Source organism: Pseudomonas sp. RIT-PI-o (genome assembly GCF_001297215.1).
Taxonomy (GTDB): domain Bacteria; phylum Pseudomonadota; class Gammaproteobacteria; order Pseudomonadales; family Pseudomonadaceae; genus Aquipseudomonas; species Aquipseudomonas moraviensis_A.
On sequence record NZ_LHPA01000020.1, the window covers coordinates 230081 to 460766 of the forward strand.

The window sequence follows — 230686 nt, forward strand, 5'->3', positions numbered from 1 at the left end:
CGGCGATCTACAGTGTGGATAACCGTATCCTCGCCGAGTCCGGTCAGCGGCCCAAGCACAGCCTGTTGGGCGAAGCCGAGGGCATGTACGAGAGCAAGATCACTTTTCAGGACGTGACCGCCGGGCAACTGCGCATCAGCCTGGACATGGATCAGTTCCAGCAGCCGATGACCATCAGCCTGCAGAGCATGGGCATTTTGAGCGCGATTCTGCTGGCACTGTCGCTGGCCCTGAGCCTGCGCATGGGTCGTTATCTGTCGACGCCGCTGTTGCAATTGCGCGTGTGGCTGCGCCGGATCGACGCGCACACCCCGGGCATCGATCGTCAGGATGAAATCGGCGATCTGGCGCGCCAGCTGCACGCCAGCTACGCCCCGGAACCCGAGCCTGAGCCTGAACCCGAGCCGGAATTCGCCGAGGATGAAGACGAGCCGGAATTCGAGGTGCGTAACCTGCGTGATCCGAGCTTCGACGAAAGCCGCCCGCTGGCCGCGAAAAAACCGGCGCCGCGTCACTTGGTCAGCACCGTCGAAGACAATGATGACGATGACGCTTTCGCCGACCTGCGCGACGAATCGATCACCGGCGCCGCACAACCGCTGACGCGCAAACCGACCCCTGACGTGCCACAGCACACTGCGGTACTGGCCGTGCAACTGGGTTCGCAGGAACAACTGCGCCGCTTGCCTCGCGCACGTCTGGAAGAATTGCAGGAACGCTATCGCGACTGCCTTGAGCAGGCGGCTTCGCTGTATCAGGGCGAAATCGAAACCCTCAACGATGGCAGCACGCTCCTGCTGTTCCACACCGAAGATTGCGGCGACGACTACCTGACCAATGCCATCTGCTGCGGCGAACTGCTGCGGGCGCTGGGTCATCAGTTGCAGATCGAGGTCGCGGACAGCGGCATTACTCTGCAACTGCAGCTTGGCCTGACCTTGGGCGATGAGTTGTTCGGTCTGAGCCAGATTGATCTGCTGCTGACCGATTCGGCCCAGGATGCACTGGCCTTGTCGCAGCACAGCCGCAACCTGCTGCTGGTCGAGCGCAAGATCAGCGATGACGCGCTGATCCGCCAACGTGCGCGGATCCGGCCGATCGCCAGCCCTGAAGGCGCTTGCTGTGTCGAGCGGTTGATGGAGCCTTATCCGTCGATGCTCGAGCGGCAACTGGCGCGGATGCATGAGCGCCGGGCGTAAGGTTTAGGCCAGATACGCAACAGCCCGCAGATGAGTGATTGTCTGCGGGCTTTTTTGTGTGCGGCGTTATTGGAATCGTGTGCATCACTGAAAGCCCCTCACCCTAGCCCTCTCCCGGAGGGAGAGGGGACTGATTGGGGGAGATTCCAGAATTACACCGACTTGAACGCCCTGCCTTGAATCCATAATCGCCAAGATCTTTCAGGTCGATATAAGACGCAGACACCTCGGTCGGTCCCCTCTCCCTCCGGGAGAGGGCTAGGGTGAGGGGCTTTTGATCTTCCACCCCACCTCCAGACACAACAAAGCCCGCACAAGGCGGGCTCTGTTCTGACTCGTTCCAGCCTCAGAAGCGAAACACTTCCATATCGGTACGAATCGGCGAGGCCATCGGAATCTTCGGTTGCTTCTCGGCATCCGCCGCCGGCGCTGCGGGTTTCGGCGCGGCTTTACGCGGGGCCTCGGCCACTGGCGGCTGGTTGGCGAGTGGCTTGAGCGCTACCGACAGTTGCTCGGCCAGCCGCTGCAACAGGATCCCCTGCGCCTGCACCTGCGAAGCGGTGCTGCCAGCGTGCAATTCCTGCAGATGAATGATGCGGTTATCGCGCACCTTGCCGCGACGATCGATCAAACGCCATTGCGCATCGAGAATCGCCGGTTGTTTCGCACCCGAGTCCAGACGGGTGATGGTCAGCAGCACCTGCACATCCGGGGTGAATCCGGCGGTAGCAGGCGCCAGGACCACACGCTGGCTGTCCAGGTGACCGGCGACCTGACGCATCAGCAACTGATCGATATCCGACGAAAGGCTGCCAGCCCAACGACCGTCGGTCGCCGCTTGCAGGCTGCCGTCCGGTTGACGTTGCAGCAGGGTTTCGCGCTGAAGGTAATCGGCCACAACCACTGGCCCCAGCAAAACCGCCATGCCCGCGCTTTGCGCAGGCTGAACCGGACTTCCGCTGTCCAGTTGATACAGCGACACCGGCTGGTGAACGCTGCAACCCGCCAGGCCAAGAACGCCGGCGAGCAACAAAATAAGGGGGCGTAGAGCAGTCATCATCCCGTCCAGGTGGCCGCCACAAGGCTGACCACAGTGAAAATACTCAATAAATATGAAGAACGCTCGACCACGCCGGCGCTTGAAAGGCCATATCATCCGTGAATATGCGTTCCGACTCCAGCGCCAAAGCGTCGATCTACGCGTTTAATCGCAGATCGAACGCTCTAGGAAGGCGTTCCAGCCTAATTGAGGTTTTCGACGAGCAGCGCATCCACCCGCTGGAAGCCACGCGGAAGTTTGTTTCCGCGACGTCCACGCTCACCTTTGTAGTGCTCGAGGTCGTCGGCCTTCAGCGACAGGGTCCGTTTGCCAGCCTGCAACACCAGGGTGGCGCCTTCCGGCAGGACGGCGATGTCCGTGACATATTCTTCGCGGCTGGCCACGCGCTCACCGGAAATACCGATGATCTTGTTGCCTTTGCCCTTACCCAATTGTGGCAGATCGCTGATCTTGAAGATCAGCAGGCGACCTTCGGTCGTGACCGAGGCCAGCCAGTTCTGCTCACGATCGGCGACCGGGCGTGGTGCGATGACCTTGGCGTTGTTGGGCAGACTCAACAGGGCCTTGCCAGCCTTGTTCTTGGCTTGCAGGTCTTCACCTTTGACCACGAAACCGTAACCGGCATCGGACGCGATCACGTACAGCGCATCGTCTTCGGGCATCAGCACGCATTCAAACGAAGCACCCGGTGGCGGCGTCAGCCGGCCGGTCAACGGCTCGCCCTGGCCACGGGCCGACGGCAAGGTGTGAGCGGCGACCGAATAGCTGCGGCCGGTGGAGTCGATGAACACGGCAAACTGGTTGGAGCGCCCCGCCGCCGAGGTCTTGAAGCCGTCGCCCGCCTTGTAGGACAGACCGGTGGCGTCGATGTCATGGCCCTTGGCCGAACGTACCCAGCCTTTTTCCGACAACACGACGGTGACTTTCTCGTTCGGCAGCAGATCGTGTTCGCTCAGCGCCTTGGCTTCGGCGCGCTCGACGATCGGCGAGCGGCGGTCGTCGCCATAGCTTTCGGCGTCTTTGAGCAGCTCGGTGCGCACCAGTTTCTTCAGCTTGGCTTCGCTGCCCAGCAGGGCTTGCAGCTTGGCTTGTTCCTTGAGCAGTTCGTCCTGCTCGTCGCGCAGCTTCATCTCTTCCAGTCGCGCCAACTGACGTAGACGGGTGTCGAGGATGTAGTCGGCCTGAATCTCGCTGAGGGCGAAACGCTCGATCAGTTTGGCTTTCGGGTGCTCCTCGGTACGGATGATGTGGATCACTTCATCCAGATTGAGGTAGGCGATCAGCAAACCGTCCAACAGGTGCAGGCGACGCTCGACCTTGTCGAGGCGGAATTGCAGACGGCGACGCACGGTCAGCACGCGGAATTCCAGCCATTCGACCAGCAAGGCGCGGAGGTTTTTCAGCTGCGGCTTGCCGTCCAGACCGATGATGTTGACGTTGACCCGGTAGGTCGACTCCAGCTCGGTGCTGGCGAACAGATGCTGCATCAGCGCTTCGTGATCGACGCGGCTGTTGACCGGGATAATCACGATGCGGCACGGGTTTTCGTGGTCGGATTCGTCGCGCAGATCGGCGATCTGCGGTGCTTTCGACGGTTTGGCCTGCATCAGCGCGGCGATCTGCTCCAGCACCTTGGCCCCGGAGACCTGATGCGGCAGCGCGGTGACGATGATGTCGCCGTCCTCGACGTGGTACACGGCGCGCATGCGCACCGAGCCCTTGCCGGTTTCGTACATCTTCAGCAGGTCGGCGCGCGGCGTGATGATTTCCGCTTCGGTCGGATAATCCGGACCCTGAATGTGTTCGCAAAGCTGTTCGACCGTGGCTTTCGGCTCATCCAGCAAGCGCACGCAGGCGGTGGCGACTTCGCGCAGGTTGTGCGGCGGCACATCGGTGGCCATGCCTACGGCGATACCGGTGGTGCCGTTGAGCAGAATGTTCGGCAGGCGTGCCGGCAACACCAGCGGTTCCTGCAGGGTGCCGTCGAAGTTCGGGCCCCAGTCAGCGGTGCCCTGGCCCAGTTCGCTGAGCAGCACCTCGGAATAGCGCGACAGCCGCGCTTCGGTGTAACGCATGGCGGCGAAGGACTTCGGATCGTCCGGCGCACCCCAGTTGCCCTGGCCGTCGACCAGCGTGTAGCGATAGCTGAACGGCTGTGCCATCAGCACCATTGCTTCGTAGCATGCCGAGTCGCCGTGGGGGTGGAACTTGCCGAGCACGTCACCGACGGTACGCGCCGATTTCTTGTGCTTGGAATCGGCATCCAGCCCCAGCTCGCTCATGGCGTAGACGATACGCCGCTGTACCGGTTTCAGGCCGTCGCCGATATGCGGCAAGGCGCGGTCCATGATCACGTACATGGAGTAGTTGAGGTAGGCATTTTCGGTGAAGTCAGCCAGCGAGCGGCGTTCTACACCGTCCAGGCTGAGATCAAGGGAGTCGCTCATGCGGGCCTCATCGGTTCGTTGTCTGGCGCAGCAGCATGGTGCCACCGCGCTGGGTAAATTCAAGTTTGTTCAGGGCGCTCATGCCGAGCAGCACCTGATCGCCATGCAGCCCCGGCGCCACCAGTGCGCGGACATCCCGCAGCACAATGTCGCCCAATTGCAGGCGGGCAATCTTCGTTCGATAACCCTGGCTCAGGCCATTGGCCGTGCTCAGGGTCACGCCGAAACCTTCTTGCAGTTTCAAACGCTTGGCCAGATCCGCGGGAATCGCGACATCGGTGGCGCCGGTGTCGAGCATGAACTCGACCGGCTCGCCGTTGATCTGGCCGCTGGCGACAAAATGCCCTTGGGCATTGCTCGCCAGTTTCACCTCGATAAAACCTTCGCCCTGCTCCGACGTGACCACGATGTTCGGATTCTGCTGGCGCTGTTCCCACTGCCCGAAAAATTTCGTCGCGAGAAACAGCCCCGCGCACCAGGCGAGAACCATCAACACCCGACCGGCACGCTTGCCCGGCGGTTGCCGGCTCATGGCCTGGCGCTCCAGCCACCGGCCGGTGCGGCGAAGCGCCAGACCACCGGGCGGGCTTCGCCGTCGGCTCGCGGGCCGAAATTATTATCGACGCCGATCCACGCGCCCTCGGCGTCAACGATCAGCGCTTCTTCCAGCCCGTAGTTCTGCGAGTAGCGACGTTTTTCCTGCAACAGTTCATCGGCATACGACCAGCATTTCTCGACCTTGGTCGTCTGTGCATCGCGACGACAGATCTCATAAGCGTTGCGTTCAAGAGTAAACAGCTTGCCGTTGAACAATGAAATGTCGGAAAAGTCGCGATGAACCGCTTTCGCCTTGGGAAACTGTGGCGGCTGCATCTCCTTGCCGCCCTCACTGAGCAGCACGCAGCGACCATCGCAATCCCACACCGTCTGCTGGCGCTTGATCAGCAGCAGGCCGCGCTTTTGCCGTTCGGCGGCCAGCCACATCTGATCACCGGCCGGGTTGATCGCCAGGCCCTCGAAGATCGAATTGAACTTCAGCAGCAGGCCGCTCGCCCGCGCCTCGCGAACCAGCAGCGGCGAGATCTTCAGCCAGTTTGCCGGGCCGCTGACCGGCACCTGCAATACTGCTGCGTGAGCCTCGCTGACGATGTAGCGATTGCCAGCGCTGTCGCAACTGATGCCTTCGAAATCCAGATCGCCACCGCGAATGAACGACGCCGCCCAGGTACGCGAGCTCAAGCCCCAAGGCAAGCCGCTTTCGGGCACCGGCGGCACGTCGATGTGTACGGTTTGCGCTTGCCAGACCGGATCGCGGGTATCGAGCCGGTAGATCTGCTCGTCATCGCGATCGGACACCGTCCACAGTTCATTGCCGCACATGGCCAGACCCGACAGGTTGCCGCCGCGCATGCCCTCGACCGGGTGCTCGGAGAGCACGCGCAGTTCCTGCAACGGCTCGGCCGACACGCTCAGCGCACTCAGCAGCAACGCACCCGCCAAGGCCCAGCCAAACTGCATCAGGCCAGCACCTCGGCGAGGTTGCCTTTGGATTCCAGCCAGGATTTGCGGTCACCGGCGCGCTTCTTCGCCAGCAGCATGTCCATCATTTCCGAGGTTTCGGCGAAGTCTTCGCCCAGCGTCAACTGCACCAGACGCCGAGTATTCGGGTCCATGGTGGTTTCACGCAGTTGCGGCGGGTTCATTTCACCCAGACCCTTGAATCGGGTGACCTGCGGCTTGCCGCGCTTCTTCTCGGCCACCAGGCGATCGAGAATACCGTCGCGCTCGGCTTCGTCGAGGGCGTAGTAGATCTCTTTGCCGAGGTCGATGCGGTACAGCGGCGGCATCGCCACATAGACGTGACCGGCATCCACCAACGGGCGGAAGTGCTGGACGAACAGAGCGCAAAGCAGCGTGGCGATGTGCAGACCGTCCGAGTCGGCGTCAGCGAGGATGCAGATCTTGCCGTAGCGCAACTGGCTCATGTCCGCCGCGCCCGGATCGACGCCGATGGCCACGGCGATGTTGTGCACTTCCTGGCTGGCGAGTACTTCGCTGCCGTCGACTTCCCAAGTGTTGAGGATCTTGCCGCGCAACGGCAGGATCGCCTGGACCTCCTTGTCCCGCGCCTGCTTGGCCGAACCACCGGCGGAATCACCCTCGACCAGAAACAGCTCGGAACGCATCGGGTCCTGCCCGGCGCAGTCAGCCAGTTTGCCGGGCAGCGCCGGGCCTTGGGTGACGCGTTTGCGCTCGACCTTCTTGCTCGCCTTGAGGCGACGGCCAGCGTTGTTAATCGCCAGTTCGGCCAGGGCCAGACCGGTTTCCGGGTTGGCGTTGAGCCACAGGCTGAAAGCGTCTTTCACCACACCGGAGACGAACGCCGCCGCTTCACGGGATGACAGACGCTCTTTGGTCTGGCCGGAGAATTGCGGTTCCTGCATTTTCATCGACAGGACGAACGCGATGCGCTCCCAGACGTCTTCCGGCGCCAGCTTCACGCCGCGCGGCAGCAGGCTGCGGAACTCGCAGAACTCGCGCATCGCATCGAGCAGGCCCTGTCGCAAACCGTTGACGTGGGTACCGCCCTGCGCGGTCGGGATCAGGTTGACGTAGCTTTCCTGCACCGCGTCGCCGCCTTCCGGCAGCCACAGCAGCGCCCAGTCGACCGCTTCTTTATTACCGGCGAAGGCACCGCAGAATGGCTCGTTCGGCAGGCGCTCGAATTCGCTGACCGCATCCACCAGGTAGGAGCGCAGGCCGTCTTCGTAATGCCACTCGACTTTCTCGCCGGTACCCTTGTCTTCGAAGCTGACCAGCAGCCCAGGGCACAGCACAGCCTTGGCCTTGAGCACGTGCTTGAGGCGGCTGATGGAAAATTTCGGCGAATCGAAGTATTTCGGGTCCGGCGCGAAGTACACGCTGGTGCCGGTATTGCGCTTGCCAACGGTGCCGACGATTTCCAGCTCGGAGGCCTTGAAGCCGTCCTTGAAGGTCATCTGGTATTCGTTGCCGTCACGTTTGACCCGCACGCGCACTTCGGTGGACAGGGCGTTGACCACGGAAATACCCACCCCGTGCAAACCGCCGGAGAACTGGTAGTTCTTGTTGGAAAACTTGCCGCCCGCGTGCAGCTTGGTGAGGATCAGTTCGACACCGGATACACCCTCTTCCGGGTGAATGTCGACCGGCATGCCACGGCCGTCGTCGCTGACTTCCAGCGAATGGTCGGCGTGCAGGATGACCTGCACCGATTTGGCGTGGCCGGCCAGGGCCTCGTCGACGCTGTTGTCGATGACTTCCTGGGCGAGGTGGTTCGGCCGACTGGTGTCGGTGTACATGCCGGGGCGTTTGCGCACCGGGTCGAGGCCCGAGAGGACTTCGATGGCGTCGGCGTTATAAGAACTAGCGCTGGGAGTGGCCATAAGGTCTCGTCGTCAGTCATTCATGAAAGAGGGGCAAGACTTCACAGCGTGGTGAAATCGATTGCCTGATACATATCGGCAGCCATGCCGGCAAAACTCAGCAACGCCGGCAATTGCCCGGCAAAGCCCTGAAAACTGTGGTCGCCGCCAGCCTGGATACGCAAGGCACAGGCGCGGTAATACTGTTGGGCGAGGCGATAATCCAGCGTTTCGTCGCCGGTTTGCAACCAGACCTGATAACGCTGCGGATCCTGCGGCGCCGGCACTTCCAGTTCGGCCAGCGCCGTGACGTGGTCGTGGGTCAGTTCCCAGGTTTCATCGGTATAGAGGTTTTTCTGCGTGCCCAGATAACCATCGAACATCCGGTGCGGGCTGACCGCCGGGTTGACCAGCAAGGCTTTCAGGCCATGGCGCTCGGCCAGGTGAGTCGCATAGTAGCCGCCGAGCGAACTTCCCACCAGCAACGGCCGGCCCAGCTCGGCGATTGCCTGCTCGAGCTGACCGATGGCTTCGCGCGGATGGTGATGCAGCGCCGGCACGCGCAATTGCCCGCTCAATCCCAGCCGCTCCATGACCGCGACCAGCTGACAGGCCTTCTTCGAGGCCGGCGCGCTGTTGAAACCGTGGATATAGAGGATCGAACCGGACATTTGAGCTCCCTGGCTGTCGGTTTGGGTTTGCGGAGTTTACAGGGAGAGAAGATGGGATTGGGGGGTGGTTTCGAGAAATTGGTCATTCAGCGGGAGCGGCCCTCACCCTAGCCCTCTCCCAAAGGGAGAGGGGACTGATTGGGGGATATTAAAGAGATACACCGACTTGAAAGTGATTTGGCGAATCCATAATCGCCACCGCCGTTGCAGGTCGGCGGATCGCGAAAGACACCTCGATCGGCCCCCTCTCCCTCCGGGAGAGGGCTGGGGTGAGGGGCTCTTGATCGAAAATCAGTAACCTTCGGAACCGTAATCAACGGTAAAAGCAAAACCGGTAACGCGCTCAACCCCGGTTTCCAACCGCCCATCCGGCAACAACCGCAACCACCGATACCCCGGCGCCTGCTCGCCGACCTTGAAATCCGCACTCCCCGGCTCGAACTGGATGCACGTCGAAGGCGAGGCCATCAAGCGCACGCCATTGCGGTCACGATCGATTTCCTGATGCACATGCCCCCACAACACCGCGCGAACCTGAGGAAAGCGATCCAGCACTTCAAAGAACGCTTCCGGGTTGCGCAGGCCGATCGGCTCCATCCACGCGCAGCCGATCGACACCGGATGATGATGCAAGCACACCAGATGATGGCGCTCCGGCGCTTCGCTCAGCGAGCGCGCCAGCAACTGCAATTGATCGTCCTGCAGATAGCCCGGTACCGAGCCCGGCACGGCTGAGTCGAGCATCGTCACCCGCCAATTGCCGATATCGACCACCGGCTCCAGCAACGTGCTCTGCACCGCTGCCTCGGCCATGACCATCGGCTCGTCGTGATTGCCGGGAATCCAGCGCGCTGGCGCATCGATCTGCGCGCTCAGTTGGCGAAAGGCCTGATACGACTCCAGCGTGCCGTCCTGGGAAATATCGCCGGTGGCCAGCACCAAATCGATCCGCGGCTGTTGCCCCAACACTAGGTCGATGACCTTTTGCAGGCTTTCGCGGGTCTTCATGCCCAGCAGCTTGCCGTCCGCTTCGGCGAACAAGTGGCTGTCGGACAACTGCACGAGCAGTGCCGGGTCGGCGCTGGTCAATGTCGATACGCTGGACAAAGCGTTCTCCCGGGCTAAGGCACGCAATGAATGGGTGCGGCAATTATGCTGGGGGATGACACAAAGGGGAAACCGCCGAAGCGGACGCAGTTCACAACTAGCGAACGACTTCGTACTCGTGCCCCAACGCCAGGCAATGACTCAGCCATTCGCCCAGGAACACATTGAGCTGGGCCTTCTCATCAGGCTGGTGCATGGCGGCGTTCGGGTAAGGATAGATGCCGCGAAAGCGTCGTGCATGTTCGGCGCTGACCACTTCGGCCATGCGCGCGTCGTGATAGACCTGTACCTCCAGTTGCGGCACCGGCAACCACGGCAGACTGTGCTCCTGGCGCACCTGCAAGGTCGTGGTGTACGGACAGGTCTGCAGCACTTCGAGGGCGAGAACGCCGAGCATCTGCTCGCCCTGGGTCACAGCGATACGCCGCGCCTCGGGTTCGTTGCGCATGTCCGGCAGCAGTCGCATCAGGCGCGCGTAGTTGGCCTCGCAGGCGGCTTGCAGCCCCACGAGGTCAACCCGATAACGATCGCGCAGCTTGTTTACGACCATAGCCCCCTCACTTCGGCGCGGTTCAGCGCCAGCCACTGCAAGGCGATGATGCTCGCCGCGTTGGCAATACGTCCGTCACGAACGGCCTGCAAGGCATCTTCGAATGCCCAGACCGTAACGCGAATGTCTTCGGCCTCTTCTTCCAGCCCGTGCAGACCGCCGACGCCGTCGGTGCTGCAACGCCCCAGATACAAATGCACGAATTCGTTGCTGCCACCCGGCGACGGGAAGTACTTGGTCATCGGCCACAACGCCTTGATGTCCAGCCCAGCTTCCTCCTGCGCCTCGCGGTGAGCAACTTCTTCCGGTTGCTCATCCTTGTCGATCAGACCGGCAACCAGTTCGACCAGCCACGGGTTGTCGGCCTTGCCCATGGCGCCGACGCGAAACTGCTCGATCAGCACCACCTCATCGCGCTGCGGATCGTAAGGCAACACGCACACGGCATCGTGGCGCACGAAGATTTCACGGTTGATCTCGCGGCTCATGCCACCGGCGAACAATTCATGGCGCAGGTGCACACGGTCGAGCTTGTAAAAGCCCTCGTAGCATTTTTCGCGCCGCACGATATCGACGGCGGTCGGAATGGCGTTGGCAAAGTCAGTCATAATCATCCTCATTACTGCACATCCTTTACGAGGTTTCTGAGTACAACCGGCAACCTCGACTTCGCGCCATCCTAACGCGCCCGCACCGTTTGATGCAGCCCCTTTACCGTCAGCGGGATGGACGGTGACGGTGAAACCCACTCTAATTAGCTTAGTGGCGAACTGACTGCCTCGTTGAGAGTCGAAGCGGTAACTTTTCGCCTTCCCCTGCTTTCGAAAGGACGCCCATGTCGCTTTTCAAAATCGCCTCTGTGGCCGCTATTGCCCTGACTCTGGGCGCGTGTGCCAGCCTGTTCCAGCCCAACTACCGCACGCCGCTGGAAACCACCCGCGACGCCTCGGAACAACTCAAACCCGGCTGTTCCAACCCCAATTGCCCGTTGGTGAACATCGACACCCTGCGCTTCCCGGATGAGCCGGCACTGGACGGCATCATCGAAAAGCGTCTGCTGCAAATGACCCGCACCGAGAAGAACGCACCCGTAGCGCCAACCCTGGCCGCCTACCGCGAGCAGTTCCTGGCCAGCGCCGGCCCGCGCAACAGCAGCTACCTGCAAGCAAAAGTACGCGAGCAGCATGACGGACTGGTGATCATCGAGCTGTCGAGCTACCTCGACACCGGCGGCGCCCATGGCACTCCGGGTCGCGGTTTCATCAACTATTCGCGCCAGCAGCACAAGGTGCTGAACCTGTCGGACATGTTGCTGCCGGGTCAGGAAGAGGCGTTCTGGAAAGCCGCACAAGTGGCGCACAACAGCTGGCTGATCAGCACCAAACTCGATCAGGAGGCTGAATTCGTCGCGAACTGGCCGTTCGTCAAAACCCCGCACGTGGCGCTGACCTACGGCGGCGTGATCCTCAAGTACGACGTGACCACCATTGCACCTTACGCGCTGGGCCACGTCGAACTGAAGATTCCTTATCCGCGCCTGAACGGCATTCTCAAGCCTGAGCTGTTTCCCGGCCGTAACTGAAAGCCCGGCCCAGGATGAGTTGCAGCAGCCCTGCCAGCACCAGCGCCGGCAGGGTGGCGCCGACCTCCGGGTACAGATTCGCCAGCAAGTGGTAAGTGCTGACCCCTCCCAGCCACGCCAGCAACGCCGGCCAGCGCAATGCCGCTGAGGCGACCTGCGCGCTGCGCTTGCGCAGGATGAAGTGATCGACCAGCACCACGCCGAACAGCGGCGCGAACACCGAGCCGATCAGCAGCAGGAAATTCTGGTACTGCGCCAATGGCGCCAGCAGGGCAATCAGCGTGCAGATCACGCCGATGGCCAGGGCCAGATGCTCGACTTTCAGACGCCAAAGAATCCCGCTGGAAACCGCCGCCGAATGAATATCGGCGAAAGCGTTTTCCGACTCATCCAACAGAATCAGCAGCAGCGGAATGCCCAGACCGGCGCCCGCCAGAGCCAACAGCAACGCGTTGACTTCCCCACTCGGGGCAAACGCCAGGGTATAAGCGACGCCAAGGCTCATCAGCCAGAAATTGCCGATGAAGAAACCCACCGCCGTGCCACCAAACACGTTCTTCGCGCGCTTGCCGAAACGCGAGTAATCGGCAATCAGCGGCAGCCACGACAGCGGCATGGCGATGGCAATGTCGAAGCCCACGGCGAATGGCATCGAACCGTCACCGGCACGCGCCCACAGTGCCGGGAGGTCGGCTTTGGCGAACAGGTTCCAAGTCAGCCACAGGCACGCCGCGAGCAGCAGCCAGATGCCCCACTTGCGCAGAATCTGCCGCACGAACGTCAACGGCCCGCTCACGGCGAGCAAGGTCGCCAGCGCCCCGAAAAACAGCGTCCACAGCATCGGATTGGCCCACAGCGAGCCTTCGCTGAACGCTCGGGTGCCGAGCAGGCTGGCGGCATCGCGCATGACGATGATTTCAAACGAGCCCCAGCCGATCAGTTGCAGCAGATTGAGCAACGCCGGCAGGCTCGCGCCTTTGCGGCCGAGGCTGAGCTTCAGCGCCGCCATCGACGACAGGCCGGTGTCGCTGCCGATCACGCCGACCGCAGCCAGCAGCAGTACGCCCACCAGCGTGCCAAGGGAAATCGCCAGCAACGAGCCGGACAGGCCCAGGCCCGGCGCGAGCAATGCGCCGGTCTGCAAAACCATCAGACCGATGCCGAGGGAGAACCACAGGGAAAACAGATCGCGCCCGCCGAAGACACGCTTTGCAGCGGGGACGGCGAGATCGGGGGAATAGGTGCCGGGTTGAATGTTCACAGGAATATCTCAGGGAGCTTATTGTTTTGGGTCGCTGATCACCCTTGTGGCGAGGGAGCTTGCTCCCGCTCGGCTGCGAAGCAGCCGCCCATCCGGTCACCACAATTCTGACTGCCAGAACGCGGTGACTGATTTTGGGCCTGCTTCGCAGGCCAGCGGGAGCACCCCCCCTCGCCACAGGTGAGCGCCGCTCGGTCAGACTTTCTTGTACAGCTGACTGCCTTCCTTCTTGAACCGCTCGGCCTGCTCCGCGAGGCCTTTGGCGACGTCCACGTCGACCGCATCGATGCGCTGGTTGGCCGCATATTCGCGGACTTCCTGGGTGATCTTCATCGAGCAGAATTTCGGCCCGCACATCGAGCAGAAATGCGCGACCTTGGCCGAGTCCTTCGGCAGGGTCTCGTCGTGATAGGAACGCGCGGTATCCGGATCCAGGCCGAGGTTGAACTGGTCCTCCCAACGGAATTCGAAACGCGCCTTGCTCAGCGCATTGTCGCGAATCTGCGCGCCGGGATGCCCCTTGGCCAAGTCCGCTGCGTGCGCGGCGATCTTGTAAGTGATGATCCCGGTTTTCACGTCATCCTTGTTCGGCAGGCCCAGGTGCTCCTTCGGCGTCACGTAGCAAAGCATCGCGCAACCGAACCAGCCGATCATTGCCGCACCGATGCCGGACGTGATGTGGTCGTAACCCGGGGCGATGTCGGTCGTCAGCGGGCCTAGGGTGTAGAACGGCGCCTCGTCGCAGCATTCGAGCTGCTTGTCCATGTTCTCTTTGATCAACTGCATCGGCACATGGCCCGGGCCTTCGATCATGGTTTGCACATCGTGCTTCCAGGCGATCTTGGTCAGCTCGCCGAGGGTTTCCAGTTCACCGAATTGCGCGGCGTCGTTGGCGTCGGCAATCGAGCCCGGACGCAGGCCGTCGCCGAGCGAGAAGCTGACGTCGTAGGCCTTCATGATTTCGCAGATTTCTTCGAAATGGGTGTAGGCGAAGTTTTCCTTGTGATGCGCCAGGCACCACTTGGCCATGATCGAACCGCCACGGGAGACGATGCCGGTCACGCGTTTGGCGGTCAATGGCACGTAACGCAGCAGCACGCCGGCATGGATGGTGAAGTAGTCGACGCCCTGTTCGGCCTGTTCGATCAGCGTGTCGCGGAACAACTCCCAGGTCAGGTCTTCAGCAACGCCGCCGACTTTTTCCAGTGCCTGATAAATCGGTACGGTGCCGATCGGCACGGGGGAGTTGCGGATGATCCACTCACGGGTTTCGTGAATGTGCTTGCCGGTGGACAAGTCCATGATGTTGTCCGCGCCCCAGCGAATGCCCCAGGTCAGTTTCGCCACTTCTTCTTCGATCGAAGAACCCAGGGCGCTGTTGCCAATGTTGCCGTTGATCTTCACCAGGAAGTTACGCCCGATGATCATCGGTTCCAGTTCAGTGTGGTTGATGTTGGCCGGGATGATTGCGCGGCCACGGGCGATCTCGTCGCGGACGAATTCCGGGGTAATGATCTTCGGCACGCTGGCGCCGAAGCTGTGGCCGGGGTGTTGCTGATCGAGCAGGCCGGCGGCGCGAGCCACTTCCAGCTTCATGTTTTCGCGGATGGCCACGAACTCCATCTCGGGCGTGATGATGCCCTGCCGTGCGTAATGCATCTGCGTGACGTTGTGCCCGGCCTTGGCGCGGCGCGGGTTGTTGACATGGGCGAAGCGCAGTTTGGTCAGTTCCGGATCGGCCAGGCGTTCGCGGCCGAAGTTGGAGCTCAGACCGGCGAGGCGCTCGGTGTCGCCGCGATCATCGATCCACGCCGAACGCACATCGGCCAGACCTTTGCGCACATCGATGACTACGTTCGGATCGGTGTACGGGCCGGAGGTGTCGTAGACGGTGACCGGCGCATTGATCTCGCCGCCGAAGTCGGTCGGGGTTACATCGAGGCTGATTTCGCGCATTGGCACGCGGATGTCCGGGCGCGAGCCCTGAACGTAGATTTTTTGCGAACGGGTGAACGGCTTGACCGATTGCTCGTCGACCTTGGCCGAGTCACTGAGGTTGATCGCGTTATTTTCTTTTGTTGTCATCACGGGCTCTCCAGACAGCATCCAGCAGTGGATTGTCGGAGCAGAACCTGAAAGGCACGGACGCACCAGGACCGGTGCTGTGCATTCGCCATGAGCGTTCGATTGTCGAACAATATCCCGGACGAAGCACAAGAGGACTCGCCGGGTGACGAGAAATCTTGTTCCCTACGCAGGCGCTAACCTGATCAGGTTCAACGGGATCCGAAATTATTCGATCTCAGCCTCATAGCAAGGCACCCCGACAAGAACCCGGCCAGTCTAGACACAACCGCCGGGGAACGCCAACACCGCAGCGAACGCCTTGATGAATGGCGTAAATACACAGGCTTGCCCGATTGTTGCCGGAGCAATGCGCAACTACACTCGCTTGGCCCGGCTCAGCCTTGACGCTGCGCGGGCTGCGCCTTACCTTTGGCGCCCGGATTACTTCCATAATATTCATGCTAGGGATCGCCTCATGCTGCGCAAACTTTCACTGGCTGTTGCCGTGTCCTGTGCGTCCAACACAATGGCCTGGGCAGCGGAAGCACCCTTGTCGACCAGAACCGATCTGGTCAGCGTCTATCAGGAAGCGGTCGACAATAACGCCGATCTGGCGGCGGCCCGCGCCCAGTACGGTGCGCAGAAAGAAGTAGTGCCCCAGGCCCGCGCCGGTCTGCTGCCGAACCTGTCCGGTGGCGCCGAAGTCGCCGACGTGCGCACCTCGATCGACCAGCCCTCGGCCATCGCCAACCGCAGCGCGCATTCCTATCAGGCGACGCTGGCGCAGCCGCTGTTCCGCGCTGATCGCTGGTTCCAGTATCAAGCGGCCAAGGACGTCAACGAACAGGCCGCTCTGCAGCTCTCGGCCACCGAGCAGAACCTGATCCTGCAATCGGCCGAAAGCTACTTCAACGTGCTGCGCAGCCAGGACAATCTGGCCTCGACCAAGGCTGAAGAAGCGGCGTTCAAACGTCAGCTCGACCAGTCCAACGAGCGCTTCGATGTCGGCCTCTCGGACAAGACTGATGTGCTGCAATCGCAAGCCAGTTACGACACCGCACGGGCCAACCGCATCGTCGCCCAGCGTCAGGTCGATGATGCCTTCGAGGCGTTGATCACCTTGACCAACCGTCAGTACAACTCGATTCAGGGCATCGTTCATACCCTGCCGATTCTGCCGCCAGCGCCCAACGATGCGAAATCCTGGGTCGACACGGCGGCGCGGCAGAATCTTAATCTGCTCGCCAGCAACTACGCGGTCAGCTCCGCCGAGCAGACGCTCAAGCAGCGTAAGGCCGGCCACTTGCCGACCCTCGACGCGGTGGCGAGATACGAGAAAGGCGACAACGACGCACTGGGTTTCGGCAACCCGAATTCCTTCGGCGTGCCCTACGGCGGCAACGTCGAGCAGAGCACCCTGGGCCTGCAACTGAACATCCCGATCTACAGCGGCGGGCTGACCAGTTCGCAAGTGCGTCAGTCCTATGCGCAACTCGATCAGAGCGAACAGCAGCGCGAATCGCTGCGCCGGCAGGTGGTGGAAAACACCCGCAATCTGCACCGCGCGGTGAACACCGACGTCGAGCAGGTGCAGGCGCGCCGCCAGTCGATCATCTCCAACCAGAGCGCCGTGGAAGCCACGGAAATCGGTTATCAGGTCGGCACGCGCAACATCGTCGACGTCCTTGATGCGCAGCGCCAGCTCTACACCTCGGTGCGCAACTACAACAACACCCGCTACGACTACATCCTCGACAACCTGCGCCTGAAGCAAGCGGCGGGAACGTTGAATCCGGGTGACCTGGAAGATCTGCGGCGCTATCTGAAAGCCGACTACAACCCGGACAAGGACTTCCTGCCGCCGGATCTGGCCAAGGCTGCTGAAGCACAGCTCAAAGCCCGGCCTTAAGCGTTAAAAACAAAAGATCGCAGCCTTCGGCAGCACCTACAGTTGGAATGCATTTCCCTGTAGGAGCTGCCGAAGGCGGCGATCTTTTTGCTTACTTGATCAATCTGCCCAAGCTATCCAGCAGCCGCTGCAACGCGCCCTGATTGCGGCGCATCACCGCCAGCCCGGCCTCGGCCATGCGCTGCGCATCGCGGGGCAATTCGAACAAACGCTGCACTTCAATCGCCAAGCCTTCGGCGTCATCGACTTCGACCAACGCCCCGGCTTCGCGCATCTGCGCGGCGATATCGAGGAAGTTGAACAGGTGCGGGCCGCTGAGCACCGGTTTTGCCAGCGCGGCAGGTTCGAGCAGGTTGTGCCCGCCGTTCGGGACCAGACTGCCGCCGACAAAGGCGCTGTCGGCCAAGGCATAGAGAAACAGCAATTCGCCCATGGTGTCGCCGAGCAGCACGCTCGTCTGCGCATCGACCTTGGTCCCGGTCGAACGACGCACCGTGGCAAAGCCTTCGCGCTGACACAGTTCGAACGCCGAGTTGAAGCGCTCCGGATGGCGTGGCACCAGAATCAACAAAGCATCCGGATGACTGCTCAGCAAGCGACGATGGGCATCAAGCAGCACCTCGTCTTCGCCTTCGTGGGTGCTGGCGGCGATCCACACCGGGCGGTCCTGTGCCTGCCACTGGCTGCGCAACTCGGCTGCGCGTTGCAGCAGTTGCGGGTCGATGGTCAGGTCGAACTTGATCGAGCCGGTGACTTCGACTGTTTGCGGACGCGCGCCGAGATCACGGAAGCGCTGGGCCTCGGCTTCGGTCTGTATGGCGAACAAACTCATTTCCGCCAGCATCGGCGCCGTGAGTTTGCTGAAGCGGCCATAACCACGCGCCGAACGCTCGGACAAGCGTCCGTTAGCGAGCGCCACCGGTATCCCGCGCTTCGCGCACTGATGAATGTGATTGGGCCACAGCTCGGTTTCCATGATCACTGCAAGCTTGGGCTGCACCCGATCAAGAAATCTTGCCGCTGCGCACGGCAAGTCATACGGCAGATAGCAGTGCTGGATGCGCGGCTCATTGGCGAACAGCGCCTGAATCCGCTCCGAGCCGGTCGGGGTCATGCAGGTCACGGTGATCGGCAGCGCCGGATGGCGTTCCAGCAGCGCGCGGATCATCGGCGCGGCGGCAATGCTTTCGCCCACCGACACCGCGTGGACCCAGATGCCACCGGGCTGCAGCGTCGGCATGCCAAGCGTGAAGCGCTCGCCAATGCGTTTGGCATACGCCGGCGCCTTGCGCGCGCGCAGCCACAGCCGAATCGCCACCAATGGCAGCCCCAGGTAAAACAGCACGGTGTAGAGAGTTCTATTCATGGCGGCGGAGTTTATCGGCTTTTGTCACCGATCGCCCGCAAGTGCACCGCAAAACGTTCCGCCAGCCAACGCGCCGCCGGGCCGAGCGGTTCGTCGCGGCGCCAGACCAGCTCCACCACCAGCGCCGGCGGCGTCCATTCGCTGTCGAGTTCAATCATCTGGCCTTGATACGCCGAATACTGCACAACGTGGCGCGGCAGCCAGGCCCAGCCGAGATCGCGAACCAGCCATTCGGACATCACGTAGAAGCTGTCGGCGCGCCACACCTGTGGGCTGGCCGGCTCGTTGCCGGGATAGACGCTGGTCTGCGTCGACATCAGCAGTTGTCGGTGCTGCGCCAGTTGCTGACAGGTCACGTAAGACTGCTGCGCCAGCGGGTGATTGATGCCGCACACCGTGACCATCTCGACACGACCCAGCACGCGGCGCTCAAGGGCTTCGGGGATTTCATCGTGATAGAACAGCAGGCCGAGGTCGGCGCGACGCTCGACCAGTTTGCGCGCAACTTCGCCTTGGGCGGCGCTGGTCAACTGCACTTCCAGGCTGGGAAACTGCTCGGCCAGCTCGCCGAAACTTTCTACCAGCGCCTGATACGGCATCGCCTCGTCCTGGGCCACACGCAGCTGCGCCTCCTGGCCGCGCAGCATGGCCATGGCGCGGCCATTGAGGCGCTCGCACTGGCGTAACACTTCCCGCGCTTCTTCCAGCAATGCCTCGCCGGCCTCGGTGAGAATCGGCTGGCGGCCACTGCTGCGCTCGAACAGGCTCACGCCTAGATCGTCTTCGAGCATCGCAACGGCGCTGCTGATTGCTGATTGCGCCTTGCGCTGCCGCCGCGCCACGGCAGAAAACGAACGCTGCTCGGCGACGTCGACAAATACCCGCAACTGCTCGAGATTCCATTGCATGCCTGTTTCAACCCATCTTCAGAACAGATAGGTAATGACTTTACCCCATCTGGGCAATCCCTAGAATGTCGCCTCAGCAAGCAACGATTTATCTGAGGGATTGAAATCATGAACGCCTACGTCTATCTGGCCATCGCCATCTGCGCCGAAGTGATCGCCACCGTTTCGATGAAAGCGGTCAAAGGCTTCAGCACGCCACTGCCGCTGATTCTGATCATCGTCGGCTACGGGATCGCATTCTGGATGCTGACGCTGGTGGTGCGCACTGTACCGGTGGGCGTTGCCTACGCCGTCTGGGCGGGAATGGGCATCGTCATGGTCAGCGTCGCGGCGCTGTTCATCTACGGGCAGAAGCTCGACGTACCGGCGATGCTGGGGATGGCGTTGATCGTGCTGGGCGTCGTCGTGATCCAGCTGTTTTCCAAGACCGCCGGGCATTAACGACAAACACATCTCCCCTGTAGGAGTGACCCTGCTCGCGATAGCGGTCTGTCATTCAACATTTATGTCGTCTGCTACACCGCCATCGCGAGCAGGCTCACTCCTACAGGTTTCGCGCTCAGCCAGTTGATCATCGACAAATCCGTCCTTTTCCCGAGTCTGTATACTGCGCCCTCGTCTTGAACACTGAGGTCGCTGCATGCCATCCGTTATTTCCACCGACGTTCTGATTGTCGGCGCTGGTGTCGCCGGCCTCTGGCTGAATGCGCGCCTGCGCCGCCAGGGTTTTTCGACCGTGCTGGTGGAAAGCGCCAGCCTCGGTGGCGGGCAGAGCGTGAAGTCCCAGGGCATCATCCACGGCGGTGCCAAGTACGCGCTGCACGGTGCACTGACCGGCGCCTCGGAAGCGATCGCCGACATGCCGCGCCGCTGGCGTGAAGCGCTGGCCGGGACTGGCGAGCTGGATCTGTCCGGCGTGCGCCTGCTGTCCGAAGCGCATTACCTGTGGTCGCCAGGCACGCTGGCGGGCAACCTCACCAGTTTCTTCGCCAGCAAAGCCGTGCGTGGCCGGGTCGATCAGGTCAAGGGCGACGACCTGCCGCCGGCCCTGCAAGACAAGCGTTTCAAGGGCAAGGTCTACCGTCTCGCCGAATTGGTGGTCGATGTACCGAGCCTGATCCAGCGCTTGGCTGATCTCGCCGGTGACGGTCTGCTCGCCGGTCAGGTCATCGAGCCGCTGCTGGAGGCGGGCGTACTGGTCGGCCTGAAAGTCGATGGCCGCGAAATCCGCGCCCAGCGCATTGTCCTCAGCGCTGGCGCCGGCACGGCCCAATTGCTTGAAGCCCTGGGCCTGAGCCGGCCGGCCATGCAACGCCGGCCGCTGCACATGATCCTCGCCAAGGGCCCCGGCCTGAAACCGCTGTACGCCCACTGCCTGGGCGGCGGCAGCAAACCGCGCATCACCGTGACCACGCACCCGGCGGCTGACGGCCAATGGGTCTGGTACATGGGCGGCGATATCGCCGAAAGCGAAGGCGTGGCCCGCGAGCCGGCCGAGCAGATCGCCACCGCGCAAAAGGAAATCGCCCAATTGCTGCCGTGGATCGACCTCAGCACCACGCAATGGGCAACTCTGCGCGTCGACCGCGCCGAGCCGCTGCAGACCGGTCTGACCCGCCCGGACAACGCGTTCCTCGCCGAGGAAGGTCGTCTGCTCGTCGGTTGGCCGACCAAACTGGCACTGGCGCCGGACTTCGCCGACCGGGTCATCGCTTCGCTGCAACACGACGGCATCCAGCCGCAAGCGACCGAGCCGTTGCCGCCGTTGCCGAAACCGCCGCTCGGCGTGCCCGCCTGGGAGCAACTGCTGCCATGACCATCGCCACTTTGCACGAACTCCATCGCCCGCTGGGCAGCACCGGCCTGACGGTTTCGCCGCTGGGCCTGGGCACGGTCAAACTCGGCCGCGACCAGGGCGTGAAATACCCCAACGGTTTCCAGATTCCCGGCGACGACGAGGCGCGCATGCTGCTGCGCCAGGCGCGCGACCTGGGCATCAACCTGATCGACACTGCGCCGGCCTATGGTCGCAGCGAAGAACGCCTCGGCCCGCTGCTGCGTGGTCAGCGTCAGGACTGGGTGATCGTCAGCAAGGTCGGCGAAGAGTTTGCCGATGGCATGTCACGTCATGACTTCAGCGCTGCGCACACGCGGATGTCGGTCGAGCGCAGCCTGCAACGTCTGGAAACGGATTTTATCGATCTGGTCCTGGTGCACTCCGACGGCAACGACATGGCCATCCTTGAGCACGAAGAGGTGTACGCCACCCTCGCGGCGCTGAAGGCCGAGGGCAAGATTCGCGGCTTCGGGTTTTCCGGCAAAACCGTCGAAGGTGGCTTGAAGGCGCTGGAGCAAGGCGACTGCGCGATGGTCACCTACAATCTGAACGAACAAAACGAAAAGGCGGTCATTGACTATGCTGCTGCCCACGGCAAAGCCATTCTGGTCAAAAAAGCCCTGGCCAGCGGTCATGTCTGTCTGAGTCCGGGAGTCGATCCGGTGCGCGCCAGCTTCGAGTTGCTGTTCGCTCAGCCGGGCGTCGCCAGTGCTATTGTCGGCACGATCAATCCGCTGCACCTCGCCCACAACGCCGCGACCGTTGCCCAGGTCCTGCGTGGTCACTGACGCCGCCCCGCGGCCTTAAGCAGGAGCCGATATGCCGCGCACGCTCATCCGCAAGAACCCGAGCAACTTCAAGACGCTGCCGCTGTTCGTCGAAGCCACGCCCGAGGGCCTGAGCTATCAGAGCGTCGGCATGCCGCTGAATTTCGCCCAGACCCTGCAACGGCGCAAACCGGTCAGCGTTGCCGACAGCGAGCGCTTTGCCCTGGAGCTGGCCAATCTCGGCGTATCCGTGCGCCTGACCCTGCATTGGCAGAACCGCGATTACTGGGTGCTGGTGCGCCAACGTCGCCAGGATCGCGGTGACGTGGTGCTGAAGCTGATTTCCGGCTACGTGCCGGCCCACGAATTGAACATTCCGCTGCACACGGCGATTCAGGAAATTGCCGAAGAATGCCTGCTGGAAACCCCGGAAGGCTGGCTCGGCGGGCGTTTCAACGACACCTGGCTGCCAGCGCCCTACTCCGCTGCGCTGCATTATCGCGAGGCATTGCCGTTTCGCCTGACGCCGCTGTCCGGTTCGGCGCGTCCGGTGCGCTGCGCCAACCTGCAATTGCTGGAGCGACCACGGGCCTACGTGCATCTACCGACGGCGTCGCTGCAGTTGATCTACGACTTGCGCCTGGAAGTGCCCAAGGAAGCGAAGTCGCTGAGTCTGTTTCATGTCGATGAACGCCTCGAGGGCGATCAATTGGTCGCGCGGCTCGACCGCAAGCGGCCAGACCTGTATCTGATGCCCCTCAAGGACGGCGCGCCAACTGCGGAGCTGTTCACCCTCAAACGCGACAAGCTGATACCGGCCAGCACCCGCGGCATTCATCTGGCCGAGAGCTTCGCGACGCAACAGGGCTGGGTCGTGCACGACGAGCGCATTCGCTGGAAGGACTGGCTGGTGCAACAGGGCCTGCAACCGGCCAAGGCACCCCGCACCGGCCTCAAGCAGTTGAGCATCAAGGCACTGCGTCTGGTCGGGCTGGGCAGGAAACGCGCAAGCCGCTAGCGGCGGCGATCCCACCAGGTGCGCAACGTCGCGAAGAAGTGAAAATAACGGTTTTCGCGCTTGCCCATGCCACGCTTGGGTGAGAACGACTCTTCGGCAAATGCCCCGGTGATGCGCACCCGGGAGGCCTGAATCGGCAGTGTGCAGACCTTGGCGCCTGCCTCCAGTAGCGCGTATTTGAGCAAGCGCTCGGAGTGCAGCTTGCGACCGGTCGCCTTGCAGAAATCGAAGATGCGTTCGATGCGCTTGCCGTAGGCGACATAGGTATCGCGCCCGCATACGGCGAAACGGTCATTCAGACCGCCCCACCATTGCCAGTCGGGGATATAGACGTTGTGCCGCCGCGCCTCGACGTGGTTGAACACGTAGCCTGGCAGCGCGGTGTGGAAGAAATTGTCCGGCCGCACGAACACGACAAAGTCCGGATCGAAGGACTCGATCTCGGTGGTGACGGTGTGCAACGAGTTGAGCTGATAAATCAGGTTGCGCAGCGATGCATAGTCATCGGCCCAGGTATCGCCCAGTGCCTTGACCTGCTCGAAATTCCAACGCTCCAGCACACCGTCGGTCGAGGTAAGCGCGCCGCGCATGGACTCGAAGGGCCGATAGTTGTCGGCCGCCAGCTCGCCCTTCTCGCCGGAGCGCGAATTCTGCACTTCATCGATTTTATACAAGTGATAAAAGCACTGGACGTCGCTGCCCGCAGGCAACTGTGCCAATACGTTCTGTTCGATGGAGGGGAAGCAAATCTGGGAATTCCTCGGAATCCCGAAAAATGCCACGGCAATTTTCAACACTCGATTGCACCTATGAAGAAATGGTTCGGCCCGGCAGGCACGTGACGGCGGCGCCGCTTATTTGCGCTTGAACAGTTTTTGCCACCAGCGCCGGGGTTGCAGCGGCACGACAATCACATCGGACTTCTGCAACCAGTCCCGCTCGTAGTCCCAGGCATGGCCGCCCCACAGCTTCCCCGCCTCGTTGGAGAAGCCCAGGGTCATCAACTGATAGGTGTAACCGACATGCCCGCGCAGCCAGTCGAACAGCACCAGCGTGTTGAAGCCCGTGGACGGCCCGACGTAGCGTTTACCCCCCGGGCGGTCGATCGGGTAATTCCACAGCGGTGGCAACGGGATGCGATCCCAATACATCGCCACGCGCGGCAGTGGACACATCGGCGCCGCGCACCCCACCAGCATGGTGAAGCAACGCTGAGCCGCGCGGTCGAACAGTCGCTGTACGTCCGCATTGCCGGGCAAGCCGAAGAAATAGGCATCGGGCGCGTTGTAGCCGTGCACGAAGAGATTGACGCTCTGCTCGTTGAGCAGCGACGCCTTGATGCAGTGGTTGAAACTGACGACGACATCATCGGCGCCGATGTTCAGCGCCTCGAAGTCGGCTGCGGTAATGGCGGGATTATTGGCGATCAGCACTACTCGGGCGGCGCGACTCAGGCATTCACGCAGTGCATCGGGCAAGGCCTGCAAAACCGACTGGTCGCCACCGGGCAGCGCATCCAGCGCCATGTATTCGTCCGTCATTCAGGCTGGCACCTTCATGCCGTAGCGCAATTTGACCCAGAACCGGGTGAACGCCGACGGCGGCTGCCATGGGCGCATCTCACGCTGGATGGCTTCGGCGAGTGCCTGGCCGACCCGCGCAAACGAATAGCGACTTTCGGCGAACGCCTGGCCGTTGCTGGCAATGCGTTGTGCCAGTTCGGGGTCGTCCTGCAGCATTTTGATTTTTGCCACCGCCTCGTCTTCGCTGCGGTAGAACACCGTGTTGTGCATGTCTTCGAAACCGAGCAAGCGGTCTTCTTCGCCCTGACTCCAGGCCAGCAGCACACAGCCGCACGCCATGGCCTCGAAGTTCTTGATCATGAATTCGTTCATGCCGATATCGGCGCTGACGAAGATCTTGATGCGATTGAGCGTTTCGAGGTATTCGGCGCCTGATTGGGTGCGGGTCACGAGCATGCCGGTGCGCCGCGAGAGGGATTCAAGCATGGCCTTGCGCTCGGCGTACTCGGTGCTTTTCAGGCTGCCGAGGAAGCCGATCGGGATATCTCGTTCGACCCCGGTGTTGTGCAGCATCTGCTCGTCGTAGCCCTTGGAGACGAACAGCGTATCGATGCCTTCGGCGAGCATCTTGCGCGCGACAACAGCGCCGGACACCAAGGCCCGGCAGCTCGGCAAGCGGCTGTACAAACGCGAGTAGACGCCACGGTACTTACTGGCGGGCATGTAGTTCTGATAGGCGTCGTGTTCAAGAAAGACCAGCCCGGGAATGCACTTGAGCACCCGCAGTTGCGGAGCCAGTCGCTTGACCCGGGAGAAAATCACCACGCGGTCAAAGGTCTGGTAGTCGACTGAAGCCAGAAACGCACCCAGGTTCATCTGCTGCTGTTTGCTCAGACGATAGATGAAACATTCATCACAGTTCTGCTGCACGATGTCGTAGAGCCGGTCGAGAATGACCCGCTGTTCGTCCATCACCAGGAGCATGACTTTCATAAATTAATCGACCACGTAATGTAGGCAGGCAAGCGCAGCGGATTCAAACCTGCCAACATCAACGGAAACGGTGAGATCCCCAAGGCAAAATCCGTTCACACGCAGTACACAACGGTAAAGATTCATCTGATCAGCGACTGCGGATTTTTTCGACAATCGCCGTCGTCGAACTGTTTTCCACCAGTCCCAACACTTTCACGGTGCCACCATACGCGGTGACGATATCCGCGCCGACCACCTGGTCGATGCCGTAATCGCCACCCTTGACCAGCACATCGGGTCTGACCTCGCGCAGCAGATTTTCCGGGGTGCCTTCGGGGAAGCTGATGACCCAGTCGACCGCCCCAAGGCCCGCCAGAACGGCCATGCGTCGGTCGACGCTGTTGATCGGGCGGCCCGGCCCTTTCAGGCGACTGACTGAAGCATCATCGTTGACCGCAACGATCAGACGGTCGCCCTGGGCCCGTGCCTGTTCCAGATAGGTCACATGCCCGGCGTGGAGAATGTCGAAGCAGCCATTGGTGAAAACGATTCTTTCGTTATGGGCACGGGCGTCGGCGACGGCCAGCACCAATTGCTCAAGACCGAGCACACCGCGTTCCGAACCCTCTTCACGCTGAATGGCACGGCGCAGTTCCGGGGCGCTGATGGCGGCCGTACCAAGCTTGCCGACCACGATACCCGCCGCCAGGTTGGCCAGCGCCACGGCATGGGGCAGGTCTTCGCCAGCAGCGATCGCGGCGGCGAGGGTCGAGATGACCGTGTCGCCCGCACCGGTCACGTCGAACACTTCCCGCGCACGCGCCGGCAAGTGCAATGCCGCCTGGTCCGGGCGCAACAAGGTCATGCCATGCTCGCCACGGGTGACCAGCAGCGCACCGAGTTCAAGCTCGTGCATCAGCGTCGCGCCCTTGCTGACGAGCTCGTGCTCGTCGACACAACCGCCAACGATGGCTTCGAATTCGCTGAGGTTCGGCGTGATCAGGCTCGCGCCACGATAGATGGAAAAGTCCTTGCCCTTCGGATCGGCCAGCACCGGGATGTTTTTCGCCCGCGCGGCCTGGATCAGCGCCTGATGGTTTTTCAGCGCGCCTTTGCCGTAGTCGGAGAGGACCAGCACCTTGATGCCTTCAAGCAGGTCATCGACCTGCGAACCGAGGGCCAGGGCGTCGGTGGCGAAGGGCTCTTCGAAGTCGATACGCAGCAATTGCTGGTGCCGGCTCATGACCCGCAGCTTGACGATGGTCGGCTGGTGCGCGATGCGCTGGAACAGGGCGCGGACGCCGGCGCCCTTGAGACTGTTGCTCAGGCTGTCGGCGGCCTCGTCATCGCCAGTCACACCGACCAGCGACGCCGGTGCACCCAGCGCGGCAATGTTCAAGGCAACGTTCGCGGCACCGCCCGGACGGTCTTCGATCTGCTCGACCTTGACCACAGGCACCGGCGCCTCAGGGGAAATCCGTGAGGTTCCGCCATGCCAGTAACGGTCGAGCATGACATCGCCGACTACCAAGACAGGGGCTTGATCGAAACGCGGCATGGACAACTTCATGGAGCAACCCACATACAAAATGAACAGGGGCGCGATATTACCACAGGGTAAAGCGCCGTCCGCCTCAATCTGAAAGGTCACGCACCCAGAACAGTTCGTGACGCCGCACGGCCTTGCGGAAAAACTCGTTACTGCCTGTGACCGGCCAGCGGCGTCCGGCAAGCATCTGTTGAATGACGCGACGCAATTGCCGCTTGAATCCGAGCGCGCCCTGCAGGTCATGCTCCATGGCCAGCGCCATGGCCTTGTCCAGTTGCATATCCGCCGACAGCACCGGGCTCCACAAGCGATCAACCGGCAACGGCTCGATCGCCGGCGGCAGGGCGATACCGCCACCGGCCGGGCCCATTGGCCAACGATCATTGTCATGCAGATGGTTGGCGTACATCAGCAGGGTCGACGGCTTCCACGCACTGGCTGCGATGGCTTCCAGCAGGGCACGGGTGGAGGCGACGTGGTCGCTGTGCGGGTCCAGTTCGGGATGCGGAGTGACGACGACCTCGGGGCGAAAGTGCTCCAGCAATAGCTGTATATCGCCGACCAGATTGTTCCAGGTCGGCGCACCATCGACATCGCCCGGCAGTGTGAGCGGATTGTGCTGGCGGACAGTGCGCACATCGTTTTCGCCGGATTCGCGCGAGCCGAATGAAGTGTCCGGCTCTTCGGCCATGGCTGGCAATTGCAGGCAGTAATAGCCCAGCTGTACGCATCGACTGGCCGGCACCCCGCCCCACATCGGAATGCTCAGGCTGTCCCAACTGCGTAGCCTGCCCTTCAGCCGAGCTGCCTGAGCCTTGTCCAGACCCAGGCGCTGGAAGTCTTCGGCCTCGATTTCGCCCTGGGTCAGCGTGACGATGCTTGCTTCTTCGCAGCGACTGTAGAGGCCGAACGCAGCCAGTTCGGCATCATCGGCGTGAGGCGCGATGACCATGACCCGTTGCTGCGCGTAATCGGGATTGCTCATGACCCATAACGTACCGGCAGCGCTCAGGGTGCAATGGCGGCCGCGCAACGTCAGGGTGTTTTCACCCAGCGCTACGCCCTGCCCGGACAGATTGAGAAAGCGCCGGCCGTTGACGCCCCGCTCGAAGTCCTGGCGATCGTCGCCCAGCTCGACATAAGGATCCAGCCAGCGCCCGAGCCAGGTCGCCTTGACCTCGAGTTCAAGCACCAGCGTTTCTCCCGGCGCCAGCGACTCGCTCAGACGCAGGACACCGGCATCCAGCTTCACGGCCTGCTGCGCAGCATCCTTGGGAAAGTGATATTGATAGTCGTCAGCGGCGCGATAGAACAGATGGTCGGCAAACCACGCCTCATGCGCCACCCAGGCCAACACCAGCAATAACGGCACCAGCCACCAGCCCAGCAGGAAGCCGGCCGCCAACAGCACGATCAAGAACGCAATCAGGAACAGGCGCTTGCTGCGGCGATGGGCCTTGAGGAGCTGTTGCTTGCGAGCAGTCATGGATTCAGACCTTGTAGACGGGCACCGTGTGACACCAGCGATCCTTGTATTCACGGTCGGCACGGCCGAATGAATAGCGCAGCGTCTTGCCCAGTGCCTGAGCATCCGCCCAGGCCTGCTGGGTGTTGACGAAACTCAATACGCTGCCGGGGCTGAACTCGCGACTTTGCGGATCGACGCCGCCATTGACGTACTCCAGCGACACCCACTGCGGCGCTTCGACCCGGTAGAGAATCTGGATCGCCACCGGTGCCGATTCAAGCATCACCACTGACCCGGTCATGAACTCGCGCAGCAGGGTGAACACTTCGACCAGCCCGGCCTTGCCGGGCACTTCAAAGCCCCAGCGACGTTGAAACAGATCGCCATAGGCGGCCGCCTGCTCCTGTGGCGTCAAGTCGGACATCGGCACCAGCGACCCGCCTGCCTCTTCCAGCAGGCGCTGCTCGCGTCGCTGGTTGTAGCGAAACTTCTTCGAGTAATCCTCGGGCAACCGCGCCAGTGCCAGCCCTTCCGGTTGCGCGCGCAGGGTGCTGATCTGCTCGGCGTTGAGTTGCGAAACATACGCCATGCGCTGGCGCACCGGGACGACGACGTCTGCGGCAATCGGCAGAATCAGTTCGGCATTGCCCATGTCGAGCAGCCCGCGCTTGCCCTCGCGCTTGAGGACTTCCTTGGACAGCGCGGCGTGCCGGCCCCAGCAAGCAACAGCCGCGACGACGTCACCATCGACGATCCAGCCGAGGTAGTGCAGCTTGATGCCGACAAACGTCGACAGCCGCTCCACCACCTCGGGATGAGTCGCAAAACTGCCGCCGAAGCGCTGCCAGGCTTGGGTGTAAGCGGCCTGATCGATCTCGCTCCAGCCGCGCTCACGCCAGGCGCGAAACGCCGTCAGCATAGGTCGGTCACATGGGTCGGTTGCAGCTCGTCGCCTTCTTCGAATTCCTTGGCGTGCAAGCGGGCGTAATAGCCATTCTGTGCCAGGAGCTGGGTATGAGTGCCGCGCTCGACGATCTTGCCTTCGTCCATGACCAGAATCAGATCGGCCTTCTCGATGGTGCTCAAGCGGTGAGCGATCACCAGCGTCGTGCGGTTCTGCACCACATGATCCAGCGCCGCCTGGATATGCCGTTCGGACTCGGTATCGAGGGCCGACGTGGCCTCATCGAGAATCAGCAGCGGCGCATCCTTGAGCAATGCCCGTGCAATGGCGATGCGCTGACGCTGGCCGCCGGACAGCAGCACGCCATTCTCGCCGACCAGCGTCTCGTAGCCCTGCGGCATCTTGATGATGAACTCATCGGCGTAGGCTTCAGTGGCCGCGCGCTTGACCTCGTCGAACGGTGCTCCCGCCAGATCGCCGTAAGCGATGTTATTGGTCACCGTGTCGTTGAACAGCGTGACCTGCTGGGTCACGAGGGCAATCTGCCGACGCAGGCTGCGCAGGGTCAGGTCCTGCACCTGCACGTCATCCAGCAGAATCTGCCCGTGCTCTTTCTCGTGCTGGTAGAAGCGTGGAATCAGGCCGGCCAGGGTGGACTTGCCGCTGCCGGAGCGACCGACCAGCGCCACCATTTGCCCGGGCTCGACGACGAAACTGATGTCATCGAGGACTTTTTTCTCGCTGTTCGGATAACTGAAGCTGAGGTTGCGCACTTCGAGGCGACCTTGCAGACGGTCGCGCTCGACCGTGCCGTGATCGACTTCCGCCGGTTCGTCCAGCTGTTCGAAAATACTCTCGGCGCCAGCCACGCCCTTCTGGATCGTCGAGCTGACTTCGGAGAGCTGGCGAATCGGTTTCGGCAGCAGGCCGGCCATGGTGATGTAGGCCACCAGATCACCAGGCGACGCATCACCCCGAAGGTACAGCACCAGAAACATCACCACGGCCATGGCGCTGTACGTCACCAGTTGCAGCATCGGCGTATACACCGCGCCGGTCTTGGTCATTGTCAGTTGTTTATCGGTATTGCTCTGGCTGGCGTCGCGAAAGCGGGTCTTCTCATAGGTTTCGCCGCCAAAACTGCGGACCACGCGGTACCCGTGAATGGTCTCGGACGCCACGTGCGTGACATTGCCCATCGACACCTGAATCTTCTTGCTCTGCTTGCGGAATTTCTTGCTGGTGCTGTTCACCATCAGGCCGATGACCGGCAGGATCGCGACCATGACCAAGGTGAGTTTCCAGTTCATCCACAACAGGGTGCAGAACAGGAAGATCACCGTCATGCCTTCGCGGATCACCACCTTGATCGCATCCGTGGCGGCGCCGGTGACCATGGTCACGTTGAACGTGATGCGGGAAATCAGATGACCGGAATTGTTCTTGTCGAAATAGCTGTTGGGCAGATCCAGCAGCTTGTTGAACAGCACAACCCGCAGGTCATGCACCAGGCCCAGGGAGACCCGCGCCAGAAAGTAGTTGCCCAGATACGAACCGACGCCTTGCCACACGGCAATCAGCACGATCAACAACGGCACGCTTTCGAGCAGCTGCAACTTGCCCAGATAGGGGTTGCCCGGGAACAGACTGGCCTCTGGATTGGCCAGGCCATCGACGAAATACTTGAGGATGTAGGCAAGCATCGGTTGGGTCGAGGCGAAGATCAGGAAGCCGACGATACTCAGGATGAACAGGCCGGCGTAGGGACGCACGTAAGCCAAAAGGCGGAAATAGATCGCCAGCGTTGACTGGGCTTTCGGTTCAGGACTGCTCATGGGAATCCGCGTAAATCAGTGAGGCGGCGATGATATCACAGGCCCTTTTGCGCCGATAAACATCACCGGGCGCCAGCCTTTGGCCAAGTCGGTTAAGATAGCCGGCTCACGATGGGGAGTCTGGCATGCAATCGATTGATCACAGCACTTACGAGGCACTGCGCAAAGGTGCTCAGGTACTCGAAGCCGACGGTTCCGGCGACAAGGTGCTCAGGTTGGCCGACGGTCGCATGCTCAAACTGTTTCGCCGCAAGCGCTTGCTGAGTTCGGCGCTGTTCTTTCCCTATGCCCAACGCTTTGCCAACAACACCAGAGCGTTGCAGCAGCGCGGCATCCTCTGCCCGGATGTGATCGCCGTTTACCGTATTCCGAGCATTCAACGCGACGGCGTCTATTACGCGCCGCTGGCGGGCGAGACCGTGCGGCAATTGCAGGGCACTCCCGAAGAAACCGACACGTTGCGCGCCCGACTCGGGGCGTTCATTGCGCAACTGCATGAGAGAGGCGTGTACTTTCGATCCTTGCACTTCGGCAACGTGGTGCAGACACCGGACAATCATCTCGGGCTGATCGACATTGCCGACCTGCGTTGCCAGCGACGCGCCCTGAGCGATAGCAAGCGACTGCGCAACTTCGCTCATCTGCTGCGCTACAAGCAAGACCGGCAATGGCTGCTCGGCCAGGACGCCGGCAAAACTTTCCTCGAAGGCTACCGCCAGGCGTTGCCAGGCAATAGTCAGGATGCGCTGATCGAGCGCTTGCGCCTGCTGCTGAGCTGACCTTTAACGGCCGATCACCAGAATTGTCGCGCCCTTGCGATTGGCGAAGCGCTCGATGATGCGCATTTTGTGCGCCATCAGCCACTCGCCAAGCCACGGCTCATCACCTTTTCCTTCAATGAGGAAATAGCGGTACTGACCGGCATGCTCCGGCGACATCGCCTGCTCGCGGGTCAGCGTCGGCAGAACATAACCCCGTCCTGCGTAGTAGCTGATGCGACCGTCTTCGAACCAGGCTGCAGCGTCAGGCTCGACATGCTCGGACAACCAGCGTCCCGCCGCCACGTAATGGGTTTTGCCGGCGCCGGTGGAGATCACGTTTGACAGCATCACCAGCAGCGCTACGACCACCAGCGCCTTGGTCCAGCGTGGAAACTGCCGGGCAAACGCTGCCAATGCCATAGCCAGCGCAGGTACAAATAACAGGTTCAGGAAGCTCAGGTAACGCGTGTTCATGAACTGCAGCTTGATGAAAAACAGAATCAGCACCACCAGATACAACAGCGCAACCCAGGCGAACAGGCGATAGTCGCGCCAGTAATCGCTCAGCACCGACCAGTTGCGGCGCAGTACGAAAGGCGCAGCGAAAGGTCCCGTCAGTTTGACGAAACTGATCGCCATTGCGGCCAGCATGCCAAAAAACACAATGCGCCCAGCTTCGTCCTGCGAATACTTGGTGATCAACGAATTGGCAAATTGTTCTGAAAGTGTCTGAAACGAGGCGTACACGCCTTGCGGCGCAATCATGTCCAGATAGAGCACGAAGCGCGCAGACATCAACACGCCCGAGGCCGCGGCGACCGCAAGCCCCAACACAGGCAGTAACCCCAACTGCAACAATCGTATGCGCTGGCCAGAGCGCCACAAACCCGGCAACTGCCACAGCGCCAGCGCCGGCAATAACAGCAGAGCTTCCAGTCGAAACAAGGCTGCGGCCACGATCGCCAGATGAATCAGCCCGGCTCTGAGCCAGCCGCCCAGGGCTTGCCAGCGCAACGCCTGCCACAATGTCAGGGTGCAGAAAAACCAGAAGCCGCATTCGCGGATGATGTCATTTCGAAACGCATTGACTGCCGGCATCGCCAGCACGACCAGGCATGCCCAGCCGGCGATCTCGGGAGAGCGGCGGCGCACGCAATCCACCATCAGGGCACTGGTGCCGGCGAAAAACAGGCCGCACCACAGATAGGCACTCAATTCCAGGGGCAGATGCGTGACGCGATGGGTCAGCGCCAGAAGGAAGGAAAACCAGGGCCAGTCGAAATGCTGCCAGGCGGCATCAGTGCCATGCAAGACCACCTGCTGCGCGATATCGATGTACAAGGCGGCATCGCGCCCGACCGTGGCGGTACCTGATACGGCGACCAGCGAGAGCAGAATGCTTGCCCAGAACGCCACGCTGACCGGTCGTTCACTGATTACCTGAGCGGCCTTGGCCACCCATTTCCTATCCGTACCTTTCACCCAGCCCCCTCAACATCACGCGCCACAGGTACGCAGAAATCAATAATCCGGTTTATCGAAACAGCAGGCGCAGCGCTTTGCGCAAGTACGACCAACGCCCCAGGATGTGCCAGTCGGCCCGTAGCGCTTGCATATAGAAGGTCTTCGCCAGCGCGTACTCACGATGCGAGTAGCAATCCCGGAACAATGACAGGCAACGCTGCGCCAGATAGGCCTGACGCAAATCATGAAACTCTTGGGGCATTCGCCGACTGGAAAAAACCTCGCTGACAACTTGTTCGGTACCCGCCGCAAGACTCTGGTGCAGGTCATGACGCATGCTGTCTGCGTGCTTGTAAATGAGCGCCAGTGGTTGCTGCAGGACGCTGCAAGGGAACCGCGCCAACACCTGCGCGAAGACCGGCAAGTCCTCGACGTTGCGCAACTGTTCCGGATAGTTGCCCGGTGCGAACACCTCGCGATGCATCGCACAGGCGCCGTTGGAGATCGACACGGTTTTATCCAGCAGATAGCCCTTGACCCGCTGCCGCACCGTGGCAGGCAATGGCTTTACAGGCTGCAGGCTGCGTTTGCCCCCGGAGAAAACCGACCAGTGCGCGCCGATGATCATTCTGGTCTCGGGGTTGCTCGCGATATGTCGCGCCAGAGCGGCCAGCGCCCCCGCCGCCATTTCGTCATCAGCGTCGAGAAACACGAGAAAACGCCCGCTGGTTTCCTCGATCCCGCGGTTGCGCACGCAGGAAAGTCCGCCATTGCTTTGTCGTATTGCCCGAAATCGTCCGGCATGCTCGACCAGCAGTCTGTCCAACACTTCAGGCGTCGTGTCTGTAGACCCATCATCGATGACCAGCAGATCCGCTGCGGCCTCGTGCAACTGCGCCAATACCGACTCCACTGCCCGTGGCAGCGATCTGGCGTAGTTGTACGCGGGGATCACGACGCTGATCAGTGTTTCAGTCAAGACCGTTTCCTTGCACGCCTTCTTTGACGACAAGAATATCTTCCATGATCAGATATTGCAGGTCAGAGCCGAAAAACATGTTCAGGGCGTCAGTCGGCGAGCAGATCATCGGTTCGCCCCGACGGTTGAGCGACGTGTTCAGCGATACGCCGTTACCGGTCAGGTCTTCCAGCGCCTTCATCATGTCGTAGTAGCGCGGGTTGTACTCACGCTTGAGCACCTGAGCGCGTGAAGTACCGTCTTCGTGAACGACTTCCGGGACGCGCGTCTTCCACTCCTCGGCCACTTCGAACGTGAAGGTCATGAACGGCGCGGGGTGATCGATCTTGATCATCTGTGGCGCGACGGTGTCGAGCATCGACGGGCAGAAAGGCCTCCAGCGCTCACGGAACTTGATCTGGTGGTTGATGCGGTCAGCCACACCGGGAATGCTCGGGCAACCGATGATCGAACGACCGCCAAGTGCACGCGGGCCGAATTCCATGCGGCCCTGGAACCAGGCCACCGGATTGCCCTCGACCATGATCTTGGCAATCTCTTGCGGCATGTTGTCGAGTTTGCGCCAGGTCGGCTTGTTCTCATGACGGGCGCAGGCGGCAATCACATCTTCGTTGCTGTAAGACGGGCCAAGGTAGACGTGCTCCATCTTCTCCACCGGTACGCCACGAGCATGGGACACGTAAGCGGCGGCGCCTACGGCCGTACCAGCGTCACCGGATGCCGGCTGGACGAACAGCTCTTTGATGTCATCGCGGGCAATGATTTTCTGGTTCAGTTTGACGTTCAACGCACAGCCGCCGGCGAAGGCCAGCTTGCCGGTTTCCTTGAGCACATCGCCCAGGTAGTGGTCGATCATCTGCAGCGCCAGCTTCTCGAACAGCGCTTGCATGCTGGCGGCGTAGTGAATGTACGGCTCGTCGGCGATGTCGCCTTCTCGCTTCGGCCCCAGCCACTCGATCAGCTTCGGAGAAAAGTAGAAGCCTTTGCCCTTCTCTTTATAGCGGCGCAGGCCGATGACGTTGGCGTAGTCGGTGTTGATCACCAGCTCGCCATTCTCGAACGAGGCCAGACGCGAGAAATCATATTTGCTGGCATCGCCGTACGGCGCCATGCCCATGACTTTGAATTCGCCATCGAGCATCTCGAAGCCGAGAAATTCGGTGATCGCACCGTACAGACCACCGAGGGAGTCCGGATCGAAGAATTCCTTGATCTTGTGGATCTTGCCGTTTTCGCCGTAGCCGAAGAAGGTCGTGGCGTATTCGCCCTTGCCGTCGATGCCGAGGATCGCGGTTTTCTCTTTGAAACCCGAGCAGTGGTAGGCGCTGGAGGCGTGAGCCAAGTGATGCTCGACCGGCTCGATCTTGATTTTCTTCGGATCGAAGCCCAGTTGCTCCAGGCACCAGACGATCTTGTTGCGATAGCGCTTGTAGCGACGGTTGCCCATCAGGATCGCATCGAGCGCGCGATCCGGTGCGTACCAGTAGCGCTTGGCGTAGTGCCAGCGGGCTTTGCCGAACAGGCTGATCGGGGCGAAGGGAATCGCCACTACGTCAACGTCGGAAGGTTTGATGCCAGCTTGCTCGAGGCAGAACTTTGCCGATTCGTAGGGCATGCGGTTCTTTGCATGTTTATCGCGTACGAAGCGCTCTTCTTCTGCCGCCGCGACCAGCTTGCCGTCGATGTACAAGGCTGCGGAAGGATCATGGCTAAGGGCGCCGGACAGGCCAAGAATCGTCAATGCCACAGGGGTCTAGCCTCTTTAGTCTGCATGCAGGCGCGATGCGCCTTGAAAATTGATGTGTCCTCGCACAGGGCGAGTGACAGCTAAAGGGCGGGATTATAGCGTAAACGTCACTGAAATTACCCTGTACGAATTGACTCGTGGCGATCGGAGGAAAGAAACCGGGCGCGAGTATTCAAGTACAGCCCGCCCCCGAGCAACCATCCGGTGAAATTAACATCGGAGCCCAGCAGAGCACAGTTGATGGCTTCCACAGAAGTTGTAGGACAAATCGCGGTTTTCTGTCCGCCAACGCAAACGGGCATCTTTCAACGCATTCGCGCCCTTTCGCCAAAGCCTTCAACCAGCGCCGGGGGCTGCCTTCGGCAACCGCTGATCAATCGCCTTGTACAATGCACTGCTTTCAGGCCAGTTGCGCATGAATCGCGCGCGATCACGGGCATAGGCCGGTGCAAAACTGCCGTCGGATCCATGCTGACACATCGAATCCAGATCGATCAGCGCCCAGCGATCCTGCTGCCAGAACAGATTGTGCCCCTTGAAATCGCCATGACTGATGCGCTCGGCGATCAACCGGGCAAACAGTTGATCCAGCGCCTGCAACTCGGCTTCCGGTGCCTGGCCACTCTCCACGTAGGGCGCGAAGCGCTCGATGATGTCCGGCCCAGGCAGATACTCGGTGACCAGATAGGCACTGCGACGCAGCCACAAAAAGCGCTTCTCCAGTACCGCCAGCGGTTTCGGCGTGGCGATGCCAAGAAAGGCCAGACGATTGCCTTCGCGCCACGAGTGCCAGGCCCGGCTCGGGCGCCAGAAGCGTTTGAGCCAATGGGCAAAACCCTTGATGTTGTAGCGCTTGATCACCAGCGTGCGGCCGTCCGCCTCGACTCGGCCGACGCTGGCCGCGCCGCCGGTCTTGTACAGATGCCCCCGATCAAGCAAGGCGTCTGCCTGATCGAGCACTGGCAACATGGCAGCCTCTTCTTCGCGGCGAATCGCGCGCAAAGCGAATGCGCCGCGGTGAACCGAAAACAAGGTGCAATCGCGGCCGACCTTGATCAGATAATCCCTGAGTCGCCAGCTACGAACCTTGTCGATCTGCTTCTGCAATGCCTCCAGTGGCAAGGCATGTTCGCTGTTGCTCAACAGGTAATACACCAGCAATTCTTCAGTGAACGGTTCGAGTGACTTGGGCAACTGGGCGAAAAATACCCCGAGGTTTTCCAGCACCTTTTGCCGCGACAACGGCTGCCCCGGCGTTTCGGCACGCACGCCGGCACCATCGATCAGATACAGCTGAGCGCCGTGGCGCAACAGATTGTCCAGGTGCAGATCTTCCTGCCAGAGCCCTTTGCCGTGCAGCCGGCCGATCGCATCCAGCGCTTCGGCCAACACCGCCGTTTGCTCATCAGCCAGCACGGGCAGCGACTCGACTTTCGTCCAGGCATCGCCGAGGCTTTCAGCCTCTTCAAGAAAGTCGAACAGCAGCCAGCCGCCCTCGCCGTCTTTCAGGCCATCAGCCAACAGCAGCGGCGTGGTCATGCTCTGGGCGGCCAGCAACCGCACGCCTTCGAGCTCACGCTGGAAATGCCGGGCGGCTTTGCTGCCCACCAGTAATTTCGCCAGTACCGGCCGGCCACGCCAGACCCCGGCACCGACATAGCGCTGCCCAGGCAACACCCGCAGCAGACTCAGCAATTGCAGATCCGCCGCACCGGCCGCATCCGCCAACGTCACAGTCAGCGGTAAAGAAGGTGTGCGCCCGGCCAGGGCCAGCTCGGACAAGCGCATCAGCGGGTCTCCTTGTGGCTGCGCCGCGCCGTCAGCCGCACCAGCCAACGGTCGAGCAGTGAACTGTCATCCGGCTGATCCAGATAAGCCGCGAGCAATTGCCGCAAGTCTGCCTCGCTCCACTGCGGCGCGCGGCGTTGCAACGGTTCCAGATCCTTGACCCGATCGCGCATGCCGAACAGCAGCGGCCGGGTTTTCTCCAGATCGATCAGCTGCGCCTCATAGCCGTCGCCGGTGGCACGCAGAAAAATATGCTTGGGATAAAAACAGCCATGCACCTGCCGCACGCCGTGCAGACGCCGCGCCAGCAATCCGCAAGCCTTGAGGATGGCCGAATGTTGCGCGGCGCTGAGTTGGGCCCAGCGTTCGAGCAACGAATCCAGATCGCTCCAGCCATCCAGTGCGCGGGTGAGCAAAATGGCGCGCACTTCTCCGTCGACCTTGCGCTCACCGAAAAACGCCGCCTGCAGCGCCGGAATGCCGAGCTTGCGATAGCGGCTGATATTGCGGAATTCGCGGGCGAAACTCGGCTCGCCAAAGGGCGCATGCAAGGTACGCGTCAGATAGTTGCTCTGACGCTTGAGGTAGTAACCCTGGCCTTCCAGATCCAGGCGAAACACGCTGCTCCAGCCGCCACCGGCAGTGTTGGGCTCATCCACAGCCTCAAGCTGTTTGGCCCACAGCGCATCGAAAGTGCCGAGACCGTGACGCTCCAGCAGCGCACGGTCTTGTTCGGCGAGAAAATCAGTCATTCCCGTCCCTCAAAAAATCTCACCACGTGCCGAATCCGTTTCTTGTCGGCGACATCGAGCCGATCGCACTGGCGGTATTGCTTATAGAAGCGCAGGCGCTGGGTATTGGACAGGTGATATTTGGCCAGCTTGTCGAGACAGGCCAGGTCCTTGGTGATTCGGTACTTGAGCCAGAAGCCGCGCCAGAATTCGCCATTGGGGCAGTCGATCAGAAAAATCCGCGCCTGATCATCGATCAACAGGTTGCGCCATTTCAAGTCGTTATGGGTAAAGCGGTGATCATGCATTGTCCGGGTATAGCCGGCCAGTTGACGACTGACGCCGTCGACCCAGGCGCGATCTTCAAGCTTGGGCTCCTTGCGCTCGGCCAGTGCCGAGAGGTCTTCGGTGTTGGGCAACTCACGGGTGATCATCGCGCCACGATCGTAGGCCGCGCCCCGCCGCTCCAGCCCCCAGGCCACCACCTCGGCGGTGGGAATGCCCCACTTGGCGAAGCGCTTGAGGTTCTGCCACTCCATCTTCACCCGCGGCTTGCCGAGGTAGCGGCGCAGGCCCTTACCGGCGCCGACGTAGCGCTTGACGTAGTAATTGACACCGTCGCGCTGCACGCGGATCACCTCCGACAGCGGATCGCGGGTCAGGCGTTCACCCTGCAACGCAAACACCGCTTCGAGGCTACCGAAATCTTCGGCAAGCTCGCTGTACTGCGGCTCAAGCGTCCAGCCCGCCATCAGAGCGCGTCCCCGTAACGCTGCTTACGCTCGTAGAGCTTGTCGGCCTTGCCTTGCAGCCAGTTCAGCAGCGGCGCTTCCTGCGCCAGAATCTGCCGCAGCGGCTGCTGGAAATAGCCCTTGAGAAAACGCAGTTTGTCGCGGCGGGTCAGGCCGATATCCAGCGCCGAAAAGTACAGCGCCGCCAGGTCCTTGTTGCGCCAGCGCTGAGTGATTTTCGCGCGGGTCTGGGCACGGTGCAGGTCGATCACCGAGAGCTTGAAATCTTCCGGCGTGACCGGCTTGTCGGTGTGCAGCAGGAAGTGGCAGATGTAGCAGTCACGGTGGTTGACCCCGGCGCGGTGCATCATGCCGGTCATCCGCGCGACTTCGGCAATCAGCGCGCGCTTGAGCTTCGGCTCCGGCGGCTGTTTGACCCAGTCGATGCTGTAATCTTCCAGACTGATGGTCGGCGCCAGTTCTTCGGTGACGATAAACGAATGCTGATCCGCCGGATTGCTGCCCTTCTCGCCATAAGCGACGGCGGTCATGGTCGGCACGCCGACCTCCTGCAACCGCTGAATGGCTTTCCACTCTTGCCCGGCGCCAAGCACCGGCAGTTTGGCGGTCAGCAGATTCTTGAAGATTTCACCCCAACCAATGCCACGGTGGATCTTGACGAAAAAGCCATGGCCGTCGACTTCCGTGCGCAATGTTCGGCGCGCTTCCAGCTCGCGGTATACCTCGCCCTGCAAGCCTTCGACTGCGGCGAACGGGTCGCGTCCGGCCCAAAGGCTTTTGAACGGTTCAGCCAGCATCAACTTCATTAAGCGTGCTCCGCCAGAATCACATCGGCCGCGTGCTGCGGCATGCTGTAGAGGTCGGCCGTCTCGGCGAAGGCCAGACCTTTGCGGCTCCAGGCCGCACGTGCAGCGTCGTTGCTCAACATCTCGGTCAGGTACTGCGTCAGTTGCGCCTGCTCGAACGGCTCGTCCAGCACTCGCCCGGCATCAGCCTCGGCAATGTAATGGGCGTAACCGCAGACCGCGCTGACCAGCACCGGCAACCCGGCCACCAGCGCCTCAAGCAGCACGGTGCCGGTGTTTTCGTTGTAGGCCGGGTGAATCAACAGATCGGCGCCAAGCAGAAAACGCGGGATATCGCTGCGCCCTTTGAGAAAGGTCACATTGTCGCCCAGGCCCAGCGTCGCACTCTGCATCTGGAACAATTTGGGGTCATCCTGGCCGATTACAAACAGCCGCGTGCGTTTGCGCAATTCGCCAGGCAATCCGGCCAGCGCTTTCAGGCTGCGATCGACACCTTTGGTCTTGAAGCCGGAGCCGATCTGCACCAGCAGCAGTTCGTCGTCCTTGAGATTGAACTCGGCGCGGAAGCCGGCGCGGATTTCATCAGCATTCGCTGGACGCCGACGATCCTGGGCGATGCCCGGCGGCAGCAGATGGAAGCGTTCGAGTGGGGTGTCGTAATACTTGATGAACAGTGGCTGCTGCACTTCGGAAATCATCAGTACTTCGGTCTTCGCGTCTTTGGCAAACACCGCGCGCTCGTACTCGGCGAAGTGGCGATAGCGGCCCCAGCGACGGTACAGCGAGTTACGCAGGTTCTGCGCCTTGTCTTCGAAGCAGCCGTCGGCGGCGTAGTAGACGTCCAGGCCCGGCATCTTGTTGAAGCCGATCAAACGATCGACCGGGCGCCTGGCCAGATCCGCTGCCATCCACGCGCTGAGTTTTTCGTTGCGGCGGTGATTGAAGAACGCCTTGACCGGCGCCACCAGCACTTCAAAGCCCGGCGGTACGTCGCCTTCCCAGATCAGCGTGTAGACGCGAATCTGATGACCACGCTTCTGGCATTCGAGGGCTATGCGCATGAAATCGCGCTGCAAGCCACCGAACGGGAAATATTTGTACAGGACGAATGCCAATTGCATCAGCGCAGCTCCTCAGCCATCAACAACGTGCTCAGTCGACTGGCGACACGCTCGGGATTTACACGCGTGAAGCACAAGGGCTGCTCGCGTTTCAGGTCAAACTGACGGGCATCCTGCTCGGTCGGTTGATAAGTACATTTCTTCTGCAGGCAAGGCGCGCACGGGAAGTCGCTGGCCAGATGAATCTGCAATTTGCCGTAAGCGCCGGTCAGGCCCGGGTTGGTCGGGCCGAACAACGAAATGGTCGGCACGTCCAGCGCAGCGGCCAGATGGCCGAGCCCGGTGTCCACCGCCACGCAAGCCTGCGCGCCGGCGAGGACTTTGCCGACGCCGGCCAGATTCAGCTTCGGCAGCACTTCGGCGTGCTTGAACCCGGCAGCGATGCGCTCGGCGCGGGCCTTTTCCTGCGGGTTGCCCCACGGCAGTCTGACGCCGACGCCAAGATAGCCAACCCGCTCGGTCAGTTCGCGCCAGTAGAGTTCCGGCCAGTGCTTGGTGTCCCAGGTGGTGCCGTGCAGGAACACCACGTAGGCATTCCTGCGTGGCAACTCGACCAGTCGTTCGACGTTGAGGCCGTAATCGCCGAGGCCTTTGGGCAAGTCGTACCCGAGGGCAATGGCGAACAACTGCCGCACGCGCTCGACGGCGTGCTGACCACGGGCCACCGCCAGTTTGCGGTCATAAAAACGCGAAGCCATCGGCTCACGGGCCGAACCTTTATCGAGACCGGCCACCGGCGCTTTGACGTAGCGGGTCAGCCAGGCGCTTTTCAGCAGGCCTTGGGCATCGATCACCAGATCGTATTTGTTCGCGCGCACGCTTTGCTTGAAGCGTTTCCACTCACCGCTGGTAATGGTCTTCCAGATATTTTTGCGCCAGCGGCGGATCGCCACCGGAATCACTTTGCCAACGGCCGGGTGCCAGGGCGGGATCTCGGCGAAGCCTTCTTCCACCACCCAGTCGAATTTGATTCCGGGAATGGCCCGGGCGGCGTCAGTCAGCGCCGGCAACGCATGAATCACGTCGCCCAGCGATGAAGTCTTGATCAGCAATACCCGCAAGTTAATGAACCTCGACCACGGAGCCCTGCAGTTTCTGCAAGGCATCATTGACCGCATCCGGCATCAGCTGGCGCAGGCAGTTGTAATGGCCGAAACGGCAGGTGCGATCAAAGCAAGGGCTGCATTCGATGCCCAGGCGCACGATCTCGACCTGCTCGGCCAATGGCGGGGTGAAGCCCGGCGAGGTCGAGCCGTAGACCGCGACCAGCGGACGATTCAATGCCGCAGCGACGTGCATCAGACCGGAGTCGTTGGACACCACCGAATCGGCGCAGGACAGCAGATCGATGGCCTCGGCCAGCGAGGTACCGCCGCTGAGGTTGACTGACTCTTCGCGCAAACCCGGGATCAGCCGGGCGCGAATGTCTTCGCCCACTGCATGATCGTTTTTCGAGCCGAACAGCCATACCTGCCAGCCTTCGCGGATGCGCGCTTCGGCGACCTTGGCATAGTGCTCGGACGGCCAGCGCTTGGATTCGCCGAACTCGGCGCCGGGGCACAGGGCCAGGACCGGGCGATCGAGGGTCAGACCGAATTTCGCCAGGGCCGCTTCGCGGGTGACCGGGTCGATTTGCAGGCTCGGCCGCGGGTACGGCTTCGGCAGCTCGGCGTTCGGCTCGTAAGCCAAAGCCATGAACCGCTCGATCATCAGCGGATAGCGTTGGTTGTCGAGGGTGCGCACGTCGTTGAGCAGGCCATAGCGGAATTCGCCGCGCCAGCCGGTGCGCTTCGGGATGCCGGCAAAAAACGGCACCAGCGCCGATTTCAGCGAATTGGGCAGCAGGATCGCCTGATCGTACTGGCCGCGCAGGGATTTGCCGATACGCCGGCGCGTCGCCAGTTCCAGCGCACCGTGGCCGAGCGGGAAGCTCAAGGCCTTGCGCACTTCGGGCATGCGCTCAAGGATCGGCCGGCTCCATTCGGGCGCCAGCACGTCGATTGCGCATTGCGGGTGGCGCTGTTTGAGGCACTGAAACAGTGTCTGCGCCATCACCATGTCACCGACCCAACTGGGCCCAACGATCAGAATATTCATGTGGTTTCCAAAAACGAACCGGGGAGGCATTTACGCCTCCCCGCCTCGATAATCATTGTGGAAGCGGCGCTGCTGGCGATGGGTCACTTGCTTCAACATGACTGTCGACTGTCATTGCGCTATCGCGAGCAGGCTCACTCCTACAGGGTTTTGCATCCGGCCATACATTTGTGGCTCAGCTTAGCCCCAACTCTTTCCAAATCCGCAAAACCTGCCGGCGTTCGTCGGCAAACTGGTCGCCCGGTATCACCCCGGCGTCTTTCTGCAAGGCCTGCCGATGGGCGGCGGAGCGGTAGGCCTTGTAGGCCTCGCGCAACAGGCTGGCATTTTCGGCGGGCATCAGCCCTTCGTGTTCCAGCTCTTCCAGAATGCGGATGTTATCGGTCCAGCGCAGCAGCGGCGGATGGCTCTGCGACCACGCCAGGGCCGCGTATTGCACCATAAATTCAATATCGACGATACCACCGGCGTCCTGCTTGAGGTCGAACGGCACGCCTGCATCGAAAGCGTTCGCCGCGGTACCGGCCGCGGTAATCCGCGTGCCGAGGTTGTCGCGCATCTTCGCGCGCATCTCGCTGACTTCCTGTTGCAGCCTGGCCAGATCTCGCGGCTTGCCCAATACCTGCGCGCGGACCTTCTCGAAAGCCTGGCCGACATCCTGACTGCCCACCAGCACCCGCGCGCGCACCAAAGCCTGATGCTCCCACGTCCAGGCTTCGTTTTCCTGATAGCGGGCAAACGCGCCGAGGGAACTCACCAATAGTCCGGAAGCACCGGACGGACGCAGGCGCATGTCCACTTCATACAGCTGGCCGGAGTTGGTCTGCGCCGTGAGCAAGTGAATGATCCGCTGCCCCAGGCGCGTGAAGAACTGCGCGCCATCGATGGATTTCGGCCCATCGGTTTCCGCCTGCGGATCGCCGTCGTGGATGAACACCAGATCCAGATCCGAACCATGCCCTAATTCAATGCCGCCGACTTTGCCATAACCGACAATGATGAAGCCGGGATCGCACAAGGTGCCATCGGTGCGCAGCGGCGTGCCGTACTTGGCCACGGTCTGGCGCCAGGCGAGGGCCAGCACTTGTTCGAGAATCGCCTCGGCCAGCCACGTCAGGTAATCGCTGACTTTCATCAACGGCAGACTGCCGGCGATTTCCGAGGCAGCCACGCGCAAGCGATGCGCCAGTTTGAAATGGCGCAGGGCTTCCATTTGTTGTTCGAGGTCGTCCTCGGGAATTCGCGTCAGGCGCTCGCGCAACTCGGCCGCCAGTTCCGGCGCCAGCGGCGGTTTGAACAGCCGGCCCTCGTTGAGCAATTCGTCGAGCAGCAGCGGGAAGCGAGTGATCTGCTCGGCAATCCACGGGCTCGCCGCACACAGGGTCAGCAAACGCCGCAGCGCACCGGGGTTTTCCGTGAGCAACACCAGATACGCCGAACGCCGCGCCACCGCTTCCACCAGCGGCAGCACGCGCTCAAGTACCAAGTCGGGATTGTCGTGCTCTACCGCTTGCGCGAGTAGTCGCGGAATAAAGGCATCGAGACGCTCGCGCCCCAGTCGCTGCATCGCACGCAATTGCGGACTGCTGCGCAAACCGGCCAGCGCCTTCAGGGCTCTGCCGGCATCGACAAAACCGCCCTCCTGCAACTGTCGGCACGCGGCCTCTTCGTCTTGTTCTTCTTCCCACAATGGCAGCCATTCACCACCGACCACCACTTCGCTTTCGCTACCCTCCTCCTCGTCGGGATCGGCGATCACCTGGGCGAAATGCCAGGCCACGCGGCCGCGCCAGAACATCAATTGTTCATGGAAGGCCTGCCAATCGGCGAAACCCAGCATGAAGGCGATACGCGCCTGATCCTGCGCATTGTCCGGCAGCATTTGCGTCTGCCGATCGGCAATCGCTTGAATCGCGTGCTCGGTGTAACGCAGAAACTCGTAACCTTCGCGCAACTCACTGACCACCGCCGGCGGCAGATAGCCCTGCCCCTCCAGCGTGCTCAGCACCTTTAATAAAGGACGCTGTTGCAGGCTCAGGTCGCGGCCACCGTGGATCAGCTGGAAGGCCTGAGCAATGAACTCGACTTCACGAATGCCGCCGGAGCCGAGCTTGATGTTGTCGGCCATGCCCTTGCGCCGCACTTCCTGCTGGATCAACTGCTTCATGGTGCGCAGCGCTTCGATCGCCGAGAAGTCCAGATAGCGCCGATAAACGAATGGCCGAAGCATGTCGAGCAACTGCGCACCGGCGACCTGATCGCCAGCCACCACCCGCGCCTTGATCATCGCGTAGCGTTCCCAGTCGCGGCCCTGATCCTGGTAATACTGCTCCAGCGCATTGAAGCTCAGCACCAACGCACCGGACGATCCGTAGGGGCGCAGACGCATGTCAACGCGGAAAACGAAGCCGTCGACCGTCATCGGATCGAGGGCCTTGATCAGACGCTGACCGAGACGAATGAAAAATTCCTGATTATCCAGCGAGCGTTTGACGCCAACGGTTTCGCCGCCTTCGGGGTAGGCGAAGATCAGGTCGATGTCCGAGGACAGATTCAGCTCGACCGCGCCGAGTTTGCCCATGCCGAGGATGACCATCTGCTGCGGCAGCCCGCTGCGCCGGCCGGTCGGTGTGCCGAATTGCTCGCAATGGCGGCTGTACAGCCACTGATAAGCCTGATCGATGGTGGCGTCGGCCATGTCCGAGAGGTCGCGGCAGGTCTGCACCAGATCGGCCTGGCGGGTCAGGTCGCGCCAGATGATCCGCACCTGATGGCGCGCGCGCTGGCGGCGCAGGGCACGGCCGAGCTCATCTTCGTTCTGCGCGCTGTTCGCGGCGGCAGCGATCTGCGCGCGCAACTCGCCGGGCGCAAAGGGTCGGTCGAGTTCGCCGGACGCCACCAGCGACAGCAACATCAAAGGGTCACGAACGCTCTGTTCAATGACAAACTCGCTGGCGGCGGTGACGCGGGCAAATTGCGCCCAGCGCTCCGGCGACCAGTTCGACAGGCCGTGATCGTCTTCAAGGGCTGCGACGGACGTACGGAACGACTGCTCGGATCGGCTGACCAACGGCAGGAGAATGGCGGGCAGTTCGGCAAGCGCGGGCAGGGTCATGGTCTATCCTTGATCGGCGTATAAGGGGCCGCTTGTAGTGAATGATGAAACCCCGCTACGTGAAGGACTGTCGAACAAAAGTTAGAAATAGCTGAAATTTCTTCTTCTTTGGCATCCAGCATCAAACTTTCCCCTTATTCGGATGGAAATCGACCCGCCTTAACGATTATTCTCACAACGCAGTCGGAGGCCACAAGCCTTTCATCTGTAGTTTTACTACTCGTCTATACATTCGAAAGGCTGAAATGCCGGAAGATTTGTAGTAAAACTACACGCCGCCGGAACAACCTGTCGGCAATCCAAGAATTTTAAATCGTCTGCCCACAAGGCCAGTCGCAAACTCAGGCAACCGATTCTGGAAGCCTTTCCGCCCTGGAGCAAGCCATGCAAGACCTCGATCCCGTCGAAACCCAGGAATGGCTGGACGCCCTGGAATCGGTTCTCGACAAAGAAGGCGAAGACCGTGCTCACTATCTGATGACCCGTATGGGCGAACTCGCGACCCGCAGCGGCTCGCAGCTCCCTTACGCGATCACCACGCCTTACCGCAACACGATCCCCGTTACCCACGAAGCACGCATGCCTGGCGACCTGTTCATGGAACGCCGCATTCGCTCGCTGGTACGCTGGAACGCGATGGCCATGGTAATGCGCACGAACCTGAAAGATTCGGACCTGGGTGGTCACATCTCCAGCTTCGCTTCCAGCGCGACCCTGTATGACATCGGCTTCAACTATTTCTTCCAGGCCCCGACCGACGAACACGGCGGCGACCTGATCTACTTCCAGGGCCACACCTCGCCAGGCGTTTACGCCCGTGCATTCATGGAAGGCCGCATCACCGAAGACCAGATGAACAACTTCCGCCAGGAAGTCGACGGTCAGGGCCTGTCGTCCTACCCGCACCCTTGGCTGATGCCTGACTTCTGGCAGTTCCCGACCGTATCGATGGGTCTGGGCCCGATCCAGGCGATCTACCAGGCGCGCTTCATGAAGTACCTGGAACACCGCGGTTTCATCCAGCCGGGCAAACAGAAAGTCTGGTGCTTCCTGGGCGACGGCGAGTGCGACGAGCCGGAATCCCTGGGCGCGATCTCCCTGGCCGGCCGCGAGAAGCTGGACAACCTGATCTTCGTCATCAACTGCAACCTGCAGCGCCTCGACGGCCCGGTTCGCGGCAACGGCAAGATCATCCAGGAACTCGAAGGCGTGTTCCGCGGTGCACAGTGGAACGTGACCAAAGTCATCTGGGGCCGTTTCTGGGACCCACTGCTGGCCAAGGACGTCGACGGCATCCTGCAACGTCGCATGGACGAAGTCATCGACGGCGAGTACCAGAACTACAAAGCCAAAGACGGCGCGTTCGTTCGCGAGCACTTCTTCAACACGCCTGAACTCAAGGCAATGGTTGCCGATCTGTCCGACGACGAGATCTGGAAACTCAACCGTGGCGGCCACGACCCGTACAAGGTCTACGCGGCGTACCACGAAGCGGTCAACCACAAGGAACAACCCACCGTCATCCTGGCCAAGACCATCAAGGGTTATGGCACCGGTGCCGGCGAAGCGAAGAACACTGCGCACAACACCAAGAAGGTCGACGTCGAGAGCCTGAAGCTGTTCCGCGACCGCTTCGACATTCCGGTCAAGGACGAAGAACTGGAGCACCTGCCGTTCTTCAAGCCAGAGCCGAACAGCGCCGAAGGCCGCTACCTGGCCGAGCGTCGTGCCGCACTGGGCGGTTTCGTGCCACAGCGCCGCGCGCAGAGCTTCAGCGTACCGACTCCGGATCTGGATACCCTCAAAGCCATCCTCGATGGCTCCGGCGACCGTGAAATTTCCACCACCATGGCCTTCGTGCGGATCCTCGCGCAACTGGTCAAGGACAAGGAAATCGGCCCGCGCATCGTTCCGATCATCCCGGACGAAGCCCGTACCTTCGGTATGGAAGGCATGTTCCGTCAGTTGGGCATCTACTCGTCCGTCGGCCAGCTCTACGAGCCAGTCGATAAAGACCAGGTGATGTTCTACAAGGAAGACCAGAAAGGTCAGATCCTTGAAGAAGGCATCAACGAAGCAGGCGCCATGAGTTCGTTCATCGCTGCCGGTACTTCGTACTCCAGCCATAACCAGCCGATGCTGCCGTTCTACATCTTCTACTCGATGTTCGGCTTCCAGCGTATCGGCGACCTGGCCTGGGCCGCTGGCGACAGCCGTACCCGTGGCTTCCTGATCGGCGGCACCGCCGGCCGTACCACCCTGAACGGTGAAGGTCTGCAGCACGAAGACGGTCACAGCCACCTGCTGGCCGCGACCATCCCGAACTGCCGCACCTACGATCCGACCTACGGCTACGAGCTGGCGGTGATCATTCAGGACGGCATGAAGAAGATGACCGAAGAGCAACAGGACATCTTCTACTACATTACCGTGATGAACGAGTCGTACCAGCAGCCAGCCATGCCGGCCGGTGCCGAAGAAGGCATCAAGAAAGGCATGTACCTGCTCGAGGAAGACACTCGCGATGCGGCGCACCACGTTCAGCTGATGGGCTCCGGCACCATCCTGCGCGAAGTGCGTGAAGCGGCGAAGATCCTGCGTGAAGAGTTCAACATCGGCGCTGACGTGTGGAGCGTTACCAGCTTCAACGAACTGCGTCGCGACGGCTTGGCCGTAGAACGCAGCAACCGTCTCAAGCCTGGCCAGAAGCCTAAGCTGAGCTACGTCGAAGAGTGCCTGAGCGGCCGCAAGGGTCCGGTCATCGCCTCTACGGACTACATGAAGCTGTTCGCCGAGCAGATTCGTCAGTGGGTACCGTCCAAGGAATTCAAAGTCCTGGGCACCGACGGTTTCGGCCGCAGCGACAGCCGCAAGAAACTGCGTCATTTCTTCGAAGTCGACCGTCATTTCGTGGTGTTGGCAGCCCTGGAAGCACTGGCTGACCGTGGTGATATCGAACCTAAAGTCGTGGCTGAAGCCATCGTCAAGTTCGGCATCGACCCGGAAAAACGCAACCCACTGGACTGCTGAGGAGACATTTTGTGAGCGAACTCATTCGCGTACCTGACATCGGCAGCGGTGAAGGTGAAGTAATTGAACTGTTTGTGAAGGTCGGCGACCGCATCGAAGCCGACCAGAGCATCCTGACCCTGGAATCGGACAAGGCCAGCATGGAAGTGCCGGCCCCGAAAGCCGGCGTCATCAAGAGCCTGAAAGTGAAGCTGGGCGACCGCCTGAAAGAAGGCGACGAACTGCTCGAGCTGGAAGTCGAGGGCGCCGCAGAAGCGGCCCCTGCACCTGCCGCCGCTCCTGCGAAAGCCGAAGAGAAACCGGCCGCAGCCCCTGCTGCTGCCGCGCCTGCCGCTGCCCCTGCTGCCGCTTCGGTACAGCAAGTGCACGTGCCGGACATCGGTTCTTCGGGCAAGGCGCAGATCATCGAAATCCAGGTCAAGGTCGGCGACAGCGTCGAAGCTGATCAATCGCTGATCACCCTGGAATCCGACAAGGCCAGCATGGAAATCCCGTCGCCGGCCGCTGGCGTGGTCAAGGCCATCAGCGTCAAGCTCAACGACGAAGTCGGCACCGGCGACCTGATTCTGGATCTGGAAGTGGCAGGTGCTGCGGCCCCTGCTGCTGCCGCCCCGGCTCAGGCTGCTGCGCCTGCTGCCGCCGCTGCGCCAGCCCCGGCTGCTGCTCCGGCAGCAGCGGCCGCTGACAGTGTTCAGGACATCCACGTCCCGGACATCGGTTCGGCCGGCAAGGCAAAGATCATCGAAGTGCTGGTCAAGGCCGGCGACAGCGTCGAAGCCGACCAGTCGCTGATCACCCTGGAATCCGACAAGGCCAGCATGGAAATTCCATCGCCAGCGGCTGGCGTGGTCGAAAGCGTTTCGATCAAGCTGGATGACGAAGTCGGTACCGGCGACCTGATTCTCAAGCTTAAAGTCAAAGGCGCAGCACCTGCTGCTGCACCGGCTCCGGCTGCTGCACCGAGTGCTCCGGCACCTGCCGCTGCTGCTCCGGCCGCCGCTGCACCTGCTGCACCTGCTGCCGCTCCAGCCGCTGCGCCGGCCAAGCCTGGCGCGAAAGTTCACGCCGGCCCTGCCGTGCGTCAACTGGCCCGCGAGTTTGGCGTCGAGCTGAGCGCTGTTGGCGCCAGCGGTCCGCACGGTCGCATCCTCAAGGAAGACGTGCAGGTTTACGTCAAGGCGATGATGCAGAAGGCCAAGGAAGCACCGGCCGCTGCTGGCGGCGCTACTGGTGGTGCGGGCATCCCGCCGATCCCGGTGGTCGATTTCAGCCGTTTCGGCGAAATCGAAGAAGTGCCGATGACCCGCCTGATGCAGGTCGGTGCCGCCAACCTGCACCGCAGCTGGCTGAACGTGCCGCACGTGACGCAATTCGACTCGGCGGACATCACCGAGCTGGAAGCCTTCCGTGTTGCGCAGAAAGCCGTGGCCGAGAAGGCTGGCGTCAAGCTGACCATCCTGCCGCTGCTGCTCAAGACCTGCGCGCACCTGCTCAAGGAGCTGCCGGACTTCAACAGTTCGCTGGCACCAAGTGGCAAGGCGATCATCCGCAAGAAGTACGTGAACATCGGCTTCGCCGTCGACACTCCGGATGGCCTGCTCGTGCCGGTGATCAAGAACGTCGACCAGAAGAGCCTGCTGCAACTCGCTGCCGAAGCAGCTTCGCTGGCTGAAAAGGCCCGCACCAAGAAGCTGTCCTCGGACGAGATGCAAGGCGCCTGCTTCACCATTTCCAGCCTCGGCCACATTGGCGGCACCGGCTTCACGCCGATCGTCAACGCGCCGGAAGTGGCGATCCTCGGTGTTTCCAAGGCAACCATCCAGCCAGTCTGGGACGGCAAAGCCTTCCAGCCGAAGCTGATGCTGCCACTGTCGCTGTCCTACGATCACCGTGTGATCAACGGCGCAGCCGCCGCACGCTTCACCCAGCGTCTGGGCAGCCTGTTGGGCGACATCCGCACCATCCTGCTGTAACCCGAGCGGCCCTCCGGCAACGGAGGGCCGCTTGCTGCACCCTTTCGAGCGCCACACGCTCGTACCTCAACCCCGCCACTCTGGCGGGGCTTTTTTTGCCCGAAATAAACCGGCCCCCACCCCTTTCCTACAACCTGCGCTGACATCGGCCACAGGCCTGGTCCACTTCACGCCAATATTTTCCGTCGCCGGCCAACTAACCTCTGCTCAGGAAAGTTGCATCAACGCGCTCCGCTTATTTAATTCTTATCACTACAGCTTTCGAACGGAATCGATTATGTTCAAACCGACTATCGGCCCCATCGTGGGTCATGCCACAACTAATGAAGTTCGCATTTTCATGCGCGGCGAACAACAGGACAAGAAACGCGTATTTGCCGGAGTCCGCGCTCGCAAAGCGGGCGCGGAAAAATGGTCAAACAGTGTATTTGCACTTTTGAATCCAGCCAATGACATGTCGGGAGTACTGGTACTGCAGGATCTCGAAGCCGATTGCGAATATGAATACCAGGCCGGCTGGTTGAGTCCGATGAACCCGGTACACACGATCGACACGGTAGTGGAGTTCCCACTGCAATGGCCGCGACAGCTTTACCGCTTTCGCACCCGCACCCCGCAATCCAGCCAGCCACGAGCTTTTGTGGTCGGATCGTGCCGCTATCTGCGGATCACCGCCGGCATCGCGACGTTACCGCAACTGGGCGACCGCATTTTCGGCTCGATCAATCAGCTCATTGAAAGCAGCCGGCCTCCCGTCAGTGCGGTGATCATGACCGGGGATCAAGTGTATGTAGACGATCTGAATATCATTGCACCGGATCGCGAAGCCAAAGACATCCTGAAGAAATATCGGACCGCATTTTCGCAACCCAATATTCAACGACTGATGGCCAATACATCGACTTACATGATGCTCGACGATCATGAAATTGAAGATAACTGGCCCGCCAATGCGAAAGCAGCGGACAAGGACTTATATCGCAATGCCATGGCCGCTTATGAACTATATCAAGCCAGCCACAGCCCGGTTTATGCATGTAACGGCAAGGGTCAGATAGACCGGGACAGCTTGAAACATTACTGGTACCAATTCGGCGACAGCGATATTGCCTGGTTCGTCACTGACAGTCGCACCCGGCGCAACTTGTCGAAGGATGACCGACGCATTCTCGATACTGAGCAGGAAGAGGCGCTGCTTGACTGGCTGATCCACAACACGGCACGGGTGAAGTTTGTTGTGACCAGCGTGATGTTCTATCCCGACCGCAAGTTGAACGGTGACGATGCCTGGAAAGCATTCCCCGAACAGCGTCTGCGCTTGCTGGAAACCATTCGCACCCATCGGCTCAAGAACGTGGTGTTTGTCTCAGGCGATGTCCATGGCTCGCTGACCAGTCGCCTGACTCACAGCGAAGACGCCGATTTCGAAGTCCACACCATCGTGTCCTCGCCGCTTCACAACAGCAAATTGTTGCCCTATGCCAAGGCGTCGACGTTCATCCTCGATCAACCGCTGGTGCGCACGGCGGCCGGCGACTACCGGCACGACCTGACCAGTACAGTGGTGAGCCAGGACAACTTTGCGCATGTGGTCGTCGACGCTGATCGGATCCTGGTCAAGTATCACGATCGTGACGGCAAACTACTGCAATCGATCAGTATGAAATTGCGTTGAACCCGCGAAAGATCGCAGCCTTCGGCAGTTCCTGCATGGACCTGCACTCCCGGTGAGGTTGCGATCTTTTGCTCATTTCAGTTGTGCACTGGAGAAATGTTAACTGCAGCCGACATATTCTTATAGCACTTGGCCTTCATCTCTCTTGTCAGTCGGTGCCGCAATGATGCAACCTTGCCGCAGCCAACAGACAAGAGGGCGAGAGCCCGGCGCATTCAGCATATTTCCAAGCGAGTTTCCTTCATGAAGAGCCAACCCGATGCCGCCAGCCGTAAGGCGGCCGAGGTAGTGACGCAGTTGCCTGTGCCCTCGCGGCTCGGCATGCTGCGTTTCGAGCGCCTGAATGAAGCGAGTTGGGCGATGCTGTTTCTCGATCCCAACTGCGAACGCCAATTCGGCCAGCCGGCCGTCGAGCTTTGCGCACTGGTCGGTTCGCCCTACGCCAGTCTGATGGAGCCGGAAGCGCGCTATCAGCTGCACGATGCGATCCAGCAACAGTTGAGCAATAACCCGCATTACGCCGTGCGCTACACCCTGCACACCGTCGCCGGTGCGTTGAACATCCTTGAGTTGGGCGAAGCCTATAAACAGCACAACCGGCACTTGCTGCGCGGCTATCTGCTGGCCGTCGACGACGTGTTCGACGAAACCCAGGCACTGCCTTCGGTCGATCTGGAAACCCAGAACTCGCGCCTGCAGATCGCGCTGGAGCTTAACCAGCGCGCCCAGCAGGAACAACTGCAGCATCTGGAACGCGTGCGTGCCCAGCAGGATCTGATTCTGCTGCTCGCGCGCCAGCGTTACAGCACGCACAACTCACTGCAGGAAGCCGCCGAGCTGATCACCCGCTGCGCCTGCGACATCTACGAGATCGACTGCGCCAGCCTGTGGAACCTCGAAGGCCAGCGGTTGCTGCCGATTTCCGCCTACCATCGTGCGACCCAGGAATATCTCCTGCCGGAGCCCATCGATATCAGCGGTTTCCCCAATTACATGGAAGCGCTGCACAGCAGCCGCGCCATCGATGCGCACAATGCGATGCATGACCCGCGTACCCGCGAAATGGCCGAGGCCATGCGTCCGCGTGACGTCAATGCGATGCTCGACGCCAGCATTCGCGTCGACGGCCAGGTGGTCGGCGTGTTGTGCCTGGAACAGACCGGCGCCACCCGCGCCTGGCAGTCCGACGAAATCGCCTTTGCCGGCGAGCTGGCCGACCAGTTCGCGCAAGTGATCAACAACCACAACCGCCGCACCGCCACCAGCGCCCTGCACCTGTTCCAGCGCGCGGTCGAGCAAAGTGCCAACGCCTTTTTGCTGGTCAACTGCGACGGCGTCGTCGAGTACGTCAACCCGAGCTTCACGGCGATCACCCAGTACACCACCGATGAAGTCCACGGCCAGCGCCTGTCGGAGTTGCCGGCACTGGAAAACCTCAGCGAGCTGCTGTTCGACGCGCCCTCGGCGCTGGCCCAGAGCAATAGCTGGCAGGGCGAATTCAAAAGCCGGCGCAAGAACCTCGAACCGTACTGGGGCCAGTTGTCGATTTCCAAGGTGTATGGCGACAACCGGGAGCTGACGCATTACATCGGCATCTACGAGGACATCACCCAGACCAAACTGGCGCAGCAGCGTATCGAGCGCCTGGCGTATACCGACAACCTGACCAACCTGGGCAACCGTCCGGCATTCATCCGCAATCTTGACGAGCGTTTCGCCCGCGACAGCGATGCACCGATCAGCCTGTTGCTGGTCGACATCGACAACTTCAAGCGGATCAACGACAGCCTCGGTCACCAGACCGGCGACAAGCTGTTGATCAGTCTTGCCCGGCGCCTGCGCAACAGCCTCAGCCCGAGTGGCAGCCTGGCGCGTTTTGCCAGTAACGAATTCGCCGTATTGCTCGACGACACCGACCTTGAAGCCGGTCAGCAGATTGCCAGTCAGTTGCTGATGACGCTCGACAAGCCGATGTTCGTCGACAATCAGTTGATCAGCGTCACCGGCTCCGTCGGCCTCGCCTGCGCGCCGCTGCACGGGCGCGATCCGCAAACCCTGATGCGCAACGCCGGTCTGGCGCTGCACAAGGCCAAGGCCAACGGTAAACACCAGTTGCAGGTGTTCACTGAAGCGCTGAACGCCGAAGCCAGTTACAAACTGTTCGTCGAGAACAACCTGCGCCGCGCCCTGACCCAGAACGAGCTGGACGTGTTCTACCAGCCGAAACTGTGCCTGCGCAGCGGTCGCCTGCTGGGCATGGAAGCACTGCTGCGCTGGAACCACCCGGAGCGCGGCATGATCCGTCCGGACCAGTTCATCAGCGTCGCCGAAGAGACCGGCCTGATCATTCCGATTGGCAAATGGATCGCCCGTCAGGCCTGTCGCATGAGCAAATCCCTGACCGCCGCCGGCCTGGGCAATCTGCAAGTGGCAATCAACCTGTCGCCGAAACAGTTCTCCGATCCGGATCTGGTCGCCTCGATCGCCAACATCCTCAAGGAGGAAGCGCTGCCGGCCAATCTGCTCGAGCTGGAGCTGACCGAAGGCCTGCTGCTGGAAGCCACCGAAGACACGCATCTGCAACTCGACCAGCTCAAGCGTCTCGGCCTGACCCTGGCGATGGACGATTTCGGCACCGGGTATTCATCGCTGAGTTATCTGAAGAAATTCCCGATCGACATCATCAAGATCGATCGCAGCTTCATCCATGAAATACCTGACAACCAGGACGACATGGAAATCACCTCGGCGGTGATTGCCATGGCCCATAACCTGAAACTCAAGGTGGTCGCCGAAGGCATCGAAACCGCCGAGCAACTGGCGTTCCTGCGCCGGCATCGTTGCGACGTCGGTCAGGGTTATCTGTTCGACCGACCGATTCCCGGTGACGAGTTGATCAAAGCCCTCAAGCGCTACCCGCGTGGGCCGCTGTGCCTCTAAAGCCTGCCTCTATGAAGATCCCTTGTGGGAGCGAGCCTGCTCGCGAAGGCGATAAAACCATCGACATCTTCGTCGCCTGACACCCCGCGTTCGCGAGCAGGCTCGCTCCCACAGTTTTGATAGTGCGAATTCCGGCATCATTCGGCACACTGGAGGTCTGACCTTTTACCTCCAACCTGACTGAGAGGAACGATCATGGTTCTGCGCTCGGAAATTCTGGTGAACAAAAACGTGCTTCCAACCAAAGAACAAGCCCTGCCCGGCCGCGAAACCCCGATGACCCTGCCGGAAAAACATTTCGTTTTCGAAGAAACTCCGCTGCTCGGTCCATTCTTTCAGGACGTCGACTTCGCGATTTTCGGTCTCGGTTGCTTCTGGGGCGCGGAACGACGCTTCTGGCAGCGCGAAGGCGTGGTCAGCACCGTGGTCGGTTACGCCGGTGGCTTCACGCCGAACCCGACTTATGAAGAAGTCTGCTCCGGCCTGACCGGCCATGCCGAAGTGGTTCTGGTGGTGTATGACAAGGCCAAGGTCAGCTATGAAGAGCTGCTGGCAATGTTCTGGGAGCTGCACAACCCGACCCAGGGCATGCGCCAAGGCAACGACATCGGCACCCAGTACCGCTCGGTGATCTACGCCACCACCCCGGAGCAACTGGATGCTGCGTTGAAAAGCAAAGCCGTGTATCAGGCTGAACTGGTGAAGGCCGGTCTGGGTGAAATCAGCACCGAGATCGATCAGGCACCGACCGTGTACTTTGCCGAGGCCTATCACCAGCAGTATCTGGCGAAGAATCCGGAAGGTTACTGCGGCATTGGCGGCACCGGCGTGTGCATGCCAGCGAGCCTGGCAGCCAACTAACCCCTGAAAGCAAAAGATCGCAGCCTTCGGCAGCTCCTACAGGGAAACGCATTTCAACTGCAGGAGCTGCCGAAGGCTGCGATCTTTTGATCTTGCTGTTGATCAGCTCTCGGCAATCAGCCAATCCATCTGCCAGCCGCCCTGGGTCTGCCCCAGCTTCTTCGACAGCCACGGCAGCAACTCACGCAACTCTTGCTCCAGCCCCCACGGCGGATTGGCGATCGCCAGCCCGGAACCGTTCAGGCTGTTCGGCGTGTCCAGCGGATGCACGAGCAACTCGACACGCAGCAGCTTCGGCGCACCCGTGCCGGCCAGATCCTGATAGAAGCGCCGCAGTGCACGCTGATCCTTCACCGGATACCAGATCGCAGCTACGGTCTGGCGCATACGGCCGATGGCTTCTTTCATCGACGCCGCACAGCGCTGCATCTCGTCGAGCTGCTCGAACGGCGGATCGATCAGCATCACCGCGCGCTTCTCCTGCACCGGCAACATCGCCCGCGCCACATGCCAGCCCTCGCCCAGATGCACTTTCACCCGACGATCACCGGCCATGTTGTCCTTGAGCAACACACCGTCTTCGGGGTGCTTCTCGTTGAGCATCACCCGATCCTGCGGCCGGGTCAGACGCCGCGCCAGCTCGGGCGAACCCGGGTAGTAGCGCAACTGGCCATCCGGGTTCATCTCGTGCAGCACCTTCATGTAGTCGGCGGTCAGCGCCGGCAGGTCCGGCTGATCCCACAACCGCGCGATGCCTTCCAGGTACTCGCCGGTGCGATTGGCCTGATCGCCCTGCAAGTCATACAGACCAATGCCGGCGTGCGTGTCGAGATAGGCAAACGGCTGCTCCTTGCGCGACATCAGGGCGATGAGGCGGGTCAAGGTCAGGTGTTTGAACACATCGGCGTGATTGCCGGCATGGAAGGCGTGACGATAATTCATGGCTGCTCCTGCGAGGGCCGCAAAGTTTACCTTTTACCGGGCGGCAAGTCAGGGGTTCGCAGCCGAGCGGGCCTCAACATCAAAAGATCGCAGCCTTCGGCAGCTCCTACACGGGACAGGCGCTCACTCTGCCGACGGCTGCGGTCTTTTTGATCTTCAGGCGGGTAAGCTGCGCAGGCGCTTGCCGATGACGTCCAGCACATCACAGCCATCGCGCAGTGGAATCGCGCAGAGCAAGGCAAAGTCGCTGAGGATCACGGAGTCGCATTCGATCGAGCCGCGCATGCACATGTTTTCCAGGACCTGGACCACCGCGCGGATGCGGTAGTTGGCGGCGTCCATGAGGATGTCGAGGGGCACGTGGGTGTCGACGAACAGGCTGGGCATGTCGCTGCAATTGCCGGTGAGGGCCATGAAGCGGTTATCGGGGTGAGGGGTGATTTTTTCGTAAGGAGGATCAGTATGCATATTGGCCATTTTTGTCGTTCCATGATTGATTAACGTGAGCCGCCATCACACCTTCCTACGGGTTAGGGTGGCAGCTGTGCGCAGGAGTAGGAACCGAGCAATCATGGACCTCGGCCACGCCGAAGCGTGCCCCACGCACAGCCGCCGCGAACGATCTTACGGACTTGAACCAAGCGCCGCAAAAAGCCAACGAACTGTAACGTCATGAATGCGGGGATCCTTCACCCTGTCACCACTCTCGCAGTGACAACGAAAAGACTATCCCTGCAACCCACCGCGCACCAGTTCATGAAAACCGCCGCAATTCGAAGGAAACGTCCGAAGCGTTTGCCCCGAAATTTCACTCCGCCTCTGCCAGCAAAAACTCCAGAAGCGCCGATCGTGACGAATCTTCCGACATCGATAATCTGAAAAACTGCCCGACCTTGCAGCGCAGCACCGCCTCGGGAAACGCCTCGAACACGGCCGGTTGCTCCTCGCCTAGCCATTGCAGAACATTCGCGACGCGAACGCTTTCATCGGTCTGCGTCAACACCCGGTCCGGCACCCTCCACCACGGAAAGACTCGCCCCGACACCAGCGCCCGGCCGCCGATTTCAACGGCTTTGCCATTGATCAAGCCTCGCGAAATCACCGTCAGCAACTGCGTCGGATTGACCTCATCGACCTGCAATAGAGGCAGCAGATACCGCCCATCCCAGAAGCGAAAAAACACTGGTTTACCGTCCGGCATCAGCACTTGAGTCAAGCTGCGGAAATGCTCGACCAGCGCTTCCAGATCCGCCGAAGACACCGCCAGCCACCCCCAGTCCCGCGAGTCGGTTTGTGCCACCCAACGTAAAAACTCACTGTCCGCAGCGACAATTCCCACGTAAGGCATCACCGCGTCCCACTCGGCATAAATCGTCTCGGCCCAGATCGGATCAGCCGTGCCCCGCCAGGCCGCAAAAACATCGGCATCACTGGCGCGGCTGAAAATTGCGAACAGTTGCTCCGACGCGTGCAGCGGCTGACGCGCCAGCCACTGTTCGGGCGTCAATTCTTCAGACTGCACAAACACCGTCCTTACAACGTTCACACTCTTCGCAGAACGGCGCATCGCCCTTGAAACTCATGATTTGTGCGGCGGTGAGGATGGCTGCCGGCGCGGCGAGTTTTTCCACCAGTCCCGGCACCACTGGCGCAGCGCTGGTCGCCAGCATCGGCGCGCCGCCCACGACAATCGGTACGCTGCTGAAAATCCCGCCGGGGCCGATATTGATCCACTGCCCGCCCGCCTGAATCGTCGCACTCGCGCCGCCATCGATGATCACTTGCTGGCCAGCGCTTATATGGATCTGCGCAGAAGCGCTGGTCGCCTGGCTGTTCACCCGAACCTGCTGGTCGCCGAGTACGGACAAATGGTCATCCTGCCTGACCTCGGTCTGCCGCTGACCATGGGTGATGCGTTGCTCATCGGCCTTGAGTTCATGGCGGGCAGTGCCGGCGACGACCACACTGCGCTGATTATCGACCTGCAGTTGCTGGTCGTTGAGTACGTGCTGGGTCCAGTTGCGCTGGGCACGCAGGTAGATTTCCTCGGCGCCCTTCTTGTCCTCGATGCGCAGTTCGTTATCCCCGCCACCGCCGGGGCTGCTCTGGCTGCGGAAAATGCTGCGGGTCTTGTCCGCCGGCAGGTCCAGCGGCACCGGAGTCGCCGCATTTGGCAGGCAACCCATGACCAGCGGCTTGTCGGCATCGCCATCGATGAAGCCGACCAGCACTTCCATTCCGACTCGCGGAATCAACACGCTGCCGTAGTGATCGTGGGCCCAACCGGCCGCGACACGTAGCCAGCAACTGGAGTGCTCGTTCAGCTCGCCATCGCGATCCCAGGCCAGCTGGACTTTGACCCGCCCGTATTCATCGCAATGGATTTCCAGGTCTTTCGGGCCAGTGACAACGGCGGGTTGGTAACCGGACATGCGCGGGTTCTCCGGCCCGAGCGCCGGACGATAGAACACGTCCCACGGTGTGGCCACGAAGGTATTGCGGTAACCCTGGAACGATTCGCCATCGCTGGTCACCGATTCCTCGAGCACCTGCGGCTGGCGGCCCCGGTGTTCAACGGCAGTGAGCAACCACAGGTCATTCCAGTCGTTGCGCGGATGTTCGGTGAGCTGCAGGAAATGTCCGCAGACCAATGCAGATTCGTCGCTGCGGCCTTCGGCCTGACGGTAATCAGCGACGTGCCGTTCCAGCGCTCGCCGCGCCAGGTGCTTGCCGGTTTCGCGATCATTGAATTGCCCGGGGAAGTGGTAGTCCTCCAGCACCGGACGTTGTTCGCCATCGCTGCGGCCTTGCAGAGACAGGCGTGGTCTTTCGAAATTGTAGTCACGCCGGGTGACGACACTGGTGCGGGTTTCCACGCGCACGTTGAAACGTTGAATCGCCGGCGCGCCAGCCGACATGCCGCTGCCCGGCAGATACAGCGTCGGCTCGGGCAGTTTCGGGAACACGGTCTGGTCGTCGCCAAAGACCAGCAAATGGCCTTCGGGGCTGTGTTGGAAGTGGTAATGAATGCCGACCTCGGCACATAGACGCTGGATAAAGGCCAGATCGCTTTCAGCGTATTGCACGCAGTATTCGCGCTCCGGGTATTCGCTGCCGAGGCGAAATTCAAAGGCATCGCGCAGGATCGAATGGTCCTTGAGAATCCGAGTGACGATTTGCGGCACGCTCTGGTGCTGGAAAATCCGTTGGTTGATGCGATGCCCAAGATACGTCAGACGCGGGACGAGGCTGAGGTGATAGCGTGTCAGACGCTTCGCGGAATCGCCCTGCCCGACCTGATAAATCTGACCATGAATGCCGGAACCCTGAGCATCGAAACTCAGAAACGCCTGACCATGCAGCAGGCTTTCCAGCTCCAGGTCCGGCCGCTCGCTGACCAGTTCCAGCTCGAAGCGAAAAGGCTGACTGATGGCCTCCCTGCCGGTGAATTCAAGGACCTTGAGGTCATGCTGGGTGCCTTCGAGGGTCAACGTGAAACGCGGTTGATTGGCAGGGGCGAACATCCGATGTCTCTCTGCAGAATGAAGGGCGGGCGATTCTGCATGAGGGGCAAGGGGGGATGAGCAGGTGACGGGAAATTCAGAATTGCCCTACGTGGTTTGCTGAAAGCCCTTCGGAACGTCACGCCTTTAACTACAGACATATCCCTTAAACTCACCCTCGTCCCACTGTAGGAGTGAGCCTGCTCGCGATAGCGGTGTCTCTGCGACATCGATGGTGAATGTCAGACCGCTATCGCGAGCAGGCTCACTCCTACAGAAGATCGCAGTGAACCGGAGAAATCACAGGCACAAAAAAACGGCCCGCCTCCTGTAGGAAACGGGCCGTTTTCGTGTGAGCCGGAGCTCAGCGCATTACTTGTTCAGGTGGAAATCCTTCTCCGCCGCTTCGAAGCGCTGCACCATTCCGGCTGTCGGCGCGCCGAGCTTGCTGACGATGTAGATGGCCAGGCTGGCGAAGATGAAGCCAGGGATGATTTCGTACAAACCCATCACTTCCCAGTGTTTCCAGGCTACAACGGTGATCGCGCCGACCAGGATACCGGCCAGTGCGCCGTCTCGGGTCATGCCTTTCCAGACCACCGAGATCAGCACAACAGGGCCGAACGCAGCGCCGAAACCAGCCCAGGCGTAGGACACCAGGCCCAGTACGCGGTTATCCGGGTCAGCGGCCAGTGCGATAGCGATAAGTGCTACCAGCAGCACCATGGCGCGACCGACCCAGACCAGCTCGACCTGGGACGCGGTTTTACGCAGGAAGGTCTTGTAAAAGTCTTCGGTCAGGGCGCTTGAGCACACCAGCAACTGGCAGCTCAGGGTGCTCATCACAGCGGCGAGAATCGCCGACAGCAACACACCGGCGACCCATGGGTTAAAGAGGATTTTCGCCAGTTCGATGAACACACGCTCGTGGTTCTCGGTCACCGGGCCAGCCAACTCCGGGTGCGCCGAGAAGTAGGCGATACCGAAAAAGCCCACGGCCACGGTGCCGCCCAGGCACAGGATCATCCAGGTCATGGAGATGCGACGGGCATTGGCGATCGATTTCACCGAATCCGCCGCCATGAAACGCGCGAGGATGTGCGGCTGACCGAAGTAACCCAGGCCCCAGCCCAACAGCGAAATCACACCGATGAAGGTGGTGCCCTTGAGCATGTCGAAGTTGCTTGGATCGTTGGCTTCGATGGCCAGGAACGTGGTGTCGACGCCGCCGGTCGCCAGCAGCACGATGATCGGCGTGAGGATCAGCGCGAAGATCATCAGCGTGGCTTGTACCGTGTCAGTCCAGCTGACTGCGAGGAAACCGCCGACGAAGGTGTAGGCAATCGTCGCCGCCGCACCGGCCCACAGCGCTGTCTCGTAGGACATGCCGAAGGTGCTTTCGAACAGACGCGCACCGGCGACGATGCCGGAAGCGCAGTAGATGGTGAAGAACACCAGGATCACCACCGCCGAGATAATCCGCAGCAGGCCGCTTTTATCTTCGAAACGGCTGGAGAAGTAGTCCGGCAGAGTCAGGGCATCGCCGTTGTGCTCGGTCTGCACCCGCAGACGGCCGGCGACGAACAGCCAGTTCAGATAAGCACCGACGATCAGGCCGATGGCGATCCAGCTTTCGGACAGACCGGACATGTAGATGGCGCCCGGCAGGCCCATCAGCAACCAGCCGCTCATGTCCGAGGCACCGGCGGACAGCGCAGTTACCACGCTACCGAGGCTGCGACCGCCGAGAATATAGTCGGAAAGGTTGTTGGTGGAGCGATAGGCCATGAAGCCGATCAGCACCATTGCTGCGATGTAGATCACGAATGTGATCAAGGTTGGATTGCTAACGCTCATTAAGTTACGCCCTGGCTTTGTTTTTATGTAGCGGCGGTGGTGAACCGCTCGCAAACGACGACGTTTGGCAGACGATCCGGGATCCCGCGCATTTAAGACTGATGTTTCCCCAGGAAAGCCATCAGCCGGTACACCGGGTTATTCCCGGTTGCACCTTGGCGGCGAATGCTATGCAACAAAGCAAATAAGGTGCAACCAGTTTCGCCAGAATCAGTTGCACCTAGTCGGAATATTCGAAGACCAGCATGTTTTTGCTCCCTTTTGTAGCAGTCAGCGCTCGTTGCTAGAAGCAAAAGCACCAAGCAGGAGCGGCACTTTCGTACCAGAAATTATTTCCTGACGAACTGCGAATTATTCCGACAAAAAAAGGGTTGCACCCGGTTGCACCTCGTTCGGCGCACGGCTAATCTTGCGGCCAGCTGATGCCACGCAACTGTGGCAACCATGAGGATAAAAATATGGCTACCACCACCCTTGGGGTCAAACTTGATGACCCGACCCGCGAGCGCCTCAAGGCTGCCGCAACCTCGATTGATCGCACGCCGCACTGGCTGATCAAACAGGCAATTTTCAATTACCTGGAAAAACTCGAGGGTGGTGCAACCCTGACTGAGTTGAACGGTTTGACCGCCAAAGATGCCGATGACGCGGGCGAAGTGCAGACCGATCACGCTCACCAATGTTTCCTCGAATTCGCCGAAAGCATCCTGCCGCAATCGGTTTTGCGTGCCTCGATCACCGCGGCCTACCGCCGTCCTGAGCCAGAAGTGGTGCCGATGCTGATCGAGCAGGCGCGCCTGCCGGCTCCAATGGCCGAAGCCACCAACAAACTCGCCGCGACCATCGCAGAAAAACTGCGGAACCAGAAGAGTGCCGGCGGTCGTGCCGGTATTGTTCAGGGCCTGCTGCAGGAATTCTCCCTGTCGTCCCAGGAAGGCGTGGCGCTGATGTGTCTTGCCGAAGCGCTGCTGCGCATCCCCGACAAGGGCACTCGGGATGCGCTGATCCGCGACAAGATCAGCACCGGCAACTGGCATCCGCACCTGGGCAACAGCCCTTCGCTGTTCGTCAACGCGGCGACCTGGGGCCTGCTGCTGACCGGCAAACTGGTTTCCACCCACAATGAAGCCGGCCTGACTTCTTCGCTGAGCCGCATCATTGGCAAGAGCGGCGAGCCGATGATCCGCAAGGGCGTCGACATGGCCATGCGCCTGATGGGCGAGCAGTTCGTCACCGGCGAAACCATCGCCGAAGCACTGGCCAATGCGAGCAAGTTCGAAGCCAAGGGCTTCCGTTATTCCTACGACATGCTCGGTGAAGCGGCACTCACCGAAGTCGACGCGCAGAAATACCTGGCGTCGTACGAACAGGCGATCCATTCGATCGGCAAAGCGTCCCACGGTCGTGGGATTTATGAAGGTCCGGGCATTTCCATCAAGCTCTCGGCGCTGCACCCGCGCTACAGCCGTGCGCAATACGAGCGCGTCATGGACGAGCTGTACCCGCGTCTGCTGTCGCTGACCCTGCTGGCCAAGCAATACGACATCGGCCTGAACATCGACGCCGAAGAAGCCGACCGCCTCGAGCTGTCGCTGGATCTGCTCGAGCGTCTGTGCTTCGAGCCGCAATTGACTGGCTGGAACGGCATCGGTTTCGTTATCCAGGCTTATCAGAAGCGTTGCCCGTACGTGATCGACTACGTGATCGATCTGGCCCGTCGCAGCCGTCATCGCCTGATGATCCGTCTGGTAAAAGGCGCGTACTGGGACAGCGAAATCAAGCGCGCCCAGGTCGAAGGCCTGGAAGGCTATCCGGTCTATACCCGCAAGGTGTACACCGACGTTTCCTACATCGCTTGCGCACGCAAACTGCTGTCGGTGCCGGAAGTCATTTATCCGCAGTTCGCCACGCACAACGCCCACACCTTGTCGGCGATCTATCACATTGCCGGTCAGAATTATTACCCGGGCCAGTACGAATTCCAGTGCCTGCACGGCATGGGCGAACCGCTCTACGAACAGGTTGTAGGCAAAGTATCCGAGGGCAAGCTGAACCGTCCGTGCCGCGTGTACGCTCCGGTCGGCACCCACGAAACCCTGCTGGCGTACCTCGTGCGTCGTCTGCTGGAAAACGGCGCCAACACCTCGTTCGTCAACCGCATCGCCGACCAGTCGATTTCGATTCAGGAACTGGTGGCCGATCCGGTGGCGCAGATCGAGCAGATGGCGACCGTGGAAGGTGGTTTCGGTCTGCCGCACCCACGCATTCCGCTACCGCGTGACCTGTACGGTGCCGAGCGTGCCAACTCCAGCGGCATCGACATGGCCAACGAACATCGTCTGGCTTCGCTGTCCTGCGCTCTGCTCGCCACCGCGCATAACGACTGGAAAGCCGCGCCGATGCTCGGTTGCGCGTCCAGCAACGAAACGCCGGTTGCCGTGCTGAATCCGGCCGATCACCGCGATGTGGTTGGTCACGTGCAGGAAGCCACCGTCGAAGACGTCGACAACGCCATTCAGTGCGCGCTGAACGCCGCGCCGATCTGGCAGGCCACGCCGCCGGCCGAACGTGCAGCGATTCTGGAACGCGCCGCTGACTTGATGGAAGGTGAAATCCAGCCGCTGATGGGCCTGCTGGCTCGCGAAGCCGGCAAGACCTTCGCCAACGCCATCGCCGAAGTCCGCGAAGCCGTCGACTTCCTGCGCTATTACGCAGTGCAGGCGCGCAACGATTTCAGCAATGACGCCCACCGCCCACTGGGTCCGGTGGTGTGCATCAGCCCGTGGAACTTCCCGCTGGCGATCTTCAGCGGCCAGGTCGCTGCGGCATTGGCTGCCGGCAACCCGGTACTGGCCAAACCTGCGGAGCAAACCCCGCTGGTCGCCGCGCAAGCCGTGCGCTTGCTGCTCGAAGCCGGGATTCCGGAAGGCGTGCTGCAACTGCTGCCGGGGCGTGGTGAAACGGTCGGCGCTGGTCTGGTAGGTGATGAGCGCGTCAAAGGCGTGATGTTCACCGGCTCGACCGAAGTCGCGCGCCTGCTGCAACGCAACATCGCTGGGCGCCTAGACAGCCAGGGCCGGCCGATTCCACTGATCGCCGAAACCGGTGGCCAGAATGCGATGATCGTCGACTCCTCGGCACTCACCGAACAAGTCGTGATCGACGTGGTGTCGTCGGCTTTCGACAGTGCCGGCCAGCGTTGCTCGGCCCTGCGGGTACTGTGCTTGCAGGAAGATTCCGCCGATCGCGTCATCGAAATGCTCAAGGGTGCCATGGCTGAAAGCCGCCTCGGTAACCCGGAGCGCCTGTCCGTGGACATCGGCCCGGTGATCGACGCCGAAGCCAAGGCTGGCATCGACAAGCACATCCAGGGCATGCGCGATAAAGGCCGCAATGTTTACCAAGTAGCGATTGCCGACAGCGAAGAGGTCAAGCGCGGCACCTTCGTCATGCCGACCCTGATCGAACTGGAAAGCTTCGACGAGCTGCAACGCGAGATCTTCGGACCGGTGCTGCACGTGGTGCGCTACAAGCGCAAAGAGCTGGATCAACTGATCGGCCAGATCAACACCTCCGGTTATGGCCTGACGCTGGGCGTGCACACGCGCATCGACGAAACCATCGCCAAGGTGATCGACAACGTCAACGCCGGTAACGTCTACGTCAACCGCAACATCGTCGGTGCCGTGGTCGGCGTGCAGCCATTCGGCGGCGAAGGCCTGTCGGGTACTGGCCCGAAAGCCGGCGGCCCGCTGTATCTGTACCGCCTGCTGTCGACGCGTCCTGCTGACGCCATCGAACAATCCTTCGCCCGCGGTGACGCCATCGTTGCCCCGGACGTGCGCTTGCGCGATGCCATGAGCCAATCGTTGAACGCTCTGAAAGCCTGGGCCGACAACAACAAGTTCGCCGACCTGAGCACCCTGTGCGTGCAATACGCGGCGCAATCGCAGAGCGGCATCACCCGCGTGCTGGCCGGTCCGACCGGCGAGAAAAACAGCTACGCGATCCTGCCGCGCGAACACGTACTGTGCCTCGCGGAAGTTGAAGGTGATCTGTTGACGCAACTGGCCGCGGTGCTGGCGGTGGGCGGTTCGGCGGTATGGCCGGAATCCGAGCAGACCAAGGCCTTGTTCGCCCGTCTGCCGAAGGAAGTCCAGGCGCGGATCAAGCGCGTTGCCGACTGGAACAAGGACGAGGTGGTGTTCGATGCCGTGCTGCATCACGGCCATTCCGACCAGTTGCGCGGCGTCTGCCAGCAGATTGCCCAGCGCGGCGGCGCGATCGTTGGGGTTCAGGGCCTGTCCCAGGGCGAGACCAACATTGCCCTGGAGCGTCTGGTGATCGAGCGGGCATTGAGCGTCAACACCGCTGCGGCGGGGGGCAATGCCAGCTTGATGACCATCGGTTAAACCGCTGTAAACCCAGGCGACCGCAATGGTCGCCTGGTACGCAATACCCTGTGGGAGCGAGCCTGCTCGCGAAGACGGCGTTTCAGTCGACATCGATGTTGCCTGAGCCACTGCTTTCGCGAGCAGGCTCGCTCCCACAGAAGATCAAAAGATCGCAGCCTTCGGCAGCTCCTACATGGAACCGCATTCCAAATGTAGGAGCTGCCGAAGGCTGCGATCTTTTGCTTCTGCATCACGCTCATCAATCATCCTGTTCAGCCTTCATCAGCACACCTAGACTCGGCCCAACCCCAATCTCAAGGTAAGCCGCCATGTCCGAGACGCTGCTCAGTTCCCGCAATCTGGCTTTCGAGCTGTACGAAGTCCTTGATGCCGAGGGCCTGACTCGACGTGAGCGCTTTGCCGAGCACAATCGCGAGACTTTCGACGCCGCCATCGGCACCGCGCGCAGCATCGCCGAAAAGTATTTCGCCCCGCACAACCGCAAGGGCGATGAAAACGAGCCGCGCTATGAAGATGGCCAGGCCATTCTGATCCCCGAAGTGAAACCGGCGGTGGATGCCTTCCTTGAGGCGGGATTTCTCAATGCCGCACGCAGTTTCGAAGCCGGCGGCATGCAACTGCCCACCCTGCTGTCGCAAGCCTGCTTCGCGCACTTCCAGTCGGCAAACGCCGCATCGACTTCGTACCCGTTCCTGACCATGGGCGCAGCGAACCTGATCGAAAGCTTCGGCAGCGAAGAACAGAAGCAGCGCTTCCTGCAACCCATGATCGACGGCCGCTTCTTCGGCACCATGGCCCTGACAGAACCCCATGCCGGTTCGTCACTGTCGGATATTCGTACCCGCGCCGAGCCCGCATCCGACGGCACCTATCGTCTCAAGGGCAACAAGATCTTCATTTCCGGCGGTGATCATCCGCTCTCGGAAAACATCGTGCACATGGTCTTGGCCAAACTGCCCGACGCGCCGCCGGGAGTGAAAGGTATTTCGCTGTTCATCGTGCCGAAGTTTCTGGTCAACGACGACGGCAGCCTCGGCCAGCGCAACGACGTGCTGCTCGCCGGGCTGTTCCACAAGATGGGCTGGCGTGGCACCACATCTACCGCGCTGAATTTCGGTGATAACGGTGAGTGCGTCGGCTATCTGGTAGGCAAGCCGCACCACGGCTTGAGCTACATGTTCCAAATGATGAACGAAGCGCGGATCGGCGTCGGCATGGGCGCGGTCATGCTCGGTTATGCCGGTTACCTGTATTCACTGGAGTACGCGCGCGAGCGGCCGCAGGGTCGGGTGCCGGACAGCAAGGATCCGACCACGGCGCCGGTGGCGATCATTCAGCACGCGGATGTCAGACGCATGCTGCTGACGCAGAAATCCTACGTCGAAGGTGCCTTCGATCTTGGCCTGTATGCAGCGCGGCTGTTCGATGACACCACGACGCTGGAGACCGAAGCCGAACGCAAGCAGGCGCATGAACTGTTGGACCTGCTGACGCCGATCGTCAAATCCTGGCCCTCGGAGTTCTGCCTGAAGGCCAACGAACTGGCGATCCAGATTCTTGGCGGTCACGGCTACACCCGTGAATACCCGGTGGAGCAGTACTACCGCGACAACCGCCTGAACCCGATCCACGAAGGTACCCACGGTATCCAGTCGCTGGATTTGCTCGGACGCAAGCTGGCGCAGAACGGTGGCGCCGGGTTGAAGCAATTGATTCGCTTGATCGCCAACACCGCGCAACGCGCGACCGCGTACGACTCGCTGAGCGCACTGCGCGAACCGCTGGAAAAACTCGTTGCCCGCCTGCAAACCGTAACCATCGGCCTGCTCACCGATCTGGCCCAGGGCAAGGTCAACAGCAGCCTGGCGAACTCGGCGCTGTACCTGAAAGTGTTCGGCCACGCGGTGATCGGCTGGCGCTGGCTGGAACAGGCAATTCGCGCTGAGGAAGGCCTGGCAAAAGGGTGTGCGGCGAATGTCGACTTCTATAAGGGCAAGTTGCAGGCGGCGCGGTACTTCCTGACGTGGGAAGTGCCGGGCTGCCAGCATGAGCTGGACTTGCTGGAGGCGCGGGATGATACGTGTCTGACGATGCGCGAGGAGTGGTTCTGATCCGAATGCTGTTCAGTGCTTCAAACCCTTCGCGAGCAGGCTTGCTCCCACAGGGTTCGGTGGCGTTCACACACCCAGTGAATCACCACGATAACTGTGAGAGCGGGCTTGCCCGCGAAAGGGCCGGGGCTGACGACACATCAGCCCAGCGTGAATCCACTCATCTGCACGCCAGCAACCCGATCAACCCTGATTGATCGTCTTGGCAATGGTCTCGACCGTGGCGCTGACTTGCTCTTGATAACGGTCGAGTTCTTCTTTGTGCTGCTTCTTCATTTCAATCTGCTGCGAGCACAGATTCATCGCGGCCAGCACCAGCAAACGGTCGCCGATCAGCGTCGGGTATTTGCGCTTGGTGTCTTCCAGCGCGGCCTTGAGCATCATCGCCGCATCCAGCAGGGTCTGTTCTTCCCCGGCCGGTGCCTTGATCGAATAGTCCTCGCCGAGAATGGAGATGACTTTTACCCCTGCTGTGCCGTGGTTCATGCGCTGACGGGACCTGCGTTGACACGATCGACCAGTGCCTGGATGCGCGCGGCGGTGGCGCCGTGTTTTTCTTCCTGCTCCATCAGGTTCAGTTGCAGGTTTTCGTTTTCATCCTTGGCCTGGGCCAGTTCCGTGGACAGGGTCTGGTTGGTCTGCAGCAAGGTCTGGTTCTGTTGCACCAGGTCGCTGACGAGCTGTTCCAATTGGCTGAGGGATGCTTCCAACATTTTGATCTTCCAAGCGTTTTTCAAAGGGCGCGTACGATAAAGAAAAGTCACCACGGATGCCAGGGTTAAACCGGCGCAAGGCCTTGATTTGCCTGGGTGGCGAAGCTTCTCGCGAGTTTAAAAGACTGTGATTGGTCGATCTGGTTCCTGCACTTCGTCGCACAGAGCCGTCTGCGACAAATACGCACACCACCTCAAGACTTTAGTCGTATGACCGATAAGTCACCCATACAGCAGTCTCAGCCCGCATGGATGCGGCCCTTTTCGGTATCCGCCCATGTCCCTCCGCAATATGAATATCGCCCCACGGGCGTTCACCGGCTTCGCCCTGATTGGCGGCCTGATGTTGATTCTCGGCGTGTTTGCCCTGAACCAGATGAGCAAGATCCGCGCGGCCGGCGAAGACATCGCCACCGCCAGCGTGCCATCGATCAAGGCCCTCGACGAATTCACCCAGCTGACCCTGCGCCTTCGCGTGCTGTCCTACCGCTTGCTGATCAACCGCGAACCCGATGTGCAGCAGAAAACCATCGAACTGTTCGACCTGCGTAACCGCCAGATCAGCGATGCGCAGCGTGCATACGAGCCGCTGATCGAAGGTCCGCAGGAACGCGCGGCGTACGATCAGTACGTGCAGTTGCTGGCGCAGTACCGTCAGCTTGAAGAGCGCATGAAAACCCTGTCGCGCAACAATCAGGTCGACGAGTTGCGGCAGATGCTCAACAGCGATTTGCTGAGCAATTCGGAAGCGGTGAATACCGCGCTGGCGCGTTTGCTGGAAATCAACACCCAGCAGATCGCCGAAACCGATCAGGGCGCCAAGGATCAGTACTCGATGTCGTTCGATCTGGTCGTCACTCTGCTGGTGATCGCCAGCGGCTTGACCTTGCTGTTCGCCTGGCTGCTGACCGTGAGCATTACCAAACCGATTTCCAAGGCACTCGAAGCGGCGGAAACCATCGCCGAAGGCAACCTGACCCAGCCGATCCATGTCGATGGCGAAGATGAAGCCGGGCGCCTGCTGGCGGCGATGGCCAAGATGCAATCGAAGCTGCGCGACACCCTGCAGCGGATTTCCGGTTCGGCCACGCAGCTGGCCTCCGCCGCTGAAGAATTGAACAGCGTCACCGACGAAAGTGCTCGCGGCCTGACCCAGCAGAACAACGAAATCGAGCAGGCGGCCACTGCCGTCAACGAGATGACCAGTGCCGTCGAAGAAGTCGCGCGCAACGCGGTCAGCACTTCGGAAGCCTCGAAAAACGCCACCACTTCGGCGGGCGACGGTCGTGATCTGGTGCAGGAAACCGTCAGCGCCATCGAACGCATGAGCGCCGATGTGCAGAGCACGGCTTCGCTGATCGGCGACCTGGCCAATGAATCCCGCGACATCGGCAAGGTGCTCGACGTGATCCGTGGCCTGGCCGACCAGACCAACCTGCTGGCATTGAACGCAGCGATCGAAGCGGCCCGCGCCGGTGAGGCCGGTCGTGGTTTCGCCGTTGTGGCGGACGAAGTGCGCGCGCTGGCCCATCGCACCCAGCAGTCGACCAGCGAAATCGAACGCATGATCGGCAGCATCCAGAGCGGCACCGAACACGCCGTGGATTCGATGCGCAACAGCACCGAGCGCGCCGAATCGACCTTGAACATCGCCCGAGGCGCGGGTATGTCGCTGGACACGATCAACAGCGCCATCGTCGAAATCAACGAGCGCAACCTGGTCATCGCCAGCGCCGCCGAAGAGCAGGCGCAGGTGGCGCGGGAAGTCGACCGCAATCTGGTCAACATCCGTGATCTGTCGGTGCAATCGGCGACCGGCGCGAGTCAGACCGGTGCGGCGAGCAACGAGCTGTCGCGGTTGGCGCTGGATCTGAACAACATGGTTGGGCGGTTCAGCCTGTAAATTTTGAGATCAAGGTCAAAAGCCCCTCACCCCAGCCCTCTCCCAGAGGGAGAGGGGGAAAGGGAGCAGATCTCTGTGCTGTTCAAACCTGAGTTCGACTCAGGAACTTCAGGTCGATGTATCTCGCAGGATCAACGCGGTCGGTCTCCTCTCCCTCTGGGAGAGGGCTAGGGTGAGGGCCGCAATCGTCCGCCTGCCGCAAATCCTGATGCCACCCTGAAAAGCTTTTTGACAGCATCACATTTCAACAGGTTAGAATCGCTGGCACGCAGACTGCATGGTCAGTTTGTGCCCCCGTCTTTACGCTTCTGGAGTACTGCCTTTGAATGCGACGACCATCAACAGCCTGTTCTTGATCGGCGCGTTGCTGGTAGGCGCAAGCATTCTTGTCAGCTCGCTTTCTTCACGTCTCGGCATTCCGATTCTGGTCATCATCCTCGCGGTCGGCATGAGTGCCGGGGTCGATGGTGGCGGGATCATTTTCGATAACTACCCGACGGCCTATCTGGTCGGCAACCTCGCTCTGGCGGTGATCCTGCTCGACGGCGGTTTGCGCACGCGGGTGTCGAGTTTCCGCGTGGCGTTATGGCCGGCGCTGTCGCTGGCCACGGTCGGTGTATTGATCACTACCGGGCTGACCGGCATGGCCGCGGCGTGGCTGTTCGACCTCAATCTGATTCAGGGCCTGCTGATCGGCGCCATCGTCGGTTCGACCGACGCCGCTGCGGTGTTCTCGTTGCTCGGCGGCAAAGGGCTGAACGAGCGGGTCACCGCCAGCCTGGAAATCGAATCCGGCAGCAACGACCCGATGGCGGTGTTTCTAACCGTTACCCTGATCGATATGCTCGCCAGTGGCCAGACCGGCCTGCACTGGAGCCTGCTGACCCACCTGATCCGCGAATTCGGCATTGGTGGCGTGATCGGTCTGGGCGGCGGCTGGGTAATGTTGCAACTGGTCAACCGCATCAACCTCGCGGCCGGCCTGTACCCGATTCTGATCATCGCCGGCGGCCTGGTGGTGTTCGCGCTGACCAACGCCCTGCATGGCAGCGGCTTTCTCGCCGTGTACCTGTGCGGTCTGGTGATCGGCAACCGTCCGGTGCGCAGCCGCCACGGCATTCTGCACATGCTCGACGGCATGGCCTGGCTGGCGCAGATCGGCATGTTCCTGGTGCTGGGGCTGCTGGTCACGCCCCATGATCTGCTGCCGATCGCCCTGCCCGCCCTCGGTCTGGCGCTGTGGATGATCCTGTTCGCGCGGCCGCTGTCGGTGATGGTCGGTCTGCTGCCGTTCAAGGCCTTCCACGGTCGCGAAAAAGCCTTTATTTCCTGGGTCGGTCTGCGCGGCGCGGTGCCGATCATTCTCGCGGTGTTCCCGTTGATGGCCGGGCTGCCGCAAGCGCAGCTCTACTTCAATCTCGCGTTCTTCATCGTGCTGGTGTCGCTGCTGGTGCAGGGCACGAGCCTGCCGTGGGTGGCCAAGCTGCTCAAGGTGACGGTGCCGCCAGAACCCGCGCCGATCTCCCGGGCGGCGCTGGAAGTGCACGTGACCAGCGAGTGGGAACTGTTCGTTTACAAGCTCGGCGCCGAGAAATGGTGCATCGGTTCGCCCCTGCGTGAACTGAAAATGCCCGAAGGCACACGCATCGCGGCACTGTTTCGTGGCCAGCAACTGCTCCATCCGTCGGGTAGTACGGTGCTGGAAGTCGATGATTTGCTGTGTGTTATTGGCCATGAACACAACTTGTCGGCCCTCGGCAAACTGTTCAGCCAGGCGCCGCAACGCGGCCTCGACCTGCGTTTCTTCGGCGACTTCGTGCTCGAAGGAGACGCCCAGCTTAAAGCGGTTGCAGCGCTGTATGGCTTGCCGGCCGAAGGCATCGATCCGGACATGACGCTGGGGGCATTCATCGCCCAGAAAGTCGGGGGCGCACCCATCGTCGGTGACCAGGTGGAGTGGAACAATACCCACTGGACGGTCGCGGTCATGGACGGGAACAAGATCGGCAAAGTGGGCGTCAGATTCCCCGAAGGAAGTCGCCCGGGCCCCGGACTCTTCCTCTAAACTGCCTCCACTCTCACTTGCTTGACCGGTCTCTATGCCTACCCTGCGCTCCTTTTTCGCCGCGGCCCTGCTGGGCCTCAGTCTTGTCGTCGGCCCGCTGCATGCTGCCGAACCACCGTCCAGCGACGCCGTGCAGGCCAGCCTCGACAAACTGGCCGACAGCAAACTGCCGGACGCCGACAAGAAGACTTTGCAGACCGTCCTGCAGAACACCCTCAATCAGCTCAATAACGAGCGTGATTACGAGCAGAAGCTGATCGATCTCAAGCGTCAGCTGGCCAATGCGCCGAAGCTGACGATTGAAAACACCCGCGAACTGAGCCGCCTCAAAGCCACTGCACCGGTGCCGGTAGCGCAACGTTTTCCGAAAGAGTCGATCCAGCAACTGGAGCAGATCCTCACCGATCGCTCGACGCAGCAAAGCGATCTGCAAAAAGCCCTGGCCGAAGCCAACAGCCTGATCATCACCGCGCAGACTCGTCCCGAACGTGCTCAGGCAGAGATTTCCGCCAGCCAGACGCGCATCCAGCAGATCAACACCATCCTCAAATCCGGCAAGGACACCGGCAAAACGGTCACCGCCGAACAGCGCGACCAGTTGAATGCCGAACTGGCCGCACTCAATGCGTTGATTCCGCTGCGCCGTCAGGAACTGGCCGGCAACACTCAATTGCAGGATCTGGGCAACGCCCAGCATGACTTGCTCTCGGAAAAATCCGACCGTCTCGACCGCGAAATCCAGGAACTGCAGACCCTGATCAACCAGAAGCGTCTGGCGCAGTCGCAGGAAACCGTCACCCAGCAATCGATCGAAGCGCAGAAGGCCGGGGGCAGCAGCCTGCTGGCGAGCGAGAGTGCAACCAACCTCAAGCTTTCCGACTATTTGCTCAAGAGCACCGACCGTCTCAACGAAGTCACGCAGCAGAACCTGCAGACCAAACAGCAACTCGACACCCTGACCCAGAGCGATTCAGCGCTGGACGAGCAGATCAACGTGTTGAAGGGCAGCCTGCTCCTGTCCAAGATTCTCTACAAACAAAAACAGGCACTTCCCCATTTGAAGGTCGACCGCGACCTCGCCGACCAGATTGCCGATATTCGCCTCTATCAATTCGACGTCAGCCAGCAACGCGAACTGCTCAGCAACCCGGCGACCTATGTCGACAATCTGCTGGCCACGCAGCCGCCGGAGCAGGTCACTCCGCAGTTGCGCAAGAGCCTGCTCGATCTGGCCAACACTCGCGCCGATCTGCTCGAGCGGCTGAACCGCGAATTGAGCGCGATGCTCAATGAGTCGATCACCCTGCAGCTCAATCAGAAACAATTGCTCAGCACTGCGCAGAGCCTGCGCGCGACCCTCGACGAACAGATGTTCTGGATCCCCAGCAACAAGCCACTGGACGTGGAATGGATGCGCGGTGTGCCGGAGCGGCTGGAGCGGCAGGTCAATACCCTGCCCTGGGCGTCGAGCCTGAGCGAACTGACCGACGGCCTGACCCAGCGCCCCTTGTTGTTCCTGCCGCTGGCGTTGCTGATCGGCGCCCTGTTGTGGCGACGCAAGGCGCTGTACGGAAGACTCAACAAGGTTCACCAGGACATCGGCCACTTCAAGCGCGACAGCCAATGGCACACGCCGCAGGCAATCCTGATCAATATTTTGCTGGCGATGCCGGTGGCGCTGGGTCTGGCGCTGTGCGGTCTGGCCTTGCAGATCGACGCGCGCGGGCAGAACGCCAATATGGGCGCGGCGCTGTTGCAGATGGGGCAGGCCTGGCTGGTGTTCTACACCGCTTACCGGATCCTTGCGCCCGGCGGCGTGGCGGAATTGCACTTCCGCTGGGAGAAACCGCAGGTCGAGTTTCTTCAGGGCTGGGTACGTCGACTCGGCTTGGTAGTGATGGCGCTGGTCGCGGTGGTGGCGGTTGCCGAACTGCAACCGGCGGCCCTGGCCGATGACGTGCTTGGCATGCCGGTGGTGCTGACCTGCTACGCCTTGATGGCGTGGCTGCTCAGTCGCCTGTTGATCAGCAGCCCGACGCACCAGAATGCTTCGCTGTTCCGCAAAGCCGTCGGAGTGATGTTCACTCTGCTGCCGATCGCCCTGTTCGTTGCGGTGTGCTTCGGCTACTACTACACCGCGCTGAAACTCAGCGACCGCCTGATCAACACCCTGTACCTGCTGATGTTCTGGCTGGTCATCGAAGCCACCTTCGTGCGTGGCCTGAGCGTTGCCGCGCGGCGTCTGGCCTATCAGCGCGCGCTGGCGAAACGGCAGGCGGCGAAAGAGGCCGGCGACGGGGAAGCGGTGATCGAAGAGCCGACGCTGGACATCGAGAAGGTCAACGAACAGTCCCTGCGCCTGATTCGTCTGGCCCTGCTCGGCGGTTTCATCGCGGCGCTGTACTGGGTCTGGTCGGACCTGATTTCGGTGTTCTCGTATCTGGACAACATCACCCTCTACGAATACACCAGCGGCACCGGCGCCAACATGAGCATGGTGCCGATCAGCATCGGCGACATGCTCGGCGCGCTGATCATCATCGGCATTACCTTCGCCCTCGCGCGCAACCTGCCCGGCCTGCTCGAAGTGTTCGTCCTGTCCAAGCTCAACCTGGCCCAGGGCAGCGCTTATGCGACAACCACGCTGCTGTCCTACGTGATTGCCGGCGTTGGTTTTGTCACCACCCTGTCGACCCTCGGCGTCAGCTGGGACAAGCTGCAATGGCTGGTGGCGGCGCTGTCGGTGGGTCTGGGTTTCGGTATGCAGGAGATCTTCGCCAACTTCATCTCCGGCATCATGATCCTCTTCGAACGCCCGGTGCGGATCGGCGACACCATCACCATCGGCAACCTGTCGGGCACGGTGAGCAAGATCCGCATCCGCGCCACAACCATCACCGACTTCGACCGCAAGGACATCATTGTCCCGAACAAAACGTTCATTACCGGGCAATTGATCAACTGGTCGCTGACCGACACCATCACCCGCGTCACGCTGAAGCTCGGCGTCGACTACGGCTCGGATCTGGATCTGGTCAAGGAGTTGCTGCTCAAGGCGGCCCGGGAGAATCCGCGCGTGCTGAAGGAGCCGGAGCCGCACGTGTACTTCCTCAACTTCGGCGAAAGCACCCTCGACCACGAACTGCGCATGCATGTGCGCGATCTGGGTGACCGTAACCCGGTGCTCGACGAGGTCAACCGCTTCATCAACCGCGAGTTCAAGAAGCAGCACATCAACATCTCGTTCCGGCAGATGGAGGTTTACCTGAAGAATCTGCACGGCCAGGAATACAAGATGGTGCCGGTGGAACCGGAGAACAAAACCATCGTGCCGATCGTCGACGGGCAGAAACCGTTGTCGGAACCGCCGCCGGGCAAACTCGACTAACCGTCATGATCCCAGCAGAATGCTCGGACATTCTGCTGGAGCCGGCCCGTGAAAGCCCTCGACGAACTGACTTTCGACAACCGCTTCGCCCGTCTCGGCGACGCGTTCTCTGCGCACGTACTGCCGGAGCCGATCGACAACCCGCGTCTGGTGGTCGCCAGCCCGGCCGCCCTGGCTCTGCTGGATCTCGATGCGGCCAGCGCCGAAACCGAAGAATTCGCGCAACTGTTCGGCGGCCACAAACTCTGGGCCGACGCCGAACCCCGAGCGATGGTGTATTCCGGGCATCAGTTCGGCGGCTATACCCCGCAATTGGGTGACGGCCGCGGTTTGCTACTGGGCGAGGTCTACAACAACGCCGGCGAGCATTGGGACTTGCACCTCAAGGGCGCCGGACAAACACCGTTTTCGCGCATGGGCGATGGCCGCGCGGTGCTGCGTTCCTCGATTCGCGAATTTCTCGCTTCCGAAGCGCTATACGCGTTGAACATTCCGTCTTCCCGGGCCGCCTGCGTGATCGGCTCCGACACGCCCGTCTGGCGTGAAAAGCAGGAACGCGCGGCGATGGTGCTGCGCCTGGCGCCGAGCCATATCCGCTTCGGCCACTTCGAATATTTCTACTACACCAAACGCCCCGAGCAGCAGAAACAGCTCGCTGAGCATGTGCTGGCGATGCACTTCCCCGAATGCCTTGAGCAACCGGAACCGTATCTGGCGATGTTCCGCGAGATCGTCGAGCGCAACGCCGAACTGATCGCCAAGTGGCAGGCTTATGGCTTCTGCCACGGCGTGATGAACACCGACAACATGTCGATCCTCGGCATCACCTTCGACTTCGGCCCGTTCGCTTTCCTCGATGACTTCGACGCGCATTTCATCTGCAACCACTCCGATGATCAGGGCCGCTACTCGTTCAGCAATCAGGTGCCGGTCGGCCAGTGGAACCTCAGCGCCCTCGCCCAGGCACTGACGCCGTTCATCAGCGTCGAGGCCCTGCGTGAAACCCTCGGCCTGTACCTGCCGCTGTTCCAGGCGCACTATCTCGACCTGATGCGCCGCCGCTTCGGCTTCACCACCGCCGAGGACGATGACCAGCAACTGCTGGAAAACCTGCTGCAACTGATGCAGAACAGCGGCGTCGACTACACACTGTTCTTCCGCCGCCTCGGTGAAGATTCAGCCGAACCGGCCATTGCCCGCCTGCGCGATGACTTCGTCGATATCAAGGGTTTCGATGCCTGGGGCGAACGCTACGTCGCCCGGGTGGCCCGCGAAGGCGATGCCGATCAGGCACAACGCCGCGCGCGGATGCACGCGGTCAATCCGCTGTACATCCTGCGCAATTACCTGGCGCAAAAAGCCATTGATGCTGCCGAGCAAGGCGACTACACCGAAGTACGCCGCCTGCATGCGGTGTTGAGCAAGCCGTTCGAGGAACAGCCGGGAATGGAAGGTTACGCCGAGCGGCCACCGGAGTGGGGCAAGCATTTGGAGATCAGTTGTTCGTCGTGAGCAAGGTCAGGTGAACACGTCGATAGGCACATTGAAACGTTCGGCCAACCAGCGAATCTGGCGCAAGTTGAGCTTGCGCTTACCGCTCAAAATCTCCAAGACAACCGATTGAGTACCAACACCCGGTAAATCGCTCTGGGTCAGGCCGTGCTCGCGCATCATGTAACCGAGAACCTCTTCGCCACTTGCCTTAGCCATGGGGTGATGGGTGCGATCCCATTCCTCGATCCAGTCACCGATGATGTCCACCAAGCTCATCAACGGGTGCGACTCATCATCGCCGGTAATTTCCAGCAGTTCGTCAATTGCCGCTACCAGAGCGTCGTAGTCGTCTTCGTCTTCCGGTCTACGCAAAAGCTCGGAGAGGGAAAAGCGTTTCACAGTCTTGGTGGTCATTGCACGGAAGTCCAAGAGATATATCGTTGAGGGCTGCACAAGATTACCGACTCGATAAATTCCAGATAGTCAGCCTCCCCACCGATATGCGTAGGCGCTTTCCTCAAATAAAGAAGGTCGTGACCTACAGAACAATTACTTGATAATCGCGACTTCGACTCCAGATCAGTCTTCAAAGACTTCCTGCCCGAGAGCCCATTATGTCCACCCCACTTCTCATCCCCTGCCCCACCTGCAACGGCCTCAACCGCATCCCCGCCGAGCGCCTGGCTGACCAGCCCAAATGCGGGCGCTGCAAGTCTGCAGTGCTGTTGAGCAAACCGTTCGATCTCAAGCAAGGCGATTACGCCAGTCAGATCAAGGGTGATCTGCCGTTGCTGGTAGATGTGTGGGCCGACTGGTGCGGGCCGTGCAAGTCGTTTGCGCCGGTGTTTGAACAGGCCGCGGCGCAACTGGCGGGCAAGTGTCGGCTGGCCAAGCTCGACAGCGAGGCGAACCAGCAGTTGTCGGCACAGCTGGGGATTCGCTCGATTCCGAGTCTGATTCTGTTTAAAAACGGCAGGGAAGTGGCGCGCCAGAGTGGGGCGCTTCCGTTGCCGCAGTTGATGGCTTGGCTGCGTAGCCAAGGCATCTGACACAACCAGATCACCCTGTGGGAGCGAGCCTGCTCGCGAAGGCGGCCGATCATTCAGCGCTGATATTGAATGTGCCGGCCTATTCGCGAGCAGGCTCGCTCCCACATTGGGAATTTGCGTGTCATTCGGGGAATCAGTGGCCTTCCAGCAGATTGTGCAGTTCAACGAACTGCTGGGTCAGTTTGTGCCGTGGATCGAGGTGGATCAGCGGCATGCTGGCCTGGTGCGACTCGCGCATGCGCACCGAACTGCTCAAATACACCGGTAGCACCGGCAAGCCCTCAGCGATCAGCTCATCGAGCATCTGCTGTGGCAGGCTGGCCCGCGCCTGGAACTGATTGACCACAATGCCTTCGACTTCCAGGCCTTCGTTGTGGTCGTCCTTCAATTCCTCGATTTCGGCGATCAGCCCGTACAGCGCCTGACGGGAGAAACTGTCGCAGTCGAAAGGAATCAACACCCGATCCGCCGCAATCAGCGCCGATACCGCATAGAAATTCAACGCAGGCGGGGTGTCGAGATAGATCCGGTCGTAATCCTCGGCCAGCTCATCGAGCAACTTGCGCAGCTTGTTGATCTTGTGTTTCGCCTCGAGCTTGGGCTGCAGATCGGCCAGCTCGGCAGTGGCGGTAATGATGTGCAGGTTGTCAAACGGCGTTTCATAGATGTCCGCCTGATTCTTTTTCGAGAACGGCCCGGAGGACAGCGTCTGTTTGAAGAAATCGGCGATGCCCATGGGGATGTCGTCGCCAGTGAGCCCGGTCAGATACTGAGTGGAATTGGCCTGGGCATCGAGGTCGACCAACAACGTGCGATAACCCTCGCTGGCGCTGACCGCCGCCAGATTGCAGGCGATGCTGGATTTGCCTACGCCACCTTTCTGATTGAACACCACGCGCCGCATGACCAAACCTCCGTGTATCAAAGAATGACCGAGTGTAGTTGCCGGTGACCGCGCTTCGCTACCTTCACGGACATGGACTACGCCGTCAGGTGTAAATATCGACGCTCAGCCATGGAAAAAACCGCCAGCCATCGCAGAGACTCCTGACAGACAGGCCGCGGGGAATATGGATAATGGCCAAGTGATAGCCACCTGACGAACCGCTCGGTACATTTTGTTGGGCAAAATGTAACCAACATTTGCTACACACCCGTCGCACCGGGATAATGCGCGCCACCCGGCGCCCTGCGCCAAGCCAAGCCTGCTGCGGCGCTGGCGACTCAACGCGTCAACGAAAGCCCGCAGGGGCGGGATGAATGTCCGTGATCAACTTCAACATCGCCCAATGGCGCGCGTGGGCCCCGGGGCTCGACAGCGTGGACGCCTGGCAGGCCTGGAGCCGACAACCGGTCGTGCTCCAGAGCAGTGATGCCGCGCCCGATGTGTCGTTTCTGCCGGCCATGCAGCGCCGCCGCCTCAGCCGTCTGGCGCGGATGGCCTTCAGCGTTGGCTGGCCGCTGGCCGACGGAAGGAGCAATCTGCCGCTGGTGTTCGTCTCGCGGCACGGTGAAACCCCTCGCACGTTTGAAATCCTCCGCGATCTGGCCACCGAACAGCCTCTGTCGCCGACCCAGTTCAGCCTTTCGGTGCATAACGCGATCATCGGTTTGTGGTCGATCATGCGCGGCGAAACCAGCGAAATGACCGCCCTCGCTGCCGCTGGCGACGGTCTGGAACACGGCATGCTCGAAGCGGCGGCACTGCTTGCTGAAGGCGCCACGGCGGTGCTGTTGGTGATCACCGAAGAGCAGCCACCCGAGGCGTACTCACAGTGGGTCGATGATGTGCCGTTCCCTTACGCGCTCGGTTTGTTGCTGACGCCGGGTACCGACTGGCGGCTGACCCTGAACAGCAGCAGCGAAACCCGGTCAAAGGCGCACTGGCCGCACGCGCTCAACCTGCTGCGAACCCTGCTCGGCCAGCAACCTGATTGCCAACATGCGTGGAAAAATCGTGTATGGACCTGGCATCGCAACCCGTGACCGCCAAACACCGCGACGCCTATTACTGGCGCCTGCTGGCCACTGCTGCGAGCTTCGCCTTGTTCGGGCTCGGCGGGCTGTGCCTGCGCCTGCTGGTATTTCCGCTGCTCGGTTGCCTGCCCGGTGACGCACTTGAACATCGCCTGCGCGCCCGGCGTACGGTCAGCCGACTGTTCTGGTTTTTCGTGCGGTTCATGGCGCGCACCGGCGTGCTCACCTACGACATCGAGGGCGCCGAACGACTTGGCCGGCCGGGGCAGATGATCATTGCCAACCACCCGTCGCTGATCGATGTGGTGTTTCTCATCGGTCTGGTGCGCCACGCCAATTGCGTGGTGAAGAAGACCCTCTGGGATAACCCGTTCACCCGTGGCCCGCTGCGCCGCACCGAGTACATCAGCAATGACGGCAGCATGGATATGCTCGATGCCGCTGCGCAATCGTTGCAGGACGGCCAGACCCTGATCATATTCCCCGAAGGCACGCGCACCCGGCCCGGGCAGGCGCCGGCCTTTCATCGGGGGGCGGCGGCGATTGCCTTGCGCGGTGCGAAAATCGTTACCCCAGTGATCATCAAGGTCAGCCCGACCACCCTGACCAAAGCCGAGCCGTGGTATCGCATCCCCCATCGCCGCGTGCACTTCAGTTTTCGCGTGGGGGCCGATATAGACCCACAGACCTTCGCCGCGCAAGGCCCCGCACCGCAGGCCTCGCGCAAGCTCAACGATTATTTGCATGACTATTTCATTAAGGAGCTCGCCGCAGATGAGCGAACTGAACACCGCTAGCCTGGTGCGTGACATCAAACTGCTGATCATCGACGCCCTCGGCCTCGAAGACATCAGCCCCGAGGACATCGGCGACGAGCAGACATTGTTCGGCGAAGGCCTCGGCCTGGATTCCGTGGACGCACTGGAACTGGGCCTGGCGATCCAGAAAAAATACGGCATCAAGATTGACGCCGATGCCAAAGACACCCGCAACCATTTCACCAACGTGGCCAGCCTTGCGGCATTCGTCACGGCAAAACAGGCAGCTTGAGACCGGACCATGCAAACTCGTGACGATATTTTCAACACCCTGCGCGATGCCCTGGTCGAGCTGTTCGAACTGGATCCGGCCCGTGTAAGCATGGACGCCAATCTGTATCAGGATCTGGAAATCGACAGCATCGACGCCGTCGACCTGATCGATCACATCAAACGCCAGACCGGCAAGAAGATCGCCGCCGAAGAATTCAAATCAGTGCGCACCGTCGGTGACGTGGTCGAGGCGGTGTTCCGTCTGGTTCAACCGGCCGCATGAGCCGACTGATCGGCCTCGGCCTGCTGCTGGCCGGTCTGCTGTACCCCTTCGCGGTGTATTTCGGCATGGAGCATTTCGCCCCGTGGCAATTTGCGCTGCTGCTGGGCAGCCTGTGGCTGGCGCGCGCCCTGACCGGCGAACGCAAGCCCGGCAGCCTGTGGATGGCCTGCGTAGCGATCGCGTTCTGCCTGTTGCTGGCGGTATTCGACAGCCCGCAATTGCTGCGCTGGTACCCGGTGCTGATCAGCGCGTTCATGCTGGTGCTGTTCGGCGTGAGCCTGAAATACGGCCCGCCGATGGTCGAGCGTCTGGCGCGCTTGCGCGAGCCGGAGCTGCCGGAGGTTGCCGTTCGCTACACACGCAAGGTCACGCTGGCCTGGAGCGTGTTTTTCTTCTGCAACGGTTTGTGCGCCGCCCTCCTCACCCTGTGGGCGCCGCTGGATTGGTGGATGTTGTACACCGGCCTGATCTCCTATGGATTGATCGGCCTGATGTTTGCCATTGAATGGCTGATACGACAACGGGTAAGAGGCCGTACATGAATTGGATAAAACTTGAGCAGCTGTTGCTCAAGGCACTGCCGGCACGGGCGATCTGCCAGGCGCCGGCTCTCGATCACGCGCAGTTGCACGCGCAGGCCCTGAGCGTTGCCGCTGGCCTGCAAGGCCAAGGCGTGAAACGCCTGGCCGTGCACCTGGAAGATGCCGCCGACCTCGCCATCGCCCTGCTTGGCGCGTGGCGCGCCGGCGTCAGCGTGTTGCTGCCGGCAGACCTGCAAGCACAGACGCGTCAGCGCTGGTCCCCTGAAGTCGATCTGTGGCTGACCGATCAGCCGGGCGACGCGCAGCTCGATGACTTCACTCAACCGGGATTGCCGGGCGCAGAACTGGATCTCGATCAATGCCGACTGAGCCTGTGCACCTCCGGCTCCAGCGGCGAGCCCAAGCGCATCGACAAGACCCTGCGTCAATTGGCCAATGAAGTCGAGGCGCTGGAGCAGCTGTGGGGCGCAGACCTCGGTGAGGCTTGCATCATCGGCAGTGTCGCCACGCAACACATCTACGGTCTGCTGTTTCGCGTGTTGTGGCCGTTGTGCGCCGGACGTCCGTTCGTGCGCCGGCAACTGGCGTTTTCCGAAGACTTGCAGCGCGCCAGCCGCGAGCACCCGACCTTTGCCTGGGTCGCCAGCCCGGCGCTGCTCAAGCGCATGGGCGACAACCTCGACTGGCCGGCCTTGAGGGCCGTGCGCCGGGTATTTTCTTCCGGTGGCGCGTTGCCGCTGGAGGCCGCGCAAAGTCTGCAACAGCGCTTGGAGCAATGGCCGACGGAAATCCTCGGCAGTTCGGAAACCGGCGGCATCGCCTGGCGCCAGGGCGAGTCGTTATGGCAGCCGTTCGCCGGCGTCGAACTGAGCCAGGACAGCGACGGCGCCCTGCTGATCGCCTCGCCTTATCTGCCTGCCGGCCACATCGAACACAGCGCCGACGCCGCGCGCATTGCCGCTGACGGTCGCTTCGAACTGCTGGGGCGGCTGGACCGCATCGTCAAACTGGAAGAAAAACGCATCTCGCTGCCGATGCTCGAACAGGCTCTGATCGATCACGACTGGGTCGCTGAAGCGCGCCTCGGTGTCGTGCAGGAAAACCGCGCCTCGCTCGGTGCGCTGCTGGTACTCAGCGAATCTGGCCTGTTCGCCCTGCGCGAGCACGGCCGCCGTGGCCTGACCGAAATACTGCGCAAACATCTGAGCCAGCATTGCGAAGCCCTCGCCCTGCCCCGACGCTGGCGCCTGCTGCGGCAAATGCCATTCAACAGCCAGGGCAAACTGGCGCAAGCCGACGTCGAAGCGTTGCTTTTGGCCGCACGACCAAAAACGCCCGAAGTGCTGGAACAAAGCGAAACCGAAGGTGAGTGGAGCCTGCAACTCAGCGTGCCGCCGGATCTGGCCTACTTCAGCGGGCACTTCCCCAAGGCGCCGGTTTTGCCTGGTGTGGTGCAGGTGGAATGGGCATTGAACCTGGGTCGCCAATTGCTCAACCTGACCGCCCCGTTTGCCGGCATGGAAGTGCTGAAGTTCCAGCAACTGGTGCGCCCCGGCGATGAAATCCAGTTACACCTGCGTTTCGATCCAGAGCGCAGCAAACTGTATTTCGCTTATCGCAATGACACGGCGACCTGTTCCAGCGGCCGAATCCTGCTAGGAGTTGGCAATGCATAACCTGTGGCGAGGGGATGTATTCCATGCATAACCCTTGCGCCGTAATCCCGGTCTACAACCACGAAACCGCAATCGGCACCGTGGTCGATGCTCTGCTCGCCCAAGGTCTGCCATGCATTCTGGTGGACGACGCCAGCAAGCCCTCCTGCGCAAAAGTCCTCGACGCTCTGGCCGAACGCGACAACGTGCACCTGGTGCGCCTGACCGCCAACCAGGGCAAGGGCGGCGCGGTAATGACCGGTCTGCGCGAAGCCTCGCGCCTGGGCTACAGCCATGCCTTGCAGGTCGATGCCGACGGCCAGCACGATTTGCACGATGTCGCGCGCTTCGTCGCCGAATCCCGCGCTCATCCGGAGGCGATGATCTGCGGCTATCCGCTGTTTGACGAGAGCGTGCCGAAAGGACGTTTGTACGCGCGCTATCTGACCCACGTGATGGTGTGGATCAACAGCCTGTCGTTGCAGATTCGCGATTCGATGTGCGGCTTCCGCGTTTACCCGCTGACGCCGACCCTGGCAGTGATCGACTCGGCCAAGGTGGGCAAACGCATGGATTTCGATTCGGACATTCTCGTGCGCCTGGCCTGGCGCAATCAGCCGATGCGCTGGCTGCAGACCAGCGTGCATTACCCGCTGGACGGCGTGTCGCACTTTCGCCTGTTCCACGACAACGCGCTGATCTCCAGCATGCACACGCGGCTGTTCTTCGGCATGTTGCTGCGTTGGCCGCTGATCCTCTGGCGGCGGTGGAAACCATGAGCGAAGAAGTCGACAACAAGCATTGGGCCGACCGCGAAGAACGCGGCAGTTTCCTGCTGATGAAATTCACCGCATTCGCCGCCAGAGTGCTTGGCCGGCGCCTGCTGAGTCCGTTGCTGTACGCCATCGTGCTGTATTTTTTCCTCTTCGGCCGCATCGCCCGGCGCAGTGCCTGGCAGTACCAGCAGCGTCTGGCCGAGTGGAGTCAGCGTGACGACCTGCGCCCGAGCCACCGGCGGGTATTCGGCCAGTTCATGACATTCGCCGATTCGCTGCTCGACAAGCTCGATGTGTGGAACGGCAAACTGAGCATCGAACAGATCGAAATCATCGACCCGGCGCTGCTGCGCAAGCAGTTGCGCGGCAGTCGCGGACAACTGCTGGTCGGCGCGCATCTGGGCAATCTCGAAGTGTGCCGGGCGTTGGCGGAGATCGGCGAAAAGGTCACCATGAACGTGCTGGTGCACACCAAGCACGCCGAGCAGTTCAACCGCCTGCTTGGTGAGGCCGGGGCGACCAATCTGCGCCTGATTCAGGTCAGCGAACTCGACCCGGTGATCATGCTGCAACTGCACGAACGGCTGGAGCGCGGCGAGTGGCTGGCGATCGCCGGTGACCGCGTGCCGCTGCACGGCGGGCGCAGTGTCACTGTGGATTTTCTCGGCCATCCGGCGCCGTTCCCGCAAGGCCCGTGGTTGCTGGCCGGTCTGCTCAAGTGCCCGGTCAATCTGCTGATGTGCCTCAAGCAACCTGAAGGCCACTATCGCCTGACTCTCGAACCGTTCGCCGACGCGGTGGTGTGGACACGCCGCGAGCGCGAGCAGGTCATTCATCAGTGGGCCACCCGCTACGCGCAGCGCCTGAGTCACTATTGCCTCGAAGCCCCACAGCAATGGTTCAACTTTTACCCTTTCTGGAAGACCGATGACGACGCCAACCCATGAGCCGGTAACCTTCGGCGAACGCCCTCTGCGCATCGAAGACGTGCTGGCCCTGGCCAACCGTCAGGCGCCCGTGCAGTTGCAGGCTGACGCCGACTATCGCGAGCGCATCGCCAAGGGCGCGCGTTTTCTCGATTCGCTGCTGGACAAGGAAGGGGTGATCTACGGCGTCACCACCGGTTACGGCGATTCCTGCGTGGTCGCGGTGCCGCTGCATCACGTCGAGGCGCTGCCGCGTCATCTCTATACTTTTCACGGTTGCGGCCTCGGCAAGCTGCTCGACGCGCAAGCCACCCGCGCGGTGCTGGCAGCGCGTTTGCAGTCGTTGTGTCACGGCGTTTCCGGGGTTCGGGTCGAACTGCTCGAGCGTCTGCACGCGTTTCTCGAATACGACATCCTGCCGCTGATTCCCGAGGAAGGCTCGGTCGGCGCCAGCGGCGATCTGACCCCGCTGTCCTACGTCGCCGCGACCCTGTCCGGCGAGCGCGAAGTGATGTTCCGCGGCGAGCGTCGTCAGGCTGCCGATGTGCATCGCGAACTCGGCTGGACGCCATTGGTACTGCGCCCGAAAGAAGCGCTGGCGCTGATGAACGGCACGGCGGTGATGACTGGCCTCGCCTGCCTCGCCTTCGCCCGCGCCGAGTATCTGCTGCAACCGGCCACACGCATCCCCGCCCTCCACGTCGTCGCGCTGCAGGGCAATCCGGAGCACTTCGACGAGCGCCTGTTCGCCGCCAAGCCGCATCCGGGGCAGATGCAGGTGGCCGCATGGCTGCGCAAGGATCTGGCGATCGACGCGCCAACTGCGCCGCTGCATCGTCTGCAGGATCGTTACTCGCTGCGTTGCGCGCCGCATGTGCTCGGCGTGCTGGCCGACAGCCTGAACTGGCTGCGCGGTTTCATCGAAATCGAACTGAACAGTGCCAACGACAACCCGATTATCGATGCCGAAGCCGAGCGCGTTCTGCATGGCGGGCACTTCTACGGCGGGCACATCGCCTTCGCCATGGACAGTTTGAAAAACCTTGTGGCCAACGTCGCCGATCTGCTCGATCGGCAACTGGCGTTGCTGGTCGACGAGCGCTACAACCACGGCTTGCCGAGCAACCTGTCCGGCGCGCCCGCCGATCGGGCGATGATCAATCACGGCTTCAAGGCGGTGCAGATCGGCACCAGTGCCTGGACCGCCGAAGCGCTGAAAAACACCATGCCGGCCAGCGTGTTCTCGCGCTCCACCGAATGCCACAACCAGGACAAGGTGAGCATGGGCACCATCGCCGCCCGTGATGCGATTCGTGTGCTGGAGCTGACCGAGCAGGTTGCCGCCGCCACGCTGCTCGCAGCCAACCAGGGCGTGTGGCTGCGCGCTCAAGCCTTCGATGCGCGTCCGCTGCCGCCGGCGCTGGCGGCGATGCACGCAGAACTCGGCAAAGACTTCCCGCCGGTCATCGAAGACCGCGCGCTGGAAGGCGAATTGCGCCTGTGCCTGCAACGCATCGCCGCGCAACACTGGAGGCTGCATGCGTAGTGCCGGAGTGCTTCACGCCGATACCGAGATTCTGGTGCCGTTCTTCGACGTCGACACCATGCACGTGGTCTGGCACGGCCATTACGTCAAATACCTGGAAGTGGCGCGCTGCGCGCTGCTGGACAAGATCGGCCACAACTACACGCAGATGGTCGAGTCTGGTTACGCCTGGCCGATCATCGACCTGCAGCTGCGCTACGTGCGCAGCGCGGTGTTCGGTCAACGGCTGAATGTGCGCGCCAGTCTGGTCGAGTGGGAAAACCGCCTGAAGATCAATTACCTGATCACCGACCTGCAGACCGGCGAGCGCCTGACCCGCGCCAGCTCGGTGCAGGTCGCCGTCGAAGTCAGCAGCCGCGAGATGCAGCTGGCTTCACCGAAAGTCTTCACCGATGCCGTGGAAAGGATGCTGCGATGAATATGTTTTTCAAAAGCCTTGGTGCGTTGACGCTGCTGGCCGTGTCGTCATGGGCCCATGCCTTCGACCTGCAACAGCTCAGTGAACAACTGGCGAAACCGGACGTTATCCACGGCCAGTTCATTCAGGAAAAACACCTGCGCGCCCTGCCGCAGCCGCTGATCAGCAAGGGCAGCTTCGTCCTCGCGAAAACGCATGGCTTGCTGTGGCTATTGAAAACCCCGCTGCAACAGGACTACCGCATCACCGCCAAAGGCATCGCCCGCCGCGACAACAACGGCTGGCAACTGCTGCCGAACAAGAGCGCCGGCGCCGAGCAGAACCGGCTGTTCCTCGCCGTGCTGCAAGGTGACAGCAGCGGTTTGCAACGGGATTTCGAGCTGGCCCTGAGCGGCACGGCGCAACAATGGAGGCTGACCCTGACCCCGCGTTCGATGCTGCTCAAGCAGGTGTTCCAGCAAATCAATATCGACGGCGGTGCTCTGGTGCAAACCATCGAACTGCTGGAAACCCAGGGCGACAGCACCCTGCTGCGCATGCAGGACAGCACCGCCGAGCAACCCTTGAGCGAAGCGGAGCAACATGACTTTGCCGAGTGAACGCAGGCTGCCCTGGCTGTTTCTGAGCCTGCTGCTGGCCGTCGTCGCGCTGGCCGCGTGGCAGTGGCGCGACGGTGCGCCGTTGTCGGCCAACCTAATGGAGCTGGTGCCCGGGACCAATCCCGACGCGCTGGAATTGCGCGCCGAGCAGCGTATGCAGGAGCCGCTCAACCGCGAAATGCTGGTACTGGTCGGCCACGCCGATCGCCAGCAAGCACTGACCATGGCCCGGCAATTGGGCGAGCAATGGCAGGCCAGCGGTCTGTTCGAAACCGTGCAGTGGAATCTGCAAGCCGACTTGCCAGCGCTACGCACGCAATTGCTGCAAGGGCGCCTGGCGATGCTCTCGGCGGATGATCGGCAGCTGCTCAGCGAACACCCCGACGTGTTCATCCAGCAGCGGGTGCAGGCGCTGTTCGATCCGTTCAACGGCTTTACCCTGGTGCCGAGTCAGGACGACTGGCTGGGCCTGACCGGGCGCATCCAGAACAGCCAGCCGAAACACGGCGCGGTGCAACTGGACATCGGCAGCGGCGCACTGATCGCCGAAGCCGACGGCAAGAGCTGGGTGATGCTGCGGGCGCGCACCACCGGCAACGCCTTCGACATGAACCTGCCGCTGCAAGTCGCGGATCTGCTCCAGCACAGCCGTGAACAGGCAGCCAAAAGCGACGTGCAGTTGCTTGCCGCCAGTGGCCTGCTCTATGCGGCTAACGGCCAACAACAGGCCACCCGCGAAATGACCTGGGTCGGCGGCGGCGCGACGGTCGGGATTCTGCTGTTGCTGCTGTTGGCGTTTCGTCGCTGGCGCGTGCTGCTGGCCTTCGTTCCCGTGCTGGTGGGCATGCTGTTCGGCGCGGTGGCCTGCGTGGCGCTGTTCGGCCACATGCATGTGATGACTCTGGTGCTCGGTTCGAGCCTGATCGGCGTCGCCGTGGATTACCCGCTGCACTATCTGTCCAAGAGCTGGAGCCTCAAGCCCTGGCGCAGCTGGCCGGCCCTGCGCCTGACTTTGCCGGGGCTGACCCTGAGCCTGATCACCAGCGTCATCGGCTATCTGGCGCTGGCGTGGACCCCGTTCCCGGCATTGACGCAGATCGCCGTTTTCTCCGCCGCCGGTTTGCTCGGCGCCTATCTGTCGGCGGTCTGTCTGCTGCCGGCACTGCTGAAAAATGTCGAACTGCGCCCGGCGCAATGGCCGCTGCGCCTGGCCGAACGCTTGATTCATCTGCGCGAAGCGCTGCTCGGTTGCATTCGCACGCCCGTGCTGCTGGCCCTGCTGATCGCCTTCTGCGTCGGCGGTCTGATGCAGTTGCAAAGCAAGAACGACATCCGCCAATGGGTCGGGGCGCCGCAGCATCTGACCGACGAAGCGCAGACCATCGCGCGCATCACCGGTTTCCAACCGACCAGCCAGTTCTTCCTCATTCGCGCCGCCAATCAGGAGCAATTGCTTGAGCGCCAGGCGGCGCTGAGCGAGCGTTTGCAGCAACTGGTCAACCTCGACAAGCTGCAGGGCTTTCTCGCCCTCGATCAACTGGTCAGCGCGCCGAGCCAGCAACAGCAAGTGCGCGAATCACTGAGCAAGCTGCCATTGTTCTGGCAACCGCTGCTCGACCTCGGCGTGCCGGCGGCGGCTTTGCAAAACGAATTGCAGCAGTTGCAGACCCTGCCCGCCGAAGACATCGACGCCGCGCTGGCCGGCCCGCTCGGTGAGCCGTATCGCACGCTATGGCTTGGCCCGACTGAAGACGGTGTTGCGGCAATGACCAGCCTGCAGGGCTTGAACAATCCGTCGTTGCTGCGCGTGCAGGCGCTGGACTTGCCAGGAGTGGTGCTGGTCGATCGCCTCGGTGATCTGAACAAAGTGTTCGCCGCCACGCAGATCAGCGCCGCCGAACTGAAACTGGCCTCCTGCGTGTTGATCGTGCTGGTGCTGATTCTGCCGTTCGGCCTGACCGGCGCGCTGCGTATCGTTGCCCTGCCGCTGCTGGCAGCGCTGTGCAGTCTGGCCAGCCTCGGCTGGCTCGGTCAGCCGCTGACTCTGTTCAGCCTGTTCGGCCTGCTGCTGGTGACGGCGATCAGCGTCGATTACGCGATCCTCATGCGTGAACAGGTGGGCGGCGCGGCGGTGAGCCTGCTCGGCACCCTGCTCGCGGCGCTGACGACATGGCTGTCGTTCGGCCTGCTGGCAGTGTCCAGCACGCCGGCGGTGAGCAATTTCGGCCTGTCGGTAAGCCTCGGTCTGGCGTTCAGCTTCATGCTCGCGCCGTGGGCCGGGCGCCATGAAACGGTTTCGGAGACAGCAGCATGATGGTTGCCGGCTTCTGGTTGCTGGCCCTGGCGTTGTTTGCGCTGGCGACCCGGATCGGCCGCCATTTCGGCCTGATTCCGATCGTCAGTCAGTTGCTACTGGCGAGCTTCGGTTTGCCGCTGCTGATGTACTTCTGGATCGAACCGGGCTGGCAGCTCAGCGGTGCACAACTGATCGCGCCGGACTGGCTGAAAAACCTCTACAGCCTGAGTTTCGCCTTGCTGCTCGGGCACATTCTCAGCGATGTGATCGACCTGAAACTCGATCGTCAGAGCGTGAAAATTGCCCTGCCGAGTTTCATCGTGCCATTCACCTGCGGTCTGGCAGCCGCGCACTGGCTGTTGCCCGCGCAGCCATGGCTCAACTCACTGGCGATCGGATTGGTCTTCGCCATTACTGCGATCCCGGTGTTGTACCTTTATTTGCGCCATATCGATTACCCACCGGCCGCCACCCGGCGACTGGTGCAGACCGCAATCCTCATCGACCTGACCTGCTGGACGCTGTTCGGCCTCGCCCAGGGCAGCCTGCAGCTGAGCAGCCTGTTGCTGCCCTTGGCGATGGCTGGCGTGCCGCTGTTCCTGTATCTGCTACGCGTGCGTCGCCCGCTGACCTACAGCCTCGGATTCTTCGCGCTGCTGGTCATGGCCGAGCATTACAAACTCAACGCACTGATTTTCGGCATCGGCTATCTGCTGTGCATGGCGGTGCTGAAAGTGCCGCTGGTGCTGCCATTGCCGGCGCGCTGGATGAGCCGTTTGCAGGTGTGGATCGCGATCCCGCTGATCCTTACGTTCGGCATCGTCCAGATCGACGTGCACAGCGCTCTTGCCAGTCTCGACGGCGGACAATGGGCGGCGCTGCTGCTGTTGCCGATTGCCAGTAAACTGCTCGGCAACTGGCTCGGCCTCGGCTGGGCAGGCGCGTCGTTCGCGGGCGCCAGTCGCTGGCGCGAAAGCGTGCTGCTGAACATTCGCGGCCTGAGCGAAATCGTCTTTCTCAACCTGCTGTTGCAACAACACCTCATCACCCCGGCGCTGTATTTCGCGCTGATGCTGATGGGCCTGATCGCCACGCTGCTGCCGGCCCTGATCGGCCTGCATCGCGCGCCCCTGAATCTGAACAGTCCTTTGCCCCGGAGCTCACGTGCCAATCGTTGAAATGGAATCCCGTCAGGTCGTGATCATCGGTGCCGGCCCGTCCGGCGCTATCGCCGCGGCCCTGCTCAAGCGCAAGGGCCACGATGTGCTGGTGCTCGAGCGTCAGCACTTCCCGCGCTTCTCCATCGGCGAAAGCCTGCTCAGCCATTGCCTGGATTTCGTCGAAGAAGCCGGCATGCTCGACGCCGTCAACGCCGCCGGGTTCCAGCGCAAGACCGGCGCGGCGTTTGCCTGGGGCGAGCGCTACAGCGCTTTCGATTTTGGCGACACTTTCACCGCCGGCAAGCCGACCACGTTCCAGGTGCAGCGCGCCGATTTCGACAAGTTGCTGGCCGACCAAGCAGCATTGCAAGGTGCGGAAATCCGTTATGGCGATGCGATCGTCAGCGTCGATTTCGATCAGGCGAAACCACTCCTTGATGTGCGCCGCGAAGATGGCAGCGAGTACCGCGTCGAAGCCGATTTCGTCCTGGACGCCAGCGGTTACGGCCGCGTGCTGTCGCGTCTGCTGGACCTCGAAGCGCCGTCGAATTTCCCGGTGCGTCAGGCCGTGTTCACCCATGTTGAAGATCACATCGACAGCCCGGCGTTCGACCGGGAAAAAATCCTCGTCACCACTCACCCGCAGCACCGCGACGTGTGGTTCTGGACCATCCCGTTCAGCAACGGTCGCTGCTCCGTGGGCGTGGTCGCGGCCGAGGAACATTTCCAGGGCCGCGACAGCGACCTCGATGCCTGCCTGCGCAGTTTCATCGCCGAAACACCAAGCCTCGCCAGGGTTCTCAACAACGCGGTCTGGGACACCCCGGCGCGTACCCTCGGCGGTTACGCGGCCAACGTGAAAACCCTGCACGGCCCGGGCTTCGCCCTGCTGGGCAATGCCGCGGAATTCCTCGATCCGGTGTTCTCCTCCGGCGTGACCATTGCCATGCGCTCGGCAAGCATGGCTGCCGGCGTGCTAAACCGTCAGTTGCAGGGTGAAACGGTCGACTGGCAACGGGAATTTGCCGAGCCGTTGAAACGCGGCGTCGACACCTTTCGCTGCTACGTCGAAGGCTGGTACGCCGGTACCTTTCAGGACGTGATTTTCTACGAGGACAGCCAGGCGGACATTCGCCGGATGATCTGCTCGATTCTCGCCGGCTACGCCTGGGACGAGCGCAACCCGTTCGTCAGCGAAGCGCGGCGCCGGCTGAAGATGATTTCCGAACTCTGCGCGCAGGACGCCTCATGAATTACCTGAGCGACAGTTACGTCGAGGAAACCCGCTTCGGCTTCTGGTTCCTGCGCAGCCACACCTGGCAGCACCATGTGCTGCGCGTGGCGATCAATGATCTGCGTGAGTTGTTCTGTGAGCCGCTGCCGGAACAGCCGGTGCTGCTGGACGCCGGTTGCGGGCAAGGCAAGTCGTTCGCTCACTTGCGCCAGACCTTTGCCCCGCAGCGCCTGATCGGCGTCGACGCCGACCCGCACAGCCTGCACCTGAGCGGCGAAGAGGCTGCGCGCCTGGGCATGCCGGTCGAGTTGATCGGCAGCGATTGCGCCACGCTCCAGGTCGCCGATGCCAGCGTCGATCTGCTGTTCTGTCACCAGACCTTCCATCATCTGGTCGAGCAGGAAAAAGCCCTGGCCGAGTTCTATCGCGTGCTGAAACCGGGCGGCTATCTGCTGTTCGCCGAGTCCACCGAGGCTTATATCGATACCTGGGTCATCCGCTGGCTGTTCCGTCATCCGATGCACGTACAAAAGAGCGCCGCCGGGTATCTGCAGATGATTCGCGAGCAGGGTTTCGAGTTTGCCGAGCGCAATGTTTCCTACCCGTACCTGTGGTGGAGCCGGTCGAAGGACTTTGGCTTGCTGGAGCGGTTAGGGTTGCGTAAGCCCAAGCCGTTTGGCGAACGCGAAGAGACGCTGGTGAATGTCGTAGCGCGCAAGCCGCTTGCGGGTGCTATCTGATGCAACGCATAACCTGTAGGAGTGAGCCTGCTCGCGATAGCGGTAGGTCAGCCAATGACTATTTTGAATGCATGACCGCTATCGCAAGCAGGCTCACTTCTACAAGGGTGGTGGCATGGTTGATGATGGTGTTCTGTGCCCTGTTGTTGAGCGCCTGTGCCAGCCAGGCACCGCTGCCAGCAGCCAATCCGACGCTGCCCCTGCCGCTGCAACTGCACATCGAACGCGAGCAGGCCGGGCAGCGTCAGGACTGGCTGCTGGTGATCCAGCGCGAAGGCGCCGGCACGCGCTGGTCGATGATGGATCCGCTGGGTATCCCCCAGGCTCGTCAGCGACTGATCGACGGGCATTGGCAGGCCGACGGCCTGCTGCCGCCCAATCCCGAGGCGCGGGAGTTGTTCGCCGCGCTGCTGTTCGCCCTGACCCCGTCCGCCGAACTGCTGCGCAACTATCCCGACGCCCGGCAACAGACCGATCAGCGTTCTCTGCCGGCGCGCTGGAACGTTCGCTATTCACAACCGTTGAGCTTCGAATTGAATCTGCCCCAAGGCCCGCACTATCGCGTTTCCCAGTTAGGTGAATCGACGCCATGACCGCTTACCTGAATGCCCTCGGCGTAATCTGCGCCCTGGGCCGCGACAAGTCTGAAGTCGCGCGCAATCTGTTCGCCGGCGACTGTTCGGGGATGCGCCGCGAGGCCGGCCGGGTTGTCGAGCGTGAGCTGCCAGTGGCCGCCGTGCACGGTGAATTGGCCGCGATTCCAGCCGAAATGATCGAGCACAGCAGTCGCAACAACCAACTGCTGCTGGAAGCCGCGCTGCAGATTCGTGACGACATCGATCGCGCGATCCAGACCTATGGCCGTGAACGCATCGGCGTCGTGCTCGGCACCAGCACGTCAGGCATCGACGAGGCGAGCCGGGGTCTGGCGCATTACATCCGCGAGCAGCAGTTTCCTCGCGAGTATGACTATCGCCAGCAGGAACTCGGCGCTCCGGCGAATTTTCTCGCCGAGTGGCTGCAACTGAGCGGTCCGGCCTACGTGATTTCCACCGCCTGCACTTCCAGCGCCCGCGCTTTGATGAGTGCTCAGCGTCTGCTCGATCTGGGCCTGTGCGATGCGGTGCTGTGCGGCGGCGTCGACAGTCTGTGCAAGCTCACCCTGAACGGTTTTTCTTCGCTGGAAGCCGTTTCAGATGAACGCTGCAATCCTTTTTCGGCCAACCGCAACGGCATCAATATCGGCGAAGCAGCGGTGCTGTTCGTGATGAGCAAACAGCGCGGCGAAGGTCCGGGGATTGCCCTGCTCGGCGCAGGCGCCAGCTCGGATGCGCACCATATTTCCGCGCCAGAGCCGAGCGGTCGCGGCGCCCTGCAAGCGATGCAAAAAGCCCTCGGCCGCGCCAATCTGCAAGCCGCGCAGATCAACTACCTGAACCTGCACGGCACCGCCACTCAACACAACGACGCCATGGAAAGTCTGGCGGTCGCGGCGCTGTTTCCCAACGGCGTCGCCTGCTCGTCGACCAAGCCGCTGACCGGCCACACCCTCGGCGCAGCTGGCGCACTGGAAGCGGCGTTCTGCTGGCTGAGCCTGAGCGCCGACAACCCTGAACAGGCGCTGCCGCCGCACATCTGGGACGGCCAGGCCGATCCCGCGCTGCCGCCCCTGCAGTGGGTGACTGCGAGCGAGCGCCTGACGTCCATTGCACCGCGCTACCTGATGAGCAACTCGTTTGCCTTCGGCGGCAACAACGTCAGCCTGATAATCGGAGACGCCCCATGAGCCACTGGCCGCTCGCCGAACTGCTGCCGCACGCCGGCGACATGATTCTGATCGACGCCATCGAGCGCTTCGATGACGAGCAGATCTTCCCCCGCCTGACGGTCAAGCCCGACGGCCTGTTCAACCTGCCCGACGGTAGCCTGCCGGCGTGGGTCGGCGTCGAGCTGATGGCGCAGAGCGTCGCCGCTTTCGCCGGTTGCCACGCGCGGCAAAAAGGCAATCCGGTGGAGCTGGGCTTTCTCCTCGGCACGCGCAAGTTCGAGTGCAACGTCGAAGCCTTTGCGCCGGGCAGCGAATTGACCGTACACGGCATTCGCTCATTGGAAGACGACAATGGCATGGGCGTGTTCGAATGCCATATCCATGGCGACGGCATTCATGCCAGCGCACGGCTGAACGTGTTCCGTCCGCCCGAAGCCAACCAATACCTGCAACAGACAAAGGAGTCGCACGATGACTGAATCCGTACTGGTCACCGGCTCCAGCCGTGGCATCGGCCGCGCCATTGCCTTGCGTCTGGCGCAAGCCGGGCATGACATCGTCCTGCATTGCCGCAACGGCATGACCGAAGCCCAAGCGGTGCAGGCCGAAATCGAAACACTGGGTCGCCGTGCGCGCATTCTGCAATTCGATGTAGCCGACCGTGACACCTGCAAAAGCATTCTCGAAGCCGATGTCGACAACCACGGTGCCTATTACGGGGTAGTGCTCAACGCCGGGCTGACCCGCGACGGCGCGTTTCCGGCGCTGAGCGATGACGATTGGGACGTGGTCCTGCGCACCAATCTCGACGGCTTCTACAACGTTTTGCACCCGGTGATGATGCCGATGATCCGTCGCCGCGCCGCCGGGCGCATCGTCTGCATCACGTCGGTGTCGGGTCTGATCGGCAACCGTGGCCAGGTCAACTACAGCGCTTCGAAGGCCGGGGTGATCGGCGCGGCAAAGGCGTTGGCGATCGAGCTGGGCAAGCGCAAAATCACCGTTAACTGCGTCGCCCCGGGCCTGATCGACACGGCCATGCTCGACGAAAACGTACCGGTGGAAGAGCTGATGAAAATGATCCCCGCGCAGCGCATGGGCACCCCTGAAGAAGTGGCGGCTGCGGTGAATTTCCTGATGTCGGCAGAAGCTTCGTACATCACCCGTCAGGTTCTGGCAGTCAACGGAGGCCTGTGCTGATGAAGCGCGTCGTCGTCACCGGCATGGCCGGCATCACCTCGCTGGGCAGCGACTGGCAGACCATTGCCGGCAACTTCGCAGCCAACCGCAGCGGCATTCGCCGCATGGACGAGTGGGATCGCTTCACTGAACTGAACACGCGTCTGGCCGGCCCCATCGATAACTTTGTCGTGCCATCGCACTGGACCCGCAAACAATTGCGCAGCATGGGCCGGGTTTCCCGCCTGGCGGTCGCGGCGGCGGAAAAAGCCCTGGCCGACGCAGGCCTGCTCGGCGACGAATCGATCAAGGACGGGCGCATGGGCGTTGCCTGCGGCTCGTCCACCGGCAGCACTGACGAGATCAAGGCTTTCGGCAACATGCTGCTCAACTCGGTGGCCGAGGGGCTCAACGCCAACTCCTATGTGCGAATGATGCCGCACACCACCGCGGCCAATATCAGCATCTTCTTCGGCCTCACCGGACGCCTGATTCCGACCTCAAGCGCCTGCACCAGCGGCAGCCAGGGCATCGGTTACGCCTACGAGGCGATCAAGTTCGGCCGCTTGCCACTGATGCTCGCTGGCGGCGCTGAAGAGCTGTGCCCGACCGAAGCCATGGTCTTCGACGCGCTCTACGCCACCAGTCTGAAAAACGATGCACCACAGACCAGCCCACGCCCGTATGACAAGGGCCGTGACGGTCTGGTGATCGGTGAGGGTGGCGGCATGCTGGTGCTTGAGGAGCTTGAACACGCCCTCGCCCGTGGCGCGCATATCCACGCGGAAATTGTCGGTTTCGGCAGCAACGCCGATGGTCAGCACACTACCCGCCCGGAACAGGTCACGATGCGCCGCGCCATGGAACTGGCCCTGGAAGATGCCGGCCTCAGCCCGGATGCCATCGGTTATGTGAACGGCCACGGCACCGCGACCGAGCAGGGCGACATCGCCGAAACACTGGCCACCAGCAGCCTGTTCGGTGAGCACATGCCGATCAGCTCGCAGAAGAGTTTTCTCGGCCACACCCTCGGTGCCTGCGGTGCGCTGGAATCGTGGTTCAGCATCGAAATGCTCAACCGCGACCAGTACGTGCACACCTTCAACCTCGACGAGGTCGATCCGCACTGCGGCAAGCTCGATTACCTGCGCGGCGAATTCCGCCAGATGCATCACGACTACGTGATGAACAACAATTTCGCTTTCGGCGGCGTCAACACTTCGTTGATTTTCCGCCGCTGGGCATAACCGAATCAATCCAGGTCAAGGAGACCTTCATGCACTTCCACAAACTCGCCGCCGTCACTCTGTTGCTCTGCGCCTTGCCAGCGGTCAGCCAGGCCCGCGACACAGCGGTCTACCTGCCGTTCGACAAAGCCGTCGCCGAAGCAACCCGCTCCGGCAAGATCGATGGCAGCGTAAAATTCTATCTGGCCGGCAACACCCCGGCCGGCAAAGTCACCGTCGTCAGCCCCGACGCCGTGACCAACAAGAAAACCAACGCCTTCAACAAATCTGACGAAGTCGCCTGCGAGTGGGTCGCCCAATCGGCAATCATCAGCCTGCATCAGGCCGCAAAAAATGCCGGCGCCAACGCCGTGACCAACATCGTCAGCTTCTACAAACGCAACGAGCGCAAGGACGCGCAAACCTACGAGTGCCACGCCGGCGCGATCATGGCGGGCGTTGCGTTGAAGGGTGATCTGGCGAAGGTTCAGTAAACGCCAGAAACGACAAAGGGCGCCGTTTGGCGCCCTCTCACAGACAGGTCGGCTTGTCATCGCCGATTACCTGCCTGGCTCTGCGATGGCTGGTTACCCAGGATCCTCAGAGTCTCACAAGCCCCTTTCGGGAGCGCAGGCCGCTTCCGGCCTCTTCGCGAGCAGGCTCGCTCCCACAGGGAATAGGGCGTCATACGCAACTTCGGTTTTGACCCGAGATCAACTGTGGGAGCGAGCCTGCTCGCGAAAGCGCCAGCCGCCTTCACACCGTCAGTGGCTCAACCTTGTACGTAAGCAGTTCGACAAACGCCTTGGCCATCGGCGATTTCTGGTCCTTGCGCTGCACCAGCCATACCGCTGAAATTGCCTCGGGATCGAGCAGCGGGCGGTAGACCACGCCGTCGATGCGCATCCGCTGATAGGACGCCGGCAACACCGAAACTCCGAGCCCCGCCGCAACCAGACCGATGATGGTCATCGCCTCCCCCGCCTCCTGTGCAAAATGCGGACTGAAGCCGGCATCGCGGGCCAGACTGAGCAGTTGTGCATAGAGCCCGCTGCCATAGCTGCGCGGAAAGAACACGAAGGGCTCCAGCGCCAGCGCCGAGAGAAACAGGCCTTCGTCGCTGCCTTGGGCCAGTGGATGCTTGGAACTGAGCACCGCTACCAACGGCTCACGCATCAACTCAACCACACTCAATGAATCCGGCAAGCCCAGCGGACGCATGATGCCCACCTCGATCGATTGATCGACCAATGCATCGGCGACCATGGTGCTGCTCATCTCGCGCAGGTTCAGATGCACCGCCGGAAAGCGCTGACGGAAGGAAAAGATCGCCTGCGGAATGGTCGAGTTGAACGGCGCCGAAGAGGTGAAGCCAATCTTCAGCTCGCCAAGTTCGCCAAGCTGCGCGCGGCGGGCGACGTCCGCCGCCTTGTCGACCTGCGCCAGCACCAGCCGCGCCTCTTGCAGAAACAACCTGCCCGCCTCGCTCAACTCGACCCGACGATTGGTGCGCTCAAACAATCGCGCGCCGAGCTGTTGCTCCAGCGCCTGAATCTGCTGGCTCAGCGGTGGCTGGGAAATGCCCAGCACCTGCGCGGCGCGGCCGAAATGCAGCTCTTCGGCGACGGCAATGAAGTAACGCAGATGACGCAGTTCCATGGGGGCTCCAATAGGTCGTCAAAGCTATCAAACAGGTCGAACAATATATTGGATAGAAACATTAGCCAGCTATATGATTTTTTCATTGCCTGCCTGGCCGTGCCCTCCGAGGTCTGAAGTGAAAACTGCTGTCGCGCCCCTTGCCCACGAAGTCCCGCCCTCTGCCGGCGACGATACCCTCGCCGAGCTGCAGGAGATCTACATCGAAAAAGGCACGCCGGCGTTCATGCGCACGGTGCTGGCGCTGTTCTGTGGCGGCTTTGCGACGTTCGCCCTGCTCTATTGCGTGCAACCGATGATGCCGCTGCTTTCGCACGAATACGGAATTAATGCAGCGCAGAGCAGCCTGATCCTCTCGGTGGCAACCGGCATGCTGGCCTTCGGCTTGCTGATCACCGGGCCGATTTCCGACCGCATCGGCCGTAAACCGGTGATGGTCGCGGCGCTGTTCGCTGCCGCGTTGTGCACCATCGCCAGTTCGATGATGCCGAGCTGGCACGGCGTGCTGATCATGCGCGCGTTGATCGGTCTGTCGTTGAGCGGTCTCGCCGCAGTGGCGATGACTTATCTGAGCGAGGAAATTCATCCACAGCACATCGGCCTGGCGATGGGTTTGTACATCGGCGGCAACGCGATCGGCGGGATGAGCGGGCGCTTGATCACTGGAGTTCTCATCGACTTCGTCAGTTGGCACACAGCGATGCTGGTGATAGGCGGCCTGGCGCTGATCGCGGCGGCGGTGTTCTGGAAGATCCTCCCGGAGTCGCGCAACTTCCGCGCCCGCTCGTTGCACCCGCGCAGCCTGCTCGATGGCTTCACCATGCACTTTCGCGACGCCGGGCTGCCGCTGCTGTTTCTTGAGGCGTTTGTGCTGATGGGCGCGTTCGTCACATTGTTCAACTATATCGGCTATCGCTTGCTGGCCGCGCCGTACAACCTGGATCAGGTATTTGTCGGTTTGCTCTCGGTGGTCTATCTGTCTGGGATCTACAGCTCAGCGAAGATCGGTTCGCTCGCGGACAAGCTGGGACGGCGCAAAGTGTTGTGGGCGACCATTGCGCTGATGTTTGCAGGGCTGGTGCTGACGATGTTCACGCCTCTGTTGCTGGTGATCATCGGCATGTTGGTGTTCACCTTCGGCTTCTTCGCCGCGCACTCGGTGGCGAGCAGCTGGATCGGCCGGCGCGCATTGACGGCCAAGGGACAGGCCTCGTCGCTGTATCTGTTCAGTTATTACGCCGGTTCGAGTATTGCCGGGACGGCGGGCGGGGTGTTCTGGCATCTGGGCGGGTGGAACGGGATCGGCTTGTTTATCGGTGCGTTGTTGCTGATCGCACTGCTGGTGGCACTGAAGCTGGCGAAGCTGCCGCCGTTGCAGGGTGTTAAGGCCTGATACAAAACCCATGTAGGAGTGAGCCTGCTCGCGATAGCGGTGAGTCAGTCGCTGAATATGCTGCCTGACACACCGCTATCGCGAGCAGGCTCACTCCTACAGTTGATCTGTGTCCGACATTGGATCGTGCAAACAAAAACGCCCGGCATTAGCCGGGCGTTTTTTATTGTGCGCTGATCACTCGTGATACTGCGCCGACAATTCATGCACCGCACGCAGGAACGCACCCGCATGCTCTGGATCAACTTCCGGGGTGATGCCATGGCCAAGGTTGAACACGTGACCACTGCCCTTGCCGTAGCTGGCCAGGATGCGTCCGACTTCAGTGCGGATCGCTTCCGGTTTGGCGTAGAGCACGGTCGGGTCCATGTTGCCTTGCAGCGCGACCTTGTCGCCGACACGGGCGCGGGCGTTGCCGATGTCGCAGGTCCAGTCCAGGCCGAGGGCGTCAGCGCCGGCGTCGGCGATGCTTTCCAGCCACAGGCCGCCGTTCTTGGTGAAGAGGATCACCGGCACTTTGCGGCCGTCGTGCTCGCGGATCAGGCCGCTGACGATTTTCTTCATGTAGGCCAGCGAGAATTCCTGATACGCCGCTGCCGACAGGTTGCCGCCCCAGGTATCGAAGATCTGTACCGCTTGCGCGCCGGCCATGATCTGGCCGTTGAGGTACGAGGTCACCGACTGCGCCAGTTTGTCCAGCAGCAGGTGCATGGCCTGCGGGTTGTCGTAGAGCATCGCTTTGGTCTTGCGGAAGTCTTTCGACGAGCCGCCTTCGACCATGTAGGTCGCGAGAGTCCAAGGGCTGCCCGAGAAGCCGATCAGCGGTACCCGACCGTTGAGCTCACGGCGGATGGTGCTGACCGCGTCCATGACGTAGCCGAGATCTTTGTGCGGATCGGGGATTGGCAGGGCTTCGATGTCAGCGAGGGTGCTGACGACTTTCTTGAAGCGCGGGCCTTCACCCGTCTCGAAGTACAGGCCCTGGCCCATGGCATCTGGGATGGTGAGGATGTCGGAAAACAGGATCGCCGCGTCCAGTTGCGGGTAGCGGTCGAGCGGTTGCAGCGTGACTTCGCAGGCGAATTCCGGGTTCATGCACAGGCTCATGAAGTCGCCGGCGTGAGCGCGGCTGGCGCGGTACTCCGGCAGGTAGCGACCGGCCTGGCGCATCATCCACACAGGGGTGACGTCAACGGGTTGCTTGAGCAGGGCGCGGAGGAAACGGTCGTTCTTCAGGGCAGTCATGTCGGCATCCGGAAAAAAAGTGCGGGCATTTTCTCAGAGCGCGAGGCAAAAGGCACGGATGTGGGTCAGCCTTTTGTCTATCGGGTCAATTTATTGCGTTGGAATGCTGATTTTTTGCAGCAACACAAAACAACTGTAGGAGTGAGCCTGCTCGCGATAGCGGAGTATCAGTCAATGCATCAGGTGACTGATCTACCGCCATCGCGAGCAGGCTCACTCCTACAAGGGATTGCGTTGTTTTTAGACACCCAGGTAATCGAGGATCCCTTCAGCGGCATTACGCCCTTCGAAGATCGCCGTCACCACCAGGTCGGAGCCGCGCACCATGTCGCCACCGGCGAAGATTTTCGGGTTGCTGGTCTGGTGCTTGTACTGACCTTGCTCGGGCGCAACAACGCGGCCCTGGCTGTCGGTCTGGATTTCGAACTGTTCGAACCACGGTGCCGGGCTCGGGCGGAAGCCGAAGGCGATGACCACGGCGTCGGCCGGGATGATCTCTTCGGAACCCGGGATCGGCTCGGGGCTGCGACGGCCACGAGCGTCCGGCTCGCCGAGACGGGTCTCGACCACTTTCACGCCTTCGACCTTGTCTTCGCCAACGATAGCGATAGGCTGGCGGTTGTAGAGGAACTTCACGCCTTCTTCCTTGGCGTTCTTCACCTCTTTGCGCGAGCCGGGCATGTTCGCTTCGTCACGACGATAGGCACAGGTCACCGACTTGGCGCCCTGACGGATCGAGGTGCGGTTGCAGTCCATCGCCGTGTCGCCGCCGCCGAGCACTACAACCTTCTTGCCTTTCATGTCGACGAAATCTTCCGGCGACTTTTCAAAGCCCAGGTTGCGGTTGACGTTGGCGATGAGGAAATCCAGCGCGTCATAAACGCCCGGCAGATCCTCCCCGGCAAAACCGCCCTTCATGTAGGTGTAGGTGCCCATGCCCATGAACACCGCATCGTACTCAGCGAGCAGTTGTTCCATGGTCACGTCTTTGCCGACTTCGGTGTTGAGACGGAACTCGATGCCCATGCCGGTGAAGACTTCGCGACGATTGCTCAGCACGGTCTTTTCCAGCTTGAACTCGGGGATGCCGAAGGTCAGCAAGCCACCGATTTCCGGGTTCTTGTCGAACACCACCGGGGTCACGCCGCCACGCACCAGCACGTCGGCACAACCCAGACCCGCCGGGCCCGCGCCGATGATCGCGACACGTTTGCCGGTCGGTTTGACCTTGGACATGTCCGGGCGCCAGCCCATGGCGAACGCGGTGTCGGTGATGTACTTCTCGACCGAACCGATGGTCACCGCGCCGAACCCGTCGTTGAGGGTGCAGGCACCCTCGCACAGACGATCCTGCGGACACACCCGGCCGCAGACTTCCGGCAGGGTGTTGGTCTGGTGCGACAGCTCGGCAGCCTGGAGGATGTTGCCCTCGGCCACCAGTTTCAGCCAGTTGGGAATGAAGTTGTGCACCGGGCACTTCCATTCGCAATACGGGTTGCCGCAACCCAGGCAGCGGTGGGCCTGATCGGCCGACTGCTGGGGTTTGAACGGTTCGTAGATTTCGACGAACTCTTTCTTGCGTTGACGCAACAGTTTCTTCTTCGGATCCTTGCGCCCGACATCGATGAACTGGAAGTCGTTATTCAGACGTTCAGCCATTGTTAAAACCTCATCAAACTCTTCAGGCGCATATCACTGCGGGTTGGCACGAGTGCTGGAAAGCAGGGTTTTCAAGCTGGCAGCCTTGGGCTTGACCAACCAGAAACGCCGCAAGTAATCGTCGAGGTTCTCGGCGAGTTCACGACCCCACTCGCTGTCGGTCTCGGCGACGTACTCGTTCAGCACGTTCTGCAGGTGGCTGCGATAGGCTTCCATCGCCTCGCCGCTGATCCGCTGGATCTCCACCAGTTCGTGGTTGACCCGGTCAACGAAGGTGTTGTCCTGATCGAGCACGTAGGCGAAACCACCGGTCATGCCAGAGCCGAAGTTGTAACCGGTCTTGCCCAGCACGCAGACGAAACCACCGGTCATGTACTCGCAGCAGTGATCGCCAGTGCCTTCCACAACCGTGTGGGCACCGGAGTTACGCACGGCGAAACGCTCGCCTGCGGTGCCGGCGGCGAACAGCTTGCCGCCCGTGGCGCCGTACAGGCAGGTGTTGCCGATAATGGCGCTGTCCTGAGTCTTGTAGACGCTGCCCTTCGGCGGCACGATGACCAGCTTGCCGCCGGTCATGCCTTTGCCGACGTAGTCGTTGGCGTCGCCTTCCAGGTACATGTTCAGACCGCCGGCGTTCCACACACCGAAGCTCTGCCCGGCCGTGCCTTTGAAACGGAAGGTGATCGGCGCCTTGGCCATGCCCTGGTTGCCGTGCTTGCGCGCGATTTCGCCGGAGATCCGTGCACCGATCGAGCGGTCGCAGTTGCAGATATCCAGCTCGAACCCGGCACCGCTCATATCGCTGATCGCCGACGAGGCCAGCTCGACCATCTTCTCCGCCAGCAGGCCTTTGTCGAACGGCGGGTTGCGCTCAACGCCGCAGAACTGCGGTTTGTCCGCCGGGATGTGATCGCTGCCCAGCAGCGGCGTCAGGTCCAGGTGATGTTGCTTGGCGGTCTGGCCTTCGAGGATTTCCAGCAGATCGGTGCGACCGATCAGCTCTTCGAGGGAGCGCACGCCAAGCTTGGCCAGCCACTCACGGGTTTCTTCGGCGACGTAGGTGAAGAAATTCACCACCATGTCGACGGTGCCGATGTAGTGATCCTTGCGCAGCTTTTCGTTCTGAGTGGCAACGCCGGTGGCGCAGTTGTTCAGGTGGCAGATGCGCAGGTATTTGCAGCCCAGCGCGATCATCGGCGCGGTGCCGAAGCCGAAGCTTTCGGCACCGAGGATCGCTGCCTTGATTACGTCGAGGCCGGTCTTCAGGCCGCCGTCGGTCTGCACCCGGACCTTGCCGCGCAGGTCGTTGCCGCGCAGGGTCTGGTGGGTTTCAGCCAGGCCCAGTTCCCACGGTGCTCCGGCGTACTTGATCGAGGTCAGCGGCGAAGCACCGGTACCGCCGTCGTAGCCGGAGATGGTGATCAAGTCCGCATAGGCCTTGGCCACACCGGCGGCGATGGTGCCGACGCCCGCTTCAGCCACCAGTTTCACCGAAACCAGTGCCTGCGGGTTGACCTGCTTGAGGTCAAAGATCAGCTGCGACAGGTCTTCGATTGAATAGATGTCGTGGTGCGGCGGCGGCGAAATCAGGGTCACGCCCGGCACTGCGTAGCGCAGCTTGGCGATCAGTCCGTTGACCTTGCCGCCCGGCAGTTGCCCGCCCTCGCCCGGTTTGGCACCTTGGGCGACCTTGATCTGCAGCACTTCGGCGTTGACCAGGTATTCCGGGGTTACACCGAAACGGCCAGTGGCAACCTGTTTGATTTTCGAGCTCTTGATGGTGCCGTAACGCGCCGGGTCTTCACCACCTTCGCCGGAGTTGGAACGCGCGCCGAGGCGGTTCATGGCTTCGGCCAGTGCTTCGTGAGCTTCCGGCGACAGTGCGCCCAGCGAGATACCGGCGGAGTCGAAGCGCTTGAGCACCGATTCCAGCGGCTCGACTTCACTGATGTCCAGCGGCGTATCGAGGGTCTTGACCTTGAACAAGTCACGAATCATCGACACCGGACGGTTGTCCACCAGCGAGGTGTATTCCTTGAACTTGGCGTAGTCGCCCTGCTGCACGGCCGCTTGCAGGGTGTTGACCACGTCCGGGTTGTACGCGTGATATTCGCCACCGTGGACGAACTTCAGCAGACCGCCCTGCTGGATCGGCTTGCGCGGGCTCCAGGCTTCGACGGCGAGGGCTTTCTGCTCGGCTTCGATGTCGACGAAACGCGCGCCCTTGATGCGGCTCGGCACGCCACGGAAGCTCAATTCGCAGACTTCTTCGGAAAGGCCAATAGCCTCGAACAGCTGCGCCCCACGGTACGAAGCGATGGTCGAAATACCCATCTTCGAGAGGATCTTCAGCAGGCCTTTGGTGATGCCCTTGCGGTAGTTCTTGAACACCTCGTAGAGGTCGCCCAGTACTTCACCGGTACGGATCAGGTCACCCAGCACTTCGTAGGCCAGGAACGGATAGACAGCCGAAGCGCCGAAACCGATCAGCACGGCGAAGTGATGCGGGTCACGGGCGGTGGCGGTTTCCACGAGAATGTTGGAATCGCAACGCAAGCCTTTTTCGGTCAGACGGTGGTGCACTGCACCCGTCGCCAGCGAGGCGTGGATCGGCAGCTTGCCCGGCGCGATATGACGGTCGCTGAGGACGATCTGGGTACGCCCGGCGCGCACGGCTTCTTCAGCCTGATCGGCAACATTGCGGATCGCCGCTTCGAGGCCAACGCTTTCGTCGTAGTTGAGGTCGATGATCGCCCGTTCGAAACCGGGACGGTCGAGGTTCATCAGCGAGCGCCACTTGGCCGGAGAGATCACCGGCGAGCTGAGGATCACGCGCGAGGCGTGTTCCGGCGACTCCTGGAAAATGTTGCGCTCGGCACCGAGGCAGATTTCCAGCGACATCACGATCGCTTCGCGCAGCGGGTCGATCGGCGGGTTGGTCACCTGCGCGAACTGCTGACGGAAATAGTCGTACGGCGTGCGCACACGCTGGGACAGCACGGCCATCGGCGTGTCGTCGCCCATCGAGCCCACGGCTTCGTAACCTTGCTCGCCGAGCGGACGCAGCACCTGATCACGCTCTTCGAACGTGACCTGATACATCTTCATGTATTGCTTGAGCTGATCGACGTCGTAGAAAGCCGAACCGTGGTCGTTGTCTTCCATGGTCGCCTGAATGCGCAGGGCATTCTTGCGCAGCCATTGCTTGTACGGATGACGGGATTTCAGACGGTTGTCGATCGCATCGGTGTCGAGGATCTGCCCGGTTTCGGTGTCCACGGCGAAGATCTGACCCGGCCCGACGCGGCCCTTGGCGAGCACGTCTTCAGGCTGGTAGTTCCACACGCCGATTTCCGACGCCAATGTGATGAAACCGTTCTTGGTGGTGACCCAGCGCGCCGGACGCAGACCGTTACGGTCGAGCAGGCACACCGCGTAGCGACCATCGGTCATGACCACGCCGGCCGGGCCGTCCCACGGCTCCATGTGCATCGAGTTGTACTCGTAGAACGCACGCAGATCCGGGTCCATGGTTTCGACGTTCTGCCACGCTGGCGGAATGATCATCCGCACGCCACGGAACAGGTCGATGCCACCGGTGACCATCAGTTCGAGCATGTTGTCCATGCTCGACGAGTCGGAACCGACACGGTTGACCAGCGGGCCGAGCTCTTCCAGATCCATCAGATCATTGGTGAACTTGGTCCGACGGGCCTGCGCCCAATTACGGTTACCGGTGATGGTGTTGATTTCGCCGTTGTGGGCGAGGAAGCGGAACGGCTGCGCCAGCGGCCATTTCGGCAGGGTGTTGGTGGAGAAGCGCTGGTGGAACACGCAGATCGCGGTTTGCAGACGCTCGTCACTCAGGTCCGGATAGAACGCCGCCAGGTCGGCCGGCATCATCAGGCCTTTATAGATGATGGTCTTGTGCGAAAAGCTGCAGATGTAGTGGTCGGTGTCAGCGGCGTTGGCCACCGACGAACGGCGACGGGCGCTGAACAGCTTCACGGCCATGTCCTGATCGCTCAGGCCTTCGCCGCCAATGTAGACCTGCTCGATCTGCGGCAGGCGCTCAAGGGCCAGGCGGCCAAGGACGCTGGTGTCGATCGGCACTTTGCGCCAGCCGATCAGTTGCAGGCCTTCTGCGAGGATCTCGCGGTTCATGTTCTCGCGAGCAGCTTCGGCCTTGGCCGGATCCTGATTGAGGAACACCATGCCCACTGCATATTGCTTGGGCATTTCGACGCCGAAGCTCTCCTGGGCAATGGCTCGCAGGAAGGCGTCGGGTTTCTGAATCAGCAGACCGCAACCGTCACCGGTCTTGCCGTCGGCATTAATCCCACCGCGGTGGGTCATGCAGGTCAGGGCCTCGATGGCCGTTTGCAAAAGGGTGTGACTGGGCTCGCCCTGCATATGAGCTATCAGGCCGAAACCGCAGTTATCCTTGAATTCATCTGGTTGGTACAGACCTGCTTTCATAGACACTTTCTCACCAGGCTGCCTCTATTCGAGGCAAATTTCTTTTCAATTCAACCACTTGCGTTCCGCGCCGAACGTACGCCGGCTTAGCGGGGGCAAAAGGGTGGTCATTGTACACAGCGACACAGAGGCTCACAAATTTGACGACGAACTGTCGCAAATTCATGTCGCATTTGTGAAAGGTTTAAAGCGATATGCTGTGCTAGTCAAAACTTTTTTAAATTCTGACCGCAACGACTCAAAAACTACTGTGACGCAGACACCACAAGGCACGCGACCTTTTCAGGAAGCGCGCACTCGTGGAGATTTTGAGGTGCCGGGAGAGGCGGCCTGGGTAAGGCCGCCGAATCTTCAGCGAGTTGTTGCCAGTTCCTGTTGGACGCTGGCGACAGTGCGAGGCCAAGGTTTACCAGCCTGAACCTTCGCTGGCAAGGCCTTGATGGCAGAAACGGCCGCATCACGATTGGCAAAGTTGCCGTAGGTGATCACGTAAAGCGGCTTGCCATTGAGGACTTTCTTGAAATAACGGTACTCGCCGCCCTGCTCCTTGACGAAGTTCTGCGCGGCGGTTTCCGAGCTGGTGCCGAGGATCTGCACCACGTAATTGCTGGTCGGCTGACCGGCATACCAACTGCCGCCGGCAGCCTTGGCCACGGTGACCGGCTTGTCGGCAGGCTTGGCCGGAGCCGGGGCCGGTTTCGCAGCTGGCGCTGGAGTGGCCGGAGCAGGCTTGGCCGCGGCGATCTGCGTCGGTGCCGGGGTTGGCGCCGGCTTGGCCGCCGGAGTCGGGACCGGCGTCGGCGCAGGACCGGCCGGAACGCCCGCAGGCGGTGCAGAGGTGGTTACGGTCGGCGGAGTATCGCTGGAGCCTTCCAGTGGCACGCCGTCATCGCCTTCGGTGATGCCACCGGCGGCTTCAGCGAGCGGGCCACGCATGACCGGCTGCGAGTTGCCGACCAGCGGCAGCGGCATCGGCTGGGTGTTGCCAGCGAACTCGACGGACGGGTTGGCGCCATTCGCGGCGCCCTGACCCAATGGCAGTTGCGCCTGTTCATTGGCCGGAGCACCGGTGGTCGGTGCCTTGCTGCGACCCGGCATCAGCCAGGCGGCGGCAACCGCGACCACAACGACGGCGGAAATCGCCAATACGTGTTTCTTCGGCATGTTGAACCCCATACTTGGACGCTTGACCGCAGAGCGGCTGGCAATCATGACTTCGATCAGTGCATCGCGAGCGACCTGGTTGATGTTGCCCGGCCAGCCCTCGGAGCTTTCGTGAATATCAGAGATCTGATCTGCGGTGAAAAGTTCGACACCCCGGCCCGCGCCTTCCAGCCGCTGGTCGAGATATTCGCGAGTCTCTTCTTCGGTGTACGGCTGCAATTCGATGACGTGGAAACGCTCTTCTTCGAGCTGCAAAGCTTCGAGCTGAGCGATCAGCGACGACTCGCCAAACAGGAATACATGCGGGCGACCTTCCGGTGTGCCGGCACCCAGCGCCATCAACGCTTCCAGCGCCGACTCGTCGAGCTGCTCAGCGTCGTCCACCAGCAGATAGACTTCCTGTCCGGTCAGACCCAGTTGCACCACCTGCTCGAGAATCGCGCCGACCTCGGCCTGGGCGACATCCAGCGCCTGCGCCACCTGGCGCAGCACGCCGGCCGCGTCGCCGGCGCCACGGGCGGAAACCACCACGCTTTGCACCGATTGTTTGTTGGTGCTGGCCACCAGCGCCTGCCGCAACAGGGTCTTGCCGCTGCCCTGCGGCCCGGTGACCACCAGCAGCAACTGGCTGTAACGCGCGAGGTGATGCAGTTGACCCAGCACCGGTTTGCGCTGGGCCGGAAAGAATTTGAAGCCCGGCACCCGTGGCGCGAACGGGTCGTGACTTAACTGGAAATGGCCGAGAAACGCCTCGTCGGCATGCAAACTAGTCATCGGAATCGTTTTAACCTTTAAGCTGAGCCAGGGCGCGGTAATCCGCTCCCAGCGTGGCCTGTAGAACCTCTTTCGGATAATCGTCGGTCACTACCGCTTCGCCCATCCGGCGCAGCAGCACCAGGCGCAGACGACCGTCGATCACTTTTTTATCAATTGCCATGTGTTGGAGAAAATCGGCTTCGGTCATTTCTGTCGGTGGAATGACCGGCAGACCTGCGCGCTGGAACAGACGAATGCCGCGGTCACGCTCCTGCTCGCTGATCCAGCCCAGGCGCGCGGACATTTCCAGCGCCATCACGGTACCTGCCGCCACCGCCTCGCCATGCAGCCAGACACCATAGCCCATGTGGGTTTCGATGGCGTGGCCGAAGGTGTGGCCGAGATTGAGGGTGGCGCGTACGCCGGTTTCCTTTTCATCGGCGCCGACCACCGCAGCCTTGGCCGCGCAGGAGCGCTCGATCGCATAGGTCAGCGCGGTCTGATCGAGCGCGCGCAGGGCGTCGACGTTGTCTTCCAGCCAGGTCAGGAATGGTTCGTCGCAGATCAGGCCGTACTTGATGACTTCCGCCAGCCCCGCCGACAGCTCGCGCTGCGGCAGGGTTTTCAGCGATGCGGTATCGATCAGCACCACGTTCGGCTGGTAGAACGCGCCGACCATGTTCTTGCCCAGCGGATGGTTGATGCCGGTCTTGCCGCCAACCGACGAATCGACCTGCGACAACAGTGTGGTAGGAATCTGGATGAAATCGACACCGCGCTGATAACAGGCGGCAGCGAAACCGGCCATGTCGCCGATCACCCCGCCGCCCAAGGCGATCACGGTGGTGCGGCGATCATGACGGGCGCTCAGCAGGCCATCGAAAATCAGTTGCAGGGTTTCCCAGTTCTTGAAGGCTTCGCCGTCGGGCAACACCACCGAGATTACCGAAAACTGCGCAAGGCTGCGGGTCAGACGTTCGAGATAGAGCGGCGCGACGGTTTCGTTGGAGATGATTGCCACCTGCCGCCCGTGAATATGCGGCGCCAGCAGTTCCGGCTGATCCAACAGACCTTCGCCAATATGAATCGGGTAGCTGCGCTCGCCTAGATCGACCTTGAGTGTCTGCATGTGTCCCCACAGTGAAGATGGAAGCAGGCATCCTGCCCTGAAATTATTGGTGTTCTGCGGCCTGTAGCGATATGACGCCGCTCGCCCGGCATCCGCCACACCCTCGGCGGGCGCTGACAGGACGCCGAGGATAGCGCATTTCGGGCAACGCTTTAACGGGGTGGCAGCTGCGCGAGGCGGTCAAGAATGTCGAGCACCACCATGCGCGGTGGCCGCTCGTCGGTTTCCACCACCAGATCGGCGATCTCCCGATAAAGCGGGTCACGGATCTCGAGCAAATCACGCAGGGTTTTCGCCGGATCAGCGGTGCGCAGCAGCGGCCGATTGCGATCGCGGGAGGTGCGGCCGACCTGCTGCTCGACGGAGGCGTGCAGATACACCACGCGCCCGCCTGCATGCAGGGCCTTGCGATTGGCATCACGCATCACCGCGCCGCCGCCGGTCGCCAGCACCACGCCATCGAACGCGCAGAGCTCGGCGATCATCGCCTGCTCGCGGTCACGAAAGCCAGGCTCGCCTTCCTTGTCGAAGATCCATGGGATATTGGCACCCGTGCGCAGCTCAATTTCCTTGTCGGAATCCTTGAACGGCAGGCGCAGCTCTTTGGCCAGTAATCGGCCGATGGTGCTTTTGCCAGCACCCATCGGTCCTACAAGTATCAAATTTCGCACAGAATCAACGACTCACAGCAATCGCCTGGTTATTCATGATACGCGGAGTGAGAAATACCAGCAGCTCGGATTTTTTCTCCGAAACCACATCACGCCGGAAAAGGCGGCCAAGATACGGCACATCGCCAAGAAATGGCACCTTATCTACAACCTTGCTCTGAGTATTTGAAAAAACACCGCCGATTACGATGGTCTCGCCGTCATTCACCAGCACTTTGGCGTTGACCTCGTTTTTCTTGATCGGCGGTACATCCTGCACTTTGTTCAGGTAGTCGGGCTCATCCTTGGTGACCTTGACCTCCATGATGATGCGGTTGTCAGGCGTGATCTGCGGAGTGACTTCCAGCGACAGCGAAGCCTCCTTGAACGACACCGAGGTCGCGCCACTGGAGCTGGCCTCCTGATACGGTATCTCGGTGCCTTTGAGGATCTTCGCGGTTTCCTTGTCCGAGGTGACCACCTTCGGCTGCGAGACGATCTCGCCGTTGCCGGTCTTTTCCATCGCCGTAAGTTCCAGGTCCAGCAACACGTTGTCGGTGATGAACGCGATACCGATCCCGGAGGTATTGTTGACCGTGCCCATGTCGACGAAGGGCGAGTTGGTGCTGGTGCTGCCCGGCGTACCGATGGTGCTCGATGAGCCGTTGACCCCGGAGGCGTTCCAGTTGCCCTTGTTCTGCACCGAGCCGCCCCAGCGTACGCCGAGGCTCTTGTCGTAATCGACGTTGGCCTCGACGATGCGCGCCTCGATCATCACCTGACGTACCGGAATATCCAGCTGCGCGACGATCCGCCGTAATTCGTCGAGGCGATCCTGGGTCTGGTAGGCAATGATGTTGTTGGTCCGCTCATCGACAGTGATCGAACCGCGCTCGTCGACCTTGGCCTCGGCACTGGTCACCGACTGGAACAGTTTGGCAATGTCCGCAGCCTTGGCGTAATTGACTTGCAGCAGCTCGCGACGCAATGGCGCCAGCTCGGCGATCTGCTTCTGCGACTCCAGTTCCTGGCGCTCGCGGGCGGCAATTTCATCGGCCGGCGCCACCAGTAGCACGTTGCCGATCTTGCGTTTATCCAGACCTTTGGTTTTCAACACCAGATCCAGTGCCTGATCCCACGGCACGTTCTGCAGGCGCAACGTGATGCCGCCCTGCACCGTGTCGCTTGCCACGAGGTTGAGATTGGTGAAGTCCGCGATCAGTTGCAGCACCGAGCGTACATCGATGTCCTGAAAATTCAGCGACAGCTTGTCGCCGACATAGGCCTGACGGTCGGCGTTGCGCTTTTGCAGATCGTCGACACTCATCGGGCGAACGCTCACCGTGAGCTTGTTATCAGTCTGGAAGGTCGAATAGTCGAAGGTGCCGCTGGGCTCCACACTGATCACGGTGCGATCGCCGGTGAGCGCTGCGTTGACGAACTGCACCGGGGTGGCGAAGTCCTTGACGTCGAGGCGCACGCGCAGCTTTTCCGGCAATTGGGTGCGGGCGAAGCTGAGGATGATCTTGCCGTCGTGTTCCTGGATATCCGGGGCGATGGTCGGATCAGAGAGATCGATGACCACGTTGCCTTCGCCCTCGGTACCGCGCTGGAAATCGACGCCGCGAATTGCCCGGCTGCGCGGCACAGAAGATTTCGCGGGCGCCGCAGCGGCCGGGGCGGCACGTGGTGCAACGGTGGCCGGGCGCGGCGCGGTCGCGGAGGCGCCCTGACCAACCACCACGAACAGATTATTGCCTTCGACCCGCGTGCTGTATGGCGCCAATTGCGTCAGGCTGACAATCAGCCGCGTGCGATCCTTGGCTTCGGCCACCGTGGCCGTGCGCGCATTGCCGCTGCCCAGATCAAGATTTCTGTTGGCCAGCTGGCTGGCCACCCCCGGCAGATCCAGTGCAATACGCGCGGGCGACTCGGTCGTGTAGCCCTTGGGCTGGGGTGGCGGGCCGTCGAACGACAGCTTCAGTTCGACGCGGTCACCCGGCAGCGCGGCAACATCCAGCGCTTTCAGATTGGCCGCCATTACCATCGGTGACACCAGCGCTATCCATAGCGAAAAACCGAGGGTGGAGAAAATCCTGTTCATTGTTCGACTTCCACTATGAGTGCTCTTTCAAAGGAATGGTGCGGGGCCGCTCCAGCCAGGCGCCAGCGCCGTCGGGCACGATCTCGACGACATCGACCTGAGTGGCGCTGATGGCGACGATGCGGCCATCGTTGCGGCCCAGATAGTCGCCGACCTTCAGGCGATGCACCCCGCCCGCGCCGCGCAGCAGCGCAAACGATCCGGAGGCGTTGGCGATCGTGCCGACCATTTCGAACTGCTCGATATTGAACCCTTCAAGGTATTGCTTGACCCGGTTGGGGTCGGGTTTGACGTTGCGCGAGCCGTGCTTTTGCCCGGCCAGATCAACCCGTGCCTGCCGCGAAAACGGGCTGCGCAGATTGGCGGCGCTGTAAGTGAATGTGGGGTAAGACCGGAATGTCGGCGTTGGTTCAATCTTGCCCGCCGGGCGCAGGCGGACTTCGTTGAGGTAAGCGTCGAGGTCGCTGAAGTCATCGCCGCCACCGCAGCCGCCCAACGCCAGCGCCATGAGCAGAACGAGATAACGAATCGGGGTCATTTTTCCAGCCCCTTGTCGTTGTAGCGATACGTCTTGGCGAGGATGCTCATGCGCAGCTTCGGCCCGCCTTCGGGGTTGGCCGGCGCCAGTTCAAAATCGTGCAGGGTAACGATGCGTGGCAGTCCGGCGACGCCGCTGACGAACGTTGCCAGGTCGTGATAGGCGCCGGTCACGGTGATCTGGATCGGCAGCTCGATATAGAACGGCTGGGTCACTTCCGGCAGCAGTTTGATCTCTTCGAATTCCAGACCGCTGCCCAGACCGGTGCGAGTGATGTCTTCAAGCAAGCCCGGCACTTCGGTGTCGCTGGGCAGTTGCCGCAGCAGCACGCCGAAGGTGTTTTCCATTTCCTTCATCTGCTGGGTGTACAGCTCAAGATTTGCCGATAGCCGCGCCTTGCTGGCGAATTGCTCCTTGAGCGTGACTTCCTCCTCGCGCTTGAGGTCGAGCTGATTTTCCATATCGCTGATGAAAAAGTAATAGCCGAGCGCGAGGATCAACGCCATCACCAACGCACCGCACAAGGTTTTCACCGCCGGCGGCCAGGAACCCATGTTGCTGGTGTCGAGGTCGTTGAAATCGATGTTGCGCAGGCTTTCCAGCCATTCGGAGGCTTTCATTGCTCGTCCTCCAGAACCTTGGGCTGGGTCTGTCGAACGGTCAGCTGGAAGACGTTGGCCTGCTCGACCTGATCGGCACTGGTCGCCTTGACCTCATTCAGGCTCGGCGCGTCGAACCAGTCGGACGCGTCGAGATTGCGCATGAGCTCGGAAACCCGGTTGTTCGACTCCGCCGCGCCACTGATGGACAGGGTCTTGCCGGCCATTTTCACATCGGTGAAATACACACCGTCCGGCAACGTACGCGCCAGTTGATCGAATACCCGCCCACTGATCTGCCGGTTGCCCTGCAGGTCCTGGATGATGCGCATGCGCTCGACCAGTTGCTGGCGGCGCGCCTTGAGTTCGCTGATCTGCTTGATGCGTTCGTCGACCACGGCAATCTGTTTGCCGATGTAATCGTTGCGCGCCATCTGCCGCTCGATGGCCGCGCTGATGATCTGATCGGCAATCAGCACCGCACCGATCGAGCCGGCCAGCACGCCGATCAACACCAGCAGGAAGCGTTTGCGCCGTTCTTCGCGACGCTCCTCGCGCCAGGGGAGAAGATTGATCCGCGCCATCAGTCGAAACTCCTGAGCGCGAGCCCGCAGGCGATCATCAATGCGGGCGCATCACTGGCCAGCGCACCGGCGTTGACCTTGCTGCCCAGGGCCATGTCGGCAAACGGGTTGGCAACCTGGGTCGGCGTGTTCAAGCGCTGTTCGATCAGGCGATCCAGCCCGGGCACAGAGGCCGTGCCGCCGGCCAGCAGGATATGGTCGACGGCGTTGTACTGGCCAGAGGCGAAGAAGAACTGCAGCGAACGCGAAACCTGCTGCACCAGTGCCTCGCGAAATGGCTGCAGGACTTCGGTCACGTAATCGTCAGGCAGGCCGCCCTGCTTTTTCGCCAGGCCCGCCTGCTCGACAGTGAGGCCATAGCGGCGCTGGATCTCTTCGGTGAGCTGACGCCCGCCAAAGAGTTGCTCGCGGGTATAGATGATCTTGCCGTTATGCAGGACGCTTAGGGTGGTCATCGTCGCGCCGATGTCGACCACCGCCACGGTCAGGCGCTCCTGGGAAGCAGCCAGATGCGTCGCCAGCAGCCCGAACGAGCGCTCCAGCGCGTAGGCCTCGACATCCACCACCCGTGCAGTCAGGCCGGCGAGCGCCAGCGCCGCCTCGCGCACCTCGACGTTTTCCTTGCGACAGGCGGCGAGCAGCACGTTGACCCGTTCCGGGTTGCGCGGCGAGACGCCCTGGACTTCGAAGTCGATGGCGACCTCGTCCAGCGGATAGGGAATGTATTGATCGGCCTCGATCTTGAGCTGGTTTTCCAGTTCATCGTCGGACAGCCCGGCGTCCATTTCGATGACCTTGGTGACCACCGCCGAACCGGCCACCGCCCCCGCCACGCTCTTGCACCCGGTGCGTGCCTTGACCAGCAACCGGCTGAGCGCCTGGCCGACACCCTCCAGTTCGGCGATGTTCTTTTCGACCACGGCGTTGGCCGGCAACGGCTCTACCGCGTAGGCCTCGACCCGGTAGCGCTCGCCCTGACGACTCAGTTCCAGCAGCTTCACCGACGTGGAGCTGATGTCGATCCCCAGTAACGCATTGGTCTTTTTATTGAAGAGTCCCAGCACTACCAATTCCCTATGACTTTCCGTGAGTTACGGACTCTGTAATACGCATTGCGTTCCTTCACCCCCGTCTTGACAGAAGCGCCAATGACGCCCCCGACGGAAAAGTGCTTATAATGCCCAGCGATTTTTTCCGCTTTTTACTGCCCGCGCGGATGGCTTTGTGTGTAACCGCAGCCCCGTGCCAAATTCATTCTTTGCCCTGGATGTCCAAAAGCCTTGATTCGTCTGCTGAAATTTTTCGGTTGGTCCATCGTCGCCGTTTTCTGCGGACTGCTCTTAGGTCTCAGCGGCGCCTTTCTTTACCTTAGTCCGGGTTTGCCGTCTGTGGAGGCGCTGAGAAGCATTCAGTTGCAGATTCCTCTGCGGGTCTACAGCAGCGACAACAAGTTGATCGCAGAATTTGGCGAAATGCGCCGCACACCGATCCGTTTCGCCGACATTCCGCCCAATTTCATTAATGCGTTACTAAGTGCTGAAGACGATAATTTTGCCAACCACTACGGTGTCGACCCGAGCAGCCTGATGCGCGCGGCGACCCAATTGGTCAAAAGCGGACACATTCAGTCCGGCGGCAGCACCATCACCATGCAGGTGGCGAAGAACTTCTTCCTCACCAGCGAGCGCAGCTTCTCGCGTAAAACCACGGAAATTCTCCTGGCTCTGCAGATCGAGCGGCAGCTGACCAAGGACGAGATCCTTGAGCTGTACGTCAACAAGATCTATCTGGGCAACCGCGCCTACGGCATCGAAGCCGCGGCGCAGGTCTATTACGGAAAATCGATCCGTGACGTCAGCCTGGCGCAGATGGCGATGATCGCCGGCCTGCCGAAGGCACCGTCGCGCTTCAACCCGCTCGCCAACCCGGCGCGCAGTAAAGAACGCCGCGACTGGATCCTCGGGCGCATGTACAAGCTGGGCAAGATCAGCGAGGCCGACTACACCGCGGCGATCAACGAGCCGCTGAACGCCAGCTACCACGTTCCGACCCCGGAAGTGAACGCACCGTACATTGCTGAAATGGCCCGTGCCGAAATGGTCGGCCGTTATGGCAGCGACGCTTACACCGAAGGTTTTCGCGTCACCACCACGGTGCCGAGCAACCTGCAGGAAATGGCTAATACTGCGCTGCACGAAGGCCTGATGACCTACGACCAGCGCCACGGCTACCGTGGCCCCGAGTCGCGCTTGCCGGGCAAGACCCGCGAAGCCTGGGCCAGCGAACTGACCAAACAGCGCACCATCAGCAGCCTCGAACCGGCCATCGTCACTCAGGTCGACAAGAACGGCCTGCAGGTCCTGACCCGCACCGGTGAAGAGCACGTTGCCTGGGACACGATGAAATGGGCGCGGCCGTTCCTCAATACCAACAGCATGGGTGCCAACCCGCGTCAGCCGGCGGATGTCGCCCAGGTCGGTGATCTGATCCGCGTGCAGCGGCAGACAGACAACTCGCTGAAATTCAGTCAGATACCGCAGGCCCAGGGCGCGCTGGTGTCGCTGGATCCGCAGAACGGTGCGATCCGTTCGCTGGTGGGCGGATTTGCCTTCGAGCAGAGCAACTACAACCGTGCCCTGCAGGCCAAGCGTCAGCCGGGTTCGAGCTTCAAGCCGTTCGTTTACAGCGCCGCGCTGGATAACGGCTACACCGCCGCGAGCCTGGTCAACGATGCGCCGATCGTGTTCGTCGACGAATACCTGGACAAGGTCTGGCGCCCGAAGAACGATACCAACACCTTCCTGGGCCCGATCCGCCTGCGTGAAGCGCTGTACAAGTCGCGCAACCTGGTGTCGATCCGCTTGCTGCAGGCCATGGGCGTGGGCAAGACCATCGACTACATCACCCGCTTCGGCTTCAACAAGCAGGACCTGCCGCCGAACCTGTCGCTGGCACTCGGCACCGCGACGCTGACGCCGATGGAAATCGCCACTGGCTGGAGCACCTTTGCCAACGGCGGCTACAAGATCACCCCGTACATCATCGACAAGATCGAAAGCCGTAACGGTGACACGTTATTCGTCGCCAACCCGCCGACTGTGCCACAGGGCGGTTCGGCGACCGATGGCATCGCCGCGCCAGCCACCGAATCGTTCACGGTCAATGCCGCACCGGTTGCCGGTGAAGCCCCGGGCAACCCGGCGGTGCCGCAAGCGCCAGCCGTGGCCGAGCGGATTGTCGATGGGCGTACCACTTACATCCTCAACAGCATGCTTCAGGATGTGATCAAACTCGGTACCGGCCGTCGCGCACTGGCGATGGGCCGCAGCGACATCGCCGGCAAGACCGGTACCACCAACGAATCGAAAGATGCCTGGTTCTCCGGCTATAACGCCGATTACGTGACCACGGTGTGGACTGGCTTCGACCAGCCGGAAAGCCTCGGCCGTCGCGAGTTTGGCGGTACTGTGGCGCTGCCGATCTGGATGAATTACATGTCCGCCGCGCTGAAAGACAAGCCGCCGCATGTACAGCCTGAGCCGGAAGGCCTGCTCAGCCTGCGGGTGGATCCGGTCAGTGGCCGCGCCGCGACGCCAAGCACGCCGGGGGCCTACTTCGAACTGTTCAAGGCTGAAGACACGCCGCCGTCGGTGAACGAGCTGGGCAACGGCGCCGTGCCGGGCAGCCCGCTGCCGGCGGACGAGCAGGCGCCGATCGATCTGTTCTGATCCAGCACCATTGAAAAGCCCCGCATTCGAGAGAAGAGCGGGGCTTTTTATTGCCCGATGTTTGGAGTTCGCGGCGTTACGAACATCCAGCCCCTCACCCCAGCCCTCTCCCGGAGGTAGAGGGAGCCGACCGAGGTGTCTGGCTTAATGCATCGACCTGCGCAACCGAGTCGATTATGGATTCAAAGCAAGACTTTCACGTCGGCGTCATTCATCAATATCCCCCATTCGGTCCCCTCTCCCTTTGGGAGAGGGCTAGGGTGAGGGCTGCTCCAGATATGGAATACAAAGCCCTTAGCCACAAAAAAGCCCCGACTCATAACGAGCCGGGGCTTTTGTTTGAAGCGCTACAACGACTTAGCCGTTGAACACGTCATCCACGCTTTTCAGCGGGTAGTTCTTCGGATACGGCAGGGTAGCAACGCCAGTCTCGATCGCGGCCTTGGCCACGGCGTCGGAGATCAGGGTGATCAGGCGCTTATCCATTGGCTTCGGAATGATGTACTCACGGCCGAATTCCAGTTTGATGCCGCCGTAGGCGTCGCAGACTTCCTGCGGTACTGGCAGTTTGGCCAGTTCGCGCAGGGCATTGGCCGCGGCAACTTTCATTTCTTCGTTGATGCGCTTGGCGCGAACGTCCAGGGCACCACGGAAGATGAACGGGAAGCCCAGTACGTTGTTGACCTGGTTCGGGTAGTCCGAACGGCCGGTGGCCATGATCACGTCGCTACGGGTAGCGTGCGCCAGTTCCGGGGAGATTTCCGGATCCGGGTTCGAGCAGGCGAACACGATCGGGTTGGCCGCCATCGACAGCAAGCCTTCAGCGCTCAGCAGGTTCGGGCCGGACAGACCGACGAACACGTCAGCGCCTGCCAGTGCGTCAGCCAGGGTGCGTTTCTCGGTGGCGTGGGCGAACACGGCTTTGTACTGGTTCAGGTCATCACGGCCGGAGTGGATCACGCCGGTACGGTCAACCATGAAGATGTTTTCGATGCGAGCGCCCATGCTCACCAGCAGTTTCATGCAGGAGATGGCGGCAGCGCCGGCGCCGAGGCAGACGATCTTCGCGTCCTGCAGGGTTTTGCCAGCGATTTCCAGGGCGTTGATCATGCCGGCAGCGGTCACGATCGCGGTGCCGTGCTGGTCATCGTGGAACACCGGAATATCGCACTGCTCGATCAGAGCACGTTCGATCTCAAAGCACTCAGGCGCCTTGATGTCTTCCAGGTTGATGCCACCGAAGGTAATCGAGATACGCTTGACGGTGTCGATGAAGGCTTGCGGGCTTTCAGAATCGACTTCGATGTCGAACACGTCGATGCCGGCGAAGCGCTTGAACAGCACGCCTTTGCCTTCCATGACTGGCTTGGAGGCCAATGGGCCGAGGTTGCCCAGGCCAAGAATCGCGGTGCCATCGGAAATGACTGCCACCAGATTGCCCTTGCCGGTGTATTTGTAAGCCAGTTCAGGATCGCGAGCGATCTCGCGCACTGGTTCAGCTACGCCGGGGCTGTAGGCCAGCGACAGGTCGCGGGCGGTAGCAGTGGCCTTGGTGAGCTCGACACTCAGCTTCCCCGGACGAGGATTGGCGTGATATTCGAGAGCGGCAGTTTTCAGATCAGACATTTTGGCATTCCGCTTTTTTACTGTTGGACAGACTGGTCAGCGAGGATACGCGCCTCGCAAAGTCCCCACAAGACTGGGCAGTCACTGCTGTCAAGCGCCCTGCCCTACGACTTTGGGCCAAGAGCCACGGCGCACAAGGGCTGGACTGTTCACAATCAACACGGAAAATGTCTACAATTTTTTCTTCAGCGCGGCACGTGCAGCATCGAAGGATCGGTCAGTGGCAACAACCAGCGCGGCTGACCTTTTTGCGATCCACCGCGCCGGGATCGGTCTATCACCCACCCGCGCGCCTCGATTTGCTTACCCTTCAGCGCCTGCAAGCGGGCACTGTCGAATTGTTCAAGCAGATTGGGTGCAACCCGCAATACAAGCGCGTCCTGCAACTCGATCCAGATTCCGCCGCGATTGCGCTGCACCTTGCTCACCCGACCGCTGACTATGGCGAAACCGGATCGCTGAATCTGTGGCGCTTTGAGCACCGGCGATTGCCGCCAGACGCCGAGTCCGGCTTGTCGTGCGCTGCGTTCGGCGGTCTGCTGGCAGGCGAGCAGATCGACGTTCGGCGCCACGGCAACCTGAAAGCCCAAGCCATCGGCAAGCATTTGCGCTTCGAGATTGGCACCGCTGACGCTGTAGACATGCGCAAGCGTACGCCCGTAATGGTCTTTGGCCTGCTTGCCGGGCCGCAGACCGACACGGCCGCCGCTGTCATCGACCAGCGCTTGCAGGCGTTTGCGCGCCGCCACGGCGAAGGGTTCGTCGCTGCGGCCCTGCTTGCCCAGCTCCGGCGTGTTGAGGCCGATCATGCGCACGCTGCGGCCGTCGCTCAGGCGCAGGGTGTCGCCATCGACCACTCGCTGCACGCTGACGCTGGTCAGCCCCGCGGGGGTCGGACAAAAGGCCTGGGCGGCGGACAGCCAAATCGCAGACACAAAAAAGGCGCCCGCAAGGGACGCCTTTTTCATCAGTCTGGAGAAGTCGGGACGACCTTCCAAAATGATCAGCCTCAGGCTTTTTTGCCGACGCCGAAAGTAGCGAAACGGTCTGCGAACTTCTGCACACGGCCGCCGGTGTCCAGAGTCTTCTGCTTACCGGTGTAGAACGGGTGGCATTCGTTGCAAACGTCGATCGCCAGGGCTTTGCCGTAGGTCGAACGAGTTTCGAACTTGTTACCGCAGCTGCAGGTAACAGCAATTTCCGGGTAGTTCGGATGGATATCGGCTTTCATGGTGTCTTCCTCAGGCTAGCGTGCCGCCACCCAACACTATTGTTGAATACCGCACGTAATTAGGCCGCGGATTCTACCAGACCTTTTCAAACACGCAAGCTGTCACCGAGACCGACCGTCTGCTAGGCTCCCGGCCCAATATGCGATTCCCTTGTAGGAGTGAGCCTGCTCGCGATAGCGGTGTATCAGACGACTCAATGTTGAATGAAAGGCCTATCGCGAGCAGGCTCACTCCTACAAGGTTATGTGCCAAGTCCTACCGCCTGCTGATCGAGATCCCCCCGCGTGCCCGACGCCATTCTGCGCCTTGCCCTGCCTTCGCCCCTGCGCCGCCTGTTCGATTACCGGGCGCCGGCCGGGGTGCGGCGCGAGCAATTGCAGCCGGGCATGCGCCTGCGGGTACCGTTCGGTCGGCGCGAGATGATCGGGATTCTGGTCGAAGTCACCGACACCAGCGAGGTGCCGGCAGAAAAACTCAAACCGGCACTGGCCCTCCTTGACTCGACATCGCCGCTGCCGCCCGCACTGTTCAAGCTGTGCCTGTGGACAGCGCAGTATTACCAGCACAGCCTTGGCGACACCTTGAACTGGGCCTTGCCAGTGCTGCTGCGTCAGGGCGAGCTGGCCGAGGCCCGGCAGGAACGCTTCTGGTCGGTGGCCCCCGGCGCCAGCGTCGATGACCCACGGGTCGCCCGTGCGCCACGCCAGCGCGAGGCGCTGACCACGCTGGCCCAGCATCCCCACGGCGTGGCTCATCAGTTGCTGAGCAAACTGATGCTGAGCAAGGACAGCCTCGACCTGCTGCTGGCCAAGGGTCTGGTGCAAGTCGAGATCCGCCGCCACGCCCCCGGCGCGCGCCACGAGCACTGGCTGGCGCAACCGGAGCTGCCGCTCAACAGCGAACAACGCGCGGCGTACGAAGCGATTCGCGCCGGCTTCGACAGCTACCACGCCTTTCTCCTGGCCGGGGTTACCGGCAGCGGCAAGACCGAAGTCTATCTGCAACTGATCCGCGAAACCCTCGAAGCCGGCAAGCAGGCTTTGGTGCTGATTCCGGAGATCAACCTCGGCCCGCAGACCCTGGCGCGCTTCGAACAGCGCTTTAACGCGCGCATTGCCCTGTTGCACTCGGCGGTGAATGACCGCGAACGCCTCGACGCGTGGCTCGCCGCCCGCGATGGCGAGGCCGACATTATTATCGGCACCCGCTCGGCGCTGTTCACGCCAATGAAAAATCCCGGGCTGATCATCATCGATGAAGAGCATGACGGCTCGTATAAACAGCAGGAAGGTCTGCGCTACCACGCCCGCGACCTGGCGCTGGTACGCGCGCGGCAGGAAAACATCCCGATCGTGCTCGGTTCCGCCACGCCGTCGCTGGAGAGCCTGCACAACGCCTACACCGGTCGCTATGGTCTGTTACGTCTGAACGAACGCGCCGGCGGCGCCAAGCAACCGCGCTTCCTGCGTCTGGACGTGAAAAGCCGTCCGCTCGACAGTGGTATTTCCGGGCCGATGCAACAAGCCATCGGCCAGACCCTTGCCAACGGCCAGCAGGTGCTGGTGTTCCTCAACCGGCGCGGATTCGCGCCGACGTTGCTCTGTCACGATTGCGGGTGGATGTCGGAGTGCTCGCGCTGCGATGCGCGCATGACCGTCCATCAGCGTTATGGCGAATTGCGGTGCCACCATTGCGGCAACGTCGAGCGCACGCCGCGCCAGTGTCCAAAGTGCAGCAAGGTCGATCTGCGTCCGGTCGGCGCTGGCACCGAACGTGCCGAAGAGCGTCTGGCGATTCTGTTCCCTGATTACCCGGTTTTGCGCGTCGATCGCGACAGCACCTCGCGCAAGGACGCGATGAATCAGCTGTTCGCGACGATCCAGAAAGGCCAGCCGTGCATTCTGGTCGGCACGCAGATGTTGGCCAAAGGGCACCATTTCCCCCGGGTGACGCTGGTGTCGATTCTGGATGCCGACGGCGGCCTGTTCTCCGGCGACTTCCGCGCCAGCGAGCGCATGGCGCAACTGATCGTCCAGGTTGCCGGGCGTGCCGGGCGGGCTGAGGAACCGGGCAGGGTGATCATCCAGACGCACCTCGCCGACCATCCTTTATTGGTGCAACTGACCGAGCAGGGTTACTTCGCCTTCGCCGAGCAGGCCCTGAGCGAACGCCGCGCCGCCGGGTTGCCGCCCTTTGCCCATCTGGCGTTGTTGCGCGCCGAGGCGCACAAGCCGGGGCAGGCGGAAGGCTTTCTCGATGAAGCGTGCAGCGAGGCCGAGCGCTTGCTGGCCGAATTGAACCTGAGCGGCATCGAACTGCTCGGGCCGGTGCCGGCGCCGATGGAGCGCCGCGCCGGGCGTTATCGCGCGCAGCTGTTGTTGCAGGCGACCGCGCGGGCGCCACTGCACCGATTGCTGGCCAGCTGGATGCTGGTGCTGGAGCAGATGCCGAGCGGGCGGGCGGTGCGCTGGTCGCTGGATGTCGATCCGGTGGATCTGTATTGAAGAACCGAAAGAGCAAAAGATCGCAGCCTTCGGCAGCTCCTACAGATAAATGCCGATTCCACTGTAGGAGCCGCCGAAGGCTGCGATCTTTTGACTTTGATGTCACCACATATCCACATCCTGCCTGCTAAGGTTGGCAAGCCCGTCTTCGCAACGGATAATGCCCAGTTTTTCCACCCGCGCATCGATGCGCCCGCCGCGCTTGCGGTCGAAAGAGAAGACCATGAAAGACACCATTCGCCAGCTGATCCAGCAAGCCCTCACCCAACTCGTCAACGAAGGTGTGTTGCCTGAAGGCCTGACGCCGGCGATCCAGGTGGAGAACGCCCGCGACAAGACCCACGGCGACTTCGCCAGCAACATCGCCATGATGCTGGCCAAGCCAGCCGGCATGAAGCCGCGCGACCTGGCGGAGAAAATCATCGCCGCACTGCCCGCCGACGAGAACGTCACCAAGGCCGAAATCGCCGGCCCGGGCTTCATCAATTTTTTCCAGAACACCCAGGCCCTGGCCGCGCGCCTCGACGCCGCGCTGGCCGATGCCCATGTCGGCGTGCGCAAGGCCGGCCCGGCGCAGCGCACCGTGGTCGATCTGTCGGCACCGAACCTGGCCAAAGAGATGCACGTCGGCCATTTGCGCTCGACCATCATCGGTGACGGCGTGGCCCGCGTGCTGGAATTCCTCGGTGACGAAGTGATCCGCCAGAACCACGTCGGCGACTGGGGCACCCAGTTCGGCATGCTGATGGCGTATCTGCAGGAAAACCCGATCACCAGCGACGAGCTGTCGGACCTGGAAAACTTCTACCGCGCCGCCAAGCAGCGTTTCGACGAGTCCGAAGAGTTCGCCGACCGCGCCCGAGGCCTGGTGGTCAAGCTGCAGGCCGGCGATGCCGAATGCCTGGCACTGTGGACCAGGTTCAAGGACATTTCGCTGTCGCACTGCCAGAAGATCTACGAACTGCTCAACGTCAAACTGACCATGGCCGACGTGATGGGCGAAAGCGCCTACAACGACGACCTGATCAATGTGGTCAACGACCTCAAGGCTGCCGGCATGCTGGTCGAGAGCAACGGCGCCCAGTGCGTGTTCCTCGACGAGTTCAAGAACGCCGATGGCGACCCGCTGCCGGTGATCATCGTCAAGGCCGACGGCGGTTACCTGTACGCCACCACTGACCTGGCGGCCGTGCGCTACCGCAGCGGCAAGCTCAAGGCTGATCGCGCTTTGTATTTCGTCGATCAGCGTCAGGCACTGCATTTCCAGCAAGTCTTCGCCGTGGCGCGCAAGGCCGGTTTCGTCACCCATCCGATGGAAATGGAGCACATGGGTTTCGGCACCATGAACGGCGCCGATGGCCGTCCGTTCAAGACCCGTGACGGCGGCACCGTGAAGCTGATCGACCTGCTGACCGAAGCCCAGGAACGCGCTTACAACCTGGTGAAAGAGAAGAACCCGACCCTGGCCGAAAACGAGTTGCGCAACATCGCCAAGGTGGTCGGCATCGGCGCGGTGAAATACGCCGACCTGTCCAAGCATCGCACCAGCGACTACAGCTTCAATTTCGACCTCATGCTGAATTTCGAAGGCAACACCGCACCGTACCTGCTTTACGCCTACACCCGCGTGGCCGGCGTGTTCCGCAAACTGGGCAAGGACTTCAGCGAAGTGGATGGCCAGATCGTCCTCGAGGCGGAACACGAACTTGAGCTGGCGGCGAAACTGGCGCAATTCGGCGAAGTGCTGAACAACGTCGCTGAGAAAGGCACACCGCACATTCTCTGCACCTACCTGTACGACGTCGCCGGCCTGTTCTCCAGCTTCTACGAGAACTGCCCGATCCTCGCCGCCGACACCCCGGCGCAGATGCAGAGCCGTCTGCGTCTTGCCGCACTGACCGGTCGCACCCTCAAGCAAGGCCTGGAGCTGTTGGGTCTGGAAACTCTGGAGCGTATGTAAGTTGGCCGCCAAGAAAAAACCTGCACCCAAACGCGGCGCCAGCCGCTATCAGGCTCCGGCAAAACAACCGATTCCGGGCTGGCTGTGGATGGCCATCGGCCTGACCGTCGGCGCCTTCATCGTATTCCTGATGAAACTGGAACCGGGCAAGGGCAGCGACACGGTCAAGCGCGAGAAAGTCGAACAGCAGCAGAAAGCGTCGAAGATCGCCGAGGCCAACAAGACCCCGCCGAGCCCGACGCAACCGGTGAAGCCGAAGTACGACTTCTACACCTTGCTGCCGGAATCGGAAGTGATCGTGCCGCCGGACGCGGTGCCGGAGAAAACCCTGCCGACGCCGCAAGTGCCGGCGATCCCGACCACGCCGGTGACCCCGGCCGAGGCGGCGAAGATCGACACGGCGCGCGCGCAGGCAGCTCTGGCGGGTATTACTCCGCCGCCTGCGCCGCCAGTGAGCAAGGCCGCGCCGGTCACCAAGTTCTTCCTCCAGGCCGGCTCGTTCCGCAAAGAGACCGATGCCGACAAGGTGCGCGCGCAGATCATTCTGCTCGGCCAGGCCGTGGCGGTGGAGTCCGGCACGGTCAAGGATGAAACCTGGTATCGCGTTTTGGTCGGCCCGTTCAGCAACCGCGAGCAACTGACCACGGCCCAGAAACAACTGGCCGGCGCCGGCTTCAGCAACCTGTTGTTACAACAACGCCAGAGCCGCTGATCCCACGCCGGGCGTACAGGGTCCGGCTCACTTTGTGGCGAGGGAGCTTGCTCCCGCTGGGGTGCGAAGCGCCCCCAAGCCCTGCAAATGCGGTGCATCAGACAGACCGCATCAGCTGGGTTAGCGACTGCTGCGCAGCCGAGCGGGAGCAAGCTCCCTCGCCACAGAGTCTGGCACCCTCGCTCGACACCGCTCGTCCCCTCTCCCGCCCTGCGGTTGAAATCCCCTCCAGCACCCCCATATGAATGGGCATAAGGCATTTTCGCCCCGCTGCGTGGAGACTCTTCCCTTGACCACCATCGTTTCAGTCCGCCGCCACGGCAAAGTCGTCATGGGCGGCGACGGCCAGGTTTCTCTCGGCAACACCGTGATGAAAGGCAACGCCAAAAAGGTACGTCGCCTGTATCACGGCCAGGTCATCGCCGGTTTCGCCGGTGCCACCGCTGACGCCTTCACCCTGTTCGAACGTTTCGAAGGCCAGCTCGAGAAACATCAGGGCCACCTGATCCGCGCCGCCGTCGAGCTTGCCAAAGAGTGGCGCACCGACCGCTCCCTGAGCCGCCTCGAAGCGATGCTCGCGGTCGCCAACAAGGACGCCTCGCTGATCATCACCGGCAACGGTGACGTGGTCGAACCGGAAGATGGCCTGATCGCCATGGGTTCCGGCGGCGCCTATGCGCAGGCCGCAGCCAGCGCTCTGCTGAAAAAGACCGATCTGTCGGCGCGCGAGATCGTCGAAACCGCCCTCGGCATCGCCGGCGACATCTGCGTATTCACCAACCACACCCAGACCATTGAGGAGCAGGATCTCGCTGAATAAGCCTGTTGCGGCCCGTGTGCCACGGCTTGTTTCTGCTTGAGGACCGTCAATTATTATGTCCATGACTCCCCGCGAAATCGTCCACGAACTCAACCGCCATATCATCGGCCAGGACGATGCCAAGCGCGCCGTCGCGATTGCCCTGCGCAACCGCTGGCGCCGCATGCAGCTGCCTGAAGAGCTGCGCGTTGAGGTGACCCCGAAGAACATCCTGATGATCGGCCCGACTGGTGTCGGTAAAACCGAGATCGCCCGTCGCCTGGCAAAACTGGCCAATGCGCCGTTCATCAAGGTCGAAGCGACCAAATTCACCGAAGTCGGTTATGTCGGCCGTGACGTCGAGTCGATCATCCGTGATCTGGCTGACGCTGCGATCAAGATGCTCCGCGAGCAGGAAATGACCCGCGTGCGCCACCGCGCTGAAGACGCTGCCGAGGACCGCATCCTCGACGCGTTGCTGCCGCCGGCACGCATGGGCTTCAGCAACGAAGAAGCGCCGAGCTCCGATTCCAATACGCGTCAGCTGTTCCGCAAGCGCCTGCGCGAAGGCCAGCTGGACGACAAGGAAATCGAGATCGAAGTGGCCGAAGTTTCCGGCATCGAAATCGCCACGCCGCCGGGCATGGAAGAGATGACCAACCAGCTGCAATCGCTGTTTGCCAACATGGGCAAGGGCAAGAAGAAGTCGCGCAAGCTCAAGGTCAAGGAAGCGCTGAAACTGGTGCGCGATGAAGAAGCCGGGCGTCTGGTCAACGAAGAAGAGCTGAAGGCCAAGGCGCTGGAAGCGGTCGAGCAGCACGGCATCGTGTTCATCGACGAAATCGACAAGGTCGCCAAGCGCGGCAATGTCGGCGGCGCCGATGTCTCCCGCGAAGGCGTACAGCGCGACCTGCTGCCGCTGATCGAAGGCTGCACCGTCAACACCAAACTGGGTATGGTCAAGACCGACCACATCCTGTTCATCGCCTCCGGCGCGTTCCACCTGAGCAAGCCGAGCGATCTGGTGCCGGAGCTACAAGGCCGTCTGCCGATTCGCGTCGAACTCAAGGCGCTGAGCCCGGAAGACTTCGAACGCATCCTCAGCGAACCGCATGCTTCGCTCACCGAACAATACTGCGCGCTGCTGAAAACCGAAGGCCTGAACATCCAGTTCCAGCCCGAGGGCATCAAGCGTCTGGCGGAGATCGCCTGGCAGGTCAACGAGAAGACCGAGAACATCGGTGCCCGTCGCCTGCACACGCTGCTTGAGCGCCTGCTTGAAGAGGTGTCGTTCAGCGCCGGCGACCTGGCCAGCGCCCACGATGACAAGGCGATCCTGATCGACGCCGACTACGTCAACAGCCACCTCGGCGAATTGGCGCAGAACGAAGATCTGTCCCGTTATATCCTGTAAGCCATACTTACAGCGATAGCGGACCCTGTGGGAGCGAGCCTGCCCGCGAAGAGGTCGTGTCAGGCGGTATCAATGCCGTCTGACCCACCGCTTTCGCGAGCAGGCTCGCTCCCACATTTGAATCAGGGTCGCCCACACATCGGACGCCAGCCCATGAATCGAATCCCCACCGACATCAAACTGCACAAAGCCTCGAAAACCCTGACGCTCACTTATGCGTCCGGCGAGGAATTCACCCTGCCCGCCGAGTTTCTGCGTGTGCACTCCCCCTCCGCCGAGGTCCAGGGCCACGGCAAACCGATCCTGCAATTCGGCAAGCTCAATGTTGGTTTGAGCAAGCTGGAGCCGGCCGGCAACTATGCACTGAAACTGACCTTCGACGACGGTCACGACAGTGGCCTGTTCACCTGGGAATACCTCTACGAACTCGGCAAACGCCAGACCGAACTCTGGGACGATTATCTCGCCGAGTTGCGCGCTGCCGGAAAATCCCGCGATCCGAACGAGTCGTTCGTCAAGCTGATGCTCTAGCCCGTGGCTCTTGCTCTTTAGAGGGCATTTTCTAACTTCATCTGTTTGAATGCTCCGCTCACGCAGCCCAGGATGGGCCGCTTGCGAAAAAAATTAAACTCGGGTAACCAATGGAGCTGGCAAGTTCCCTGCAGTGCTCTACGACTGTAAAGCAGCCATGCAGAATCAACGGTCACCCGAGCAGTAGTACCCGGCATTGGCTGTGGAAGCGACAGCGCAAGACCGGGTACTCGTCTCAGGACAATGGAGCGTCGTAGATGAGTGACAAGAATAACGATGACCTGAAGTACCAAGCCTCGGAAAACACCCTGGGGCTTAACCCCGTCGTCGGGCTGCGCGGAAAGGATCTGCTGGCCTCTGCTCGAATGGTGCTGAAACAGGCCATCAGACAACCGATTCACAGCGTCAGGCACGTGACCCATTTCGGCCTCGAACTGAAGAACGTGCTGCTGGGCAAATCCGCCCTGCAACCGGCCGGCGATGACCGCCGTTTTGCCGACCCGGCGTGGAGCCAGAACCCGCTGTACAAACGCTATCTGCAAACCTACCTGGCCTGGCGCAAGGAACTGCATGCCTGGATCGACGACAGCAGCCTGTCACCCAAAGACATCGCTCGCGGGCACTTCGTCATCAACCTGATGACCGAAGCCATGGCCCCGACCAATACGGCGGCCAACCCGGCAGCGGTCAAACGCTTCTTCGAAACCGGCGGCAAGAGCCTGCTCGATGGCCTCTCGCATCTGGCCAAGGATCTGGTGCACAACGGCGGCATGCCGAGCCAGGTCAACATGGGTGCGTTCGAGGTCGGCAAGAGCCTCGGCGTCACCGAAGGCGCCGTGGTGTTTCGCAACGACGTGCTGGAGCTGATCCAGTACCGGCCGATCACCGAGCAGATCCACGAGCGTCCGCTGCTGGTGGTGCCACCGCAGATCAACAAGTTCTATGTTTTCGATTTGAGCCCGGACAAGAGCCTGGCGCGTTTCTGCCTGCGCAATAACGTGCCGACCTTCATCATCAGTTGGCGCAATCCGACCAAGGCCCAGCGTGAATGGGGGCTGTCGACCTACATCGAAGCGCTGAAGGAAGCGGTGGACGTGGTCACCGCAATCACCGGCAGCAAAGATGTGAACATGCTCGGCGCCTGCTCCGGCGGCATCACCTGCACCGCCCTGCTCGGCCACTACGCCGCGCTCGGCCAGAACAAGGTCAACGCTCTCACCCTGCTGGTCAGCGTGCTCGACACCACCCTGGACAGCGATGTCGCCCTGTTCGTCGATGAGCAGACCCTGGAGACCGCCAAGCGCCACTCCTACCAGGCCGGTGTGCTCGAAGGCAAAGACATGGCCAAGGTCTTCGCCTGGATGCGTCCCAACGACCTGATCTGGAATTACTGGGTCAACAATTACCTGCTCGGCAATGAGCCGCCAGTGTTCGACATCCTGTTCTGGAACAACGACACCACGCGCTTGCCCGCCGCATTCCACGGCGACCTGATCGAGATGTTCAAAAACAATCCACTGATCCGCCCCAATGCACTGGAAGTGTGCGGCACGCCGATCGACCTCAAGCAGGTGACCGCCGACATTTTCTCGCTGGCCGGGACCAACGACCACATCACCCCGTGGAAGTCCTGCTACAAGTCGGCGCAGCTGTTCGGCGGAAAAGTTGAATTCGTGCTGTCGAGCAGCGGCCATATCCAGAGCATCCTCAACCCGCCGGGCAATCCGAAGTCGCGCTATATGACCGGCGAAGAAATGGCCGCGACTGCCGATGACTGGCAGGAAAACTCGACCAAGCACACCGATTCCTGGTGGCTGTACTGGCAGGCATGGCTGGCCGAGCGCTCAGGCAACCTGAAAAAGGCCCCGACGAAACTGGGCAACAAGGCGTATCCGGCGGGCGAGGCTTCGCCGGGCACTTATGTTCACGAACGGTAACTGACACCCCCCGGACGCTGTAGGAGCTGTCGAGTGAAACAAGGCTGCGATCTCTTGATGTCGTCGTCAAAGATCAAAAGATCGCAGCCTCGTTTCACTCGTCAGCTCCTACTGGATACGGGTGGACTTGAAATCTACAGGGCCTCACGCATGCCGCAACCGTTCATATTCCGCACCGTCGATCTGGATGGCCAGACCCTCCGCACGGCGGTGCGTCCCGGCAAGCCTCATTTGACGCCTCTGCTGATTTTCAACGGCATCGGCGCCAACCTGGAGCTGGTGTTTCCGTTCGTCGCGGCGCTGGACCCGGATCTGGAAGTGATTGCCTTCGACGTGCCCGGGGTCGGCGGTTCGTCGACGCCAACCCGGCCGTATCGCTTTCCCGGTCTGGCCAGACTGACGGCGCGGATGCTCGATTATCTCGACTACGGTCAGGTCAATGTGATCGGCGTGTCGTGGGGCGGCGCCCTGGCGCAGCAGTTTGCCTACGACTACCCCGAGCGCTGCAAGAAACTGGTGCTGGCGGCCACCGCTGCCGGTGCGGTGATGGTGCCGGGCAAACCGAAAGTGCTGTGGATGATGGCCAGCCCGCGCCGCTACATTCAGCCGTCCCATGTGATTCGCATCGCGCCGATGATCTACGGCGGCTCGTTCCGCCGCGACCCGACGCTGGCGGCCAGCCATGCGGCGAAAGTGCGTTCGGCGGGCAAGCTCGGTTACTACTGGCAGCTGTTCGCCGGCCTCGGCTGGACCAGCATTCACTGGCTGCACAAGATCCATCAGCCGACGCTGGTGCTGGCCGGCGATGACGATCCGCTGATCCCGCTGATCAACATGCGCATGCTTGCCTGGCGCATTCCCAACGCGCAGTTGCACATCATCGATGATGGCCATCTGTTCCTGATCACCCGCGCCGAAGCAGTGGCGCCGATCATCATGAAGTTTCTCGAGGAGGAGCGTCTGCGCGCGGTCATGCACCCGCATCCGACACCGCTGGGCGGCTGATGGCGGCGGCAGGCTTTATGCAGCACTTTTCAAATCAAGCGCGCGGCAGGACGCCGCGCAGGCAGCAACCGGCAACAGCGTCTATGGTGTTCTGGTTCGGTGAGTGTGTTTTTGCCCTGAAGACGAAGGAGTGTTGAGTCATGCGCGAAAAACCAGCGACGGGCGTGGTGCCCAGCCCCGCCGTGTTTATCAACGCCCAAAGCGCGATCGCCGGCCTGCGTGGCAGAGATCTGCTGTCGACACTGCGCAGCGTCGCCGCCCACGGCTTGCGCAATCCGTTGCACAGCGCCAGGCACGCGTTGACATTGGGCGGACAACTGGGACGCGTTCTGCTCGGCGAAACCCTGCATCCGACCAATCCGCAAGACAGCCGCTTCGCCGATCCGGCGTGGAGCCTCAACCCGTTCTATCGGCGCAGCCTGCAGGCGTATCTGGCCTGGCAGAAACAGGTCAAGAGCTGGATCGACGAAGGCGACATGAGTCCCGAAGATCGTGCCCGTGCGCACTTCGCTTTCACCCTGCTTAATGACGCCGTGGCGCCCTCCAACACTCTGCTCAACCCGCTGGCGGTCAAGGAGTTGTTCAATTCCGGCGGGCAGAGTCTGGTGCGTGGCCTGAGCCATCTGTTCGATGATCTGTTGCACAACGACGGCCTGCCACGGCAAGTGACCAGGCAGGCGTTCGAGGTCGGCAAAACCGTAGCGACCACCACCGGGTCGGTGGTATTCCGCAACGAAATGTTCGAGTTGATCCAGTACAAATCGATGAGCGAAAAGCAGTACGCCAAGCCGTTGCTGGTGGTGCCGCCGCAAATCAACAAGTACTACATTTTCGATCTGAGCCCGCAGAACAGCTTCGTCCAGTACGCCCTGAAAAACAGCCTGCAGACTTTCATGATCAGCTGGCGCAACCCCGATGTGCGCCATCGCGAGTGGGGCCTGTCGAGTTACGTCGAGGCGGCCGAAGAAGCGATGAACATCTGCCGGGCGATTACCGGCGCGCGCGAAGTGAACCTGATGGGCGCCTGCGCCGGCGGCCTGACCATCGCCGCCCTGCAAGGCCATCTGCAGGCCAAACGGCAACTGCGTAGGGTCGCCAGCGCGACGTATCTGGTCAGCCTGCTCGACAGCCAGATCGACACCCCGGCCACGCTGTTCGCCGATGAACAAACACTGGAAGCAGCCAAGCGTCGCTCCTATCAGAGGGGCGTGCTCGACGGTCGCGACATGGCCAGGGTCTTCGCCTGGATGCGCCCCAACGATTTGATCTGGAGTTACTTCGTCAACAACTACCTGCTGGGCAAAGAGCCGCCAGCCTTCGACATCCTCTACTGGAACAACGACAACACCCGCCTGCCTGCGGCGCTGCACGGTGATCTGCTGGACTTCTTCAAGCACAACCCGCTGAGCCACGCGGGCGGTCTCGAGGTGTGCGGCACGCCGATCGATCTGCAGAAGGTCAACGTCGACAGCTTCAGCGTCGCCGGCATGAACGACCACATCACGCCATGGGACGCGGTGTACCGCTCGACCCTGCTGCTCGGTGGCGAGCGGCGCTTCGTGCTGTCCAACAGCGGCCACGTGCAAAGCATCCTCAACCCGCCGAGCAATCCGAAAGCTGCCTACGTCGAAAACACCAGACTGAGCAGCGACCCGCGCGCCTGGTACTACGACGCCAGACATGTCGAGGGCAGTTGGTGGCCGCAGTGGCTGGAGTGGGTCGCGCAGCGCTCCGGCGCCCTGCATGAGACCCGTACCACCCTCGGCAGCCCGAATTATCCACCGATGGAAGCGGCACCCGGCACCTACGTGCATGTGCGTTGACGCTCAACCGAATTTTTCTAAGAAGACTGGATGAAAACCCGCGACCGGATTCTCGAATGTGCGCTGCAACTGTTCAACGAAAAGGGCGAGCCGAACGTGTCCACCATGGAAGTGGCCAACGAAATGGGGATCAGCCCCGGCAACCTCTACTACCACTTCCACGGCAAGGAACCACTGATTCTCGGTCTGTTCGAGCGCTTCCAGCATGAACTCGCGCCACTGCTCGACCCACCGCCGGAGGTGGAACTGGCACCGGAGGATTACTGGCTGTTTCTGCATTTGATCGTCGAGCGGCTGGCGCAATACCGGTTCCTGTTCCAGGACCTGTCGAACCTCGCCGGACGCCTGCCGAAACTGGCCAAGGGCATTCGCAACCTGCTTAACGCGTTGAAGAGGACGCTGGCGTCGCTGCTGGCGCGGTTGAAGGCTGCCGGGCAACTGGTCAGCGATACCCAGGCGCTGGGGCAACTGGTGGAGCAGGTGACCATGACGTTGCTGTTCTCACTGGATTACCAGCGGATCCTCGATCGTGAGGGTGAGGTTCGGTTGGTGGTTTATCAGATCATGATGCTGGTGGCGCCGCATCTGCTGCCGCCGGTGAAGGTGGCGACAGAGCGGATGGCGCTGCAATACCTTGAGGATCACGACTGACCTGAAAAGCCCCTCACCCTATCCCTCTCCCAGAGGGAGAGGGGACTGATTGGGGGATGTTCGAGAGCTACGCCCACCTGAGCGAGCTTCGTTGAATCCATAATCAACTACCCGAAGATTACGGCTGACTCCAAAAGCCCCTCACCCTAGCCCTCTCGCTGAGGGAGAGGGGATTGATTGGGGGATGTTCGAGAGCTACGCCGACCTGAGCGAGCTTTTTCGAATCCATAATCGACTCGATTTTTTCAGGTCGATGTATGACGCAGGACACCTCGGTCGGCTCCCTCTCCTAGGGGAGAGGGCTGGGGTGAGGGGCCGCTTGGAATGCACAAACAAAAACGCCCGACCTTCACAGGCCGGGCGTTTTTGATTTGCCCTGAAATCAGGACTGACTGGATGGCGTCGACGGAGTCGATGCTGCAGTCGGGGTAGCTGCTGCCGTGGGTGCCGCAGCGGAATTTGCCGCGTTGGCCGGAGCTGTTGGAGCCGTCGATGGCGCGGCGGCCGGTTTCGGTGCAGCGGCTTTCGGCGCGGCCGGTTTTTTCACTGCAGGCTTTTTCGCCGCAGCCGGTTTGGCCGCAGGCTTCGCAGCAGGTTTGGCGGCAGCGGTCTTCGCTGCTGGCTTGGCCGCTGGTTTCGCTGCAGTTTTAGCCGCAGGTTTTGCTGCCGCCTTGGTTGCCGGTTTGGCAGGGGCTTTGGCGGCAACCGGTTTGGCGGCCGCTTTGGCCGCAGGCTTGGCGGCTGCCGTTTTCGCGGCCGGCTTGGCCGCAGCTTTCGCAGCAGGTTTTGCCGCCGGTTTGGTCAGTGGCTTGGCTGCGGTTTTCGTTGCAGGTTGGGCCGCCGCGGTTTTCGTTGCAGGTTTGGCCGCCGCAGTTTTGCTAGCCGGTTTCGCCGCCGCGGTTTTCGCCGCTACGGGCTGAGCCTTCAGACCGGTGAGTTTCTCGATCTGCCTGGTCAGCGTATCGACCTTGGCGTTGAGCGCCTTGACCTCATTGCGGCTCGGCACACCCAGGCGCGAAATCGCGCTGTTCAGGCGCTTGTCGAACGCGCCTTCCAGCTCGTCCCATTTGCCCAGTGCGCGGTCTTTCACGCCGCTGATGCGCGACTTCGCCGAGGAGGTCGAGTCCTCGACTTTCTTGCCGACTGCTGTCTTGGTGAGCTTCTCGGCTTTCTCGCCGTCTTTGACCAATGCATCGAAGAGTTTGCTGCCGTCAGTGTCGATCTTCGAGTACACGCCTAAACCAGCCAGCCAGATCTTGCGGGAGTAGGACTCGACCTTCCCGACCCACGAGCTGCTTTCTTTATCGGTGTTCTTTTTGCCAGCCATCCCGTTCTCCTTAAGATTTTCGCGCGACGCGTTCGAGCAATGCCGTCAGCTCATCGAGCTTAGCAGAGAGTGCCTCAACGTCATGTTTAGACGGAATGCCGATCCGATTCAAGGCGCTGGCCACACGGTTGTCGAAGGCCTTCTCGACCTTGTCCAGCTGAACTTCAACACGACCCTTGAACGAGCTGACCTGAGTGGCCGCATCATCGATCTCGGCGTTGGCCGCGAGGAGTTTTTCGCTAACGGCTTTTTTGCCTTTCTTTTCAACAGTTTGACCAGCGGCGACGAGTTCCTGGAAGTACTCGCTGCCCTCCTGGCCGACCTTGGTATAGGCGCCCAGGCCTGCCAGCCAGATCTTGCGGGCATAGGATTTGACGTCGCTCAGAGTGGAAGTCGGAGCGTCGATTTTTTTCTTCAAAATGACTTTGGCCATGGTGCACCTCACGCGCAGAAGGTTTGAGGAACTGCCGGACGAGTGTCGGGCTCAGGCACAAAGTAGGTAGAAAAATTAGAAAGGGCACCCTAACCAGTGGGAGCACCAGAACAAATGTAGGAGTGAGCCTGCTCGGGATAGCGGTCTGTCAGTCACAGATAATTTGACTGACAGACCGCTATCGCGAGCGGGCTCACTCCTACAGGGGATCGTGTTTCAAGCCAAGGCTTTGTCGAGGGCTTTTTCGATCTCGGCTTTGATCATGCCGCTCATGGCCGACATCATCAGGCCCAGCTCGACGTCGACCCTGATCGAATCGTCCGCCACATGCACTGCGCCTTTCACGCCCGAGCGTTTGAGGTTCAGGGTGTCGCCTGACCACTGCGGCTCCAGGCCGTATTGTTCATTGAGTTTCCTGGCCAGTTTGTCGGCCTTCTCGCGGGCGGCTTCCTTGCCCAGGGTGTGGGCGCGCTCAACACTGATTTTGGCCATGGAATGACTCCTGATGATTGAATGGCTGACGTGGAATCTTGACCGCATCTGCGGCAAATCGTCCCGAAGGTTGCCCATCTTACCTTTAGCCATTCCAAGACAAAGCATGGCTTGGGGATTAGAATGTCGCGCATTCTCTTTTGGTGACAGCGATATGACTGATCAGCGCAAAGGCAGCGATGCCGAACCCACCACTCACTTCGGCTTCAAAAACGTTCCGGAAAGCCAGAAAGCGGAAAAAGTCGCTGAGGTTTTCCATTCCGTAGCCGCGAAATACGACCTGATGAACGACCTTCTGTCGGGCGGCATGCACCGCCTGTGGAAGCGTTTCGCGATCGAGCTTTCCGGCGTGCGCAGCGGCAACCGCGTGCTCGACATCGCCGGCGGCACCGGCGACCTGACCCGCAAGTTCTCGCACCTCGTCGGCCCGACTGGCCAAGTGGTGCTGGCCGACATCAACGAATCGATGCTCAAGGTCGGCCGTGATCGCCTGCTCGATCTCGGCGTTGCCGGCAATGTCGAATTCGTTCAGGCCGACGCAGAAAAGCTGCCGTTTCCGGACAACCATTTCGACTGCGTGACCATCGCCTTCGGCCTGCGCAACGTGACGCACAAAGAGGACGCGCTGCGTTCGATGCTGCGCGTGCTCAAGCCCGGCGGACGCCTGCTGGTGCTGGAGTTCTCCAAGCCGACCAATGCGCTGATGTCCAAAGCCTACGACGCCTACTCGTTCGCCTTCATGCCGCTGATGGGCAAGCTGATCACCAATGACTCGGAAAGCTACCGCTACCTGGCCGAATCGATCCGCATGCACCCGAATCAGGAAACCCTGAAGTCGATGATGGTCGAGGCCGGTTTCGACCGCGTGACCTATCACAACATGACCGCAGGTATCGTCGCCCTGCACCGCGGCATCAAACCCTGATGTTGCTGACCGGGCTGCTCGCCAGCGTCGAACTCGGCCTCAACCGGGTGCTGCGTCTCGACAGCACGGCGCTGCCGCGCCTGGCGCATCTGACCGGCAAGGTGATTGCCGTCGATTGCCGCAGCCCGGCCCTGCAACTGTTCATTCTGCCCAGCGACGAAGGCCTGATGCTGGCTTCACAGTGGGCGGCGGACGTCGATTGCACATTGCGCGCACCGGCCTCGAGCCTGGTGAAACTGGCTCTGAGCAAAGACAAGACAGCCGTGCTGCACGCTCCGGAGGTCGAGCTCGATGGCGACAGCGGCGCGTTGCTGGCGCTGGCCGGCGTGCTGCAAGACCTCGAGCTGGACTGGGAGTACGAACTCTCGCGCTGGCTCGGTCCGGTCGCCACGCAGTTGCTCGGTGGTCATCTGCGCAGCCGCGCGCGCTGGTATCAACAAGGATTTGCCAGCCTCAACCAGAATCTTGCCGAATACCTCGCCGAAGAATCGCGCACCCTTGTCGGGCAGCGCGAAGCCGAAGCGCGGTTCAGCGAACTGGACCGGATCAAACTTGATCTGGAACGACTCGAGGCGCGTTTCGAGCGCCTTTCCCGATCCCTCGACCCAAGCGATAACGCATGAAGCTGCTTGCCGTCCGCCGTCTGTTGCGCATCCAGCGCGTCGTGATCCGCTACCGCCTCGATGACCTGCTGTTCGATCTGCCGCTGCCGTGGTTTCTCCTGGCCGTGCGCTTTCTGCTGCCGTGGCGCTGGCTGCCGCGCAAGCCGCTGGAGCTCAACCGTGGCGCGCGCTTGCGCCTGGCGTTGCAGGATCTGGGGCCGATCTTCATCAAGTTCGGGCAGATCCTTTCGACCCGTCGCGACCTGTTGCCGGAAGACATCGCCGATGAGCTGATGCTCCTGCAGGACCGCGTGCCGCCGTTCGATTCGCAGGTGTCGATCAAGCTGATCGAAGAACAGCTGGGCAAGAAAATCAGCGAAGTGTTCAGCCGTTTCGACGTTGAACCGCTGGCCTCGGCCTCGGTGGCGCAGGTGCATGCGGCGCAGCTCAAAAGCGGCGAAGAAGTGGTGGTCAAGGTCATTCGCCCTGGCCTGAAACCGGTGATTGCCCAAGATCTGGCGTGGCTGTTCATCCTCGCCCGCGCTGCCGAGAAATTCTCCGCTGACGCGCGCCTGCTGCACCCGGTCGATGTGGTGCAGGATTACGAAAAAACCATTTACGACGAACTCGACCTGTTGCGCGAAGCGGCCAACGCCAGCCAGTTGCGCCGCAACTTCGAGGGCTCGCAGCTGCTGTACGTGCCGCAAGTCTATTGGGACTGGTGCCGGCCGAAAGTGCTGGTGATGGAGCGCATCTACGGGATTCAGGTCACTGACCTGGCGACCCTCGCCGATCAGCGCACCGACATGAAAATGCTTGCCGAGCGCGGTGTGGAGATCTTCTTCACGCAGGTGTTCCGCGACAGTTTCTTCCACGCCGACATGCACCCGGGCAACATCTTCGTCAGCACCGTCAACCCGTGGAGCCCGCAGTACATTGCGATCGACTGCGGTATCGTCGGCAGCCTGACCCCGGAAGACCAGGATTATCTGGCGCGCAATCTGTTCGCCTTCTTCAAGCGTGACTACCGCCGTGTCGCGCAGTTGCACATCGACTCGGGCTGGGTGCCGGCGGAAACCAAACTCAATGAATTCGAAGCGGCGATCCGTACCGTCTGCGAACCGATCTTCGAAAAACCGTTAAAAGATATTTCATTTGGCCAGGTGCTGATGCGCCTGTTCCAGACCGCGCGCCGCTTCAACATGGAGGTGCAGCCCCAACTGGTGCTGTTGCAGAAGACTCTGCTGAACATCGAAGGCCTCGGTCGCCAGCTGTATCCGGATCTGGATCTGTGGAACACCGCGCAGCCGTTTCTCGAGCGCTGGATGCGCGAGCGCGTCAGCCCGAAAGCCTTGCTGGGCAACGTGCAGAGCCAGCTGGAGCAGATTCCGCACCTGTCGAACATGGCCCGCGACCTGCTCGAGCGCATGTCGCAACCCCATGCCAAAGACCCGCCGCCGCCGTGGCACAAACGCAAGGACGACTGGTTCCTGCGCCTGCTCGGCTGCGCGCATCTGGCCGGCGGCGCGACCCTCGCCGCTGGTGGCCCGCTGACCGATTGGGCGCACTGGCCCGCCGGGATCATGGTGGCGGTCGGCTTGTATCTGGTCGTTCGCCGATAGCACGAATCGGCTGCAAGTTATAAGCTGCGAGCTGCAAGCTTGACGACACAGGTACACCGCAACCTGCTTTTACTTGCAGCTTGAAGCTTGAAACTCGAAGCTGCTTTTCAGGAACTGAAGATGAAAAACTGGCTGGACGAGATCAAGTGGGACGCTGACGGCCTGGTGCCGGCGATCGCTCAGGATCACAAGACCGGGCGCGTATTGATGATGGCCTGGATGAACCGCGAAGCGCTGGAACTGACCGCAGCGGAGAATCGTGCAATCTACTGGTCACGTTCCCGTGGCAAGCTGTGGCGAAAGGGCGAAGAGTCCGGCCATGTGCAGACTCTGCATGAAATGCGTCTGGACTGTGACGCCGACGTGATCATCCTGATGGTTGAACAGATCGGCGACATCGCTTGCCACACCGGCCGTCAAAGCTGCTTTTACCGGGTCTTCGAAAACGGCGACTGGAAAACGGTCGACCCGGTTCTGAAAGACCCGCATGCCATCTACTCCGCAGGACACACACATGAGTGACACCCTGACCCGTCTGGCTGAAGTGCTCGAAGAGCGCAAAGGTGCAGCCGCCGACAGTTCGTATGTCGCCAGCCTGTATCACAAGGGGCTGAACAAGATTCTGGAGAAAGTCGGCGAAGAGTCGGTCGAAACCATTATTGCCGCCAAGGATGCCGCGATCAGCGGCGACTGCAGTGATGTGATCTACGAGACCGCCGACCTGTGGTTCCACAGCATGGTCATGCTCGCCCAACTGGGGCAGCATCCGCAGGCCGTGCTGGATGAACTGGACCGTCGCTTCGGCCTGTCCGGACACGTCGAGAAAGCCTCGCGTCCGTCCGCCTGAACAATTTTTAGAGAGGAATCGCCACATGGGCATTTTTGACTGGAAACACTGGGTCGTCATTCTGATTGTCGTGGTGCTGGTGTTCGGTACCAAGAAACTGAAAAACCTCGGCACTGACGTTGGTGAATCAATCAAGGGCTTCCGCAAAGCCATGAATGACGACGAAAAACCGACCGAGCCGAACGTGACCCCGCCGGCGCAGCCCGTGCCACCGGTGCAGCCGCAAACCACCGCTCAGGCCAGCCCGCCGCACACCATCGACGTGCAGGCGCAAAAAGTCGAAGAGCCGATCCGCAAAGACGTGTGAGCACTGACTAATGTTTGGTATCAGCTTCTCTGAACTGCTGCTCGTCGGCCTCGTCGCCCTGCTGGTGCTCGGCCCCGAGCGTCTGCCGGGCGCTGCGCGCACCGCCGGTCTGTGGGTCGGCCGCCTGAAGCGCAGCTTCAACGCGATCAAGCAGGAAGTTGAACGTGAAATCGGCGCCGACGAGATCCGTCGGCAACTGCACAACGAACATATTCTGTCGCTGGAGCAAGAGGCGCGGAAGATTTTCAATCCGAGCCAGCAGGAGCCGACGCCGGTAGAGCATGTGGGCGAGCAGACAATTCACAGCGCTTCCGCTCCGACTGCACCTGCACCTGCACCTGCACCGGTTGTAACACCGCCAGCACCGGCGCCGGTTGCCGCGGACACATCGGTTGAACACGTAGCTCCCACCGCCGCGCCGACTCCACCTGCGCCTCACGACACCACTTTGCCGCCGCGAGCCCCATGAGCGATCTTCCGGAAAACGACCAGCACATGCCGCTGGTTTCGCACCTCACCGAGTTGCGCACCCGCCTGCTGCGTTGCGTGGCGGCGATCTTCATTATCTTTGCCGGGCTGTTCGCCTTTACCCAGCAGATCTACACCTTCGTCTCGACGCCGCTGCGCCAGTACCTGCCGGTCGGCGCGACGATGATCGCCACCGACGTGTCGTCGCCATTCCTGACGCCGCTGAAGCTGACGATGATGGTTTCGCTGTTTCTTGCGATTCCGGTGATCCTGCACCAGATCTGGGGCTTTATTGCGCCAGGCCTGTACAAGCATGAAAAACGAGTTGCGGTACCGCTGCTGATCTCCAGCATCCTGCTGTTCTACATCGGCATGGCGTTCGCCTATTACTTCGTCTTTCCGCTGATCTTCAAGTTCTTCGCCGCCGCCACCCCGGCCGGCGTGGAAATGATGACCGACATCGCCAGCTACCTCGATTTCGTCATGACGCTGTTCTTCGCCTTCGGCGTGGCGTTCGAGATTCCGGTGGCCGTGGTGCTGCTGGTGTGGATCGGCGTGGTCGACGTCAAATACCTGAAGAAGATCCGTCCGTACGTGATCATCGGCTGCTTCGTGGTCGGGATGATCCTGACGCCGCCGGACATCTTCTCGCAGACCCTGCTGGCCGTGCCGATGTGGATGCTGTTCGAGATCGGCATCCTCTTCGGCGCGCTGGTCAGCAAGCGCGAACGCCCGGACGAAACCCCGGCCGACGATCACAACGACCAGCCGCCAGCGACCCAGGCATGAACCTGCTGCTGCTCGAAGAGGCCGATTTCATTGCGGCGGACCGCGTGGTCCTGCGCGATCGCCGCCTGACCCATATGCAGGAAGTCCATCGCTCGGAAGTGGGCGACAGCCTGCGTGTCGGGCGCATCAACGGGCTGATGGGTTCGGCCGAGTTGCTGCGCCTGGAGGCGGGCGAAGCGGAACTGCGTGTCAGCCTCGATCAGCCTCCGCCGGCCAAGCTGCCGCTGACCCCGGTACTGGCCCTGCCCCGGCCGAAAATGCTTCGCCGGGTGTTCCAGACCGTTGCGACCATGGGCGTGGCCAAGGTGATTCTGGTCAACAGTTACCGCGTGGAGAAAAGCTTCTGGCAGACACCGTTTCTGGAGCCGGAAGCGATTCGTGAGCAATTGATTCTTGGCCTCGAACAGGCCCGCGATACGGCGTTGCCCGAGATCGTCATCGAGAAGCGCTTCAAGCCTTTCGTTGAAGATCGACTGCCGGCAATCACCGACGGCACCCTCGGTCTGGTCGGCCATCCCGGCAACTACCCGCCCTGCCCCCGCGCCCTCAGCGAACCGGTGACATTGGCCATCGGCCCCGAGGGTGGCTGGATTCCCTACGAAATCGATCTGCTGGCCAAGTCCGGCCTGCAACCGGTGCAACTGGGCGAGCGCATCCTGCGCGTCGAAACCGCCGTCACCGCACTGCTCGCGCGCCTGTTCTGAGCCAAGCAACTTTTGTGGCGAGGGAGCTTGCTCGCGCTTGGGCGCGAAGCGGCCATCGCTCTTTCTCTCACGAGCAACGCACTTGCCGGTGTTACGACGGCTGCGCCGTCGAGCGGGAGCAAGCTCCCTCGCCACAGAATCGCGACAACCACGGACAAGTGGCGTTACAGATTGCCATCAGCCAGCCGATACAGCCCCTATAAGTCCAATTTTAGTGGTCCGAAGGGAGTGGTCGCATGTACCGTTGGTTAGCCGAGAGTCTTGGAAACGTCAGCGTCAAACGCAAGCTGGGCATCGGTTTCGGCCTGGTGCTGTTACTGACGCTGTTGATCACTTTCACCGGCTGGACCGGCATGAGCGGCATCATCAGCCGCGGCGACAAGCTCGGCTTCATCTCGAGCCTCAATGAGCTGACCAAAGACCTGCGCCTGGCGCGCATGGACTACGACATGCGCCGTGGCGAACAGGGCCCGGGCGCGGTCAACGAATTCCTCAACAAACTCGAAAGCGGTCTGCAATCGGCACGCGGCATGATCGAGCAGCCGTCCGATGTGGCGATGGTCGACCAGCAATTGGCTGCGGTTGCCGAATACAAGCGCGCCTTCGGCGAAATGACCCAGGCCACCGTGCAGCGTGAAGATGCGCGCAGCAAGCTGGGCGCCAACGCCGACAATGCTGTGGCCAGGGTTGGCGAAGTCGAAAGTGCACTGCTGCAGGGCGACAGCGTCGCGCAGTACAACGCGGTGATCGAGCTGAGCAAATTGCTCCAGCAAGCGCGCTATCAAGTGCGCGGCTACACCTACAGCGGCAAGGCCGACGCCGAGCAACCGGCGCTGACCGCCATCGACAACGCCCTGAAAAACCTCGAAAGCCTGCCGACCCGCGTGCCGGAGCAGCACATCGCCAACCTGCAGCAAGCCACCGACTCGCTCAAGGCTTATCGTGCAGCCGTGGCTCAGTTCCGTGACTCGCAGGTGAAAAACACTGCCGCACTGGCGAACATGGCGGCTCAGGGCGACATCCTCATGGCGCTCAGCAAGAAACTCACCGAATCGCAAACCGTGGTGCGCGACACTGACGCTGCCCACGCCAAGAACATGCTGCTGATCGCCACCGTGCTGGCGCTGGTGTTCGGTCTGCTGGCAGCGTGGATCATCACTCGGCAAATCATCATTCCGCTGACCCAGACCCTGAAAGTGGCCGAACGCGTGGCGGCCGGCGACCTGACTCACAATCTGGTCTCCCTGCGTCGCGACGAACTCGGCCAGTTGCAACGCTCGATGCAAAGCATGACCCAGGGCCTGCGCGAATTGATCGGTGGCATCAGCGACGGCGTCACGCAGATCGCCAGCGCCGCCGAAGAACTCTCGGCCGTGACCGAGCAGACCAGCGCCGGCGTCAACAATCAGAAGGTCGAGACCGATCAGGTCGCCACCGCCATGAACGAAATGGCCGCCACCGTGCAGGAAGTCGCGCGCAACGCTGAAGAAGCTTCGGAAGCCGCTGTCGCCGCCGACCAACAGGCCCGTGAGGGCGACAAGGTGGTCGGCGAAGCCATCGCGCAGATCGAGCGCCTGGCGATCGAGGTCGGGCATTCCACCGAAGCCATGGGCGAGCTCAAGCGCGAAAGCGACAAGATCGGCAGCGTGCTCGACGTGATCAAGTCGGTGGCCCAGCAAACCAACCTGCTGGCGCTCAACGCCGCCATCGAGGCCGCCCGCGCCGGTGAAGCGGGTCGTGGTTTCGCGGTGGTTGCCGACGAAGTGCGCAGCCTTGCCCAGCGCACGCAGAAGTCCACGGAAGAGATCGAAGAGCTGATCGTCGGCCTGCAAAACGGCACTCAGCAAGTGGCGACGATCATGGACAACAGCCGCAGCCTCACCGACAGCAGCGTCGAACTGACCCGGCGTGCCGGTGGCTCACTGGAAAGCATCACCCGCACCGTCTCGGCGATTCAGGCGATGAACCAGCAGATCGCCGCAGCCGCCGAGCAGCAGAGCGCCGTGGCCGAAGAGATCAACCGCAGTGTGCTGAACGTGCGCGATGTGTCGGATCAGACCTCGGCGGCGAGTGAAGAGACCGCGGCCTCCAGCGTTGAGCTGGCGCGGCTGGGCACGCATCTGCAGATGCTGGTGGGCCGCTTCAAGGTTTAACAGCCCAAAAACAAAAGATCGCAGCCTTCGGCAGCTCCTACAGGTGTACACAAAACCCTGTAGGAGCTGCCGAAGGCTGCGATCTTTTTTGCCGTTAAAGAACCTGTCTTAGAAAGGCCTGAGCCCGCGGATCCTTCGGTGCATCGAAGAACTCCGCCGGCGCGGCATCTTCGAGCAATTTGCCGTGATCGAAGAACAGCACCCGATCCGCCACTTCCCGGGCGAAGCCCATCTCATGGGTGACGCAGACCATGGTCATGCCCTCTACCGCCAGGTTTTTCATCACGTCGAGCACTTCGCCGACCATTTCCGGGTCGAGGGCCGAGGTCGGTTCGTCGAACAGCATGACTTTCGGCTCCATCGCCAGCGCCCGGGCAATCGCCACCCGTTGCTGCTGACCGCCGGACAGGCGTGACGGAAACTCGTGGGCCTTCTGCGCAATGCCGACCTTTTCCAGCAACGCCATGGCCTTGGCTTCGCGTTCTTTCTTGCCGCGCTTGCGCACGACTTTCTGCGCCAGACAGAGGTTTTCCAGCACGGTCATGTGCGGGAACAGGTTGAAATGCTGGAAGACCATGCCGACTTCGCGGCGGTAAGCATTGACGTCGGTTTTCGCGTCGGCCAGTTGCAGGCCGTCGATGCTCACCGAGCCGGAATCGAACTCTTCCAGACCATTGAGGCAACGCAGGAAGGTCGACTTGCCGGAACCGGACGGGCCGATCACCACCAGCACTTCGCCCTTGGCCACCGTGGTGCTGACGTTGTCCACCGCGCGCACCACTTGCCCACGGGTGTCGAAGACTTTTACCAGATCGCGGACTTCAATCACTTTGCGCGAGCCTCCGCTCAAGCCGACTGGCGATTTTCGACAGCGGCAGGTTGATCAACAGGTACAGACCGGCGACGCAGAACAGGATTTCGAACGGCGAAAATGAGGTGGTGATGACTTCCCGACCGCTTTTCAGCAGCTCGGTGATGGCGATCACCGAGACCAGCGACGTGTCCTTGACCAGACTGATGAACTGCCCGGCCAGCGGCGGCAGCACCCGCTTGAACGCCTGCGGCAGGACCACGTGGCGCATCGACTGGCCGGCGCTCAGACCGAGCGAGCGCGCCGCCTCGTTCTGACCACGGGCAATCGATTGCACGCCGGAACGGATGATCTCCGCCACGTAAGCGCCGGTGAACAGCGACAACGCAGCGATCCCGGCGAACTCGCGGGACAGGTTCATCACCGTGCCGATGAAGAAGTAGAAAATGAAAATCTGCACCAACAGCGGCGTGCCACGAACCAGTTCGACGTAAATCGTCGACAGGTCGCGCAGGGTCGGGTTGCTCGACAGCCGACACAGGCCAGTGACCAGACCGATCAGCAAGCCGAGCACGCCGGATACCAGCGACAGCCACAACGTCGTCCACAGACCCCACAACAGCGGCCCTGCCGCCCAGTGCCGGGTCACGCCGACGACATCGCCTTCAGCGACATCGTCGCCCTGAGCGAATTGCAGGCTGTTCTCGTCGACTGTCAGCTTCTGCTCGTCACCGGCATCGTTGCGCAGGGTGACCTCGGCACTGCCGCCCTTGCGCACCAGTTCGGTGACGGTGGAAATATCCGCCGCGCGCTGGGTTTCTTCAGCTTGATAAGCGAAGTACTGCGGCACGCGATTCCAGCGCCATTCGTAGGACATCAGCGACGTCGCGTAATACAACGCGCCCGCCAGGCCGACCAGCACCAGCACGGTGAGGACGTGCCAGGGCCATTGGGCTTTTTTCTGTTTCATCAAGAGCTAAATCCATAACGATCAGGGTGCCCGCTGCCTCTGTGGCGAGGGAGCTTGCTCCCGCTGGGTTGCGAAGCGGCCCTGAAATCAGCCACCGCGCAACGTCGGGCAAAACCAGTCAACGGGTTTACGACTGCCTCGCAGCCGAGCGGGAGCAAGCTCCCTCGCCACAGGTGACCGGGCTTATTCCATGTCCTTGAGCCACTCGGTGCTCTTGAACCACTTGTCATGGATGCGATCGTAGGTGCCGTCTTCGTGGATCTGGTGCAGGAAGTTGTTGATGAAGTTGAGGCTGTCGAAGTCGCCCTTCTTCAGACCGAAGGCCAGCGGCTCGTAGGTGAACGGCTTGTCGAGGAACACCAGCTTGCCGGCACCCACTTTGTTCAGGGCAACGACGTTGTACGGCGCGTCGTAGATGAAGGCGTCAGCCTTGCCATTGACCACGTCGAGCACAGCCTCCTGCTCGTTGTCGTAGCCGTGGTACTTGGCTTTGGAGATCAGTTTCCTGGCGACCATTTCGCCGGTGGTGCCGAGCTTGGAGGTGATGCGGTAGTCGGCGGTGTTCAGGTCCTTGTAGGACTTGATGGTGCCTTCCAGCTCCTTGCGGATCAGCAGGGTCTGGCCGACGACGATGAACGGATCGCTGAAGTTCAGGCGCAGATTGCGCTCCTGGGTCAGGGTCATGCCGCTGCCGATCATGTCGAACTTGTCGGTCATCAGCGCCGGGATGATGCCGTCGTAACCGGTCGAGACCAGCTCGAGCTTGACGCCCATGGCCTTGGTCATGGCTTTGAGGATATCGACTTCGAAACCGATGATTTCGCCGCGTTTGTTGGTCATCTCGAACGGCATGTAGGTCGGGTCCATGCCGACTTTCAGCGAGCCGCGCTTGACCGCGTCATCGATAGCGCCGGCCTGCGCCGCATTGACTGCAACCAGTGCCGTGACGCCGACCAGCAGCATCGACAGATACTTCTTCATCTTCAAGTCCCCAAAACCATTGCGTGTGCGGCGCGAAAACCAACAGTCACAGGCAAAAAAGCCCGGGTGCGCCAATTCGGGAACGGATGCTAACGCACTCGTTTTTTTGCACAAGGTTTAATGGACGATTTGTTTAACAATCAAGAGCTACCCCCTCACCCCAACCCTCTCCCCCAAGGGGGCGAGGGGGAAAGGGAGCCGATCTTCATGCTGTTCAAATCCGAGGTCGACTCGATATCTCAGGTCGGCGTATATCGAACATCCAACCCGGTCAGTCCCCTCTCCCTCCGGGAGAGGGTTAGGGTGAGGGGCTTTTCAGCAGGCCAAAAAAAACCCCGCAACATCGCGGGGTTCCTTTATCAAGCCGGCTGAGCCTGCAGGCTCACCGGTCGCAGCGGCAGCAACGGCGCATGCGGATCGGCTTTCACCGAGGCGCGCCAGGCGTCCAGCCACTCGGCGAGACCTTCGGCCCAGACCTGCTCATGCAGGCGTGCCAGTGCAACAGGGTCGCTGAGCAGTTGCAGGCGATCATGGTTGCTCAGCCCGGACGGGCCGACCTTGATCGCGTGACGCACCCGTTCCTGACGCAGCCACTCGATCGGCTCGGCCTGGCCGTGACGCGAGGTCGCCAGCGAGCACGCCAGGGCGTTCTGCTGCGGGTCGACCACGGCGCGGACGAAGCCGTCGTTGAGGGCGTGATAACGGTTTTCGTGGGTGTACTGATCAGTTGCCAGCAAGGCCTGTGGCGGATTGTATTCCTCAGGGATGAGGAACAGGCTCTCGTCACGGGATTTCAGGCCCAGACCGACGCGGCTGGAGATCACCGACACCGGGATCGACAGCATCAGCGAACCGACGATCGGCACCAGCCACCAGAGGAAGCTCGGGTTCAGCCAGATCACCAGCAGTGCCCAGCAGAAGCCCAGCAAGGTCTGCGGGCCGTGGCGCTTGACCGCTTCGCTCCACGGGGTCGAGTCGTCGTCACGCTGCGGCGAGTTCCAGGTCGCGGCCCAGCCGAGGAAAGCGGCAAGGACGAAACGCGTGTGGAAAATCATCCGCACCGGTGCCAGCAGCATGGAGAACAGCATCTCCAGCAGCATCGACAGGGTCACCTTGAACTTGCCGCCGAACTCTTTCGCGCCCTTGGCCCAGATCAGGATGATGCTCAACAGCTTCGGCAGGAACAGCAGCACGATGGTCGTCGAGAACAGCGCAATCGCCTTGTCCGGGTGCCATTGTGGCCACAGTGGATAGAGCTGACGCGGTTCGAGGAAGTACTGCGGTTCCATAAGCGTGTTCACCGCCAACAGCGCGGTCGACAACACGAGGAAGAAGAACCACAACGGCGCCGACAGGTAGGACATCACGCCAGTGAGGAACACCGCGCGGTGCACCGGGTGCATGCCTTTTACCAGGAACAGGCGGAAGTTCATCAGGTTGCCGTGGCACCAGCGCCGGTCACGCTTGAGTTCGTCGAGCAGGTTCGGCGGCAATTCTTCGTAGCTGCCCGGCAGGTCGTAGGCAATCCACACGCCCCAGCCGGCACGGCGCATCAGCGCAGCTTCAACGAAGTCGTGGGAAAGGATCGCACCGGAAAACGCGCCCTTGCCCGGCAACGGCGCGAGGGCGCAGTGGTCGATGAACGGCTTCATGCGGATGATCGCGTTGTGACCCCAGTAGTGGGATTCACCCAACTGCCAGAAGTGCAGGCCGGCAGTGAACAGTGGACCGTACACGCGGGTAGCGAACTGCTGCATGCGCGCATACAGGGTGTCCATGCCCGACGCACGCGGCGCGGTCTGTATGATCCCGGCGTCCGGCGTGGCTTCCATCAGGCGCACCAGACTGGTCAGGCATTCGCCGCTCATCACCGAGTCGGCGTCGAGCACGACCATGTACTTGTAGTCACCGCCCCAACGACGGCAGAAGTCGTCGAGGTTGCCGCTCTTGCGCTTCACACGGCGGCGGCGGCGGCGATAGAAGATCTTGCCGAAGCCCTTGGCTTCGCGGCAGACGTCCAGCCAGGCCTGCTGCTCGGCGACGCAGATATCGGTGTCGTTACTGTCGCTGAGAACGAAGAAGTCGAAACGATCCAGGTCACCGGTGGCGGCGACCGATTCGAACGTTGCACGCAGACCGGCGAATACACGCGGCACGTCTTCGTTGCAGATCGGCATCACCAGCGCAGTACGCGCATCTTTCGGGATCGGCTCGTTACCGGCGCTTTTCCCGGAGATTCGGTATTTATCATGACCGGTGAGCAGCTCAAGGAAGCCCATCAACGCGGTCCAGAAACCGGCGGACACCCAGCAGAACAGAATCCCGAACAGAATCAGGATGCTGGTTTGCAGCGCATACGGCAGTACTTGCGTGGCGGTTTGCAGCAGCGGTTGATGCAGCACTTCATCGAGATCGACGAACGACCAGCCCTGATACGGCATGATGCCTTTCATGTACCAGCCGGCAACGATGGTCTGGCCGAGCATCAGCAGCAACAGGATGTAGCGACGGATCGAACCGACAGTGCGCCAGCGCGCGGCCGGCAGGACATTGGCGTCCTTCGGCGGCTGCGGCGGGTTGGTGCGCCCGGTCAGACGACGCCAGCCACGCACCAGAATATTGGTGCGCCATGGCTCCGGCACAACCTTGGTACGGCGGATCGGCGGGGTCGCCTTGAGGCTGACCCGGCCGCTGGCGTCCAGCACCAGCATTTCCGCTTCGGCCAGTTCTTCGGCAGTGCTCAGGGTCAGGCGCTTGCCCACCGAGGCCTGGGCGGCTTCGGCAGGGGCGTCGAATGTCGAGGGCGACAGGCGTTCATGCAGCTCGCTGAACGACTGGCAACCCGCGAGTTCCGCGCGTTGCTCGTCGGTCATCGGCAGATGCGCCAGATACTCGGACAGAGTCTCTGGCTGTACTTGTGAGTTACTCATCGGCAGGCAACTGATAGCTCCAGGTCTCGGTCAGGACTTCTTCAGTCGGCGCCGATTCCGGTGTGGCTGGGGCCGCGTCGGCAGCGACTGGCTGCTTGGCGTCTTTGTTGGCCTTGTCCTTGGCATCGGCTGCAGGCTTGGCTTCAGCCTGTTTGGCTTCGGCGGCCTTGGCTTCCTTGTCGAGCTTCTCCTGCTGCTTGGCGGCAACCTTGTCAGCCTTGGCGACCGACGAATTGGAGGCCGGTACCGATTTGGCCAGATCCGCGGTGACCACTGGCTGAACCAGTGCAGCGCGCATCTCGGTCGCCTTGCTGGCGTCCTTGATCTTCATCCGCAGGGTCAAGCGCCAGCCCTTGGTTTCCGGGTTGTAGCGCACACTGTTCTCGACCAGCTCGGCGTTGTCGCCGACGCTGACCTGACTGCGCACGTCGGCGTCCGGCGTCAGGGCCGCCAGAGACGGGCCTTCGAAGTCGACCAGATAGGCAACGCTGCCATCCGGCTGACGGATCAGGTTCGATTGCTTGACGTCACCGGTCGAACGCAGGGTCTGCGCCACCCAGGCGCTGTCCGGCGCGTGGATCGCTGCCTCGTCCATGGTCCAGTGCATGCGGTAGGCGAAGTCCAGCGGCTGGCCTGGCTCCGGCATTTTTTCCGGGCTCCAGAACGCAACGATGTTGTCGTTGGTTTCGTCGGCGGTCGGAATCTCTACCAGATCAACGGTGCCTTTGCCCCACTCGCCCTTCGGCTCGATCCAGGCGCTTGGGCGCTTGTCATAGCGATCGTCGAGGTCTTCGTAATGGCTGAAGTCGCGGCCACGCTGCAGCAGACCGAAACCACGCGGGTTCTCGACGCTGAAGTTGCTCACGGCCAGATGTTTCGGGTTGTTCAGCGGACGCCAGATCCACTCGCCGTTGCCGGCATGGATCGACAGACCGCTGGAGTCGTGCAGTTCACGACGGTAGTTGAGGACTTTCGACGGCTGGTTGGCGCCGAACAGGAACATGCTGGTCAGCGGCGCGATGCCGAGTTTGCCGACCTTGTCACGCAGGAACATCTGCGCCTTGACGTCGACGATGGTGTCGCTGCCCGGACGCAGGATCAGACGATAGGCACCGGTGGCACGCGGCGAATCGAGCAGGGCGAAGATCACCAGGTGCTTGTCGCCGGGCTTGGGCTGCTGGATCCAGAACTCGCGGAAACGCGGGAATTCCTCACCGGACGGCAGCGCGGTATCGATCGCCAGACCACGGGCCGACAGACCATAGGTGTGGCCCTTGCCGACGACGCGGAAGTAGCTCGCGCCGAGCATGGTCATGATCTCGTCTTGCTTGTCGGCCTTGTTGATCGGGTACAGCACACGGAAACCGGCATAGCCCAGTTGTTCGGTGGCTTTCGGATCGAATTTCAGGTCGCCGAAATCGAAGCGGCTCGGATCGTATTTGATTTCCGAGACGGTGTTCGCGGTGATTTCATTGATTTTCACCGGCGTATCGAAGTGCATACCCTGGTGATAGAAGGAGAGTTTGAACGGCGTCTTCTGATCGGCCCACTCAGCCTTTTCGGTGAGGAAGCGGATCTTCTGGTAGTCCGCGAACTTCATTTCGCGGAATTCGTTCGGCAGGTTGCTGCGCGGGGCTTCGAACTTCTGCCCGGCCAGCTCTTTGGCCTTGGCCGATACGTCGTCAAGATTGAACGCCCAAAGCTGACCGGCGCTGAGCAGGCACAGGAGCGCCGAACCCGCTACCAGAGCACTTCGCATGCGTTTGGCAGACATTTTTGCTGCATTACAGGGACTAACAATCACGAGCAACCCTCGCCGAAAACAGATCAATAAACCAACGGCCAGATGAAGTGCCTTTAGGGTTTGCGGCAGTAAAAAACCGACCTTTCAGGGCACCCTTGCCAAGTTGGCGAGCATTGTTCCGACTCCGCCGGGGCAAAATGATTCCCCAATCGGATCCAGACAAGTCTCTACCTAAGTCAAAACGGATCAACGAATGTCGATCCCCGCAGCGCGCGATTATCTAGTAGCCCGGATGACAACGCATCAGGGGTAACAAAGTATTTATCGCGAAAACAGCCTAAAAACAGTCGAAATTTCCGAAAAAGGCGTTTCAGGCACTGTCAGGTCTGTAACAAAAAGGTAACCGGGCCATCGTTGACCAGGTGCACCTGCATATCGGCGCCGAATCTACCTGATGCCACAGTGCCATGCACCTGTTTCGCCTGGCTCAACAAATAGTCGAACAATTCCTCCGCCAGCGCCGGCGGTGCGGCCGTGGAAAAGCTCGGACGCAGGCCGCTTTTGGTGTCGGCGGCAAGGGTGAACTGCGAGACCAGCAGCAACCCGCCATCCACATCCGCCAGGGACAGATTCATCTTGCCCTCGGCGTCACTGAATACCCGATAGTTAAGCAGCTTATGCAGAAGTTTGTCGGCGTTGGTACGCGTGTCGTCGGGTTCTACCGCCACCAGCACGAGCAGACCCTGATCGACCGCGCCGACCACCTGGCCAGCGACCTCGACCCGCGCACCGCGTACGCGCTGCAACAGCGCCTTCATGCTTCTTCGAGTGGCAGGTCGAGCAGGCGCTGGGCCATTTTGCTCGCAGCGCGCACCAGCGCATCGGTGATCCCCGGCTCGGACGCGGCGTGGCCGGCATCGCGGATCACCTGCAATTCGCTGTTCGGCCAGGCCTGGTGCAATTCCCAGGCGTTGTCGAGCGGGCAGATCACGTCGTAGCGACCGTGAATGATCACGCCGGGGAGATGGGCGATCTTGCCCATGTCGCGGATCAGCTGGTTGGGCTCAAGGAAGGCATTGTTGGTGAAGTAGTGGCATTCGATCCGCGCGATCGACAGTGCGCGCTGCGGCTCGGAGAAACGATCGACGACTAGCGGGTTCGGCCGCAGGGTCGCGGTGCGCCCTTCCCAGGTCGACCACGCCTTGGCCGCATGCATCTGGGCGATCTGGTCGTTGCCGGTCAGGCGTTTGTGGAAAGCGGTGAGCAGGTCGTCGCGCTCGTCCAGCGGGATCGGTGCGATGTAGTCCTGCCAGTAATCGGGGAACAGACGGCTGGCGCCGGCCTGGTAGAACCATTCGATTTCCTGCGGACGGCAGAGAAAGATCCCGCGCAGGATCAGACCGTGTACTCGCTCCGGGTGGGTTTGTGCGTAGGCCAGCGCCAGGGTCGAGCCCCACGAGCCGCCGAACAGCACCCATTTTTCGATGCCGAGATGTTTGCGGATGCGCTCGAGATCCTCGACCAGATCCCAGGTGGTGTTGTTTTCCAGGCTGGCATGCGGGGTGGAGCGACCGCAGCCGCGCTGGTCGAAGGTGACGATGCGATACAGATTCGGATCGAAATAGCGTCGGCTCTGGGCGTCGCAACCTGCTCCGGGGCCACCGTGGATGAATACGACCGGCAATCCTTCCGGCGAGCCGCTTTCATCGACGTACAGCGTATGGGTGTCATCGACAGCCAGATCGTGCCGGGCGTGGGGTTTGATCTGCGGAAACAAAGTCTGCATTGCGCGCTCCGTAAGGGGTCGAGGTCATCCCTGGGGGGACTCGTATTATTCTGCCGTTGGGCATCATAAACCCGATTTGCGTCAATGAGCATGCCTGTGCGCTGTCACCGTTTGTCAGCCATCACCTTCACGGTCTGAACGCGATCCTGTGGGAGCGAGCCTGCTCGCGAACGCGGTGTGTCATTCAACCTGGATTTTGGCTGAAAGGCCGCTTTCGCGAGCAGGCTCGCTCCCACAGGGGTTATGCGCTGTAGTGAGATTTTGCCCAGGCCAGATAGCCCTGCAGCAATTCCCGGAGCACCACCCGCGTCGGTTCGGCCAGGTCGGCGCGGTAGCGGAACGGTTCGAACTCTTCCATGTAGGTGGACTGGCACAGTTCCAGCTGCACGGCGTGGATGTTCTGCGCCGGGTCGCCGTACTGGCGGGTGATGTGCCCGCCCTTGAAGCGACCGTTAAGCACATGAGTGAACTGCTCGTGCCGTGCGCAGATCGCTTCCAGCTCAGCGGCCAGTTGCGGATCACAACTGGCGCCATTGAACGTGCCGAGGTTGAAGTCTGGCAGTTTGCCGTCGAACAGGTGCGGGATGATCGAGCGGATCGAGTGCGCATCGAACAGCAGTGCGTAGCCAAATTCAGCCTTCAGCCGCGCCAGCTCTTCTTGCAAGGTGCGATGGTATGGCGTCCAGATCTGCTGCAAATAAGTCGCGCGTTCTTGCTGCGAAGGCTCCAGCCCCTCCTGAAACAACGCAATGCCGTCGAACAACGTCGCCGGATACAATCCGGTGGTCGCCCCGGCATACAAAGGCTTGTCGTCGGACGGCCGGTTGAGGTCGATGACGAAACGCGAATACTCGGCAGCCAGGGTGCTGGCGCCCAGTTCCTCGGCAAAATCGTAGAGCTGCGGGATATGCCAGTCGGTGTCCGGCAAACTCTTCGCGGCGGGGATCAACCCGGCTTCGACCGCCGGGGTCAGACGCACGCCGGCGTGGGGCATGCTGATCAGCAACGGCACGCGGCCTTGTTTGAATTTCAGAACCTTGTCCACAACCGCCCTCCTAGAAATTCGATTCAACGCCGTGACGCACGACGCGCTTGTCCAGATCGCCCCCGAGCCAATAAGCCAGATCCGCCGGACGTTCGATGTCCCACGCGACAAAGTCGGCGACCTTGCCGACCTCCAGCGAGCCGTGGGTGTCAGCCATGCCCAATGCCTGCGCGGCATGGAGGGTCGCCCCGGCAAGAGCTTCTTCCGGAGTCATGCGGAAACAGGTGCAGGCCATGTTCAGCATCAGGCGCAACGACAGCGCCGGCGAGGTGCCGGGATTGAGGTCGCTGGCGATCGCGATCTTCACCTTGTGCCTGCGCAAGGCGTCCATCGGCGGCAACCGGGTTTCGCGCAGGAAGTAGAAGGCGCCGGGCAACAGCACGGCGACGGTGCCGGCAGCGGCCATGGCGATGGCGTCGTCCTCGTCCATGAATTCAAGGTGATCGGCGGACAAGGCTTTATAGCGCGCGGCAAGGCTCGAGCCGTGCAGCGAGGACAATTGTTCGGCGTGCAGTTTTACCGGCAGACCGAGCTGCTGCGCCGCGACGAACACCCGTTCGACCTGCTCCGGCGAGAACGCCAGGTATTCGCAGAACGCATCCACGGCATCCACCAGACCTTCGGCGGCGAGGGCCGGGAGCATCTCGCTGCAGACCAGATCGATGTAGTCGTCGGCGCGATCCTTGTACTCCGGCGGCAAGGCGTGCGCCGCCAGGCAAGTGCTGCGTACGCTGATCGGCAGTTCTTCGGCCAGGCGCCGGATGACTCGCAGAAGCTTGCGCTCGTTGGCCAGATCGAGGCCGTAGCCGGATTTCATTTCCACCGTGGTCACGCCATCGCGCATCAGGCTTTTCAGGCGTTTGGCGGCGCTGGCGAACAGCTCGTCTTCAGTGGCTTCGCGCGTGGCGCGCACGGTGCTGGCGATACCACCGCCCTGCGCGGCGATCTCGGCGTAGCTGACGCCTTGCAGACGCTGCTCGAACTCGCCACTGCGATTGCCGCCGAACACGGTGTGGGTGTGGCAGTCGATCAGCCCGGGCGTGACCCACGCGCCTTGCAGGTCATTGACCGCCGGGTATTCGCCGGGCGGCAGTTGAGTGCGCGGGCCGATCCACTCGATCAGCGTGCCGGTGGTCACGATCGCGGCATCCTCGATGATCGAATAGACGCCGTTGGCCATGGTTGCGACGTGGCAGTGCTGCCAGAGGGTTTTCACTGTTGGCCTCCGTTTGGGTTGGTATGGTGAGCAGCCTCAAAAGCCCCTCACCCTAGCCCTCTCCCGCAGGGAGAGGGGACTGACTGGGTTGTTCTGTCGAGCTACATCGACCAGAGAGTCTTGAGCCGAACTCAGGTCTTGAAGCTCGCAGAGATCGGCTCCCTCTCCCTCCGGGAGAGGGCTGGGGTGAGGGCTGGTTTTTACAGGCTCGGCAAAAGCTTCACCGAAACCAGCTCGGTCAAACACCGCGACGCCAGCAATTCAGTCGCCGCATTGATATCCGGCGCAAAAAACCGGTCCTTCTCATAAAACGGCACTTCCCTGCGCAGGATCGCCCGCGCCTGTTCCAGCTTCGGCGAGGTCTTCAGGCCGTTGCGCAGATCCAGGCCCTGGACCGCCGCCAGCCACTCCACGGCGAGAATCCCGCGGGTGTTCTCGGCCATTTCCCACAGGCGTTTGCCGGCAGCCGGGGCCATCGACACATGGTCTTCCTGGTTGGCCGAGGTTGGCAGGCTGTCCACCGAATGCGGATGGGCCAGCGCCTTGTTCTCGCTGGCCAGTGCCGCTGCGGTCACCTGGGCAATCATGAAACCGGAGTTCACCCCGCCGTTGGCGACGAGGAACGGCGGCAGTTGCGACATGTGCTTGTCCATCATCAGCGAGATGCGCCGTTCGCTCAGCGAGCCGATTTCGGCGATCGCCAGAGCCAGATTGTCAGCGGCCATGGCCACCGGTTCGGCGTGGAAGTTGCCGCCGGAAATCACATCGCCTTCAGCGGCGAATACCAGCGGATTATCCGACACCGCGTTGGCTTCCACCGCTAGCACTTCAGCGGCCTGCCGGAACTGGGTCAGGCAGGCGCCCATGACTTGTGGCTGGCAGCGCAGCGAATACGGGTCCTGGACCTTGTCGCAGTTCTGGTGCGAGGCGCAGACTTCGCTGCGCTCACCGAGCAGGTCACGATAAGCAGCGGCGGCATCGATCTGACCTTTCTGCCCACGTGCGGCGTGAATGCGCGCGTCGAACGGTGAGCGCGAACCGAGCACAGCTTCAACGGTGAGACTGCCGAGCGCCAATGCACCGGCAAACAGATCTTCGCCTTCGAACAAACCGCGCAGCGCAAACGCGGTGGAAACCTGAGTACCGTTGAGCAGCGCCAGACCTTCTTTCGCCGCCAGGGTCAGCGGTGTCAGGCCGGCGACTTTCAGCGCTTCGGTCGCCTCCAGCCATTCGCCCTTGTAGCGCGCCTTGCCCTCGCCGAGCAGCACCAGCGACATGTGCGCCAACGGCGCCAGATCCCCCGACGCGCCGACCGAACCTTTCAGCGGAATGTGCGGATAGACCTCGGCATTGATCAGCGCAATCAGCGCATCGATCACCTGCCGACGGATACCGGAGAAACCGCGGCTGAGGCTGTTGACCTTGAGCACCATGATCAGTCGCACAAGGTCGTCGCTGATCGGCTGGCCGACGCCGGCAGCATGCGAGAGCACCAGCGAACGCTGCAGGTTCTCCAGGTCTTCGCTGGCGATGCGCGTCGAGGCCAGCAGGCCGAAACCGGTGTTGATGCCATAGGCGGTGCGGTTCTCGGCGAGGATCTGCTCGACGCAGGCGACGCTGGCCTCGATCTGCGCGCTGGCGCGGTTGTCGAGGGTCAAGGTGACCGGATTCTGGTAGACGTCACGCAGTTGGGCCAGGCTCAGTTGGCCGGGGATCAGGTTCAGCGCAGTCATTAAAATGCTCCTGTTAGGCATTGTTATTAACTACCAGTCGCTCCGGAGCATTCCGTTATCCGTCGTTTCTCGTCTTGTGAACGATCCACGCCTTGGCACGCTGGTATGGGCAGTTGTCAGTGCAAATTCGGTAAAACGTTGTGCGGCAGATTCGGGACTTTCAAGACGCTCGCAGCGGCAGCAATATCCGGCGCCAGCCAGCGATCCTGATCGTAGGCAGGGACGGTTTCGCGCAGCAGGCGCCAGGCGACATCGGTGCCAGCCCCAAAGCGCTGTTCCTTGAGGAACTCAAACGCCTGCGCCGCCAGCAGATATTCAATCGCAAGGATCTGCGTGCAGTTTTCCAGGGCGCGGTGCAGCTTCAGCGCGGCGTTGGTGCCCATGCTCAGGTGGTCTTCCTGCAGGCCCGAGGTGATGTAGTTGTCGAGTACCGCCGGTTGCGCCAACTGGCGGTTTTCCGCACACAGCGAAGCGGCGACGTATTGCACGATCATCATCCCCGAGTTGACCCCGGGGTTGGCCACCAGAAACGCTGGCAGACCGCTGACGTGCGGGTTGACCAGACGGTCGAGACGACGCTCGGCAATCGAGCCGATCTCGGCCATGGCAATCGCCAGCAGATCGGCGGCCATCGCCACCGACTGGCCGTGCGGGTTGGCCTGCGACATCACCCGAAAATCGTCCGGGGTGCCGAGCAGCAGCGGATTGTCGGTGCAGCCGTTGAGCTCGGCTTCAACCTGTTTGATTGCGTGCTCCAGTTGATCACGCGCGGCGCCGTGCACCTGCGGGATCGAGCGGATGCTCAGCGCGTCCTGAGTGCGAATGCCTTTGCTCGCGGCGATCACTTCGCTGCCATCGAGCAAGGCGCGCAGGTTGTTGCCGACCTGCTGCATGCCCGGATGCGGCTTGAGCGCGATGATCTCGGCATCGAAGGCATCGATCTGGCCGCGCTGGGCTTCGAAGCTCATCGCACCGATGACATCGGCCCATTGCAACAGGCGCGTGGCATCGGCAATCGCCAGACAGCTGAGGCCGGTCATGCACGGCGTGCCGTTGACCAGACACAAACCGTCCTTCGCGCCCAATTGCACAGGTTTCAAGCCTTCTTCGGCCAGTGCCTGCTGCGCCGGCATGATCTGACCGCGATAGCTGACATGACCAACGCCGAGCAGCGCGATACCGACGTGCGCCATGTGCGTGAGGTACCCCACCGAACCCTGCGCCGGCACTTGCGGGGTGATGCCGCGATTGAGCAGCGCCAGCAGACCTTCGACCACGCGCCGATGCAGGCCGGATTTACCGTGGCTGTAGTTGTGGATCGCGGCGCAGATGATTGCGCGGGTCTGCTCATCACTGAGGACCGGGCCGACCCCGCAAGCGTGGCTGAGCAAGGTGTTGCGCGAGAGCTGGTTGAGCTGTTCGTCCTGCAACGAAACGTTGGACAGGCCGCCCAGACCGGTATTGACGCCATAGGCGCGCTCGCCGCTGGCGACGATGCGCTGGACGATCGCCTGAGCGTTGTCGATGCGCGCCCAAGTGTCGCTGGACAGTTCCAGCAGCGCACCGTGACGGGCGACCGCGACCACGTCCTGCCAACGCAGATGAGCACCGGTGATGACGATTTTTTCAGCCTGGGACATCTGAAGCCTCATACAAATTCTGTTGCTGCATGAATTCCTGTGGCGAGGGAGCTTGCTCCCGCTGGACTGCGAAGCAGGCCCGAAATTCTGCGACCGCTGCGCGCTCGAGCGCGAGCAAGCTCCCTCGCCAAAAAAGCTGTCTCACCGCGAATCTTTCTAAACCACCGCCGCCCGCCGCTGCACAAACCGGTCGACATACTCATCCGCCGGCGAATGCAGGATCTCTCTTGGCGTACCGACCTGAATCAACCGGCCATCCTTGAGAATCGCGATGCGATTGCCGATGCGCACGGCCTCGTCGAGGTCGTGGGTGATGAAGACGATGGTCTTGTGCAGGGTCTTTTGCAGTTCCAGCAACTGGTCCTGCATCTCCGCGCGGATCAGCGGATCCAGCGCGCTGAAGGCTTCGTCCATCAGAATGATGTCGGTGTCCGCCGCCAACGCCCGGGCGAGGCCGACGCGCTGACGCATGCCGCCGGAGAGCTGGTGCGGGTATTTGTTTTCGTAGCCTTTGAGGCCGACGGTATTGATCCAGTGCAGCGCGCGTTCGGCGCAGACCTGCTTGCTCTCGCCGCGTACTTTCAGGCCGTAGGCGACGTTATCGAGCACGGTTTTGTGCGGCAGCAGACCGAAGCTCTGGAACACCATGCTGATCTTGTGTCGACGAAATTCGCGCAGCGCTTCCATGTCGTACTGCAGGATGTCCTCGCCATCCACCAGGATCGCGCCGCTGGTGGGGTCGATCAGACGATTGAAGTGCCGTACCAGGGTGGATTTGCCCGAGCCGGACAGGCCCATGATCACAAAGATTTCGCCGGTGCCGATGCTCATTGACAGGTCGTTCACGCCAACCACGCAACCGGTTTCGCTCAGCACCTGATCCTTGCTCTTGCCCTGGCCGACCATGGCCAGCGCATCTTTGGCGCGGTTGCCGAAAATCTTGAAGACGTTGCGCACTTCGATCTTGCTCACGCTTGCGTTGCTCATTTGCTCACCTCGTGGCGTGGCCGACCGTACGCTTGAGTGATGCGGTCGATGACCACAGCGAGAATCACGATCGCCAGTCCGGCTTCGAGGCCACGACCGACGTTGAGTGTCTGAATGCCCACCAGCACGTCTTCACCGAGGCCACGGGCGCCGATCATCGAAGCGATGACAACCATCGACAGGGCCATCATCGTGGTCTGGTTGATGCCAGCCATGATGCTCGGCAACGCCAGAGGCAATTGCACGCCGAACAGTTGCTGCCAGCGGTTGGCGCCGAAGGCATTGATCGCCTCCATGACTTCGCCGTCGACCTGGCGAATGCCCAGGTCAGTCAGGCGAATCAGCGGTGGCGCGGCGTAGATCACCGTGGCAAAAATTGCCGGCACCTTGCCCAGGCCGAACAGCATCAGCACCGGAATCAGGTACACGAAACTCGGCATGGTCTGCATGATGTCGAGCAACGGCATCAGTACCGAACGCAGGCGATTGCTGCGCGCCGAGAGGATCCCCAGCGGGATGCCGATCAGCACCGAAATGATCGTCGCGACCATCATCAGCGCCAGGGTCTGCATGAGTTTGTCCCAGAGGCCGACCGCGCCCACCAGAAACAGCAGACCGACAATCACCGCGGTGGTGACGACTTTGCGCGTAGCGTGCCAGGCGATGACGCCGACGATCGCCAGCATCAGCCACCACGGCGCCGCACGCAGCAGACCTTCGAGACTGACGATGGCCCACAACAGCGTGTCGGAGATGTGGCGGAACACGTCGCCGTAGTTGGTGACCAGCGAATCGACCCAACCGTTGACCCAGTCGGCGATGGAAAAAGTAAAGCTTTCGGGAAACATAAGGGACTCTCAATCAAGGGGTTGCGATCAAGCGTCCGGCTGCCGTGGCTGGCAGCCGGGTAAACCTGACCTACAAGGCCGCGTCGATTTTCCTGGCTGCGTCGTCGCTCACCCATGCGTGCCAGACTTCAGGATGTTCCTTGAGGAAGATTTTCGCCAGTTTTGCCGACTCGATGCGTTCCTTGGCCATGCGCCCAAGGTTCTGGTTGAGCAGGTCGATCGGCAGGTTGACCTTCTCCAGCACGGCGACCAGTTCCGGGGCTTCGTCGTGGAAGGTTTTCGACAGGCCGACCTTGATGGTCACGGTCTTGTCGACGCCCGGTTTCTCTTCGAGTTTGACCGCGTCGATCTGGCCCATCAGCGGGGTCGGCGACCAGTAGTAGAAGAGAATCGGCTCGCCACGCTTGTAGCTCGACAGCACCGCTGCATCCAGCGCAGGTCCGGTGCCCGGACGGAAGTTGGTGTAGCTGTTTTCCAGGCCGTAGCTCTTGAGCATCTCGCTGTTGTCGAGCTCGCAGGTCCAGCCGGCCGGGCAGTTGTAGAAGCGGCCCTTGGACGGCTCTTCGGCATCCTTGAACACGGCGGAATACTTGCCCAGATCAGCGATATTTTTCAGGTCCGGGGCTTTCGCCTCGAGCTTGCGCTTGGCGTCGCCTTCGATCACGTAACGCGGCACGTACCAGCCTTCGACAGCGCCCACTACCGGCGCGCCGACACCGACGACCTTGCCGGCCTTCTCGGCCTTGTTCCAGACCTCGCTGCGGCCGACCCACTCTTCGGCGAACACTTGAATATCGTTGCTGCTCAGGGCGTTTTCCATGGTGATGGAATTGCCCGGCAGGCTGTCGGTCTTGCAGCCGTAACCTTTCTCCAGCACCACTTGCAGCACGTCGGTCAGGAGCATGCCGCTTTCCCAGTTCAGCCCGGCGAATTTCACCGGTTTGCCCGATTCGCACCAGCCGGCGGCTTGGGTCGCACCGGCACTGGCCAACAGGCCCATGGACAGCAATGTGGTCAGCAGGGTCTTGTTCGATTTCATTGTCGTGACGCTCCTAATCATGAATGGGCTTACGGCAGTTCAAGAGGCATCCAGCCTGGTCCACGTCCAGATCAGGCCTGCGCCGCAGCGCGACCGGTCCCGCTGGTTTTTGCTTGTACGACGCTGTTCTGCTCGACCGGCAGAATCAACTGATCGGGCACTGCGCTGTGCCATTTTTTCGCGCAGAAGTAATAGACGGCGGCCGGCAGCACCAGGCCGATGATCCAGGAAATATCGACATCACCAAGAGCTGCTACCAGCGGGCCGGTGTAGAACTTGGTCGAGATGAATGGCAACTGCACCAGCACGCCGAACACATAAACGCTGATACCGAGCAGGTTCCAGCGGCCGTAGCGGCCGTTCGGATCGGCCAGCGCCGGCACGTCGTAGCGCTCGCGGGTGATGCAGTAGTAGTCGACCAGATTGATCGCGCTCCACGGGGTGAAGAAGGCCAGCAGAAACAGGATGAACGACTTGAACGCACCGAGGAACGAGTGCTGCCCGAGCAGGGCGATCAGCGTCGCCGCGCCGACGATGAACAGCACGAACACCAGCCGCTGCATACGGGTAACCGTCAGGTGTCCTTTGAAGCCACTGATGATGGTCGCAATGCACATGAAGCTGCAGTAGGAGTTCAGCGTCGAAATGGTCACCTTGCCGAACGCGATGCTGAAATACAGCAACGCGGCGGTGGCGCCGGTACCGCCGAGCCCGACGATGTAGGCGACTTCATGGCCTGCGAATTGACCGTTGGCCGATGCGGCAGCAAACACGCCGAGGATCATCGCCACTTGCGCGCCGATCACCGAGCCTGCGCCAGCGGCGAAAAAGGTTTTCACCGACGAAGTGGCGCTCGGCAGGTAGCGAGAATAGTCCGCCACATAAGGACCGAACGCGATCTGCCAGGAAGCCGCCAGGGACACCGCCAACAGGAAACTGCTCCAGCTGAAGTGGCGAATCTGCAGGAGTGCGCCGACGTCGGTCTGGCTCATCAGCCGCCAGAACAGGAACACGAAAGCGATCACGCCAATGACACTGGCGACGCGGCCGATCCAGTGAATCACCCGATAGCCGAGCACCGTGACCAGCACGATGACACTGGCGAATATCAGGATGCCAACGCTATCGCTGACACCGAACAACTGACCCAGCGCCTGCCCGGACAGCACCGTCCCGGTGGCGGTGAAGCCGAGGTACATCAGGCACACCAGCACGATCGGAATCGCCGCGCCATAAACGCCGAACTGCACGCGGCTGGAGATCATTTGCGGCAAGCCCAGTTTCGGCCCTTGCGCGGCATGCAGCGCCATCACGCCACCGCCGAGCAATTGACCGATCAACAAACCGATCAACGACCAGAACACATCACCGCCGAGTACCACGGCCAAGGCCCCGGTGACGATCGCAGTAATCTGCAGGTTGGCGCCCATCCACAGGGTGAACTGACTGAACAGACGACCGTGTCTTTCCGCTTCCGGGATGTAGTCGATCGAACGCCTTTCGATCAACGGAGTACTGCCTGCACGTTCGTTGTTAACCGCCATGATTCAACCTCTGTGGATTGTTCTGGATATCGATTGTTTCGCTTTTGTAGGAGTGAGCCTGCTCGCGATAAGGCCAGCACATTCAGCAAATGTGCTGGCTGACACACCGCTATCGCGAGCAGGCTCACTCCTACAGGGGGGAAGCATTATTTGCCGGTGATCATCGGCAGATTCAGCCCCTGCTCTTTCGCGCAGTCGATCGCAATCTGGTAGCCGGCGTCGGCGTGGCGCATGACGCCGGTGGCCGGGTCGTTGTGCAGTACGCGGGCGATGCGCTCGGCGGCCTCATCGGTACCGTCGCAGACAATCACCATCCCCGAATGCTGCGAGAAGCCCATGCCGACACCGCCGCCATGGTGCAGCGATACCCAGGTCGCGCCGCTCGCAGTGTTCAGCAGCGCGTTGAGCAGTGGCCAGTCGGACACGGCGTCGGAACCGTCCTGCATCGATTCGGTTTCGCGGTTGGGACTGGCGACCGATCCGGAATCGAGGTGGTCGCGACCGATCACCACCGGTGCCGACAGCTCACCGCTACGCACCATTTCGTTGAAGGCCAGACCGAGCCTGGCGCGCTGGCCCAGACCGACCCAGCAGATACGTGCCGGCAGACCCTGGAAGCTGATGCGCTCGCGGGCCATGTCCAGCCAGTTGTGCAAGTGTGCGTCGTCCGGGATCAGCTCTTTGACCTTGGCGTCGGTTTTGTAGATGTCCTGCGGATCACCCGACAGCGCCGCCCAACGGAACGGGCCGATGCCACGGCAGAACAGCGGACGGATGTACGCCGGCACGAAGCCCGGGAAATCGAAAGCATTTTCGACGCCCTCTTCCTGCGCCATCTGACGGATGTTGTTGCCGTAGTCGAAGGTCGGAATGCCTTGCTTCTGGAATTCCAGCATGGCCTTGACGTGCACGGCCATCGATTGCTTGGCGGCTTTGATCACAGCGGCCGGTTCGGTCTTGGCGCGGGCGCGGTATTCGTCCCAGCTCCAGCCGGCCGGCAAGTAACCGTTGAGCGGGTCGTGGGCGCTGGTCTGGTCGGTGACCATGTCCGGGCGCACGCCGCGCTTGACCAGTTCCGGGAGAATTTCGGCAGCATTGCCGAGCAGAGCGATGGAGATCGCTTTGCCTTCCTTGGTGTATTTGTCGATGCGTGCCAGGGCGTCGTCGAGGTCTTTGGCTTGCTCGTCGACGTAACGGCTTTTCAGGCGGAAATCGATGCTGACCTGCTGGCATTCGATGTTCAGCGAGCAAGCGCCGGCCAAAGTTGCCGCCAGAGGTTGTGCGCCGCCCATGCCACCCAGACCGGCGGTCAACACCCACTTGCCGGTGAGGTTGTCGTTGTAGTGTTGGCGACCGGCCTCAACGAAGGTTTCGTAGGTGCCTTGGACGATGCCCTGGCTGCCGATGTAGATCCAGCTGCCGGCGGTCATCTGGCCGTACATGGCCAGGCCTTTGGCGTCGAGTTCGTTGAAGTGTTCCCAGCTCGCCCAGTGCGGTACGAGGTTGGAGTTGGCGATCAGTACACGCGGGGCATTGCTGTGAGTCTTGAACACGCCGACCGGCTTGCCGGATTGCACCAGCAGGGTCTCGTCGTCGTTCAGATTGGTCAGGCTTTCGACGATCTTGTCGTAGCACTCCCAGTTACGCGCAGCGCGACCGATACCACCGTAGACCACCAGCTCTTTCGGGTTCTCGGCGACTTCCGGGTCGAGGTTGTTCATCAACATGCGCAGCGGTGCTTCGGTCAGCCAGCTCTTGGCGGTCAGCGTGTTACCGCGAGCGGCGCGAATCTGCACGTCACGAAACTTGTTGCTGTTCTGGGTATTGTCAGTCACGAAAAAGACTCCTCAGCGATCAATTCAAACCAACCCTGGCAGTGGGCAGCAGCCTGCGCGCTTTTCTGCGCGACAAGCGAATCAGTGGACGCTGCGGAGAGTCTCGGACGACTCATACGCATACGTCTTTACTTGTACATACAAGCATATGCAATCAAGCGGCCAACTTGTTGGAGAGGTGTTCAAGAAAAAATACGGACAGGGCTGGAGAGCGCCTGAATCAAGGGGTCAGGCGTGGATGAAATATTTCGAGGGTATTAATGGAAGGGGGTTGGGGATTGTTTCGAAAGCGAGGTTTTGCGCCACGCTGGGGCGTTCGGTAACAAGTTGGTGCGAGGATGGAAACAGGAAGTGTGAATGCAACTGTGGCGAGGGAGCTTGCTCACGCTGGGCTGCGAAGCAGCCCCAAATCGGTGTTCACCGGAATTGGGAGTCCTTCGGCCTCTAGCGGGACCAGGTTCCTTCGCCACAGGGGGATTGTGTTCAGTTTTGGAGGAGTTCGATGACGCAGCAAGCGGCATTGGTGGCGACTTCAACCAGTCCGGCGTTACCGTCCAGTTGCAGACAATCATGGCGACCGAGTTGCGATGCGGTTTCACCGACTTGCACTTGCAGCAAGTCACTGACACTGAACACCAGCAACGTCCCCGCCGAGCTGAAAAACCGCTGCTCACCGTCCAGCCACTGCAACCGCGCGCTGTAACGTTGCGGCGCGTAGATCAGATTGAAGTCGCGAATCGCACCGCCGAGCAACGTGCAGGACACCTGACTTTCGCCGCTGAAAGCATACGGGTCGAGGGGTAACAGTGGGCGGGTATCGTCACCGTCGACGCACAGGGTCATGCCGTCCCCCTGCAACACGGTGATGACTCGCTGGTAACCGGCGAACGTCGAGAACCCACCCGACTCAGCGATGTCGGCAATCGACAGGCGCCAGCCGAAACCGTCCAGGCCAGCACCTGCATCGCGAGTGATTTCCTCGGTGCTGCCGCCGCCGTTTTTCCACGGCATGCGCGGGTAGCCTTCGGCGCGTAAAACCTTAATTGCATTCATTTATGGAACCGCCCTTCGAGACGATGACGGGAACCCGGATGGATCAAGCGCGCCGCCGTCACTGGCTGACGCCCCGACCAGGTACGCCGACGGATCAGCAAGCACGGCTCGCCCTTTTCAATCTGCAGCAATTTGCACTCTGACGGCTCAGCAAGAATCGCTTCGACCACGTGCTCGCCTTCGGTCAGCGGCGCGACCTGGTTGAGGTAGGCGTAAGGTGTCTGCAGGGTGAAGTCCTGCTTGAGGTACTCCGGGGCGACCAGGGCGTTGACGAAGCGGTCTTCGATTTGCACCGGAATGTCGTTCTCGTAATGCACAATCAGCGAGTGGAAGACCTTCTGCCCTTCGCGCATATCCAGTGCCAGCGCACGCTCGGAGCCGGCGGCCTCTTCCTCGAGGGTGATGACCTGGCAGGTGTGGCGATGACCGCGCGAGGCGATTTCGTCGGCGATGTTGTGCACTTCGAACAGCGCGGACTGGCTCTTCGGTTCGGCGACAAAGGTGCCGACGCCTTGCATGCGCACCAGCAGGCCATCGGCGGTCATCTCACGCAGGGCGCGGTTGATGGTCATGCGGCTGAAGCCGAGCTGGCTGACCAGTTCGCTTTCGGACGGCACGCGGTAGTGCGGCGGCCAGTTACCGCTGTCGATCTGCTGGGTGATCATCTGCTTGACGCGGGCGTACAAGGGCGCCGGACTGTCGCCCATGTTCGCGGCCAACGGAGAGACTGGAGGCGGAGTCGGCACGGTTGATCCCTGTTCATTGGATGAAAGTGACTAGCTTGCCGGAGTTTACCGGGCAGGCAAACGTCTGTATATGTATATACAAATAACACACGATGGGGTGCCGAACGATGTCCGCCTTCTTTGCCGAACGCGCACTGCTGCCTAACGGATGGGCCAACAATGTACGTCTCGAGGTCAGCGCCGATGGCCTGCTGACCCGAATCCAGGCCGATTCCACCGCAGACGAGGCCGAGCGGCTGCGCGGGCCGTTGCTGCCGGGTATGCCCAACCTGCACTCCCACGCCTTCCAGCGCGCCATGGCTGGACTGGCCGAAGTTGCCGGCAACCCGAACGACAGCTTCTGGACCTGGCGCGATCTGATGTATCGCCTCGTCGGAAAAATCAGCCCGGATCAGCTCGGCATCATCGCCCGTCAGCTGTACATCGAAATGCTCAAGGCCGGGTACACCTCGGTCGCTGAATTCCACTACGTGCACCACGACAGCAGCGGCCAGCCGTATGCCGATCCGGCCGAACTGGCCTTGCGCATCAGCCAGGCCGCCAGTGAAAGCGGTATCGGTCTGACCCTGCTGCCGGTGCTTTACAGCCATTCCGGTTTCGGTGGGCAGACGCCGAATGACGGCCAGCGCCGGTTTATCAACAGCACCGAAAACTACTTGAATCTGCACGCACGGTTGCAGCCATTACTGGCACAGCAAAAGGCGCAATCGCTGGGCCTGTGTTTCCACTCGCTACGCGCGGTGACGCCGCAGCAGATCAGCGAAGTGCTCGCTGCCAGTGACAAGCAGATCCCGGTGCATATCCACATCGCCGAACAGCAGAAAGAAGTCGACGACTGCCTGAGTTGGAGTGGTCGGCGGCCGCTGCAATGGCTGTACGAAAATACCCACGTCGATCAGCGCTGGTGCCTGGTCCACGCGACCCACGCCAACCCGGAAGAAGTCTCGCTGATGGCCAACAGTCGCGCGATCGCCGGGCTTTGCCTGACCACTGAAGCGAATCTGGGTGACGGAATTTTCCCGGCGGTTGATTTTCTCGCCCAGGGCGGGCGCATGGGCATTGGCTCCGACAGCCATGTGTCGCTGAGCGTGGTGGAAGAATTACGCTGGCTGGAATACGGCCAGCGTTTGCGCGATCAGCGGCGCAATCGCTTGTACGGCGCCGACCAGCCGATGGTCGGCCGCACGTTGTACGACGCGGCGCTGGACGGCGGCGCGCAGGCGTTGGGGCAGCCGATCGGTGCGCTGGAGGTGGGCAAGCGCGCGGACTGGATCGTGCTCGATGGCAACGATCCGTATCTGGCGACAGCGTCGGGGGACGGGATTCTGAATCGCTGGCTGTTCGCCGGCGGCGATCGGCAGGTGCGCGATGTGCTGGTGAATGGTCAGTGGGTGGTACGCGATGGCCGGCATGCCGGCGAAGAGCAAAGCGCCCGAGCCTTCACCCAGGTACTGCGTGATCTTTTAGGCTGACGCAAAACAAACTGTGGGAGCGAGCCTGCTCGCGAAAACGGTGCATCAGTCAATATTCATGTCGACTGACACACCCTCTTCGCGAGCAGGCTCGCTCCCACATTTGATGTGTATCGAGACTTAATTAGAGGTCTTGGCCATCTGCCGATCCGACGCGCGCCAGATCAGTCGCGTAGTGTCGTAACCCTGCTGACGCGCCTTGCTCAGCAGTTCTTCACGCACTACACCGTTAACGGTCGGCGTGCGCGACAGTAGCCACAAGTACTTGCGACTCGGATCGCCGACGATGGCGGTCTTGTAATCGTCGCTGACGTACAACACCCAGTACTCGCCCTTCGCCACACCTGGCACCAGGCGCGAGAACCAGTTATCGAATTCGACCCAGAGCTTGTCGGTCTTGCCCGGCACTTGGGGATAAGCCGTGCCCTTGGCCTCTTCCCATTGCCAGTCCGGGGTCAGGCAGCGGTTGAGCACGCCGACGTTACCGTCCGGCTTGAGGCTGTAGTGGGCTTCGGATTGCGCGCAGTGGCGCTGGAAGTACATCGGCAAGCGTGCCAGTTCATACCAGGTGCCCTGATAACGCTTGAGGTTGACGCTGTTGACGGTTCTCGGCGCCAACGGATCGACGCCGGAAGTGGCGCAGCCAGCCAGTACCAGGCCAGCAAAAAGGATCAGCAATAACCGCTTCATTTTTTTCTCCGTGGGCGCGAAGCCCCGGTTTACTTCAGGCCTTGGCCGGAAAACATCAGCACTTTGTCACCGGCGTATTGCACGCTGATAAAGCTGTTCTTGTCGCCCCAGGTGCAGCTGGACATACCGAGCGCGCCCGAGCAATCGGTGGGCTTGCCGAGAAGGGTTTCCACGTCGGACTTGGCCATGCCGGCCGAGAGCTTCGAGTAGTTTTCCTGATTGACCTTGCTGCATGCGGCCAACAGCACGCAAAACGACAGCAGGGCGATAGATCGCAGCGACATGGTAAAACTCCTGGAACGAGGGGGGATGGCATGGTGCCAACCAGAAGCTTAGAAGAGAAAAGTGTCATCTGGTTCCGTGGCCGAACGCCTATTTATCAGCCCGCCCGTCCGGCTTTTGTCGGTAAATCAAAAACTTTGTGAAGCTGTCGAGCATTTCGTCGACTTTCCCCGCAAGCGCCTAATCTTTGGCGCGCCGCGGTCGAAATAAGAGCAGCGCAACGCTGCCGAATATGGCAAATTGCCGCCCTTTCCTGACCAGCCCCTTCGCGGTAGTTCATTCGATGACCAGAAACATGAAATTCAGCCACAAGATCCTGCTGGCTGCCGCCCTCGTAGTGGCCATTGCGTTCGCCTGTTTCATCTTGTTCAACGACTATCGCCAGCGTCAGGCCTTGAGCAGCAGCACCGAAGCCACCATGCAGGAGCTCGGCAGCCTGACCACCAGCAACATCCAGACCTGGCTGGAAAGCCGCATCCAGCTGCTGCAATCGTTATCGCAGCAGGTCGCGGTCGACGGCAACGCACCCGCCAGCCTCAAGCGCATCATCGACCTGCCCGCCTACACCGGCAATTTCCAGCTCAGCTATTTCGGTGGCGCTGACGGCGTGATGTTTTCCGTGCCCGCCGGCAACCGCGCGCCGGATTACGATCCACGTGCGCGTGGCTGGTACAAAGCGGCGAACAGCGCGCAACAGACTATCGTCACCGAACCGTACATCGCCGCTTCGTCGGGCAAACTGGTCATTACAGTAGCGACGCCGGTGCAGCGCCAGGGCCAGATGCTCGGCGTCGCCGGTGCGGACATCGACCTGACCAGTGTCAGCGCAATCATCAACTCGCTGAACTTCGGCGGCCACGGGCACGCGTTCATCGTCAGCGCCGAAGGCAAGATCCTGATTCACCCGGACAGCAAACTGGTGCTCAAAACCCTCGCCGAGGCCTACCCGAACGGTGCGCCTCAAGTCAGTCCGGGCCTGAAAGAAGTCGAGTTTGATGGCAAGACCCAGTTGATTTCCTTCACTCGCGTCAACGGCGTGCCGTCGGCCGACTGGTACGTGGCGCTGGTGCTCGACAAAGACACCGCGTTCTCTATGCTCAGCGAATTCCGCACCTCGGCGCTGATCGCCATGGTGATCGCCGTGCTGATCATCATCGGCCTGCTCGGCATGCTCATTCGCGTGCTGATGCAGCCGCTGCTGACCATGGGCCGTGCGATGCATGACATCGCTGAAGGCGAAGGCGACCTGACCAAACGTCTGGTGATCCACGGCAACGATGAATTCGGCGCACTGGGCACTTCGTTCAACCGCTTCGTCGAACGCATTCACAGCTCGATCCGCGAAGTGTCCTCGGCCACCGGCCAGGTCAACGAAGTCGCCCTGCGCGTGGTCGCCGCCTCGAACTCCTCGATGTACAACTCCGACCAGCAGGCCAACCGTACCAACAGCGTCGCCGCCGCGATCAATCAGCTCGGCGCTGCCGCCCAGGAAATCGCACAGAACGCCGCCCTCGCCTCGCAGCACTCCAGCGATGCGCGCAGCCTTGCGGTCGACGGCCAGCAGGTTGTGGATAAAACCATTCAAGCCATGCAGCAACTGTCGGCGAAGATCAGCGATTCCTGTGGCAACATCGAAACGCTGAATAGCAACACGGTGAACATCGGCCAGATTCTCGAAGTGATCACCAGCATTTCCCAGCAGACCAATCTGCTCGCACTCAACGCCGCCATCGAAGCTGCGCGTGCCGGTGAGGCTGGGCGCGGTTTCGCCGTGGTGGCCGACGAGGTGCGCAACCTCGCGCATCGCACCCAGGACTCGGCGCAGCAAGTGCAGAAGATGATCGAAGAGCTGCAAGTCGGCGCGCGGCAGGCGGTGACCATCATGACCGAGAGCCAGCGCGAGAGTGAAAGCAGCGTCGGCATCGCCAACCAGGCCGGCGAGCGTCTGGGCAGCGTGACCCAGCGCATCGGCGAAATCGATGGCATGAACCAGTCGGTGGCCACTGCGACCGAGGAACAAACGGCCGTGGTCGAGTCGATCAACGTTGATATCAACGAGATCAATACACTGAATCAGGAAGGGGTGGAGAATTTGCAGGCGACGTTGCGCGCGTGTTCGGATCTGGAACAGCAGGCGGCACGTCTCAAGCAACTGGTTGGTAGCTTCCGTATATAAAGATCAAAAGATCGCAGCCTTCGGCAGCTCCTACAGAATGAACGCTTTACTCATGTAGGAGCTGCCGAAGGCTGCGATCTTTTCTGCGGTCAGAACCGCGACCCGGGTTTGGAAAGAAATACCAACTCTTCAGCCGTAGAATCCCGCCCCAACACCGCATTGCGATGCGGAAACCTTCCAAACTGCGCAATCACCTTCCGATGCCGCTCGGCATAGTCCAGGTTATCGGCAAACACCGCGCGCTCCGATTCCGGCTGTTCAGACACCAATTCGATAAATCTGGAAACGGCTTCGTTCTGCACCGCGAGGTTTTCGCAGTGTTCGAACACCAGATAAATGAACACGCGGTGAATCGCCTTCAATTGCCGATCAAAATCCGCCGCAACGCCTTGCGCGACAAGTTTCTGTGCAAGCAGATCACCGGAAAAGGCTTTGGGGGTGTCGCGATAGATCATGCGCGGCAGTTGATCGAGCAACAGCACAACCGCCAGCCAACCTTCGGGACATTGCGTCCACTCGGTCAATTCACCGGCCAGGGCCTGATCGACAAAGACCCCGAAACGCGTCTGCGCTTCGAGGTCCTGGCTTTTCCGCTTACCGAACCACAACTTGCCCTTTTCGGCCGCTACTGCGTTGGCTGATTCGGCGTGTCCGAACCACCAGTCGAGCAACGGCTGCCAGGGCGCGTGCATGGTTTATTCCTTGTGGTAGGCCGTGGCGCGGGCGACTTCTTCTTTCGAACCAAGGAACACTGCGACGCGCTGGTGCAGGCCTTCCGGCTGGATGTCGAGAATGCGCTGATGACCATCGGTGGACGCGCCGCCGGCTTGCTCAACGAGGAACGACATCGGGTTGGCTTCGTACATCAGGCGCAGCTTGCCCGGCTTGGACGGCTCGCGGCTGTCGCGCGGGTACATGAACAGACCGCCACGGGTCAGGATGCGATGCACGTCGGCGACCATCGCCGCGACCCAGCGCATGTTGTAGTTCTTCTTCAACGGCCCTTCTTCACCGGCCAGCAGCTCGCCGACATAGCGCTGCACCGGGGCTTCCCAGTGACGCTGGTTGGACATGTTGATGGCGAATTCCTGAGTGGTTTCAGGAATGGTGATGTCTTCGTGAGTGAGGACGAAGCTGCCCATTTCACGATCCAGGGTGAAGCCTTTGACGCCGTCGCCCAAGGTCAGCACCAGCATGGTCTGCGGGCCGTAGATCGCGTAGCCGGCGGCCACTTGCTGGGTGCCTGGCTGCAGGAAAGCTTTTTCGTTCAGCGGTTCGTTCTGGCTGAGGTATTCGTTCGGGCAACGCAATACCGAGAAGATCGTGCCGACCGGGGCATTGATGTCGATGTTCGACGAGCCGTCCAGTGGGTCGAATACCAGCAGATAGGCGCCCTTCGGATATTTGCCCGGGATCTGGTAGGCATTGTCCATTTCTTCGGACGCCATGCCGGCCAGGTGACCGCCCCATTCGTTGGCTTCAAGGAGGATTTCGTTCGACAGCACGTCGAGCTTCTTCTGCACTTCGCCTTGTACGTTCTCGGTGCCCATGCTGCCCAGAACACCACCCAGGGCGCCTTTGGACACGGCGTGGCTGATCTCCTTGCAGGCACGCGCCACCACTTCGATCAAAAAGCGCAGATCGGCAGGAGTGTTGTTGCTGCGGGTCTGCTCAATCAAATAGCGACTCAAGGTAACGCGGGACATGGACGGCTCCGGTGGAATGGGGGGCGGAAAACCCGCGCAGTTTACAGGGAGTCTGAAAACCTAGCGAGCAAAGACGCCGGCTAACGTGCGCCTGGGTTTATTTGCCTGTATGAGACGTGATTGTCGGTGGAGAGTTCAGGTGTCGGATTGAGCGTAGTTGGAAATGGGCCGGGTGGTGGTTAGGCGAAGCGACGGTTTCAGGATTTTTGTCGGCAGGCAGACCGCTATCGCGAGCAGGCTCACTCCTACAGGGGAAATGCGGTCCATTGTAGGAGTGAGCCTGCTCGCGATCGGATGCGCAGCATCCGCCTTGTCAGGTGCTGGTCGGGGGTTTGCGCAACAGGCTGAACGCCATCGCCCCGAGAAACACCACGCTGAGCAGCAACACCGCCCACAAGCCGATCTTCTTCCAGTTGGTCCCGGCCACCGCAGCCGTCGTCGCCGTCGACGTCTGCGTAACCAGCGCCTCGTCTTGCACCGTGGCCTTGCCCAGCGCGGCCAGCATCTGCGGTTTGAAATCCGGAATAAGCGTTGCCAGCGGCAGGTTCGCCGCTCTCACATTGGAGTTGCCCAGCGCCAGGCTGTACGGCCCTTCGCCCCGGGCGAGGAAAATCACCTGCGTGGCGCGCACCGCATATTTCAGGTCCGGCGCCTGCTCACCCAGACCGCCGCCGCGCTCATCCACGATCAGCTTGAGTTGCTGCACGGTCTGCCCGGAAAGCGCGATTTCGTTCTGCACCACGTCCTGATTGTTCTGGGTCAGGCGATACAGCAAGCCACTGCTGATTGTCTGCCAGGGCAAGTTGCTTTCGCGCCGGCCAGCCAACGTGACCGGCGCCAGGCTGTTCGGCTGTTTCAGCTCCACCTGCACCCGCTCCACATTCAGCCCCATCGGCAGCTGCCAGCTGTATTCCCCTGATTTGGCGCTGCTGCCGGCCACGTTTGGCGACCAGACCAAGGGCAGCGGCAGGTTGCGCGGGTCGCTGCTTTTCAGTTGCGCCGAGGTGAGGATCGGTGCCGAGCCCGGCGACTCCCACAGCAGGCGCACATAGCGCGCAGTCTGTCGCGGAAGGGTCACTTCGTGCTGTTCGATGCGCTCATCGGAAAAGGTCAGGCGTGCCACCTGGCCCTCGCCCCATGACTGCCAGTGCTGCAGATCGTCGCTGGCCTCGATGCTGAAACGCTGGAAACCGTCGCGTTCGCTGGTCCAGTCGAGGATGAGTTGCTGCAACGGCGCCTTGATCGCGCTGGCATCGAGCAACCAGCCGCGCAGCACTTCTTCGCCCGCTTCCAGTTGCGAGGACGGCTGCACTTCCACCAGCGTGCCATTGGTGGTCGACTGCACGCGCACATTCGGCGCACGCTCGCTGGCGTCGGCGGCGTTGTACAGCGGGAACCACTTGACCTCGTGCAGCTTGCCGTCGTCGCGGGTCTGAGCAGACTCGCGAGCCAAAGCGTAAGCCTGCGCTTCGCCGGCAGCGTTGAATACGCGCAGGTCGCTGAGATCGGTCTGGCGCGCCTGCAATTGCGCGCTCAGCGGCAGGTCGAGGCGATACCACGGGCCGTTGCCACTCACCGACAATGGCAGCTGCGAGGCGAAGTCCGCCGGTTTTTCCTGAGCGCCGGCCACCATCACCACGCCCAGCGCCAGCCACCCCAGATTCAGCATGCGACTCAAGATGCAACTCCTTCGGTTTCCTGCGCGGGTTTGTCCGCCGCCGGTTCAGCCTCGACGCGTTTGGGCGGCAGCGGTGCAAAGTAGCCGACCACCAGCAGCAACACGCCAACACCGATAAACGAGACGATCCGGGCGAGACCGCCACGGTTGCTCAGTTCGACAAAAACCAGTTTGGCCACCACCAGCGCAATCAGGGCCGCGCCGATCAGCCACACTTCGCGGCGATGGCGCAGATGGCCGCCGATCATCAGCCCCAGCGCCATCAACGTCCAGACGATCGACAGACCGGCCTGCACCAGCATCGAAGCGAGCAGTTGATCAAGCTCGAACGGAATGCCGGCCCAGTGATGCGCAGCGCGAGTGACCAGCGCGGTACAGAAAGCGAACAGCGAGACCCCGGCGATCAGTTGCGTGGCGTGGTCGGCGTAATCCTGGCGGACCGACAACTGCGTAACGGCGCTGCGCGACCAGACATAAACACCGAACAACGCAAACAGCAGACCCAACTCCAATGGGTTGAGCAGCGGCACGTAGGGCAACGGTTCGGGATTGCCATCGCTGACGCCATTGGCCAGCCAGAACCACGCCAGCATCAGCACCGCCAACGGTGCCGCCGCATACAAGCGGTACTCGCGGGTGAACGCGGCGACCGGCCACGGCCAGTCGCGCGGTGCCGCCATCAGCAACAGATAAACGCTCGGCAGAATCGCCCAGCCCAGCCAGCGCCAGGCGTTGTATTGCTCGGACATCAGCAGCAGGCCGTAACGCAACTCCAGCGCCAGCACGCCGATCAGCAGCCAGCAACCCAGCACATGGGCCGCGCTCAACGCACGCGCCGGCAACATCGACGCCAGGCGGCGCAGGCTGAAGAAATGCACCGCGAACAGCAGCGGCCACGCCAGCCAGCCGAAGTCGGCGGCCGGGTGATAACGCGCATGCCACGCACCGAGCAAGACCAGCGCCGCCGCCGGCATCAGCAAGGTGCAGAGCAACCCCAGCGCCGGCCATCTCAGACGCAACGACAACAGCGTCCACAGCGCCACACTGATCGCCGCCACCAACAGCAACAACGTGCCCTGCAGATTCGGCGAAGCAAACCGCAGCACTTCGCTGATCCACGCCAGCGCCCACCACGCGGCGCCCCAGACCAGCAGCACTTGCGACAAGCGCTGCAAACTCAACGCATCGAAAGCACTGGCAGGGTTGCCCAGTTGCAGGCGCCACGCGCCGATCAGCGCCGCCAGCCCGAGCACCAGCGGCGTCCAGAAGCCACCATGGCCCAGAGGCCGCAGTCCTTCGCTGGACAATGGCCCGAGCAATTCCGGGCCGGCGAGCAAAAACGCGGCGCCGCCGATCACCTGCAACAGCAACCCGAAGACGAAACTCAGACGCTGTTGCAGGTACAGGCTCAGCCAGATGATCAGCAAGCCGCTGGCCGCCCACACCGCACTCGCGGTCTGCCACGGCAAGACAAAGAGCACCGCCAGATTGATCAGCACCAGCCCGGCCAGCAGCACCACCGACAAGCCATGCAGCAGGCGCACATCGGCGCGCACCATTTCATCCCGCGCCGCCAGGAGCATGCCGGCGATCAACGCCAGACCGATCAAGGACGCACTGAGCAAACCACTCCAGCCCGCGCTCAATACCGCCGCCGAATCTTCACCGGCGCCTTGCAGCCGCAACAGGAACAACGCGCCGCCCAGCAACTGCACGGCGAACGCGGTAAACAGGAACGTGCGCGATTGAATCCGCAGCCCGACAAATAATGTCGCCAACCCGGCCAAGGCCCAACTGATCGCCGTGCCCTGGATGAATAGGAACAACGGTGCCAGCAGATAAAGGAACGTCAGGCCCAGACAAGCCAGCAGCGCAAGACCTTGGCGCTCCCACGGCGAACTTTGCTCCGGCGTGGCTTTGCGCAATTGATGGAAGCTGAACAGCAATGCAATCCCGAGCATCAGCGCGCCCAGCGGTGCGCCGTCGAGCAGGCTGCTCTCGCCGAGCTGCAATTGACCGAGAAACGCCAACGCCGATCCCAGTTGCAACAACAAAGCAAAGGCCCGAGCGAACGGTCGATGCTGACGCAACCCCAGCCAGAAAATCCCCGCGCCTTCGACGGCCCACGCCGCTGACGTCCAGCGTGCATCGAGCCCCAGCGGAATCGCCAGGCTGGCAAAAATCACCCCCAGGGCCAGGCAGGTTTCACCGAGCAGCATCGCCCGCCCGCCCATCAGCACTCTGGCCAGCGCCATATAGATCATGCCCAGCGCCAACGCGCTGAAAGCCGCGGCAAATTCGAGGTGCTGGACCAGCGCGAACTGCAAACCAAAGCCAATGATCGGCGGGCCGAACAGCATCGTTCCGTCGACGTAATCGCCCTTGCGTGCCGACCACTGCAGCAACGCCTCACGGTCAGCGTCCGCCGGGGCATCCGCCATCTCGCGCAATTTGCGCCGGGCGAACAGCAGGCCAATGGCGAGGTACATGAGGAAAAACAAAATCAGGAACGGCTCGGTGCTCCACAGCAGTTCCGGGGTGTATGAACGCAGGCCCCAGGCGAAACCGATGCCGAAGGTGCCGACGAAGCCGACCAGGTTGAGCAGGCGCCAGGCCTTGAACCAGGCGATGGCGAGAATGCCGGCATTGAGCAAGGCGAAATAGCTGAACAGCGCGACGTGATTGCCTTCGCCGGTAGACGTCAGAATCGGCGCGGCGAAACCGCCGAGTGCCGCCGCTGCCGCCAGCCCCAGCGCATCCTGAGTGATCGCCAGAATCGCCGAGAACACCGTGACGGCCACCAGCAGGCCGAGTGCGGCGGAGGGATCAAGCAACGGATGCAGACGCATCGCCGCAAACACCGTCAGGTACAACACCGCGATCCCGGTGCCTTGCAGCATCAACGCATAGTGGCTGTTGCGCTGGCGCAGCCACCAGCCAAGCGCCAGCAGGGCCAATGCCGCTGCCGCGACTCCGGCGTAACGCAACTCGATCGGCACCACCATGCCTTCGGTGGCGTAACGCAGCAAAAACGCCAGACCGAAAAACAGCAGCACCACGCCGACGCGCAGCACGGTATTGCCGCCGAACAGCCAGTTGCGCGCCGCGCTGATGCCGCGTTCGACCAGGTTAGGGCCACGGGGTTCGGCTGGTTGTTGTGGAGAGGCAGCAGGCGCCGGCTCGGCGCTCCAGACATCAGCCGGTAGCGGCTGACTGGTTTCGCGGGCGGCGGCTGGGATCGGTTCGAGCTCGGGAGGCAGCTCCCAGATCAGCTCAGGGGTCGGGGCGGCCTGCTCAGCCACGTCGACGGGTTCGGCGACCGGCTCGACTTCAGGTGGCGGGGTTGGCGCATGCGAGGGCGAGCCCTCCAGCACAAACAGCCGCTGAGCCACGCCCTGCAAGGCTTCGCGCACCTGTTCGAGTTGGCGCTGCTGCTCCGCCGCCTGCGCGCCAAGGCGTGCAATGCGTAGCGTCTGGCCGATGACCAGTCCCAGCAGCGCCCCCAACAGCGCGCCACTGAATGACTCGTCAAACAGTCCACCGAGCACCAGCCCGATCAACATGAACATCCATTGCATGGTCGATATCCCTAAGCAGCCCCGAGGCGAGGCGAGTCCGGCGATGGCTTCAGTCTAGGCACAAACCGTGTGGGAGCGAGCCTGCTCGCGAAGGCGGATTGTCAGCCAACATTTCTGTTTAAGTCGACGATCGCTTCGCGAGCAGGCTCGCTCCCACAGGGTACGGCGGTGATTGATGCCTTGTAGCCGGCGCTCAGTATATCGATCCGGCCCAACAAACGTCGGGCCTTGCGCAGATTTGTCGGGGAAAGTTACTCCAAAGCTTTCCAGATATCCGTGGCGTACTCGCGAATCGTCCGGTCCGAGGAGAACCAGCCCATCCGCGAGGTGTTGAGCACCGCCGAGCGCCACCAGTTCTGCGAGTCATGCCAGTGCGCATCGACGCGCTTCTGCGCTTCCCAGTAGGAGTCGAAGTCGGCGCAGACCAGGAAGCGGTCATAGTCGATCAACGAGTCGATCAGGCCGGTGTAACGCGAGGTGTCATCCGGCGAGAACACACCGCTGCGAATCGCTTGCAGCACATCGTTCAACCGATGCGAGGCGGCGATGTCGGGCACGGCGCTGAACTCGTGGTTCTGCTTGCGCGCTTCAACCTGTTGCGCGCTGAGGCCGAAGATGAACATGTGCTCGGCACCGATGCGCTCGCACATTTCCACGTTGGCACCGTCGAGGGTGCCGATGGTCAGCGCGCCGTTGAGGCCGAACTTCATGTTACTGGTGCCCGACGCCTCGAAACCGGCGGTGGAAATCTGCTCGGACAAGTCCGCCGCCGGGATGATGCTTTCGGCCAGGCTGACGTTGTAGTTGGGCAGGAACACCACTTTCAGCAGCCCGCGCACGGTCGGGTCGTTGTTCACCACCCGAGCGATGTCGTTGGTCAGTTTGATGATCAGTTTGGCCTGGTGATAACTCGCCGCCGCTTTACCGGCGAAGATCTTCACCCGTGGCACCCAGTCAACTTCCGGCTCGGCACGAATCGCCTGGTACAGCGCCACGGTGTGCAGCAGGTTGAGCAACTGGCGTTTGTATTCGTGGATACGTTTGACCTGCACGTCGAACATCGCCGCCGGGTTGACTGCGATCCCGAGGCGCTCGTGAATCAGATAGGCCAGCGCCTTCTTGCTATGCAAACGCTGCTCGGCGAAGGCTTTGCGGAACGCGGTTTTCTCGGCGAACGGTTCGAGGTCGAGCAGGCGCTCCTCGGGATGGTCGAGCACGTCCGGGCCGAGGGCATCGACCAGCATCGAGGTCAGTTCCGGGTTGGCCTGATACAGCCAGCGGCGGAAGGTAATGCCGTTGGTTTTGTTGTTGATCCGTTCCGGATAGAGCTTGTGCAGTTCGGCGAACACGGTTTTGCGCATCAGTTGCGTATGCAGACCGGACACGCCGTTGACGCTGTGCGAACCGAGGAACGCGAGGTTGCCCATGCGCACCCGCCGGCCGTTGTCTTCTTCGATCAGCGACACGGCGCGCAATACATCGAAGTCGTGAATGCCCTTGGCCCGCAGCGAGTCGATGTGCTGGGCGTTGATCAGATAGATGATCTGCATGTGCCGTGGCAGCATGCGCTCCATCAGGCCGACCGGCCAGGTTTCCAGCGCTTCGGGCAGTAGCGTGTGGTTGGTATACGACAGAGTATCGACGGTGACTTGCCACGCCGCGTCCCATGCGACGTCGTAGACATCGACCAGTTGGCGCATCAGTTCGGCCACCGCGATAGACGGGTGAGTGTCGTTGAGCTGGATCGCCGCGTGATCACCGAGGGTCAGCACCGAGCTGTGCATGTTGCGGTGGCGGCGCAGCAGATCCTGCAGCGAAGCGGCAACGAAGAAATATTCCTGGCGCAGACGCAGCTCTTGGCCGGCTTCGGTGCTGTCTGCCGGGTAGAGGACACGGGAGATACTTTCGGCGCGGGCCACTTCAGCCACGGCGCCCAAGTGGTCACCGGCGTTGAAGCGTTCCAGGTGCAGATCTTCCATGGCGCGGGCACGCCACAGACGCAGGGTGTTGACGCTTGCCCCGCGCCAGCCGACCACTGGTGTGTCGTAGGCAATCGCACGCACGGTTTCCGCCGGCGACCAGACCTGACGGGTTTTGCCGTTGGCGTCGGTGACGGTTTCGACGCTGCCGCCGAAACCGATCGGGTACACCACTTCCGGCCGTTCGAACTCCCATGGGTTGCCGAAATCCAGCCAGTGTTCGGTCTGTTCCTGTTGCCAGCCATCGACAATCGCCTGCCGGAACAAGCCGTGCTCATAACGAATGCCATAGCCATGGCCGGCGATGCCGAGGGTCGACATGCTTTCCATGAAGCACGCCGCCAGACGACCGAGGCCGCCGTTACCAAGCGCCGCGTCGGGCTCCAGCAGACGGATGCGCTCCAGGTTGACGCCCAGTTCGGTCAGCGCTTCACGGGCGACGTCGAGCAGGCCGAGGTTGCTCAGACTGTCGTAGAGCAGGCGGCCGATCAGGAATTCCAGCGAGAGGTAATAAACGCGCTTCTGACCTTTGCGGTAGATCTGCCGGGTGTGGTCCATCCAGTGTTCGACCATGTGATCACGCGCCGCCAGGGCGATGGCTTCGAACCAGTCATGGTCGAAGGCGTGATCGGGGTCTTTGCCCACGGCATAGGTGAGTTTGGTTAGGACGGCGTCGCGGAATGCGGCCACCTCTGCTTCGCGAACTAGTGGTTCTTGAGTCATCAACAGGACCTCGGCGAGCGGGAAATTTCTGAGCCTAGACGGTCTGACCGGCGGTTACGGCTCTGGTTCGGCAGTATTTGCCCGGACTGTGCGCCGGTGCGACATAACCTTGGCGGATGAGCCAATGAATGCAGGGGCCGTGCCGCCCTGGCGGGCAAAATGCGATCGCGGTGAAAATATCCGGCGAAAGGTTGTTCAAAATTCCACCGCTCCCGGTATGATCGCGCGCCCTGATGCACACACCCCTGGTAACTCCCGATGATGAAGCCCAACCTGATCGCCGCCGCCGAGATTGATCGTCTCGATACGTGGGCCAAATACTCTGCGCCGATGTGTGGCTCGTGCATGTCCAGCTGCTGCACGCTGCCGGTCGAGGTCAAGATCAAGGATCTGGTGCGCATCGGCGTGGTCGACGAGTTCGAACTGGGCGATCCGCCGAAGAACATCGCCAAGCGTCTGCAAAAGGAAGGTCTGGTCGAGCGCTTCAATCAGAAGTCGGGGATCTTCACCCTGCAGCGCATGAGCAACAACGACTGCTATTACCTCGATCGTAAAAGCCGCCTGTGCACCATTTATGACAAGCGCCCGGACACCTGCCGCAACCACCCGAAAATCGGCCCGCGGCCGGGGTATTGCGCTTACAAGCCGAAGGAAGTCGAGCGAGTGCAGAATTCCCGAGCGATTGAGAAGTTTTAACAGCAAACCCTCACCCCAGCCCTCTCCCAGAGGGAGAGGGAGCCGACCGAGGTGTCTGGCGCCATACACCGACCTGAAAAAACCAGTCGATTATGGATTCGGTGAAGCCCGCCAAATCGATTCTGGATTCGGCAGAATTCGCTCAGGTCGATGCATCTCCTGAGCATCCCCCAATCAGTCCCCTCTCCCTCTGGGAGAGGGTTAGGGTGAGGGGCTTTTGATCCCGGACAAACAAAAACGCCCCCGGTCTCGCGACCGGGGGCGTTTTCTATTCCAGGGCTGAATTACGCCTTGGCTTTCTTGGCAGCGCGGGTACGCTCGCTTTCGTCGAGGATCTTCTTGCGAAGACGGATCGACTTAGGCGTGACTTCGCACAGCTCGTCTTCCTGGATGTATTCCAGAGCCTGTTCCAGAGTGAAGCGAACAGGTGGGACCAGAGCGATGGTTTCGTCTTTACCCGAAGCACGCATGTTGTCGAGCTTCTTGCCTTTGGTTGGGTTCACACCCAGGTCGTTGTCGCGGCTGTTCTGACCAACGATCTGACCGTTGTAGATCTCCTGGCCGTGTTCTACGAACAGCTTGCCACGAGCCTGCAGGGTTTCCAGCGAGTAGGTCAGAGCCTTGCCGGTTTCAACCGAAACCAGAACGCCGTTCTGACGGCCGGACATGTGGCCCGACTTCACTGGAGCGTAACGGTCGAAGATCGAGGTCAGGATGCCAGCACCGTTGGTCAGGGTCAGGAACTGGTTACGGAAACCGATCAGACCGCGAGCAGGGATGTTGTATTCCAGACGAACACGGCCCTTGCCATCCGGCACCATGTTGCTCAGGTCGCCCTTACGCAGACCCATCTCTTCCATGACCTTGCCCTGCGATTCTTCAGGGATGTCGATGGTGACGTTTTCGAACGGTTCCTGCTTCACGCCGTCAACTTCACGGATGATCACTTCAGGGCGGCCCAAGGCCAGCTCGAAGCCTTCGCGACGCATGGTTTCGATCAGTACCGAGAGGTGCAGCTCACCACGGCCGGAAACCTTGAACTTGTCAGCCGAGTCGCCTTCTTCAACGCGCAGTGCAACGTTGTACAGCAGCTCTTTGTCCAGACGATCCTTGATGTTACGGGAAGTCACGAACTTGCCTTCTTTACCGCAGAATGGCGAGTCGTTGACCTGGAAGGTCATGGAAACGGTTGGCTCGTCAACGGTCAGCGGCTTCATCGCCTCGACGGTGTTGATATCGCACAGAGTGTCGGAGATGAACAGCTCGTCGAAGCCGCTGATGCAAACGATGTCGCCGGCTGCTGCTTCGTCAACGTCAATGCGGTGCAGACCGTGGTGACCCATCAGCTTCAGGATACGACCGTTGCGGCGCTTGCCGTCGGCGCTGATAGCGACAACCGGAGTGTTCGGCTTGACGCGACCGCGAGCGATACGGCCAACACCGATAACACCCAGGAAGCTGTTGTAGTCCAGCGCGGAGATCTGCATCTGGAACGGACCGTCACGGTCAACGGCCGGAGGCGGCACGTGGTCGACTACTGCCTGGTACAGCGGAGTCATGTCTTCCGCCATGGCGGTGTGGTCCAGACCGGCAATACCGTTCAGGGCCGAAGCGTAAACAACCTGGAAGTCCAGTTGTTCTTCGGTCGCACCGAGGTTGTCGAACAGGTCGAAGATCTGGTCCAGAACCCAGTCCGGACGCGCGCCTGGACGGTCAACCTTGTTGATCACCACGATTGGACGCAGGCCGGCTTCGAAAGCCTTCTTGGTCACGAAGCGGGTTTGCGGCATAGGGCCGTCCTGAGCGTCAACCAGCAGCAGAACGGAGTCGACCATCGACATTACGCGTTCAACTTCGCCGCCGAAGTCGGCGTGGCCCGGGGTGTCCACGATGTTGATGTGGTAGCCGTTCCAGTTGATGGCGGTGTTCTTCGCCAGAATGGTAATACCGCGCTCTTTTTCCTGGTCGTTGGAGTCCATCACGCGCTCGTCGTTGAGCTCGTTGCGCTCCAGAGTGCCGGATTGACGCAGGAGTTTGTCTACCAGGGTGGTTTTACCGTGGTCAACGTGGGCAATGATGGCGATGTTGCGTAGATTTTCGATCACTTGTGTATCTCGATCAGAGGATTCGGTTTGCTGACAAGTCATGGCAGCGATTAGCAGTAGTGTCCGGCATGGCCGTTACAGCTTGACGGCGGTGTCGGGGGGCCGGTGACGCAGGCCACAGGCAAACAGCCCCGGGCACTTAGCTCGGTCGATAAACGCGCACATTGGCATGCCCCTCACTGAGCAAATGGTGGGCATGCAGGCGACTCATCACGCCTTTGTCGCAATACAGCAGGTACTGGCGAGTAGGGTCCAGTTCCTTGAAACGTGCGTTCACTGCATAGAACGGCATCGTCTGTACCTCTATGCCGGCGAGTTCCAGCGGGTCATCCTCGGCGGCATCCGGGTGACGGATGTCGATCACGATCTGACCGGCCAGCGCTTCGCTGACTTCTTCAATCTGCAAATCCTGGCCCAATTCGTCGATCACCCGATCGATCGGCACCAGTTTGGCGTTGGCGAGCGCACGCTCGAGCACCGCCATGTCGAATTCTTTCTCTTCGTGCTCAACCCGGCCACGCTTGGCGGCGGTCTTCGGGTTGACCGAAATCACGCCGCAGTATTCCGGCATGTGCCGGGCGAAATCGGCGGTGCCGATCTCGTTGGCGGTATCGATGATGTCCTGCTTGTGCGCGACGATCAGCGGCCGCAGCACCAGCTTGTCAGTCACGCAGTCGATCACCGACAGGTTCGGCAGCGTCTGGCTCGACACCTGGGAGATCGCTTCACCGGTCACCAGCGCATCGATGTGCAGGCGTTCGGCGATCTCGGACGAGGCGCGCAACATCATACGCTTCAAAACCACGCCCATATGACTGTTATCGACTTTGCCGAGAATTTCACCCAGCACTTCCTCGAACGGCACACTGACAAATAGCACGCGTTGCGAGCTGCCGTACTTCTTCCAGATGAAGTGCGCGACTTCCATCACGCCCAATTCGTGGGCACGCCCGCCGAGATTGAAGAAGCAGAAATGCGCCATCAGGCCGCGGCGCATGATCTGGTAAGCCGCCACGGTCGAATCGAAGCCGCCGGACATCAACACCAGCGTCTGCTCCAGCGCACCGAGCGGGTAACCGCCGATGCCGTTGTGCTGGCTGTGAATCACGAACAACCGTTTGTCGCGAACTTCGATACGTACTTCGATTTCCGGCGCTTTCAGGTCGATTCCGGCTGCACCGCACTCACGACGCAGCTTGCTGCCGACGTATTTTTCGACGTCCATCGAGCTGAACGCATGCTTGCCCGCACGCTTGCAGCGCACCGAGAAAATCTTCCCGGCCAGCGCATCGCCGTAGTGCTGTTTGCACTTTTCGGTGATGTCGTCGAAGTCGCCCAGCGGGTACTCGTCGATCTGCAGAAAGTGCGCGATGCCCGGCATGCAGGTCAGGCGTTCGCCCATCTCTTTCAAGGCTTTGGGGTCGGCGACGCGGGTTTCCAGCTCGAGATTGTCCCACACGCCGTTCACCACCACGGCCGGGTCCAGGTCACGGAGCACGGTGCGGATGTTCTTGGCCAACTGGCGGATGAATTTCGTCCGGACAGGTCGGCTTTTGATGGTGATCTCGGGGAAGACTTTTACGATAAGTTTCATGAAAACAGCGCGCGAACGGCCAGCCGAAAAAGGGGGGCGCGGATTATAGCGGAAATTGCTCAAGGTTTAACCAGTTAATGTGCAGAAGGTTTTGCACGCACCAAAACAGGTCATTTCTGAATTCAAACGCAACATTACGGGGCGAGATTTGTCGATTCAGTAGCTCGCGCACCTTAATAAGCGTGAATTTGGCGCAAAAAACCCATGCTGGGGCACTGGCATGCAATTTGCTCCCTTGTGAGGCAGGTTGCCTTGGCAGAGTATTCGCGCCGGCATCACCATTATTAAGGGCATCCACTACCCGCCCTAATTCACCCGGAGGACACTATGTCGAAGTCGGTTCAACTCATCAAAGATCATGACGTCAAGTGGATTGATCTGCGCTTCACGGACACCAAAGGCACTCAGCACCACGTGACCATGCCGGCTCGCGATGCGCTGGATGACGACTTCTTCGAAGTCGGCAAGATGTTCGACGGTTCCTCCATCTCCGGCTGGAAAGGCATCGAAGCCTCCGACATGATCCTGATGCCGGTCGACGAAACGGCCGTACTCGATCCGTTCACCGAAGACCCAACCCTGATTCTGGTGTGCGACATCATCGAGCCTTCGAGCATGCAGGGCTACGATCGCGACCCACGTGCGATCGCCAAGCGCGCCGAAGAGCACCTGAAAGCCACCGGTATCGGTGACACCGTATTCGCCGGTCCAGAGCCAGAATTCTTCATCTTCGACTCGGTGAAATTCAAGTCGGACATCTCCGGCTCGATGTTCAAGATCTACTCCGAGCAAGGTTCGTGGATGTCCGACCAGGACATCGAAGGCGGCAACAAGGGTCACCGTCCAGGCGTGAAAGGCGGCTACTTCCCGGTTCCACCGTTCGACCACGACCACGAAATCCGTACCGCCATGTGCAACGCACTGGAAGAAATGGGTCAGTCGGTTGAAGTTCACCACCACGAAGTGGCAACTGCCGGCCAGAACGAAATCGGCGTCAAGTTCAACACCCTGGTGAAGAAAGCCGACGAAGTTCAAACCCTGAAATACGTTGTGCACAACGTGGCCGACGCTTACGGCCGCACCGCGACCTTCATGCCGAAGCCACTGTACGGCGACAACGGTTCGGGCATGCACGTACACATGTCGATCTGGAAAGACGGCAAGAACACCTTCGCAGGCGAAGGCTATGCCGGCCTGTCCGACACCGCTCTGTACTTCATCGGCGGGATCATCAAGCACGGTAAGGCGCTGAACGGCTTCACCAACCCGGCGACCAACTCCTACAAGCGTCTGGTACCAGGCTTCGAAGCGCCGGTAATGCTGGCCTACTCGGCGCGCAACCGTTCCGCGTCGATCCGCATTCCTTACGTGTCGAGCCCGAAAGCCCGCCGTATCGAAGCGCGCTTCCCGGATCCGGCCGCCAACCCGTACCTGGCTTTCGCAGCCCTGCTGATGGCCGGTCTTGACGGTATCCAGAACAAGATCCACCCAGGCGATGCCGCCGACAAGAACCTGTACGACCTGCCGCCTGAAGAGGCGAAAGAGATTCCACAGGTTTGCGGCAGCCTGAAAGAAGCCCTGGAAGAGCTGGACAAGGGCCGCGCGTTCCTGACCAAGGGCGGCGTGTTCTCCGACGACTTCATCGACGCCTACATCGCGCTGAAATCGGAAGAAGAAATCAAGGTTCGCACCTTCGTACACCCACTGGAATATGAGCTGTACTACAGCTGCTGATCCGGTAGCGCTGCGCAAAGCGGCGTGACAAAAGAGGCCTCCTTCGGGAGGCCTTTTTTCATTGCAGATCAAAAGCCCCCTCACCCTAACCCCCTCCCAGAGGGAGAAGGAACTGATCTTCATGCTCTTCAAAACCTGAGTTCACAGGGGAATTTCAGGTTGCTGTAACTCATGCAAACAACAAGGTCGGTTCCCTCTCCCTCTGGGAGAGGGTTAGGGTGAGGGCACTTTGGGAACTTGCCCCGGGCTGGGCCAACCGCCTCACCTGTCCTATGCTGCTACCCACAGTTTCCAACCCCGGTCGATTTCATGGGTCGCACGTTTCTCTACATTCTGCTGCTGATCGCCCTGCCCGCCGCTGCGCAGATCTACAAGTACACCGACGCCAACGGCAACACCGCATACAGCAACCAGCCGCCGGACGGCGTGCAGGCGCAACCGGTCGACTTGCCGCCCCTCAATCGGGTCGAACCGCAAGCACCGAGCGCTCCGCAAGCACCCAGTCCCGATGAGCGCCAGCCTCCGCGCAACGCTTACGAAATCCTTGAGCTCGCCGGCCTGCCCACTGACGAGGCCCTGCGCGCCAACAATGGCACCTTCACGGTCAACGTATTGATCAAACCGCGCCTGCAACCGCCGCATCAACTAAAACTGGTGCTGGACGATCAACCCTATGGCCAGCCGAGCAACGTGCCGGTTCTGCAACTGGTCAACATCGATCGCGGCGAACATCGCCTGGCGGTGCAAGTGATCGACGGCCAAAGCGTCGTTCAACAGAGCCCGCCAGCCGTCTTTACCGTGCAACGCGTGCACACGCCATGATCCGCGCAGGACTGATACTCATCCTGGTGCTGATGGCGCTGCCCGCCTCGGCTGAGGTCTTTACCTATGTCGACGCACAGGGCAACCGCGTCTACACCGACCAGCCCCGGGCCAATGCCAAGCGCGTACCCATCGCAACCAGCAATCGCATGGCCGTCCCTGCCAGCACCGCCGCGCCGATCACCACGGCGAAAAAATCCGCCGAACCACCGCCCTTTCATTACGACATGCTGCGCATTCTGATCCCGGAGCCCGACGCTACTCTGCGCAGCAGCGCCGGCGAGCTGATCGTCAGCGTCACCAGCGAGCCCGGCCTGCAAAGCGGCCATCGTTATCGCCTGCTGCTCGATGGCAAGGCCACGGGCGAGCCCGGCGTCAGTCCGGTATTTGCCCTGAGTAATATCGATCGCGGCAGCCACAGCCTTTCAATCGAGATTCTCGACGCCGCCGGGCGTACCGTGGAGCGCACCGCCAATCAGCCGTTTCACATGCTGCGCATTTCCCTGGCGCAGAAACGCCAGATCAAACCCTGCGTGGCCGACGACTACGGCGCCCGCCCGGAATGCCCGCTCAAGGACAAACCTGAAGAACCAAAAAATCCGTTTTTGCGCTTCTTTTAACGCCCATCCGCAATGCGCACTCTATTGGTGCACTAAACTGCATCCTGCCCACCACTCAACCCATTTTGGTTCGAAACTTCCCGTTTGAGCTGGCTTCGTGCCATACAAACGCGCGTCAAACGCCTGTTTCAGGGCTTAAACGCTTCTTTTCGGAGCCTTGGTTTGGTTTTTGCATTTTCCTGTTATCAGCGCTTTGTTCTCGCGCACGCCTTGCTCCAAAAGGGGTCCAGATGACCATAAGCGACGCTATCCACCGTTTGCTGCTCGACAACCTGACCACGGCGACCATCCTGCTCGACGCAGAACTGCGCCTGGAGTACATGAACCCGGCGGCGGAGATGCTGCTGGCCGTCAGCGGTCAACGCAGTCACGGCCAGTTCATCAGCGAGCTGTTCACCGAATCCCCCGAGGCGCTCAACTCCCTGCGCCAAGCGGTCGAGCAAGCGCACCCGTTCACCAAGCGTGAAGCGATGCTCACCGCCCTCACCGGCCAGACTTTGACCGTGGATTACGCGGTGACGCCGATCCTCAGCAACGGCGCGACTCTGCTTTTGCTTGAAGTGCACCCGCGTGATCGCCTGTTGCGCATCACCAAGGAAGAGGCGCAGCTGTCCAAGCAGGAAACCAGCAAGATGCTGGTGCGCGGCCTCGCCCACGAGATCAAGAATCCCCTCGGCGGCATCCGCGGTGCCGCGCAGTTGCTGGCCCGCGAGCTGCCGGAAGAAAGCCTGCGCGACTACACCAACGTGATCATTGAAGAGGCCGACCGCCTGCGCAATCTGGTCGACCGCATGCTCGGCTCGAACAAACTGCCCTCGCTGGCGATGTGCAACGTTCATGAAGTCCTCGAACGCGTCTGCCAATTGGTCGAAGCCGAGAGCCAGGGCTGCATCACTCTGGTGCGCGACTACGATCCGAGCATTCCCGACGTGTTGATCGACCGCGAACAAATGATCCAGGCGGTATTGAACATCGTGCGCAACGCGATGCAGGCGATCAGCAGCCAGAACGAACTGCGCCTTGGCCGCATCAGCCTGCGCACCCGCGCCATGCGCCAGTTCACCATCGGCCATATCCGCCATCGTCTGGTGACCAAGATCGAGATCATCGACAACGGTCCGGGCATCCCGGCGGAACTGCAGGAAACCATTTTCTTTCCGATGGTCAGCGGTCGCCCGGACGGTACCGGGCTGGGCCTGGCCATTACCCAGAACATCATCAGTCAGCATCAGGGCCTGATCGAGTGTGAGAGCCATCCAGGCCACACCACGTTCTCGATCTTCTTGCCACTGGAACAAGGAGCCACATCGACATGAGCCGTAGTGAAACCGTGTGGATCGTCGATGACGACCGTTCTATCCGTTGGGTTCTGGAAAAGGCCTTGCAGCAGGAAGGCATGACTACCCAGAGCTTCGACAGCGCCGATGGCGTGATGAGTCGTCTGGCCCGGCAGCAGCCGGACGTGATCATTTCCGATATCCGCATGCCGGGTGCCAGTGGCCTGGATCTGCTGGCGCGGATTCGCGAACAGCACCCACGGCTGCCGGTCATCATCATGACCGCTCATTCCGATCTGGACAGCGCTGTCGCCTCCTATCAGGGCGGCGCTTTCGAGTACTTGCCCAAGCCGTTCGACGTCGATGAAGCGGTGTCGCTGGTCAAGCGTGCCAATCAACATGCGCAGGAGCAGCAAGGCCTGGAAGTTGTGCCGGCGCTGACCCGCACTCCGGAAATCATCGGCGAAGCGCCGGCGATGCAGGAAGTGTTTCGCGCCATCGGTCGCTTGAGCCACTCCAACATCACCGTGCTGATCAACGGCGAATCCGGTACCGGTAAAGAACTGGTTGCCCACGCCCTGCACCGCCACAGCCCGCGCGCGGCTTCTCCGTTCATCGCGTTGAACATGGCGGCGATTCCCAAGGATCTGATGGAATCGGAGCTGTTCGGTCACGAGAAAGGCGCATTCACCGGCGCCGCAAACCTGCGGCGCGGTCGCTTCGAGCAGGCCGACGGCGGCACGCTGTTCCTTGATGAAATCGGCGACATGCCGGCGGATCCCCAGCCCCGCCTGTTGCGTGTCCTGGCCGATGGCGAGTTCTATCGCGTTGGCGGGCATGTGCCGGTCAAAGTCGATGTACGCATCATCGCCGCCACCCACCAGAATCTGGAAACCCTGGTTCACGCCGGCAAATTCCGTGAGGACTTGTTCCACCGCCTCAACGTGATCCGTATCCACATCCCGCGCCTGTCGGATCGTCGTGAAGACATCCCGACGCTGGCCCGGCACTTCCTCAGCCGTGCCGCGCAGGAATTGGCAGTCGAGCCGAAGCTGCTCAAAAGCGAGACCGAGGAATACCTGAAGACCCTGCCGTGGCCGGGCAACGTGCGTCAACTGGAGAACACCTGCCGCTGGATTACCGTCATGGCCTCCGGCCGTGAAGTGCACATCAGCGACTTGCCGCCAGAGCTGCTCAACCTGCCGCAGGACTCGGCGCCCGTGACTAACTGGGAACAGGCCCTGCGCCAGTGGGCCGATCAGGCCTTGGCCCGTGGCCAGTCGAGCCTGCTCGACAGCGCGGTGCCGGCGTTTGAGCGGATCATGATCGAGACGGCGCTCAAGCACACCGCCGGGCGCCGGCGTGATGCTGCCGTTTTGCTCGGCTGGGGGCGTAATACCCTGACGCGCAAGATCAAGGAACTGGGGATGAAGGTTGATGGTGGGGATGATGATGAGGGCGAGGAAGGGTAATCGGCCTTCGGTAGAACAGTTTATTTGTGGTCATCCGTAATCAAGTGTGGGAGCGAGCTTGCTCGCGAAAGCGTCAGGTCATTGAGCGGCTCAGTGACTGAACCGACGCCATCGCGAGCAAGCTCGCTCCCACATTGGCTTCTCCGTGCACCGCATCAATGCACGACGACCTGCGATCGCGCACAGCGGCATTGTCACCGCGACAGCTGAAAGCGCTGGAAAATCCGATCTTTGAATAACTGAAAGCCCCGAATTCCGGGGCTTTCGCATCTCGCAGGCGCTTTTTGTTTCAACAAATGAAAACCTGGCACGCCCCCTGCAATACCTCTGACAGGTGATTCGTTTCACCACCCGTTTCGGGGACCTTGGTACAGGCAGGCCGGGGATTCCCCTCTTTACACCGGGCTCACGGCACAAAGCGGCGAGCCCACCCTTTTGGGATCCTTGGTACAGGCAGGCCGGGGGTTCCCTCTTTACACCGGACCGCCGCCAACAGCGAAGTCCATCCTTTTGGGAACCCTGATACAGGCAGGTCAGGGATTCCCGCTTTTACACCGCCAGCCGAGGTGTTCAGCCCGGCGCTAATCAAGCTTCGGACGTTTGGGCAAATGATGCAGAGGCGGATTTTGCCGCCCCGAGTCATATTCCCGGATCTCGGCTTCCAGCCTGTCCAGCATTTTTCCGGGGCTGGTTTCATGGAGCAAAATGTCGTCGAGCCGTGCCTGCTCGCCAGCGCCGCGCCCACGGTAGATTTTCAGGAACCACCAGACGCGCCGTTGCGTTAGCGGATGCTCGACATGAAATTCAGGTGTACGACTCAATCTCCGGATCGCGTCCAGCAGGCCGGGCCGAGAACCGAAGGTGTCCCAGAGCTCCAATTTTTCAGTTAATTCTTTCCCCGGCGGCACATTGCGCAGCCAAAGGTTTGCCGAGCGATCATTACTTTCAACTCCCAGCCAGATATCGGTGCCTGTTTTGATACGTGCATGTATCAGCCGGCGGAGCGAAGCCGGATCCGTTATTGGATTGCCGATGAGATTGAAGCCGGCTCTGAGTTCAACGGATTCAGGAATCGACGTAATGCGGTTGTTCGCCAGGTTCAACACTTTCGCGGGAATCTCGCTGGTGATGCCCTCTGGGAAACTGTCTAACCTTGCATTGGAAAGATCCAGCTCCTGCAGTGCAGTCATTGCTTTGAGTGAAGGTGCGACCGAAAGCGCATTGTCACCAAGTCTCAATACTTCCAGTCTTGACCGCGCGTTATCTGCATCAAGCCCGCCAGGGAGACGGTTTATTCCGGTTCCTGTCAGATCCAGCACACGCAATTCGGTCATCCGGGTAATGTCAGGCGCCACCAGCAAAGAATTATTCTTATGCAGGTCAAGCACCTGTAAGCGCGAAGGACTGGGCAACCCGGCCACCACGCCAGCAAGATCTGCCATGCCATATGTGTTCCCAAGCCTCAACACTTGCAATTGGGTCATGCCGCTCACCGAAAACCGTGCGGGAAAGTTGCAATCCTGCAGGCTCAGCACTCGTAAACGGGACAGGCCGTTCAATAGCGTCGCAAAGCGCGAATTTATCTCGAGTCGTGATTGAAGTATCTGAAACTGGTAACGCCCAGCAGCGTTGTCCCAGGCATGTAGCCCGGTGGCAAACTGCGCGCTTGTTACCGTCAGGCTTTCAATGTTGGGAAACTGCGCAAAAAACACCTCAGAATTCAGCCGCGCATTTCCTCTTAAAGAAAGCTCGACGACTGCTTTGAATTTCAATGAATGCAGCCTCTCGACTGGCCATAGCATGAGATTCATATCCAGCTTGTACCCCGACAGCTGCCCATCACGATAGACCCGCAGATCAGGCTGACCTTGCCACTTGTACAACTGGCGTAACGTGCTCCACATGTCAATCGCCGCCTGTTTTTCACTCCCCCAGGCCTCGCGAGACTGAAAGTGCGGGAACCAGACGTTTTCGCTGCCCAATTGCCCAAGCCCAAGCTGAATCCGCTTGAGCTCAAGATCCGCTACGTCCTTGTCATCGAACCGGGCGATAAACTCATCCGCGTGTTGATCGCTCATGTCCGGAAGATAACTTCGGACCTGCGCTCGGGTGGCTGGCTCAACGACCGTACGCGGGTACCAAAAACCGCTAGCGGCATCACGCAGCATTACCGGGCCTGGAAGCAGATCGCTTGGCCGCCGGGCGCGATGCAGTCCCGTCTCCGGATCCACGGCGACAAGCACAAATCCGCCATCGGCCACTTCAGCGTAGGTGCGCTTCTTGAATACCGTTAAACCTTCACTGTTGACTTCTGGAAGAATTGCCCGGGCATTGATTACGTAATCGTCCAGCGCCGGTCCAGGCGCAAGCAAACGCGTTTCAACAGGGGCCGCGTGAATAATGACCGCCGGGGTCGTGCCAGCGGCATCTGCGTCAACAGCGCTGGACGAACCCGGGCGCGGCCGCAGGTCATCGAGGGAGAGCCCTGAACCAAAATCTCTACGGCCCGATGGGCCGGGGAGCGGTGTGCCCACCTCGGCCGGTCGGGTCGGGCTGGTCGATGCATCCACTTTCACGGGGGTGCTGCCACCGGTAGGTGGTTTTACTGGCATGTTGTTCATCCTTGAAAAGGTCGCCCCTGGCAGTCGTGCAAGGGGCGAAGGCTTTCGGCATCCTGCCGGTTTGAAGAGGATCGCACGATAGCGTGTGCAAGCATTTCAAGGAGAGTGGAAAACCAGACAGGCGCAGTGGGAAACGACGTCAGGAAGCGTAGGGGTCTCGAGGAGGACGGCAGGATTTCAATCAGTTCGTTTGCAAACGAATCTCCAGCCGCCAGCGGTCATCGACCTCACTGCCGAGCCAATTGCCCTGCAGCGGCCGCGCTGCCAGCACCGTCAACAATAACCCACCGTCACTTTTACGAACGCGCCAGTTGACGTCCTTGCCATTGAGCTTGAGCTGGCCTTTCTGCGCCGGACCTTCGGCCTGAAACAACAACGCCACCGTGCCATCGATGATCTCACCGTGCAGCTTCGGCTCGTTGTTGAACCAAACCACCAAACCGCTATCGGTCACTTCTACCTGCTGCAACACGCTCGGATCCGGCGTCGTCAGGCGGCCGATCATCAAACCGATCATCAACCCGACAATCGCCAGCGAACCGATGACTCGCGGGAATAGTTTCGAACGGTTGTCCACAGGCGGCGTAGAATGCCGCTCATCTTTACCTTCGGAGCCGTGCATGTTTCACGTCATCCTTTTTCAACCAGAAATTCCGCCGAATACCGGCAACGTTATCAGGCTGTGCGCCAACAGCGGCTGCCACCTGCATTTGATCGAACCGCTGGGCTTCGAGATGGACGACAAGCGCTTGCGCCGCGCCGGTCTCGATTACCACGAATATGCCACGCTGCAACGTCATGCAGACCTGGCCAGTTGCCTGGAAAGCCTGGGCAACCCGCGATTGTTCGCATTTACCACCAAGGGTTCGCGGCCTTTCCATGATGCCGCATTCGTGCCCGGCGATGCGTTTCTGTTCGGCCCGGAAAGTCGTGGGCTGCCGGCGGATGTGCTCGACGCCCTGCCTGCCGACCAGCGCCTGCGCATGCCGATGCGCGAAGGCTGCCGCAGCCTGAACCTGTCCAACACCGTGGCGGTCGCCGTGTACGAAGCGTGGCGCCAGAACGATTTCAAGTAACGCCATAAAACAAATGTGGGAGCGAGCCTGCTCGCGATTACGGCGTGTCAGGCAACATTGATGTGTCTGACAGACCGCTTTCGCGAGCAGGCTCGCTCCCACATGGGGTGTCGCTGAACCGTCTTACTGAACGGTCGGCGTCTCGCCGCTTTCCTGCATGCGCTGCAGCTCTTGCGCGTACAGAGCATCGAAGTTGACCGGGGCCAGCATCAGCGCCGGGAACGAACCACGGGTAACCAGGCTGTCCAGGGTTTCGCGGGCGTACGGGAACAGGATGTTCGGGCAGAACGCACCGAGGGTGTGGCTCATCGAAGCCGCGTCGAGGTTCTTGATCAGGAAGATACCGGCCTGCTGCACTTCAGCAATGAACGCGACTTCTTCACCGTTCTTCACGGTCACCGACAGGGTCAGCACCACTTCGTAGAAGTCGCCTTCCAGTGCTTTCTGACGCGTGTTCAGGTCCAGACCGACCGCCGGATCCCACTGCTGGCGAAAGATTGCCGGGCTTTTCGGGGCTTCGAAGGACAGGTCGCGTACGTAGATGCGCTGCAAGGAGAATTGCGGTGCGGTTTCTTCTTCGCTGGCTGCAGTGTTCTGTTGGTCAGTCATCTCAGATCCTTATCGATCTTGGGTCTTTTAGGGAGTGCTGTACGTGGGTGCAGCCGTTCAGGCCTTGAGCAGCGCGTCGAGTTTGCCGGCGCGCTCCAAAGCATACAAATCATCACAACCGCCGATGTGCTGGCTGCCGATCCAGATCTGCGGCACGGACGTGCGCCCGGCTTTCTGGGTCATTTCGGCACGCAGCTGCGGCTTGCCATCGACCTTGATCTCTTCGAAGGCCACACCTTTGCTGGCGAGCAGATGCTTGGCGCGCGAGCAGTAAGGGCAGTAGTCGCTGGAGTAGACGATGACTTTGTTCATGTCATTTCACCAGCGGCAGGTTGTCGCCCTTCCAGCTGGAAATCCCGCCGGACAGTTTGGCCGCGGTGAAGCCGGATTTCATCAGCTCGCGGGCGTGGGTGCCGGCGGTCTGACCGAGGGCATCGACCAGAATGATGGTCTTGGCCTTGTGCTTTTCCAGCTCGCCGACGCGGGCCGCCAATTTGTCCTGAGGGATGTTCACCGCGCCAACGATGTGGCCAGCGGCATAATCCTTGGCCGGACGGATGTCCACCACCACGCCTGCATCTTTATTGACCAGTGCGGTCAGCTCGCCGGTGCTCAGGCTTTTACCGCCGCCCTGCATCGTGTGTGCCAGCAACAGAGCCAGCAGTACGACGAAGATACCGACAAGAATGTAGTGGTTAGTGGCAAATTCAATCAGGTGAGCAACCATCGAAGGAGGTTCCAGGGCGTTAAAATGTCGGCCAGTATACACAGCCACTATGGTCGGCCAAACCCCGTCCGGCGGTGACGCGGTCGGAACTTCGCTTTAAACTCCAACTCCGTTTTCCATCGCCCTCTTCTTTATCAGCCACGAGTGGATTCCATGACGACTACGCCCAAACCTTTGGTCCTGATGATTCTCGACGGCTTCGGTCACAGCGACAGCCCCGAATCCAATGCCGTGTTCGCGGCGAAGAAACCTGTGCTGGATCGTCTGTGGGCTACCGTGCCGAACGGCTTGATCTCGGGCAGCGGCATGGACGTCGGTCTGCCAGACGGCCAGATGGGCAACTCCGAAGTCGGCCACATGAACCTCGGCGCCGGGCGCGTGGTGTATCAGGACTTCACCCGTGTGACCAAAGCGATCCGCGACGGCGAGTTCTTCGAGAACCCGACTATCTGCGCCGCTGTGGATAAAGCCGTGGCCACCGGTAAAGCCGTGCACTTCATGGGCCTGCTGTCCGATGGCGGCGTGCACAGCCACCAGGACCATCTGATCGCCATGGCCGAACTGGCCTTCAAGCGCGGCGCGGAAAAAATCTACCTGCACGCCTTCCTTGATGGTCGTGACACACCGCCAAAAAGCGCTGCTTCGTCGATCGAACTGCTCGACGCGACTTTCCAGGCACTCGGCAAGGGCCGTATCGCCAGCATCATCGGCCGCTACTTCGCCATGGACCGTGACAACCGTTGGGACCGTGTCGCTCAGGCCTACAACCTGATCGTCGACGGCAACGGCGAATTCAACGCCGCCACCGCTCAGGAAGGCCTCGAAGCCGCCTATGCCCGTGGCGAAAGCGACGAATTCGTCAAAGCCACTTCCATCGGCGAGCCGGTGAAGGTCGAAGACGGCGATGCCGTGGTGTTCATGAACTTCCGTGCCGACCGCGCCCGCGAGCTGACCCGGGTGTTCGTCGAAGACGATTTCAAGGAATTCGAGCGCGCCCGTCAGCCGAAGCTGGCCGGTTTCGTCATGCTGACCCAGTACGCTGCCAGCATTCCGGCACCATCGGCCTTCGCCGCCGGCAGCCTGGAAAACGTTCTCGGCGATTACCTGGCGAAAAACGGCAAGACCCAACTGCGCATCGCCGAAACCGAGAAATACGCCCACGTGACCTTCTTCTTCTCCGGCGGTCGCGAAGAACCGTTCCCGGGCGAAGAGCGCATCCTGATCCCGTCGCCGAAAGTCGCTACTTACGATTTGCAGCCGGAAATGAGCGCGCCGGAAGTCACCGACCGCATCGTCGACGCTATCGAAAACCAGCGTTACGACGTGATTATCGTCAACTACGCCAACGGCGACATGGTCGGCCACAGCGGTGTGTTCGACGCCGCGGTGAAAGCGGTCGAGTGCCTGGACACCTGCGTCGGTCGCATCGTTGAAGCGCTGGAAAAAGTCGGCGGCGAAGCCTTGATCACTGCCGACCACGGCAACGTCGAAAAAATGGCCGATGAAGAAACCCACCAAGCGCACACCGCGCATACCACCGAGCCGGTGCCGTTCATTTATGTCGGCAAACGCAACCTGAAGGTGCGCGAAGGCGGCGTGCTGGCGGACGTGGCACCGACCATGCTGATGCTGCTGGGTCTGGAAAAACCGGCGGAGATGACCGGGACTTCGATCCTGGTCTGACCGGAATCCAGAAAACACCGCAAAACCCTGTAGGAGTGAGCCTGCTCGCGATAGCCATCTGACAGTCAACTCCTCTATTGAATGTGAGTACGTCATCGCGAGCAGGCTCACTCCTACACTGGTTTTCGGTGTTTTTCTGTCCAGTTATCACACAGCCCCAATTGGGCGTTTTTTTTGCAGCCTCGGGCGGGCATACTAGGCCGTCCCTTACCCTGGTGCCGCCCGCCCCTATGCTTCGCGTCCTGATCGCCCTTGCTCTGACCTGTCTGCTCCAGCCGGCCTTCGCCGACGAGCGCGCGCAAACCCAACAGCAGTTGGACGCCACGCGTCAGGATATTGCCGAGTTGAAGAAGCTCCTGGGCAAGCTGCAGGAAGAAAAGTCCGGCGTGCAGAAGGAGCTCAAGGGCACTGAAACCGAGATGGGCAAGCTGCAGAAACAGGTCGATGCGCTGCAGAAAGAACTGCAGAAAAGCGAATCCGAGCTGCAGCGGCTCGATGCAGAGAAAAAAAAACTCCAGAGCGCGCGCACTGAACAGCAGCGACTGATCGCCATTCAGGCCCGAGCGGCCTATCAGAACGGTCGCCAGGAATACCTCAAGCTGCTGCTCAACCAGCAGAATCCCGAGAAATTCGCCCGCACCCTCACCTATTACGACTACCTGAGCCAGGCGCGCCTGGAGCAGTTGAAGAACTTCAACGAAACCCTGCGCCAACTGGCCAATGTCGAAAAAGACATCGGCCTGCAGCAAGCGCAGTTGCTGGTACAGAAAAGCGACCTCGACACCCAGCGCGAAGCACTCGAGAAAGTCCGCAAGGAGCGCCAGCAGGTTCTCGCCAGACTCAATGACGACGTGAAGGCTCGCGACCAGAAACTGGCCGCCCGCGAGCAGGATCAGGCAGACCTGTCTAAAGTCCTTAAAACCATTGAAGAAACCCTGGCCCGCCAGGCTCGTGAGGCAGAAGAAGCGCGGCAGAAAGCGCTGATCGCCCAGCAGGAAGCGGAAAAAAAGCGTTTGCGTGAGGCGCAGGCTGAAAACAGCGACGCCCCACGAAAACCCGTCAGATCAAGCCCCGGCGCGCTGGTATCGAGCAGCGGCGAAACGTTTGGCGGGCCTTTTGCTGCAACCCGGGGAAAACTTCCGTGGCCGGTTGATGGTCGATTACTCGCACGCTTCGGTGAAAGCCGCGGCGACGATGCCCGCACCAAGTGGGATGGCGTGATGATCAGCGCCTCCGCCGGCAGCCAGGTGCATGCCGTACATGGTGGGCGCGTGGTGTTTGCCGACTGGCTGCGCGGTGCCGGGTTGCTGGTGATCCTCGATCACGGCAACGGTTTTCTGAGTCTTTACGGTCACAACCAGACGCTGCTCAAGTCGGCGGGTGATGTGGTCAAGGCTGGCGAGTCGATTTCCACTGTCGGTAACAGTGGCGGTCAGGACACGCCAGCGCTGTATTTCGCAATTCGTCAGCAGGGTCACCCGAGTGATCCGGCGCAATGGTGTCGTGCGCAAGGATAAGCACGTTACCTAATTCAGGAGTTCGTTCGACATGCTGCATTTGTCCCGCCTTACCTCGCTGGCCCTGACGATCGCTCTGGTGATCGGCGCGCCTCTGGCGTTCGCCGCGCAACCGGCCCCGACCGTCGCTCCGGCAGGCACTGCCGCGACCGCCAAGGCGCCGTTGCCGCTGGAAGAGTTGCGCACCTTCGCCGAGGTCATGGACCGGATCAAAGCCGCGTACGTCGAACCTGTGGACGACAAGACCCTGCTGGAAAACGCGATCAAGGGCATGCTCAGCAACCTCGATCCGCACTCGGCCTACCTTGGCCCGGAAGACTTCACCGAACTGCAGGAAAGCACCAGCGGTGAGTTCGGCGGCCTGGGCATCGAAGTCGGTGCTGAAGACGGCTTCATCAAGGTCGTCTCGCCAATCGATGACACCCCGGCATCCAAGGCCGGCATTCAGGCCGGTGACTTCATCGTCAAGATCAACGGCCAGCCAACCCGCGGCCAGACCATGACCGAAGCCGTCGACAAGATGCGCGGCAAGATCGGCCAGAAAATCACCCTGACTCTGGTTCGCGACGGCGGCACGCCATTCGACGTGACCCTGGCGCGTGCGGTGATTCAGGTGAAGAGCGTCAAGGCGCAGCTGCTGGAATCGGGCTACGGCTACATCCGCATTACCCAGTTCCAGGTCAAGACCGGCGAAGAAGTCTCCAAGGCGCTGGCCAAGCTGCGCAAGGACAACGGCAAGAAGCTCAACGGCATCATTCTCGACCTGCGCAACAACCCGGGCGGCGTGCTGCAATCGGCGGTTGAAGTGGTTGACCATTTCATCACCAAGGGCCTGATCGTCTACACCAAGGGGCGCATCGCCAATTCCGAGCTGCGCTTCTCCGCCACCGGCAAGGATGAAAGCGAAGCGGTACCGATGGTGGTGCTGATCAACGGTGGCAGCGCCTCGGCTTCGGAAATCGTCGCCGGCGCCCTGCAGGACCAGAAACGCGCCGTGGTCATGGGCACCACCAGCTTCGGCAAGGGCTCGGTGCAAACCGTTCTGCCGCTGAACAATGATCGCGCGCTGAAGATCACCACCGCGCTGTACTTCACGCCCAATGGCCGCTCGATTCAGGCCCAGGGCATCGTCCCGGACATTGAAGTGCGCCGCGCGAAGATCACCAACGAAGCCGACAGCGAGTACTTCAAGGAAGCGGACCTGCAAGGTCACCTGGGCAACGGCAACGGCGGCGCCGACAAGCCGAGTGGTTCGGCTGGCAAGGCCAAAGCGATGCCGCAGGATGACGATTACCAACTGGCCCAGGCCCTGAGCCTGCTCAAAGGCCTGAGCATCACCTCCGGCCGTTGAGGATGTTGCTGCGTTCTCTCTGCATTCTGTTGTGCTGTCTGGCGGTTTTTGCGCAAGCAGAGCCCGCCAGTTCCTTGCCGCACAAAGCCTACCTGACGCTGATCATCGACGACCTGGGGCAGAACCTGCCTCGGGATCGTCGCGTGCTCGCCCTGCCCGGTCCGGTCACGGCGGCGATCATGCCCGATACCCCGCACGCCACCGAGTTTGCGCGCGAAGCCCATCGCGCCGGGAAGATCGTCATTCTGCACATGCCGATGGACCCGGCCACCGGCCCCTACGCCTGGCACCCCGAACTGCCCATCGAAGAACTGCAGAAACGTCTGAATGCCGCGTTCGAAAAAGTCCCGTTCACCGCCGGCATCAATAACCACATGGGCAGCCGCATGACCGCGCAACCGGTGGCGATGGCGTGGTTGATGGGTGAGTTGCAGCGTCGTCACAAATTCTTCGTTGACAGCCGCACCAGCGCTCAAACGGTCGCTGCGCAGCAGGCGCAGAAGATCGATCTGGCCAGCGTTTCCCGAGATGTGTTTCTCGATGACGAGCGCACCGAAGCGGCAATTGCCACCCAGCTACAGACCGCGATCGCCTTGGCGCACAAACAGGGTTCGGCGGTGATGATCGGCCATCCGTACCCGCAGACCCTGGCGGTACTGGAGCGCGAGTTGCCCAAGCTCGAAGCGCAGGGTATCGACTGGATCGATATCCGGCAGATGATCAGCGTACGCAGCAACCGCGCCATGGCCGGCCATGGCAAGGACGGCGTCTACCGGTAAAACCCTGTGACGCTGGCACATACATAGTTACCACCCGATAACCGTCCCCGTCTCCGATAGTGCGACCTGCAACAGGTCGCGACGCCCTTGCGTCGCCTTACAACTATCAGGAATTGCAATGCCTACTCATGAGACTGCCGCTTTGCCAACCGCGCAAATGCAACCCATCCGAAACGACAACTTGCTGATCAGCTTCACGACGGAGTTTCTGCGCATCTGGGACACCGTTGGCTCCCGAGTGAAACCGGCGGCCTTCTGGCGGCCCACGCCACCTGCCGATGTGCTGCCGGGTTATTTCCCGTTGGGAGACGTGGCGATTGATGACCATGACAACATTAATGACAGACATGCAGTGGCCGTGGTTTGCGAAGCGGCGACACCCAGTGCAGACCCCGCAAAAGGCAGCGCGTTGCGCCGGCCTGACGACTACGAACTGATCTGGCAAGACACAGGTTCAGGTTCGAAAAAGGACGGGGCGATCTGGCGACCCATTCCTCCGCAAGGGTACGTAGCGCTCGGTTCGGTTTGCTCCGACGGTCACGGAAAGCCTTCCTTGAATGCTGTCCGTTGCGTCCGTGCCGACCTCTTGATTGCTTCTGGCCTCAACGTACCGGTGTGGACAGACAAGGGCAGTGGGGCCCGACAAAGCATCAGCACGTGGAGTGCCATTCCGCCTTCGGCGCCTGCGGATGAAATCCATCTGGCGCCAGGCACCTTCGTCGGCGTCAACGGTTATTCCAAACCCGCCAGTTTCAACCTTTATTCCCTGCGTATCCCGATTGTGATTGACGTCAATGCGCGCCCCGCCGCGCCAGTCCTTGTCGATGTAACACCAGCCACCCTGCAGGCGCCCGAGCGACCTGCTTACAGCGCTCGACTGCCATGGTTCATCGTAAAAGACCCACAGCTCACCCGACGCCAACAGTTCCATCAGTCACCTGAGTATCTGCTTCAGCGCACGGATCACTATCAGCTCGTTGGCCATTGCCACAACACGGAAAACAACAACAAGACTGTGCGCTGGGTCGCACCCCGCCTGCAGCAAAACAACCGACTGCGCCTGTTCAGCAATGCCACTTTGATCGAGTTCGGCGCACAGTGGCAAAGCAACCTGTCGCAACCCTTTCTGTTTTCGGCGCGGTTGAACAATGACTTTACCCACTGTGAAACACACTCGAACGAATGGCTCAACCCGGCACCCATCGATGTCGCGGCTATTGTCGCCGGCAACAGCTCGATGGCGGTGTATCTGACTCAAAGTGACTATAAGCTGCTTCGCGCGGACGGCACACAGATCGGCAGCGTCGTCAGCTACACCGATGGCAGGAACCTGCACTTCAGCGTGTACACACCACCGCAACCGAACGCGACAGACCTGCCTGCTGAGGCCACGCACACGCAAAGCGCGACAGTCGATCACGAAGCGGATAACGAAGTCGCAGCGTTGCCGGCAAGCACAGAGTTGCCAGTGGTTACAGATAGCGTCCCATGATCTCGTCGACAACTCCGTCCTTGCGCATCTGATCAAGCGCAGCCTGCAACCTGGCAACGACTGTATCCGGCACATCCTTGTTCAGCGCCAGGTACAACTCGGCGCTGTTGAAGCGCAGCACAGTCTTCAGGCCAGTCACGCCATCCTGCCGGGCCAGATAACGGCCGGCAGGATCACCGGTGGCCCACAGATCGATCTGGCCGTTGAGCAGTTTCTTCGCATTGTCCTGATCGCGCAGCACCACCACCGGCTTGAGGCCTTGCTTGGTCAGCGTCTCGGCAATCGCGTCGCCCTTGTAGGCGCCGATCTTGTATTTGCGTGCATCGTTGAGGGTTTCAAGGGTGATCTTGCTGTCAGCCTTGGCTAGCAGGATCCAGTCATCGGGACCGATCGGTCCGACCCATTTGAACAGTCTTTCGCGATCGGGCAGGCGCGCCATGACGAAGGCCCCATAACCGGGATTTTCCAGCGCGAGTTTGTAGACACGCTCCCAAGGGAAACGCAGGGTCAGACTGTACGTGAGGCCGGCGCGCTGGAACATCTCGCGAACGATGTCGGTGGCAATGCCGTTGATGTTTTCGCCTTGAGCGAAATTCTTGCCGTTCTTCGCCATGTTGTACGGCGGGAAGTTTTCGGTGAGCAGCACCAGATCGGTGTCGGGACTGTTTTGCGCCCGGGCATTGCTGATGAACAACAATGAGGCGCTGGCGAGAACAACAAGCAGGCGTTTGATCATGTCGGGCTACCGGAATCCATGGCGTGCCCAAGAGTGCCTTGGGCGCGCCATGCTGTCCACTGGCCTGTACGCTTTAGCGCATGACGATGCCGCGATGCGCCATGTAGGCCTTGGCTTCCTGCACGGTGTATTCGCCGAAGTGGAAAATACTCGCTGCCAGCACCGCGCTGGCGTGCCCTTCGAGGATGCCATCGGCCAGATGCTGCAGGTTGCCGACACCGCCGGAAGCGATCACCGGAATGCCGAGCGCATCGCTGATGGCGCGGGTAACGCCGAGATCGAAGCCGTTTTTCATGCCGTCCTGATCCATGCTGGTCAGGAGGATTTCGCCGGCACCGAGGCCTTCCATTTTCTTCGCCCACTCGACTGCATCGAGGCCGGTCGGCTTGCGCCCGCCGTGGGTGAAGATCTCCCAGCGCGGGGTTTCGCCCGGGCCGGAGACTTTCTTGGCGTCGATGGCGACGACGATGCACTGCGAGCCGAAATGCTGCGCGGCTTCACCGACAAACTCCGGGTTGAACACGGCAGCGGTATTGATCGACACCTTGTCCGCGCCGGCATTGAGCAGGTTGCGGATGTCCTGCACGGTGCGCACGCCACCGCCGACGGTCAGCGGAATGAACACCTGGCTGGCCATGCGCTCGACGGTATGCAGCGTGGTGTCGCGGCCATCGACGCTGGCGGTGATGTCGAGAAAGGTAATTTCGTCGGCACCCTGCTCGTCGTAGCGACGGGCGATTTCCACCGGGTCACCGGCGTCACGGATGTTCTCGAACTTCACACCTTTGACGACCCGGCCGTTGTCCACGTCCAGGCAAGGGATGATGCGTTTGGCCAGCGCCATGGTCAGTCCTCAGCCTTGGTACGAATCGCAGAAAGCTTGCGCTTCGGCGACGTCGAGTGTGCCTTCGTAGATCGCCCGGCCTGTGATCGCGCCGATGATGCCCGGCGCCTTGGCGTCAAGCAGCGACTTGATGTCACCCAGATTGTGGATGCCGCCGGAAGCGATCACCGGAATCTTCGTCGCAGCGGCCAGAGCAGCGGTGAACGGTACGTTGCAGCCCTGCATCATGCCGTCTTTGGCGATGTCGGTATAAACAATCGACGACACGCCGTCGGCTTCGAACTGCCTGGCCAGATCGATCACCTGTACGGTGCTGATTTCAGCCCAGCCATCGGTGGCAACGAAGCCGTCTTTGGCATCCAGGCCAACGATGATCTTGCCCGGGAAGGCGCGGCAGGCTTCAGCGACGAACGCAGGATCCTTTACGGCTTTGGTGCCGATGATCACGTAGCTCACGCCGGCCTTGACGTAATGCTCAATGGTTTCCAGCGAGCGGATGCCGCCACCGATCTGGATCGGCAGGGTCGGGTAGCGCTTGGCGATCGCGGTGACCACTTCGCCGTTGACCGGCTGACCTTCGAACGCGCCGTTGAGGTCGACCAGATGCAGACGGCGGCAACCGCCCTCCACCCACTTGGCAGCCATGCTCACCGGGTCATCGGAGAACACCGTGGAATCTTCCATGCGGCCCTGGCGCAGGCGTACGCAGGCACCGTCTTTGAGATCGATAGCGGGGATAATCAGCATGCTTTTTCCTTCGTCAAAAGAGCGGCAAGCTGCAAGCCATAAGCTGCAAGCGCGCACGCGCGTCTATCTCTTGCAGCTCGCAGCTTGACGCTTGCCGCTGCTCTTAATTTTTTTCGAGCGCCCACAGGTCGCTTTCGATGCTTTCAAACCGCTCCTTGAGGTGGGTCTGCACATCGAAAATCGCCCTGTTGTAATAGTGCGGAGCAATTTCGCGGGTAAACAGCTCAAGAATTTCCGCCGCTTCGAACGAACCCAGGTCCAGTTCGAAACGGTCTTCCATGAACCGCTGAATCTTGCGATTGGCCTCGCTCTCCTGCTCGGGAGTGAGGGTCAGGATCGGCGGTTTGGACTTCTTGCCAGCCATTTACCAGCGACCGTCCCATGCGGCGAAGTTCTGCAGCAATTGCAGGCCGTGGGTATGGCTCTTCTCCGGGTGGAACTGCACGGCGAAGCGCGAGCCATCGGCCAGCGCTGCGGCGAAATCGACACCGTAATGACCGCTGCCCACCACCTGCCGCCCATTGGCGGCGGCGATGTAGTAGCTGTGCACGAAGTAGAAACGCGCCAGATCCGGGATGTCGTGCCACAGCGGGTGACTGATATTCTGCTTCACCTCATTCCAGCCCATGTGCGGGACCTTCAGGTGCTCGCCGTCTTCGTGCAGGTCCTTGCCGAAGAACTTCACCGCGCCCGGGAACAGGCCGATGCAGTCAACGCCATCATTCTCTTCGCTGCTGTCGAGCAAGGCTTGCATGCCGACGCAGATGCCGAGGAATGGCCGATCCTGGCTGACCTCACGGACCAGCGAATCGAAGCCGAGCCGACGGATCTCCGCCATGCAATCGCGAATCGCGCCAACGCCGGGGAATACCACGCGGTCGGCTTCACGAATCACGTTCGCATCGCTGGTGATCAGCACCTTGCCGGCGCCGACGTGCTCAAGCGCCTTGGCCACTGAGTGCAGGTTGCCCATGCCGTAGTCGATAACTGCAACCGTCTGCATTACAGCACGCCTTTGGTCGATGGCATTTGCCCGGCCATGCGTTCGTCCAGCTCGACGGCCATGCGCAGGGCGCGGCCGAATGCCTTGAACACGGTTTCGATCTGGTGGTGAGTGTTGGTGCCGCGCAGGTTGTCGATGTGCACACTGACCAGCGCGTGGTTGACGAAGCCCTGGAAGAATTCCTGGAACAGGTCAACGTCGAAACCGCCGACGGTGGCGCGGGTGTACGGCACGTGCATCTGCAGGCCCGGGCGACCGGAGAAATCGATCACCACGCGCGACAGCGCTTCATCGAGCGGCACGTAGGCATGGCCGTAGCGACGGATGCCTTTCTTGTCGCCGATGGCTTTGGCGAAGGCCTGGCCGAGGGTGATACCGACGTCTTCCACCGTATGGTGGTCGTCGATATGCAGATCGCCCTTGCATTCGATATCCAGATCGATCAACCCGTGACGGGCGATCTGATCCAGCATGTGCTCAAGAAAAGGAACGCCGATATCGAATCGGGCCTTTCCGGTGCCATCAAGGTTGATCGAGGCTTTGATCTGGGTTTCCAGAGTGTCGCGCTCGACAGACGCCTTACGTTCGGCCATCACCAGCTCCGCAAAATCATTGGGCGAAAAAGGCAGCCATTATAGGCACGCGAGGCGCAAACAGAAACACGAGAGGAGAGATGCCTGACGGATAGAACGCCCGGCTGTCGCGGGTAGACATGTCCATACAAGCCATTACAGGCACGCCAAAAACAACTGTAGGAGTGAGCCTCCTCGCGATGAGGACCTGGCAATCAACATTTCTGTGACTGTCAGACCGCTATCGCGAGCAGGCTCACTCCTACAGGGGTACTGCCTTTTTACTTAGTGAAACAATACCGCCGTTTTCTGCAGGGTCACCCACACACCCCACGCCAACGGAATACCCACCACCAGCCAGGCAGCGATTGCCAGAGGCTTGGTGCCCGGCGCCGCTTTCCACTCCAGAACGGTGCTGGCATCAGCACCCTTGTCATGGCCCAGCGCCTGTTCGGCGGCCAGTTCAGCGTCGGTCATGAAGTACTTGTCAGCGACTGGGCGCACCATCAGGTTGCACAGGAAGCCCAGCACCAGCAGGCCGGCGAGGATGTACAGAGTGATGTCGTAGGCAGCTGCGCGTTCCACGCCGATGCTCAACTGATATTCACGCAGGTAGTTCACCAGCACCGGACCGAGCACACCGGCAGCAGCCCAGGCAGTCAGCAGACGACCGTGGATTGCACCGACCATCTGCGTACCGAACAGGTCGGCCAGATAGGCCGGCACCGTGGCAAAACCACCGCCGTACATCGACAGGATGATGCAGAACGCCGCCACGAACAGCGCAACGTTGCCCAAGTGACCCAGGTTCGGAATCAGTGCGTACAGGGCAAAACCCAAGGCGAAGAACACGAAATAGGTGTTTTTGCGGCCCAGGTAATCCGAGAAAGAGGCCCAGAAGAAGCGGCCACCGATGTTGAACAGGCTCAGCAGACCGGTGAAGCCCGCCGCGATCGCCGCGATCGAAGCCAGTTGGCCGGCGTCGAGTTGACCGAACGGCACGTCAACGCCCAGCAACTTGCCGCCAAACACTTCCTGCAACAGTGGCGAAGCCATGCCGAGGATGCCGATACCCGCCGACACGTTCAGGCACAGCACCAGCCAGACCAGACGGAATTGTGGAGTTTTCCACGCTACGTTCACGTGAACGTGACGGTTGGTGATCATCGCGTTCGAAGCTTTCTTTGCCGGAGCGGTCCAGCCTTCAGGCTTCCAGCCGGTTGGCGGCACGCGGTAGGACAATGCGCCACCGATCATGAACACGAAGTAGATGGCCGCCATGGCCACGAAGCTTTGCCATACGCCCACGCCTTCTGGCGAAGCGAAGTGGCTCATCAGCGCAGTCGCCAACGGTGCACCGACCATCGCGCCGCCACCGAAGCCCATGATTGCCATGCCGGTCGCCATGCCGCGCTTGTCCGGGAACCACTTGATCAGGGTCGATACCGGCGAGATATAGCCCAGGCCCAGACCGATGCCGCCGATCACGCCCGAGCCGATCCACATCAGCCAGATCTGGTGGGTATAGATACCCAGCGCGGAAATCAGCAGACCGCCACACCAGCACAGCGCCGACACCACGCCCGCTTTACGAGGACCGGCGTGTTCCAGCCAGCCACCCCAGATCGCTGCCGAGCAGCCGAGGAAGATGAAGAACAGCGTGTAGATCCAGCCGAGCATGGAGATCGGCCAGTCGCAGTTCGACGAAAATACCTGTGCGATGAAGCTCATGTCCGGTGCGCAAGCCACCGGCGCGGTAACGCCCAGTGCCTTGGACAGCGGCAACCAGAACACCGAGAAGCCGTAGGCCATGCCGATGCACAGGTGAATGGCCAAAGCGGCCGGTGGAACCAGCCAGCGGTTGAAACCGGGCTTGGCGATGATGCGTTCCTTGGACAGGAACGCAGGCTGGTCGGCTTTGAGGCCGTCCGCCGTGATGCTCGTGCTCATTGTGTATCCCCCAATTGTTAGTATGGTTCGCCAGCCACTGCTCACCCTCGGCCTTATGCACGCAGGCATGACCGTTTTTTTAGGTGAAGCTCCTTGATGGCGCGACGTTAAGTCGCAGACGGGCGGACGAACTGGCGAAGGTTACCATTCTCAGGTGACAGAAAAACCAAACTGATATCACCTTTTTTCAAGTCATCTGTTCTCGTACGACTCGGGAAGCCGCCAACCCCGCGTCTGCAAAGGCACCACGCCGTTTGCTACTTGTCCCATTTATGCGTGCGAAAAGTTACCCGTCGCCATGGCGGGGCTGAACGACTGGTGAACCAAGCGCAAAAAATGGCGTCGCAAGCCGGGGCCGGATTGCGCCCTCTGGCGCCCGCCGGGCATCCTCAAGCGCAGGCACCGGTGGCGAAGTTGCAGGTGCCACCGCCGACCCTCGGCAGATGACGCCACACCGAACCGGGTGCTTGCAGCGCTATACTCCCCGGCCAAATGACGAATTCGACTAACTACAAGGACTCGCCCATGAAAGCGTTCGGCAAAATCCTGGGTCTGGTACTTCTCGGGCTGTTGCTGATCATTGTGGCGGCAGGTTTTGCCCTGACCCACCTCTTCGATCCCAACGACTACAAAGACGAGATCCGCCAGATAGCCCGCGACAAGGCCCACATCGAGCTGACGCTCAATGGCGATATCGGCTGGAGCCTGTTCCCGTGGCTCGGCCTGGAACTGCACGAAGCCAGCGTCGCCACCCTGGCCAAACCCGCCGAACCGTTTGCCGATTTGCAGATGCTCGGTCTGTCCGTCCGCGTCCTGCCGTTGTTGCGCCGTGAAGTGCAGATGAGCGATGTGCGCGTCGAAGGCCTCAACCTGCGCCTGAACCGTGACAAGAACGGCCACGGCAACTGGGAAGATATCGGCAAGGTGCCGGTAACGCCCGGCTCGACGCCACCCGCCACACCGGGCACGACTGCCAGCGAGCCGACCGTCGCCGTGGAAAAACCGGCGCAGCCGATCCGCCTCGACATCGACAGCCTGACCGTCAACAACGCCCGCGTTGAATACACCGATGAGCTGACCGGCAAGCAGTTCAGCGCCGAAAGCATTCAGCTGAGCACCGGCCCGGTGCACGACTCGACCAACATCCCGGTGAAGGCCACCGCGTTCCTCGGCACCAATCAACCGGTGTTGCGCGTGCGCACCGAGCTCAACGGCGAATTGCGCTTCGAGCGCGCGCTGCAACGCTACAAATTCGAAGACCTGAAGCTGACCGGCGAACTCGCTGGCGATCCGTTGCAAGGCAAGACCATGACTTTCTCCGCCCAGGGCCAGTTGTTGCTGGACAAGGCAGCGAACGTCGCCGAATGGACCGGCATCAAGATTTCCGCCAACCAGTTGCGTGCCTTGGGTGAGCTGAAAGCCAACGACCTCGACAAGACGCCGCAGATCAGCGGGGGCATTTCCATCGCCCAGTTCGATCTGGCGAAATTCGTCGACAGCATCGGCCAGACACTGCCGGCGATGGGCGAAGGCAGCCTGAGCAAAGTCGAACTGGTCAGCCGCGTCGCCGCCACGCCGACCAGTCTGTCGTTCGACAACATCAACCTGAAACTCGATGACAGCAGCTTCAGCGGCCGCATCGCCATCGAGGATTTCGCCAAACAGTCGTTGCGCGCCATTCTCAAGGCCGACACATTCAACGTCGACCGCTACCTGCCCCCGAAATCGGCCCAGGCCAACAGCGCCACGCAAACGCGTCAGGCCGAAGTCGCCAGCACCGAGGCCGGCGCGGTGGCAGGCACCACGCCGCTGCCGGACAAACCGAGCAAAACCGCCTGGAGCACCGAGCGCCTGCTGCCGGTGGAACGCCTGGCGAAACTGGACGTAGATGCCGACCTGACTTTCGGCCAGCTGACTCTCGACAAACTGCCGATCCAGAACGCCGCGCTCAAAGCCACCGGCCAGGGTGGCTTGCTGACGCTGACTAACCTGAGTGGTGATCTGTACAACGGCGGCTTCGTCGCCAACGGCACCCTCGACGTGCGCCCAAGCGCGCCGGTGCTGAACCTGCAGACCCGCCTCAATCGCGTGCCGGCGGAAAAAATCATCGAAAGCCAGGGCAAGAATCCCCCGGTCAAAGGTCTGGTAACGCTGACCAGCAGCCTCACCGGCAGCGGCAATAGCCAACAGGCGCTGATCGATACGCTCAACGGCAACGCCAGCTTCGTCATCAACAACGGCGTGCTGCTCAACGCCAATCTTGAACAGCAATTGTGCAAAGGCATCGCCACCCTCAATCGCAAGACCCTCAGTGGCGAGCCGCGCGGCAAGGACACACCGTTCGAAGAGCTCAAGGGCAACCTGACCGTGCGCAACGGCGTCGCCAGCAACCCGGACCTGAAAGTGCGCATCCCCGGCATGACCGTCAACGGTGCCGGTGACATCGACCTGCGCGTTTTGGGCATGGATTACCGAGTCGGCATCATCGTCGAAGGCGACACCAGCGCCATGCCCGACCCGGCCTGTCAGGTCGGCGAGAAGTTCGTCGGCATCGAGTGGCCGCTGCGCTGCCGTGGCCCGCTGGAACTGGGCGCCAAGGCCTGCCGCGTCGACAATGACCGTCTCGGTCAGGTCGCCAGCAAAATGGCCGGCAACAAACTGAGCGAGAAGATCGACGAGAAACTGGGGGACAAAGTCAGCCCGGAACTGAAAAACGCATTGAAGGGGCTGTTCAAGCGATGACAGCGGAGCAGTTTTCCACGGCGGTGCTGGAGTGGTTCGACCGCCATGGCCGCCACGATTTGCCGTGGCAGCAGGACATCAACCCGTACCGGGGGTGGGTGTCCGAGATCATGTTGCAGCAGACCCAGGTCAGCACCGTGCTCAATTACTTCGAGCGTTTCATGGCAGCGCTGCCGACGGTCGAAGCGCTGGCTGAAGCGCCGGAAGACGAGGTGCTGCACCTGTGGACCGGGCTGGGTTACTACACTCGCGCACGCAATCTGCAGAAGACCGCGAAGATCGTCGTCAGCCAGTACGGTGGCGAATTCCCGCGTGACGTGGAAAAACTCACCGAGCTACCGGGGATCGGTCTGTCCACCGCCGGCGCGATCGCCAGCATCAGCATGGGCCTGCGCGCGCCGATCCTCGACGGCAACGTCAAACGCGTGCTGGCGCGCTTCACGGCGCAAGAGGGCTACCCCGGCGAACCGAAGGTCGCCAGACAGCTGTGGGCCAACGCCGAGCGGTTCACCCCGCCCGACCGGGTCAACGCCTACACCCAGGCGATGATGGATCTCGGCGCTACACTCTGCACGCGCAGCAAGCCGAGTTGCCTGCTGTGTCCGCTCAAGCGCGGCTGTGAAGCGCACATGCTCGGCCTGGAAACCCGCTACCCGATTCCCAAGCCGCGCAAGGCCATTCCGCAGAAACGCACGCTCATGCCGATGCTGGCCAATGGCGAAGGCGCAATTCTGCTTTACCGCCGCCCGTCGACGGGCCTGTGGGGCGGTCTCTGGAGCCTGCCGGAACTGGATGATCTGGAAGACCTGCAGCATCTGGCCGATCAGCACTCGCTGACCATGGGTCAGCAGCAAGCGCTGCCGAGCCTGGTTCACACGTTCAGCCATTTCCAGTTATCCATCGAACCGTGGCTGGTTCAGGTGCAGGAAGCCAGCCATCACGTGGCCGAGGCCGACTGGCTCTGGTATAACCTCGCCACCCCGCCGCGCCTGGGCCTTGCTGCCCCGGTCAAGACCTTGCTCGAACGCGCGGCCGCCGTCTTGAATGCAGGAGAGTCGCCATGACCCGCACCGTAATGTGCCGCAAGTACAAAGAAGAACTGCCCGCGCTGGAACGCGCCCCTTTCCCGGGGGCCAAGGGCCAGGATATTTTCGACCACGTCTCCGCCAAGGCCTGGGCCGACTGGCAGAAACACCAGACCCTGCTGATCAACGAAAAGCGTCTGAACATGATGAACGCCGAAGATCGCAAATACCTGCAGGGCGAAATGGACAAGTACTTCTCCGGCGAGGAATACGCCAAGGCCGAAGGCTATGTGCCGCCAGCCGAATAACCCGCATATTTCGTAAGCGACGGAATTAATTTAAGAAATTTTCAAAAAGTCGTTGACGTAAATTCGAAAAACCCTTTTAATGCGCCCCGTTGCCCAGATAGCTCAGTCGGTAGAGCAGGGGATTGAAAATCCCCGTGTCGGCGGTTCGATTCCGTCTCTGGGCACCAAATACCGAAAACCCTGAATCGCAAGATTCAGGGTTTTTTTATGCCTGCGATTTGATCCCCCTCCTCTCTTCGCCCTTCGATACACCCGGATTCCAGCTGTACTGGAAAAAACCGGAAATCTGTATCTCTCCGCGCAGATGGCGTTTCGCCAATACTTCAAGCAAGCCTTGGCGAGCCAATGACTGGCTCTACTTTGCGCCCCGCAACACTCTGGACTCCTGTAGCCCTCAGAGCGCAAAAACCTGATTTTTTGAATCGATCGGCGTCGCCCGCAAGGTCACTTCCTGTCCAGCAAAAAAATCTGAAATCCAACCCACAGGCGAACTGCAGTTACTGCTTTTCAAACATTCCAGGATGAATGCTGGCGCCCCCGTGCGCCCGGCAAAAGAGCGAAACGGACGACGTATGATCAAGCAACTCATCAATGAAGACAGTTATGTGCAGATCGGCGATCTTTGCAGCGCAACGATCCAGCTGAAAATCGAAGGACTGAATCCCGCCGGCTCTATCAAGCTGAAGACCGCGCACGCGCTGATCGCTGATCTTGAAGTCCGCGGACTGATCAACCACAAGACCCGCCTTATCGAATCCTCATCGGGGAATCTGGGCGTTGCGCTGGCCATGGTCTGCGCCGCCAAGGGTTACAAGTTCGTTTGCGTAATCGACCCGAATATTTCCGCGCCGAACCGCAAGCTGATTCACGCCCTGGGCGCGCAAATGCTCATGGTCGATCAGCGTGACGAGAATGGCGGTTACCTGAATTCGCGGATTCGCCTGATCGAACAACTGGTCGCTGACAATGCCGACTACATCTGGCTCAACCAGTACAAGAATCCGACCAACCCTATCGCCCACTATCAAGCGACTGCCAAGTCCATCGCGCACAAGTTTCCCCAAGTGGATTACCTGTTCGTCGGCGCGGGTACCACCGGCACGCTGATGGGCTGCAAGAACTACTTCGCCGAACATCATCCGCAGACCAAAGTCATTGCCGTCGATACCGTTGGCTCGGTGACGTTCGGCCTGCCGGGCGGCACGCGCCATATTCCGGGGCTCGGCACCAGCCGCCTGCCGGAGATATTCGAGTCGTCGGGCATTCACGACTTCCTGTCGATTCCCGAGGAACAGACGATCAAGGTCTGCCGTTGGCTGGCGCAACGCTACGGCCTGCTCTTCGGCGGCTCCACCGGCACTGTGCTCGCCGGCATCCGCCAGTGGGCGGCGCATATCCGGCCCGACGATATCGTGGTGGCGATCTCCCCCGACATGGGCGAGCGCTATCTCGAAACCATCTATTGCGACGACTGGGTCACCCAGCGGATCGGCGCAACCGCACTGCAGCCCCTTTTTCCTGAAATCGCTCTGGCACTCTCGGCGTAATCCTCATGACCACACAGAATCTGATCCAACCGTTCCACGTCATCCCGGGCGCTGTCGTCAAAGACATCCTCAACGGGCTGCGGCACGCAACCATCGACATGGTGGCGCAGACCTACCTGACCCACGAGCGTGGCGAAACCGTTAACCCCGACAGTTACTTTTTGCGTTTCCCTGCGCAACCGGCGAACCGGATCATTGCGCTGCCGGCGGCCATCGTCGACAGCGAGGGCGATCAATCCGTCTCCGGGATCAAGTGGATTGCCAGTTATCCCGACAACATCAAGTCAGGCATTCCCCGCGCATCTGCCGTGCTGATTCTCAACGACCCGCAGACCGGTTACCCCTATGCCTTGCTCGAAGGTGCACTGATCAGCGCCGTGCGCACGGCGGCGTCGGCGGTATTGGGTGCCTGGTGGCTGAATGGCCAGAACCGCCACGCGGCGACACTTTCGATCATTGGTGGCGGGGTAATCTCAAGGAATATCGTCGAGACTTTCGTCGCCGACGACTGGTCCTTCGACAGCGTGGGCATACACGATCTCAACGCCGAGTCGGCGCAAGCCCTCGCGGAATTTGGCGAACAACTGGGCCTGCCGGACGTACGCCTGCTGTCGCTCGAAGAAGCACTGACTGCCGACATCGTGGTGTTCGCCACCAGCGCGGGCGAGCCGTACGTAAAAGGCCAGGGCACGTTCCGCCCGGGGCAGATTGTTCTGAACATCTCGCTGCGGGATATCGGCGCCGAAATCATCGAGGAAAGTTACAACTACTTCGACGACATCACCCATTGCCTGAAGGCCAATACTTCACCGCATCTGGCCGAGCAGCAATACGGCCATCGCGACTTTGTCACTGGCACAGTGGCGCAGCTGATTCGCGGCGACCTGCATGTCGCCCAAGACAAACCGCTGATCTATTCGCCATTCGGCATGGGCATTCTCGATCTCGCGATTGGCCGGATGATCCACGACATTGCGGTCGCGGCCGGTACGGCAATTGCCATCCCGTCATTTTTTGGCGAGGAGCGCAGATGGTGAAGGCGCCTGTGCACATCGGCCTGGTCGGCTGCGGTTCGCGCGGATTGTCGATATTCGAGCGCCTGTTGAGCCGCGCCGAGGAACGCCCGCAACAACCGGTGGTCATCGACATCTTCGAGCCCAACGTGCTCGGCAGCGGCGCGCACTGGCCCGATCAACCGGACTACCTGTTGCTCAACACCGTCGCCGGTCAGCTCGGGGTATTTCCCGACGCAGCAGCGTTCGGTGATCTGACCGACGCCCGGGAACGACCAGGGCCGGACTTTCTCGCGTGGTGCCGAGCACAGCACGTCAAGATTGACCCCGACAGTGGCCTGCTCGCCGCCGACGGTCGCGACGTCGAGCCGGAGGATTTTCTGCCACGGCACCTGCTCGGCGCTTATCTGGCCGACGCCTTCACGCGGATCCTCGCGACAGCACCCGGCTGGGTCACGGTCAATCTGCATCGGCATCAGGTCACAGCGGTCGAGCGCAACGAGAATCAGCAATACATTCTGCTAACCGCCCAAGGCACTGCGGTGACGGTGGATCGTCTGGTGCTGACCGTCGGCCACACCGGGCGCCTGCGCGTGGCGGGGCAGAACCGGGTCGATAACATCTATCCGCTGCCCGGCAGCCTCACCACCGTCGAGCCCGGCGAAACGGTATTGATCGAAGGGTTGGGCCTGGGCGCCATGGACACCCTGGCGGCGCTGACTGCTGGCAGAGGCGGGATCTACAAACCCATGGCCAATGGCAGTCACACTTACCAGCCTTCGGGTCAGGAGCCGGTGATCTGCATTCAGTCGCGGGACGGGCTGCCTTTTCGTACTCGCCCCAACGGCTTGATTGGCTGCCTGCGCCACACCGCTGTGCTGCTGACGAGCGAGCGTATCGAATCGTTGCGGGTCAACGCCCACAACCGCCGGCTGGATTTCGAACGGGATATTCTGCCGCTGATGCTGCTGGAGATGCGTGCCGCTGCGGTCGCCGTCCTGCATAAACCCTTAGCGCCACAACAGCTGCTTGAGCAGCTCAGAACCGTCAGCGTTGCCGGCCCCGCGGGTGTGGTCGCTTGTGAAGCCTTGCTGCGCGAGTTCGAAGCGATTGCCGGCGCAATCAGTCCGCTGGAGCTGATCAGCCACAAACTGCCTGACAGCGTCACGCCTTACAACTATCACGCATGGATTTACGACACCCTCGAAGCCGACTTGCTGGAAGCGCGTCTGGGACGCGGCGCGTCGCCGATCAAAGCCGCTATCGAAGTCTGGCGCGACTTGCGTGACCGGCTGCGTGAGGCGGTCGATTTCGACGGGCTCACCGAAGATTCGCATCGGCAGTTCTATGGCCGCTGGCACAAGGCGATCAATCGTCTGGTCGCCGGCCCGCAGAAGGAGCGCCACGCCGATCTGCTCGCGCTGTGTGATGCCGGCCTGCTGACCTTCCTCAAGCCCGGCTCACGCCCCGCGATCGAACACTTCAAGCGAGTCGCCGGTTACGTCCAGAGCAGCGGCGTCACCCACAGCGACTGCGCACCGGTGCGCGACCTCGCGCGCCTGGGCCTTGTGCGGCCGCGCACCGATGTGCCGGGCATCGACGGCATCGATGTCGACGCGGCGTCCAACCCCAAGTCGAACAGCGGCGAAGCGGTGCGTGACATCTGGGTGCTGGGCCCGCTCGCTGAAGGCTCCTGTTATTACAACCACTACGTCACCTCGGCGGGCGCACCTTCGCGGCTGTTCATGGACGCCCATCGAGTCGCCACCGCAATCCTTGAGACAGGAACCCGCGCATGAAACTTTACTATCAGACGCATTCGCCGTACGCCCGCAAGGTACTGGTGCTGGCTCACGAACTTGGCATCGCATCGAGCCTTGAGGTGATACATCACGAGACCAGCCCGACTTCACCCAACGCGACCATTTACCAAGCCAACCCCTTGGGTAAAGTGCCGGTGCTGATGCTGCCCGACGACACCGCACTGTTCGATTCCATCGTGATTTGCGAATACCTCGATGACCTGAGCGACGGCCGCAAATTCATCCCGGCAAGCGGCCCCGAGCGCTACAAGGCGTTGCGCCTGCAGGCATTGGCGCAGGGCATGTGCGACGTCGGCATCAAGCTGCGCTGGGAAGTCGAGCGCCGCCCCGAGGCTTTGCGCTACCCGGCGTACGCGGACGGCCAGGCATACAAACTCAAGGAGGCGTACCGCTTCATCGAAGAACACGTCGACCTCAATGGCCCGATCACCGTCGGCCACATCGCCTTGGCGACGGCACTGGACTGGATCGCTTTCCGTCAACTCTCGGATTTCTCGGCGCAAGGACGCCTGAGCGAGTGGTATCAGACGTTCTGCCAGCGCGCTTCCATGCGGGCGACCGAGTACAGCGGACAGACGCACGATTAAGCCAAGGAAACCGCTATGAGCTCTCTCTTGCTGCAAATGTCACCGATCGCGCTGGTGATCGCGCTGATTCTGATCGTCCGGCGTCCGCCGGTACAGGCGGCGCTGGCCGGTGTGGTGCTGGTGCTGGTGCTGTGGGCACTGGGCGCTGCCGGACCGGTGTCGGCGGCGATCTCCTCGGCGATTTTTCAAGACACCACGATCCTGTTTCTCAGCACGGCGTGTGTAATCGTCCCGGGGCTGGCCTTCGTCATTCTGGTCGAGCGCGGCGGCGCGCCACAGGCCATCGGCGCGTGGGTCAAGGAACTCGGCTGGACACCCCCGGCGCAGGTGATTTTCATCGTGCTGGGGCTGGCACCGCTGCTGGAAGCGATGACCGGCTTCGGCGTTTCGCTGATCGCCACGGTGCCGCTGCTGATGGGGCTTTTCACTCGCCAATCGGGGATGAAAATCGCTCTCGCCGGAATGGTGATCATGCCGTGGGGCACGCTGGGTCTGGCGACGGTGATCGGTGCCTTGCTGGCGCATTTGCCGGCGCAATCCCTCGGTAGCCATTCGGCGCTGATCAGCGCGCCGGTGTTCCTCTGCCTGGCGTCGCTGGCCTTGTGGCAGGCCGGCATCCGCAGGATCACACCGTGGCTGGGGCTGCTTGTCGTGACTGCCCTGTTCGTTGCCGTGCTGTATTGCGTCAACCTGTGGGTCGGCCCGGAAGTTTCCGGCGTGCTGGCCGGGCTGGCCGTGGCTTGCGTCGGCCTGGGCATCTCCTGGGCGCAACGGAAAAAACTGGTGCGCTGGCCGAATGCGGCATGGCCTTATCTGGCCTTGCTGGGAGTGATTGTGGCGTCGCGCGGACTGTTCGTGCTGTCGGGCTGGGATGGCCTGTGGGTCGTCAGGGGCGAACACGTTTCATGGAAGCCGCTGGCGTCTCCAGGGCTGGCGCTGCTGATCGTGACCGTGCTGATGGCGTTCAGGCAAACCGCGGGCGCCGGCTTCCCGTGGCAAGCGCTGTTCAACCGGGCGAAGTTTCCGGTCACGACAATCTTCCTGTTCCTGCTGCTCTCCCAAGTGATGGTCAACGCCGGATTTCTCGCCGAGGCGCAAAGCGCGTTGCAATCCATGTCGGGTATTTCGCTGGCGCCGACGATCGCTCTGCTGGCGGGGATTGCCGGTTATGTCACCGGCTCCAACGTCGGCGGCAACACGCTGGTGATGCCGTCCATTGCCGCGCTGAGCAGCGAACACGGGCCGTGGCTGGCGGCAATGGTCAACAGCGCCGCCGGCCATGGCGCACTTGGCTCGCTGTCGATCCTGTCGTTGATCACCGGACTTGCCGGTGCCAACCGCCAGGAAGAAAACAGCCTGATCCGCTTCGCCTTCGGTCTGGTGGCGCTGAACATCGTCATAGTTGCTGCAACGGGGATCGTTTTGCTCTACTTTCTGTGAATTGTTTCGAAACATCACAGAGAACTTATGGACAGGTTTGATTTGCCAGACAAGCGCTGGCGGATAGTCAAGGACTGGATTATTCGCCAGATCGACAGCGGTGACCTGGCGGCCGAAGCGAAACTGCCGTCGATCCGCGTTCTGGCGCGGATGTTCGAGACCAGCATCACCACGGTGCAACGGGCGCTGGCCGATCTCGAGGCCGACGCCTACGTCTCGACGGTGCCGCGCGTCGGCTACTTCGTCTCGGAATCAGGGCGGGCAAAACCGTCCGGCGCTTTCGACTTTTCCAGTGTCACCGTCAACGTCAATCATGCGGTGGTCGCGATGCTCTCCGAAGCGGCCTCGCGCACCACCGCATCGCTGAATTCGGCGGTTCTGCACAGCGATCTCACGCCCAACGTGCTGCTCAACAAATGCCTCTCGGTGCTGGCTGCCAAGACTGACAACGCGCTGAGCGGCCTGGTCGCGCCACCCGGCCTTCCCGCCCTGCGAAGGCGTATTGCCGGCCTGATGCTGACTCGCGGTGTTGTCTGCGGGCCGGACGACATTCTGGTGACATCGGGCGACACCATCGCTCTCGAACTGGCCCTCGAAGCCGTCGCGTCGAAAGGCGCTACAGTCGCCATCGAAACCCCGACCTATTACGGCATCCTGCAGACCATCGAACGCCTGGGCATGCGCGCCCTGCCGATCCGCACCGACGGCCGTACGGGCCTGGATGTCGATCATCTGGAAGAAGCACTGAAACAGAAAAAAGTCGCGGTGATTTTTCTCAACCCGACGTTGCAGAATCCGCGTGGCTTCATCATGCCCGACGAAGCGCGCGCGCGCCTTTCAAGGATCGCCCGGGAAGCGGATGTGCCGATCATCGAAGACGACATCTTCTTCGACCTGGTGCCCGAGGCTGATCGGCCGCGCGCCATCAAGAGCTACGACACCAGCGGCCAGACGATCTACTGTTCGTCGTTTTCCAAAACCATTGCGCCGGGTTATCGCGTCGGCTGGTGTCTGGCCGGAAAATACCGCAATGCCATCCTCGCGCAGATGTTTTCGCGCAACCTGGCCGTGTCCAGCCTTGCGCAAAATGTCCTCAATGAATTCATCGGCCGCGGCTACATGGACGAACACTGCGCCAGATTGAGATCGCAACTGTCCTCGCTGGCGAGTTTTGTCGATGCGCTGGTGCGCACGGATTTCCCGGCCGGGACCCTCTATGTGCCACCTCGCGGCGGCTTCATTCACTGGATCGAAATGCCTGCGAACACCGACATGCGGGCATTGCAACAACTGGCCACGGAGCGCGGTTGCCACGTGGCTGGCAGCGGCATCTTTTTCGCCGACGGCCAGGCTTCCACAGGCGTGCGCATCTGCCTTGGCACCACCCTGACCCCGGCGGTGATCGGTATTCTCAAGGTGATTGCCGAATGCGCCCACCTTGCCGCATGCCCAACCAGCCTGCAGCCGATGCCGACTGAACAACTTCAAGAGCCGGCAGTTTCCTGACCGGCTTGCGCGAGCCCCGCTTCATGAATCAGAAAAGAACCCGTATTCGCTTGCCGCATCCCCTGCCGTACAGGCCGAGCCGCTGGACATTCTGGCTGACGGTGCTCGCTGGCGTGCTGATCGCCTTTGCCGTGTGTCTTTCGATCTACATGCTCATCGAAAGCTGGATCAGCGGTTCCATTACCACCAGCAATCGCGGGCCGCGCAGCACCTACACCTTGGCACTGCAACCTCGGCGATATTGGTTCGAGTTCGTGTGGCAGAGCTTCTGGACCTCGTTCATGTTGGCCATCGGCGTGTTCGGGCTGTGGGTTTATCGCAAAGGGCGGGGTCGTGAGCAGAGGCCGAAGGGCAAGCGCACAGGTCGATAGTGCATGCCAACTTCACAGGGTGTTGACGTAATCGACGGGCAACAAGATTGTATCCACGGCGGCATCCACTGGCAGGGAAGGGGGTACGTGATTCGTGACGCAGTGCGTCACGAATCATCAAAGTATCGTTCACTCCCAATTCGAGACGCACTGCGCCTCGAATCGTTGCTCGTCGCTAATTTCAGGCTCATTCTCGACCCAGCCTCGCAAAGGCCGAACCCTCATGAACAAATGCCTTTCGACCGACCCGGTAACCATTGGCGAACCGTTCATAGAGGACGCAGCCGACAGCTACGCACTCGGCGGCTTCACCTGGCGCCATAGTTCGCACGATCCACAGCGCCCGGTGGTCATCATCAACGCCGCCACCTCCGTGCGCTGTCGCCATTACTCAAGGTTCGCAGCCTATCTGTTCAGCCACGGCGTCGACGTGATGACCTACGACTATCGGGGCATCGGCGAATCGCGCGGCGAGTCGATCAAGGGGCTGCGTGCCTCGTGGACCGATTGGGGCGCGCTGGATTTCCAAGCGATTCTCAACCGCGCGCAACGAGAATTTCCCGGCCAGCCGATCGATGTGGTTGGCCACAGTTTCGGCGGCTGCGCGGCGGGCCTGGCCAAGTCAGGAACGGTCATCCGACGGCTGGTCACCGTCGGCGCGCAGTTCGCCTACTGGCGTGATTACGCCCCTGAACAGCGCTGGCGGATGCTCGGCAAGTGGCATGTGGTCATGCCTTTGATGGCGCTGCTCTGGGGCTATTTTCCAGGCAAGCGGCTCGGCTGGCTGGAGGACACGCCCACCGGCGTAGTCCGCGACTGGAGCACGCCTACCGCACGTTACGAGCAACGCCCAAGCGGTCGCGCGCTGATGAAAAAGTCGGGCGCCCTGCCCTTCGCCAATGTCCGCGCGCAGACCCTGGCCATCAGCCTCGGCGACGACCCTTACGGCACGATCCCGGCGATCGAACGCCTGCTCGCCTACTTCAGCAACGCGACAAAAACTCACCTGCGCATCGAGCCGCAGGACATCGGCGAACAACAAGTCGGACATTTCGGCTTTTTTCGTAGCGCATACCAAGCCACACTATGGCCCATCGCTCTGACCTGGCTGCAGACCGGCGCACTGGCCCTCGACACACCCGGACGGCCAGTCCCGCGCAGTTAAGCCCTTTTCCACGCACGACGGAACACACCATGGCCTCCGCCAACAAGCAGCAAAAACGCGCCGCCCGGGCCAAGACCAAGGCCAAGCAGAACCGCACCAAACGCGCCGAAGCGCCGGTCGAGCTGGACCCGAACGACGACCGCATCGATTTCGAATCGGTGGACCTGACCGAACTGTTCAAGAAAATGATCGACGCCGAAAAGATCAGCCAACAGGCCATGTGCACGGCGTTCCTTGAAGACCCGCTGCTGGAACTGGTCTATGAGCAGGAAGGTGAAGAAGGCGCGATGGATTTCATCCTCGCCGCGCTGATCGAGTATCGCCAGTGGTCGCAGGAAACCGACGAGGCTGGCGCGCTGGCGTGGATCGAATCCCCGGCCTTCCAGGCTGACTATGTAGCGGCATCCGACGCGATCGCCGCACAAACCCAACAGAAGAACTGAGCTCCCATGGCATCCCTGAACAAGCAACAGAAACGCGCCAAACGCGCCAAGGCCAAAGCCAAGCAGATCCGCATGGTCGGGCGCAAACCGCTGGATCAGGATGAAGACCTCGGCCACCTCGCCGAGCCGATCCCGGAATACACCCTGGCGATGTTCAGCAAAATGCGCGACGCCGAAGCCGTCAGCCGCAACGAAATGCTGCTGACCCTGCTGCGCGAGCTGGCCTTCATCATCGTCGACCATCCTGAACTGCTCGATATGGAAAACGCCGACAACGAAGGCATGGCCGCTACTCACCTGGCCGCCGACATGCTCATCGACTACCGCATGTGGGCCGACGGAATGACCATCGAACAAGCCCAGGCCTGGCTGAGCGAGCCGCAGTTCATTACGGATTTCGGGGTGGCGCTGGATGCTTATGGGAAGTCGGTAGAGACCCAGGAAGACAAGAGCGAATAAGCCCTTCTCAGAAACAAAAAACGGCCGCTAGTCATCCCTGACAGCGGCCGTTTTGCATTACACGTTACGACTCAGTTCAACACCACCGCACCACGCTTCTCCAGCTTGCGCCGGCGCGATACCAGCAACCCAGCAGCCACCACCATCAGGCTCAGCAGGCCGGTGGCGAGGATTTCCACGCGGTGGGCTTCCTGGAACAGCATGATGGTCAGCGCGGCGACGATGAAGATGATCACCGCGTAGGTCAGGCCCGGGAACAGCCACATGCTGAATTCGATTTTCTCGCCACGCGCCACGCTTTGTTTACGCATGCGCAATTGCGAGAAGGCAATAACCAGATAGACCAACAGCGCGATGGCGCCGGAGCTGGCCAGGAGGAATTCGAACACCGCGGCCGGAGCCACGTAGTTGGCGAAGGTGCAGAGGAAGGCTGCGCCGGTCGACAACATCACCGCCCAGTAAGGCGTGCCGCTTTTGTTGGTGCGGGTCGACATGGCCGGGGCATCGCCGCGTTTGCCGAGGGAGAACAGCATGCGCGACGAAGTGTACAGCGCCGAGTTCAGGCAACTGGTCACCGCGACCAGCACGACAATATCGACGATCATCTTGGCATTGGGAATGCCCATGCGCTCCAGCACGGTCTGGTAGGAACCGAGGTTGGCCAGGGTAGGATCGTTCCACGGCACCAGCGCCACGACGATGAAGATCGACACCAGATAAAACAGGCCGATCCGCCAGATCACCGAGTTGGTGGCCTTGGAAATCTGCTTGCCCGGGTCTTTCGATTCCGCCGCCGCGATGGTGACGATTTCGGTACCCATGAACGAAAACATGGTAGTCAGGATTGCGCCCAGCACGGCGCCCATGCCGTTGGGCAGGAAGCCACCGCTGTCGAACAAGTGCGAGACACCGCTGACCCGACTGGTCGGCAGGAAGCCGAAAATCGCCGCAAGGCCCAGGCCGATGAAGCCGATGATCGCCAGCACCTTGATCAGGGCGAACCAGAACTCGAACTCGCCGTAGTTCTTCACGCTGAACAGGTTGGTTACCGTCAGCAGCATGGTGATGACCAGCGCGAAGGCCCAGATATCCACACCGGGGAACCAGGCATGCAGGATGGTCGCGGCGGCGTTGGCTTCCAGCGGAATCACCAGCACCCAGAACCACCAGTACAACCAGCCGATGGTGAATCCGGCCCAGTGACCGATCGCGCGGTCGGCATACGTGGAAAACGAGCCGGTGTCCGGCGAAGCCACGGCCATCTCGCCGAGCATGCGCATCACCAGCACCACCAGGGTACCGGCAGCGGCGTAGGCCAGCAGCACGGCCGGGCCGGCGGCAGCAATGGCGTGGCCGGAGCCGACAAACAGACCGGCACCGATCACACCGGCGATCGACAACATGGTCACATGACGCGGTTTGAGCCCCTGTTCGAGGCCAGTGGAGCTTGGGGTACTGCTCATAGAGACTACCTTTGCAAGGAAAGCGAGTGCATCCGGCACGTCTGAAAATTCTTTCTCGTAAAAAGAATCCAACGACCTGTTCCTTATTCTGCACGCAATATTTGCGCCAAAATGTTTCAAGTCCTTGAAGGCCGCGGGCTCTGGCATCCGATGCAAGTCATTGAGTTTACTGGCTATTCGCCAGATCGTTACCCTGCGACTCACTTTGAAGACGAATTCGCGCACCAGAAACACACAGAAAGAGTGTGCGACGCACAGAAAAAGGGCGAATAAGGAACGTTCGGCCGGATAGCGCTTCCAACACCCCGCCAAAGCTGGCAACATCGCGCCTTTTTTTACGCGACACCTACGGGTCTGCATGATCAAACACCCGTTCGGTTGTTGATGGGGCGACAGTCTGCTGCGCCGATGCGACAACCCGCCACAGGCCACCCGATTACCGCTCGTAGCGCTGTTGGCTGCCATTGAAACGCTATGCTAGCTTGGCCGCCTCGCCTGGAAGGCCCGCCAACAGCAGGAGCGCAACATATATGAGGAACGCACATGGCTGAGGCCACGCCCGCGCTGGAAATCCGCAACTTGCACAAACGCTACGGACAGCTTGAGGTGCTCAAAGGCATCTCGCTGACCGCCCGCGACGGCGACGTGATCTCGATCCTCGGCTCTTCCGGTTCCGGCAAGTCCACGTTCCTGCGTTGCATCAACCTGTTGGAAAACCCGCATCAGGGCCAGATCTTGGTGGCCGGTGAAGAACTCAAGCTCAAAGCCGCCAAGAATGGCGAACTGGTTGCCGCCGACGGCAAGCAGATCAATCGCCTGCGCTCGGAGATCGGTTTTGTATTTCAAAACTTTAATCTGTGGCCGCACATGAGCGTGCTCGACAACATCATCGAAGCCCCGCGCCGGGTGCTCGGCCAGAGCAAGGCCGAGGCCATCGAAGTCGCCGAAGCCCTGCTGGCCAAGGTCGGTATCGCCGACAAGC

General features: G+C 61.2%; 189 protein-coding genes, 1 tRNA gene, 4 pseudogenes and 1 riboswitch (2 of these 195 cut by a window edge). Of the genes and pseudogenes, 95 read left to right on the plus strand and 99 right to left on the minus strand.

Annotated features, from left to right (window positions below):
* Positions 1 to 1199: the 3' portion of an AhpA/YtjB family protein gene (locus tag AEQ63_RS09770; RefSeq protein WP_064363135.1), read on the plus strand. Its footprint begins 313 nt before the window's first position; the window shows 1199 of its 1512 coding nt (coding positions 314-1512); its start codon lies off the left edge, out of view; it ends in the stop codon at positions 1197 to 1199.
* A gap of 346 nt (positions 1200 to 1545) precedes the next feature.
* Here AEQ63_RS09770 and AEQ63_RS09775 read toward each other — a convergent pair whose 3' ends face one another.
* The 9 genes from AEQ63_RS09775 to AEQ63_RS09815 form a co-directional block, all read right to left on the minus strand.
* A complete protein-coding gene (locus AEQ63_RS09775) occupies positions 1546 to 2256 on the minus strand; it encodes a PqiC family protein (protein WP_039756820.1) in 711 nt (236 codons plus the stop codon).
* A gap of 185 nt (positions 2257 to 2441) precedes the next feature.
* On the minus strand, positions 2442 to 4706 hold the full coding sequence (gene parC, locus AEQ63_RS09780) for a DNA topoisomerase IV subunit A (protein ID WP_064363138.1): 2265 nt from the start codon (positions 4704 to 4706) through the stop codon (positions 2442 to 2444).
* A gap of 7 nt (positions 4707 to 4713) precedes the next feature.
* Complete coding sequence (locus AEQ63_RS09785; RefSeq protein WP_064363140.1) at positions 4714 to 5238, minus strand: retropepsin-like aspartic protease family protein; 525 nt, start codon at positions 5236 to 5238, stop codon at positions 4714 to 4716.
* A complete protein-coding gene (locus AEQ63_RS09790) occupies positions 5235 to 6224 on the minus strand; it encodes an esterase-like activity of phytase family protein (protein ID WP_064363143.1) in 990 nt (329 codons plus the stop codon). Before AEQ63_RS09790 ends, AEQ63_RS09785 begins: the two co-directional genes overlap by 4 nt.
* Positions 6224 to 8131, minus strand: a complete 1908-nt coding sequence (parE, locus tag AEQ63_RS09795) for a DNA topoisomerase IV subunit B (RefSeq protein ID WP_064363145.1) — start codon at positions 8129 to 8131, stop codon at positions 6224 to 6226. The genes AEQ63_RS09790 and parE overlap by 1 nt, the downstream gene beginning before the upstream one ends.
* Before the next feature lie 41 nt (positions 8132 to 8172).
* Entirely contained in the window at positions 8173 to 8781 is a 609-nt protein-coding gene (locus AEQ63_RS09800; protein ID WP_042607782.1) for a YqiA/YcfP family alpha/beta fold hydrolase, read from the minus strand.
* Between the two features lie 291 nt (positions 8782 to 9072).
* Entirely contained in the window at positions 9073 to 9888 is an 816-nt protein-coding gene (gene cpdA, locus AEQ63_RS09805; RefSeq protein ID WP_064363147.1) for a 3',5'-cyclic-AMP phosphodiesterase, read from the minus strand.
* A gap of 97 nt (positions 9889 to 9985) precedes the next feature.
* On the minus strand, positions 9986 to 10438 hold the full coding sequence (locus AEQ63_RS09810) for a DUF1249 domain-containing protein (RefSeq protein ID WP_016771972.1): 453 nt from the start codon (positions 10436 to 10438) through the stop codon (positions 9986 to 9988).
* Positions 10429 to 11046, minus strand: a complete 618-nt coding sequence (locus AEQ63_RS09815; protein ID WP_024011344.1) for an NUDIX domain-containing protein — start codon at positions 11044 to 11046, stop codon at positions 10429 to 10431. Before AEQ63_RS09815 ends, AEQ63_RS09810 begins: the two co-directional genes overlap by 10 nt.
* A gap of 227 nt (positions 11047 to 11273) precedes the next feature.
* On the opposite strand from AEQ63_RS09815, the gene AEQ63_RS09820 reads away from it, so the two are divergent.
* Positions 11274 to 12020, plus strand: coding sequence for an RsiV family protein (locus tag AEQ63_RS09820; RefSeq protein ID WP_064363149.1), 747 nt, complete (start codon positions 11274 to 11276; stop codon positions 12018 to 12020).
* Here the strand turns inward: AEQ63_RS09820 and cytX are convergent.
* Positions 11989 to 13281, minus strand: coding sequence for a putative hydroxymethylpyrimidine transporter CytX (cytX, locus tag AEQ63_RS09825; RefSeq protein ID WP_064363151.1), 1293 nt, complete (start codon positions 13279 to 13281; stop codon positions 11989 to 11991). The two genes, AEQ63_RS09820 and cytX, sit on opposite strands and share 32 nt — an antisense overlap.
* A gap of 195 nt (positions 13282 to 13476) precedes the next feature.
* Positions 13477 to 15366, minus strand: coding sequence for a phosphomethylpyrimidine synthase ThiC (gene thiC, locus AEQ63_RS09830; protein ID WP_064363153.1), 1890 nt, complete (start codon positions 15364 to 15366; stop codon positions 13477 to 13479).
* A gap of 145 nt (positions 15367 to 15511) precedes the next feature.
* Positions 15512 to 15617, minus strand: a riboswitch (TPP riboswitch).
* Between the two features lie 206 nt (positions 15618 to 15823).
* Between thiC and AEQ63_RS09835 the strand changes: the two genes are divergently transcribed.
* On the plus strand, positions 15824 to 17257 hold the full coding sequence (locus AEQ63_RS09835) for a TolC family outer membrane protein (RefSeq protein WP_064363155.1): 1434 nt from the start codon (positions 15824 to 15826) through the stop codon (positions 17255 to 17257).
* Between the two features lie 91 nt (positions 17258 to 17348).
* On the opposite strand, the gene waaA is transcribed toward AEQ63_RS09835, so the two are convergent.
* On the minus strand, positions 17349 to 18623 hold the full coding sequence (gene waaA / locus AEQ63_RS09840; RefSeq protein WP_064363157.1) for a lipid IV(A) 3-deoxy-D-manno-octulosonic acid transferase: 1275 nt from the start codon (positions 18621 to 18623) through the stop codon (positions 17349 to 17351).
* An 11-nt stretch (positions 18624 to 18634) separates the two neighbouring features.
* Complete coding sequence (locus AEQ63_RS09845; protein ID WP_064363159.1) at positions 18635 to 19531, minus strand: LysR family transcriptional regulator; 897 nt, start codon at positions 19529 to 19531, stop codon at positions 18635 to 18637.
* A 108-nt stretch (positions 19532 to 19639) separates the two neighbouring features.
* On the opposite strand from AEQ63_RS09845, the gene AEQ63_RS09850 reads away from it, so the two are divergent.
* The 4 genes from AEQ63_RS09850 to AEQ63_RS09865 all read left to right on the plus strand — a co-directional run bounded on the left by AEQ63_RS09850 (position 19640) and on the right by AEQ63_RS09865 (position 23153).
* Positions 19640 to 19972 (plus strand): DMT family transporter, encoded by a 333-nt coding sequence (locus AEQ63_RS09850; protein ID WP_042607775.1) that lies wholly within the window; start codon positions 19640 to 19642, stop codon positions 19970 to 19972.
* 199 nt (positions 19973 to 20171) lie between these two features.
* Positions 20172 to 21347 (plus strand): NAD(P)/FAD-dependent oxidoreductase, encoded by a 1176-nt coding sequence (locus tag AEQ63_RS09855; RefSeq protein WP_042607774.1) that lies wholly within the window; start codon positions 20172 to 20174, stop codon positions 21345 to 21347.
* The gene (locus AEQ63_RS09860; protein ID WP_042607773.1) at positions 21344 to 22156 is read left to right on the plus strand and encodes an aldo/keto reductase; all 813 of its coding nucleotides are present in this window, start codon (positions 21344 to 21346) and stop codon (positions 22154 to 22156) included. The genes AEQ63_RS09855 and AEQ63_RS09860 overlap by 4 nt, the downstream gene beginning before the upstream one ends.
* 31 nt (positions 22157 to 22187) lie before the next feature.
* Positions 22188 to 23153, plus strand: coding sequence for a hypothetical protein (locus AEQ63_RS09865; RefSeq protein ID WP_042607772.1), 966 nt, complete (start codon positions 22188 to 22190; stop codon positions 23151 to 23153).
* Here the strand turns inward: AEQ63_RS09865 and AEQ63_RS09870 are convergent.
* The 7 genes from AEQ63_RS09870 to msbA all read right to left on the minus strand — a co-directional run bounded on the left by AEQ63_RS09870 (position 23150) and on the right by msbA (position 31407).
* A complete protein-coding gene (locus AEQ63_RS09870) occupies positions 23150 to 23950 on the minus strand; it encodes a hypothetical protein (RefSeq protein WP_042607771.1) in 801 nt (266 codons plus the stop codon). The genes AEQ63_RS09865 and AEQ63_RS09870 overlap by 4 nt on opposite strands.
* A 57-nt stretch (positions 23951 to 24007) precedes the next feature.
* Positions 24008 to 24694: a hypothetical protein gene (locus AEQ63_RS09875; protein ID WP_064363161.1), complete on the minus strand. Its 687-nt coding sequence runs from the start codon at positions 24692 to 24694 to the stop codon at positions 24008 to 24010.
* Positions 24695 to 25669 carry a glycosyltransferase family protein gene (locus AEQ63_RS09880; RefSeq protein WP_064363163.1) on the minus strand — a complete coding sequence of 325 codons (975 nt, stop codon included), beginning with the start codon at positions 25667 to 25669 and terminating at the stop codon, positions 24695 to 24697. It lies immediately after the preceding gene.
* 130 nt (positions 25670 to 25799) lie between these two features.
* Positions 25800 to 27221, minus strand: coding sequence for a bifunctional D-glycero-beta-D-manno-heptose-7-phosphate kinase/D-glycero-beta-D-manno-heptose 1-phosphate adenylyltransferase HldE (gene hldE / locus AEQ63_RS09885; RefSeq protein WP_042607768.1), 1422 nt, complete (start codon positions 27219 to 27221; stop codon positions 25800 to 25802).
* 64 nt (positions 27222 to 27285) lie between these two features.
* Positions 27286 to 28686: a PIG-L deacetylase family protein gene (locus tag AEQ63_RS09890; protein ID WP_064363167.1), complete on the minus strand. Its 1401-nt coding sequence runs from the start codon at positions 28684 to 28686 to the stop codon at positions 27286 to 27288.
* 4 nt (positions 28687 to 28690) lie between these two features.
* On the minus strand, positions 28691 to 29587 hold the full coding sequence (locus AEQ63_RS09895) for a GNAT family N-acetyltransferase (protein ID WP_064363170.1): 897 nt from the start codon (positions 29585 to 29587) through the stop codon (positions 28691 to 28693).
* Positions 29581 to 31407: a lipid A export permease/ATP-binding protein MsbA gene (gene msbA, locus AEQ63_RS09900; RefSeq protein WP_064363171.1), complete on the minus strand. Its 1827-nt coding sequence runs from the start codon at positions 31405 to 31407 to the stop codon at positions 29581 to 29583. Before msbA ends, AEQ63_RS09895 begins: the two co-directional genes overlap by 7 nt.
* A 125-nt stretch (positions 31408 to 31532) precedes the next feature.
* On the opposite strand from msbA, the gene AEQ63_RS09905 reads away from it, so the two are divergent.
* Positions 31533 to 32186 carry a lipopolysaccharide kinase InaA family protein gene (locus AEQ63_RS09905; protein ID WP_064363173.1) on the plus strand — a complete coding sequence of 218 codons (654 nt, stop codon included), beginning with the start codon at positions 31533 to 31535 and terminating at the stop codon, positions 32184 to 32186.
* Between the two features lie 3 nt (positions 32187 to 32189).
* Here the strand turns inward: AEQ63_RS09905 and AEQ63_RS09910 are convergent, their stop codons facing one another.
* The 11 genes from AEQ63_RS09910 to glnE form a co-directional block, all read right to left on the minus strand.
* Positions 32190 to 33626, minus strand: coding sequence for a hypothetical protein (locus AEQ63_RS09910; protein WP_231982442.1), 1437 nt, complete (start codon positions 33624 to 33626; stop codon positions 32190 to 32192).
* Positions 33627 to 33702: 76 nt separating this feature from the next.
* On the minus strand, positions 33703 to 34611 hold the full coding sequence (locus AEQ63_RS09915; RefSeq protein ID WP_064363177.1) for a glycosyltransferase family 2 protein: 909 nt from the start codon (positions 34609 to 34611) through the stop codon (positions 33703 to 33705).
* A complete protein-coding gene (locus tag AEQ63_RS09920; RefSeq protein ID WP_042607761.1) occupies positions 34604 to 36358 on the minus strand; it encodes a carbamoyltransferase family protein in 1755 nt (584 codons plus the stop codon). The genes AEQ63_RS09915 and AEQ63_RS09920 overlap by 8 nt, the downstream gene beginning before the upstream one ends.
* Positions 36359 to 36694: 336 nt before the next feature.
* The gene (locus AEQ63_RS09925) at positions 36695 to 38146 is read right to left on the minus strand and encodes a lipopolysaccharide kinase InaA family protein (RefSeq protein ID WP_064363179.1); all 1452 of its coding nucleotides are present in this window, start codon (positions 38144 to 38146) and stop codon (positions 36695 to 36697) included.
* Entirely contained in the window at positions 38146 to 38898 is a 753-nt protein-coding gene (locus tag AEQ63_RS09930) for a lipopolysaccharide kinase InaA family protein (RefSeq protein ID WP_064363181.1), read from the minus strand. The genes AEQ63_RS09925 and AEQ63_RS09930 overlap by 1 nt, the downstream gene beginning before the upstream one ends.
* Positions 38895 to 39629, minus strand: a complete 735-nt coding sequence (locus AEQ63_RS09935) for a lipopolysaccharide kinase InaA family protein (protein ID WP_064363183.1) — start codon at positions 39627 to 39629, stop codon at positions 38895 to 38897. The genes AEQ63_RS09930 and AEQ63_RS09935 overlap by 4 nt, the downstream gene beginning before the upstream one ends.
* Entirely contained in the window at positions 39629 to 40435 is an 807-nt protein-coding gene (rfaP, locus tag AEQ63_RS09940; protein WP_064363185.1) for a lipopolysaccharide core heptose(I) kinase RfaP, read from the minus strand. The genes AEQ63_RS09935 and rfaP overlap by 1 nt, the downstream gene beginning before the upstream one ends.
* The gene (locus AEQ63_RS09945) at positions 40435 to 41556 is read right to left on the minus strand and encodes a glycosyltransferase family 4 protein (protein WP_064363186.1); all 1122 of its coding nucleotides are present in this window, start codon (positions 41554 to 41556) and stop codon (positions 40435 to 40437) included. Before AEQ63_RS09945 ends, rfaP begins: the two co-directional genes overlap by 1 nt.
* Positions 41556 to 42617: a lipopolysaccharide heptosyltransferase I gene (gene waaC / locus AEQ63_RS09950; RefSeq protein WP_064363188.1), complete on the minus strand. Its 1062-nt coding sequence runs from the start codon at positions 42615 to 42617 to the stop codon at positions 41556 to 41558. The genes AEQ63_RS09945 and waaC overlap by 1 nt, the downstream gene beginning before the upstream one ends.
* Before the next feature lies 1 nt (position 42618).
* Positions 42619 to 43653 (minus strand): lipopolysaccharide heptosyltransferase II, encoded by a 1035-nt coding sequence (waaF, locus tag AEQ63_RS09955; protein WP_064363190.1) that lies wholly within the window; start codon positions 43651 to 43653, stop codon positions 42619 to 42621.
* A gap of 175 nt (positions 43654 to 43828) precedes the next feature.
* Entirely contained in the window at positions 43829 to 46768 is a 2940-nt protein-coding gene (gene glnE / locus AEQ63_RS09960; RefSeq protein ID WP_064363192.1) for a bifunctional [glutamate--ammonia ligase]-adenylyl-L-tyrosine phosphorylase/[glutamate--ammonia-ligase] adenylyltransferase, read from the minus strand.
* A gap of 384 nt (positions 46769 to 47152) precedes the next feature.
* Here glnE and aceE point away from each other — a divergent pair, with 384 nt between their 5' ends.
* The 5 genes from aceE (at position 47153) to msrA (ending at position 57247) form a co-directional block, all read left to right on the plus strand.
* Positions 47153 to 49798 (plus strand): pyruvate dehydrogenase (acetyl-transferring), homodimeric type, encoded by a 2646-nt coding sequence (aceE, locus tag AEQ63_RS09965; protein WP_042607752.1) that lies wholly within the window; start codon positions 47153 to 47155, stop codon positions 49796 to 49798.
* A gap of 11 nt (positions 49799 to 49809) precedes the next feature.
* Positions 49810 to 51771: a dihydrolipoyllysine-residue acetyltransferase gene (gene aceF, locus AEQ63_RS09970; RefSeq protein ID WP_064363194.1), complete on the plus strand. Its 1962-nt coding sequence runs from the start codon at positions 49810 to 49812 to the stop codon at positions 51769 to 51771.
* A gap of 277 nt (positions 51772 to 52048) precedes the next feature.
* Complete coding sequence (locus AEQ63_RS09975) at positions 52049 to 53446, plus strand: alkaline phosphatase D family protein (RefSeq protein WP_064363196.1); 1398 nt, start codon at positions 52049 to 52051, stop codon at positions 53444 to 53446.
* A 243-nt stretch (positions 53447 to 53689) separates the two neighbouring features.
* Positions 53690 to 56386, plus strand: a complete 2697-nt coding sequence (locus tag AEQ63_RS09980; protein ID WP_042607750.1) for a putative bifunctional diguanylate cyclase/phosphodiesterase — start codon at positions 53690 to 53692, stop codon at positions 56384 to 56386.
* A 195-nt stretch (positions 56387 to 56581) separates the two neighbouring features.
* A complete protein-coding gene (msrA, locus tag AEQ63_RS09985; RefSeq protein ID WP_064363198.1) occupies positions 56582 to 57247 on the plus strand; it encodes a peptide-methionine (S)-S-oxide reductase MsrA in 666 nt (221 codons plus the stop codon).
* Between the two features lie 102 nt (positions 57248 to 57349).
* Here the strand turns inward: msrA and AEQ63_RS09990 are convergent, their stop codons facing one another.
* The 5 genes from AEQ63_RS09990 to putP form a co-directional block, all read right to left on the minus strand.
* Positions 57350 to 58189, minus strand: coding sequence for a 23S rRNA (adenine(2030)-N(6))-methyltransferase RlmJ (locus AEQ63_RS09990; RefSeq protein WP_064363200.1), 840 nt, complete (start codon positions 58187 to 58189; stop codon positions 57350 to 57352).
* A 156-nt stretch (positions 58190 to 58345) separates the two neighbouring features.
* Positions 58346 to 58666, minus strand: coding sequence for a hypothetical protein (locus tag AEQ63_RS09995; RefSeq protein WP_064363204.1), 321 nt, complete (start codon positions 58664 to 58666; stop codon positions 58346 to 58348).
* Between the two features lie 331 nt (positions 58667 to 58997).
* Positions 58998 to 59711, minus strand: a complete 714-nt coding sequence (locus AEQ63_RS10000) for a DUF4123 domain-containing protein (RefSeq protein WP_064363205.1) — start codon at positions 59709 to 59711, stop codon at positions 58998 to 59000.
* Positions 59701 to 61713: a type VI secretion system Vgr family protein gene (tssI, locus tag AEQ63_RS10005; protein ID WP_064363208.1), complete on the minus strand. Its 2013-nt coding sequence runs from the start codon at positions 61711 to 61713 to the stop codon at positions 59701 to 59703. Before tssI ends, AEQ63_RS10000 begins: the two co-directional genes overlap by 11 nt.
* Before the next feature lie 351 nt (positions 61714 to 62064).
* Positions 62065 to 63549, minus strand: coding sequence for a sodium/proline symporter PutP (gene putP / locus AEQ63_RS10010; RefSeq protein ID WP_064363209.1), 1485 nt, complete (start codon positions 63547 to 63549; stop codon positions 62065 to 62067).
* A 458-nt stretch (positions 63550 to 64007) separates the two neighbouring features.
* Between putP and putA the strand changes: the two genes are divergently transcribed.
* Both putA and AEQ63_RS10020 read left to right on the plus strand, forming a co-directional pair.
* Positions 64008 to 67961 (plus strand): trifunctional transcriptional regulator/proline dehydrogenase/L-glutamate gamma-semialdehyde dehydrogenase, encoded by a 3954-nt coding sequence (gene putA / locus AEQ63_RS10015; protein WP_064363212.1) that lies wholly within the window; start codon positions 64008 to 64010, stop codon positions 67959 to 67961.
* 311 nt (positions 67962 to 68272) lie between these two features.
* Positions 68273 to 70075, plus strand: a complete 1803-nt coding sequence (locus AEQ63_RS10020) for an acyl-CoA dehydrogenase (protein WP_064363213.1) — start codon at positions 68273 to 68275, stop codon at positions 70073 to 70075.
* 183 nt (positions 70076 to 70258) lie between these two features.
* On the opposite strand, the gene AEQ63_RS10025 is transcribed toward AEQ63_RS10020, so the two are convergent.
* Entirely contained in the window at positions 70259 to 70561 is a 303-nt protein-coding gene (locus AEQ63_RS10025; RefSeq protein WP_064363216.1) for a cell division protein ZapA, read from the minus strand.
* On the minus strand, positions 70558 to 70788 hold the full coding sequence (locus tag AEQ63_RS10030; RefSeq protein ID WP_016772015.1) for a hypothetical protein: 231 nt from the start codon (positions 70786 to 70788) through the stop codon (positions 70558 to 70560). Before AEQ63_RS10030 ends, AEQ63_RS10025 begins: the two co-directional genes overlap by 4 nt.
* Positions 70789 to 71131: 343 nt before the next feature.
* On the opposite strand from AEQ63_RS10030, the pseudogene AEQ63_RS29265 reads away from it, so the two are divergent.
* The 5 genes and pseudogenes from AEQ63_RS29265 to selO all read left to right on the plus strand — a co-directional run.
* A pseudogene (locus AEQ63_RS29265) lies at positions 71132 to 71788 on the plus strand (MCP four helix bundle domain-containing protein); the annotation flags it as partial.
* A gap of 303 nt (positions 71789 to 72091) precedes the next feature.
* Positions 72092 to 72691: pseudogene (locus AEQ63_RS29270) on the plus strand (methyl-accepting chemotaxis protein); the annotation flags it as partial.
* A gap of 322 nt (positions 72692 to 73013) precedes the next feature.
* Complete coding sequence (locus AEQ63_RS10040) at positions 73014 to 74756, plus strand: potassium/proton antiporter (protein ID WP_042608725.1); 1743 nt, start codon at positions 73014 to 73016, stop codon at positions 74754 to 74756.
* A 34-nt stretch (positions 74757 to 74790) separates the two neighbouring features.
* Complete coding sequence (gene mscK, locus AEQ63_RS10045; protein WP_064363220.1) at positions 74791 to 78144, plus strand: mechanosensitive channel MscK; 3354 nt, start codon at positions 74791 to 74793, stop codon at positions 78142 to 78144.
* 48 nt (positions 78145 to 78192) lie between these two features.
* Entirely contained in the window at positions 78193 to 79656 is a 1464-nt protein-coding gene (gene selO / locus AEQ63_RS10050; protein WP_064363222.1) for a protein adenylyltransferase SelO, read from the plus strand.
* Positions 79657 to 79662: 6 nt separating this feature from the next.
* Here the strand turns inward: selO and AEQ63_RS10055 are convergent, their stop codons facing one another.
* Positions 79663 to 80052: a helix-turn-helix domain-containing protein gene (locus tag AEQ63_RS10055; protein WP_064363223.1), complete on the minus strand. Its 390-nt coding sequence runs from the start codon at positions 80050 to 80052 to the stop codon at positions 79663 to 79665.
* A 200-nt stretch (positions 80053 to 80252) separates the two neighbouring features.
* Here AEQ63_RS10055 and trxC point away from each other — a divergent pair, with 200 nt between their 5' ends.
* Positions 80253 to 80687: a thioredoxin TrxC gene (gene trxC, locus AEQ63_RS10060; RefSeq protein ID WP_042608721.1), complete on the plus strand. Its 435-nt coding sequence runs from the start codon at positions 80253 to 80255 to the stop codon at positions 80685 to 80687.
* A 133-nt stretch (positions 80688 to 80820) separates the two neighbouring features.
* Here the strand turns inward: trxC and AEQ63_RS10065 are convergent, their stop codons facing one another.
* Positions 80821 to 81591: a ParA family protein gene (locus tag AEQ63_RS10065; protein ID WP_064363225.1), complete on the minus strand. Its 771-nt coding sequence runs from the start codon at positions 81589 to 81591 to the stop codon at positions 80821 to 80823.
* A 356-nt stretch (positions 81592 to 81947) separates the two neighbouring features.
* On the opposite strand from AEQ63_RS10065, the gene AEQ63_RS10070 reads away from it, so the two are divergent.
* From AEQ63_RS10070 to AEQ63_RS10170, 21 genes are all read left to right on the plus strand, one after another.
* Positions 81948 to 82673 carry a beta-ketoacyl synthase chain length factor gene (locus tag AEQ63_RS10070; protein WP_064363227.1) on the plus strand — a complete coding sequence of 242 codons (726 nt, stop codon included), beginning with the start codon at positions 81948 to 81950 and terminating at the stop codon, positions 82671 to 82673.
* Positions 82649 to 83461, plus strand: a complete 813-nt coding sequence (locus AEQ63_RS10075; protein WP_064363229.1) for a lysophospholipid acyltransferase family protein — start codon at positions 82649 to 82651, stop codon at positions 83459 to 83461. The genes AEQ63_RS10070 and AEQ63_RS10075 overlap by 25 nt, the downstream gene beginning before the upstream one ends.
* The gene (locus AEQ63_RS10080; RefSeq protein ID WP_039756723.1) at positions 83439 to 83714 is read left to right on the plus strand and encodes a phosphopantetheine-binding protein; all 276 of its coding nucleotides are present in this window, start codon (positions 83439 to 83441) and stop codon (positions 83712 to 83714) included. The genes AEQ63_RS10075 and AEQ63_RS10080 overlap by 23 nt, the downstream gene beginning before the upstream one ends.
* A 9-nt stretch (positions 83715 to 83723) precedes the next feature.
* Positions 83724 to 83978: an acyl carrier protein gene (locus AEQ63_RS10085; protein WP_016772026.1), complete on the plus strand. Its 255-nt coding sequence runs from the start codon at positions 83724 to 83726 to the stop codon at positions 83976 to 83978.
* Entirely contained in the window at positions 83975 to 84520 is a 546-nt protein-coding gene (locus tag AEQ63_RS10090) for a membrane protein (RefSeq protein ID WP_042608716.1), read from the plus strand. The genes AEQ63_RS10085 and AEQ63_RS10090 overlap by 4 nt, the downstream gene beginning before the upstream one ends.
* A complete protein-coding gene (locus tag AEQ63_RS10095; protein WP_064363230.1) occupies positions 84517 to 86196 on the plus strand; it encodes an acyl-CoA synthetase family protein in 1680 nt (559 codons plus the stop codon). The genes AEQ63_RS10090 and AEQ63_RS10095 overlap by 4 nt, the downstream gene beginning before the upstream one ends.
* Before the next feature lie 23 nt (positions 86197 to 86219).
* Entirely contained in the window at positions 86220 to 86954 is a 735-nt protein-coding gene (locus tag AEQ63_RS10100) for a glycosyltransferase family 2 protein (RefSeq protein WP_064363409.1), read from the plus strand.
* Positions 86951 to 87898, plus strand: a complete 948-nt coding sequence (locus tag AEQ63_RS10105) for an LpxL/LpxP family acyltransferase (protein WP_064363232.1) — start codon at positions 86951 to 86953, stop codon at positions 87896 to 87898. Before AEQ63_RS10100 ends, AEQ63_RS10105 begins: the two co-directional genes overlap by 4 nt.
* Positions 87879 to 89423: an HAL/PAL/TAL family ammonia-lyase gene (locus tag AEQ63_RS10110; RefSeq protein ID WP_064363235.1), complete on the plus strand. Its 1545-nt coding sequence runs from the start codon at positions 87879 to 87881 to the stop codon at positions 89421 to 89423. The genes AEQ63_RS10105 and AEQ63_RS10110 overlap by 20 nt, the downstream gene beginning before the upstream one ends.
* The gene (locus AEQ63_RS10115) at positions 89416 to 89841 is read left to right on the plus strand and encodes an acyl-CoA thioesterase (RefSeq protein ID WP_042608713.1); all 426 of its coding nucleotides are present in this window, start codon (positions 89416 to 89418) and stop codon (positions 89839 to 89841) included. The genes AEQ63_RS10110 and AEQ63_RS10115 overlap by 8 nt, the downstream gene beginning before the upstream one ends.
* Positions 89838 to 90440 carry an outer membrane lipoprotein carrier protein LolA gene (locus AEQ63_RS10120; RefSeq protein WP_064363237.1) on the plus strand — a complete coding sequence of 201 codons (603 nt, stop codon included), beginning with the start codon at positions 89838 to 89840 and terminating at the stop codon, positions 90438 to 90440. Before AEQ63_RS10115 ends, AEQ63_RS10120 begins: the two co-directional genes overlap by 4 nt.
* Positions 90424 to 92754 (plus strand): MMPL family transporter, encoded by a 2331-nt coding sequence (locus AEQ63_RS10125; RefSeq protein WP_064363240.1) that lies wholly within the window; start codon positions 90424 to 90426, stop codon positions 92752 to 92754. Before AEQ63_RS10120 ends, AEQ63_RS10125 begins: the two co-directional genes overlap by 17 nt.
* Positions 92751 to 93914 (plus strand): sodium:proton antiporter, encoded by a 1164-nt coding sequence (locus AEQ63_RS10130; protein ID WP_064363241.1) that lies wholly within the window; start codon positions 92751 to 92753, stop codon positions 93912 to 93914. The genes AEQ63_RS10125 and AEQ63_RS10130 overlap by 4 nt, the downstream gene beginning before the upstream one ends.
* A complete protein-coding gene (locus AEQ63_RS10135) occupies positions 93901 to 95148 on the plus strand; it encodes an NAD(P)/FAD-dependent oxidoreductase (RefSeq protein ID WP_064363244.1) in 1248 nt (415 codons plus the stop codon). Before AEQ63_RS10130 ends, AEQ63_RS10135 begins: the two co-directional genes overlap by 14 nt.
* Positions 95145 to 95870: a class I SAM-dependent methyltransferase gene (locus AEQ63_RS10140; RefSeq protein ID WP_064363246.1), complete on the plus strand. Its 726-nt coding sequence runs from the start codon at positions 95145 to 95147 to the stop codon at positions 95868 to 95870. Before AEQ63_RS10135 ends, AEQ63_RS10140 begins: the two co-directional genes overlap by 4 nt.
* A gap of 122 nt (positions 95871 to 95992) precedes the next feature.
* Entirely contained in the window at positions 95993 to 96463 is a 471-nt protein-coding gene (locus AEQ63_RS10145; protein ID WP_371919859.1) for a hypothetical protein, read from the plus strand.
* Positions 96460 to 97656 (plus strand): beta-ketoacyl-[acyl-carrier-protein] synthase family protein, encoded by a 1197-nt coding sequence (locus tag AEQ63_RS10150; RefSeq protein WP_064363251.1) that lies wholly within the window; start codon positions 96460 to 96462, stop codon positions 97654 to 97656. The genes AEQ63_RS10145 and AEQ63_RS10150 overlap by 4 nt, the downstream gene beginning before the upstream one ends.
* Positions 97653 to 98117, plus strand: coding sequence for a hotdog family protein (locus AEQ63_RS10155; RefSeq protein WP_064363253.1), 465 nt, complete (start codon positions 97653 to 97655; stop codon positions 98115 to 98117). The genes AEQ63_RS10150 and AEQ63_RS10155 overlap by 4 nt, the downstream gene beginning before the upstream one ends.
* Positions 98110 to 98838, plus strand: coding sequence for a 3-oxoacyl-ACP reductase FabG (gene fabG / locus AEQ63_RS10160; protein WP_064363255.1), 729 nt, complete (start codon positions 98110 to 98112; stop codon positions 98836 to 98838). Before AEQ63_RS10155 ends, fabG begins: the two co-directional genes overlap by 8 nt.
* Complete coding sequence (locus AEQ63_RS10165; RefSeq protein WP_064363256.1) at positions 98838 to 100064, plus strand: beta-ketoacyl-ACP synthase; 1227 nt, start codon at positions 98838 to 98840, stop codon at positions 100062 to 100064. The genes fabG and AEQ63_RS10165 overlap by 1 nt, the downstream gene beginning before the upstream one ends.
* Before the next feature lie 29 nt (positions 100065 to 100093).
* Positions 100094 to 100537 (plus strand): hypothetical protein, encoded by a 444-nt coding sequence (locus tag AEQ63_RS10170; RefSeq protein WP_064363258.1) that lies wholly within the window; start codon positions 100094 to 100096, stop codon positions 100535 to 100537.
* A gap of 262 nt (positions 100538 to 100799) precedes the next feature.
* Here AEQ63_RS10170 and AEQ63_RS10175 read toward each other — a convergent pair whose 3' ends face one another.
* A complete protein-coding gene (locus AEQ63_RS10175; RefSeq protein ID WP_042608701.1) occupies positions 100800 to 101702 on the minus strand; it encodes a LysR family transcriptional regulator in 903 nt (300 codons plus the stop codon).
* Between the two features lie 118 nt (positions 101703 to 101820).
* Between AEQ63_RS10175 and AEQ63_RS10180 the strand changes: the two genes are divergently transcribed.
* Positions 101821 to 103095 carry an MFS transporter gene (locus AEQ63_RS10180; protein WP_064363260.1) on the plus strand — a complete coding sequence of 425 codons (1275 nt, stop codon included), beginning with the start codon at positions 101821 to 101823 and terminating at the stop codon, positions 103093 to 103095.
* Positions 103096 to 103272: 177 nt separating this feature from the next.
* On the opposite strand, the gene hemE is transcribed toward AEQ63_RS10180, so the two are convergent.
* The 11 genes from hemE to AEQ63_RS10235 all read right to left on the minus strand — a co-directional run bounded on the left by hemE (position 103273) and on the right by AEQ63_RS10235 (position 119066).
* The gene (gene hemE / locus AEQ63_RS10185; protein WP_025110257.1) at positions 103273 to 104340 is read right to left on the minus strand and encodes a uroporphyrinogen decarboxylase; all 1068 of its coding nucleotides are present in this window, start codon (positions 104338 to 104340) and stop codon (positions 103273 to 103275) included.
* A 240-nt stretch (positions 104341 to 104580) separates the two neighbouring features.
* Positions 104581 to 105999, minus strand: coding sequence for an FAD-dependent oxidoreductase (locus AEQ63_RS10190; RefSeq protein ID WP_007909438.1), 1419 nt, complete (start codon positions 105997 to 105999; stop codon positions 104581 to 104583).
* 33 nt (positions 106000 to 106032) lie between these two features.
* Positions 106033 to 110478, minus strand: coding sequence for a glutamate synthase large subunit (gene gltB, locus AEQ63_RS10195; RefSeq protein ID WP_064363262.1), 4446 nt, complete (start codon positions 110476 to 110478; stop codon positions 106033 to 106035).
* Between the two features lie 351 nt (positions 110479 to 110829).
* Positions 110830 to 112416 (minus strand): AAA family ATPase, encoded by a 1587-nt coding sequence (locus AEQ63_RS10200; RefSeq protein ID WP_064363264.1) that lies wholly within the window; start codon positions 112414 to 112416, stop codon positions 110830 to 110832.
* A 10-nt stretch (positions 112417 to 112426) separates the two neighbouring features.
* The gene (gene aroB, locus AEQ63_RS10205) at positions 112427 to 113527 is read right to left on the minus strand and encodes a 3-dehydroquinate synthase (RefSeq protein WP_064363267.1); all 1101 of its coding nucleotides are present in this window, start codon (positions 113525 to 113527) and stop codon (positions 112427 to 112429) included.
* 152 nt (positions 113528 to 113679) lie between these two features.
* Positions 113680 to 114198, minus strand: a complete 519-nt coding sequence (gene aroK, locus AEQ63_RS10210) for a shikimate kinase AroK (RefSeq protein ID WP_027611316.1) — start codon at positions 114196 to 114198, stop codon at positions 113680 to 113682.
* Between the two features lie 4 nt (positions 114199 to 114202).
* Positions 114203 to 116281, minus strand: coding sequence for a type IV pilus secretin PilQ (gene pilQ / locus AEQ63_RS10215; RefSeq protein ID WP_064363269.1), 2079 nt, complete (start codon positions 116279 to 116281; stop codon positions 114203 to 114205).
* 13 nt (positions 116282 to 116294) lie between these two features.
* Entirely contained in the window at positions 116295 to 116819 is a 525-nt protein-coding gene (locus AEQ63_RS10220; protein ID WP_039756678.1) for a pilus assembly protein PilP, read from the minus strand.
* Positions 116816 to 117439, minus strand: coding sequence for a type 4a pilus biogenesis protein PilO (pilO, locus tag AEQ63_RS10225; RefSeq protein WP_042608695.1), 624 nt, complete (start codon positions 117437 to 117439; stop codon positions 116816 to 116818). The genes AEQ63_RS10220 and pilO overlap by 4 nt, the downstream gene beginning before the upstream one ends.
* Positions 117436 to 118002, minus strand: a complete 567-nt coding sequence (locus AEQ63_RS10230; RefSeq protein ID WP_042608694.1) for a PilN domain-containing protein — start codon at positions 118000 to 118002, stop codon at positions 117436 to 117438. The genes pilO and AEQ63_RS10230 overlap by 4 nt, the downstream gene beginning before the upstream one ends.
* Positions 118002 to 119066 (minus strand): pilus assembly protein PilM, encoded by a 1065-nt coding sequence (locus tag AEQ63_RS10235; protein ID WP_064363271.1) that lies wholly within the window; start codon positions 119064 to 119066, stop codon positions 118002 to 118004. Before AEQ63_RS10235 ends, AEQ63_RS10230 begins: the two co-directional genes overlap by 1 nt.
* Positions 119067 to 119285: 219 nt before the next feature.
* On the opposite strand from AEQ63_RS10235, the gene AEQ63_RS10240 reads away from it, so the two are divergent.
* Positions 119286 to 121730: a penicillin-binding protein 1A gene (locus AEQ63_RS10240; RefSeq protein WP_371919887.1), complete on the plus strand. Its 2445-nt coding sequence runs from the start codon at positions 119286 to 119288 to the stop codon at positions 121728 to 121730.
* 357 nt (positions 121731 to 122087) lie between these two features.
* On the opposite strand, the gene AEQ63_RS10245 is transcribed toward AEQ63_RS10240, so the two are convergent.
* The 3 genes from AEQ63_RS10245 to rpmE all read right to left on the minus strand — a co-directional run bounded on the left by AEQ63_RS10245 (position 122088) and on the right by rpmE (position 124587).
* A complete protein-coding gene (locus AEQ63_RS10245; protein ID WP_064363273.1) occupies positions 122088 to 123356 on the minus strand; it encodes a malic enzyme-like NAD(P)-binding protein in 1269 nt (422 codons plus the stop codon).
* Positions 123357 to 123541: 185 nt separating this feature from the next.
* Positions 123542 to 124324 carry a thermonuclease family protein gene (locus AEQ63_RS10250; RefSeq protein ID WP_064363274.1) on the minus strand — a complete coding sequence of 261 codons (783 nt, stop codon included), beginning with the start codon at positions 124322 to 124324 and terminating at the stop codon, positions 123542 to 123544.
* Between the two features lie 41 nt (positions 124325 to 124365).
* Positions 124366 to 124587, minus strand: coding sequence for a 50S ribosomal protein L31 (rpmE, locus tag AEQ63_RS10255; RefSeq protein ID WP_041477565.1), 222 nt, complete (start codon positions 124585 to 124587; stop codon positions 124366 to 124368).
* 285 nt (positions 124588 to 124872) lie between these two features.
* Between rpmE and AEQ63_RS10260 the strand changes: the two genes are divergently transcribed.
* The gene (locus AEQ63_RS10260; protein ID WP_064363276.1) at positions 124873 to 127092 is read left to right on the plus strand and encodes a primosomal protein N'; all 2220 of its coding nucleotides are present in this window, start codon (positions 124873 to 124875) and stop codon (positions 127090 to 127092) included.
* A gap of 102 nt (positions 127093 to 127194) precedes the next feature.
* On the opposite strand, the gene AEQ63_RS29085 is transcribed toward AEQ63_RS10260, so the two are convergent.
* The gene (locus tag AEQ63_RS29085; protein WP_016772057.1) at positions 127195 to 127317 is read right to left on the minus strand and encodes a hypothetical protein; all 123 of its coding nucleotides are present in this window, start codon (positions 127315 to 127317) and stop codon (positions 127195 to 127197) included.
* On the opposite strand from AEQ63_RS29085, the gene argS reads away from it, so the two are divergent.
* The 9 genes from argS (at position 127316) to AEQ63_RS10305 (ending at position 137924) form a co-directional block, all read left to right on the plus strand.
* Entirely contained in the window at positions 127316 to 129052 is a 1737-nt protein-coding gene (gene argS / locus AEQ63_RS10265) for an arginine--tRNA ligase (RefSeq protein WP_064363279.1), read from the plus strand. The two genes, AEQ63_RS29085 and argS, sit on opposite strands and share 2 nt — an antisense overlap.
* Before the next feature lies 1 nt (position 129053).
* Positions 129054 to 129764 carry an SPOR domain-containing protein gene (locus AEQ63_RS10270; RefSeq protein WP_016772059.1) on the plus strand — a complete coding sequence of 237 codons (711 nt, stop codon included), beginning with the start codon at positions 129054 to 129056 and terminating at the stop codon, positions 129762 to 129764.
* A 289-nt stretch (positions 129765 to 130053) separates the two neighbouring features.
* The gene (gene hslV, locus AEQ63_RS10275; RefSeq protein ID WP_007968352.1) at positions 130054 to 130584 is read left to right on the plus strand and encodes an ATP-dependent protease subunit HslV; all 531 of its coding nucleotides are present in this window, start codon (positions 130054 to 130056) and stop codon (positions 130582 to 130584) included.
* 55 nt (positions 130585 to 130639) lie between these two features.
* Entirely contained in the window at positions 130640 to 131977 is a 1338-nt protein-coding gene (gene hslU / locus AEQ63_RS10280; protein ID WP_016772060.1) for an ATP-dependent protease ATPase subunit HslU, read from the plus strand.
* A 153-nt stretch (positions 131978 to 132130) separates the two neighbouring features.
* The gene (locus tag AEQ63_RS10285; protein ID WP_064363281.1) at positions 132131 to 132508 is read left to right on the plus strand and encodes a gamma-butyrobetaine hydroxylase-like domain-containing protein; all 378 of its coding nucleotides are present in this window, start codon (positions 132131 to 132133) and stop codon (positions 132506 to 132508) included.
* A gap of 257 nt (positions 132509 to 132765) precedes the next feature.
* Entirely contained in the window at positions 132766 to 134445 is a 1680-nt protein-coding gene (gene phaC, locus AEQ63_RS10290; protein ID WP_042608686.1) for a class II poly(R)-hydroxyalkanoic acid synthase, read from the plus strand.
* 150 nt (positions 134446 to 134595) lie between these two features.
* Complete coding sequence (gene phaZ / locus AEQ63_RS10295; RefSeq protein WP_064363284.1) at positions 134596 to 135450, plus strand: poly(3-hydroxyalkanoate) depolymerase; 855 nt, start codon at positions 134596 to 134598, stop codon at positions 135448 to 135450.
* A 140-nt stretch (positions 135451 to 135590) separates the two neighbouring features.
* Positions 135591 to 137273: a class II poly(R)-hydroxyalkanoic acid synthase gene (gene phaC / locus AEQ63_RS10300; protein ID WP_064363286.1), complete on the plus strand. Its 1683-nt coding sequence runs from the start codon at positions 135591 to 135593 to the stop codon at positions 137271 to 137273.
* Positions 137274 to 137303: 30 nt separating this feature from the next.
* Positions 137304 to 137924, plus strand: a complete 621-nt coding sequence (locus tag AEQ63_RS10305) for a TetR/AcrR family transcriptional regulator (RefSeq protein WP_042608683.1) — start codon at positions 137304 to 137306, stop codon at positions 137922 to 137924.
* Between the two features lie 382 nt (positions 137925 to 138306).
* Here the strand turns inward: AEQ63_RS10305 and AEQ63_RS10315 are convergent, their stop codons facing one another.
* The 3 genes from AEQ63_RS10315 to AEQ63_RS10325 form a co-directional block, all read right to left on the minus strand.
* Positions 138307 to 139251 (minus strand): phasin family protein, encoded by a 945-nt coding sequence (locus tag AEQ63_RS10315; protein ID WP_064363291.1) that lies wholly within the window; start codon positions 139249 to 139251, stop codon positions 138307 to 138309.
* Between the two features lie 10 nt (positions 139252 to 139261).
* The gene (locus tag AEQ63_RS10320; RefSeq protein ID WP_016772067.1) at positions 139262 to 139684 is read right to left on the minus strand and encodes a phasin family protein; all 423 of its coding nucleotides are present in this window, start codon (positions 139682 to 139684) and stop codon (positions 139262 to 139264) included.
* A 216-nt stretch (positions 139685 to 139900) separates the two neighbouring features.
* On the minus strand, positions 139901 to 140176 hold the full coding sequence (locus AEQ63_RS10325) for a polyhydroxyalkanoic acid system family protein (RefSeq protein WP_042608680.1): 276 nt from the start codon (positions 140174 to 140176) through the stop codon (positions 139901 to 139903).
* Positions 140177 to 140330: 154 nt separating this feature from the next.
* Between AEQ63_RS10325 and ubiE the strand changes: the two genes are divergently transcribed.
* From ubiE to AEQ63_RS29280, 11 genes and pseudogenes are all read left to right on the plus strand, one after another.
* A complete protein-coding gene (gene ubiE / locus AEQ63_RS10330) occupies positions 140331 to 141101 on the plus strand; it encodes a bifunctional demethylmenaquinone methyltransferase/2-methoxy-6-polyprenyl-1,4-benzoquinol methylase UbiE (RefSeq protein WP_039756654.1) in 771 nt (256 codons plus the stop codon).
* Positions 141101 to 141724 carry a ubiquinone biosynthesis accessory factor UbiJ gene (locus AEQ63_RS10335; RefSeq protein ID WP_064363293.1) on the plus strand — a complete coding sequence of 208 codons (624 nt, stop codon included), beginning with the start codon at positions 141101 to 141103 and terminating at the stop codon, positions 141722 to 141724. The genes ubiE and AEQ63_RS10335 overlap by 1 nt, the downstream gene beginning before the upstream one ends.
* Positions 141721 to 143325, plus strand: a complete 1605-nt coding sequence (ubiB, locus tag AEQ63_RS10340) for a ubiquinone biosynthesis regulatory protein kinase UbiB (protein WP_064363295.1) — start codon at positions 141721 to 141723, stop codon at positions 143323 to 143325. Before AEQ63_RS10335 ends, ubiB begins: the two co-directional genes overlap by 4 nt.
* 120 nt (positions 143326 to 143445) lie before the next feature.
* A complete protein-coding gene (hisI, locus tag AEQ63_RS10345; RefSeq protein ID WP_007899278.1) occupies positions 143446 to 143847 on the plus strand; it encodes a phosphoribosyl-AMP cyclohydrolase in 402 nt (133 codons plus the stop codon).
* Positions 143840 to 144172 carry a phosphoribosyl-ATP diphosphatase gene (locus AEQ63_RS10350; protein ID WP_007909355.1) on the plus strand — a complete coding sequence of 111 codons (333 nt, stop codon included), beginning with the start codon at positions 143840 to 143842 and terminating at the stop codon, positions 144170 to 144172. Before hisI ends, AEQ63_RS10350 begins: the two co-directional genes overlap by 8 nt.
* Before the next feature lie 25 nt (positions 144173 to 144197).
* Positions 144198 to 144479, plus strand: coding sequence for a twin-arginine translocase TatA/TatE family subunit (locus AEQ63_RS10355; protein WP_064363297.1), 282 nt, complete (start codon positions 144198 to 144200; stop codon positions 144477 to 144479).
* Positions 144480 to 144489: 10 nt separating this feature from the next.
* Positions 144490 to 144948, plus strand: coding sequence for a Sec-independent protein translocase protein TatB (gene tatB / locus AEQ63_RS10360; RefSeq protein ID WP_064363299.1), 459 nt, complete (start codon positions 144490 to 144492; stop codon positions 144946 to 144948).
* Positions 144945 to 145736 (plus strand): twin-arginine translocase subunit TatC, encoded by a 792-nt coding sequence (gene tatC, locus AEQ63_RS10365; RefSeq protein WP_016772075.1) that lies wholly within the window; start codon positions 144945 to 144947, stop codon positions 145734 to 145736. Before tatB ends, tatC begins: the two co-directional genes overlap by 4 nt.
* Positions 145733 to 146440: a 16S rRNA (uracil(1498)-N(3))-methyltransferase gene (locus AEQ63_RS10370; protein WP_064363301.1), complete on the plus strand. Its 708-nt coding sequence runs from the start codon at positions 145733 to 145735 to the stop codon at positions 146438 to 146440. The genes tatC and AEQ63_RS10370 overlap by 4 nt, the downstream gene beginning before the upstream one ends.
* Positions 146441 to 146793: 353 nt before the next feature.
* Positions 146794 to 147738, plus strand: a pseudogene (locus tag AEQ63_RS29275) (methyl-accepting chemotaxis protein); the annotation flags it as partial.
* 141 nt (positions 147739 to 147879) lie between these two features.
* Positions 147880 to 148593 (plus strand): methyl-accepting chemotaxis protein, encoded by a 714-nt coding sequence (locus AEQ63_RS29280; protein ID WP_370593502.1) that lies wholly within the window; start codon positions 147880 to 147882, stop codon positions 148591 to 148593.
* A 94-nt stretch (positions 148594 to 148687) separates the two neighbouring features.
* Here the strand turns inward: AEQ63_RS29280 and AEQ63_RS10380 are convergent, their stop codons facing one another.
* The 18 genes from AEQ63_RS10380 to hutC all read right to left on the minus strand — a co-directional run bounded on the left by AEQ63_RS10380 (position 148688) and on the right by hutC (position 171462).
* On the minus strand, positions 148688 to 149422 hold the full coding sequence (locus AEQ63_RS10380; RefSeq protein WP_042608674.1) for an amino acid ABC transporter ATP-binding protein: 735 nt from the start codon (positions 149420 to 149422) through the stop codon (positions 148688 to 148690).
* Positions 149415 to 150374 carry an amino acid ABC transporter permease gene (locus AEQ63_RS10385; RefSeq protein WP_080902497.1) on the minus strand — a complete coding sequence of 320 codons (960 nt, stop codon included), beginning with the start codon at positions 150372 to 150374 and terminating at the stop codon, positions 149415 to 149417. Before AEQ63_RS10385 ends, AEQ63_RS10380 begins: the two co-directional genes overlap by 8 nt.
* A 183-nt stretch (positions 150375 to 150557) precedes the next feature.
* The gene (locus AEQ63_RS10390) at positions 150558 to 151355 is read right to left on the minus strand and encodes a transporter substrate-binding domain-containing protein (RefSeq protein WP_039756640.1); all 798 of its coding nucleotides are present in this window, start codon (positions 151353 to 151355) and stop codon (positions 150558 to 150560) included.
* A 359-nt stretch (positions 151356 to 151714) separates the two neighbouring features.
* Positions 151715 to 154285: a glucans biosynthesis glucosyltransferase MdoH gene (mdoH, locus tag AEQ63_RS10400; protein WP_064363305.1), complete on the minus strand. Its 2571-nt coding sequence runs from the start codon at positions 154283 to 154285 to the stop codon at positions 151715 to 151717.
* Complete coding sequence (locus AEQ63_RS10405) at positions 154278 to 156059, minus strand: glucan biosynthesis protein G (RefSeq protein WP_161806073.1); 1782 nt, start codon at positions 156057 to 156059, stop codon at positions 154278 to 154280. The genes mdoH and AEQ63_RS10405 overlap by 8 nt, the downstream gene beginning before the upstream one ends.
* 350 nt (positions 156060 to 156409) lie before the next feature.
* Positions 156410 to 156847 (minus strand): D-aminoacyl-tRNA deacylase, encoded by a 438-nt coding sequence (dtd, locus tag AEQ63_RS10410; protein WP_064363307.1) that lies wholly within the window; start codon positions 156845 to 156847, stop codon positions 156410 to 156412.
* Complete coding sequence (gene pip, locus AEQ63_RS10415; RefSeq protein ID WP_064363308.1) at positions 156844 to 157815, minus strand: prolyl aminopeptidase; 972 nt, start codon at positions 157813 to 157815, stop codon at positions 156844 to 156846. Before pip ends, dtd begins: the two co-directional genes overlap by 4 nt.
* A gap of 241 nt (positions 157816 to 158056) precedes the next feature.
* Entirely contained in the window at positions 158057 to 158860 is an 804-nt protein-coding gene (gene hutG, locus AEQ63_RS10420) for an N-formylglutamate deformylase (RefSeq protein WP_064363310.1), read from the minus strand.
* A 10-nt stretch (positions 158861 to 158870) separates the two neighbouring features.
* Positions 158871 to 160076: an imidazolonepropionase gene (hutI, locus tag AEQ63_RS10425; protein WP_064363311.1), complete on the minus strand. Its 1206-nt coding sequence runs from the start codon at positions 160074 to 160076 to the stop codon at positions 158871 to 158873.
* A 200-nt stretch (positions 160077 to 160276) separates the two neighbouring features.
* On the minus strand, positions 160277 to 161809 hold the full coding sequence (hutH, locus tag AEQ63_RS10430; RefSeq protein WP_064363313.1) for a histidine ammonia-lyase: 1533 nt from the start codon (positions 161807 to 161809) through the stop codon (positions 160277 to 160279).
* Between the two features lie 116 nt (positions 161810 to 161925).
* The gene (hutH, locus tag AEQ63_RS10435; protein ID WP_064363315.1) at positions 161926 to 163449 is read right to left on the minus strand and encodes a histidine ammonia-lyase; all 1524 of its coding nucleotides are present in this window, start codon (positions 163447 to 163449) and stop codon (positions 161926 to 161928) included.
* A gap of 156 nt (positions 163450 to 163605) precedes the next feature.
* Positions 163606 to 164436: a quaternary amine ABC transporter ATP-binding protein gene (locus AEQ63_RS10440; RefSeq protein ID WP_064363317.1), complete on the minus strand. Its 831-nt coding sequence runs from the start codon at positions 164434 to 164436 to the stop codon at positions 163606 to 163608.
* Positions 164433 to 165284, minus strand: coding sequence for an ABC transporter permease (locus AEQ63_RS10445; protein ID WP_016772087.1), 852 nt, complete (start codon positions 165282 to 165284; stop codon positions 164433 to 164435). Before AEQ63_RS10445 ends, AEQ63_RS10440 begins: the two co-directional genes overlap by 4 nt.
* Before the next feature lie 70 nt (positions 165285 to 165354).
* A complete protein-coding gene (locus AEQ63_RS10450) occupies positions 165355 to 166323 on the minus strand; it encodes an ABC transporter substrate-binding protein (protein WP_064363319.1) in 969 nt (322 codons plus the stop codon).
* A 71-nt stretch (positions 166324 to 166394) separates the two neighbouring features.
* Positions 166395 to 167867: a purine-cytosine permease family protein gene (locus AEQ63_RS10455; protein WP_064363321.1), complete on the minus strand. Its 1473-nt coding sequence runs from the start codon at positions 167865 to 167867 to the stop codon at positions 166395 to 166397.
* A gap of 146 nt (positions 167868 to 168013) precedes the next feature.
* Positions 168014 to 169702: a urocanate hydratase gene (gene hutU, locus AEQ63_RS10460; protein ID WP_064363323.1), complete on the minus strand. Its 1689-nt coding sequence runs from the start codon at positions 169700 to 169702 to the stop codon at positions 168014 to 168016.
* 483 nt (positions 169703 to 170185) lie between these two features.
* Positions 170186 to 170755, minus strand: a complete 570-nt coding sequence (locus AEQ63_RS10465; RefSeq protein ID WP_064363324.1) for a HutD/Ves family protein — start codon at positions 170753 to 170755, stop codon at positions 170186 to 170188.
* A complete protein-coding gene (hutC, locus tag AEQ63_RS10470; RefSeq protein WP_162803449.1) occupies positions 170752 to 171462 on the minus strand; it encodes a histidine utilization repressor in 711 nt (236 codons plus the stop codon). Before hutC ends, AEQ63_RS10465 begins: the two co-directional genes overlap by 4 nt.
* 146 nt (positions 171463 to 171608) lie before the next feature.
* Between hutC and AEQ63_RS10475 the strand changes: the two genes are divergently transcribed.
* On the plus strand, positions 171609 to 172973 hold the full coding sequence (locus tag AEQ63_RS10475) for a formimidoylglutamate deiminase (RefSeq protein WP_064363327.1): 1365 nt from the start codon (positions 171609 to 171611) through the stop codon (positions 172971 to 172973).
* A gap of 120 nt (positions 172974 to 173093) precedes the next feature.
* Here the strand turns inward: AEQ63_RS10475 and AEQ63_RS10480 are convergent, their stop codons facing one another.
* Together AEQ63_RS10480 and AEQ63_RS10485 are read right to left on the minus strand one after the other, a co-directional pair.
* A complete protein-coding gene (locus tag AEQ63_RS10480; protein ID WP_042608659.1) occupies positions 173094 to 173663 on the minus strand; it encodes a lipocalin family protein in 570 nt (189 codons plus the stop codon).
* A gap of 29 nt (positions 173664 to 173692) precedes the next feature.
* Positions 173693 to 173947 carry a lipoprotein gene (locus AEQ63_RS10485; protein WP_042608658.1) on the minus strand — a complete coding sequence of 85 codons (255 nt, stop codon included), beginning with the start codon at positions 173945 to 173947 and terminating at the stop codon, positions 173693 to 173695.
* A 281-nt stretch (positions 173948 to 174228) separates the two neighbouring features.
* Between AEQ63_RS10485 and AEQ63_RS10490 the strand changes: the two genes are divergently transcribed.
* The gene (locus AEQ63_RS10490; protein ID WP_201784918.1) at positions 174229 to 176121 is read left to right on the plus strand and encodes a methyl-accepting chemotaxis protein; all 1893 of its coding nucleotides are present in this window, start codon (positions 174229 to 174231) and stop codon (positions 176119 to 176121) included.
* A gap of 89 nt (positions 176122 to 176210) precedes the next feature.
* Here AEQ63_RS10490 and AEQ63_RS10495 read toward each other — a convergent pair whose 3' ends face one another.
* The 5 genes from AEQ63_RS10495 to AEQ63_RS10515 all read right to left on the minus strand — a co-directional run bounded on the left by AEQ63_RS10495 (position 176211) and on the right by AEQ63_RS10515 (position 185785).
* Positions 176211 to 176813, minus strand: a complete 603-nt coding sequence (locus tag AEQ63_RS10495; protein ID WP_064363330.1) for a DUF924 family protein — start codon at positions 176811 to 176813, stop codon at positions 176211 to 176213.
* A 3-nt stretch (positions 176814 to 176816) separates the two neighbouring features.
* Complete coding sequence (locus AEQ63_RS10500; RefSeq protein ID WP_039756611.1) at positions 176817 to 177827, minus strand: class 1 fructose-bisphosphatase; 1011 nt, start codon at positions 177825 to 177827, stop codon at positions 176817 to 176819.
* 313 nt (positions 177828 to 178140) lie between these two features.
* Positions 178141 to 179505, minus strand: coding sequence for a DUF3999 domain-containing protein (locus AEQ63_RS10505; RefSeq protein WP_064363332.1), 1365 nt, complete (start codon positions 179503 to 179505; stop codon positions 178141 to 178143).
* Entirely contained in the window at positions 179502 to 183083 is a 3582-nt protein-coding gene (locus tag AEQ63_RS10510; protein ID WP_064363335.1) for a DUF2339 domain-containing protein, read from the minus strand. Before AEQ63_RS10510 ends, AEQ63_RS10505 begins: the two co-directional genes overlap by 4 nt.
* Positions 183084 to 183334: 251 nt before the next feature.
* Positions 183335 to 185785: a glycogen/starch/alpha-glucan phosphorylase gene (locus AEQ63_RS10515; RefSeq protein ID WP_064363337.1), complete on the minus strand. Its 2451-nt coding sequence runs from the start codon at positions 185783 to 185785 to the stop codon at positions 183335 to 183337.
* A gap of 258 nt (positions 185786 to 186043) precedes the next feature.
* Between AEQ63_RS10515 and AEQ63_RS10520 the strand changes: the two genes are divergently transcribed.
* The gene (locus tag AEQ63_RS10520) at positions 186044 to 186481 is read left to right on the plus strand and encodes a YkgJ family cysteine cluster protein (RefSeq protein ID WP_042608652.1); all 438 of its coding nucleotides are present in this window, start codon (positions 186044 to 186046) and stop codon (positions 186479 to 186481) included.
* A 284-nt stretch (positions 186482 to 186765) separates the two neighbouring features.
* Here the strand turns inward: AEQ63_RS10520 and typA are convergent, their stop codons facing one another.
* Both typA and thiI read right to left on the minus strand, forming a co-directional pair.
* On the minus strand, positions 186766 to 188586 hold the full coding sequence (gene typA / locus AEQ63_RS10525) for a translational GTPase TypA (RefSeq protein ID WP_016772102.1): 1821 nt from the start codon (positions 188584 to 188586) through the stop codon (positions 186766 to 186768).
* A gap of 139 nt (positions 188587 to 188725) precedes the next feature.
* A complete protein-coding gene (thiI, locus tag AEQ63_RS10530) occupies positions 188726 to 190180 on the minus strand; it encodes a tRNA uracil 4-sulfurtransferase ThiI (RefSeq protein ID WP_064363339.1) in 1455 nt (484 codons plus the stop codon).
* A gap of 327 nt (positions 190181 to 190507) precedes the next feature.
* Here thiI and glnA point away from each other — a divergent pair, with 327 nt between their 5' ends.
* The 5 genes from glnA to ntrC all read left to right on the plus strand — a co-directional run bounded on the left by glnA (position 190508) and on the right by ntrC (position 196105).
* Entirely contained in the window at positions 190508 to 191914 is a 1407-nt protein-coding gene (gene glnA / locus AEQ63_RS10535) for a type I glutamate--ammonia ligase (protein WP_016772104.1), read from the plus strand.
* A 309-nt stretch (positions 191915 to 192223) separates the two neighbouring features.
* A complete protein-coding gene (locus AEQ63_RS10540; RefSeq protein WP_064363340.1) occupies positions 192224 to 192736 on the plus strand; it encodes a DUF4124 domain-containing protein in 513 nt (170 codons plus the stop codon).
* Complete coding sequence (locus tag AEQ63_RS10545; RefSeq protein ID WP_064363342.1) at positions 192733 to 193356, plus strand: DUF4124 domain-containing protein; 624 nt, start codon at positions 192733 to 192735, stop codon at positions 193354 to 193356. The genes AEQ63_RS10540 and AEQ63_RS10545 overlap by 4 nt, the downstream gene beginning before the upstream one ends.
* A 230-nt stretch (positions 193357 to 193586) precedes the next feature.
* Positions 193587 to 194672, plus strand: coding sequence for a nitrogen regulation protein NR(II) (gene glnL / locus AEQ63_RS10550; protein ID WP_039756599.1), 1086 nt, complete (start codon positions 193587 to 193589; stop codon positions 194670 to 194672).
* Complete coding sequence (ntrC, locus tag AEQ63_RS10555; RefSeq protein WP_064363344.1) at positions 194669 to 196105, plus strand: nitrogen regulation protein NR(I); 1437 nt, start codon at positions 194669 to 194671, stop codon at positions 196103 to 196105. Before glnL ends, ntrC begins: the two co-directional genes overlap by 4 nt.
* 581 nt (positions 196106 to 196686) lie before the next feature.
* Here ntrC and AEQ63_RS10560 read toward each other — a convergent pair.
* Both AEQ63_RS10560 and AEQ63_RS10565 read right to left on the minus strand, forming a co-directional pair.
* Positions 196687 to 198717, minus strand: coding sequence for a leucine-rich repeat domain-containing protein (locus tag AEQ63_RS10560; RefSeq protein WP_236705254.1), 2031 nt, complete (start codon positions 198715 to 198717; stop codon positions 196687 to 196689).
* Between the two features lie 190 nt (positions 198718 to 198907).
* Positions 198908 to 199348, minus strand: a complete 441-nt coding sequence (locus AEQ63_RS10565) for a hypothetical protein (protein ID WP_064363345.1) — start codon at positions 199346 to 199348, stop codon at positions 198908 to 198910.
* Here AEQ63_RS10565 and AEQ63_RS10570 point away from each other — a divergent pair.
* Positions 199347 to 199802 (plus strand): tRNA (cytidine(34)-2'-O)-methyltransferase, encoded by a 456-nt coding sequence (locus tag AEQ63_RS10570; RefSeq protein ID WP_064363347.1) that lies wholly within the window; start codon positions 199347 to 199349, stop codon positions 199800 to 199802. The genes AEQ63_RS10565 and AEQ63_RS10570 overlap by 2 nt on opposite strands.
* A gap of 123 nt (positions 199803 to 199925) precedes the next feature.
* On the opposite strand, the gene secB is transcribed toward AEQ63_RS10570, so the two are convergent.
* Genes secB through AEQ63_RS10585 form a run of 3 tightly spaced genes read right to left on the minus strand, consistent with a single transcriptional unit; the run spans position 199926 to position 201138 of the window.
* Complete coding sequence (gene secB / locus AEQ63_RS10575; RefSeq protein WP_016772114.1) at positions 199926 to 200411, minus strand: protein-export chaperone SecB; 486 nt, start codon at positions 200409 to 200411, stop codon at positions 199926 to 199928.
* Between the two features lie 57 nt (positions 200412 to 200468).
* Positions 200469 to 200723, minus strand: a complete 255-nt coding sequence (gene grxC, locus AEQ63_RS10580; protein ID WP_064363348.1) for a glutaredoxin 3 — start codon at positions 200721 to 200723, stop codon at positions 200469 to 200471.
* Position 200724: 1 nt separating this feature from the next.
* Complete coding sequence (locus AEQ63_RS10585) at positions 200725 to 201138, minus strand: rhodanese-like domain-containing protein (RefSeq protein ID WP_016772116.1); 414 nt, start codon at positions 201136 to 201138, stop codon at positions 200725 to 200727.
* Positions 201139 to 201291: 153 nt separating this feature from the next.
* Here AEQ63_RS10585 and gpmI point away from each other — a divergent pair, with 153 nt between their 5' ends.
* From gpmI to AEQ63_RS10610, 5 genes are all read left to right on the plus strand, one after another.
* Positions 201292 to 202821, plus strand: a complete 1530-nt coding sequence (gene gpmI, locus AEQ63_RS10590; protein ID WP_064363350.1) for a 2,3-bisphosphoglycerate-independent phosphoglycerate mutase — start codon at positions 201292 to 201294, stop codon at positions 202819 to 202821.
* A 230-nt stretch (positions 202822 to 203051) separates the two neighbouring features.
* The gene (locus tag AEQ63_RS10595; protein WP_064363352.1) at positions 203052 to 204338 is read left to right on the plus strand and encodes a murein hydrolase activator EnvC family protein; all 1287 of its coding nucleotides are present in this window, start codon (positions 203052 to 203054) and stop codon (positions 204336 to 204338) included.
* Between the two features lie 31 nt (positions 204339 to 204369).
* A complete protein-coding gene (locus AEQ63_RS10600) occupies positions 204370 to 205689 on the plus strand; it encodes a S41 family peptidase (protein WP_042608642.1) in 1320 nt (439 codons plus the stop codon).
* A 2-nt stretch (positions 205690 to 205691) separates the two neighbouring features.
* Positions 205692 to 206468 (plus strand): divergent polysaccharide deacetylase family protein, encoded by a 777-nt coding sequence (locus AEQ63_RS10605; RefSeq protein WP_064363354.1) that lies wholly within the window; start codon positions 205692 to 205694, stop codon positions 206466 to 206468.
* Positions 206469 to 206586: 118 nt separating this feature from the next.
* Positions 206587 to 207960: a Vps62-related protein gene (locus AEQ63_RS10610; protein ID WP_082367778.1), complete on the plus strand. Its 1374-nt coding sequence runs from the start codon at positions 206587 to 206589 to the stop codon at positions 207958 to 207960.
* Here AEQ63_RS10610 and AEQ63_RS10615 read toward each other — a convergent pair.
* From AEQ63_RS10615 to AEQ63_RS10645, 7 genes are all read right to left on the minus strand, one after another.
* Complete coding sequence (locus AEQ63_RS10615) at positions 207941 to 208696, minus strand: substrate-binding periplasmic protein (RefSeq protein ID WP_042608639.1); 756 nt, start codon at positions 208694 to 208696, stop codon at positions 207941 to 207943. The genes AEQ63_RS10610 and AEQ63_RS10615 overlap by 20 nt on opposite strands.
* A gap of 73 nt (positions 208697 to 208769) precedes the next feature.
* A complete protein-coding gene (gene hisF / locus AEQ63_RS10620; RefSeq protein WP_007897430.1) occupies positions 208770 to 209540 on the minus strand; it encodes an imidazole glycerol phosphate synthase subunit HisF in 771 nt (256 codons plus the stop codon).
* Between the two features lie 9 nt (positions 209541 to 209549).
* Positions 209550 to 210287, minus strand: coding sequence for a 1-(5-phosphoribosyl)-5-[(5-phosphoribosylamino)methylideneamino]imidazole-4-carboxamide isomerase (hisA, locus tag AEQ63_RS10625; RefSeq protein WP_064363356.1), 738 nt, complete (start codon positions 210285 to 210287; stop codon positions 209550 to 209552).
* Positions 210288 to 210390: 103 nt separating this feature from the next.
* Positions 210391 to 210651 carry a DUF2164 domain-containing protein gene (locus tag AEQ63_RS10630; protein WP_042608637.1) on the minus strand — a complete coding sequence of 87 codons (261 nt, stop codon included), beginning with the start codon at positions 210649 to 210651 and terminating at the stop codon, positions 210391 to 210393.
* Positions 210652 to 211290 carry an imidazole glycerol phosphate synthase subunit HisH gene (hisH, locus tag AEQ63_RS10635; protein WP_042608636.1) on the minus strand — a complete coding sequence of 213 codons (639 nt, stop codon included), beginning with the start codon at positions 211288 to 211290 and terminating at the stop codon, positions 210652 to 210654.
* Entirely contained in the window at positions 211290 to 211883 is a 594-nt protein-coding gene (hisB, locus tag AEQ63_RS10640; protein ID WP_016772125.1) for an imidazoleglycerol-phosphate dehydratase HisB, read from the minus strand. The genes hisH and hisB overlap by 1 nt, the downstream gene beginning before the upstream one ends.
* Positions 211884 to 212147: 264 nt before the next feature.
* Positions 212148 to 213812: an OFA family MFS transporter gene (locus AEQ63_RS10645; protein ID WP_042608635.1), complete on the minus strand. Its 1665-nt coding sequence runs from the start codon at positions 213810 to 213812 to the stop codon at positions 212148 to 212150.
* 228 nt (positions 213813 to 214040) lie between these two features.
* Between AEQ63_RS10645 and AEQ63_RS27160 the strand changes: the two are divergent.
* The 15 genes and pseudogenes from AEQ63_RS27160 to AEQ63_RS10715 form a co-directional block, all read left to right on the plus strand.
* Positions 214041 to 214259: pseudogene (locus AEQ63_RS27160) on the plus strand (acetyl-CoA sensor PanZ family protein); the annotation flags it as partial.
* 78 nt (positions 214260 to 214337) lie between these two features.
* Positions 214338 to 216554, plus strand: coding sequence for an AsmA family protein (locus tag AEQ63_RS10650; protein ID WP_064363357.1), 2217 nt, complete (start codon positions 214338 to 214340; stop codon positions 216552 to 216554).
* Positions 216551 to 217618 carry an A/G-specific adenine glycosylase gene (mutY, locus tag AEQ63_RS10655; RefSeq protein WP_064363359.1) on the plus strand — a complete coding sequence of 356 codons (1068 nt, stop codon included), beginning with the start codon at positions 216551 to 216553 and terminating at the stop codon, positions 217616 to 217618. Before AEQ63_RS10650 ends, mutY begins: the two co-directional genes overlap by 4 nt.
* A complete protein-coding gene (locus AEQ63_RS10660; protein ID WP_016772129.1) occupies positions 217615 to 217887 on the plus strand; it encodes an oxidative damage protection protein in 273 nt (90 codons plus the stop codon). Before mutY ends, AEQ63_RS10660 begins: the two co-directional genes overlap by 4 nt.
* 91 nt (positions 217888 to 217978) lie before the next feature.
* Positions 217979 to 218054 (plus strand) — tRNA-Phe (locus AEQ63_RS10665).
* A gap of 405 nt (positions 218055 to 218459) precedes the next feature.
* Positions 218460 to 219434 (plus strand): 2,3-diaminopropionate biosynthesis protein SbnA, encoded by a 975-nt coding sequence (sbnA, locus tag AEQ63_RS29140; protein WP_082367782.1) that lies wholly within the window; start codon positions 218460 to 218462, stop codon positions 219432 to 219434.
* A 5-nt stretch (positions 219435 to 219439) separates the two neighbouring features.
* Positions 219440 to 220471 (plus strand): 2,3-diaminopropionate biosynthesis protein SbnB, encoded by a 1032-nt coding sequence (gene sbnB / locus AEQ63_RS29145; RefSeq protein WP_064363361.1) that lies wholly within the window; start codon positions 219440 to 219442, stop codon positions 220469 to 220471.
* Complete coding sequence (locus tag AEQ63_RS10680; protein WP_064363363.1) at positions 220465 to 222246, plus strand: FAD/NAD(P)-binding protein; 1782 nt, start codon at positions 220465 to 220467, stop codon at positions 222244 to 222246. Before sbnB ends, AEQ63_RS10680 begins: the two co-directional genes overlap by 7 nt.
* The gene (locus AEQ63_RS10685; RefSeq protein WP_042608630.1) at positions 222243 to 222857 is read left to right on the plus strand and encodes a glutathione S-transferase family protein; all 615 of its coding nucleotides are present in this window, start codon (positions 222243 to 222245) and stop codon (positions 222855 to 222857) included. The genes AEQ63_RS10680 and AEQ63_RS10685 overlap by 4 nt, the downstream gene beginning before the upstream one ends.
* Positions 222858 to 222872: 15 nt before the next feature.
* Positions 222873 to 224297, plus strand: coding sequence for an L-lactate permease (locus AEQ63_RS10690; RefSeq protein ID WP_042608629.1), 1425 nt, complete (start codon positions 222873 to 222875; stop codon positions 224295 to 224297).
* 27 nt (positions 224298 to 224324) lie between these two features.
* Positions 224325 to 225803, plus strand: a complete 1479-nt coding sequence (locus AEQ63_RS10695) for an aminotransferase-like domain-containing protein (protein WP_064363365.1) — start codon at positions 224325 to 224327, stop codon at positions 225801 to 225803.
* A gap of 23 nt (positions 225804 to 225826) precedes the next feature.
* A complete protein-coding gene (locus AEQ63_RS10700) occupies positions 225827 to 226174 on the plus strand; it encodes a hypothetical protein (protein ID WP_064363367.1) in 348 nt (115 codons plus the stop codon).
* Between the two features lie 223 nt (positions 226175 to 226397).
* A complete protein-coding gene (locus AEQ63_RS10705) occupies positions 226398 to 227339 on the plus strand; it encodes an alpha/beta hydrolase family protein (protein ID WP_064363368.1) in 942 nt (313 codons plus the stop codon).
* 29 nt (positions 227340 to 227368) lie between these two features.
* Positions 227369 to 227782, plus strand: a complete 414-nt coding sequence (locus tag AEQ63_RS10710) for a hypothetical protein (protein WP_042608625.1) — start codon at positions 227369 to 227371, stop codon at positions 227780 to 227782.
* Positions 227783 to 227788: 6 nt separating this feature from the next.
* Entirely contained in the window at positions 227789 to 228241 is a 453-nt protein-coding gene (locus AEQ63_RS10715; RefSeq protein ID WP_041477513.1) for a hypothetical protein, read from the plus strand.
* Between the two features lie 71 nt (positions 228242 to 228312).
* On the opposite strand, the gene gabP is transcribed toward AEQ63_RS10715, so the two are convergent.
* On the minus strand, positions 228313 to 229704 hold the full coding sequence (gene gabP / locus AEQ63_RS10720; RefSeq protein WP_064363369.1) for a GABA permease: 1392 nt from the start codon (positions 229702 to 229704) through the stop codon (positions 228313 to 228315).
* 543 nt (positions 229705 to 230247) lie between these two features.
* Between gabP and AEQ63_RS10725 the strand changes: the two genes are divergently transcribed.
* Positions 230248 to 230686 carry the 5' portion of an ABC transporter ATP-binding protein gene (locus tag AEQ63_RS10725; RefSeq protein WP_064363370.1) on the plus strand. It continues 335 nt past the right edge of the window, so 439 of the gene's 774 nt are visible here — the first part of the coding sequence; its start codon is at positions 230248 to 230250; its stop codon lies off the right edge, out of view.

Excerpts from the sequence above, each read along its gene's own strand:
- AEQ63_RS09775 (WP_039756820.1), bottom strand. The coding sequence starts at position 2,256 with ATGACTGCTCTACGCCCCCTTATTTTGTTGCTCGCCGGCGTTCTTGGC.
- parC (WP_064363138.1), bottom strand. The coding sequence starts at position 4,706 with ATGAGCGACTCCCTTGATCTCAGCCTGGACGGTGTAGAACGCCGCTCG.
- AEQ63_RS09785 (WP_064363140.1), bottom strand. The coding sequence starts at position 5,238 with ATGAGCCGGCAACCGCCGGGCAAGCGTGCCGGTCGGGTGTTGATGGTT.
- AEQ63_RS09790 (WP_064363143.1), bottom strand. The coding sequence starts at position 6,224 with ATGCAGTTTGGCTGGGCCTTGGCGGGTGCGTTGCTGCTGAGTGCGCTG.
- parE (WP_064363145.1), bottom strand. The coding sequence starts at position 8,131 with ATGGCCACTCCCAGCGCTAGTTCTTATAACGCCGACGCCATCGAAGTC.
- AEQ63_RS09800 (WP_042607782.1), bottom strand. The coding sequence starts at position 8,781 with ATGTCCGGTTCGATCCTCTATATCCACGGTTTCAACAGCGCGCCGGCC.
- AEQ63_RS09810 (WP_016771972.1), bottom strand. The coding sequence starts at position 10,438 with ATGGTCGTAAACAAGCTGCGCGATCGTTATCGGGTTGACCTCGTGGGG.
- AEQ63_RS09815 (WP_024011344.1), bottom strand. The coding sequence starts at position 11,046 with ATGACTGACTTTGCCAACGCCATTCCGACCGCCGTCGATATCGTGCGG.
- AEQ63_RS09820 (WP_064363149.1), top strand. The coding sequence starts at position 11,274 with ATGTCGCTTTTCAAAATCGCCTCTGTGGCCGCTATTGCCCTGACTCTG.
- thiC (WP_064363153.1), bottom strand. The coding sequence starts at position 15,366 with ATGACAACAAAAGAAAATAACGCGATCAACCTCAGTGACTCGGCCAAG.
- AEQ63_RS09835 (WP_064363155.1), top strand. The coding sequence starts at position 15,824 with ATGCTGCGCAAACTTTCACTGGCTGTTGCCGTGTCCTGTGCGTCCAAC.
- waaA (WP_064363157.1), bottom strand. The coding sequence starts at position 18,623 with ATGAATAGAACTCTCTACACCGTGCTGTTTTACCTGGGGCTGCCATTG.
- AEQ63_RS09845 (WP_064363159.1), bottom strand. The coding sequence starts at position 19,531 with ATGCAATGGAATCTCGAGCAGTTGCGGGTATTTGTCGACGTCGCCGAG.
- AEQ63_RS09850 (WP_042607775.1), top strand. The coding sequence starts at position 19,640 with ATGAACGCCTACGTCTATCTGGCCATCGCCATCTGCGCCGAAGTGATC.
- AEQ63_RS09855 (WP_042607774.1), top strand. The coding sequence starts at position 20,172 with ATGCCATCCGTTATTTCCACCGACGTTCTGATTGTCGGCGCTGGTGTC.
- AEQ63_RS09860 (WP_042607773.1), top strand. The coding sequence starts at position 21,344 with ATGACCATCGCCACTTTGCACGAACTCCATCGCCCGCTGGGCAGCACC.
- AEQ63_RS09865 (WP_042607772.1), top strand. The coding sequence starts at position 22,188 with ATGCCGCGCACGCTCATCCGCAAGAACCCGAGCAACTTCAAGACGCTG.
- AEQ63_RS09875 (WP_064363161.1), bottom strand. The coding sequence starts at position 24,694 with ATGACGGACGAATACATGGCGCTGGATGCGCTGCCCGGTGGCGACCAG.
- AEQ63_RS09880 (WP_064363163.1), bottom strand. The coding sequence starts at position 25,669 with ATGAAAGTCATGCTCCTGGTGATGGACGAACAGCGGGTCATTCTCGAC.
- hldE (WP_042607768.1), bottom strand. The coding sequence starts at position 27,221 with ATGAAGTTGTCCATGCCGCGTTTCGATCAAGCCCCTGTCTTGGTAGTC.
- AEQ63_RS09890 (WP_064363167.1), bottom strand. The coding sequence starts at position 28,686 with ATGACTGCTCGCAAGCAACAGCTCCTCAAGGCCCATCGCCGCAGCAAG.
- AEQ63_RS09895 (WP_064363170.1), bottom strand. The coding sequence starts at position 29,587 with ATGCTGACGGCGTTTCGCGCCTGGCGTGAGCGCGGCTGGAGCGAGATC.
- msbA (WP_064363171.1), bottom strand. The coding sequence starts at position 31,407 with ATGAGCAGTCCTGAACCGAAAGCCCAGTCAACGCTGGCGATCTATTTC.
- AEQ63_RS09905 (WP_064363173.1), top strand. The coding sequence starts at position 31,533 with ATGCAATCGATTGATCACAGCACTTACGAGGCACTGCGCAAAGGTGCT.
- AEQ63_RS09925 (WP_064363179.1), bottom strand. The coding sequence starts at position 38,146 with ATGCGCTTGTCCGAGCTGGCCCTGGCCGGGCGCACACCTTCTTTACCG.
- AEQ63_RS09930 (WP_064363181.1), bottom strand. The coding sequence starts at position 38,898 with ATGACTGATTTTCTCGCCGAACAAGACCGTGCGCTGCTGGAGCGTCAC.
- AEQ63_RS09935 (WP_064363183.1), bottom strand. The coding sequence starts at position 39,629 with ATGGCGGGCTGGACGCTTGAGCCGCAGTACAGCGAGCTTGCCGAAGAT.
- rfaP (WP_064363185.1), bottom strand. The coding sequence starts at position 40,435 with ATGAAGTTGATGCTGGCTGAACCGTTCAAAAGCCTTTGGGCCGGACGC.
- AEQ63_RS09945 (WP_064363186.1), bottom strand. The coding sequence starts at position 41,556 with ATGCAATTGGCATTCGTCCTGTACAAATATTTCCCGTTCGGTGGCTTG.
- waaF (WP_064363190.1), bottom strand. The coding sequence starts at position 43,653 with ATGAATATTCTGATCGTTGGGCCCAGTTGGGTCGGTGACATGGTGATG.
- glnE (WP_064363192.1), bottom strand. The coding sequence starts at position 46,768 with ATGACCCTGCCCGCGCTTGCCGAACTGCCCGCCATTCTCCTGCCGTTG.
- aceE (WP_042607752.1), top strand. The coding sequence starts at position 47,153 with ATGCAAGACCTCGATCCCGTCGAAACCCAGGAATGGCTGGACGCCCTG.
- AEQ63_RS09975 (WP_064363196.1), top strand. The coding sequence starts at position 52,049 with ATGTTCAAACCGACTATCGGCCCCATCGTGGGTCATGCCACAACTAAT.
- AEQ63_RS09980 (WP_042607750.1), top strand. The coding sequence starts at position 53,690 with ATGAAGAGCCAACCCGATGCCGCCAGCCGTAAGGCGGCCGAGGTAGTG.
- msrA (WP_064363198.1), top strand. The coding sequence starts at position 56,582 with ATGGTTCTGCGCTCGGAAATTCTGGTGAACAAAAACGTGCTTCCAACC.
- AEQ63_RS09990 (WP_064363200.1), bottom strand. The coding sequence starts at position 58,189 with ATGAATTATCGTCACGCCTTCCATGCCGGCAATCACGCCGATGTGTTC.
- AEQ63_RS09995 (WP_064363204.1), bottom strand. The coding sequence starts at position 58,666 with ATGGCCAATATGCATACTGATCCTCCTTACGAAAAAATCACCCCTCAC.
- tssI (WP_064363208.1), bottom strand. The coding sequence starts at position 61,713 with ATGTTCGCCCCTGCCAATCAACCGCGTTTCACGTTGACCCTCGAAGGC.
- putP (WP_064363209.1), bottom strand. The coding sequence starts at position 63,549 with ATGAGCGTTAGCAATCCAACCTTGATCACATTCGTGATCTACATCGCA.
- putA (WP_064363212.1), top strand. The coding sequence starts at position 64,008 with ATGGCTACCACCACCCTTGGGGTCAAACTTGATGACCCGACCCGCGAG.
- AEQ63_RS10020 (WP_064363213.1), top strand. The coding sequence starts at position 68,273 with ATGTCCGAGACGCTGCTCAGTTCCCGCAATCTGGCTTTCGAGCTGTAC.
- AEQ63_RS10025 (WP_064363216.1), bottom strand. The coding sequence starts at position 70,561 with ATGAACCACGGCACAGCAGGGGTAAAAGTCATCTCCATTCTCGGCGAG.
- AEQ63_RS10030 (WP_016772015.1), bottom strand. The coding sequence starts at position 70,788 with ATGTTGGAAGCATCCCTCAGCCAATTGGAACAGCTCGTCAGCGACCTG.
- mscK (WP_064363220.1), top strand. The coding sequence starts at position 74,791 with ATGCCTACCCTGCGCTCCTTTTTCGCCGCGGCCCTGCTGGGCCTCAGT.
- AEQ63_RS10055 (WP_064363223.1), bottom strand. The coding sequence starts at position 80,052 with ATGACCACCAAGACTGTGAAACGCTTTTCCCTCTCCGAGCTTTTGCGT.
- trxC (WP_042608721.1), top strand. The coding sequence starts at position 80,253 with ATGTCCACCCCACTTCTCATCCCCTGCCCCACCTGCAACGGCCTCAAC.
- AEQ63_RS10065 (WP_064363225.1), bottom strand. The coding sequence starts at position 81,591 with ATGCGGCGCGTGGTGTTCAATCAGAAAGGTGGCGTAGGCAAATCCAGC.
- AEQ63_RS10070 (WP_064363227.1), top strand. The coding sequence starts at position 81,948 with ATGTCCGTGATCAACTTCAACATCGCCCAATGGCGCGCGTGGGCCCCG.
- AEQ63_RS10075 (WP_064363229.1), top strand. The coding sequence starts at position 82,649 with ATGGACCTGGCATCGCAACCCGTGACCGCCAAACACCGCGACGCCTAT.
- AEQ63_RS10080 (WP_039756723.1), top strand. The coding sequence starts at position 83,439 with ATGAGCGAACTGAACACCGCTAGCCTGGTGCGTGACATCAAACTGCTG.
- AEQ63_RS10085 (WP_016772026.1), top strand. The coding sequence starts at position 83,724 with ATGCAAACTCGTGACGATATTTTCAACACCCTGCGCGATGCCCTGGTC.
- AEQ63_RS10090 (WP_042608716.1), top strand. The coding sequence starts at position 83,975 with ATGAGCCGACTGATCGGCCTCGGCCTGCTGCTGGCCGGTCTGCTGTAC.
- AEQ63_RS10095 (WP_064363230.1), top strand. The coding sequence starts at position 84,517 with ATGAATTGGATAAAACTTGAGCAGCTGTTGCTCAAGGCACTGCCGGCA.
- AEQ63_RS10100 (WP_064363409.1), top strand. The coding sequence starts at position 86,220 with ATGCATAACCCTTGCGCCGTAATCCCGGTCTACAACCACGAAACCGCA.
- AEQ63_RS10105 (WP_064363232.1), top strand. The coding sequence starts at position 86,951 with ATGAGCGAAGAAGTCGACAACAAGCATTGGGCCGACCGCGAAGAACGC.
- AEQ63_RS10110 (WP_064363235.1), top strand. The coding sequence starts at position 87,879 with ATGACGACGCCAACCCATGAGCCGGTAACCTTCGGCGAACGCCCTCTG.
- AEQ63_RS10115 (WP_042608713.1), top strand. The coding sequence starts at position 89,416 with ATGCGTAGTGCCGGAGTGCTTCACGCCGATACCGAGATTCTGGTGCCG.
- AEQ63_RS10120 (WP_064363237.1), top strand. The coding sequence starts at position 89,838 with ATGAATATGTTTTTCAAAAGCCTTGGTGCGTTGACGCTGCTGGCCGTG.
- AEQ63_RS10125 (WP_064363240.1), top strand. The coding sequence starts at position 90,424 with ATGACTTTGCCGAGTGAACGCAGGCTGCCCTGGCTGTTTCTGAGCCTG.
- AEQ63_RS10130 (WP_064363241.1), top strand. The coding sequence starts at position 92,751 with ATGATGGTTGCCGGCTTCTGGTTGCTGGCCCTGGCGTTGTTTGCGCTG.
- AEQ63_RS10140 (WP_064363246.1), top strand. The coding sequence starts at position 95,145 with ATGAATTACCTGAGCGACAGTTACGTCGAGGAAACCCGCTTCGGCTTC.
- AEQ63_RS10145 (WP_371919859.1), top strand. The coding sequence starts at position 95,993 with ATGATGGTGTTCTGTGCCCTGTTGTTGAGCGCCTGTGCCAGCCAGGCA.
- AEQ63_RS10150 (WP_064363251.1), top strand. The coding sequence starts at position 96,460 with ATGACCGCTTACCTGAATGCCCTCGGCGTAATCTGCGCCCTGGGCCGC.
- AEQ63_RS10155 (WP_064363253.1), top strand. The coding sequence starts at position 97,653 with ATGAGCCACTGGCCGCTCGCCGAACTGCTGCCGCACGCCGGCGACATG.
- fabG (WP_064363255.1), top strand. The coding sequence starts at position 98,110 with ATGACTGAATCCGTACTGGTCACCGGCTCCAGCCGTGGCATCGGCCGC.
- AEQ63_RS10165 (WP_064363256.1), top strand. The coding sequence starts at position 98,838 with ATGAAGCGCGTCGTCGTCACCGGCATGGCCGGCATCACCTCGCTGGGC.
- AEQ63_RS10170 (WP_064363258.1), top strand. The coding sequence starts at position 100,094 with ATGCACTTCCACAAACTCGCCGCCGTCACTCTGTTGCTCTGCGCCTTG.
- AEQ63_RS10175 (WP_042608701.1), bottom strand. The coding sequence starts at position 101,702 with ATGGAACTGCGTCATCTGCGTTACTTCATTGCCGTCGCCGAAGAGCTG.
- hemE (WP_025110257.1), bottom strand. The coding sequence starts at position 104,340 with ATGACTGCCCTGAAGAACGACCGTTTCCTCCGCGCCCTGCTCAAGCAA.
- AEQ63_RS10190 (WP_007909438.1), bottom strand. The coding sequence starts at position 105,999 with ATGGCTGAACGTCTGAATAACGACTTCCAGTTCATCGATGTCGGGCGC.
- gltB (WP_064363262.1), bottom strand. The coding sequence starts at position 110,478 with ATGAAAGCAGGTCTGTACCAACCAGATGAATTCAAGGATAACTGCGGT.
- AEQ63_RS10200 (WP_064363264.1), bottom strand. The coding sequence starts at position 112,416 with ATGACTAGTTTGCATGCCGACGAGGCGTTTCTCGGCCATTTCCAGTTA.
- aroB (WP_064363267.1), bottom strand. The coding sequence starts at position 113,527 with ATGCAGACACTCAAGGTCGATCTAGGCGAGCGCAGCTACCCGATTCAT.
- pilQ (WP_064363269.1), bottom strand. The coding sequence starts at position 116,281 with ATGAACAGGATTTTCTCCACCCTCGGTTTTTCGCTATGGATAGCGCTG.
- AEQ63_RS10220 (WP_039756678.1), bottom strand. The coding sequence starts at position 116,819 with ATGACCCCGATTCGTTATCTCGTTCTGCTCATGGCGCTGGCGTTGGGC.
- pilO (WP_042608695.1), bottom strand. The coding sequence starts at position 117,439 with ATGAAAGCCTCCGAATGGCTGGAAAGCCTGCGCAACATCGATTTCAAC.
- AEQ63_RS10230 (WP_042608694.1), bottom strand. The coding sequence starts at position 118,002 with ATGGCGCGGATCAATCTTCTCCCCTGGCGCGAGGAGCGTCGCGAAGAA.
- AEQ63_RS10245 (WP_064363273.1), bottom strand. The coding sequence starts at position 123,356 with ATGTCTGATCTGAAAACTGCCGCTCTCGAATATCACGCCAATCCTCGT.
- AEQ63_RS10250 (WP_064363274.1), bottom strand. The coding sequence starts at position 124,324 with ATGAAAAAGGCGTCCCTTGCGGGCGCCTTTTTTGTGTCTGCGATTTGG.
- rpmE (WP_041477565.1), bottom strand. The coding sequence starts at position 124,587 with ATGAAAGCCGATATCCATCCGAACTACCCGGAAATTGCTGTTACCTGC.
- argS (WP_064363279.1), top strand. The coding sequence starts at position 127,316 with ATGAAAGACACCATTCGCCAGCTGATCCAGCAAGCCCTCACCCAACTC.
- AEQ63_RS29085 (WP_016772057.1), bottom strand. The coding sequence starts at position 127,317 with ATGGTCTTCTCTTTCGACCGCAAGCGCGGCGGGCGCATCGATGCGCGG.
- hslU (WP_016772060.1), top strand. The coding sequence starts at position 130,640 with ATGTCCATGACTCCCCGCGAAATCGTCCACGAACTCAACCGCCATATC.
- AEQ63_RS10285 (WP_064363281.1), top strand. The coding sequence starts at position 132,131 with ATGAATCGAATCCCCACCGACATCAAACTGCACAAAGCCTCGAAAACC.
- phaC (WP_042608686.1), top strand. The coding sequence starts at position 132,766 with ATGAGTGACAAGAATAACGATGACCTGAAGTACCAAGCCTCGGAAAAC.
- phaZ (WP_064363284.1), top strand. The coding sequence starts at position 134,596 with ATGCCGCAACCGTTCATATTCCGCACCGTCGATCTGGATGGCCAGACC.
- phaC (WP_064363286.1), top strand. The coding sequence starts at position 135,591 with ATGCGCGAAAAACCAGCGACGGGCGTGGTGCCCAGCCCCGCCGTGTTT.
- AEQ63_RS10305 (WP_042608683.1), top strand. The coding sequence starts at position 137,304 with ATGAAAACCCGCGACCGGATTCTCGAATGTGCGCTGCAACTGTTCAAC.
- AEQ63_RS10315 (WP_064363291.1), bottom strand. The coding sequence starts at position 139,251 with ATGGCTGGCAAAAAGAACACCGATAAAGAAAGCAGCTCGTGGGTCGGG.
- AEQ63_RS10320 (WP_016772067.1), bottom strand. The coding sequence starts at position 139,684 with ATGGCCAAAGTCATTTTGAAGAAAAAAATCGACGCTCCGACTTCCACT.
- AEQ63_RS10325 (WP_042608680.1), bottom strand. The coding sequence starts at position 140,176 with ATGGCCAAAATCAGTGTTGAGCGCGCCCACACCCTGGGCAAGGAAGCC.
- ubiE (WP_039756654.1), top strand. The coding sequence starts at position 140,331 with ATGACTGATCAGCGCAAAGGCAGCGATGCCGAACCCACCACTCACTTC.
- AEQ63_RS10335 (WP_064363293.1), top strand. The coding sequence starts at position 141,101 with ATGTTGCTGACCGGGCTGCTCGCCAGCGTCGAACTCGGCCTCAACCGG.
- ubiB (WP_064363295.1), top strand. The coding sequence starts at position 141,721 with ATGAAGCTGCTTGCCGTCCGCCGTCTGTTGCGCATCCAGCGCGTCGTG.
- hisI (WP_007899278.1), top strand. The coding sequence starts at position 143,446 with ATGAAAAACTGGCTGGACGAGATCAAGTGGGACGCTGACGGCCTGGTG.
- AEQ63_RS10350 (WP_007909355.1), top strand. The coding sequence starts at position 143,840 with ATGAGTGACACCCTGACCCGTCTGGCTGAAGTGCTCGAAGAGCGCAAA.
- AEQ63_RS10355 (WP_064363297.1), top strand. The coding sequence starts at position 144,198 with ATGGGCATTTTTGACTGGAAACACTGGGTCGTCATTCTGATTGTCGTG.
- tatB (WP_064363299.1), top strand. The coding sequence starts at position 144,490 with ATGTTTGGTATCAGCTTCTCTGAACTGCTGCTCGTCGGCCTCGTCGCC.
- tatC (WP_016772075.1), top strand. The coding sequence starts at position 144,945 with ATGAGCGATCTTCCGGAAAACGACCAGCACATGCCGCTGGTTTCGCAC.
- AEQ63_RS10370 (WP_064363301.1), top strand. The coding sequence starts at position 145,733 with ATGAACCTGCTGCTGCTCGAAGAGGCCGATTTCATTGCGGCGGACCGC.
- AEQ63_RS29280 (WP_370593502.1), top strand. The coding sequence starts at position 147,880 with ATGAACGAAATGGCCGCCACCGTGCAGGAAGTCGCGCGCAACGCTGAA.
- AEQ63_RS10385 (WP_080902497.1), bottom strand. The coding sequence starts at position 150,374 with ATGAAACAGAAAAAAGCCCAATGGCCCTGGCACGTCCTCACCGTGCTG.
- AEQ63_RS10390 (WP_039756640.1), bottom strand. The coding sequence starts at position 151,355 with ATGAAGAAGTATCTGTCGATGCTGCTGGTCGGCGTCACGGCACTGGTT.
- mdoH (WP_064363305.1), bottom strand. The coding sequence starts at position 154,285 with ATGAGTAACTCACAAGTACAGCCAGAGACTCTGTCCGAGTATCTGGCG.
- AEQ63_RS10405 (WP_161806073.1), bottom strand. The coding sequence starts at position 156,059 with ATGTCTGCCAAACGCATGCGAAGTGCTCTGGTAGCGGGTTCGGCGCTC.
- dtd (WP_064363307.1), bottom strand. The coding sequence starts at position 156,847 with ATGAAGGCGCTGTTGCAGCGCGTACGCGGTGCGCGGGTCGAGGTCGCT.
- pip (WP_064363308.1), bottom strand. The coding sequence starts at position 157,815 with ATGCAGACTTTGTTTCCGCAGATCAAACCCCACGCCCGGCACGATCTG.
- hutH (WP_064363313.1), bottom strand. The coding sequence starts at position 161,809 with ATGACTGCGCTGAACCTGATCCCCGGCCAACTGAGCCTGGCCCAACTG.
- hutH (WP_064363315.1), bottom strand. The coding sequence starts at position 163,449 with ATGTCCCAGGCTGAAAAAATCGTCATCACCGGTGCTCATCTGCGTTGG.
- AEQ63_RS10440 (WP_064363317.1), bottom strand. The coding sequence starts at position 164,436 with ATGAGCAACGCAAGCGTGAGCAAGATCGAAGTGCGCAACGTCTTCAAG.
- AEQ63_RS10445 (WP_016772087.1), bottom strand. The coding sequence starts at position 165,284 with ATGTTTCCCGAAAGCTTTACTTTTTCCATCGCCGACTGGGTCAACGGT.
- AEQ63_RS10450 (WP_064363319.1), bottom strand. The coding sequence starts at position 166,323 with ATGAAATCGAACAAGACCCTGCTGACCACATTGCTGTCCATGGGCCTG.
- AEQ63_RS10455 (WP_064363321.1), bottom strand. The coding sequence starts at position 167,867 with ATGGCGGTTAACAACGAACGTGCAGGCAGTACTCCGTTGATCGAAAGG.
- AEQ63_RS10465 (WP_064363324.1), bottom strand. The coding sequence starts at position 170,755 with ATGAATGCAATTAAGGTTTTACGCGCCGAAGGCTACCCGCGCATGCCG.
- hutC (WP_162803449.1), bottom strand. The coding sequence starts at position 171,462 with ATGGGCGACAGTCCGGCGCCCTTGTACGCCCGCGTCAAGCAGATGATC.
- AEQ63_RS10475 (WP_064363327.1), top strand. The coding sequence starts at position 171,609 with ATGTCCGCCTTCTTTGCCGAACGCGCACTGCTGCCTAACGGATGGGCC.
- AEQ63_RS10480 (WP_042608659.1), bottom strand. The coding sequence starts at position 173,663 with ATGAAGCGGTTATTGCTGATCCTTTTTGCTGGCCTGGTACTGGCTGGC.
- AEQ63_RS10485 (WP_042608658.1), bottom strand. The coding sequence starts at position 173,947 with ATGTCGCTGCGATCTATCGCCCTGCTGTCGTTTTGCGTGCTGTTGGCC.
- AEQ63_RS10490 (WP_201784918.1), top strand. The coding sequence starts at position 174,229 with ATGACCAGAAACATGAAATTCAGCCACAAGATCCTGCTGGCTGCCGCC.
- AEQ63_RS10495 (WP_064363330.1), bottom strand. The coding sequence starts at position 176,813 with ATGCACGCGCCCTGGCAGCCGTTGCTCGACTGGTGGTTCGGACACGCC.
- AEQ63_RS10500 (WP_039756611.1), bottom strand. The coding sequence starts at position 177,827 with ATGTCCCGCGTTACCTTGAGTCGCTATTTGATTGAGCAGACCCGCAGC.
- AEQ63_RS10510 (WP_064363335.1), bottom strand. The coding sequence starts at position 183,083 with ATGCAATGGATGTTCATGTTGATCGGGCTGGTGCTCGGTGGACTGTTT.
- AEQ63_RS10515 (WP_064363337.1), bottom strand. The coding sequence starts at position 185,785 with ATGACTCAAGAACCACTAGTTCGCGAAGCAGAGGTGGCCGCATTCCGC.
- AEQ63_RS10520 (WP_042608652.1), top strand. The coding sequence starts at position 186,044 with ATGATGAAGCCCAACCTGATCGCCGCCGCCGAGATTGATCGTCTCGAT.
- thiI (WP_064363339.1), bottom strand. The coding sequence starts at position 190,180 with ATGAAACTTATCGTAAAAGTCTTCCCCGAGATCACCATCAAAAGCCGA.
- glnA (WP_016772104.1), top strand. The coding sequence starts at position 190,508 with ATGTCGAAGTCGGTTCAACTCATCAAAGATCATGACGTCAAGTGGATT.
- AEQ63_RS10540 (WP_064363340.1), top strand. The coding sequence starts at position 192,224 with ATGGGTCGCACGTTTCTCTACATTCTGCTGCTGATCGCCCTGCCCGCC.
- AEQ63_RS10545 (WP_064363342.1), top strand. The coding sequence starts at position 192,733 with ATGATCCGCGCAGGACTGATACTCATCCTGGTGCTGATGGCGCTGCCC.
- glnL (WP_039756599.1), top strand. The coding sequence starts at position 193,587 with ATGACCATAAGCGACGCTATCCACCGTTTGCTGCTCGACAACCTGACC.
- ntrC (WP_064363344.1), top strand. The coding sequence starts at position 194,669 with ATGAGCCGTAGTGAAACCGTGTGGATCGTCGATGACGACCGTTCTATC.
- AEQ63_RS10560 (WP_236705254.1), bottom strand. The coding sequence starts at position 198,717 with ATGCCAGTAAAACCACCTACCGGTGGCAGCACCCCCGTGAAAGTGGAT.
- AEQ63_RS10570 (WP_064363347.1), top strand. The coding sequence starts at position 199,347 with ATGTTTCACGTCATCCTTTTTCAACCAGAAATTCCGCCGAATACCGGC.
- AEQ63_RS10565 (WP_064363345.1), bottom strand. The coding sequence starts at position 199,348 with ATGCACGGCTCCGAAGGTAAAGATGAGCGGCATTCTACGCCGCCTGTG.
- secB (WP_016772114.1), bottom strand. The coding sequence starts at position 200,411 with ATGACTGACCAACAGAACACTGCAGCCAGCGAAGAAGAAACCGCACCG.
- grxC (WP_064363348.1), bottom strand. The coding sequence starts at position 200,723 with ATGAACAAAGTCATCGTCTACTCCAGCGACTACTGCCCTTACTGCTCG.
- AEQ63_RS10585 (WP_016772116.1), bottom strand. The coding sequence starts at position 201,138 with ATGGTTGCTCACCTGATTGAATTTGCCACTAACCACTACATTCTTGTC.
- gpmI (WP_064363350.1), top strand. The coding sequence starts at position 201,292 with ATGACGACTACGCCCAAACCTTTGGTCCTGATGATTCTCGACGGCTTC.
- AEQ63_RS10595 (WP_064363352.1), top strand. The coding sequence starts at position 203,052 with ATGCTTCGCGTCCTGATCGCCCTTGCTCTGACCTGTCTGCTCCAGCCG.
- AEQ63_RS10600 (WP_042608642.1), top strand. The coding sequence starts at position 204,370 with ATGCTGCATTTGTCCCGCCTTACCTCGCTGGCCCTGACGATCGCTCTG.
- AEQ63_RS10605 (WP_064363354.1), top strand. The coding sequence starts at position 205,692 with ATGTTGCTGCGTTCTCTCTGCATTCTGTTGTGCTGTCTGGCGGTTTTT.
- AEQ63_RS10610 (WP_082367778.1), top strand. The coding sequence starts at position 206,587 with ATGCCTACTCATGAGACTGCCGCTTTGCCAACCGCGCAAATGCAACCC.
- AEQ63_RS10615 (WP_042608639.1), bottom strand. The coding sequence starts at position 208,696 with ATGATCAAACGCCTGCTTGTTGTTCTCGCCAGCGCCTCATTGTTGTTC.
- hisF (WP_007897430.1), bottom strand. The coding sequence starts at position 209,540 with ATGGCGCTGGCCAAACGCATCATCCCTTGCCTGGACGTGGACAACGGC.
- hisA (WP_064363356.1), bottom strand. The coding sequence starts at position 210,287 with ATGCTGATTATCCCCGCTATCGATCTCAAAGACGGTGCCTGCGTACGC.
- AEQ63_RS10630 (WP_042608637.1), bottom strand. The coding sequence starts at position 210,651 with ATGGCTGGCAAGAAGTCCAAACCGCCGATCCTGACCCTCACTCCCGAG.
- hisH (WP_042608636.1), bottom strand. The coding sequence starts at position 211,290 with ATGCAGACGGTTGCAGTTATCGACTACGGCATGGGCAACCTGCACTCA.
- hisB (WP_016772125.1), bottom strand. The coding sequence starts at position 211,883 with ATGGCCGAACGTAAGGCGTCTGTCGAGCGCGACACTCTGGAAACCCAG.
- AEQ63_RS10645 (WP_042608635.1), bottom strand. The coding sequence starts at position 213,812 with ATGAGCACGAGCATCACGGCGGACGGCCTCAAAGCCGACCAGCCTGCG.
- AEQ63_RS10650 (WP_064363357.1), top strand. The coding sequence starts at position 214,338 with ATGAAAGCGTTCGGCAAAATCCTGGGTCTGGTACTTCTCGGGCTGTTG.
- mutY (WP_064363359.1), top strand. The coding sequence starts at position 216,551 with ATGACAGCGGAGCAGTTTTCCACGGCGGTGCTGGAGTGGTTCGACCGC.
- AEQ63_RS10660 (WP_016772129.1), top strand. The coding sequence starts at position 217,615 with ATGACCCGCACCGTAATGTGCCGCAAGTACAAAGAAGAACTGCCCGCG.
- sbnA (WP_082367782.1), top strand. The coding sequence starts at position 218,460 with ATGATCAAGCAACTCATCAATGAAGACAGTTATGTGCAGATCGGCGAT.
- sbnB (WP_064363361.1), top strand. The coding sequence starts at position 219,440 with ATGACCACACAGAATCTGATCCAACCGTTCCACGTCATCCCGGGCGCT.
- AEQ63_RS10680 (WP_064363363.1), top strand. The coding sequence starts at position 220,465 with ATGGTGAAGGCGCCTGTGCACATCGGCCTGGTCGGCTGCGGTTCGCGC.
- AEQ63_RS10685 (WP_042608630.1), top strand. The coding sequence starts at position 222,243 with ATGAAACTTTACTATCAGACGCATTCGCCGTACGCCCGCAAGGTACTG.
- AEQ63_RS10690 (WP_042608629.1), top strand. The coding sequence starts at position 222,873 with ATGAGCTCTCTCTTGCTGCAAATGTCACCGATCGCGCTGGTGATCGCG.
- AEQ63_RS10695 (WP_064363365.1), top strand. The coding sequence starts at position 224,325 with ATGGACAGGTTTGATTTGCCAGACAAGCGCTGGCGGATAGTCAAGGAC.
- AEQ63_RS10700 (WP_064363367.1), top strand. The coding sequence starts at position 225,827 with ATGAATCAGAAAAGAACCCGTATTCGCTTGCCGCATCCCCTGCCGTAC.
- AEQ63_RS10705 (WP_064363368.1), top strand. The coding sequence starts at position 226,398 with ATGAACAAATGCCTTTCGACCGACCCGGTAACCATTGGCGAACCGTTC.
- AEQ63_RS10710 (WP_042608625.1), top strand. The coding sequence starts at position 227,369 with ATGGCCTCCGCCAACAAGCAGCAAAAACGCGCCGCCCGGGCCAAGACC.
- AEQ63_RS10715 (WP_041477513.1), top strand. The coding sequence starts at position 227,789 with ATGGCATCCCTGAACAAGCAACAGAAACGCGCCAAACGCGCCAAGGCC.
- gabP (WP_064363369.1), bottom strand. The coding sequence starts at position 229,704 with ATGAGCAGTACCCCAAGCTCCACTGGCCTCGAACAGGGGCTCAAACCG.